Annotated in this window: 197 protein-coding genes and 1 pseudogene (2 of these 198 cut by a window edge); 89 read left to right on the forward strand and 109 right to left on the reverse strand. The window is 64.3% G+C overall.

What is annotated here, in order from left to right:
* Both KUF59_RS28930 and KUF59_RS28935 read left to right on the forward strand, forming a co-directional pair.
* Window positions 1–547 carry the 3' portion of a FecCD family ABC transporter permease gene (locus tag KUF59_RS28930; RefSeq protein ID WP_212455598.1) on the forward strand. It extends 473 nt beyond the left edge of the window, so 547 of the gene's 1020 nt are visible here — the last part of the coding sequence; the start codon falls outside the window, past its left edge; the stop codon is at window positions 545–547.
* Window positions 544–1311: an ABC transporter ATP-binding protein gene (locus KUF59_RS28935; RefSeq protein WP_212455599.1), complete on the forward strand. Its 768-nt coding sequence runs from the start codon at window positions 544–546 to the stop codon at window positions 1309–1311. Before KUF59_RS28930 ends, KUF59_RS28935 begins: the two co-directional genes overlap by 4 nt.
* A 140-nt stretch (window positions 1312–1451) precedes the next feature.
* Here the strand turns inward: KUF59_RS28935 and KUF59_RS28940 are convergent, their stop codons facing one another.
* The 4 genes from KUF59_RS28940 to KUF59_RS28955 form a co-directional block, all read right to left on the reverse strand.
* Entirely contained in the window at window positions 1452–4412 is a 2961-nt protein-coding gene (locus tag KUF59_RS28940) for a bifunctional [glutamine synthetase] adenylyltransferase/[glutamine synthetase]-adenylyl-L-tyrosine phosphorylase (RefSeq protein ID WP_212455600.1), read from the reverse strand.
* Entirely contained in the window at window positions 4409–5869 is a 1461-nt protein-coding gene (locus tag KUF59_RS28945) for a sensor histidine kinase (RefSeq protein ID WP_212455601.1), read from the reverse strand. The genes KUF59_RS28940 and KUF59_RS28945 overlap by 4 nt, the downstream gene beginning before the upstream one ends.
* On the reverse strand, window positions 5853–6533 hold the full coding sequence (locus tag KUF59_RS28950; protein ID WP_212455602.1) for a response regulator transcription factor: 681 nt from the start codon (window positions 6531–6533) through the stop codon (window positions 5853–5855). Before KUF59_RS28950 ends, KUF59_RS28945 begins: the two co-directional genes overlap by 17 nt.
* A gap of 273 nt (window positions 6534–6806) precedes the next feature.
* Complete coding sequence (locus tag KUF59_RS28955) at window positions 6807–8387, reverse strand: Do family serine endopeptidase (RefSeq protein ID WP_212455603.1); 1581 nt, start codon at window positions 8385–8387, stop codon at window positions 6807–6809.
* Window positions 8388–8691: 304 nt separating this feature from the next.
* Between KUF59_RS28955 and KUF59_RS28960 the strand changes: the two genes are divergently transcribed.
* Entirely contained in the window at window positions 8692–9762 is a 1071-nt protein-coding gene (locus KUF59_RS28960) for a glycoside hydrolase family 88/105 protein (protein WP_212455604.1), read from the forward strand.
* Here the strand turns inward: KUF59_RS28960 and KUF59_RS28965 are convergent.
* The 9 genes from KUF59_RS28965 to KUF59_RS29005 all read right to left on the reverse strand — a co-directional run bounded on the left by KUF59_RS28965 (window position 9759) and on the right by KUF59_RS29005 (window position 18557).
* Complete coding sequence (locus KUF59_RS28965; protein ID WP_212455605.1) at window positions 9759–10301, reverse strand: cytochrome c-type biogenesis protein; 543 nt, start codon at window positions 10299–10301, stop codon at window positions 9759–9761. The genes KUF59_RS28960 and KUF59_RS28965 overlap by 4 nt on opposite strands.
* A 5-nt stretch (window positions 10302–10306) precedes the next feature.
* On the reverse strand, window positions 10307–12289 hold the full coding sequence (locus tag KUF59_RS28970; protein WP_258767272.1) for a heme lyase CcmF/NrfE family subunit: 1983 nt from the start codon (window positions 12287–12289) through the stop codon (window positions 10307–10309).
* Window positions 12286–12774, reverse strand: coding sequence for a cytochrome c maturation protein CcmE (ccmE, locus tag KUF59_RS28975; protein WP_212455607.1), 489 nt, complete (start codon window positions 12772–12774; stop codon window positions 12286–12288). Before ccmE ends, KUF59_RS28970 begins: the two co-directional genes overlap by 4 nt.
* Before the next feature lie 37 nt (window positions 12775–12811).
* A complete protein-coding gene (ccmI, locus tag KUF59_RS28980; RefSeq protein WP_212455608.1) occupies window positions 12812–13930 on the reverse strand; it encodes a c-type cytochrome biogenesis protein CcmI in 1119 nt (372 codons plus the stop codon).
* Between the two features lie 134 nt (window positions 13931–14064).
* A complete protein-coding gene (locus tag KUF59_RS28985) occupies window positions 14065–14334 on the reverse strand; it encodes a hypothetical protein (protein ID WP_212455609.1) in 270 nt (89 codons plus the stop codon).
* 91 nt (window positions 14335–14425) lie between these two features.
* Window positions 14426–15820 carry a hypothetical protein gene (locus tag KUF59_RS28990; RefSeq protein ID WP_212455610.1) on the reverse strand — a complete coding sequence of 465 codons (1395 nt, stop codon included), beginning with the start codon at window positions 15818–15820 and terminating at the stop codon, window positions 14426–14428.
* 161 nt (window positions 15821–15981) lie between these two features.
* Complete coding sequence (locus KUF59_RS28995) at window positions 15982–17358, reverse strand: sensor histidine kinase (RefSeq protein ID WP_212455611.1); 1377 nt, start codon at window positions 17356–17358, stop codon at window positions 15982–15984.
* 168 nt (window positions 17359–17526) lie between these two features.
* Window positions 17527–18201, reverse strand: coding sequence for a response regulator transcription factor (locus tag KUF59_RS29000; RefSeq protein WP_212455612.1), 675 nt, complete (start codon window positions 18199–18201; stop codon window positions 17527–17529).
* Window positions 18202–18404: 203 nt separating this feature from the next.
* A complete protein-coding gene (locus KUF59_RS29005) occupies window positions 18405–18557 on the reverse strand; it encodes a hypothetical protein (RefSeq protein WP_212455613.1) in 153 nt (50 codons plus the stop codon).
* Window positions 18558–18820: 263 nt separating this feature from the next.
* Here KUF59_RS29005 and ku point away from each other — a divergent pair, with 263 nt between their 5' ends.
* Both ku and KUF59_RS29015 read left to right on the forward strand, forming a co-directional pair.
* The gene (ku, locus tag KUF59_RS29010) at window positions 18821–19807 is read left to right on the forward strand and encodes a non-homologous end joining protein Ku (RefSeq protein ID WP_212455614.1); all 987 of its coding nucleotides are present in this window, start codon (window positions 18821–18823) and stop codon (window positions 19805–19807) included.
* A 60-nt stretch (window positions 19808–19867) separates the two neighbouring features.
* Window positions 19868–20098, forward strand: coding sequence for a hypothetical protein (locus tag KUF59_RS29015; RefSeq protein WP_212455615.1), 231 nt, complete (start codon window positions 19868–19870; stop codon window positions 20096–20098).
* A 69-nt stretch (window positions 20099–20167) separates the two neighbouring features.
* Here KUF59_RS29015 and KUF59_RS29020 read toward each other — a convergent pair whose 3' ends face one another.
* Window positions 20168–20332, reverse strand: a complete 165-nt coding sequence (locus KUF59_RS29020) for a Flp family type IVb pilin (protein WP_212455616.1) — start codon at window positions 20330–20332, stop codon at window positions 20168–20170.
* Window positions 20333–20569: 237 nt separating this feature from the next.
* On the opposite strand from KUF59_RS29020, the gene KUF59_RS29025 reads away from it, so the two are divergent.
* Complete coding sequence (locus KUF59_RS29025; protein WP_212455617.1) at window positions 20570–20737, forward strand: hypothetical protein; 168 nt, start codon at window positions 20570–20572, stop codon at window positions 20735–20737.
* A gap of 38 nt (window positions 20738–20775) precedes the next feature.
* On the opposite strand, the gene KUF59_RS29030 is transcribed toward KUF59_RS29025, so the two are convergent.
* Complete coding sequence (locus KUF59_RS29030) at window positions 20776–21666, reverse strand: MBL fold metallo-hydrolase (protein WP_212455618.1); 891 nt, start codon at window positions 21664–21666, stop codon at window positions 20776–20778.
* 153 nt (window positions 21667–21819) lie between these two features.
* Between KUF59_RS29030 and KUF59_RS29035 the strand changes: the two genes are divergently transcribed.
* The 6 genes from KUF59_RS29035 to KUF59_RS29065 all read left to right on the forward strand — a co-directional run bounded on the left by KUF59_RS29035 (window position 21820) and on the right by KUF59_RS29065 (window position 31788).
* Complete coding sequence (locus tag KUF59_RS29035; RefSeq protein WP_212455619.1) at window positions 21820–22761, forward strand: AEC family transporter; 942 nt, start codon at window positions 21820–21822, stop codon at window positions 22759–22761.
* Window positions 22762–22850: 89 nt separating this feature from the next.
* Entirely contained in the window at window positions 22851–23828 is a 978-nt protein-coding gene (locus tag KUF59_RS29040) for an ABC transporter substrate-binding protein (protein ID WP_212455620.1), read from the forward strand.
* Window positions 23829–23968: 140 nt separating this feature from the next.
* Complete coding sequence (locus KUF59_RS29045; RefSeq protein ID WP_212455621.1) at window positions 23969–25603, forward strand: thiamine pyrophosphate-requiring protein; 1635 nt, start codon at window positions 23969–23971, stop codon at window positions 25601–25603.
* Between the two features lie 128 nt (window positions 25604–25731).
* Window positions 25732–29403: a GAF domain-containing protein gene (locus KUF59_RS29055; protein WP_212455622.1), complete on the forward strand. Its 3672-nt coding sequence runs from the start codon at window positions 25732–25734 to the stop codon at window positions 29401–29403.
* Window positions 29404–29416: 13 nt separating this feature from the next.
* Window positions 29417–31396 (forward strand): GAF domain-containing protein, encoded by a 1980-nt coding sequence (locus KUF59_RS29060; RefSeq protein ID WP_249139981.1) that lies wholly within the window; start codon window positions 29417–29419, stop codon window positions 31394–31396.
* Window positions 31397–31398: 2 nt separating this feature from the next.
* Window positions 31399–31788 (forward strand): response regulator, encoded by a 390-nt coding sequence (locus KUF59_RS29065; RefSeq protein ID WP_212455623.1) that lies wholly within the window; start codon window positions 31399–31401, stop codon window positions 31786–31788.
* A 40-nt stretch (window positions 31789–31828) separates the two neighbouring features.
* On the opposite strand, the gene KUF59_RS29070 is transcribed toward KUF59_RS29065, so the two are convergent.
* The 3 genes from KUF59_RS29070 to KUF59_RS29080 are packed head-to-tail and all read right to left on the reverse strand — an operon-like array spanning window position 31829 to window position 36104.
* Entirely contained in the window at window positions 31829–32755 is a 927-nt protein-coding gene (locus KUF59_RS29070; RefSeq protein ID WP_249139982.1) for an FAD binding domain-containing protein, read from the reverse strand.
* Complete coding sequence (locus KUF59_RS29075; RefSeq protein ID WP_212455624.1) at window positions 32752–35445, reverse strand: molybdopterin-dependent oxidoreductase; 2694 nt, start codon at window positions 35443–35445, stop codon at window positions 32752–32754. The genes KUF59_RS29070 and KUF59_RS29075 overlap by 4 nt, the downstream gene beginning before the upstream one ends.
* Window positions 35442–36104 (reverse strand): TetR/AcrR family transcriptional regulator, encoded by a 663-nt coding sequence (locus tag KUF59_RS29080; RefSeq protein ID WP_212455625.1) that lies wholly within the window; start codon window positions 36102–36104, stop codon window positions 35442–35444. The genes KUF59_RS29075 and KUF59_RS29080 overlap by 4 nt, the downstream gene beginning before the upstream one ends.
* A gap of 141 nt (window positions 36105–36245) precedes the next feature.
* Between KUF59_RS29080 and KUF59_RS29085 the strand changes: the two genes are divergently transcribed.
* The gene (locus tag KUF59_RS29085) at window positions 36246–37964 is read left to right on the forward strand and encodes an alpha/beta hydrolase (protein WP_212455626.1); all 1719 of its coding nucleotides are present in this window, start codon (window positions 36246–36248) and stop codon (window positions 37962–37964) included.
* A gap of 11 nt (window positions 37965–37975) precedes the next feature.
* On the opposite strand, the gene KUF59_RS29090 is transcribed toward KUF59_RS29085, so the two are convergent.
* Window positions 37976–39562, reverse strand: coding sequence for an MDR family MFS transporter (locus tag KUF59_RS29090; RefSeq protein WP_212455627.1), 1587 nt, complete (start codon window positions 39560–39562; stop codon window positions 37976–37978).
* A 152-nt stretch (window positions 39563–39714) separates the two neighbouring features.
* Entirely contained in the window at window positions 39715–40230 is a 516-nt protein-coding gene (locus tag KUF59_RS29095) for a YcgN family cysteine cluster protein (protein WP_212455628.1), read from the reverse strand.
* Between the two features lie 293 nt (window positions 40231–40523).
* On the opposite strand from KUF59_RS29095, the gene KUF59_RS29100 reads away from it, so the two are divergent.
* Genes KUF59_RS29100 through KUF59_RS29110 form a run of 3 tightly spaced genes read left to right on the forward strand, consistent with a single transcriptional unit; the run spans window position 40524 to window position 43969 of the window.
* Window positions 40524–42800: a transglycosylase domain-containing protein gene (locus KUF59_RS29100; RefSeq protein ID WP_212455629.1), complete on the forward strand. Its 2277-nt coding sequence runs from the start codon at window positions 40524–40526 to the stop codon at window positions 42798–42800.
* 9 nt (window positions 42801–42809) lie between these two features.
* Window positions 42810–43388, forward strand: coding sequence for a DUF1214 domain-containing protein (locus tag KUF59_RS29105; RefSeq protein ID WP_212455630.1), 579 nt, complete (start codon window positions 42810–42812; stop codon window positions 43386–43388).
* Window positions 43385–43969 carry a DUF1254 domain-containing protein gene (locus tag KUF59_RS29110; protein WP_212455631.1) on the forward strand — a complete coding sequence of 195 codons (585 nt, stop codon included), beginning with the start codon at window positions 43385–43387 and terminating at the stop codon, window positions 43967–43969. Before KUF59_RS29105 ends, KUF59_RS29110 begins: the two co-directional genes overlap by 4 nt.
* Before the next feature lie 8 nt (window positions 43970–43977).
* Here the strand turns inward: KUF59_RS29110 and KUF59_RS29115 are convergent, their stop codons facing one another.
* The 4 genes from KUF59_RS29115 to KUF59_RS29130 all read right to left on the reverse strand — a co-directional run bounded on the left by KUF59_RS29115 (window position 43978) and on the right by KUF59_RS29130 (window position 48898).
* Window positions 43978–44742, reverse strand: coding sequence for a hypothetical protein (locus KUF59_RS29115; protein WP_212455632.1), 765 nt, complete (start codon window positions 44740–44742; stop codon window positions 43978–43980).
* 2 nt (window positions 44743–44744) lie between these two features.
* Window positions 44745–44942, reverse strand: a complete 198-nt coding sequence (locus tag KUF59_RS29120) for a zinc-ribbon domain-containing protein (RefSeq protein WP_212455633.1) — start codon at window positions 44940–44942, stop codon at window positions 44745–44747.
* Window positions 44943–44946: 4 nt separating this feature from the next.
* On the reverse strand, window positions 44947–45348 hold the full coding sequence (locus KUF59_RS29125) for a hypothetical protein (RefSeq protein WP_249139983.1): 402 nt from the start codon (window positions 45346–45348) through the stop codon (window positions 44947–44949).
* 94 nt (window positions 45349–45442) lie between these two features.
* Window positions 45443–48898 carry a CHAT domain-containing protein gene (locus tag KUF59_RS29130; RefSeq protein ID WP_212455635.1) on the reverse strand — a complete coding sequence of 1152 codons (3456 nt, stop codon included), beginning with the start codon at window positions 48896–48898 and terminating at the stop codon, window positions 45443–45445.
* 365 nt (window positions 48899–49263) lie between these two features.
* Here KUF59_RS29130 and KUF59_RS29135 point away from each other — a divergent pair, with 365 nt between their 5' ends.
* A complete protein-coding gene (locus KUF59_RS29135; RefSeq protein WP_212455636.1) occupies window positions 49264–50130 on the forward strand; it encodes an alpha/beta fold hydrolase in 867 nt (288 codons plus the stop codon).
* A gap of 60 nt (window positions 50131–50190) precedes the next feature.
* The gene (locus KUF59_RS29140) at window positions 50191–50592 is read left to right on the forward strand and encodes a TfoX/Sxy family protein (protein WP_212455637.1); all 402 of its coding nucleotides are present in this window, start codon (window positions 50191–50193) and stop codon (window positions 50590–50592) included.
* Here KUF59_RS29140 and KUF59_RS29145 read toward each other — a convergent pair.
* Window positions 50589–51344, reverse strand: a complete 756-nt coding sequence (locus tag KUF59_RS29145) for a hypothetical protein (protein WP_212455638.1) — start codon at window positions 51342–51344, stop codon at window positions 50589–50591. The genes KUF59_RS29140 and KUF59_RS29145 overlap by 4 nt on opposite strands.
* A gap of 17 nt (window positions 51345–51361) precedes the next feature.
* On the reverse strand, window positions 51362–51550 hold the full coding sequence (locus KUF59_RS29150; protein ID WP_249139984.1) for a hypothetical protein: 189 nt from the start codon (window positions 51548–51550) through the stop codon (window positions 51362–51364).
* Window positions 51551–51841: 291 nt separating this feature from the next.
* On the opposite strand from KUF59_RS29150, the gene KUF59_RS29155 reads away from it, so the two are divergent.
* The gene (locus KUF59_RS29155) at window positions 51842–52780 is read left to right on the forward strand and encodes a DUF2336 domain-containing protein (protein WP_249139985.1); all 939 of its coding nucleotides are present in this window, start codon (window positions 51842–51844) and stop codon (window positions 52778–52780) included.
* Window positions 52781–52782: 2 nt separating this feature from the next.
* Here the strand turns inward: KUF59_RS29155 and KUF59_RS29160 are convergent, their stop codons facing one another.
* From KUF59_RS29160 to KUF59_RS29170, 3 genes are all read right to left on the reverse strand, one after another.
* Complete coding sequence (locus tag KUF59_RS29160) at window positions 52783–53127, reverse strand: DUF1491 family protein (protein ID WP_212455640.1); 345 nt, start codon at window positions 53125–53127, stop codon at window positions 52783–52785.
* Between the two features lie 81 nt (window positions 53128–53208).
* Window positions 53209–53946: a peptidoglycan-binding domain-containing protein gene (locus KUF59_RS29165; RefSeq protein WP_212455641.1), complete on the reverse strand. Its 738-nt coding sequence runs from the start codon at window positions 53944–53946 to the stop codon at window positions 53209–53211.
* On the reverse strand, window positions 53939–55804 hold the full coding sequence (locus KUF59_RS29170) for a sensor histidine kinase (protein WP_212455642.1): 1866 nt from the start codon (window positions 55802–55804) through the stop codon (window positions 53939–53941). Before KUF59_RS29170 ends, KUF59_RS29165 begins: the two co-directional genes overlap by 8 nt.
* 384 nt (window positions 55805–56188) lie before the next feature.
* Between KUF59_RS29170 and KUF59_RS29175 the strand changes: the two genes are divergently transcribed.
* The gene (locus KUF59_RS29175; protein WP_258767273.1) at window positions 56189–56602 is read left to right on the forward strand and encodes a DUF5330 domain-containing protein; all 414 of its coding nucleotides are present in this window, start codon (window positions 56189–56191) and stop codon (window positions 56600–56602) included.
* Window positions 56603–56630: 28 nt separating this feature from the next.
* On the opposite strand, the gene KUF59_RS29180 is transcribed toward KUF59_RS29175, so the two are convergent.
* Window positions 56631–58064 carry a lipopolysaccharide biosynthesis protein gene (locus KUF59_RS29180; RefSeq protein ID WP_212455644.1) on the reverse strand — a complete coding sequence of 478 codons (1434 nt, stop codon included), beginning with the start codon at window positions 58062–58064 and terminating at the stop codon, window positions 56631–56633.
* 289 nt (window positions 58065–58353) lie between these two features.
* Here KUF59_RS29180 and KUF59_RS29185 point away from each other — a divergent pair, with 289 nt between their 5' ends.
* Both KUF59_RS29185 and KUF59_RS29190 read left to right on the forward strand, forming a co-directional pair.
* Window positions 58354–59439: a class I SAM-dependent methyltransferase gene (locus KUF59_RS29185; RefSeq protein ID WP_212455645.1), complete on the forward strand. Its 1086-nt coding sequence runs from the start codon at window positions 58354–58356 to the stop codon at window positions 59437–59439.
* 111 nt (window positions 59440–59550) lie between these two features.
* Window positions 59551–59979 carry a SufE family protein gene (locus tag KUF59_RS29190; RefSeq protein WP_212455646.1) on the forward strand — a complete coding sequence of 143 codons (429 nt, stop codon included), beginning with the start codon at window positions 59551–59553 and terminating at the stop codon, window positions 59977–59979.
* Between the two features lie 21 nt (window positions 59980–60000).
* Here the strand turns inward: KUF59_RS29190 and KUF59_RS29195 are convergent, their stop codons facing one another.
* The 3 genes from KUF59_RS29195 to KUF59_RS29205 form a co-directional block, all read right to left on the reverse strand.
* Window positions 60001–60522, reverse strand: a complete 522-nt coding sequence (locus tag KUF59_RS29195) for an HD domain-containing protein (protein ID WP_212455647.1) — start codon at window positions 60520–60522, stop codon at window positions 60001–60003.
* 31 nt (window positions 60523–60553) lie between these two features.
* Window positions 60554–60967 carry a Ros/MucR family transcriptional regulator gene (locus tag KUF59_RS29200; protein WP_212405809.1) on the reverse strand — a complete coding sequence of 138 codons (414 nt, stop codon included), beginning with the start codon at window positions 60965–60967 and terminating at the stop codon, window positions 60554–60556.
* Window positions 60968–61132: 165 nt separating this feature from the next.
* The gene (locus KUF59_RS29205; RefSeq protein WP_212455648.1) at window positions 61133–62041 is read right to left on the reverse strand and encodes a DUF308 domain-containing protein; all 909 of its coding nucleotides are present in this window, start codon (window positions 62039–62041) and stop codon (window positions 61133–61135) included.
* 318 nt (window positions 62042–62359) lie between these two features.
* Here KUF59_RS29205 and KUF59_RS29210 point away from each other — a divergent pair, with 318 nt between their 5' ends.
* Entirely contained in the window at window positions 62360–64009 is a 1650-nt protein-coding gene (locus KUF59_RS29210; RefSeq protein ID WP_212455649.1) for an ArnT family glycosyltransferase, read from the forward strand.
* 196 nt (window positions 64010–64205) lie between these two features.
* Window positions 64206–64985 (forward strand): class II aldolase/adducin family protein, encoded by a 780-nt coding sequence (locus tag KUF59_RS29215; RefSeq protein WP_212455650.1) that lies wholly within the window; start codon window positions 64206–64208, stop codon window positions 64983–64985.
* A gap of 253 nt (window positions 64986–65238) precedes the next feature.
* Here the strand turns inward: KUF59_RS29215 and KUF59_RS29220 are convergent, their stop codons facing one another.
* The 4 genes from KUF59_RS29220 to KUF59_RS29235 all read right to left on the reverse strand — a co-directional run bounded on the left by KUF59_RS29220 (window position 65239) and on the right by KUF59_RS29235 (window position 71233).
* Window positions 65239–66639: a M20/M25/M40 family metallo-hydrolase gene (locus KUF59_RS29220; protein ID WP_212455651.1), complete on the reverse strand. Its 1401-nt coding sequence runs from the start codon at window positions 66637–66639 to the stop codon at window positions 65239–65241.
* A 23-nt stretch (window positions 66640–66662) separates the two neighbouring features.
* Window positions 66663–67967 carry a glycosyltransferase family 87 protein gene (locus KUF59_RS29225; protein WP_258767274.1) on the reverse strand — a complete coding sequence of 435 codons (1305 nt, stop codon included), beginning with the start codon at window positions 67965–67967 and terminating at the stop codon, window positions 66663–66665.
* Complete coding sequence (locus KUF59_RS29230; RefSeq protein ID WP_212455653.1) at window positions 67967–69529, reverse strand: ArnT family glycosyltransferase; 1563 nt, start codon at window positions 69527–69529, stop codon at window positions 67967–67969. Before KUF59_RS29230 ends, KUF59_RS29225 begins: the two co-directional genes overlap by 1 nt.
* Before the next feature lie 87 nt (window positions 69530–69616).
* A complete protein-coding gene (locus tag KUF59_RS29235) occupies window positions 69617–71233 on the reverse strand; it encodes a helicase HerA-like domain-containing protein (protein ID WP_212455654.1) in 1617 nt (538 codons plus the stop codon).
* Between the two features lie 339 nt (window positions 71234–71572).
* Here KUF59_RS29235 and KUF59_RS29240 point away from each other — a divergent pair, with 339 nt between their 5' ends.
* The 9 genes from KUF59_RS29240 to KUF59_RS29280 all read left to right on the forward strand — a co-directional run bounded on the left by KUF59_RS29240 (window position 71573) and on the right by KUF59_RS29280 (window position 79935).
* Window positions 71573–71938, forward strand: a complete 366-nt coding sequence (locus KUF59_RS29240) for a DUF2267 domain-containing protein (RefSeq protein ID WP_212455655.1) — start codon at window positions 71573–71575, stop codon at window positions 71936–71938.
* Between the two features lie 23 nt (window positions 71939–71961).
* Window positions 71962–72369, forward strand: coding sequence for a DUF4332 domain-containing protein (locus KUF59_RS29245; RefSeq protein WP_212455656.1), 408 nt, complete (start codon window positions 71962–71964; stop codon window positions 72367–72369).
* A 225-nt stretch (window positions 72370–72594) separates the two neighbouring features.
* A complete protein-coding gene (gene folP / locus KUF59_RS29250; RefSeq protein WP_212455657.1) occupies window positions 72595–73428 on the forward strand; it encodes a dihydropteroate synthase in 834 nt (277 codons plus the stop codon).
* Window positions 73425–73802 (forward strand): dihydroneopterin aldolase, encoded by a 378-nt coding sequence (folB, locus tag KUF59_RS29255; RefSeq protein ID WP_212455658.1) that lies wholly within the window; start codon window positions 73425–73427, stop codon window positions 73800–73802. The genes folP and folB overlap by 4 nt, the downstream gene beginning before the upstream one ends.
* Window positions 73803–73807: 5 nt before the next feature.
* Window positions 73808–74299 (forward strand): 2-amino-4-hydroxy-6-hydroxymethyldihydropteridine diphosphokinase, encoded by a 492-nt coding sequence (gene folK / locus KUF59_RS29260; protein WP_212455659.1) that lies wholly within the window; start codon window positions 73808–73810, stop codon window positions 74297–74299.
* 87 nt (window positions 74300–74386) lie between these two features.
* Window positions 74387–76258 (forward strand): methylmalonyl-CoA mutase family protein, encoded by a 1872-nt coding sequence (locus KUF59_RS29265; RefSeq protein ID WP_212455660.1) that lies wholly within the window; start codon window positions 74387–74389, stop codon window positions 76256–76258.
* Window positions 76255–76719 carry a GFA family protein gene (locus KUF59_RS29270; protein ID WP_212455661.1) on the forward strand — a complete coding sequence of 155 codons (465 nt, stop codon included), beginning with the start codon at window positions 76255–76257 and terminating at the stop codon, window positions 76717–76719. The genes KUF59_RS29265 and KUF59_RS29270 overlap by 4 nt, the downstream gene beginning before the upstream one ends.
* Before the next feature lie 35 nt (window positions 76720–76754).
* On the forward strand, window positions 76755–78911 hold the full coding sequence (scpA, locus tag KUF59_RS29275) for a methylmalonyl-CoA mutase (RefSeq protein WP_212455662.1): 2157 nt from the start codon (window positions 76755–76757) through the stop codon (window positions 78909–78911).
* Window positions 78912–79191: 280 nt separating this feature from the next.
* A complete protein-coding gene (locus KUF59_RS29280; RefSeq protein WP_249140032.1) occupies window positions 79192–79935 on the forward strand; it encodes an RsiV family protein in 744 nt (247 codons plus the stop codon).
* A 7-nt stretch (window positions 79936–79942) separates the two neighbouring features.
* Here the strand turns inward: KUF59_RS29280 and KUF59_RS29285 are convergent, their stop codons facing one another.
* Window positions 79943–80437, reverse strand: a complete 495-nt coding sequence (locus KUF59_RS29285) for an SRPBCC family protein (RefSeq protein WP_258767275.1) — start codon at window positions 80435–80437, stop codon at window positions 79943–79945.
* A gap of 189 nt (window positions 80438–80626) precedes the next feature.
* Between KUF59_RS29285 and KUF59_RS29290 the strand changes: the two genes are divergently transcribed.
* The 7 genes from KUF59_RS29290 (at window position 80627) to KUF59_RS29320 (ending at window position 87413) form a co-directional block, all read left to right on the forward strand.
* Window positions 80627–81619 carry a tripartite tricarboxylate transporter substrate binding protein gene (locus tag KUF59_RS29290; protein WP_212455664.1) on the forward strand — a complete coding sequence of 331 codons (993 nt, stop codon included), beginning with the start codon at window positions 80627–80629 and terminating at the stop codon, window positions 81617–81619.
* A gap of 84 nt (window positions 81620–81703) precedes the next feature.
* Window positions 81704–82192, forward strand: coding sequence for a tripartite tricarboxylate transporter TctB family protein (locus KUF59_RS29295; protein WP_212455665.1), 489 nt, complete (start codon window positions 81704–81706; stop codon window positions 82190–82192).
* Between the two features lie 3 nt (window positions 82193–82195).
* The gene (locus tag KUF59_RS29300) at window positions 82196–83710 is read left to right on the forward strand and encodes a tripartite tricarboxylate transporter permease (protein WP_212455666.1); all 1515 of its coding nucleotides are present in this window, start codon (window positions 82196–82198) and stop codon (window positions 83708–83710) included.
* 49 nt (window positions 83711–83759) lie between these two features.
* Window positions 83760–84749 (forward strand): methylmalonyl Co-A mutase-associated GTPase MeaB, encoded by a 990-nt coding sequence (gene meaB / locus KUF59_RS29305; protein WP_212455667.1) that lies wholly within the window; start codon window positions 83760–83762, stop codon window positions 84747–84749.
* Window positions 84746–85402: a pyroglutamyl-peptidase I gene (locus tag KUF59_RS29310; protein WP_212455668.1), complete on the forward strand. Its 657-nt coding sequence runs from the start codon at window positions 84746–84748 to the stop codon at window positions 85400–85402. The genes meaB and KUF59_RS29310 overlap by 4 nt, the downstream gene beginning before the upstream one ends.
* A gap of 244 nt (window positions 85403–85646) precedes the next feature.
* Complete coding sequence (locus KUF59_RS29315) at window positions 85647–87017, forward strand: TIGR03808 family TAT-translocated repetitive protein (RefSeq protein ID WP_212455669.1); 1371 nt, start codon at window positions 85647–85649, stop codon at window positions 87015–87017.
* A gap of 87 nt (window positions 87018–87104) precedes the next feature.
* Entirely contained in the window at window positions 87105–87413 is a 309-nt protein-coding gene (locus KUF59_RS29320) for a GIY-YIG nuclease family protein (protein ID WP_212455670.1), read from the forward strand.
* Between the two features lie 116 nt (window positions 87414–87529).
* On the opposite strand, the gene KUF59_RS29325 is transcribed toward KUF59_RS29320, so the two are convergent.
* Window positions 87530–88024 (reverse strand): TIGR03809 family protein, encoded by a 495-nt coding sequence (locus KUF59_RS29325; RefSeq protein ID WP_249139987.1) that lies wholly within the window; start codon window positions 88022–88024, stop codon window positions 87530–87532.
* Between KUF59_RS29325 and KUF59_RS29330 the strand changes: the two genes are divergently transcribed.
* Window positions 88023–88337, forward strand: coding sequence for a hypothetical protein (locus tag KUF59_RS29330; protein WP_212455671.1), 315 nt, complete (start codon window positions 88023–88025; stop codon window positions 88335–88337). The genes KUF59_RS29325 and KUF59_RS29330 overlap by 2 nt on opposite strands.
* Before the next feature lie 267 nt (window positions 88338–88604).
* Here the strand turns inward: KUF59_RS29330 and KUF59_RS29335 are convergent, their stop codons facing one another.
* From KUF59_RS29335 to KUF59_RS29345, 3 genes are read right to left on the reverse strand one after another with little or no spacing between them, the layout of a single operon-like run.
* Window positions 88605–90317: a S8 family serine peptidase gene (locus tag KUF59_RS29335; protein WP_212455672.1), complete on the reverse strand. Its 1713-nt coding sequence runs from the start codon at window positions 90315–90317 to the stop codon at window positions 88605–88607.
* A gap of 14 nt (window positions 90318–90331) precedes the next feature.
* Complete coding sequence (locus tag KUF59_RS29340) at window positions 90332–91039, reverse strand: hypothetical protein (RefSeq protein ID WP_212455673.1); 708 nt, start codon at window positions 91037–91039, stop codon at window positions 90332–90334.
* Window positions 91036–91605, reverse strand: a complete 570-nt coding sequence (locus tag KUF59_RS29345) for a sigma-70 family RNA polymerase sigma factor (RefSeq protein WP_212455674.1) — start codon at window positions 91603–91605, stop codon at window positions 91036–91038. The genes KUF59_RS29340 and KUF59_RS29345 overlap by 4 nt, the downstream gene beginning before the upstream one ends.
* A 430-nt stretch (window positions 91606–92035) precedes the next feature.
* On the opposite strand from KUF59_RS29345, the gene KUF59_RS29350 reads away from it, so the two are divergent.
* Together KUF59_RS29350 and KUF59_RS29355 are read left to right on the forward strand one after the other, a co-directional pair.
* Complete coding sequence (locus KUF59_RS29350; RefSeq protein ID WP_212455675.1) at window positions 92036–93196, forward strand: GGDEF domain-containing protein; 1161 nt, start codon at window positions 92036–92038, stop codon at window positions 93194–93196.
* A 62-nt stretch (window positions 93197–93258) separates the two neighbouring features.
* The gene (locus KUF59_RS29355) at window positions 93259–94383 is read left to right on the forward strand and encodes a DUF2336 domain-containing protein (RefSeq protein WP_212455676.1); all 1125 of its coding nucleotides are present in this window, start codon (window positions 93259–93261) and stop codon (window positions 94381–94383) included.
* A 7-nt stretch (window positions 94384–94390) separates the two neighbouring features.
* Here the strand turns inward: KUF59_RS29355 and KUF59_RS29360 are convergent, their stop codons facing one another.
* Window positions 94391–95029, reverse strand: a complete 639-nt coding sequence (locus tag KUF59_RS29360) for an NrsF family protein (RefSeq protein ID WP_212455677.1) — start codon at window positions 95027–95029, stop codon at window positions 94391–94393.
* A 2-nt stretch (window positions 95030–95031) separates the two neighbouring features.
* Window positions 95032–95577 (reverse strand): sigma-70 family RNA polymerase sigma factor, encoded by a 546-nt coding sequence (locus tag KUF59_RS29365; RefSeq protein ID WP_212455678.1) that lies wholly within the window; start codon window positions 95575–95577, stop codon window positions 95032–95034.
* 287 nt (window positions 95578–95864) lie between these two features.
* Here KUF59_RS29365 and KUF59_RS29370 point away from each other — a divergent pair, with 287 nt between their 5' ends.
* Entirely contained in the window at window positions 95865–96515 is a 651-nt protein-coding gene (locus KUF59_RS29370) for a hypothetical protein (protein ID WP_212455679.1), read from the forward strand.
* A gap of 109 nt (window positions 96516–96624) precedes the next feature.
* Window positions 96625–97404 carry an enoyl-CoA hydratase gene (locus KUF59_RS29375; RefSeq protein ID WP_212455680.1) on the forward strand — a complete coding sequence of 260 codons (780 nt, stop codon included), beginning with the start codon at window positions 96625–96627 and terminating at the stop codon, window positions 97402–97404.
* 5 nt (window positions 97405–97409) lie between these two features.
* On the opposite strand, the gene KUF59_RS29380 is transcribed toward KUF59_RS29375, so the two are convergent.
* Entirely contained in the window at window positions 97410–99269 is a 1860-nt protein-coding gene (locus KUF59_RS29380) for an acetyl-CoA hydrolase/transferase C-terminal domain-containing protein (RefSeq protein ID WP_212456011.1), read from the reverse strand.
* Window positions 99270–99500: 231 nt separating this feature from the next.
* On the opposite strand from KUF59_RS29380, the gene KUF59_RS29385 reads away from it, so the two are divergent.
* Window positions 99501–100943, forward strand: coding sequence for a TolC family outer membrane protein (locus KUF59_RS29385; protein WP_212455681.1), 1443 nt, complete (start codon window positions 99501–99503; stop codon window positions 100941–100943).
* Window positions 100944–101330: 387 nt separating this feature from the next.
* Here KUF59_RS29385 and KUF59_RS29390 read toward each other — a convergent pair whose 3' ends face one another.
* Both KUF59_RS29390 and KUF59_RS29395 read right to left on the reverse strand, forming a co-directional pair.
* A complete protein-coding gene (locus KUF59_RS29390) occupies window positions 101331–102284 on the reverse strand; it encodes an alpha/beta hydrolase (protein ID WP_212455682.1) in 954 nt (317 codons plus the stop codon).
* A 75-nt stretch (window positions 102285–102359) separates the two neighbouring features.
* Complete coding sequence (locus KUF59_RS29395; protein WP_212455683.1) at window positions 102360–103598, reverse strand: acyltransferase family protein; 1239 nt, start codon at window positions 103596–103598, stop codon at window positions 102360–102362.
* 285 nt (window positions 103599–103883) lie between these two features.
* On the opposite strand from KUF59_RS29395, the gene KUF59_RS29400 reads away from it, so the two are divergent.
* The 4 genes from KUF59_RS29400 to KUF59_RS29415 are packed head-to-tail and all read left to right on the forward strand — an operon-like array spanning window position 103884 to window position 106727.
* On the forward strand, window positions 103884–104852 hold the full coding sequence (locus KUF59_RS29400; protein WP_212455684.1) for an alpha/beta fold hydrolase: 969 nt from the start codon (window positions 103884–103886) through the stop codon (window positions 104850–104852).
* Window positions 104853–104886: 34 nt separating this feature from the next.
* Window positions 104887–105306: a hypothetical protein gene (locus KUF59_RS29405; RefSeq protein ID WP_249139988.1), complete on the forward strand. Its 420-nt coding sequence runs from the start codon at window positions 104887–104889 to the stop codon at window positions 105304–105306.
* Window positions 105299–106399, forward strand: coding sequence for a hypothetical protein (locus tag KUF59_RS29410; RefSeq protein ID WP_212455685.1), 1101 nt, complete (start codon window positions 105299–105301; stop codon window positions 106397–106399). Before KUF59_RS29405 ends, KUF59_RS29410 begins: the two co-directional genes overlap by 8 nt.
* Complete coding sequence (locus KUF59_RS29415) at window positions 106389–106727, forward strand: hypothetical protein (RefSeq protein WP_212455686.1); 339 nt, start codon at window positions 106389–106391, stop codon at window positions 106725–106727. Before KUF59_RS29410 ends, KUF59_RS29415 begins: the two co-directional genes overlap by 11 nt.
* A 67-nt stretch (window positions 106728–106794) precedes the next feature.
* On the opposite strand, the gene KUF59_RS29420 is transcribed toward KUF59_RS29415, so the two are convergent.
* A complete protein-coding gene (locus tag KUF59_RS29420) occupies window positions 106795–108420 on the reverse strand; it encodes a winged helix-turn-helix domain-containing tetratricopeptide repeat protein (RefSeq protein WP_212455687.1) in 1626 nt (541 codons plus the stop codon).
* Between the two features lie 265 nt (window positions 108421–108685).
* On the opposite strand from KUF59_RS29420, the gene KUF59_RS29425 reads away from it, so the two are divergent.
* Window positions 108686–109366 carry a hypothetical protein gene (locus KUF59_RS29425; RefSeq protein ID WP_212455688.1) on the forward strand — a complete coding sequence of 227 codons (681 nt, stop codon included), beginning with the start codon at window positions 108686–108688 and terminating at the stop codon, window positions 109364–109366.
* A gap of 217 nt (window positions 109367–109583) precedes the next feature.
* Here KUF59_RS29425 and KUF59_RS29430 read toward each other — a convergent pair whose 3' ends face one another.
* Window positions 109584–111179 carry an FAD-binding oxidoreductase gene (locus KUF59_RS29430; RefSeq protein ID WP_212455689.1) on the reverse strand — a complete coding sequence of 532 codons (1596 nt, stop codon included), beginning with the start codon at window positions 111177–111179 and terminating at the stop codon, window positions 109584–109586.
* Window positions 111180–111338: 159 nt separating this feature from the next.
* Between KUF59_RS29430 and KUF59_RS29435 the strand changes: the two genes are divergently transcribed.
* Complete coding sequence (locus KUF59_RS29435; RefSeq protein ID WP_212455690.1) at window positions 111339–112304, forward strand: amidohydrolase family protein; 966 nt, start codon at window positions 111339–111341, stop codon at window positions 112302–112304.
* Window positions 112305–112326: 22 nt separating this feature from the next.
* Here KUF59_RS29435 and KUF59_RS29440 read toward each other — a convergent pair whose 3' ends face one another.
* The 3 genes from KUF59_RS29440 to KUF59_RS29450 form a co-directional block, all read right to left on the reverse strand.
* A complete protein-coding gene (locus tag KUF59_RS29440; RefSeq protein ID WP_212455691.1) occupies window positions 112327–115443 on the reverse strand; it encodes an efflux RND transporter permease subunit in 3117 nt (1038 codons plus the stop codon).
* A gap of 87 nt (window positions 115444–115530) precedes the next feature.
* Window positions 115531–116778, reverse strand: a complete 1248-nt coding sequence (locus tag KUF59_RS29445; RefSeq protein WP_212455692.1) for an efflux RND transporter periplasmic adaptor subunit — start codon at window positions 116776–116778, stop codon at window positions 115531–115533.
* A gap of 154 nt (window positions 116779–116932) precedes the next feature.
* Window positions 116933–118330, reverse strand: a complete 1398-nt coding sequence (locus KUF59_RS29450) for a CoA transferase (protein ID WP_212455693.1) — start codon at window positions 118328–118330, stop codon at window positions 116933–116935.
* A 160-nt stretch (window positions 118331–118490) separates the two neighbouring features.
* Here KUF59_RS29450 and KUF59_RS29455 point away from each other — a divergent pair, with 160 nt between their 5' ends.
* On the forward strand, window positions 118491–118778 hold the full coding sequence (locus KUF59_RS29455; protein WP_212455694.1) for a hypothetical protein: 288 nt from the start codon (window positions 118491–118493) through the stop codon (window positions 118776–118778).
* Between the two features lie 110 nt (window positions 118779–118888).
* The gene (locus KUF59_RS29460; RefSeq protein WP_212455695.1) at window positions 118889–119659 is read left to right on the forward strand and encodes an SDR family NAD(P)-dependent oxidoreductase; all 771 of its coding nucleotides are present in this window, start codon (window positions 118889–118891) and stop codon (window positions 119657–119659) included.
* Between the two features lie 177 nt (window positions 119660–119836).
* Here KUF59_RS29460 and KUF59_RS29465 read toward each other — a convergent pair whose 3' ends face one another.
* Genes KUF59_RS29465 through KUF59_RS29475 form a run of 3 tightly spaced genes read right to left on the reverse strand, consistent with a single transcriptional unit; the run spans window position 119837 to window position 125563 of the window.
* Entirely contained in the window at window positions 119837–123286 is a 3450-nt protein-coding gene (locus tag KUF59_RS29465; RefSeq protein ID WP_212455696.1) for an error-prone DNA polymerase, read from the reverse strand.
* Window positions 123283–124878 carry a Y-family DNA polymerase gene (locus KUF59_RS29470; RefSeq protein WP_212455697.1) on the reverse strand — a complete coding sequence of 532 codons (1596 nt, stop codon included), beginning with the start codon at window positions 124876–124878 and terminating at the stop codon, window positions 123283–123285. Before KUF59_RS29470 ends, KUF59_RS29465 begins: the two co-directional genes overlap by 4 nt.
* Window positions 124769–125563 (reverse strand): ImuA family protein, encoded by a 795-nt coding sequence (locus KUF59_RS29475; RefSeq protein ID WP_212455698.1) that lies wholly within the window; start codon window positions 125561–125563, stop codon window positions 124769–124771. The genes KUF59_RS29470 and KUF59_RS29475 overlap by 110 nt, the downstream gene beginning before the upstream one ends.
* A gap of 164 nt (window positions 125564–125727) precedes the next feature.
* Between KUF59_RS29475 and KUF59_RS29480 the strand changes: the two genes are divergently transcribed.
* Both KUF59_RS29480 and KUF59_RS29485 read left to right on the forward strand, forming a co-directional pair.
* Window positions 125728–127116 (forward strand): UdgX family uracil-DNA binding protein, encoded by a 1389-nt coding sequence (locus KUF59_RS29480; protein ID WP_212455699.1) that lies wholly within the window; start codon window positions 125728–125730, stop codon window positions 127114–127116.
* Between the two features lie 96 nt (window positions 127117–127212).
* A complete protein-coding gene (locus tag KUF59_RS29485) occupies window positions 127213–128841 on the forward strand; it encodes an inorganic phosphate transporter (RefSeq protein ID WP_212455700.1) in 1629 nt (542 codons plus the stop codon).
* 222 nt (window positions 128842–129063) lie between these two features.
* Here the strand turns inward: KUF59_RS29485 and KUF59_RS29490 are convergent, their stop codons facing one another.
* The gene (locus KUF59_RS29490; protein WP_212455701.1) at window positions 129064–130236 is read right to left on the reverse strand and encodes a M20 aminoacylase family protein; all 1173 of its coding nucleotides are present in this window, start codon (window positions 130234–130236) and stop codon (window positions 129064–129066) included.
* A 228-nt stretch (window positions 130237–130464) separates the two neighbouring features.
* Between KUF59_RS29490 and KUF59_RS29495 the strand changes: the two genes are divergently transcribed.
* From KUF59_RS29495 to KUF59_RS29515, 5 genes are all read left to right on the forward strand, one after another.
* Window positions 130465–132084 (forward strand): GMC family oxidoreductase, encoded by a 1620-nt coding sequence (locus KUF59_RS29495; RefSeq protein ID WP_212455702.1) that lies wholly within the window; start codon window positions 130465–130467, stop codon window positions 132082–132084.
* An 820-nt stretch (window positions 132085–132904) separates the two neighbouring features.
* Window positions 132905–133843: a metallophosphoesterase family protein gene (locus KUF59_RS29500; RefSeq protein WP_212455703.1), complete on the forward strand. Its 939-nt coding sequence runs from the start codon at window positions 132905–132907 to the stop codon at window positions 133841–133843.
* A gap of 16 nt (window positions 133844–133859) precedes the next feature.
* Complete coding sequence (locus tag KUF59_RS29505) at window positions 133860–134186, forward strand: cupredoxin domain-containing protein (protein ID WP_212455704.1); 327 nt, start codon at window positions 133860–133862, stop codon at window positions 134184–134186.
* 100 nt (window positions 134187–134286) lie between these two features.
* Window positions 134287–134838 carry a sigma-70 family RNA polymerase sigma factor gene (locus tag KUF59_RS29510; RefSeq protein WP_212455705.1) on the forward strand — a complete coding sequence of 184 codons (552 nt, stop codon included), beginning with the start codon at window positions 134287–134289 and terminating at the stop codon, window positions 134836–134838.
* The gene (locus tag KUF59_RS29515; protein ID WP_212455706.1) at window positions 134835–135599 is read left to right on the forward strand and encodes an anti-sigma factor family protein; all 765 of its coding nucleotides are present in this window, start codon (window positions 134835–134837) and stop codon (window positions 135597–135599) included. The genes KUF59_RS29510 and KUF59_RS29515 overlap by 4 nt, the downstream gene beginning before the upstream one ends.
* Before the next feature lie 23 nt (window positions 135600–135622).
* On the opposite strand, the gene KUF59_RS29520 is transcribed toward KUF59_RS29515, so the two are convergent.
* Window positions 135623–136027 carry a GFA family protein gene (locus KUF59_RS29520; protein WP_212455707.1) on the reverse strand — a complete coding sequence of 135 codons (405 nt, stop codon included), beginning with the start codon at window positions 136025–136027 and terminating at the stop codon, window positions 135623–135625.
* 114 nt (window positions 136028–136141) lie between these two features.
* Window positions 136142–137533, reverse strand: coding sequence for an aminobacteriohopanetriol synthase HpnO (gene hpnO / locus KUF59_RS29525; protein WP_212455708.1), 1392 nt, complete (start codon window positions 137531–137533; stop codon window positions 136142–136144).
* 124 nt (window positions 137534–137657) lie between these two features.
* Here hpnO and KUF59_RS29530 point away from each other — a divergent pair, with 124 nt between their 5' ends.
* Window positions 137658–138299: a DUF2147 domain-containing protein gene (locus KUF59_RS29530; RefSeq protein WP_212455709.1), complete on the forward strand. Its 642-nt coding sequence runs from the start codon at window positions 137658–137660 to the stop codon at window positions 138297–138299.
* Here the strand turns inward: KUF59_RS29530 and hpnN are convergent.
* Window positions 138249–140837 carry a hopanoid transporter HpnN gene (gene hpnN / locus KUF59_RS29535; RefSeq protein WP_212455710.1) on the reverse strand — a complete coding sequence of 863 codons (2589 nt, stop codon included), beginning with the start codon at window positions 140835–140837 and terminating at the stop codon, window positions 138249–138251. The genes KUF59_RS29530 and hpnN overlap by 51 nt on opposite strands.
* A 451-nt stretch (window positions 140838–141288) precedes the next feature.
* On the opposite strand from hpnN, the gene ispH reads away from it, so the two are divergent.
* Together ispH and hpnH are read left to right on the forward strand one after the other, a co-directional pair.
* Entirely contained in the window at window positions 141289–142215 is a 927-nt protein-coding gene (ispH, locus tag KUF59_RS29540) for a 4-hydroxy-3-methylbut-2-enyl diphosphate reductase (RefSeq protein ID WP_212455711.1), read from the forward strand.
* A gap of 35 nt (window positions 142216–142250) precedes the next feature.
* Window positions 142251–143399: an adenosyl-hopene transferase HpnH gene (hpnH, locus tag KUF59_RS29545; protein ID WP_212455712.1), complete on the forward strand. Its 1149-nt coding sequence runs from the start codon at window positions 142251–142253 to the stop codon at window positions 143397–143399.
* An 80-nt stretch (window positions 143400–143479) separates the two neighbouring features.
* On the opposite strand, the gene KUF59_RS29550 is transcribed toward hpnH, so the two are convergent.
* The 6 genes from KUF59_RS29550 to KUF59_RS29575 form a co-directional block, all read right to left on the reverse strand.
* Window positions 143480–144214, reverse strand: coding sequence for a phosphorylase (locus KUF59_RS29550; protein ID WP_212455713.1), 735 nt, complete (start codon window positions 144212–144214; stop codon window positions 143480–143482).
* Window positions 144211–146169, reverse strand: coding sequence for a squalene--hopene cyclase (gene shc, locus KUF59_RS29555; RefSeq protein ID WP_212455714.1), 1959 nt, complete (start codon window positions 146167–146169; stop codon window positions 144211–144213). Before shc ends, KUF59_RS29550 begins: the two co-directional genes overlap by 4 nt.
* A 71-nt stretch (window positions 146170–146240) precedes the next feature.
* Window positions 146241–147491, reverse strand: coding sequence for a hydroxysqualene dehydroxylase HpnE (hpnE, locus tag KUF59_RS29560; protein ID WP_212455715.1), 1251 nt, complete (start codon window positions 147489–147491; stop codon window positions 146241–146243).
* Window positions 147491–148330, reverse strand: a complete 840-nt coding sequence (hpnD, locus tag KUF59_RS29565) for a presqualene diphosphate synthase HpnD (RefSeq protein WP_212455716.1) — start codon at window positions 148328–148330, stop codon at window positions 147491–147493. The genes hpnE and hpnD overlap by 1 nt, the downstream gene beginning before the upstream one ends.
* Complete coding sequence (gene hpnC / locus KUF59_RS29570) at window positions 148320–149204, reverse strand: squalene synthase HpnC (RefSeq protein WP_212455717.1); 885 nt, start codon at window positions 149202–149204, stop codon at window positions 148320–148322. The genes hpnD and hpnC overlap by 11 nt, the downstream gene beginning before the upstream one ends.
* A 213-nt stretch (window positions 149205–149417) precedes the next feature.
* The gene (locus tag KUF59_RS29575) at window positions 149418–149648 is read right to left on the reverse strand and encodes a hypothetical protein (RefSeq protein ID WP_212455718.1); all 231 of its coding nucleotides are present in this window, start codon (window positions 149646–149648) and stop codon (window positions 149418–149420) included.
* Window position 149649: 1 nt separating this feature from the next.
* Between KUF59_RS29575 and KUF59_RS29580 the strand changes: the two genes are divergently transcribed.
* From KUF59_RS29580 to KUF59_RS29590, 3 genes are all read left to right on the forward strand, one after another.
* The gene (locus KUF59_RS29580; protein WP_212455719.1) at window positions 149650–150030 is read left to right on the forward strand and encodes a hypothetical protein; all 381 of its coding nucleotides are present in this window, start codon (window positions 149650–149652) and stop codon (window positions 150028–150030) included.
* Between the two features lie 65 nt (window positions 150031–150095).
* Window positions 150096–150587, forward strand: a complete 492-nt coding sequence (locus tag KUF59_RS29585; RefSeq protein WP_212455720.1) for a hypothetical protein — start codon at window positions 150096–150098, stop codon at window positions 150585–150587.
* 76 nt (window positions 150588–150663) lie between these two features.
* Complete coding sequence (locus KUF59_RS29590; RefSeq protein ID WP_212455721.1) at window positions 150664–151497, forward strand: hypothetical protein; 834 nt, start codon at window positions 150664–150666, stop codon at window positions 151495–151497.
* A 24-nt stretch (window positions 151498–151521) separates the two neighbouring features.
* On the opposite strand, the gene KUF59_RS29595 is transcribed toward KUF59_RS29590, so the two are convergent.
* The 4 genes from KUF59_RS29595 to KUF59_RS29610 all read right to left on the reverse strand — a co-directional run bounded on the left by KUF59_RS29595 (window position 151522) and on the right by KUF59_RS29610 (window position 158045).
* Window positions 151522–153888: an efflux RND transporter permease subunit gene (locus tag KUF59_RS29595; RefSeq protein ID WP_212455722.1), complete on the reverse strand. Its 2367-nt coding sequence runs from the start codon at window positions 153886–153888 to the stop codon at window positions 151522–151524.
* A 224-nt stretch (window positions 153889–154112) separates the two neighbouring features.
* Window positions 154113–154889, reverse strand: coding sequence for an ethanolamine ammonia-lyase subunit EutC (gene eutC / locus KUF59_RS29600; protein ID WP_212455723.1), 777 nt, complete (start codon window positions 154887–154889; stop codon window positions 154113–154115).
* 6 nt (window positions 154890–154895) lie between these two features.
* Window positions 154896–156482, reverse strand: coding sequence for a B12-binding domain-containing radical SAM protein (locus tag KUF59_RS29605; RefSeq protein WP_212455724.1), 1587 nt, complete (start codon window positions 156480–156482; stop codon window positions 154896–154898).
* A gap of 174 nt (window positions 156483–156656) precedes the next feature.
* A complete protein-coding gene (locus KUF59_RS29610; RefSeq protein ID WP_212455725.1) occupies window positions 156657–158045 on the reverse strand; it encodes an ethanolamine ammonia-lyase subunit EutB in 1389 nt (462 codons plus the stop codon).
* Window positions 158046–158351: 306 nt separating this feature from the next.
* On the opposite strand from KUF59_RS29610, the gene KUF59_RS29615 reads away from it, so the two are divergent.
* Entirely contained in the window at window positions 158352–160091 is a 1740-nt protein-coding gene (locus tag KUF59_RS29615) for a methyl-accepting chemotaxis protein (RefSeq protein WP_258767276.1), read from the forward strand.
* Between the two features lie 698 nt (window positions 160092–160789).
* On the opposite strand, the gene KUF59_RS29620 is transcribed toward KUF59_RS29615, so the two are convergent.
* From KUF59_RS29620 to KUF59_RS29640, 5 genes are all read right to left on the reverse strand, one after another.
* Window positions 160790–161239: a MaoC/PaaZ C-terminal domain-containing protein gene (locus KUF59_RS29620; protein ID WP_212455727.1), complete on the reverse strand. Its 450-nt coding sequence runs from the start codon at window positions 161237–161239 to the stop codon at window positions 160790–160792.
* A 383-nt stretch (window positions 161240–161622) separates the two neighbouring features.
* A complete protein-coding gene (locus KUF59_RS29625) occupies window positions 161623–163389 on the reverse strand; it encodes an adenylate/guanylate cyclase domain-containing protein (protein ID WP_249139989.1) in 1767 nt (588 codons plus the stop codon).
* 222 nt (window positions 163390–163611) lie between these two features.
* The gene (locus KUF59_RS29630; protein WP_258767277.1) at window positions 163612–164583 is read right to left on the reverse strand and encodes an ABC transporter substrate-binding protein; all 972 of its coding nucleotides are present in this window, start codon (window positions 164581–164583) and stop codon (window positions 163612–163614) included.
* A gap of 277 nt (window positions 164584–164860) precedes the next feature.
* Entirely contained in the window at window positions 164861–165529 is a 669-nt protein-coding gene (locus KUF59_RS29635) for a GDSL-type esterase/lipase family protein (protein WP_212455729.1), read from the reverse strand.
* Window positions 165530–165734: 205 nt separating this feature from the next.
* A complete protein-coding gene (locus KUF59_RS29640) occupies window positions 165735–166757 on the reverse strand; it encodes an ABC transporter substrate-binding protein (protein WP_212455730.1) in 1023 nt (340 codons plus the stop codon).
* A gap of 290 nt (window positions 166758–167047) precedes the next feature.
* Between KUF59_RS29640 and KUF59_RS29645 the strand changes: the two genes are divergently transcribed.
* Window positions 167048–167347 carry a hypothetical protein gene (locus tag KUF59_RS29645; protein ID WP_212455731.1) on the forward strand — a complete coding sequence of 100 codons (300 nt, stop codon included), beginning with the start codon at window positions 167048–167050 and terminating at the stop codon, window positions 167345–167347.
* A gap of 135 nt (window positions 167348–167482) precedes the next feature.
* Here KUF59_RS29645 and KUF59_RS29650 read toward each other — a convergent pair whose 3' ends face one another.
* The 10 genes from KUF59_RS29650 to KUF59_RS29695 all read right to left on the reverse strand — a co-directional run bounded on the left by KUF59_RS29650 (window position 167483) and on the right by KUF59_RS29695 (window position 177032).
* Window positions 167483–167722, reverse strand: coding sequence for a hypothetical protein (locus tag KUF59_RS29650; protein WP_212455732.1), 240 nt, complete (start codon window positions 167720–167722; stop codon window positions 167483–167485).
* An 11-nt stretch (window positions 167723–167733) separates the two neighbouring features.
* Window positions 167734–169098, reverse strand: a complete 1365-nt coding sequence (locus KUF59_RS29655; RefSeq protein WP_212455733.1) for a metal-dependent hydrolase family protein — start codon at window positions 169096–169098, stop codon at window positions 167734–167736.
* A gap of 212 nt (window positions 169099–169310) precedes the next feature.
* The gene (locus tag KUF59_RS29660) at window positions 169311–170528 is read right to left on the reverse strand and encodes an acyl-CoA dehydrogenase family protein (RefSeq protein WP_258767278.1); all 1218 of its coding nucleotides are present in this window, start codon (window positions 170526–170528) and stop codon (window positions 169311–169313) included.
* A gap of 36 nt (window positions 170529–170564) precedes the next feature.
* Window positions 170565–171773, reverse strand: a complete 1209-nt coding sequence (locus KUF59_RS29665) for an ABC transporter substrate-binding protein (protein WP_212455735.1) — start codon at window positions 171771–171773, stop codon at window positions 170565–170567.
* 128 nt (window positions 171774–171901) lie between these two features.
* Entirely contained in the window at window positions 171902–172126 is a 225-nt protein-coding gene (locus tag KUF59_RS29670) for a LapA family protein (protein WP_212455736.1), read from the reverse strand.
* 162 nt (window positions 172127–172288) lie between these two features.
* Window positions 172289–172864 (reverse strand): HdeD family acid-resistance protein, encoded by a 576-nt coding sequence (locus KUF59_RS29675; RefSeq protein WP_212455737.1) that lies wholly within the window; start codon window positions 172862–172864, stop codon window positions 172289–172291.
* A 127-nt stretch (window positions 172865–172991) separates the two neighbouring features.
* Window positions 172992–174515 (reverse strand): FAD-dependent oxidoreductase, encoded by a 1524-nt coding sequence (locus tag KUF59_RS29680; protein WP_258767279.1) that lies wholly within the window; start codon window positions 174513–174515, stop codon window positions 172992–172994.
* A 26-nt stretch (window positions 174516–174541) separates the two neighbouring features.
* Window positions 174542–175168, reverse strand: a complete 627-nt coding sequence (folE, locus tag KUF59_RS29685) for a GTP cyclohydrolase I FolE (protein ID WP_212455739.1) — start codon at window positions 175166–175168, stop codon at window positions 174542–174544.
* 111 nt (window positions 175169–175279) lie between these two features.
* Window positions 175280–176173, reverse strand: a complete 894-nt coding sequence (locus KUF59_RS29690; protein WP_258767280.1) for an alpha/beta fold hydrolase — start codon at window positions 176171–176173, stop codon at window positions 175280–175282.
* A 31-nt stretch (window positions 176174–176204) separates the two neighbouring features.
* Complete coding sequence (locus tag KUF59_RS29695) at window positions 176205–177032, reverse strand: metal-dependent phosphohydrolase (RefSeq protein ID WP_212455741.1); 828 nt, start codon at window positions 177030–177032, stop codon at window positions 176205–176207.
* Window positions 177033–177572: 540 nt separating this feature from the next.
* Between KUF59_RS29695 and KUF59_RS29700 the strand changes: the two genes are divergently transcribed.
* Window positions 177573–178988: a hypothetical protein gene (locus KUF59_RS29700; RefSeq protein WP_258767281.1), complete on the forward strand. Its 1416-nt coding sequence runs from the start codon at window positions 177573–177575 to the stop codon at window positions 178986–178988.
* 48 nt (window positions 178989–179036) lie between these two features.
* Here KUF59_RS29700 and KUF59_RS29705 read toward each other — a convergent pair whose 3' ends face one another.
* From KUF59_RS29705 to hpaR, 7 genes are all read right to left on the reverse strand, one after another.
* Window positions 179037–179915: a transglutaminase family protein gene (locus tag KUF59_RS29705; protein ID WP_258767282.1), complete on the reverse strand. Its 879-nt coding sequence runs from the start codon at window positions 179913–179915 to the stop codon at window positions 179037–179039.
* Window positions 179912–182428 (reverse strand): circularly permuted type 2 ATP-grasp protein, encoded by a 2517-nt coding sequence (locus KUF59_RS29710; protein WP_258767283.1) that lies wholly within the window; start codon window positions 182426–182428, stop codon window positions 179912–179914. Before KUF59_RS29710 ends, KUF59_RS29705 begins: the two co-directional genes overlap by 4 nt.
* A 28-nt stretch (window positions 182429–182456) precedes the next feature.
* Complete coding sequence (locus KUF59_RS29715) at window positions 182457–185729, reverse strand: transglutaminase family protein (protein ID WP_258767284.1); 3273 nt, start codon at window positions 185727–185729, stop codon at window positions 182457–182459.
* Between the two features lie 105 nt (window positions 185730–185834).
* Window positions 185835–187358 (reverse strand): UxaA family hydrolase, encoded by a 1524-nt coding sequence (locus KUF59_RS29720; RefSeq protein WP_212455746.1) that lies wholly within the window; start codon window positions 187356–187358, stop codon window positions 185835–185837.
* Between the two features lie 130 nt (window positions 187359–187488).
* Entirely contained in the window at window positions 187489–188265 is a 777-nt protein-coding gene (locus KUF59_RS29725) for an HpcH/HpaI aldolase family protein (protein WP_212455747.1), read from the reverse strand.
* A 128-nt stretch (window positions 188266–188393) separates the two neighbouring features.
* Window positions 188394–189479 (reverse strand): malate/lactate/ureidoglycolate dehydrogenase, encoded by a 1086-nt coding sequence (locus KUF59_RS29730; RefSeq protein ID WP_212455748.1) that lies wholly within the window; start codon window positions 189477–189479, stop codon window positions 188394–188396.
* A gap of 153 nt (window positions 189480–189632) precedes the next feature.
* Window positions 189633–190154: a homoprotocatechuate degradation operon regulator HpaR gene (hpaR, locus tag KUF59_RS29735; RefSeq protein WP_212455749.1), complete on the reverse strand. Its 522-nt coding sequence runs from the start codon at window positions 190152–190154 to the stop codon at window positions 189633–189635.
* A gap of 120 nt (window positions 190155–190274) precedes the next feature.
* Here hpaR and hpaH point away from each other — a divergent pair, with 120 nt between their 5' ends.
* The 6 genes from hpaH to KUF59_RS29765 all read left to right on the forward strand — a co-directional run bounded on the left by hpaH (window position 190275) and on the right by KUF59_RS29765 (window position 196659).
* Window positions 190275–191081: a 2-oxo-hept-4-ene-1,7-dioate hydratase gene (gene hpaH, locus KUF59_RS29740; RefSeq protein WP_212455750.1), complete on the forward strand. Its 807-nt coding sequence runs from the start codon at window positions 190275–190277 to the stop codon at window positions 191079–191081.
* A gap of 34 nt (window positions 191082–191115) precedes the next feature.
* A complete protein-coding gene (locus KUF59_RS29745) occupies window positions 191116–191514 on the forward strand; it encodes a 5-carboxymethyl-2-hydroxymuconate Delta-isomerase (protein WP_212455751.1) in 399 nt (132 codons plus the stop codon).
* Window positions 191507–193045 (forward strand): 5-carboxymethyl-2-hydroxymuconate semialdehyde dehydrogenase, encoded by a 1539-nt coding sequence (hpaE, locus tag KUF59_RS29750; protein ID WP_212455752.1) that lies wholly within the window; start codon window positions 191507–191509, stop codon window positions 193043–193045. The genes KUF59_RS29745 and hpaE overlap by 8 nt, the downstream gene beginning before the upstream one ends.
* Before the next feature lie 112 nt (window positions 193046–193157).
* Window positions 193158–194141, forward strand: a complete 984-nt coding sequence (gene hpaD / locus KUF59_RS29755) for a 3,4-dihydroxyphenylacetate 2,3-dioxygenase (RefSeq protein ID WP_212455753.1) — start codon at window positions 193158–193160, stop codon at window positions 194139–194141.
* Window positions 194142–194144: 3 nt separating this feature from the next.
* Window positions 194145–195014: a fumarylacetoacetate hydrolase family protein gene (locus KUF59_RS29760; RefSeq protein ID WP_212455754.1), complete on the forward strand. Its 870-nt coding sequence runs from the start codon at window positions 194145–194147 to the stop codon at window positions 195012–195014.
* Between the two features lie 19 nt (window positions 195015–195033).
* Window positions 195034–196659, forward strand: a complete 1626-nt coding sequence (locus KUF59_RS29765; protein WP_212455755.1) for a thiamine pyrophosphate-dependent enzyme — start codon at window positions 195034–195036, stop codon at window positions 196657–196659.
* Here the strand turns inward: KUF59_RS29765 and KUF59_RS29770 are convergent.
* The 5 genes from KUF59_RS29770 to KUF59_RS29790 all read right to left on the reverse strand — a co-directional run bounded on the left by KUF59_RS29770 (window position 196637) and on the right by KUF59_RS29790 (window position 201534).
* Window positions 196637–197887 carry an MFS transporter gene (locus KUF59_RS29770; RefSeq protein WP_212455756.1) on the reverse strand — a complete coding sequence of 417 codons (1251 nt, stop codon included), beginning with the start codon at window positions 197885–197887 and terminating at the stop codon, window positions 196637–196639. The two genes, KUF59_RS29765 and KUF59_RS29770, sit on opposite strands and share 23 nt — an antisense overlap.
* Window positions 197888–197942: 55 nt before the next feature.
* Complete coding sequence (gene alkB, locus KUF59_RS29775) at window positions 197943–198596, reverse strand: DNA oxidative demethylase AlkB (RefSeq protein ID WP_212455757.1); 654 nt, start codon at window positions 198594–198596, stop codon at window positions 197943–197945.
* Between the two features lie 9 nt (window positions 198597–198605).
* The gene (locus KUF59_RS29780) at window positions 198606–199352 is read right to left on the reverse strand and encodes a 2OG-Fe(II) oxygenase (protein ID WP_212455758.1); all 747 of its coding nucleotides are present in this window, start codon (window positions 199350–199352) and stop codon (window positions 198606–198608) included.
* A gap of 153 nt (window positions 199353–199505) precedes the next feature.
* On the reverse strand, window positions 199506–200192 hold the full coding sequence (locus tag KUF59_RS29785) for a DUF2848 domain-containing protein (protein WP_212455759.1): 687 nt from the start codon (window positions 200190–200192) through the stop codon (window positions 199506–199508).
* Entirely contained in the window at window positions 200185–201534 is a 1350-nt protein-coding gene (locus KUF59_RS29790) for an amidase (RefSeq protein ID WP_212455760.1), read from the reverse strand. Before KUF59_RS29790 ends, KUF59_RS29785 begins: the two co-directional genes overlap by 8 nt.
* 178 nt (window positions 201535–201712) lie before the next feature.
* Here KUF59_RS29790 and KUF59_RS29795 point away from each other — a divergent pair, with 178 nt between their 5' ends.
* From KUF59_RS29795 to KUF59_RS29805, 3 genes are all read left to right on the forward strand, one after another.
* Complete coding sequence (locus KUF59_RS29795) at window positions 201713–202126, forward strand: Zn-ribbon domain-containing OB-fold protein (RefSeq protein ID WP_212455761.1); 414 nt, start codon at window positions 201713–201715, stop codon at window positions 202124–202126.
* 6 nt (window positions 202127–202132) lie between these two features.
* Window positions 202133–203272: a thiolase C-terminal domain-containing protein gene (locus KUF59_RS29800; RefSeq protein WP_212455762.1), complete on the forward strand. Its 1140-nt coding sequence runs from the start codon at window positions 202133–202135 to the stop codon at window positions 203270–203272.
* A gap of 128 nt (window positions 203273–203400) precedes the next feature.
* Entirely contained in the window at window positions 203401–204315 is a 915-nt protein-coding gene (locus KUF59_RS29805; RefSeq protein WP_212429646.1) for an SDR family oxidoreductase, read from the forward strand.
* A 95-nt stretch (window positions 204316–204410) separates the two neighbouring features.
* Here KUF59_RS29805 and ppc read toward each other — a convergent pair whose 3' ends face one another.
* From ppc to KUF59_RS29830, 5 genes are all read right to left on the reverse strand, one after another.
* Entirely contained in the window at window positions 204411–207221 is a 2811-nt protein-coding gene (ppc, locus tag KUF59_RS29810) for a phosphoenolpyruvate carboxylase (RefSeq protein WP_212455763.1), read from the reverse strand.
* 164 nt (window positions 207222–207385) lie between these two features.
* The gene (locus tag KUF59_RS29815) at window positions 207386–207997 is read right to left on the reverse strand and encodes a hypothetical protein (RefSeq protein WP_258767286.1); all 612 of its coding nucleotides are present in this window, start codon (window positions 207995–207997) and stop codon (window positions 207386–207388) included.
* 384 nt (window positions 207998–208381) lie between these two features.
* Window positions 208382–209197: an enoyl-CoA hydratase/isomerase family protein gene (locus tag KUF59_RS29820; RefSeq protein ID WP_212455765.1), complete on the reverse strand. Its 816-nt coding sequence runs from the start codon at window positions 209195–209197 to the stop codon at window positions 208382–208384.
* Between the two features lie 127 nt (window positions 209198–209324).
* Window positions 209325–210872, reverse strand: a complete 1548-nt coding sequence (locus KUF59_RS29825; RefSeq protein ID WP_258767287.1) for an acyl-CoA synthetase — start codon at window positions 210870–210872, stop codon at window positions 209325–209327.
* Between the two features lie 137 nt (window positions 210873–211009).
* The gene (locus KUF59_RS29830) at window positions 211010–211819 is read right to left on the reverse strand and encodes a crotonase/enoyl-CoA hydratase family protein (RefSeq protein ID WP_212455767.1); all 810 of its coding nucleotides are present in this window, start codon (window positions 211817–211819) and stop codon (window positions 211010–211012) included.
* Between the two features lie 115 nt (window positions 211820–211934).
* On the opposite strand from KUF59_RS29830, the gene KUF59_RS29835 reads away from it, so the two are divergent.
* Both KUF59_RS29835 and KUF59_RS29840 read left to right on the forward strand, forming a co-directional pair.
* Window positions 211935–212807 (forward strand): SDR family oxidoreductase, encoded by an 873-nt coding sequence (locus tag KUF59_RS29835; protein WP_212455768.1) that lies wholly within the window; start codon window positions 211935–211937, stop codon window positions 212805–212807.
* A 266-nt stretch (window positions 212808–213073) separates the two neighbouring features.
* Window positions 213074–214654: a fatty acid--CoA ligase gene (locus KUF59_RS29840; protein WP_212455769.1), complete on the forward strand. Its 1581-nt coding sequence runs from the start codon at window positions 213074–213076 to the stop codon at window positions 214652–214654.
* Window positions 214655–214773: 119 nt separating this feature from the next.
* Here the strand turns inward: KUF59_RS29840 and KUF59_RS29845 are convergent, their stop codons facing one another.
* A complete protein-coding gene (locus KUF59_RS29845) occupies window positions 214774–216048 on the reverse strand; it encodes an acyl-CoA dehydrogenase family protein (protein ID WP_212455770.1) in 1275 nt (424 codons plus the stop codon).
* 216 nt (window positions 216049–216264) lie between these two features.
* Between KUF59_RS29845 and KUF59_RS29850 the strand changes: the two genes are divergently transcribed.
* Entirely contained in the window at window positions 216265–217044 is a 780-nt protein-coding gene (locus KUF59_RS29850) for an enoyl-CoA hydratase-related protein (RefSeq protein WP_212455771.1), read from the forward strand.
* Window positions 217045–217229: 185 nt separating this feature from the next.
* Here the strand turns inward: KUF59_RS29850 and KUF59_RS29855 are convergent, their stop codons facing one another.
* From KUF59_RS29855 to KUF59_RS29870, 4 genes are read right to left on the reverse strand one after another with little or no spacing between them, the layout of a single operon-like run.
* The gene (locus KUF59_RS29855; protein ID WP_212455772.1) at window positions 217230–217607 is read right to left on the reverse strand and encodes a DUF6285 domain-containing protein; all 378 of its coding nucleotides are present in this window, start codon (window positions 217605–217607) and stop codon (window positions 217230–217232) included.
* 2 nt (window positions 217608–217609) lie between these two features.
* Complete coding sequence (locus tag KUF59_RS29860; protein WP_212455773.1) at window positions 217610–218596, reverse strand: phosphotransferase family protein; 987 nt, start codon at window positions 218594–218596, stop codon at window positions 217610–217612.
* Window positions 218593–219381, reverse strand: a complete 789-nt coding sequence (locus tag KUF59_RS29865; protein WP_212455774.1) for an enoyl-CoA hydratase/isomerase — start codon at window positions 219379–219381, stop codon at window positions 218593–218595. The genes KUF59_RS29860 and KUF59_RS29865 overlap by 4 nt, the downstream gene beginning before the upstream one ends.
* A gap of 10 nt (window positions 219382–219391) precedes the next feature.
* Window positions 219392–219595 (reverse strand): hypothetical protein, encoded by a 204-nt coding sequence (locus KUF59_RS29870; protein WP_212455775.1) that lies wholly within the window; start codon window positions 219593–219595, stop codon window positions 219392–219394.
* Here KUF59_RS29870 and KUF59_RS29875 point away from each other — a divergent pair.
* From KUF59_RS29875 to KUF59_RS29895, 5 genes and pseudogenes are all read left to right on the forward strand, one after another.
* A complete protein-coding gene (locus KUF59_RS29875) occupies window positions 219594–220373 on the forward strand; it encodes an SDR family NAD(P)-dependent oxidoreductase (RefSeq protein WP_212455776.1) in 780 nt (259 codons plus the stop codon). The genes KUF59_RS29870 and KUF59_RS29875 overlap by 2 nt on opposite strands.
* Before the next feature lie 27 nt (window positions 220374–220400).
* Window positions 220401–220781 carry a VOC family protein gene (locus KUF59_RS29880; RefSeq protein ID WP_212455777.1) on the forward strand — a complete coding sequence of 127 codons (381 nt, stop codon included), beginning with the start codon at window positions 220401–220403 and terminating at the stop codon, window positions 220779–220781.
* Window positions 220782–221075: 294 nt separating this feature from the next.
* Complete coding sequence (locus KUF59_RS29885) at window positions 221076–222350, forward strand: acyl-CoA dehydrogenase family protein (protein WP_212455778.1); 1275 nt, start codon at window positions 221076–221078, stop codon at window positions 222348–222350.
* A gap of 253 nt (window positions 222351–222603) precedes the next feature.
* Window positions 222604–222723 (forward strand): annotated as a pseudogene (locus tag KUF59_RS29890) (GNAT family N-acetyltransferase); the annotation flags it as partial.
* Window positions 222724–222783: 60 nt separating this feature from the next.
* Window positions 222784–223242 (forward strand): GFA family protein, encoded by a 459-nt coding sequence (locus tag KUF59_RS29895; RefSeq protein ID WP_249140041.1) that lies wholly within the window; start codon window positions 222784–222786, stop codon window positions 223240–223242.
* A gap of 125 nt (window positions 223243–223367) precedes the next feature.
* Here the strand turns inward: KUF59_RS29895 and yghU are convergent, their stop codons facing one another.
* Window positions 223368–224249, reverse strand: coding sequence for a glutathione-dependent disulfide-bond oxidoreductase (gene yghU / locus KUF59_RS29900; protein WP_212455779.1), 882 nt, complete (start codon window positions 224247–224249; stop codon window positions 223368–223370).
* Between the two features lie 125 nt (window positions 224250–224374).
* Entirely contained in the window at window positions 224375–226033 is a 1659-nt protein-coding gene (locus KUF59_RS29905; protein ID WP_212455780.1) for a flavin-containing monooxygenase, read from the reverse strand.
* A 263-nt stretch (window positions 226034–226296) separates the two neighbouring features.
* On the opposite strand from KUF59_RS29905, the gene KUF59_RS29910 reads away from it, so the two are divergent.
* Window positions 226297–227430: a nitronate monooxygenase gene (locus KUF59_RS29910; RefSeq protein ID WP_212455781.1), complete on the forward strand. Its 1134-nt coding sequence runs from the start codon at window positions 226297–226299 to the stop codon at window positions 227428–227430.
* A gap of 191 nt (window positions 227431–227621) precedes the next feature.
* Window positions 227622–229136: an acetyl-CoA acetyltransferase gene (locus KUF59_RS29915; protein WP_212455782.1), complete on the forward strand. Its 1515-nt coding sequence runs from the start codon at window positions 227622–227624 to the stop codon at window positions 229134–229136.
* A 129-nt stretch (window positions 229137–229265) separates the two neighbouring features.
* On the opposite strand, the gene KUF59_RS29920 is transcribed toward KUF59_RS29915, so the two are convergent.
* Window positions 229266–230686 carry the 3' portion of a methyl-accepting chemotaxis protein gene (locus tag KUF59_RS29920; protein WP_212455783.1) on the reverse strand. It continues 271 nt past the right edge of the window, so only the last 1421 of its 1692 coding nucleotides appear in the window; the start codon falls outside the window, past its right edge — the gene reads right to left on this strand; the stop codon is at window positions 229266–229268.

Genomic DNA, 230686 nt, shown 5'->3' on the forward strand with positions numbered 1-230686 from the left:
GATCGGTGCGCTGCTCGGCGCCGGCGTCGGCCTGATCAAATATCTCGCCGATCCCTACAACCAGTTGCCGGCGATGACGTTCTGGCTGCTCGGCAGTCTTGCATCCACGAACCCATCCGATCTCATCCCGCTGCTCGGTCCCGTGATGATCGGCACGCTGATCCTGCTGGCGCTGCGCTGGCGCATGAACGTGATGTCGCTGCCCGACGAGGAGGCACGCGCGCTCGGCGTCTCCACCGGGCCGCTGCGCATCGCGATCGTCGCGGCAGCGACGCTCGTGACATCCGCGAGCGTTGCGACCGCCGGCATCATCGGCTGGGTCGGCCTTGTGGTGCCGCATATCGCGCGTACGCTGGTCGGCCCGGATTTCGGGCGATTGATCCCGGCGGCGGCGCTGATGGGGGGCGGCTTCCTGCTCCTGATCGATACGCTGGCGCGCACCGCGGCACAGGTCGAAATTCCGCTCGGCATCCTCACCGCTTTCGTCGGCACGCCGTTCTTCATCTGGCTGCTCGCCAGCGTCTCCAAGACCTGGTCCGCGCCGTGATCCTGTCGGGGCACGCTCTCTCCATCGGCTATCGCGACCGCGTGGTCGGAAGCCACCTCGACGTTCAGCTCGCGACCGGCGAAGTGCTGGCGCTGCTCGGCCCCAATGGCGGCGGCAAGACCACGCTGCTGAAGACGCTGATCGGCCTGCTGCCGCCCAAGGCCGGAGACGTCAGGCTCGGCGAGCGCAAGCTCGCGGGCCTCACCAGCCGCGAGCGTGCAAAACTGATCGCCTATGTGCCGCAGTCGCATGCGGCCACCTTCGCCTTCACGGTCGAGACCGTCGTGCTGATGGGACGGACCGCGCACGGCGGCCTGTTCAGCCGGCCGACCTCGGCCGATCGCGCGATTGCGGCGCGCATGCTCGATCGCTTCGGCATCGCGCACCTTGCGGAACGTCCCTACACCATGCTGTCGGGCGGCGAGCGCCAGTTGACCCTGCTGGCCCGCGCGCTGGCGCAGGAGCCGCAATTCGTCGTGCTGGACGAGCCGACCTCGAGCCTCGATTTCGGCAATCAGGGGCGCGTGATCCGCGAGCTGCGTAGCTTAAGCGCCTCCGGTCATGGCGTGCTGTTCACGACGCACGATCCCAACCACGCGATGGCGGCCGCCAGCCGCGCCTATCTCTTGCGCAACGGTACGCGGGTCGACGAAGGGCCGGTCGCGGACGTGCTGACACTCGAAAGACTGTCGGCGCTCTACGGCGCCAGCGTCAGGCAGATGACGGATGCTGCGACCGGCGCGGCGGCGTTCTTGCCGGACTAAGGCCGCCGCTTAGCAAAAGTATCGAAACAACCCCATGCACAGTAGCCGGACGCGCCGACCGGCGATTTGCTGATTTTACGAATTTCGCTTGACGCGTCGGGCAAATCGGGGGTATATTCCCATCATCGCGGGATTTGGCTTCACCCGACGATCGCCCTAAACACGCGCCGGACCTCGGCCTGCGTTTCGCGCACACGCGCTTCGAGCGCGGAAAAGTCCGGTGTATCCCCTGCCCGTGCCATCACCCGCTGAAGGTCGATGCCCGCGGTCTCCGGATGGAATTTTCCGATCACGCAGAGCCGCAGGATCTGCGTCAGGTCGTGATAGAGCCGCGCGGCGGATCGCAAGATCTCCGCTTCCGAGGTGTCGAGAACGCCGAGTTTTGCGGCATTCTCCAGCACCTGGAGCGTCGAGACGCTGAGGATCTCCGGCTTGTCGGCGGCGTGGACGAGCTGGAGATATTGCGCGATGAAGTCGATATCGACGAGGCCGCCGGCCGCAAGCTTGAGGTCCCAAACGTCGTCCTCGCCCTTCTCCAGCGCGATCGCCCGTCGCATCTCGGCGACGTCGTTGGCGATGATCGCGCGGTCGCGCCGCCGCGTCAGCACCTGGCGAATGACGCCTTCGATCTTGTCGCGGAACGCAGGCGAGGCAGAGACGACGCGCGCGCGCGTCAGCGCCATGTGCTCCCAGGTCCAGGCTTCATGCTCCTGGTAGTCGGCGAAGGACTGGATGTGGGAGGCCACGGGACCTGCGCGGCCCGACGGCCGCAGCCGCATGTCGATCTCGTAGAGCACGCCGTAATTGGTCCGCGTCGTGAACGCGCTGATCAGACGCTGCGTGAAACGCGCGAAATAATGCGCGCCTTGCAGGGATTTTTCGCCGTCGGAGTCCGGATCGTCAGCGTCGAAATCATAGAGCAGGATCAGGTCGAGATCGGAGGACGCCGTCATCTCGCGGCTGCCGAGCCGGCCCATGGCGATGATCGCCGTCTCCTGCCCCTTGATCCGCCCGTGCTGGGCGGCAAAGCGATCGGCCACCAGCCCATGCACGGTGTGGACGATGCCCTCGGCGACATCGGCAAACGCCGTGCCCGCCTGCTGCGCCGAGACGGTGCCGGAGAGAATGCGCGTGCCGATCAGGAACAGGCTCTCCTGCCCGAACAGGCGGAGCCGGTCGAGAAATTCTTCGTATGAATCTGCGTCGCGCACGGTGGTCGCCAGGCGCGCCGACAGTTCCTGCCGGTCCGGCATCGCGCCGAAGAAGCGCGGGTCGATCAGGCCGTCCATGAGCTGCGGCTGCCGCGCCAGCATCTCGCCGAGCCGTGGGGCTGCGCCGAGCACCAGCGCCACCAGTTCGACGAGATCGCGGTTCTGGCTGAGCAGCGTGATCAGGCGGCCACCGCGCTGCAGCGCCTGCAAAAACTGGTCGAAGGCGACGACGGCGCGGTCCGGATCCTCGGCATGCGCGAGGCCGTCGATCAGCGCCGGCACGAACTCGACGAAGGCGTTCCGCGTCGCCTTGTTGCGGAATACGCGGTAGTGGCCGGTCATCCAGTCACGCACCGTCTGGGCCAGTGCGGCGGGTTTCTTGAAGCCGAGCGTCGTGAGATGCTGCAACAGCCGCTGGTCGTCGGGGCCGGCGCCATAGTCGACCGCGGGCAGCTTCTCGGTGCCGGTCGGGTCGCCCTCAAACAGCTTTTCGTAATGGCCCTGGACGATTTCGAGCTGGCGCAGGAGGTCGCGCGCAAAAGCTTCGCGGCTCGCATAGCCGAAGAACCACGCTAAGCGCTCGACCGCCTCCTTGTCGTCGGGCAGCGTGTGGGTCTGCTCGTCGGCAATCATCTGCAGGCGGTGCTCGACCCGGCGCAAAAATTCATAGGCCGCCGTGAGCTCGTCGCGGGCCTGATAGGTGATCCAGTTGCTGGTGGCGAGCACGTCGAGCGCAACCAGCGTCGGCCGCACCCGCAGAGCCGGATGCCGCCCGCCGGCGATCAATTGCTGAGTCTGGGCGAAGAACTCGATCTCGCGGATACCGCCGCGGCCGACCTTGACATTATGGCCTTCGACGGAGACGTCGGTCTGGCCGCGATAGGTCTGCATCTGCCGCTTCATGTCGTGGACGTCGGCAAGCGCCGCAAAATCCAGATGCTTGCGCCAGACGAAGGGCGAGATTTCGGAAAGCAGCGCCTCGCCGGCTTTGATGTCGCCGGCGCAGGCGCACGCCTTGATCATGGCGGCGCGCTCCCAGGTGCGCCCCTCCCGCTCGTAGTAATGCAGCGCCGCGTCGCGCGAGATCGCAACTTGCGTCGAGGACGGATCGGGCCGCAGCCGCAGGTCTACGCGGAACACATAGCCGTCATAGGTCCGTTGCTGCAGCAGGCGCGACATTCCCTGCGTGACCCGGACGAAGAACGGCTGCGGCTCGATATCGTCTGCCAGCGTCGTCATGTCCGGATCGAAGAACACGATCAGGTCGATGTCGCTGGAGTAGTTCAGTTCGCCCGCGCCCATCTTGCCCATCGCGAGCACGATCAGGCCGGAGCCTTCCTCCGGCGCATCGGGATTTGGTGGCGAAATGCGGCCACGTGCGGCTTCCTGTCGCAGCAGATATTGGAGAGCCGTCTGCACCGACGACACGGCGAGATCGGTCAGCGCCGCCGTCACCCGCATCACCGGCCAGACGCCGCCGATGTCGCACAGCGCGGTCAGGAGCGCGGCTTCCGATTTCATGCGGCGAAGCAGCCGGATCACCTCGGCTTCGTCTGACGCGGCGAAGACGGCGTGTCTGGTGTGCTCGATCAGCGATGCGAGATGCGTGTCGGGATCGCGCTGGAGCAGCCGGATGAAGCGCGCCGCATCGGCACGAACCAGCTCGAACAGATATGGCGAAAACTCCGCGATCCCGGTCAGGATGTCCCGGGCGAAGGGATGCAGCAATTGCGCCTCGATCGCAGCCGCGGCTTGCGGATCGAGCTCGGTCAGCCAGTCGCGAAGGCGTTGTTCGGCGGTGGTGGAAGCGGCAACATGAGGCGCTTCCGCAAACCGTGCGGCGAGAGCGACACCATGCTTGTCCGCGTTTCCCGGCGCGGAGGTGGTCATGCCACCTTCTGTGGCACATCCTGCGCTGGGGGAGCAACCCTGTCGCTGGCGCCCGCGCGCGCGGGCAGCACCAGCGTGGCGACGAGGCCGGGATGGGCGTCGCCGAGTTTCAATTCACCGGCGTGCAAGGTGGCGACGGCCGAAGCGAGGCTCAACCCCAGACCGGAGCCGGGGAGTGTCCGGCTCGCCTCCAGCCGCACGAATCGCTCGACCGCGTGCTTGCGATCGCCTTCGGGAATGCCGGGCCCGCGATCGGTGACGCTGAGCAGCACGGAATCGCCTTCACGCCGCGACTCGATCAGGATCTGGCGGCTGTCCATGCTGACCACGGTTCCAGCGGTCTGCGCAACGGGCTTGCCATATTTGATGGCATTTTCGACAAGATTGGCGAGAGCCTGACTGATCAGCTCGCGATTGGCGTGAACGGGCGTGGACTCCGTCTTCACCTTGAGCGTCATGCCGTCGTCTTCGGCGAGCGGCTCGTAGAGCTCGTGAATGCCATTGGCGACATCGGCGGCGTCAAAATCGTCCATGTTGCCGCGCGCCTGTCCGGACTCGGCGCGCGCGATCATCAGCAGCGCGTTGAAGGTGCGGATCAGTCCGTCTGACTCTTCGATGGTGCGTTCCAGCGCCGCGCGATATTCGCCCTCGCTGCCCGATTTCGCCAACGCCTCCTCGGCGCGGTTACGCAGCCGCGTCAGCGGTGTCTTGAGGTCGTGGGCGATGTTGTCAGAGACTTCCTTCAGCCCGGCCATCAGCGCCTCGATACGCTCGAGCATGGCGTTGAGGTTTTCGGCGAGACGATCCAGCTCGTCGCCGCTGCGCCCGACCGGCAGACGCTCGCTGAGATCGCCGGTCATGATGCGCTGGGCGGTACCGGTCATCGCATCGATCCGGCGCAGCACCCTGCGCGCGACGAACACGCCGCCGCCGAGGCCGAGCACCACGACGATGAGGATCGACCATTGCGCGGCCTTGGCCACGATACCGACCAGGCGGCGCCGTTCGTCGAGATCCCTGCCGATCAGCAGGCGAAAACCATTCGGCAGCTCGCTGACGTAAACCAGCGCGCGATGATCGCGGCTGTCGGCCTCCTCCATCCGCCGGTAGGCCGTTTCGATCCAGCCGCGCGTCGCCATCACGCCGGGCGCGAGCGAGCCGACATTGCCGGCAATGGCCTGTCCGGACGGGTTGGTCACGAGATAGAGGTTGGCGTTCGGCCGCAGCGACCGGTATTCGATCGCGCGCGCAAGGCCGTACAGGCCACGGCCGATGTAGATGTCGTTGATCTCCGCGGTTTCGACGTTGACCGTCTGCGTGATCTCTTCGGTGATCAGCCGGCGCGTGTTCCAGGCGAAATAGGCGAGCAGCGAGGCCGCGAACATCGCAAACAAGAACAGATAGACCAGCGTCAGCCGGAACGCCGTGGTGCGGACGAGTTTACCGAATGCCGTCACGGATCATGTACCCGGCGCCGCGGATCGTGTGCAGCAGCGGCCGCTCAAAACCCTTGTCGATCTTGGAGCGCAGCCGCGAAATGTGCACGTCGATCACGTTGGTCTGCGGATCGAAATGATAGTCCCAGACGTTCTCCAAGAGCATCGTGCGCGTCACCACCTGTCCGGCATGCTTCATGAGATATTCGAGCAGGCGGAATTCGCGCGGCTGCAGCGTCAGCTCGTCCTTGCCGCGGGCGACGCGGTGGGACAGACGGTCGAGCTCGAGATCGCCGACCTTGTAGACGGTGTCCTCGGCCGGCGCGCCGCGGCGGCGCGACAGCACCTCCACGCGCGCCAGAAGCTCGGCGAACGAATACGGTTTTGGCAGATAGTCGTCGCCTCCAGCCCGCAGGCCCTTGATGCGGTCGTCGACCTGCCCGAGTGCGGAGAGAATCAGGACCGGCGTCGCATCGCTCTTGTCGCGCAGCGCTCCGATCAGCGACAGGCCGTCGCGCTTGGGCAGCATGCGGTCCACCACCAGCACGTCGTAATCGCCGCTCTCGGCCATGACGAGGCCTTCCTCGCCGTCGGCGGCGTGGTCGGCAATGTGTCCGACTTCGCGAAACGCCTTCACGAGGTAATCGGCGGATTCGCGGTCGTCTTCGATGATGAGGAGGCGCATCGTGCGTTCGGCGGCGGTCAAGGAGGTCAACCCTTCTGGCAACATGGCGCGGGCAACTCACGCTTGCAAGCCGAGCCGGAGAGACTCGGCCGGGGAAAAAGAGCGGGCGGTGAAGCTGGGGGACCTCACCGCCCTTAGGCCCTTCCGACGGAGGGGGGCGTATTCCACCGGAAGGTAGGCTGGGGAAGCGGGCGTTGCTCGCTCCCCGGAAGGGGGCCGGCGGCGGGGGCGACTGATGCCGGCGGCTCCCTTCATCTCGTAAGCGCCTCGCCGTTAACCTTTGGCGAGGGGGATGGCGACGAAGCGCGACTGTCCGCCGCTCTTCACGCGCATCAGAACGCTGTTCTTGTTGTCGGTGCGCGCCGTGTTGATCGCTTCGCGCACGTCACCGGCGGTCGCCACGCTCTTGCCGGCGACTTCGAGAATCACGTCGCCTTCCTTGAAGCCGCGTTCGGCCGCGGCGCTCTTCGGATCGACCTGGGTGACCACGACGCCGTCCTTGCCGGCGCCGGCCACGCTGTTGGCGGGAGCGACCGTCATGCCGAGCTTCGGCACGTCGGTGCCGCGCTGTTCAGCACCCTTGTCGCTGTCCTCGGTATTGGCCTTGGCCTCGACCGTGTTCGGCAACTGGCCGAGCGTCAGGTTCACGACCTTGTCCTGGCCCTTGCTCAGCACGTTGAGCTTCACGCTCGCGCCCGGCGCCATGCCGCCGATGGTACGGGCGAGCTCGCGCGCATCCTTCACCGGCTCGCCATTCACCGAGGTGATGACGTCACCGGACTGGATGCCGGCCTTGGCAGCCGGACCGTTGGCCTGCGGCTCAGCGACCAGCGCGCCTTCGGCCTTCTTCATGCCGAGGCTGTCGGCGATGTCTGACGTGACGGGCTGGATCTGCACACCGATCCAGCCGCGGCTGACCGAGCCCTTGTCCTTGAGCTGGGCAACGACCGTCTTCACCGTGGAAGAGGGAATCGAGAACGCGATGCCGACGCTGCCGCCGGACGGCGAATAGATCGCGGTGTTCACGCCCATCACGTCGCCGTCGATGTTGAAGGCCGGACCGCCGGAATTGCCCTTGTTCACGGGCGCGTCGATCTGGATGAAATCGTCATACGGACCGTTGCCGATGTCGCGGCCGACGGCCGAGACGATGCCGGCGGTCACGGTGCCGCCCAGGCCGAAGGGATTGCCGACCGCGAGCACCCAGTCGCCGATGCGCGGCTTGCCGTCGGCAAGCTTTGCAAACGGGAAGTTCGAGCTGCCCTCGACCTTGATCAGCGCGAGGTCGGTGCGCTGGTCGGTGCCGATCACCTTCGCGGTGTAGGTCTTGCCGTCGTCGGTCGTGACTTCGACCTTGTCGGCGCCGTCGACGACGTGGTTGTTGGTCACGGCAAAGCCGTCAGCGGAAATGAAGAATCCCGAGCCCTGGCCGGTGACGGCACGTCCGCCGCCGCGCGGGCCACCGCGCAGGCCGGGAACGCCGTCCGGTCCGCCGAATCTGCGGAAGAAGCGTTCCATCGGGGAACCCGGCTGGAACGGCGAGTCCTCATTGTCGTCGTTGCTGGCAGTCTTTTCCTTGATGTTGACCTTCACCGACATCACCGAGGGCTTTACGCGCTCGACCACATCGGCAAAGCCGATGGGACGCTCGACCTTGCGAACCTCGGTGTTGACCTGCGCATGCGCCGGGCTCGAGAACAGGTCCGACGGCGACGTTGACGGACTGAAGCCGTACACGGCGACGCCCAGGCCGGCCGCAACCGAAGCCATCAGCGCAAACTTGCGGGCAGAGACCAACGACCGGCGGGACTGCCGGTAGGACGGGAGGTTCGAAAGATCGGGACGATCGGTCATGCAGAGGTCTCCAAGGCCATGAATTCTTTGGTGCGAATTCTTTGGTGCGGATTGCCAGCACCTTACGGACGTGAAGATGGGGACTTGCGCCTTACCGTGCGCTGGCGGCGGGGTTAAAGTTTTGTAATAAAGGGCTGCGGCGGATGCGGCAGTTTAGCGCAGGCTAAAGGTCGTGGTTCCACAGGGGCTTAATTGGGTTCCCGAACGTGGCGGAAACGTGCGCCGTTCTCTCCCGCCACACCGCGAAAGCGGGTGATAATCTCGTGGTTCTACCCGCCGATAATCAGCAGTCTGGAACAGAAGCATGAAGGCAGTTGCACTGACGGCCATCCTGCTCACCGCTCCGCTCGCACCGGCAACCGTGCGCAATACGGCCCAGCAAGTTGCGAGCTGGCAGGTGTCATATCTCCATGAAGCGCCCCATGCGCCTGAAACGGATTGGACACGCGCCGCCTTCTATATCGGTCTCGCAAGATGGGCCGCGACACCAGGTCAGAGGAAATACTTCGACGCGATCCGAGAGCTTGGAGAACGCACCGGCTGGCAGATCGCCAACAGCGACGGGACACTCCCGATCTACTCAGCGGACGATCATGCCATCGGGCAGGTCTACATCGCGGCCTACGATCGTTTCGGCGACCGACGCATGATCGAGGCGACCGTGCAGCGGCTGGAATATATCCTCCAGCACCCGCCACAGGTCTCGCTCGAGTTCGACAACGCGGAGTGCATGCGGCGATGGTGCTGGTCCGACGCCATCTTCATGGGGCCAGCCACATGGTTCGGCATTGCCCGCATCCAGAAGGACCGGCGCTTCCGTGACTATGCCGACAGGGAATTCTGGGCCACGAAAGACGTCCTGTTCGATAGCCAGGAGCACCTGTTCTACCGCGACAGCCGCTTTATCGGGAAAACTGGTGAGCATGGCGAAAAGATACTGTGGGGCCGCGGTAACGGCTGGGTGCTCGCCGGGCTTGCCAACATCCTGCGCGAGCTTCGCTCCGGCGACCCGCTGCGCGAGAAATACGTCAAACTGTTCGTCGAGATCGCCGATCGCGTAGCGAGCCTCCAGCGCCCGGATGGCTTCTGGTCCACGTCGCTACTCGCTCCGCACGACACAGGCACTCCAGAATCCAGTTGCACCGGTCTCCTGACCTACGGCCTTGCCGCAGGGATGCGGATGGGACTTCTCGACGCAAAGCGGTTTAGTCCAGTGGTCAAACGAGGCTGGCAGGCTCTGGCATCGGCGACGACCAACGGCAGGCTCGGCCGCGTGCAGCCGATCGGCGACAGGCCGGACGCCGTTCAGATCACGGACACCCAGCTCTACGGATCTGGCGCTCTCTTGCTGGCCGCGTCCGAACTCGTCCACTAACGTGCGGACGCGCCTGGTCCGGCCCCACAGATGGAGTCCGGTCGCACGGATGCATCTTTTGCAACGGCAGTTGGCGTATCGGACATCAACGCAGCCAGCCTCGCCTCTTCCTCGGGCGTCAGCGGCAGCGATACCTCGCCGTCGCCTCCTGCGCGGCGCCGGATTTGTAGCCACAGTGCCAGACCGCCCGCAATCAGCGCCAGCGGCGTCAGCAGCCACAGCAGCATGGTCTGGCGTTCGAAGCGCGGCTTCAGCAGCACGAACTCGCCGTAGCGTGCAACGAGGAAATCGATCACCTGCGAATTGCTGTCACCGGCGGAGATGCGCTCGCGCACCAACAGCCGCAGATCGCGCGCCAGCGGCGCCTCGGAATCGTCGATCGACTGGTTCTGGCAGACCATGCAGCGCAGTTCGCGCGACAATTCGCGTGCGCGGGCTTCCTTGGCGGGATCGGCCATGATCTCGTCGGGCTGCACGGCGTGCACGGCCGGAAGCCCGAGCAGCACGAGCGCGAAGATCGCCGCCATCATCCGACGCATCAAAATCACTCCGCCGGCTGGAGGCGCTGCTGCGCCCGCGCCGGCTTTGGCGCGCCGACCCGCAGCCGCCGATCCGAGAGCGACAGCATGCCGCCAAAGGCCATCAGCACCGGCCCCCACCAGATCAGCAGCACCAGCGGCTTGTGATAGATGCGCACCGCGATGGCGCCCTCGGCCGTGACATCGCCGAGCGAAACGTAGAGCTGGCTCGCGCCGCGGGTCAGCAGTGCTGCTTCCGTGGTTGACGAACCGCGCGTGGTGAAGCTGCGCTTCGACGGCGCCAATTTGCTGAGCGTCTCACCATCGCGACTGATGTTGAACTCGGCGATCATCTCGCGGTAGTTCGGACCTTGGCGCTGAAACAGGCCGTCGAGCTTCAACTCGTAGCCGGCGACCTTGGCGACGTCGTCGGGCTTCATGGTGCCGATATATTCGCTGTTCCAGGTGGTCTCGCAGACGATCCCGATCAGGGCTATGCCGAGGCCGGCATGCGCGAACGCCGTGCCCCAGACCGAGCGCGGCAATCCGCGCGCGCGGCGCAGCGCCGTCGCGACGGGCACGCGGAAGAGGCCCGTGCGCTCGACGAGGTCGGTGAGCGCGCCCAGGATGACGAAGACGGCGAGTGCGATCGCGGGCGCCGCCAGCGCGCTGCCGCCGCGCGCCCAGGCCCACACCAGAGCGAGCACGAATAGCGCGCCGATGCCGGCCGCAATCAGCCGCTGCGCCGCGCCAAGCAGATCGCCGCGCTTCCAGGCCAGCATCGGTCCGAACGGCACCGCAATCAGGAGCGGCACGAACAGCGGGCCAAAGGTCAGGTTGAAGAACGGCGCGCCGACCGAAATCTTCTCGTGGGTCAACACCTCGAGCCCGAGCGGATAGAGCGTTCCGACCAGCACGGTTGCACAGGCCGTGGTGAGGAAGAGGTTGTTCAGCACCAGCGCGCCCTCGCGCGAAATCGGCGCGAACAGCCCGCCCTGCTTCAACGACGAGGCGCGCGCGGCATAGAGGCTGAGGCTGCCGCCGATGAAGACGCAGAGAATGAGCAGGATGAACACGCCGCGGGTGGGATCACTGGCAAAGGCGTGCACCGAGGTGAGCACGCCCGAGCGCACCAGGAAGGTGCCGAGCAGCGACAGCGAGAAGGTCAGGATCGACAGCAAGATGGTCCAGACTTTTAGCGCGTTGCGCTTCTCCATCACCAGCGCCGAATGCAACAGCGCCGTGCCGGCAAGCCAGGGCATCAGCGAGGCGTTCTCGACCGGATCCCAGAACCACCAGCCGCCCCAGCCGAGCTCGTAATAGGCCCAGTACGAGCCCATGGCGATGCCGAGCGTGAGGAAGATCCACGCCATCAGCGTCCACGGCCGCACCCAGCGCGCCCAGGCCGCGTCGATCCGGCCCTCCAGTAGCGCCGCGATCGCAAAGGAGAACGAGATCGAGAAGCCGACATAGCCGAGATAGAGCATCGGCGGATGCACGGCCAGGCCAATGTCCTGCAGCACCGGATTGAGATCGCGCCCCTCGATCGGCGGATTGGCGATGCGCAGGAACGGGTTCGATGTCATCAGGATGAAGAGATAGAAGGCGCTGGCGACCCAGGCCTGCACGGCAAGCACATGCGCGCGCAGCGACAGCGGCAGATTGTTGCCGAAGGCCGCGACGAGGCCGCCGAACAGCGCCAGGATCGACACCCACAGCAGCATCGAGCCTTCATGGTTTCCCCACACGCCGGTAATCTTGTAGATCAGCGGCTTCATGGAGTGGGAGTTCTCATAGACGTTGGCGACGGAGAAGTCCGAGGCGACGTGCAGCGTCACGAGCGCGACAAAGGACGCGCCGACGAACAGGAGCTGCGCCAGCGCGGTCGAGCGCGCGACATTCATCAGCGCAGCGTCCTGCAGGCGCGCGCCGATCAGGGGAACGATCGATTGGATCAGCGCCAGCGCAAGCGCGAGCACCAGCGCGTAATGTCCCGATTCCGCGATCACCGCACGGCTCCCTTCGGATCGCCCTGCGCGGTCACCCCTGGTTTTGCGCCGTAATCGTCCTTCCAGTGCCCCTGCTTCTTCAGGGCGTCGGCGACTTCCTTGGGCATGTAGGTCTCGTCGTGCTTGGCCAGCACCGTGTCGGCCTTGAAGACGCCGTTGGCATCGAGCGCACCTTCGGCGACGACGCCCTGCCCTTCGCGGAACAGGTCGGGCAAAATGCCCTTGTAGGCAACCGGCAGTTTTGCATTGCCGTCAGCGACCTCGAAGCTCACCGCGAGATTGTCGCCGCGCTGGAGCGAGCCGGGCTGCACCAGGCCGCCGAGGCGGAACCGCTTGCCGGGCTCGACGTGCTTCTCGGCCACCATGGTCGGGGTCGAGAAGAACACGATGGAGTCGCGAAGCGCGTTCAGCACCAGCGCGGCCGCGAGCGCGAGCACCGCGAGCGATCCGCCGATGATTGTCATACGTCGCTGCTTGCGCGTCATGGCAGATCTCTTCCCGAGCTAAATCGTCCCGCGATCGTCATCCATCGAGCCCCATATTCTTCAGGCCCTCGTTGAGCTGGCGCAACCGGTCCGAATCGTTGGCAACCGCCTGGCGCGCATCTGAGAGCGCCGCCTTCGCCTTGTCGCGCTCGCCCATCACGAGATAGGCGCGCACCAGGCGCAGCCAGCCGTCGACGTCGTCGCCATTCTGCTTGAGCCGCGTCGCAAGCCGCTCGACCATGCCGCGCACCATCGCTCCGCGGTCGCCCTCGCTCAAATCCTTGGCCGCCGCGAGCGTCTCGTCCGAGAGCGCAGGCACAGCGCTGCCGCCGACCCGCACCAGCGACGACGCTACCAGTGGACGCCACGGCGCGTCGGCCGGCGCCTTCGCCAGCAGCGTGCGCCAGATCTTTGCCGCATCGTCCTTGCGGCCGTCCTGCTCGGCCGCAAGGCCGAGAAAATAGTTCGCCTTCGGCTCCTCGGCGTTGAGCGCGAGCGCGCGCTCGAACTCGCCCTTGGCTTCCGCCGTCACCACGCCGCCCGCGGCCGCCGACAGCGCCTCGCCGAGATCGGAGTGACGCTCGGCGTTCTCGCCGCTATAGGTCAGCACGTTGCGATAGGCGCGCACCGCGTCGTCGTAGCGGCCGAGCCGTTCGAGAACCGGCGCGAGAACGTTCCAGCCGCGGCCGTCGGTCGGGTTCTTCTCCAGATGCTGCTCGACCTGCGTCACGAGGTTTTCGAGCGACTGCGCCATGTTGGGCGCGCGGCTGCGCTCGGCGAGCGGAGCGTCGTGAAGCCGGGGCGAGCCCAGGGGCGCATAGACACCGATGGCGACGAGCGGCAATCCGACCAGCGCCAGCACCGCCGCGGCACGTCGCCATGTCACGTTGGACCGGCCGGCGGACGCCTGTTCCGCACCTGCGGCCGCCAGCAGCCGGCGGCCGATCTCGACCCGCGCGGCTTCGGCCTCAGGTGCGGCGATCAGGCCGGAGGCGAGATCCCGCTCGATCTCGGCGAGTTGGTCCTTGTAGACCGCAGTCTCGCTGCCTTGACCTTCAAGGTCTTGGCTGGCCGCGCGACCGCCACGGCCGAGCGGCCAGAGCACGGCGAAGATCGCCGCGACCGTCATCAGCGCGAACACGAACCAAAGCGTCATCAGGCAGGTTTCCGGCAGGCGCGTGACCCGCGCCGTTACCGTCGCTTTACACCACGCCTAGGCGGGGCGCCAATTGACAATTGTCAATTGGGCGCGACGGCAATCCGGGGCCGAAATGGTTCTGATACAACGGCTTAGCCGACCTCAAACTCGATGCTTCGCGCGGCGTCCTCGCCATGGCCGTTGAGGGCTTTCAGAAAATAGGTTCCCGGCCTGATCGTATCGGGCAGCCGGATGCGCAGCGCGCCGACGGGAACGGGGGACGCAATGGTCGTGACGGGCTCGACGAGTTGTCGGCCGCTCGCCTTCTCAACCAGCACGACCTTGGCCCTGATCATCAAGCTGCGATAGGTCGCCGAGATGACGCGGTTCTCAATTTCCACGAAGCTGATGATGGGTTTCATGCGCGAGTTTGTCCCGAACTGCGCGCGGACCGTACGTTGCGCTATGAACAACGTCAACTATAACTTGTAGGCGGAAATTTTTCGCGTGATGTCAGCCGGCGCGCGACGATTTGCGCTCGCCGGTCAGCGCATTCTCGGCCGCCCGGCTCATCAGCGAGGCGTAGTCGTCGCCGAACAGCACCTCGCAGAAGCGGATGGCGGCGGACATCTGCTGCTGCCGGTAGGTGCGGACCTTGAGGTCGGCGGCACGCAGCGATTGCACCAGCGATTCCGTGGACCGCTCGACATATTGCTGGAGGTCGGAATAGGTGCGCAGCGTCACCTCGTTGATCGCGAGCTCGCTCGCATAGTTGCGGCAGGTCGCGACGAAATCGATCAACGCCACGGTCTCTTCCACCTCGGTGGTGTCGATCCGCGCGCCCGGCGGGATGTCCTTCTCGGCGCGCTGGCGCAGGATGCGGCGAACGCGGCCGGGAACGCTGTCGATCTCGGATTGCAGGGCGTTGGAAATGTCGGCGCGGATCGAGGTGAGCTGCTTGCCCCAGGCGGAATCGTTGCGCAGGTCGAGCTCGGTGCGAAGGCCGCGCACGCCGTCGTGCAGCGCCTTCAGGTTCTCGCCGATATTGTCGAAGCGGCCGCGCTTGATGTCCATGCGCAGCATCGCGGCCAGACAGGACAGATCGTGCAGCGCGATGGTGACGGCCACGCCGAACGGCGTCGCCGCGACGCGGATCTCATCGTCGGAGGCTGCCATCTTGATGGCGAGGCGGATGATCTGCCAGGGCGCCGTCATGCGCTGGATCACCATGGTCAGCGCGAACGGCAGCATCTGCGGCGTCTGCAAGGCGGGAACGTTGAGCGCCGCCGTCACCGAAGCGATCTGGGAATCGCCGAAGGCGCGCAGGGACCGCGGCAGGCGGCCGCTCAGCGCATCGACCGCTTCGCGAAGCTGGAGCACCGCGCCGATCGAATAGAGATCCTCGATCACGTTGGGCGGTCCGACGCGGGCGAGCGCGCGCGATTTGTCGCCGCCGCCGGGGCCGGTCAGTTGAAAGATCGCATCCGCAGCTATGCCCTGCATCTTGCGGGCCAGCGACTCCACCTGGGCCTCGTCGGACAGGCGGCCGAGCGCGGTTTCGAACTCGCGCATCTGGTCCGGAGCGCCGTCACGCCCCAGCCACTGCCAGATCGGCTGCAGCGAGGAGCGGCGGATCTGGCCGACGCGGATCGGAATGCCGGCATCGACCAGGAAGGGTTCGAGGGGCTGAAACAGGACGCGCGCCGGGTCCCCACTGCGCGCCGGCGCATCGTCGTCGGGCTCGGCGGCACGCACGATCCTGCGCAATTGGTCGAGCACGAGGGTCGCCACCGCCGTGTCCTGGCCGCGTTCGAGCGCGCGCTCGAACTCCCGCATCAGCAGCGCCTGCGCCTGCGGCGGGAGCTGCGCGAGATAGTCTCTCAGCCGCTCGATCGATGTCTGGCTCATGAGCCCGGTATGCACGGTGGTCTGGCGGACGGCAGGGTGCGTCCGTGCGCGATCATAGGGGCGTGCGCGTTAAGAAGCCCTTTAGGAAGTTGGACTGGAGCGACGCCTTTTGTCCCGAAAAGCTCTGGAACTCGTCAGGAAAAGCCTCGCCGGAACAACGACTAAACGCCGGGCAGCACCAGTTCCGCCCGCAGGCCGCCGATCGGCGCGTGACCGAGCGTCAGGCTGCCGCCATAGAGCGAGGCAAGGTCGGTGACGATGGACAGGCCGAGCCCCGACCCGGGCTTGGACTCGTCGAGCCGCTGGCCGCGCCGCGAGACCTGGGCCCGCTCCGCCTCGGACAGGCCCCGTCCGTCATCATCGACGATGATCCGCATCCGGTGCCCCGCCTCCGGCTTGTTCCGGCCTTCCACCGCGACCTCAATGAAGACGCGGGTATCAGCCCATTTGCAGGCATTGTCCACGAGGTTGCCGACCATCTCCTCGAGGTCCTGCCGCTCGCCGCGAAATTTTGCGGCCGGATCGGCCTTGGCCTCGACGACGATGGCGCGATCGCGATGGATCTTTTCCATCGTGCGCCGCAGCGCCTCGATGGTCGGCGCCACCTCGGTCACGGTCGAGACGATCGAGACACGGGCGGCAATGCGCGCGCGCTCCAGATGATGGGCGAGCTGGTCGCGCATCACGTCGGCCTGCTCCATCACCTTCGAAGCGAACGGGTCGGCCGCGTGTGCGCCCGCCTCGTTGACGATGACAGACAGCGGCGTCTTGATCGCATGCGCGAGATTGCCGACATGGGTGCGCGCGCGCTCGACGATCTCGCGATTGGCCTCGATGAGCGCATTGGTCTCGCGCGCCAGCGGCGCGATTTCAACCGGGAATTCGCCTTCGAGCCGTTCCGCGCGGCCTGAGCGGATGTCGGCAATCGATTCCGAAATGCGCTTCAAGGGCGCAAGACCGAAGCGGACCTGGAACACCGTGGTCAGCAGCAGCACGACGCCGAGCGCGGTAAAGGTGCCGCCGAGGTAATAGTCGAAGCTGCGCGTCTCGTCGAAAATTTCGGTGGCATCGCCCGCGACGCTGACGAGATATTTGCCGTCGGCGCCGAGATCGACGGGACGCTCGACCATGCGCAGCGTCTGGCCTTCGGGGCCGTCGACATAAGCGAGCCGGATGCCGGCCGCCGTAAGCTCGGTACCCTGCTCTTCCAGCTTGGGCAGCTTCTTGTCCCACAGCGAGCGCGACGAACGCGCTTCCGGTTTTTCGGTATCTGTGCGGGTGATCTGCCAGTACCAGCCGGACAGCGGCAGCTCGAACAGCGGTTCGCCCAGCGACTGAAACTGACGGTCCGGCGGCTCGTCGGGGGTGGCCACCTCGGCGATCAGGGTGCGCAGATAGAGATTGAGACGGCGGTCGAAGGCGCGTTCGGTGGCGTTCTTGTAAACCGACGACAGCACGACGCCGGTGATGGCGAGAATGACCACGAGCCAGGCGGTCGCCGACAGGAACAGGCGGTTCGCAAGCGAGCTAGCGCGCATCGGAAGGGCCCAAGGTGGCGCGGAGGCCGGCGCAGGACGGCGGGGCGTCGGAAACGATCATAGCCGACCAAGAGCCCCGTCCGGCCGCACGGTCAAGCCCCAGGATTCTTGCTTTGACGCGTTTTCTTGACGCGAATCGGTATCCACTTCGCTCGAAAACGCTCTCCTTCAGGCCCCGGGCGCTGCCGGCGGAGTCAGGAGGTAGCCCAGCCCGCGCACCGTCTGGATGATGTCGACGTCAAGCTTCTTGCGGATGCGGCCGACAAAGACCTCGATGGTGTTGGAGTCGCGGTCGAAATCCTGGTCGTAAAGATGCTCGACCAGCTCGGTGCGCGAGACGACGCGCCCCGAATGGTGCATCAGATAGGCCAGCAGCCGGTATTCGTGGGAGGTCATCTTCACGGGATTGCCCGACACGCTGACCCGGCCGGTCCTGGTGTCGAGCGTCACCGGCCCGCAGGAAAGCTCGCTCTGGGCGTGGCCCGTTGCACGGCGCAACAGCGCGCGGATCCGCGCCAGCACCTCCTCCAGATGGAAGGGTTTTGCGACATAGTCGTCGGCGCCGGCGTCAAAGCCTTGAACCTTGTCGCTCCAGCGGTCGCGCGCGGTGAGGATCAGGACCGGCATGGTGCGGCCGTTGCGCCGCCAGGCCTCCAGCACCGAGATGCCGTCCTTCTTCGGCAGGCCGATGTCGAGCACCACGGCGTCATAGGGCTCGTTGTCGCCGAGATAATGCCCCTCCTCGCCGTCGAAGGCCCGGTCGACCACGTAACCGGCGTCGGTCAGGGCTTTTGTGAGCTGACGATTGAGATCGGGGTCGTCCTCGACAACGAGCAGGCGCACGCGTCTCTCCAAAAAATGAGCTGCACGAGATCCGTCCCCAGATGACCTCTCCCGGCGTGAACTGAATATGAACGCGGGGAACCTGCGAAAGTTACTTTTTGGTCATGTACCGACATACGCCCGCGCCCGCCAGGGCGACGGCAAGCCGCCGCCCCGACGGGCGCAATCTGCCGCCGAACGCGGTGAGTCGGAAGCGCGAATGATCAGGTCCGGAAGAACACGAACCAGATGACGCCGAGGATCAGGATCGCAAGTCCGGTCGAGACGGTGAGCAGAGCGGCTACTGACGGTCCCAGCTCACCCTGGCGTGCTTCGGTCGGGGTCTCGACGATCTGATGTTGCGGTCGGGTTGCCATGGTGACCTCACTACTGACTTGTAGCGTCCAAATGCCGCGACCTCCTCGCGGCCTCATGTCGTCCGCAGAGCCAACGCCCCATCGCGAACGGGGTTCCGGGATCGAGCCCAGCCAAGCCGTTTCGACCTGTGCGGTGCATGACGAGGACGGTTAACGTCGTTGCAAGATTGAGAGCTGCCCCTCGCTATGATTCGGGGTTCCCCGGTGTTATCCTCACCGACTGTCCCAGTTGCGTTTGGAGTAACCGGTTTTTGGAGTAACCCATGGCCCCCAGAGCCAATTGGAAGGGTTTTTTGCGCCTCTCGCTCGTGACCTGTCCGGTCGCGCTCTACCCGGCCACTTCGGATACCGAGAAGGTGTCCTTCAACCAGATCAACAAGAAGACCGGTCACAGGATCAAATACCTCAAGGTCGATGCCGAGACCGGTGACGAGGTGACGTCCGACGACATCGTCAAGGGCTACAAGGTCGACACCGACACCTATATCGAGGTCACCAAAGACGAGCTCGACGACATCGCGCTGGACTCGACCCACACGATCGAGATCGACGAGTTCGTTCCGAAGGCCGACATCGACAGCCGCTATCTGATCCGTCCCTATTATCTCGTGCCGGACGGCAAGGTCGGCCACGACGCCTTTGCGGTGATCCGCGAAACCATCCGCACCATGGACAAGGTGGCGATCGGCCGCGTCGTGCTCACCAACCGCGAGCACATCATCGCGCTCGAGCCGCTGGAGAACGGCCTGATGGGCACGCTGTTGCGCTATCCTTACGAAGTGCGCGGCGAGAAGGACTATTTCGACGACATTCAGGACGTGAAGCTCACCAAGGACATGCTCGACCTCGCCAAGCACATCGTCGAGAAGAAGTCCGGCGCGTTCGAGCCTGAAATGTTCGAGGATCACTACGAGACCGCGCTGATCGACCTCATCAACAAGAAGCGCAACGGCCTTCCCGTGGCCAAGGCCGCACCGAAGACCGCCGGCAACGTCATCAACCTGATGGACGCGCTCAAGAAGAGCCTCGCGACCGAGAAGGAAGCCGCGCCGGCTGCCAAGGCGAGGGAAACGACGAACGGCAAGGCCAAGAAGCCGAAGAAGCGCGTCGAGGGTCAGCGCGAGATGCTGCTGCCGATCGCCGGCAAGGGCGGCAAGATCGCCGCCGCCAAGGAAACGCACAAGGAAGCGCCGCCGAAGAAGGCCGACAAGCCCGTGCGTGCGCCGGCACGCGGCAGGAAGGCCGGATAGCGGCACCACCTCCGGGCGACGCTGTCGTGATGTCCCTTCCCGCGTATCGCCCGGCCTGACATGCCCTGGTCGACGCCGTTCGACGACCCGATCCCCCTGCCCGGCGGACGCAAGCTGCGCACGCTCCAGCAGGCGGCCGACTACATCATGCAGTTGAGCGAAGCCGAGCAGCACGAGCCACGCTGGCAGGTCGCGATCGAGAACTTGATCAACGCTGCGGAAACGGGTGGCGGATGGCTGATGTTTGCCCGCATCGGCATGTTGCGGGCCTTGAACGAAGAACGCCGCTGACGCGTGATTCCTGTCCTGACGCGTTTTCTTGACGCGAACCGGTATCCACTTCGCTCGAAAACGCTCCGTCTATTTGAGCGACGTGCTGACCGACGCGTACTTGTCGTTCATCACGGTGCCGATCCCCTGGACGGCCGTCACGATCACGATGCTGATGCCGGCCGCGATCAGGGCGTACTCGATCGCGGTCGCGCCGGATTGGTTGGCGAGAAACTTCATCATCAGCCGCCGCATTCAGGACTCCTGTCGAAACGGATTTGGCGGTTCTCCGCCGTTGTGCGAGAGGCGCAATCTATTGTGAAGGGATTGCCGCGATGTTGACGAAAAGCGTCAACGCTTCGTTAAGTGCATTGGTCCTGTGAACGACCTTGGCGGCGCACCCGCGATGCGCCACAGTAATCCTACGGAAGACTAAATTAACCCTCGATTGCCTGTCCGCGCAGCAAGGTGGCCGCGTTGGAGCCAGGTCCCGTGCAGCAGCAAGACGCGAGAAGAAACTACATCGGCATCGTGAGCGACACGACCGAGGAAGAACGTGCCGCCGATACCGCGGCGCGTTCGCAGCCGCGCGTCGTGAGCGATCTGGTCGGACGTCTCGCGGCGGCGCTGAAGCGCCGCACTCTGCCGCCGTCGGCCTAGATCGCGCATACTGCTACCTGTCAGGCAACTCGCGCAATTCACCCAGGTCGAACATCAAAGACCGGTTCGTAGCCGCCACCAGCCGAGTGGATATGCGCGCAGCGCTGGCCACGAAAGTGCGCGGGGACGAGCAGCCGGCTGCTGTCGGCAGCCTCTGCAAAGATCATCTGCCGCGTTTCGCTTCCCGTTCTGGGATCGACACATGTCGACGTCGACAGGCCCGGCTGAAAGATCTGCAGCGGATTGTGCACGGCATCTCCGCAAAACAGCGCACGATCTCGCGCAAAATCCACCGCGACCCCCATCTGGCCATTGGTGTGGCCCGGCAGCGGCAGGAGCCGAAGACCCGCACATAGTTCATAGCCGTCGTCGACGAGATCTGCGCGGCCCGCCTCGACGATCGGAATGACGCTGTCCTCGAGCCCGCGCGCATGGAGGGGCAGAGCGCTGCCGTCCCTCAGCTGATCCATCCACGCGTTGAGCTCGTTGCGGCCGAAGAGATAGCGCGCATTGGGAAAGCTCGGCTCCCAACGGCCGTTCGCCCGCTGCGTATTCCAGCCGACATGATCGACATGCAGATGGGTGCAGAACACGAGATCGATGGCAGCGGGATCGACGCCGGCCCGCCGCAACCGATCGAGAAAGCCGCTGCCGCGCCGCTCATGCCAAACGGGGATTTCGGGGCGATCCTTACCCTCGCCGATGCAGCTGTCGATTAGCAGCGTCGTCGTCGCGGTTCGCAGCACAAAGCTCTGAATCGCGAATTTGGCCATGCCGCCGGCGAGATCGAAGAAATCAGGCTCCAGGACGCCGCGGTGCCTCTCGATCAACTCCGGATCGCGGTCGGGAAAGAACTCGGACATGGGAATGGAAAAATCGTCGTCATCGACGATGATGTCCACGATCGCCTCGCCGAGTGGAAAACGCATGAGAGCACCTCTCCGTCGGTCGGCAGTCGCGCCCCTGGACCATTCGCAGATCATGGCGGCGCGGGCAGGTTGAACGGTGACGACGATACATCGGCAGAGTAACATGCAGCGCGCGTATCGTCGACGCTTGGGGAATAAGGGGGGGATGCGGGGATGGAAGTCGTTGGCCTGGTCCTTCCCGTATTCGCGATCATCGTCACCGGCTGGCTGGCCGGGTCGCTCGGCTATCTCTCCCGCTCGCTCGCGACCGGGCTGATCCATTTTGCCTACAACGTGGCGATGCCGGCCCTGTTGATCGTCACCATCGCGCAGGAGCCGGCGCGCAATCTCCTGGAATGGCGCTTTCTGTTCGCATTCGGCGGCGGCTCGCTGCTCTGCTTCGCCCTCGTCTTCCTGGCGGTTCGCACCACGGGAAAGCATGACCTTGCCAGCAGCACGATCTATGGAATGACGGCCGCGATGACCAATACCGGCTTCGTCGCGCTGCCGATCCTGCACGCCATCTACGGCCAACCTGCCGTCTTGCCTGCGGCGGTGGCCACGGTGTTCGTCGCGGCCGTGATGTTTCCGATCACGGTCATCCTCTTGGAAAGGCAGGGCGCGCGCGAGCCGTCTGCACCCGCCGGCGGGCTGGCGATGCAGATCCTGCTCAATCCGATGGTACTGTCGACGCTCATCGGTTTGGCGTGGGCGACCGCAGGCTTGCCGATACCGGCGCCGGTCGCGGCCTATCTGAACATCATCGCGGGCGCGCTCACGCCCTGCGCGCTGTTTGCCATCGGGCTCGGCCTGTCGGTCGAGGGCCTGCGGGCGCACCTTGCGACATCGATTGCGCTTTCGACCGTCAAGCTCGTGATCATGCCGCTGATCGTCTACGCACTTTGCGTTCTCTCGGGCCTCAATCCCCTCTACACGGTCGCCGCCGTCATCTGCGCCGCCGTGCCGACGGCGAAGACCGTGTACGTGCTGGCCCACGAGCACAAGGTCGAGGAGCCTCTGGTCGCGGCCACGGTGTCGATGACGACGGTCTTGTCAGTGGGGACGCTGTTGGTCGCGCTCTACCTCCTGTCCGGTCTCGTGCCGGGCGCGCGATAATCCGCAGTCCGATTTGCCCCTTGCGGAGGTTGAAAACTTTCCCGCGTCCTGCTCAGAATGGCGCGGCTTTTTGATTTTGAGTTTGAGCAATGTTGCGACGCAATTTCATCGCGATGATCGGCGGGAGCGCGCTTGCATGGCCTTCGCTCGCCAGGGCGCAGCAGGCAGGCCAGAAGGTCTGGCGCGTCGCCTATCTCTATCCCGGCTCGCTCGCCGATCCCGCCGACCATGCGGTGTTCGACGTCTTTCGCGCCGAGATGAAGGCCCTGGGTTACGTCGAAGGCAAGAACCTCATCATCGACGACCGAAGCGCCGAGGGCAAATTTGAACGCCTGCCTGCGTTCCTGACCGAGTTGATCGCGCTGCATCCGGACGTCATCGTCGCCATCGCGACACCCGCCATCGCAGCCGCTCAGCGCGCGACGTCGACCATTCCCGTCATCATGGCGCCCGCGACCGATCCGGTCGGCTCAGGTTTCGTCAAGAGCTTCACCCGGCCCGGCGGAAACATCACGGGCATGGCCAACATGATGGGCGATGCGGTCGGCAAGGGTGTTGAGCTTCTCCACACGATCGTGCCGTCCGCAAGGCGCATTGCCGTGCTGATGTCCAGCAATTCCACCCATCCGCAGCAATTCGAACTGGCCGATACCGCCATGAAGACGCTGGGACTTGAGGCTATCCGCGTGCCGGCGCCCGCGCCCAGCGATCTCGAGGGTGCATTTGAAACGATGAAGCAGCAGCACTGCGACGCCCTGTTCGTGCTGGGCGATGTGACGCGCCCCTCAATTCCGACTCTCGCCGCCAAAGCGGGACTGCCCGCCGTCTATCAATCGGGCCCTTTCGTGGCACTGGGCGCGCTGGCGAGCTACCACCCCAAGATCGAGGCGATCTACATCAAGGTGGCTCAATACGTCGACAAGATTCTGAAAGGCGCCAATCCCGCTGAGTATCCGGTCGAGCAGCCCGTGATTTTTGAGCTCGTCGTGAACCTCAAGACGGCGGCGGCCCTTGGCGTCACTATTCCAGACACCGTCCTGGCGCGCGCTGACCGCGTCATCGAATAAGGCACGCCATGGCGCATCGCGCTGCATAGCTGACCTACCGCGACGCGCGGCCGCGCGCGCTTTACGCTCCCGCAAATTCCTGATCCTCTCTCGATCAATCGGCCGGACCAACCGGCCTGCTGCCCTGGGAGAGAGACGTCATGAAGCTCGGCACTGCGATAGCGGAAATCATGCGGCGCGAGGGGATCGAGATCCTCTGCGGCTATCCCGTCAACCACCTGATCGAGCACGCGGCCAAGGCCGAGATCCGCCCCGTGATGGTGCGGCAGGAGCGCGTCGGCGTGCACATGGCGGATGCGATCTCCCGCGTCACCTCCGGCCGCTCGATCGGCGCCTTCTGCATGCAGCACGGGCCCGGCGCCGAGAACGCGATGGGCGGCGTCGCGCAATGTTTTGGCGAATCCGTGCCGGTGCTGGTGCTGCCGATGGGCTATCAGCGGCGCCTTGCGCATATCGAGCCGAACTTCAATTCCAGCGAGGCGATGAAGCCGTTCTCGAAATCGTCAGAGCCGATCATTCTGGCCGCCGAGGTCGCCAATATCTTTCGCCGCGCCTTCACAAAACTGAAGAACGGCCGCGGCGGGCCGGTCATCGTCGAAATCCCCGCCGACATGTGGAACGAGGAAGTTCCGGAGCCGCTCAACTACACGCCGGTACTGTGCACGCGCTACGGCGCCGACCCCGTCCATGTAAAGGAAGCTGCCGCGCTTCTGGTCGGCGCAAAACGTCCCGTGATCTATGCCGGCCAGGGCGTGCATTACGCGCAGGCGTGGGCGCAATTGAAGCGGCTCGCCGAACGGCTCGCGATCCCCGTCACCACCAGCCTCGGCGGAAAGTCGTCCTTCCCCGAGACGCATCCGCTCTCGCTTGGCTCCGGCGGGCTCGCGGTGCCGCGAGCGGTGCCAAAATTCTTGGCCGAAGCCGACGTCATCTTCGGCATCGGCTGCTCCTTCACCGAGACCAGCTTTGGCGTGGCGATGCCGAAGGGCAAGACCATCATCCATTCCACGCTCGATCCGAACCATCTCAACAAGGACGTCGAAGCGAAGATCGGCCTCGTCGGCGATGCCGGCCTCGTGCTCGACGCGCTGCTGGAGGAGATCGGCAAGACCGTCACCGCCGACCGTGACGCATCCGCGGTCGCAGCCGAGATCGCCGCCTCGCACGAGGAGTGGCTCGCAAAGTGGATGCCGAAGCTCACCAGCAAAGACGCCCCGCTCAATCCCTACCGCGTGCTCTGGGATCTCCAGCACACCGTCGACATCCACAGCACCATCATCACCCATGATGCCGGCAGCCCGCGCGATCAGCTCTCGCCGTTCTGGAAGGCGGTCGAGCCGCTCTCCTATCTCGGCTGGGGCAAGACCACGCAGCTCGGCTACGGCCTCGGGCTTGCGATGGGCGCAAAGCTCGCAAAGCCCGAAAAGCTCTGCATCAACGTCTGGGGCGATGCGGCGATTGGCTTCACCGGCATGGATTTTGAGACCGCGGTGCGCGAGCGCATCCCGATCATGTCGATCCTGCTCAACAATTTCTCGATGGCGATCGAACTGAAGGTGATGCCGATCTCGACCGAAAAGTACCGCTCCACGGATATTTCGGGCGACTATGCCGCCATGGCGCGCGCCTTCGGCGGCTATGGCGAGCGCGTCACGAAACCCGAAGACATCATTCCGGCGATCAGGCGCGGCATCCAGAAGACGAAGGACGGCGTGCCGGTGCTGCTGGAATTCATTACCAGCAAGGAGACCGAGGTGTCCCGCCCCGGCACCTGAATTGCCCCTTAGGACACCCCGATATTTGTGAGGTTAGCGCTGGCCGGACGGGTTTGAGGATGGAATAATCGGGCTTTCAGCGATTGGGCCCGGCCCCTCCAGGCGCCGGGCCACTTGGATTTTCGGGAATGACCGCCCTTCCGCAGGACGTGGTGGCCGAGCTCAAAGCCAGGATTGCCGAGCTCGAGCAGAAGTTGCAGGCGAGCGCCGCACAGCGCGAGCAGGCGCTAACCCGCCAGATCGCGGCAGAGAACGAAGCTGCGCGGCTCCGCGGCACCCTCGACATCTGGCGCGATCGCCGCAATGCCAGCGCGGAGATTCTCGGTGCGATGGCCAACGCCCCGGGCGACGCCCGCCGCATCCTCCACCAGATCGCCGAGACCTCGGCCCGCCTGTTCGATGCGCCGAGCGCGGCCATCCATGTCGCGCAAGGCGACGGCTGGTCCGAGATCATTCGCGTCGGCGAAAGCTCGAAGCGCATCGGCGCGGGCGTTCCGGAGGCCCAGCTCAAGATCGGCGGCCGCAACATGCCCGGCGTCATCGTCGCCGAAAACCGCCAGGTTCACGTTCCCGACCTCGACAATGTCGACCCCGCGATCGCCGACTGGCCCGGCCTGCCCTTCGCGCGCGCTGGCGGCACGCGCTCGATGTCGGGATCGCCGCTGCGCCGCGAAGGTAAGGCGATCGGCGCACTCATCGTCTACCGCGACCGGCTCCAGCCATTCACCGACGAGGAAATGGCGCTGCAGCAGATTTTTGCCGATCAGGCCGCCATCGCCATCGAGAACGCACGGCTGTTCAGCGAGACCCGACAACGCACCGAGGATCTGAGCCAGTCGCTGCAGCAGCAAACCGCGACTTCCGAACTCCTGCAGGTCATCAGTCGCTCCGCGTTTGACCTTGTGCCGGTTTTCGACGCCATCGCTGAACGATCCGTAAGGCTGTGCGGAGCCGATCGGGCGTTCATCTTCCGCTTCGATGGAGAGTTGCTGCGGATGGTTGCGGCCTACAACGCGTCTCCGGATTTCAAGGAGTGGGTTGCACAGCACCCGATCCGGCCCGGCCGTCATAGCGCATCGGCGCGCGCCGCGCTCGAGCGGCGAACGATCCATATTTCCGATGTGCGCGCCGATTCCGAATATACCTATGGCGCAAAGGACGCCGAGGCGATCAGAACCGTGCTCGGCGTGCCCATACTCAAGGGCGACGAATTGCTCGGCGTCATGATGATCTATCATCTGGAGGTCCGTCCATTCACGGACAGGCAAATTGCGCTCGTCGAGACCTTCGCCGACCAGGCCGCCATCGCGATCGAGAATGCGCGGCTGTTCAACGAGGTCAGGCAGCGCACCATCGACCTCGGCGAGTCGCTGCAGCAGCAGACGGCGGTCGGCGACGTGCTCAAGACCATCAGTCGCTCGACCTTCGATCTCCAACCGGTGCTCGATACGCTGGTAGCCACTGCAGCAAGGCTCTGTGACGCCGATATGGCCTTCATCATGCGCCACCAGGGCGATGAGTACCTGGCTGGCGCTGCCGTCGGCTACACCGAGTCCTATATCGAGTTCCTCAAGGCCCATCCGCTGAAGGTCAATCGCGGCACGGTCACAGGTCGCGCGGTGCTGGAAAAACGCCCTATCCAGATTCTCGATGTCATGGCAGATCCGGAATACACGCTGCGCGAAACAACGACGCTGGCCGGCCAGCGTACGACGCTCGGCGTGCCGTTGTTGCGCGAGAACGAACCGATCGGAGTGATCGTGCTGGCACGCCAGCGCGTCGAACCGTTCACGCCAAAGCAAATCGAGTTGGTCGCGACCTTCGCTGACCAGGCCGTGATCGCGATCGAGAATGTCCGCCTGTTCAACGAGGTTCAGCAGCGCACTCGCGACGTGGAAGAGGCCCTCACCTCGCAGACCGCCAGCGCCAACATTCTCAAGGTGATCGCCTCGTCACCGACCGATGTTGGCCCCGTTCTCAAGGCCATCGTCGAAAGCGCCTGCGAGCTCTGCGATGCCTATGACGCCACGTTGCGCCTCAGGACGGGCGACGAACTGGCCTATAGCGCTCATCACGGTCCCATCGCAGCGTTTCCAAACAACTGGCGGATCAGCCGCGGCTGGACAGCCGGCCGCGCGGTGATCGACCAGAGGCCGGTGCATGTCACCGATCTCTTGTCCAGCGAGGGCGACGACTTTCCAGAGGCGCAGAAACGGGCGCGCGAGCAAGGTCATCGTTCCATCCTGAGCGTACCCCTCTTGCGCGAGGGCGAAAGCATCGGCGCGATCACGCTTCGGCGTCGCGAAGCGCATCCGTTCACGGAGAAACAGGTCGCGCTGCTGCAGACCTTCGCAGACCAGGCGGTGATCGCCATCGGCAACGTTCGCCTGTTCGAGGAGGTGCAAGCCAAGACGCGCGATCTCACGGAGGCTTTGCAGCAGCAAACCGCAACCGCGGAAGTGCTCAAGGTGATCAGCCGTTCAACCTTCGACTTGCAGAGAGTGTTTGACACGCTGACGGAGTCAGCGTGTCGCCTGTGCGAAGCCTATGACACCGCACTCTTCCTGCGAGCAGGCGAGATCCTCCGCGTCGCCGCTCACTATGGCCCAATCCCGATTGATTTCACCCAATCTCCGATATCGAGGGCCTGGGTTACCGGACGTTCCGTGGCCGATCGCAAGCCGATCCACATCGACGACCTGCAAGCCGAGGAGGTTGAGTTTCCCATCGGATGCGAGATGGCGCGACGCATGGGCCACCGGACAATTTTCGCCGTACCTCTCATGCGAGAGCAGGAGGTCATCGGGTCGCTCGTGGTTCGTCGGACCGAGGTGCGCTCTTTTACCGAGCAGCAAATCGCGCTTGTTTCGACGTTCGCCGACCAGGCCGTGATCGCGATCGAGAATGTTCGCCTGTTCGAAGAGGTTCAGGCACGAACCCAGGAACTTGCGAAATCTCTCGACGAATTACGCACCGCGCAGGACCGCCTGGTCCAGACCGAAAAGCTCGCTTCGCTCGGCCAGCTCACTGCCGGGATCGCGCATGAGATCAAGAACCCGCTCAACTTCGTTAACAACTTTGCTGCGCTGTCGGCCGAGCTGACAGGGGAGCTGAACGATCTGCTCGCCACGTCAAAGCTCACTGACGACATCCGTGGCGAGGTCGACGAACTGACAGGGCTTCTGAAGGACAACCTCGAGAAGGTGGTCCAGCACGGCAAGCGCGCCGATTCCATCGTCAAGAACATGCTGCTGCATTCCCGCGAGGGCTCAGGCGAGCACCGGCCGACCGACGTGAACGCGCTGGTCGAGGAGAGCCTCAACCTCGCCTATCACGGCGCGCGCGCCGAAAAGCCGCAGTTCAATGTGACAATCACTCGCGAGCTCGACCCCGAGGCCGGAACGATCGAGGCATTCCCGCAGGAGATCACGCGGGTCCTTTTGAACCTGATCTCAAACGGATTTTACGCGGTCGCCAAGCGCGGCAGGGAAACCGCAGGCAGATTCGAGCCTGTGCTCCGCGCCAGCACGCGGGCGCACGGCGACCGCGTCGAAATCCGCATTCGCGACAATGGCATCGGTATTCCGCCTGACGTAAAGGAGAAGATGTTCAATCCCTTCTTCACGACCAAGCCGGCGGGCGAAGGAACCGGGCTCGGCCTTTCCATGAGCCACGATATCGTGGTCAAACAGCACGGAGGCAGCATCGACGTGGAAACCGAACCCGGCATGTTCACCGAATTCGTGATCGTCCTGCCGCGCGCTGGCATCTCGTCCGGCAAGACGGATCCGGCAAGCTGAGCAAACGCGCGCCATGACCGACATGCCCCCTCCCGAGGACAATCCGGACCAAGCCATCGCGGACCTGCGCCGGCAGCTCGCGGAGCGGACCGCGGAGCGCGACGAAGCCTGGGCCCGGCAGACGGCGACCGCCGACGTGCTCAAGGTCATCAGCCAATCGGCGTTCGACCTGGATGTCGTGATGAACACCCTGGCCGGATCGGCGCGCGAATTGTGCTCGAGCGATGCTTGCGCCATCTTCCTGCTCGAGAATGAGGTATTCCATGGCCGCGGTCTTTCGGCGGTCGACGAATCGACGGCCAATATCATGCGGAATACGCCGGTGCCGCTGGACGCCGGGACCAACATGGGAAAGGCCGTCCTGGAACGGCGCATCGTCAACGTTGCCGACTTCGAGAACACGCCGACAAACCTGACGAAATTCCAGCAACTGATCGGGTTCCAATCGTTCCTGGCCGTGCCCCTTCTCCGTGACGGACGCGGAGTTGGTGTCATTCTGTTGACGCGGACACCCAAGGGCGGCTTTACGCAACGCGAGATCGACCTTGTCTCAACGTTCGCCAACCAGGCCGTCATCGCCATCGAGGACTCGCGCCTGTTCAACGAAACCAAGGAGGCGCTGGAGCGGCAGACCGCAACCTCCGAAATTCTTCGGGTTATCAGCCAGTCGCCGACTGACGTGCAGCCGGTGTTCGACGCCATCAACCTCACTGCGGTCCGCCTGCTCGGTTGCGATCTCGGTTTCGTGCTGCGCTGCGACGGCAACACTTATTCGCCCGTCGCAGCCGCCAATCGCGACGGACCGCTGGCCGAGCTCGGCCCGGCCAACCTGCCGATCGATCCCGCCGCCAACTTCCCCTCGCGAGCCATCCTGAGCAAGAAGATACTCCATCTGCCGGACTGGTCGAAAATCGACCTGCCGGAGCATGAGCGCAATATTCGCGATATGTTCGGCGTCAATTCATCCCTATTTCTGCCGCTCTTGCGGGGCGAGGAATGCATCGGCCTACTGGCACTGGCCGGCAGCCGTCTTGGCAATTTTGCCGAGAGCGAACTCGCGCTCGCTGAATCCTTCCGTGACCAGGCCCTCATCGCGATCGAGAACACGCGGCTGTTTAACGAAGTGCAGGCGCGCACCAAGGAGCTTGCCAAATCGTTGGACGAACTGCGCGCGGCGCAGGATCGCCTGATCCAGACCGAGAAGCTCGCATCTCTCGGCCAGCTCACCGCCGGGATCGCGCATGAGATCAAGAACCCGCTCAACTTCGTCAACAATTTTGCCGCGCTTTCCGCAGAGCTGACGGACGAGCTCAATGGCATTCTGAACTCGGCAACACTCACCGACAAGATCCGGGCGGAAGTCGATGAACTGACGAGACTTTTGAAGGGCAACCTGCAAAAGGTAGTCCAACACGGCAAGCGCGCCGATTCCATCGTCAAGAACATGCTGCTGCATTCGCGCGAGGGCTCAGGCGAGCACCGGCCGACCGATATCAACGCGCTGGTCGAGGAGAGCCTCAACCTCGCCTATCACGGTGCGCGCGCCGAAAAGCCGCAGTTCAACATCACGATCGAGCGTGACCTCGATCCCGCGGCCGGTACGATCGATGTGTTCCCGCAGGAGATCACCCGGGTGCTGCTGAACCTGATCTCGAACGGCTTTTACGCGGTCTCAAAGCGCCGCAGCGAGACCGCCGGCGGATTCGAGCCTGTGCTCCGCGCCAGCACGCAGGCGCGCGGCGACCGCGTCGAAATCCGCATTCGCGACAATGGCATCGGCATTCCGCCTGACGTGAAGGAGAAGATGTTCAACCCCTTCTTCACGACCAAGCCGGCCGGCGAAGGAACAGGTCTGGGCCTGTCCATGAGCCACGACATCATCGTGAAACAGCATGGTGGCACAATAGACGTCGATACTCTTCCGGGCGAGTTTACCGAGCTCACGATCCAATTGCCGCGCAAAAGTAATTTATCAGACAAGAGCAGAGGTTAGCCGTGACTGTGATGGTTCTCGTGGTGGATGACGAGCCCGACGTCGAGGCCCTGTTCCGCCAGCAATTTCGCCGCGATCTGCGCGCCCAGCGCTTTGTGATGGATTTTGCCAGCTCGGCTGCGGACGCCCTGACCCGTGTCGCCAACAATATCGGGCAGTCGCTGATCCTGATCCTCTCCGACATCAACATGCCCGGCATGACCGGGCTCGAGATGCTGCCCAAGGTCAAGCAGATCCGGCCCGAAGTGCCCGTGATCATGATCACCGCCTATGGCGATGCGGACACCAAACGCAAGGCATTGGAAAACGGCGCGACCGGGCTTCTGACCAAGCCGATCGACTTCGCGTTGCTGCGCGAAGAGATCGACGCGAGGCTGGCGCAGGCGGGATAGGTCCGAATAGTGGTGGGCCTCACGAAAGGGGTCGACCACCCTACTTCGCAATCCGCTCCACCACGTCGCGCACCAGGCCTGTCAGCAGCGCGAGCTTGTAGGCCGTCATCGGCAGCGGCTTCGCACCTGCCCTCGCGAGCTGCGCGGCTTGCGCGATAGCTTCCGCGGTTGCCGGCCGTCCCTCCAGGGCCACCTCGCAGGCCGTCAGCCGCAGCGGCACCGGCGCGATGCCGCCGGCGGCGATGTGAATGCGCTGGAAGGTGCCGCCGGACAGCACGGCGCGCGCGCAGACTTCGACCAGCGGCCATTCCGCGTAGGTGCGGCCGATCGCGCGTTTGTAATCGGCGCGCTCAACCGCCACCGGCGCGGGAAGCGCGATAGTCTCGATCCTTTCGCCCGGCGCCAGCAAATGATCGGCCGCACCGTTGCTGCCATCGCCGAGCAGATCGGGGATCGACAATCGGCTGCGCCGGTCCGTCGCGACAGTGGCGTCATAAGCGAGAAGCGCCATCGCCATGGTCGAGGGATGCGGTGCCACGCAAGGACCGAGATCGAAGGCCGCGTGATAGAGATGATTGCCCGATCGCGCCGGGCAATCGGAGCCGCCCTTCTTGAGACAGTCGATCTGTGGATTGCGAAAGTACCAGCAGCGCGATCGCTGGGCGAGGTTGCCGCCGAGCGTTGCCAGATTCCGGATCTGCGGCGTGGCGAGGCCTTGCGCGGCATCCGCAATGCCGGGATAGGCATCGCGGATGCGTGCATCGGCTGCGATTGCCGCGATCGTGGTGAAGGCGCCGATGCGGGCCGAGCCATCTTGAGCCCAGTCGATCCCGATCGTGCCTGATGTCACCGCGAGATCGACGATGGGCCCGCGGGACACCCCGCTGCGCCTGCGCTCCGAGAGATCAGTGCCGGCGGCCCGGAATTCAGGCGCGGCATTTTCTATTCTGGCTGCCATGGCGCTCATGCCGCGGTCCTCCCCTTCAGGGCAGCGACGATGCGGTCGGGCCCGATCGGAATTTCAGTGAGACGAATGCCGATCGCGTCGAAGATGGCGTTGGCGACCGCGGGCGAGGTCGGCACCGTCGCCACCTCTCCGATGCCGACGCTGCTGCCGAGCACGTGATCGAAGCCGGCCTGGTCGAAATGCACGTCGATCTCGGGCGTGTCGGCAATGCCCGGGATGCGATAATCCTCCATGCCTGATGTGAGCACGTCGCCGCTGTGCGGATCGACCTCGCGCGCCTCGTAGAGCGCGTAGCCGAGCCCCTGGATGACAGCGCCACAGGCCTGGCTGTGCGCGAGCTGGGGTGCCGCGATCTTCCCGACCGCGATCCCCGTGTGCACCTTGAGCACGCGCACGTGACCGAGCCAGGTGTCGACCTCGACCTCGATGACTTGCACCGAGCTCGGCACGCCGGCGCCGATCACGAGGTTGGAGTTGCGGCGCATCATCCAGCCGAACACCAGTCCCAGAAGCCCGAGGTCTTTCAGCGGCGAGCGGATGCCGGGCGCCGTGTTGCGGCCGTCCTCGCCGCGCGTTTCCGAAATGGCGATATCAGGCGCGCGCGCAATCAGTTCGCGCCACGGCGCGTTGGAGCCGGGCGCGGGCTTGCGCGTGGCCTGCGCCAGGATCGCGTCCTTCAGCTTCTGGATCGCGGTCAGCGTCGGCGGCAGCACCGAGGCGGTGACGCGGCTGCCGCCGGAGCCGGGACCTTCCGGCAGCGAGGAGTCGCCGATGCGCACCTCGACCTCCCCAGGCTCGAGATCGAATTCGCGCGCCAACGTATCGGCCAGCACGCTGCGGGTGCCGGTGCCGATATCCTGCGTCGCGGTCGAGAGCACGACGCGGCCGCCCTTGACCGCAACCTCGACCTTCACCTTGGGCTGCCAGAGATAGAACCAGTAGCCGGTCGCGACGCCGACACCGCGGCGATAGCGGCCGGTTTGCGCCGTCGCGCGGTTGCGCCGAGAGTCACGCCAGGTATCGAGGCCCAGCGCCCAGTCATAGAGCCGCTGGCGGTTGGGATCCGGGTCCCAGCGCTTGCGTAAGGTAATCGGATCGGTCTTGAGCCGAACGGCGGCCTCGTCGACGGCCTGCTCCACCGCGAACGCCATCGGCGGTCCGCCGGGCCCGCGGAACGCCGCACCCGGCGGCAAATTGCTGATGACGTCGAAATCCGACAGCTCCTTGGCCTCGGCCGGGTACATCAGCCTCGCCAGGCCCGCGATCGTCGAGTTGATCGCGGCGCCGGTGTCGGCATGGGCGATGACGGACATCGCCTTCAATCCGCCGTCCGCGGCGGGAAGCAGCGCGACCTTCACCTCGGCCGCCGGCCGATAACCGGCAACCGACAATTCCTCGTGGCGATCGTAGACGACCCGCACCGGCGCCTTCGCCGCGCGCGCGAGCTCGACCGCCGCGATCGCTTCCGTGCCGAGGCTCGCCTTCGAGCCAAACCCGCCGCCGACATGGTCGGCGATCACGCGGATGTTTGATGGCTCGAGCTTGAAGCGTTTTGCGATCTGATCCTTCAGATGCACCACCCACTGCGACGAGGCATGCACCGTCAGCCGGCCGCCGTCGAAGCGCGCCACCGCAGCATGGGGTTCGAGACAGGTGTGCTGCTGCGTGCCGGTGCGGAACGTCGCTTCGACGAGCAGCGCGTTGTTCGCCTGGCGCGCCTCGTTCACCCAGTTGCGCGCCTTCTTGGCGCGCCTTGCAAACACCGAGGTCGGGCCGCGCAGGTTTCCCTTCCACGGCGCCGGCCCGCCGGCCGCTTCCGAGACGTTGCCCGCCTTCTTGCGGCTCGATCGGTCGAACACGACGGGCGCATCGTCCTTCCGCGCGGCATCGAGCCCGATCACCGCGGGCAGCTTTTCGCTGGTGACCTTGATCGCAGCAAGCGCAGCGAGCGCGCTTCTGTGGTCCTTCGCCGCGACCGCCGCGATCGCCTCGCCGACATAGCGCACGATGCGGTCCTCGGACAGCAGCGACACCGCGGTGACGCCGGGCAGCGCTTGCGCAGGCGCCAGATCGAGCGCCGTAATGCGCGCATGCGCATGCTGCGACCGCAGGATCACGCCTTCGAGCTGGCCGTCATGCCTGACGTCGACGGTGTACCTGGCCGAGCCCGTCACCTTGTCGCACGCCTCGATGCGCGGACTTGCGAAATTATCGCCGTCGAAGCGGCCGGCACAGGCATCGGCGACGGCGCGGAAGATCGCGTCATAGGCGCCGCAGCGGCAGAGATGACCGGACAGCGCGGCGCCGATCTCCTCGCGCGAGGGCAGCGCCGTCCCATTCGCCGCGCGCCAGCGATCGCAGAACGCGGCCGCCTCCACGACGAAGCCCGGCGTGCAAAAGCCGCATTGCAGAGCGTCATGCGCCATGAACGCCTTCTGCACGGCGTGCAGGTCCTTTGCCCCAATGCCCTCCACCGTCGTCACGAACTTGCCGGCCGCCGCGTGCGCCGGCATCAGGCAGCTCGTGACCGGCGCGCCGTCGACGAGCACCGTACAGGCGCCGCAGACGCCACCACCGCAGACGAGCTTGGTGCCGGTGAGACCGAGTTGGTCGCGCACGACGTCGATGAGCAGCGCGTCGGGATCGTCGGGCAGGGTTTCGACGCGGCCATTGATGGTCATCGTGCTCATGAACGTGCTCCAGCTTTGCTGCGTGACGATCTTGCTCTTGCCTCCGCCTTGTTGGCGGGCCGCTCCTGCGATTTCGGCGCGGCGCCCGCACAGAGCGTTCGCACCATCAGCGCCATGTCCTTCAGGAACGCATCGGCCGGCTGCATCGCCGGATGCTGCGACTTCGATCCGTGCACCGCCATTTCGACAAGCCGCGCGAATTCGGTCGGCGACAGGCCTTGCGGCAGCGCAAGCTTCTGCTTGCGCGCGATCCGCGCAATCGTCGCGACCAGCCGCTCCGCGTAGACTGCCGAGTATTTCTGGTAGAGGTCGCGCCCATGCACGAGGTGTTCGGAATACAGCTCCTCGATATGCGGCGATCCGTCGAACGAGCCGATCATGGCCTGCATCCGCGCCGTCATGCCGGCGACGAGAATGTCAGCGAAGCTGCGGCCGGCCTTCTCCACCTCGCCGATCGCAGCCTCCTCGGCAGCAATGGCGGTCTCGTGCACGCGCGCGATCACGGCGCGGAACAGCGCTTCCTTGGATTCGAAATGATGATAGAGCGCCTGCCGCGTCAGGCCGGCGGCCTCCGCAACCTGCTCGATCGAGGAGCGGCGGAAGCCATGACGGCGGAACACGAGCATGGTTGCGTCGAGAATGCGCGTTTTCGGTCCCATTTGTCGTTTTTTACACAATCTGAAAAAATGTCAAATCGCGATCTGGTGAGCACCGCGTCAGTTGTGAACAGGACGGGTTGTGCAATAGTTGTTCGACGACCGGAGACCGGCATATCGCCGTCTCGTTGGGGAAGTCGCGCAATGGGCGTCGTGAAATACCCGGTTTGGATCGTCCGGCGGCAGATGCAATCGCTATCCGGCGTCGGGATCGTGCTGGGAGGCTTGTTCTTTGCTGCGGCCCTGACGCCAACGCTGGTGCCACGGAGCTATCTCACCCAGGGCGCGCTCGCCGGAGCCTGTTTTGCGATCGGCTACGGGGCCGGCATCTTCTGGCGCTGGCTGTGGCACTACCTCGAACTGCCCGAGCCTTCCGAGCTGATACGATCGACCGCCAACATGTTGATCGCAGGAGCCTGCCTGCTCGTCGTCATTATTTTTCTGTGGCGCGCGGCGGAATGGCAGAACTCGATCCGTGCCGTCATGAACATGGAGCCGGTCGAGAGCGCCCATCCCTTCAAGGTCTGCGCGATCGCACTGGTCACATTCGTCGCACTTCTGGCGCTGGCGCGGCTGTTCAAGCTCGTGACCGGCTTCGTATCCACGCGCATCCGGCGCTTCATTCCGAGAAAGATCGCGAACGTCCTCGGTGTTCTGCTGGCAACCCTGCTGTTCTGGTCGATCGCCAACAATCTCCTCATCCGCACAGCCTTCACGGCGCTCGATTCCTCCTTCCGCGAATTCGACGCTCTTCTTGAACCTGAACGGCCGCGGCCGACGGCGCCCGGAAAGACGGGAAGCACGGCATCCCTGGTGAAGTGGAATGAACTCGGTCGTGCCGGCCGCGAGTTCGTGGCGTCAGGACCGACGGCAGCCGCGATCGGCGCGCTCACGGGGCGGCCGGCGCAAGAGCCGGTCCGTGTCTATGTGGGCTTGCGCGGCGCCGACACGGCGCGAGGACGCGCAAAGCTCGCGCTTGAGGAATTGAAGCGCCAGGGCGGGTTCGAGCGCTCCACCCTCATCGTCATCACGCCGACCGGCACGGGCTGGATCGATCCCGCCGCCATGAACGCGGTCGAATATCTCCACGACGGCGACGTCGCGAGCGTTGCGATGCAGTATTCCTACCTCAACAGCCCGCTCTCGCTGCTGTTTCAGCCCGAATATGGCGCCGAGGCCGCGCGCGCCCTGTTTTCGGAAATCTACGGCTATTGGACGACGCTGCCGAGAGACAAGCGCCCAAAACTGTACCTGCATGGGCTCAGCCTCGGCGCGATGAACTCGGAAAAGTCAGCCGAGTTGTTCGAGACCATCGGCGATCCGATCGCCGGCGCGCTCTGGAGCGGACCGCCGTTCGAGAGCCGCATCTGGCGCTCGGTCACCGCAAATCGCAACGCGGGTTCTCCGGCATGGCTGCCCGAATTTCGCGACAGCCGCTTCGTGCGCTTCATGAACCAGAATGGGCCGACGGTCGCCCCCGATAGCCCATGGGGAGCGATGCGCGTCGTCTATCTGCAATATGCCAGCGACGCGATCACCTTCTTCGACTACCACGATGCGTATCGGCGCCCGGCCTGGCTGGACGCTCCGCGCGGGCCGGACGTGTCGCCGGACCTAACCTGGTATCCCGTCGTCACCATGCTTCAGCTTGCGCTCGACATGGCGGTCGCGACCGGCACGCCCATGGGCTACGGCCATGTCTACGCGCCGGAGCATTATGTCGATGCCTGGGTCGCGGTCACAGATGTCAGCCACTGGCCGCCCGAGGCGCTCGCGCGGCTGAGGGAACATCTTGCGGCGGAGGCGCGAAGAGCGATCGCTGGCAGCGCGAATGACAATCCCTATGACGACCGGGGTGGATAGAGGGCGGTCCCCTACTCCGCCATCTCGACCGGTTGCGCGGCGGCGGGGCCGGCCAGCGGCCGCTCCTCCATCGCGATCAGGCACAGTGCGGCACAGGCCATCATCGCGGCCGCCGCGCCGAAGACGTAGCGGAACGCCGTCATCATGTCGGCAGAGGCAATCGCGTTGACTGCGCCGTGATGATGATGCTCACCGGCGAGCGGCACGTCGGTGCCGAGCGCAATCAGCAAAATTGCAGCGAATGCGGCCACAGTGAAGGAGGACAGCAGCGAACGGAAAAAATTCATGGCGCCGGTGATGGTGCCGATCTGGCTGCGGGTGACCGAATTTTGCAGCGAGACCACGCAGACCGGGAATGTCGTGCCGAGCCCGAGCGCGAACACGCCCATCAACGTCAGCAGACCCCACAGCGGCAGCGTGGTGAGCGCGAGGCCGAGGCCGCACACGGCCGCGAATGAGGTGCCGACGATCGCGACGCGCTTGTAGTGTTTGGCGTGAACCATGGTGCGGCCGGCGATGGCAGCCCCGCAGGTCGAGATCGCCGCGAGCGGAATCAGCGCAAGTCCCGCTTCGCTGGCGCTGAGGTGATAGACTGACTCGTAATAGAGCGGGAGCTGGACGGTCAGGCCCGTGAGCGCACCGAGCGCACAGCCGCCGGCGGTCATCGCGTAAGGCGCGACCGTGCCGCTGAGCAGCGGCAGCGGCAAAAACGGCTCAGCGGCGCGCCGCGCGTGCCAGATGAAGACGAACGCCAGCGCAATGGAGCCGCCGACCATCGCCAGGATCGTCGGCGACAGCCAGGGATAGCGGGTGCCGCCCCAGGTCAGCACCAGCATGAAGACGACGGCGGCGGCCATCAGCAAAACGCCGCCGAGCCAGTCGACCTTGCGCTTGCGGTGGAACACCGGGATCTTGCCCATCTTCGGCAGCAGCAGCGCAAGCGCCGCAGCCGCGAGCGGCAGATTGATCCAGAAGATCATCGACCAGTGCAGATGCTCGGCGAAGACGCCGCCGATCACGGGGCCCAAAATGCCGCCGACCATCCAGACGCTGGAGAAATAGGCCTGGTACTGGCCGCGCTCGCGCGGGGAGACCACGTCGGAGATCACGGTTTGCACGACCGGCATGATACCGCCGCCGCCGAGCCCCTGCAGGCCGCGCGCCAAAATCAGCATCGGCATATTCGGCGCGACCGCGCACAGGACCGAGCCCGCGACGAACAGGCTGAGCGAGGTGATGAGCATGGCGCGGCGGCCATAGATGTCGCTGAGCGTGCCGAACACCGGTGCCACCGCCGTGCCGGCAAGCAGATAGGCCGTGATCACCCAGGACAGGTTCGAGACGTCCTGGAACTGGCGGCCGATGGTCGGCAGCGCGGTCGCGACGATGGTCTGGTCGAGTGCCGCCAGGAACATCGTCAGCATCAGGCTGATCACGATGGTGCGGACCTCGTCCGTCGACAGCGGCGCCGGCGGCGCGAGCGAAGGGGCGTCGCTGACGCTGATGACCTCGGTCGGAAGGCGGGACAGCTCTTCGGCAATGTCGTCGGGCAAAGGCCCGATGTCGGCAGAACTGCTCTGCCGGTCGAATTTGTTCATCTCGGACGCAGATCTTGCCGCGGCCCAACGCCGCGATGGAATCGTTCTATGAGACGTAACTTATGCAGCAAATCTCTTCTCTGGCAGGCACCCCCGTGCATGGGAGCATCCCGCCGTGCGGCCATCGCAATGGCGTGATCGGGTCCCGCGCTTCAGGCCTTTGGAGGCTTCTTCAGCCGCGCCCGCTTCGGCAGCAGGGCCGGCCACCGGACGATATGGTCTTCGAGCTCCTCGACCGGGATCTCGTCCTCACTGCCCTCGACTCGGCCGCGCACGGAGACGCCAGCCTCATGCACGGTGTTGGGATCGCCCGAGATCAGGGGGTGCCACCAATAGAGGTCGCGCCCCTCGGCAACGAGCTTGTAGCCGCAGCTCGGGGGCAGCCAATTCAATGTGCGGACATTCTCGGGGGAGAGGCGAACGCAGTCGGCGACCTTTTGCGACCGATTCGGATAGTCCTTGCACGCGCAGGAACCGGCATCGAGCAGCTTGCAACCGATATGGGTGAAATAGATCTGGCCGGTATCCTCGTCTTCGAGCTTTTCCAGGCAGCAGCGCCCGCAGCCGTCGCAAAGGCTCTCCCATTCAGCCTCCGACATCTGTTCCAACGTCTTGGTTTTCCAGAAGAATCCCTCCTGGTCTGAAGGTCGTTTGGGAGCTGCCGTCATTACATCTTCAACTGGTTTCGCAAGAGTCTTGGTTAACCCATGTAGGGCGCGGGACAACGGCGCCGCAAGCCGTGTCGTGACGGCCCCGTAGAAGCGCGGGTCCCGTTCAGCCTGTTGTTCAAAATCCCGAGTGCAGCCATTGGTTTATGGCCTCCGCTCGGTTAGAACAAACTCCGAGTCCCCTCGGACGCGGGAGGCGCGCCTTGGGTTTGCCGCAACATCCAAGCAAGACGTCTCGATGCCGCCCCGGTCGGGTGCTTGAACGCTTTCGAACCGAGCCTCAAGGGTTCTAGGTGCGCCAGATCATACCACCGCATTGGAAGGCCAGGTTCAGGAACTTCTTCCTGGATCTCGATGCGCGCATCGACTCCTCCCTGTTCTCCTCCGCCAAGGGTATCCGCGAGCTCTATGAGCGCTACTCGACCTTCATGGACCGCTTCTATGTCGGGCGGTGGAAGCGCTGGGTGTTCATCGAGCCGCTGTCGGAGGCTGCTACCCTCGGTCTCGGCGGACTGGTGCTGCTGCTGGCGCTCGCCATCCCCGCCTTCCGCGAGACGGCGGACGAGGACTGGCTGAAGAAATCCGACCTCGCGGTGAGCTTCCTCGACCGCTACGGCAACCCGATCGGCAGCCGCGGCATCAAGCACAACGACTCGATTCCGCTGGAAGATTTTCCGGACGTGCTGATCAAGGCGACGCTGGCGACCGAAGACCGCCGCTTCTACGACCATTTTGGCATCGACATCGCCGGCACGGCCCGCGCGCTCGTCACCAACGCCCAGGCCGGCGGCGTCCGCCAGGGCGGCTCCTCGATCACGCAGCAGCTCGCCAAGAACCTGTTTCTCTCCAACGAGCGCACCATCGAGCGCAAGGTCAACGAAGCCTTCCTGGCGGTCTGGCTGGAAACCCGGCTGACCAAGAACGAGATCCTGAAGCTGTATCTGGACCGCGCCTATATGGGCGGCGGCACCTTTGGCGTGGACGGTGCGGCGCATTTCTACTTCAACAAGTCGGCCCGCGACGTGACCCTATCGGAAGCCGCGATGCTGGCCGGCCTGTTCAAGGCCCCGACCAAATACGCGCCCCACATCAACCTGCCCGCGGCGCGCGCCCGCGCCAACGTCGTGCTCGACAATCTGGTCGACGCCGGCTTCATGACCGAGGGCCAGGTGTTCGGCGCCCGCCGCAACCCCGCCTTCGCGGTCGACCGCCGCGACGAGGCCTCGCCGAACTACTATCTCGACTACGCATTCGACGAGATGCGCAAGCTGGTCGACACCTTTCCGAAATCCTATACCGAGCGCGTCTTCGTGGTCCGCACCGCCATCGACATGAACGTGCAGAAGGCGGCGGAAGACGCGATCGAGAACCAGCTCCGCCAGTTCGGCCGCGATTATCACGCGACGCAAGCCGCGACCGTCGTCGGCGATCTCGACGGCGGCGTCCGCGCCATGGTCGGCGGCCGCGACTATGGCGCGAGCCAGTTCAACCGCGCGACCGACGCCTATCGCCAGCCCGGCTCCTCCTTCAAGCCCTATGTCTACACCACGGCGCTCCTCAACGGCTTCACGCCGAATTCGAAGGTGGTCGACGGCCCGGTCTGTATCGGCAATTGGTGCCCGCAGAACTATGGCCATTCCTATTCCGGTTCCGTCACGCTGACGCAGGCGATCACCCGCTCGATCAACGTCGTGCCCGTGAAGCTGTCGATCGCGATCGGCGGCAAGGACGGCCCGAAGGCCGGCCGCGCCAAGATCGTCGAGGTTGCGCGCCGCTTCGGTCTCAAGGCGCCGCTGCCCGACACGCCGTCGATGCCGATCGGCTCGGACGAAGTCACCGTGATCGAGCACGCGATTGCGTATGCGACCTTCCCCAACCGGGGCCGGTCGGTGACCCCGCACTCGGTGCTGGAAGTGCGCACCGGCGCGGGCGACCTGGTCTGGCGCTGGGACCGCGACGGTCCGAAGCCCAAGCAGGCCATCCCGGCCAACATCGCCGCCGACATGGCGGGCATGATGAGCCACGTGGTCAGCGAAGGCACCGCGCGCCGCGCCGCGCTCGACGGCATCCCGACCGCCGGCAAGACCGGCACCACCAACGCCTATCGCGACGCCTGGTTCGTCGGTTACACCGGCAACTTCACCTGCGCGGTCTGGTACGGCAATGACGACTACTCGCCGACCAACCGCATGACCGGCGGCTCGCTGCCGGCGCAGACCTGGCACGACATCATGGTCGCCGCCCATCAGGGCGTCGAGGTCAGGGAAATTCCCGGCATCGGCATGGGCACGAAGCTGCCGCCGCAGCCGGTGGCCAACGCGGCGGGTTTTGCGGCACCGAAGGTGCTGGAGACAAAACCCGGCCCGCCGCCCGTGCTGACCAAGCGCGGCGCCGACATTCTGGTGCGCGTCGAGAAGCTGCTCGACGATGCCGCCAAGACCGCGACCAAAACCACGTCTGACGATACAACGAAGCCGGCCAAGCCGGCGCCCACGTCGAGCGCGCTGGCCTTCCCGCAAAACTACGCGGCAGAAGACAATGCGAACTCCACCGCGCCGCGCAAGAACTGATCGAAACCCGTGCGGCTGATCCTCATCACATTGACTGCGCTCGTGCTGGCAACCGTCGTCGGCGTCGGCGCCACCTGGATGACGACGACGCGCGGCACCGACATCGGTGCGCTCACGATCGGCGCCTGGACTGCCCGTCCGCGCACCGGTACCGCCGACGTCGATCCCTATTCGCGCGCCACCATCGTGCGCAATGGCGAGCTGCCGATCGGCACTGGCGACGGCGTCGCTTTCACCGCCACCACCGACGACAAGAAGAAGGCGCTCGACGGCCGCTGCGACGTCGTGGTCTCCGGCGTGACGCCGCCTGCCCGCTTCTGGACGCTGACGCTCTATGACCGCAAGGGTCACCTCGTCGCCAATGCGCTGCAGCGCTACGGCTTCACCAGCCAGGAGATCCTGCGGCAGTCGGACGGCTCGTTCGAGATCCGCATCGCCTCGCGCTCGCGCGCCGGCAACTGGCTGCCGACCGGCGGCATCGAACGCTACGCGCTGATGCTGCGGCTATACGATACGCCGGTGGGGGTCGCCACGCGCACCCAGCGCGATGCGCCAATGCCGACGATTTCGACGGTGAACTGCCCATGATCCGGCTCGCGTTCACGATTCTCGCCGGCGTACTGCTCGGCCTCGTCGTCCACCTCGTCAGCGTGCTGGCGCTGCCGCGGATCGCGACGCAGGACGCCTATTCGCGGCTGACGCCGATGACCAAGGAGAACGCGGTCACCCAGCTTGCGCTTGCCGATCCCAACAACTCGCCGATGCCCTTCATGGACCCGGCCTTCGCGATCGCGATCTGCCGTTACGATCTGTCGGGCGGCCCGCTCAAGCTCAAGGTGCCGGTCAGCCAGGCCTATACCTCGCTGTCGTTCTACACCCGCAACGAGATCGCCTATTACGCGATCAACGACCGCTCGGCGGGGCGCAAGGTGATCGAGCTCGACCTGATGACGGAAGCGCAGCACAACGCGCTGCCCGAGGACGAGGAAGTCACCGCCGCCGACCGGCTGATCATCGATTCCCCGTCCACGACCGGTCTCATCGTGATGAAGGCGCTCGCCGCCGAACCCGGCCTGATGCAGCAGGCGCAGGCTTCGCTGGCCACCGCCACCTGCGCGCCGCAGACGGAGCCGCCGGCCAAGGCGGAGGCGCCGCGCGGCCGGCGCTGAGGCTGTGTCTATCCGAGCAAACCTTTGAGACCGGCATAGATCGAGCCGACCGCGGTCGCAGCCACGCCCGCCAGCGGACCGACGGTCTGCATGAGGTCCTGGATCAGCCGGGCGCGACGGCGCAACTGCTCCTCACCGACATGCTGTCCGAGCAGGCGCGCCACGCGGAAGGCGAACGCGTTCGGCTTGCCGCCCTGCGCAAGCACGCGCGGCAGAGTCTGGAAGACCAGCACGCCCAGGATATTGCCGGACACGAAGGCGAGCACGATGCTTGCCCCGTATTCCATCACCTCGCGCCATTCGATCCACACCTCCGGCAGGATCGGGACGCGATCGTGAATGCCGGTCACGGTCAGCATCGACAGGACACTGAGAACCGCGGCGCAGAATGCCAGCACCAGCGCGGCGATCGTCTGCACCCTGTGCAGGGGATAGGCCACGAAGCCGAACAACAGCGGAATGACGATCGACGCGATCCGGAGCGGAATCGGAGAGAGGTTGAAAGTGATGGTAACCAGGATATGTGCGGTCACCAGCAGCAATGCCGGAATGACGACGTAGAGCACCGCATGGGTCGCAAAGTATCGCAGCGGGTTGTTGTATCGCTCGAGCCGGACATTGACGCGGTCCAGGTCGCGCTGCAGCTTGTCGAGCTCGGCAACAATGCCGTCGATTTCCAGAAGCATCGGCCGCACCACGCGCAGATCGCGCGAGCAGTGCTTGCACACGATGGCCTCGTCCTTGATCGTTTCGGCGCAGAACGGACATTCCATCGCTAGCGCAGCTTCCTGCGGAGCCCGATCTTCTCGATCTCGCCGCGTGCCTGGCGCAGTTCCTCGATCAACAATTCCCGCTTGCGCAAGAGATCGTCACGCTCGGCAATCAGCGTCGCCGGAATTCCAATATCGCGCGAGCATGCAGAGCATACCATCGCGCCCTCGGCATTCTCGGCCTGGCAATACGGACACTTCATTGCTTCACTTCGGGGCGACCTTCAAGGTGAAGCTCGCCGTGCCGGGGCGGCCGTCGCTGTCCTTGATGTCCACGCGCACCATGTATTCGCCGGGCGGCAGCTCGGCGTCCTGCATGTTGATGCCGTCGGCCTGAATGAACGGCTTGACCCGCGAGGTCAGATCGACGTTCGGGGTGCGCAGGAAGATCACCTTGACCGATTCAGGATCGACCTTCGCGCCGCCGAAGGATTCGAACTTCAGTTGCAGCTTCATCGGCGAGCTCACAGTGTTGCTCGGCGAGAGTACCTCCACTTTGGGCCCACGCAGGATGCCGCGCCGCTCGGCAGCGATCGCGCCCTTCGGCGGCGGCAGCTTGGCCTCCTCCTCCGTGATCAACGGTGCCGCCTGCACCGCTCCGGAGATCAACAAGCTCCCCGAGACCAAGCAGCTTGCCGCAACGGCACCAATGAAAATCTTTCCAATCATATTTCCACTCAATGCTTGCTTCCAAGGTCCAGAACTAGCGGAGGCCACCATCGCCGATGATCGTGTATGGCGCCCAAAACAGCGGATGCGCATAAGTAAATTCGGTCTTGCCTTCGCCGTTGAGATAGCCGGGCCCATCGACCAGCGCCATCATCGCCTGACGCAGTGCCTCGCTTCGTCCCAGCTTAGAATCATCAGCCTGGCGCTTGAATAGGTCCGTGACCAATTGCCGCGCGGATTGCGAGTGCACAGACCAGTTCGTGACCAGCAATGCCCGCGTGCCAGCGTAGAAAAAGGCACGGCCAAGCCCGGATGCGGCTTCAGCGCCGGCTCCGGCACCTGCGCCGGTGTTGCACGCCGACAGGATGACCCAGTCGGCGTCGAGCTTGAGGCCCAGGATCTCTTCCATGGTCAGAAGTCCATCCCCCTGCTCACCGGTCACGGTCGGCGAGGACAGTGCGAGCGCCGGTTGGGTGAGGCCGTTGAGCTCTCCCGGCACGAGCCCGTGGGTGGCGAAGGCCAAAATCTTGAACCCGGACAGGTTCATCGTCTTGACCGCGCCCTCCGTTGCGTTCTTGCCGAGGAACAGCACTTTGGACGGATCCGCCTGCAAGGCGACGGCAATCGATTTGAGCTCGTCCGCAGTGTCGGGAAGCCGCGGCAGAAGCCCGAGCTCGGCGCTGTCCACGCCATCGAGCTTTGGACTGTTGCGCCGCTTCAACGGCATGCCGCGCATCACGTTGCTCGCGTCGGCGACCTGAACCTTGGTTTCCTGAACCTTGGCTTCCTGAACCTTGGCTTCTTCGTTTTGCGCTTCGGTCTGCTGATCCCTGTTGAAGTAGGGATCGCCGAACGCCACCAGTTCACCGCGACCGGGCTTGCCCGGCGGCAACTGCCGCAGCGTGCGTAGCGCCGCCGCCGACGGCACCGTCGTCACCGCATGCGTCCGCGCAAGCCACGGCACCTTGCGATAGCCGACGAACAGGGGATCGTCGTCCTGGGCGACCTCGGCCGGCGCCGTCGGCAACAGCGACAAGGGCAACAGTCCGAGCGCCCCGTTGGTGACGACGATCAGGTTCTTGGCCGGCTTCCAGCCACCTTCCACGGGCTTCAGCAGCAACTCGTACAGCTCGTAGCCGAGCTTGAGATCGAACGGCGGAATGTCGGAGATCATCGCCGCTTGCGGCTCGAGCGCCTCACGCAGCTTGCGGATCTTGGACTCGATGTCCCCGCTTTTTGCCTTGACGGCAGCAAAGGCGACGGGCCCTGATTTCGGCACCGCCCAGACGAAGCTGCCGTTCTGGCCGAAGTAGAACGACAACATGGCTTCGTCACCGCTTAGCGTTGCGCGGATTTCAGCAACGCTCGGCGGTCTCGGCGACACGAGGTCGGAATAGACGGGGAATTTCTGCTTGATCTCCTGACGCGCCTTGTCGCGATCTGCGCGCAGGACGGAGATCGACGCCTGGATCTGCTGAACGCCCTTTTCGTCGCGCTCGGCCGAAGGAATCGCGAGCACGTTGTTCAGCGTACCGAGCTGGGCATTCACCTGCTTGGTGAGGTCCTGCTCCTTGCGAACCAGTTCGGCCAGCGCCGGGTCCTTTGCCGCAGCGCGTGCGCTCGAGGCGGCAAGGGCTTTCTGGACCGATTGGCCGCGGATGGCGTCTGCCAGGCCAAAAGTCTCCTCGCCGACCTCACCCGACGTACCCTCGGCGCGCGCAAGCAACACAAAGTAGCTCTCGACGATGGACTGGAGCCGCTGGCTGCGCGCCGCCACCACCGTGGTGTTCTCGTCATCGGCGTTATCGCGCCCCGAGGCCATCATGATCGGGATGGCGGCCTTGAACTCGCGAATTGCCTCGGCATCGCGACGGGCCCGCATCAGGCCAATTGCCAGCGTTCCCCGCGCCGAAGCCGCGTCAAAATGATTCTCGCCGACCCGCCCGACCTGCTTCTTCACCAATTGCTCGGCGGCTGCGATACCGGCATCGAGCTGCCCGGCGGCGTAGAGCGACATGATGCGCGACGGATTGAGCTCGAAGACCTGGCGTCTCTGGGGTTCCCAGCTGGCGACCGACTTGTCGATCCTCGCAAAGAGGTCATTCGCTTCCGCGTTCTTCTTCTCGAGGTTCAGAATCCCGGCCAGCTGCGACAGCAATTGCACCGTCGATTGCGAGTCGTCCGGCACCCCGACGGTCTTGTTGATCTCCAGGGCGACGCGGCCCAACTGCTCGGCCTCTTCGTAGCGGCCCTCCTCGACCAGGATGCCCGCGAGCCCCATCACATAGCGCGGCGTGACGGGGTTGTATTTGCCGGTGTCCTTCAAGCGCGACAGCAAGGCACGGCGGGCATCGACCTCGGCTTCGGCGAGCCGACCCTGCCGCGCCTTCATCCGTGCCTGGCTCAGCACGGCGCCATCGATCGCCTGGAGCATAATGGTTTCGGCGGGAGGATTCTCCCACTCCATGACACCTTTCAAGCCGGCGCGCTTGCGCTGCTCGGCAATGCGATAGGCCGCTTCTGCCTCGCTGAACTGACCTCGTGCCTCGAAGATGATGGCGCGGGTGCCTTCGAGCTCCGATTCCCAGTTCTGCCCCAACTTTGCGTATGCATTGCGCCAATTCGGGAGACCGCTGGTGCGGGCTTCCTGGATCGCAGCCATAGTCCTGCGGAGATAGGCTTCGGCCTGCGCCACGTCGCCCATCATAATGAGGATGGAGGCCACCGCCCGGTTTGCACTGATTTGGTACCCCTTGGCTCCCGGCGCGTTGGACGTCTCCCGCAACAGCCTTTGCATGACCTCAAGCGCGCGCTTGGGGTCGCCGGCCGCGGCATATTGCAGCGACAGCAATTGCAACAGCCGCCCCATCATATGGGCGCTGACGGCACCGCGACCGACCTCGACGGCCTTGCTGGCATCGGCGATGGATTCGGCGAGCCGGCCGAGTTGAGACCGCGCGTTGGCGCGGTCGAAATAGAACTGCGCCAGGTCCCCGCGCGACTCCTTTCCCGTGGGCACCGAGTCGGCATCCGACTTCAACTCCGCGATCAGCTTCACGTCCGGCTTTTCGCTGTCGAGGATTGCCGTGATGTCGGCGATGGTGCGCGGCGGCGCGATGAAGCCTTTTGGCAGCGCCGTGCCTGGGTCAAGTTTGGGCGCGGCCTCCTTCGGAACTTCAACGGCAACGTTGGCCCGTCCGTTCGCGGCATTGAGAGCAGCCATCACGCAGGCCCTGACCTGCGGTGTAGCCTTGGCGCGACAGGCTTCGATGTCGGCGCCGGCCTTGCGACCGCCGGCCGCCTGCATGCAGGCCTGCACGATCGGCCTGCCGACCGTCATCCGGCAATTCTCGCGCGCGGCCTCCATGGTGAGCGCACCTGCCGGACCCGCCGACCCCAGGAGCAAAGCGACCGCAATCAGCCTTTTGGCGCCCCGCAGCGAGAACGGATTGCAATGACTTTCGAATATGGCGGCGGTGTCCGTGCGCATGGTGAAACACCTTCATAAAAAAATGAACAGCACGCGAAACGCAGCGATACTATCGACAGGCGCAATTGGGCGACAAGGACATTCGACAGTCCGACCACTATCGAGACACCGGTTCCATCAGCCTTCCGGTCATTGCGGTTAATGGCCTCAAGAGGCCAGACCGAGCCCCCCGGCCAGGGCGAGCGGCCGGCGTTGATCCGTTACCGAAGCAGCGCGACCGCGGCGCCTGATCAAAAATCCGGAAAACAACCCCATGCAAAGTAGCAGACGGCGTCACAGCAGCCCTGTTATGCTCACTTTGAGTTTTGCCAGCGGGCAATTTGGGCCGCGCGATTCCGCGCGGGTGTTTCTGAGGGACCTCGGCAATGCATGTACTCGTGAACGGCGTCCGCCTCTTCTTCGACGTCGAGGGAGCAAAGCTCGTCCCCAATGGTCCGGCGATGAGGGAAAAGCCGACCTTGATCCTCCTTCACGGCGGGCCGGGCTCTGACCACGCGATCTACAAGCCTGCCTATTCGGCCCTGGCCGAGGACGCCCAGATCATCTATCTCGATCATCGCGGCAACGGCCGAAGCGAGGACGGCCCGCGCGAAAACTGGACCCTGGCGCAGTGGGGCGACGACGTCCGCGCCTTTTGCGACGCCCTCGGCATTGCAAAACCAATCGTGCTGGGTGCCTCGTTCGGCGGCATGGTCGCGCTCGCCTATGCCACGCGCCATCCGGCTCATCCGTCAAAGCTGGTGCTGATCAGCACGGAGGCCGCAGGCGGCACACATCGTGAGCGGCGCGTCGCGCTGTTCGAGAAGTTTGGCGGCCCTGAGGTCGGAGCCCTCGCACGCCGGCGGTTCCTCGAAACCGATGGCCATCTCGATCAGGCCTCCATCGACGCCTGGCGACGGCTGGCCCTTCCACTCTACACGCGCTCTCCGCGCGATCCCGACGTCGCACGACGCGTGATCGATCGGCGCGACGTTCTGCACTGGTTCACGCGACCGGGCGGTGAGAGCAGCTCGTTCGACATGTTCGGCGAGCTGCACCGGATCCAGTGTCCGACCCTGGTGCTTGGAGGGGAAGACGATCCGATGCATCCGATCGAGAGCCAGGCCGACATCGCAGCAGCACTCCCGGCCCATCTCGTCCAGTTCGAACGGTTTGCCGATTGCGGACACGCCGTCGTCCCCGACGCGCCCGATCGCGCCATGGCGATGATCCGGGATTTTATCCGGGATTGATGTCGAGAGGAAACCTCTAGAGCGCGTCAGTCGGCCGTCTAGTCTTGGAGTGGATCGAGAATGGTTGCCAGCGACAGCTTTGCGGAGTTTCTGCGCGAGCAGCTCGCGCCTCTCGGCAGCATCACGATGCGGCGGATGTTCGGCAAGACGGGCGTCTTCTGCGACGGCTTCATGCTCGGAATGGTGAGGGACAATACGCTGTACTTCCGGGTGGATGACCATAACCGGGCGACTTTCAAGGAAGCCGAAGCCTTTCCGCCTCTCAACTACGAGAAGAAGGGCGAAGCCATCGATCTTGCCTTCTGGCGCGCTCCGGAACGTTTGTTCGACGAACCCGATGAGCTTCTCGCATGGGCTCGGGCGGCGATGGCGGCAGCCCAGCGTGTTGCGGCGAAGCGGACGGCGCCGAGTCGCGGTCAACCGCAGCGGAAGCCGGGTAAGCCATCGAAAAAGCGCAACTAGCCGCGCACCGCAACAGCCCGCCCATAGGGCGAAGCGACCGGTGGGTTGGCGGTCTGGGCGGCGAGTTCGCCGATCAGGCGGTCGGCGTCGGCGGCCATGCTGTCGGGCGCCTGGATCACCAGGCGCTCGAGCGCCCAGCGGTAGGACGAGACGCGCCGCTCCAGGCACTGCTGCACCCACTGCACGATCAGCGAGTTCTCCTGCATCCGCGCGATCGCATCCGCCTTCTCGCGCGGCGACAGTTCCGAGACCATCTTCATGCTGGCCTCACGCTTGCGGTCGAGCTCGATGACGCGGACGGCGCTGGCAAAGAACGGCTCGAAGCGGGTGATATCGTCGCGCACGTCTTCGATGAGCTGCGCATAGCGCGAGGAAAACGAACGATGCGGCTCGTCGATCAGCGTGCGGCCATAGGTGGTGCGGTCGAACACGACGTTCTGCCGCCACGGCGACGGCATCGCCTTGTAGTCGCCGAACACACTTCGCCAGGCCGGGCGTGACCGCGGCGGCTCGATCAGGGGATAGGCGAGATCGCGAAGCTGGCGCTCTTCGTCGGTGAGCTGGAATTGCGATGACTTGACGCCGACGCTCGAGGTCACCTCGGCCCCTAACCAGCGGTGCATGTCGTCACTGCGCATGTCCGCGCGGGTACGGCCGAAATCGCCGCCGCTGCAAGCGCCCAGCGCCGCGCCGATCAGTGCGAGCAGCAGGGCCGATGAGCAACACCGGATCTGGCGGAATGTGTCCGGCATTTCGAATGCGCCGGTTTCTAGCGCCGGCGACGACGGCGCCCTGGCGCTGTGCCCTGTTCCGGGCCGCACCCGCCGCTGGTCTCGTCCGCTTCGCGCTCGATACGGATCACGGGAAGGATCAGGACCGTCCCCATTTCCGCTGATGGAACGGCATCCCCCGACGAGCCCGACCGGCGACCGGCCGGAAATTCAATGATGGTCCCCATGTCAGCTCTCTTCAATTGCCGCGCGACCGGTGCCGGCCCTCACAACATGGACTCATTAAGATCAGCTCATGGTTAACGGGATGTAAACGTGCCGGCCGGGCCGTAACTGCACGGGTCAGGGCCGCGTCCCGTCGCGGCACGAAAAGGCTGCAATTTGAGGGGTTAGTTTCACGTCTCATTTTCCTTAACGAGGCTTTAAAACAACCCGCGATATGGTCGCGGCGACGATCCTTCTCGAGTTGCGTACGCCTCATGACCTCCAAGCCGCTGTTTCCAGGATTCGACGGGTTGATGACCCTCTCCCGTCGCGAAGGCGTCGATATCCGCCCGACATTGCTGCGCGTGCTGACGGACCTTTACGTCCAGGCCAAGAGCCACAGCGGCGACGAGGAGCGGCAATTCGTCGAGCTCGCCTCCCGCCTGATCGACCAGGTCGACGACGCGACGCGCGCCGCGGTCAAGGCACGGCTGGCGATCTATCCCGCAACTCCCGCACCCATCATGCAGAAGCTCGGGCTCCTGCCAGCACATGAGGGACGGCGCATTCCGCTGGCCCGCGAGATCCCGGCTCCCGCCCAGGCGCCAGCGCCGGCGCGCTCGCCGACCGAGGCCGAGTTGCGGATGGCTTCGAACATGTCGATGCAGCCGAAGGATGCCGCCGAAATCCACGACATGTTCTTCCGCGCGACGGCATCCGAACGCGCGCTGATCCTGCACAACCTCGCGCAGACGCCGCTGAAGGCCGCACCGCGTATCCCGACGATGCGTGCCCAGCGCGCGATTCAGACCCTGGAAATGGCGGCCTTCGCGGAAGACTCCGAGAGTTTTGCGCTGGAGCTCGGCGAAAGCCTGATCCTGCCGGCACGCGTCGCTGCACAGATCGTCGACGATGCCGGCGGCGAGGCGCTTGCGGTCGCCGCGCGCGCTCTCGACATGCCGAGCCCATCCTTCCAGCGCATCTTGCTATTCTTCAAGCCGGAGATCGGCAGCTCCGTGAACACCGTCTACCGGCTGTCGCGGCTCTACGATCGCCTGAGCGAACGGTCTGCGCTGGTGATGCTCGCCGCCTGGCGCGGCTCGACGCTCGCCATCACGCGCGCCAAATACCAGTCCTCGCTGTACGACGGTGAACGGCAGCGCGCGCGCGCCGCCTCCAGCCCGTCGCGGCCGGCGGTGCAGCCAGGCTCGAGCCCGGCCATCCGTACAGGAACCGGCGGCTCCGACAGCTAGGTTTACGCGCGCGCCAATTCCAGGAAGTGACGGCCGGCGCGATCTTCTGTCTCGACGATCCAGGCGTCGGGGTCGAAGCGGATTTCCTTGGTCAGCCGCTCCTCCACCGTGTGCTCCGGCAAAGGCTGCGGCGCGACCGGCACGAAGAAGCGATCGACCGGCCGCCCATCCTCATAGACGGTCTGCGGCGCCGGCGCGTAGAGCATCGCATTGCCGTCGAGCAGCGACACCTTGACGAACACTGCGCCGGCTTCCTCGGCGCCGCGCCGGCGCACCGCGCCGAACACGCCTTCTCCCTGGCACCGGCGCAGATAGGCCGCTACCCAAATGCTTGATTTCAATCGCATGAGTTTGACGATAGGCCAGCCGCCGCATCAGCACCAGTGTCCGTGCGGCAACAGCGACTAGCCACTTCGCTCGAAAACGCTCTATTCGACGGGATGTCCGATCGCGGCCGCCAGTTCGCGCAGCAGGCGGTCCGACACTTGCCCGGTGACGGGCATCTTGTGCTCGCGCTCGAACTTCTGGATCGCGGCCTGGGTCTCGCCGCCGATCGCGCCCGTCACCTTCAACTGGCCATAGCCGTATTCGGAGAGCGCGCGCTGCACGGCCGCGACGCGACGCGCGGCGGCGTTTTGCTGAACCGGGATCGACGCCGGCGGACGCGCGACCGCAACGGACGACGATGACGGCGCAGACGTCGTGGCCTTGACCAGATTGGTCATGGGATCGGCCGAGCGCGAGGTCGATGCCGTCGCTTCAGGCTTTTCCGGTGCTCTTTCCACGGCCCTTTGTTCAACAGGCTTGGGCTCGGCGGGCCGCGCCTCGGGAACGCGGAACTCCATCGGTTTCGGTTCGAGCGGAAGCGAATCGGCGGCCAGCGGCCGCGGGCGTGGCAGCGGATTCGACAAATTCATCGAGGGCGGCGCAGGCAAGTTGACCACGGTGCCGAACATCGGCGCCGGGTGGCGGCCGGTTTGCAGGAACAGCGCGTTCGCGACGATGGCGCTGATCGCAGCACAGGCAACGAGGCCCGCCAGCGTATCCTTTGGACTGTGCAGCAGGATGCGCATCGCGATATTGCGTTCGATCTCGATATCGACGGCCGCCGCCTTCGCACCACGGCGGCGCGGCGTGTCTTCGTCCTTTGCAGACTTTCTAGGCACTTTTCTTCACCAGAGCGGGTTGTTCCAAAATTTCGTGACGCGTCGCCGGCGTGAGCGTCGCGATTTTGCTCTCGGATGGCTTGCCTTCACACGGTTTGGCCACCGGCGGCGCGCAGACGAGCGGCAGGCGCACGGTGACCACCGTCCCCTCGCCGACCCTGCTTTGCACTGTCACGTCACCGCCATGGAGCGCAACCAGGCTCTTCACGATCGAGAGCCCGAGGCCGGTCCCTTCGTGGCGGCGCTGATAGGTCTTGCCGGCCTGGAAGAACGGCGCGCCGATGCGTTTCAGATCATCGGGCGCGATGCCGACACCGGTGTCGCTGATGCGCAGCAGGAGCTGCGATCCCGCAACCGACGCCGCGACCGTGACTCTGCCGCCGCGCTCGGTGAATTTGATGGCGTTGGAGACGAGGTTGAGCAGGATCTGCTTGAAGGCGCGCGGGTCGCCGGTCACGCCGGGCAGGTCCTGCGGCGCGTCGGTGACGAGGTCGATGCCGTTCTCCCGTGCCTTCAGCGCCAGCAGATTGCAGCAATGCACGAGCGCTGCGCGCGGCGCAAAGGGCTCCGGCGCGATCTCGAAATTGCCGGACTCAATCTTGGACATGTCGAGGATGCCGTTGACGACCGACAGCAGGTGCTGGCCGGAATCGTTGATGAGCTGCGCATACTCCTTGCGGCGCGCGGCGTCCAGCATCAAGCTCTGTTCCTGCGCAATCATCTCGGAGAAACCGATGATGGCGTTGAGCGGCGTGCGCAGCTCGTGGCTCATGGTCGCAAGGAAGCGCGTCTTGGCGGCATCGGCGGCTTCCGCGGCGCTGCGCGCCTGGTCGAGCGCCTTCTCCTGCATCTTGCGGTCGGTGACGTCGCGCATCACGGCGACGACCTCGGGCTCGCGGTCAACGTCCTTGCGCGTGTCCTGCTCCAGCGGACGGCAACGCAGCTCCACCCAGATGAAATCGACGCGGCCGCGCTCGCCCTCGCCGCCCTCGCGGCGCAGGCGGAACTCGACACTGCGCACCGCGCCGCGCGCAGCATCGGACAGCGCCGTGAGATAGGCCGGACGATCGGCGACATGGACGCGGTCGAACAGGCCGTGCCCGAGCAATTGCGCAACCGGCGAACCCAGCATGGGCTCGGCCGCCGGCGAGATGAACTGCACGGCGCCATTGCGCTGGTGCCGCGAGATCACGTCGCTCATGTTGCGTGCCAGAAGGCGATAGCGCTCTTCCTCGCGCGACAACAGCGAGACGCTGGTGCGCGTCAGCGACTCCGCGCCGAAGGCGAGCCCGGCCGCATAGAGCGTTGCGGACGCGACGCCAAAAGCCATGAACAGGCCGCGCTGGGCGGTACTCGCCTGATCCGGCGGCAGCAGATCGAACTGCGTCAGCGCGATCAGAACCGCGACGCAGGACAAGGCAAGCAGGGACGCAAACGCCGCGACCCGGCGCGAGGCCGACAGCGCGGCTTCCAGCGGCACCACGACGAGCCAGATCGCCGCGAAGGATTCGATGCCGCCGGTCGTGACCGCCATGGCCATGATGAGGCCGGCGAGCGCCAGCGAGGACAGCACATGGGCGCCCTCATAATGGCCCGTGCGCGACAGGAACCATGACAACAGGATCGGCGCGATCAGCCAGCCGAAGGCCGCCACTTCGATCGCGCTCGGTGCGCCGCGCATGGCGAGATAAATCGGGAATGCGGCAAAGGCCGCCAGACTGCCGAGAAGCCGCGGCGCCATGAATGCGCGATGGCGTGCCCGCGTCAACGCATCGTAACGAGCGGACGGATGCAGCAGCGCATCGAGACAATCGCGGATGATACTCAAAACTGTCACGGGTCTCGCGCTTCGGCTCATTCGTCGGAAAGACGCGCCGGAACGCCTCCTTGTCGTTGAGCCAACGTGTCAGAGCGGAATTAAACGAACGCTAAGGCGCCGTGGCCCGCGGCAAAACACCCTGTGATCGCGGACGTTTTGGGGCGATTTGACCGCCTCATTCGCGCGGATGGTGAACACGGGGTTTCCACCAGCCAAAACTCATGGTTTCGAATTGGTGGATGCGGGTGCGGCAGGCGACCGATCCGGCGTCAATCGAAAATTTACGAGCCGGGCGATTCGACAAAATCGGGCGCAAATTTTCGTCAAGTTAAGCACAAAGCAATTACTTGCGATTTATCGAGGACTGCTAGGTCGAATGCCCGCGGGGTTCACCGCGGCAGGATCTAACCTACAGGTCGCAAGATGCGCTTTCTGTTCCGCATCACATTCTGGCTCGGGCTGGTGCTGGTGCTCCTGCCGCGGGACAAGACGCCCGAATCGGAAAAGCTGCCGCAGATCGGCGCAGCCGATGCCGTGCAGGCTGCGACCGCTGCCGTCTCGAACATGAGCCAGTTCTGCAAGCGCCAGCCGACGGCCTGCGAAGTCGGCGGACAGGCCGCAACCATCATCGGTCAGCGAGCCCAGGACGGTGCACGCAAGCTCTACCAGATCATCAACGACAAAAAAGAGCAGATCACCAACGACAAGAAGGCGCCCGACCACACCGGCTCGATCGGGGCTGATACGACCGATCTCGCTGTTGTCGCGACGCCGCGTGACACCCTGACCCAGGACGATCTGGCGCTGGAATGGCGCGGACCGGAGATCGCGAACTAGATCGCGACCCGGATAAGCGGCGTGACTGTTACGCCGCTGCCCTGCCTTCTCTCACAATCTGCGCCGCCCGCCACGCGTTCCCAATAATCCTGCGGCCCGGCGCCGTCGCACACAGGGCGAGGCCGGTCCCCACATAAGCCGTCAGCAATCCGATTGTCAGCGCGAGCACCGGATGGAGCGCGAGGCGGTGAAGCTCGAGCGAGGCGCCATAGACGAGCGCCGCGGCAACCATGACGGATACGGCGATCGGCAGCAGCATGTTGATAAACTGCGCCAATGAAACCGGTCCGTCGCGCGTTGCGCCCCAGATCATCACGCCCTGGATCGGAATCGAGAAGATCGCAGCCGACACCGCGACCCCCACCACGCCCCAAGGCAAGCCGAGCGCCAGCGCCAGCACCGTCAGGCCCTGCCCGACGAGGCCGCATTGAAGCATCTGTCGGGTGCGGCCCTGGCTCACGAACAGCCACGACGCCGCCGCTCCCGCAGGCGCAAGCAGGCTTGCCGCTGCGAACCAGCTCACGATCGGCGACGTGGCGGTCCACTCCCGTCCGTACAGGACCAGGACTGCGTCATCGGACATGAAGGCCAGGCAGATGAGGCCGGGCGTGAGGAAAAGGATGAGCGCTTCCGAGAACTGAAGAAAGGCCTGACGATACTCGTCGGCATCGGCGGCGAGCCGCGCCAACGACGTTTCCGCAATCCGCGTCAGCGGCGTCAGGAACTGGACGAACGACATGCTCACGAGCTTGAAGCCACGGTCGAACAGGCCGACCTCCCACGCACCGAACAGGCGGCCGACCACTAGGGGGCTGAGACTCGTGGCCGCGAACGAGGCCAGCGAGAGCCCCGTGAGATGCGCGCCAAACTTCATTAGCGGCAATGTCCTGGCGAGCGCGCGCGGCCGCGCCGGACGAAACGGCGACAGGGTCCAGGCGAGCACGCCGGCCGTGAAGGTGTGCACCAACTGCCCGATCACGAGCGACCAATAGCCGAAGCCGAACCGCGCGGCGGCAATGGACGCAATGACGTTTGCGAGAACCGGCGCGATGTCGATCAACAGGATGGGAACCGGGTCCATGCGCCGGTGCATCAGGGCGATCTGCTGATAGGACAGGCTATTGACGATGATCAGCAGCGAGAGCGCCGCGAGCACGCCGGTCACCCTGTGATCGTTGTAGAAGCTGGCGACCGCCGGAGAGAGCGCGAGCAACGTCAGCGCCAGGACGCAGCCGACTGCCAGATTGATCCAGAACGCGTTGTTGCTGTCGTCGGCGGTCAGCGACGGACGCTGGATGACGGCTTGCGAAAGGCCGAGATCGTTGGACAGCGCGAACACGCCGAAGACCGGCGCACACATCGCAACGACGCCGAAATCGGCGGGGCTCAAGAGGCGCGCAAGGGCGATCTGCGAGCCGAACAGCAGCAATGATTTGACGAATTGAACGGCGACGCTGGACACGACCCAACGGGAAGCGACTGCCTTAACATCTGTGGGTCTTACGGCGGCGGTCATCGTCGATTGCTTGGTTGCGAGCCAGCGGAACAGGAAATGCTGCGGCTGAGGGGTTCAATGATAGCGGACGGAATAGCAGGAAAACGTTAGGAGCGACGACGATATGGCAGGGGTTGGTTAATCTAATCCGGATGTTAACTACGGAAAAAGGATGTGCTTCCGCCCTTGGCAGCGCAACGGTAATCGAAACGGACCTTAATGGCCGGAAAGACTGATTTCCTGCGCGGAGCCTGACATGATTGAGACCATCGATCGTTTGCCTCCGGAAGAATTGACCGGTCAGCACACTCAGCCCACGAAGCGCAGTTCCGATCAGCCCGAATGCCCGGCGTGCAAGTCGCGATCCCTGTCGACGCTGCGGACGGTATCCGCACATGAAGCGGCGCAATTCTTCGCGCCGGAACGTGCGAATGCCGAAAGCCACAAGCGCATCCACGCCTGCGTGACCTCGCTGTGGGGCGGCGACACCTGCCAGATCATGAGCTGCGCGGATTGCGGCTTCGGCTTCGCGTGGCCCTACGTTGCCGGAAATGCCGAGTTCTACAATCACACCGGCTCCGACGGGGTCTATCCGAGAGCCAAGTGGGAATTTACGCGCACTGCCGCCGAGCTCCGTAAGCTGAACAAGAGCGGCGCGAAGGCGCTGGAAGTCGGCGCCGGGAATGGATACTTCCTCGACCAGATCTGTCCGAGCCTCGTTCGGCCTGAAGACGTCACGGTACTCGAATACAACGACAAATCGATTCCGATCCTCAAGGCAAAGGGATTTCGGGCGCTCTCGGTTGATCTCAGAGACGAAGCCCTGGATGCCGGTCGCAACGCCTTCGATTTCATCTTCCTGTTTCAGGTCGTCGAACATCTGGACGGGCTGGACGCATTGTTCGGCCGCATCGGTTCATTGCTGAGGAGCGGCGGCTCGGCATTTTGCGCCGTGCCCAATTCCGCGCGGATCAAGTACCAGGAAGCCAACCGCTCCGTCCCGGACCAGCCGCCCAACCACATCGGGCGATGGACGCCAGAAGCCTTCGACGCAATTTGCCGGCGCAACGGCCTGGTGGTCCGCTCGGCCGAGCTCGAGCCGTTGAGCTGGCGGGAATTCCTCGCGCACGACATCTCCTACAGCCATATCCAGCGCGCGCAGCTCAATCCGGACGGCTTCATCGCGCGTGTCAGGAGCTTGCCGCGCGGCCGGATGCGGCGGCTCGCGGAAGCCGCCCTCGCCGCGCTCTTCATCCCGACCCGACTGTCGGCCTGGCACTACGTCTACCGAAACCGCAAGAATCTCGGCGGTTCCTTGTGGGTTCGGCTGGACCGGCCGTAAGCGATTCCTGCCCTGAGGTGGCCGGGCGCCACGAACGCCCCGGATGAGGCTGGCCTATCGATTTCGCCCTCCGGTGTGCCTATATAGGGTCCGAGGGAAACACGGGCCATCATGACGACGATTGACGAAATCAGGGACAATTTCGACGTTCTGGACGATTGGGACGACCGCTACCGGTATGTCATCGAACTCGGCCGCACGCTGGAACCGATGCCCGAGGGCGAGCACTCCGCCGCCAACAAGGTGCAGGGCTGCGTCAGCCAGGTCTGGCTGTCCAAGTGGGTCGAGCGCAATGGCGGCGCCCCCGTCCTGAAATATCTCGGCGACAGCGATGCCCATATCGTGCGCGGGCTGGTCGCGATCCTGTTGTCGCTCTATTCCGGCCGCACGCCGCAGGAAATCCTTTCGACCGATGCGATCGCCGTGTTCGACGAGTTCGGCTTTCGCGATCACCTGACCCCGCAGCGCTCCAACGGGCTGCGCTCGATGGTCGAGCGGATCAGGACCGACGCACGCGAAGCGCTGGCGGAAGCCTCGTAGGCGGCGCTAGACAGACAAGGCCTACTGCTCCGGTGCAAGGGCAACGATCGCGACGATGCGATCGAAGGATAGTCCATGCTTTTCCGAATATCGCTCCAGGATGTCGCCCAAATAGAAGCGATCGCTGAGTTGTCGGCGCAGCGCCGCATAGGGAGCAGCGCGGTCCGTAGCGCAGAATGGGCCACGTCCTAATCGCTGATCGATGATCGCGACGGCGTCCGCCAGCTTCAGCATGTCGGCAAGCAATGTATCGGCCTGCACGCCAGTGCGGTGATCGTGAGCGGCGATTGCTTCCTGGGCTTCAACGGGGATGCTGTCGCCGAGCCAGCTCACCGTTGTCAGGCCGTGCTGGCTCCAGTCGCCCGATGAGTGGAAGTAGTCGAGGTCGTGGCACAGGCCGACAACCTCCCAAAGGTCCGCGGAGGCGGAAAAACCCGGCGCAAGCTGCCGCATGACACAGGCGACAAATCGCGTATGGGCGGCCCGTGGCGTGTCGCCCAGATGCTGTACAATCAGGCGGTCTGCGTCGGCTGGCGTCAGCATCCAGATCGTTGCAACCTTTCCGGATCACGCGCTATTTGCGCTTCCGCTGCTGCTGCCCCAGCCCCATCTTCTTCGCCAGTTGCGAGCGCGCCACCGCGTAGTTCGGCGCCACCATGGGATAGTCCGCGGGCAGGCCCCACTTCTCGCGATATTGCTCCGGCGTCATGTTGTACTGGGTGCGCAAATGGCGCTTCAGCGATTTGAAGCGCTTGCCGTCCTCGAGGCACACCAGATAGTCCGGCGTCATCGACTTCTTCAGCGACACCGCGGGCTTTGCGGGCTCGAGCGGCGCCTCGGTGCGGCCGGCCGATACCCGCGTCAGAGCACCGTGCACCTGGCTGATCAGGTTCGGGATCTCGGTTGCGGGCGTTGGATTGTTGCTGAGATAGGCCGAGACGATATTCGCCGTGAGCTCGATGAAATTTTTGCCAGCGGCATCCGACATGGGGTCAACCTCATTGAAATGGCATCGCCTGCCATGGCCCGGCGATGCCAAAGTAATTTATGGTCACCAATACATTCGACAAAGACGCGACTACTAGTAAATTCGAGCTTATTACTGCCCTAACAACAAAAACAACACTACTCTACTCAGGCCGGCGCGGCGGCCTCAGCTCCGCTGGTCGAGATGCGCCCGCAGCTCGTCGATCGAGGCGAAACGCATCATGCCTTCCGGCATCTGGGCCTCGATCGAGCCGTCCGAATAGAGCGAATAGGCCATGCCATCGACGACGCCCGACTTGAGCACGGTGACAGCCGGCTGCTCGGCCGGCGGCGCAGGACGTGGAGGCTCGGGCGCAGGCGGAGGCGGAGAAGGCGCGGACGGAGCCGCGGCAGGTTCCGCGACGGGCGCGCGCAGCGGCGGCGGTGGACGCCGCGTCACCGACGCCTCCAAGGGGCGCGCGCGGTCCGGCTTCGGCCAGGCGTCATCAAAACTCGCGGGCGGAGGCTCTGGCGGCACCGCAGGCGGCGGTGGCGCGGGCCGCGGCTCGGCTCCCGAGGGCGCATCCCCGGTCTTTGCCTCGGCACGCTCGCGTTCCTTGCGCGAGGTCGACTCGAACAGAAGATTGCGCCGGCGCGGCGGCTCTGCGGGCGGTGGCGGCGACGGCACGTCGGGTACGGGCGGCGGTGGTGCCGCCTCTGCGCGCGCACGCGCCGCGGCCTGCTCCTGCCATGGCGGCGGCGTTCCCGTAGACAGCGACGCGGCTTCGATCTTGATCTCTTCGGCCGGCGCAGCCTCCGCTACCGGCATTCCCGCCTGCGCGATGCCGGCCGGAAGCACCGGCCTCACCCGCACGTCGGACGGTGCGGTGGAACCGGCGAGCCGGCGGACCATGGTCCGGAGCTCCTGCACGACGACGTACAGGCCGAGCAGTAACATTCCGGAGCAGACGCCGATTGTCCCGCTCGTTATGAGGGTGCTGCCGAGGCTGAATTCCTTGAGCGAGATGCCCCAAACGACCGTGAGGAGACCCGCCACAATGGCGACTACCCCCGCGATCATCAATGCCAGCGCCATCGAACTCACCCCCGGCCGCGCATCAGGCGCGACGCCTACGCCACGATACCGTCATATTGTGCAACTCGCCAACGGCGTTTTGCCATAGCCGTTCCTTAAAATAGCGAAATCAGAGACTTATTCACATTCCCTTCAGTATCGCCTCGCTAGCTTGAACGAGGCTGCAAGACTTCCAATTTGGACTTCCGATTTGCTGCATTGCATCAGGAATTTAGCCATTATGCCGAATTACTTGCACATGGAACTGCGCTATAGGAAGTCCGGGGAACAGGCCCGTGAACGCCAGCAGGGCCGAGAGGGGACGCCGGGCTACTAGCCATGACATCCATCACGACTTCGGCGCTCGATACGCCAGCGCGGCGCTCGATCGAACGGACTTGCGACGATCTCGCGATGCTCGTGCTCGCGGCGGTCGCTGTCATCGCCGGTTTGACGTTCCGCGACTACGGTCTCGGCTGGGATGACTACACCCACGCCGAATATGCCGACCTTCTGCTGCGCATGTTCGGATCCGGTTTCAAGGACACTGCGGCGCTGTCCTTCGCCAACCTCTACATGTATGGCGGCGGCTTCGACATGATCGCAGCGCTGCTGCACAAGGTCATTCCGCTCGAACTGTTCGAGACCCGCCGTCTGGTCGGCGCCATCGTCGGCGTGATCGGCCTTGCAGTGACGTGGCGGCTCGGCCGCCGCGTCGGCGGACCGATCGCGGGTCTTGCGACGCTGTTGCTGCTCGCGCTCTGCCCGACCTTCTACGGCCACATGTTCATGAACCCGAAGGACGCGCCGTTCGCCGTGGCGATGATCGTGCTGATGCTCGGTCTCGTGCGCCTCGCCGACGAATATCCGCGTCCCTCGCCGCGCACGATCCTGATCGTCGGCCTCGGCGCCGGCCTGTCGTTCGGCTCGCGCATCCTCGGCGGCCTTGCGCTCGTCTATGCGGCAATCGCCTTCATCCCGCTGTTCCACGAAGAGCTTCGCGTCGAAGGCGCCCGCGAAGCCACGCGCCGCTTCGCCCATACCGTCTACGTGCTGCTGCCCGGGCTCGTGCTCGGCTATCTCGTCATGGGCCTGATCTGGCCGTGGTCGATCATGGAACCCGGCAATCCGTTCCAGGCGCTGACCTACTTCTCGCATTTCTTCGAAAAGCCCTGGAAGGAGATGTTCGACGGCGCCCTGGTGTCGGTGCCGGACATGCCGTGGTCCTATCTGCCGACGCTGTTCGCCCTGCAACTGCCGGAAGTGCTGCTGGTACTGACGATCGGCGCTGTCGCCGGCACCTTCGTCATGCTGCCGCGCAAGGACGTGCCGGCACGGCGCAAGACGATCATGCTCATGCTCACGCTCGCGGCCACCCTGCCGCTCGTCATCGCGATGGTGAAGCGGCCCGCGCTCTACAACGGCATCCGCCACTTCGTCTTCGTCATTCCGCCGATGACCGTGCTCGGCGGCGTCGCCTTTGCCTGGATCATGGAACGGCTGCGGGCCAATCACCGGAGCTGGCAGCCGGTCGTGCTCGCCACCTTCTGCTTCGGGCTTGCGCTCTCGCTCGCCGAGATGATCCGCCTGCATCCCTATCAGTACACGCATTTCAACCACGTCGCCGGCACCGTGCGCGGCGCCGACGATCGCTTCATGCTGGACTATTGGGGCCTCGCGCTGAAGCAGGCTTCCGACGAGCTGCGCGAGCAACTGGTCGAGCGGCAGGAGGTGCAGCCGCAGAACCGCAAGTGGAAGGTCGCGGTGTGCGGCCCGCAGCGTCCGGCGCAGGTCGCGCTCGGACCTGACTTCACCATCGGCTGGGACTCCAATGCGGCCGACTTCGCCATGACGCTGGGCGAATTCTACTGCAAGGGCCTCACCGCGCCTGTTATGGTCGAGGTCAAGCGCGACGACGTAGTGTTCGCCCGCGTCTACGACATCCGTGGCCGCAGCATTTCCAGCCTGTTGTCGATCCCGGCGCCGTAATTTCCTTCTCCGGGCATGTAGATGGGGTAACGGGCCCCGGATGAGCGCAGCGACATCTGGGACCGTTTCGGGCAATCCCGCATATCGCGGAGCTCATGCGGGCTACGCTTGACTGCCACGCTTCGTGCGCCTTGCTGGCACCCCATCGCAAGACTAGGCTCCCTCTCCGAAACAACGTCGTTCGGAGAGATCTGCCATGTCGCCAGCGGAAGCGCGCCTGAAGGAAGTGCCGTCAAACATGACGGAGGCCGAGTGGCAACAGCGGGTCAACCTCGCCGCCTGCTACCGCCTCGTTGCGCTCTACGGCTGGGACGATCTGGTCGACACCCACATCTCCGCCCGCGTGCCCGGACCGGACCATCACTTTCTGATCAATCCCTACGGCCTGATGTTCGACGAGATCACCGCCTCCAGCCTCGTCAAGGTCGACCTGCACGGCAACCAGCTCAGCGAGAGCGAGTACAGCATCAACCCGGCCGGCTTCACCATCCATTCCGCGATCCACGAGGTGCGCGAGGATGCGATCTGCGTGCTTCACTTGCATACGCTCGACGGCACCGCGGTCTCGAGCAGCGCCGAAGGCCTGCTGCCGCTGAACCAGACCGCGCAGCTCGTCACCCACGACCTTGCCTATCACGACTATGAGGGCATCGCGCTCGATCACGACGAGCGTCCGCGGCTGCAGAAGGATCTCGGCGACCACAACCACATGCTGCTCCGCAACCACGGCACGCTGACGGTCGGCCGCTCCGTCGCCTCGGCCTTCGAGCGCATGTACCATCTGGAACGGGCCTGCTCGATGCAGGTGCGCACCCGCGCGCTGGGCACGCCGGTCTATCCGGTCGAGGACATCGCGATCGAGAAGAACACCGAGCTGCTCGCCAACCGCGACCGCGCCGAGCTGCGTTCCACCACCCTCGTGTGGCCACCGCTGCTGCGCAAGCTCGACCGCGAGAGCCCGGGCTACCGGACTTGAGAATTTCGGCGTTCGGTGTAGTATCTGCGCCGAACGACCTCTGCGCTTTTCGGAATGAAACGCCGCCCAATTCCGGGCGGCGTTTTTGTTTGAGTGCTTTCGTAGGGTGGATTGCGCCGAGCGGACTGCGCGAAGCGCAATCCGCTAGGCGTAACCCACCATGCTTCAGCAAATGCGGGACGAAGTTGGTGGGTTACGCCGAGCGGACTACGCTTCGCGCAGCCGCGAGGCTAACCAACCCTACGCTGCGCGGTCACTTCACCTCCGCGAGCGCGGCAAGGATGCGCGCCCAAGAGCGAATGCCCTTCTGGAAACTCTTGAGGTCGTACTTCTCGTTCGGTGAGTGGATGTTGTCGTCGTCGAGCCCGAAGCCGACCAGCAGCGAGTCCAGCCCCAGCGTGCGCTTGAAGTCGGCGACGATCGGGATCGAGGCGCCTGACCCCATCAGCACGGTCTCCTTGCCCCACTCCTCGGTCAGCGCCTTCTTGGCGGCCGCGAGCGGCTTCATGTTCCAGTCGAGCGCGATCGCGGGCGCCGCCGAATGATCGCCGAACTCGACCGAGCAGTCGGCCGGGATCCGCGCCGAGACATAGTCGCGGAAAGCCTTGCGGATCTTCAGGGGATCCTGCCCCTCGACGAGGCGGAACGAGACCTTGGCTGAAGCGATCGACGGGATCACCGTCTTGGAGCCTTCGCCGATATAGCCGCCCCAGATGCCGTTGACGTCGCAGGTCGGACGCGAGGAGGCCTGCTCGATCAGGAGCCGCCCCTTCTCGCCCGCCGGGATCGACAGCCCGATCGGCTTGAGGAAAAAGTCCGGCGTCAGATTGAGCTTCTTCCACTGCTCCAGAATGTCCGGCGGCAGGTCCTTCACGCCGTCATAGAAGCCGGGAATGGTGATGCGGTTGTCATCGTCGAACAGGCCGCCGAGAATCTTGGTCAGCACCCGGATCGGGTTCATCGCGGCGCCGCCGAACACGCCGGAATGCAGGTCGCGGTTGGCAGCGGTGATCTTCACCTCTTCATAGAGCAGGCCGCGCAGCGACGTCGTGATCGCCGGCGTGTTACGGTCCCACATGCCGGTGTCGCAGACCAGCACGTAGTCGGCCTTGAACTCGTCCTTGTTGGCCTCGATGAACGGCACGAAATTTTTGGAGCCGACCTCCTCCTCGCCTTCGATCAGGAAGGTGATGTCGATCGGCAGCGCCCCCGTCACGCTCTTCCAGGCGCGGCAGGCCTCGACGAAGGTCATGACCTGGCCCTTGTCGTCCTCTGCGCCGCGCGCGACGATGATCTTGCGGCCGTCGGCATGATCGGTGACGACGGGCTCGAACGGCGGACGATGCCAGAGATTGAGCGGGTCGACCGGCTGGACGTCATAATGGCCGTAGAACAGCACATGCGGCCTTCCGTTGCCCTTGGCGCCGGTCTTGCCGACGACGGCGGGATGACCGGCGGTTGGCCTCACCTCCGTGGCGACGCCGAGGCTTGCGATATCGCGGGCGAGATGCTCGGCCGCCGCCTTGCAATCCGCCGCGAAGGCCGGGTCTGCCGAGATCGACTTGATCCGCAACAACGCGAACAGGCGCTCCAGGCTGTTGTCGAAATCCTTATCGATATGGTCGAGCACGGACTGAAGCTGCGCGTTGGACATCGTGGTCTTCCTGACGTGGTTTTCTAAGTCGCCGGTTTTAGCCCCACTGCTGCGGGCGAGCCAGACCCGGTTGGTGGATGCCTGATGTGCCAGACCAGCGCACCGGCGAGCACCGCGGTGGCCGCGAGATTGTTGCCCCAGGCCTGGAGAACCAGCGGAAACCACGGCAGGGCCAGCAACCCCAGGGCACCGGCAGCGCCGAGCGCGATCCAGGTTCCCATGCGCACCGCCGGGCGTTCGTCATAGGCGGCCCGGTGAACCAGGACCGCAATCGGAAAGAACAGCCAGATGAAATAATACTGGCGCGCGAGCGGTGTCGCGACCGTCATGAGACAGAACAGGATGCCCAGTTCCTCGGCATCCGACCGCGGTGTTCGTCGCTTCTCGCCCGGCATCACCGCGAGGAATCCGAGACCCAGCGCCGCCGACACCACAAGCACGATCCAGTTCGCCGTTTTGAAATCGACGTCGATCACATTCATCGTGCGCGGCGGCTTGTTGGGGTCCTCCTGATTGTAGTTGACGGGGCGCACCAGCCGGTGCGTCACGGCGATGAGCGACTGATTGATCCACGACCAGTTCTGCTCGCCGCGCTGGCCAAAACCCTGCTCCGACGTCGAGCCGATCATGCCCTGGTACCAGGTCTTGAGCTCGGCGGCGTTGCGCTCGAAACCGCGAATGGGTGCGGGCAGCACGAACAGGAAGATGCCGATGAAGATCATCATTCCGGCAAACGCCTTCCACTGCCGCCGCCAAAGCAGATAGGGAAACACGGCGATGGGGAATGCCTTGATCGCGGCCGCAAGCGCGAACATCGCGCCGGCGATCCAGGGCCGCTCATGCGCAAGCATCCAGAAGCCGTACAGCACCATCGCGAGCAGCACGAGGTTCGGCTGCCCGAGATCGAACATATCGAAGACGGAGGCGATGGTGACGAAGCCCGGGATCGCGGCGAGCCACGGCCCAGGCGTGCGTCCGATTCCGGTCATGGCGTTCGAGAGCTGCGCGGTCATCCACCAGGACGCGACGTTGAGCAGCGACAGGCACGCGTAGAGCACGACCTTGCCGAACCAGGCCGGCGGCGCCAGCAACACCGCCGGCAACGGCGGATAGATGAAATCGAGCGTGTCCCGCGTCATCCGCTCATAGAGCGGTCCGCCCTCGATCACCTGACGGCCCGCCCAGTACCAGAGCGCATAGTCCTTGGTCTTGCCGTTACCGAAGATCTCCGGCACGAGCACGTCGGCGACCAGCAGCACGCTCGCAAACAGGAACAGAAGGTCCGTCGGCCGTCGCAGGGAGGGCCATCGCAGCACGGGATCTTGCATCAAAGGGGGCCTTGTTTCGAAGGCCGTCCGGTATCAGCAACCAAATCCGCCTGCAAACCCGCCTGGATCGCATTGCTGTGACCGGCCGCCGCGTTCGGCCTGATCTCCACCACCATCAGCGGCGGTTTGCCGCTGAGCCTGGCGTGGCTGACGATCCTGAGCGCCGGATTCGCGGCCGCCAGTGCCGCCATTTCCGCCGGCGAGATGATCGCCAAGGCAGGCGCTTTCAGCCTCGCCAATTCGGGCGCGGGCAGCCTGCGCAGCGGCGCCGGCACATAGGCGAGCACATTCGCGCTGGCCGTCATCTCGGCGGCATAGATGGTGCCCGGCATCGTCGCCCTCACACCAGCGATGATCTGCGCGTCGATTCTGGACTGGCGAAAAATATCCGGCGCAGCCGGGATGACGATCCAGCCGAACACGATGAGCGCCGTCGAGAGTCCGATCACCACGGTGTTGGCGACGGCGATCAGCCAGTGACGGCTGAACCACCAGCGCTCGAACAGGATGCCGCCGATGACAGCAAGTCCGAGATTGCCCGGCATCGCATAACGCGTCGCAACGCCGCCGGGCCAGACCAGAAGGACGAGCCCACCGAGCGTGGCGTAAAGGATTGCGGCCAGCATGAGGTCGCGATCCCCTGGCAGTTCATTTCGTCGCATCGCAATGATGGCAGGGATCAGCAGCACCGAGCCCGGCGCCCACTCCATGATCATGCTGAGCGCAAAGTCGAGATGGTCCCGCAGCCATTGCGACGCCGTCATACCCTCGGCCAGCCGCGAATGATGCAGCCAGCCCTCGACGTCGCCGGGGATCATGACCATCCAGTACCAGGCCGCAGCCGGCAGCACCGCGATGGCGTTGGCGAGGACGAACCCGGCAACGTCACCCCAGCGTCGCTTGATCAGGATATAGGCGCCGACACCGAGTCCGAAGAAGGCCAGCGGCTGCGGCCCCTTGGTGAGCCCCGACAACGCAAGCAGGATGCCGATGCATATCCAGCGCGGCAGCGAGACGTTCCCCCGGATGACGCCGCGCCACCACAGGAAGAAGCCGCCGAACATCAGCACCGACAGCGTGACGTCAGGCTCAGCCGTGACGAACTTTTGCGCCACCATCGGACAGGCGAACCAGCACAGCGCGCCGAAAACGGCGGGCGCCCTGCGGGTATGCGGCAGCACCAGATGATAGACCATCAAGCCGCCGGCGAGCAGGAACAGAAGATGCGGCAACCGCGCCGACCAGACGCCGACGCCGCCCGTCACGCTGCCGAACGCGGCCGCGATCCATGACAGCAGCACCGGCCGCTCGACGAAACGGAGGCCGTAAAGATGTGGCGCGCGCCACTGGCCGTCCTCGAGCGCACCGCGGGCCAGGCCGATGACGGTGCCCTCTTCGTAATGCGTGCCGCGGAGCGAAGCGGCCGGAAACGCCATCAGGGCCCAGAGCAGGACGACCCAGACCCAGCCCGGAATTTCGGCCTCGCGCACGCGCTCGACCTGGCGGAGAAACCAGGTCCACACGATCTGCGTGACGGCCGTTGAATCGATTGCCTGCGACACGAGTCCCTCAGTCCGCACCAAAGCGCGATAGGTCGCATCAATGGCTGGCACAGACAAGCGGTCGCGGGCCGTATTTCAACGCCCGTCTCAGCGCCGCAACAGCCCGCCGAGCGCACCGCGGACCAGGGTTCGGCCGATCGAGCCGCCGAGCTGACCGCCGACCGACTTGCCGATATTGGCCGCCATCCCGCCGATCACCTGGTTGGTGACCGATCGCGTCACGTCGCGCGCGATGACCTGGCCGGTCGACAGGCGGCCACGCTTGACGTTGGTGCCGAAGATGCTGCCGACGATCGAGCCGATCTGGCCGAGAATGCCGCCGCCGGCGGCGCCTGCATCCGCCGTTGCCGCGGTGCCTGCGATGCGCTTCTGGATCATCTCATAGGCGGACTCGGCATCGACGGCGGTGTCATATTTGCCCTTCACCGGGCTTGCATCCATGATCGCCTTGCGCTCCTCCGGCGTGATCGCCCCGATACGCCCGGTCGGCGGGCGGATCATCACGCGCTCGACCATGGAGGGCGTGCCATTGCCCTCGAGGAAGGACACCAGCGCTTCGCCCTTGCCGAGCTCCGTGATCACCTTGGCGGTGTCGAGCTTCGGATTGGGCCGGAAGGTCTGCGCGGCCGCGGCGACCGCCTTTTGATCGCGGGGCGTGAAGGCGCGCAGCGCGTGCTGCACGCGATTGCCCAACTGGCCGAGCACGCGATCCGGCACGTCGATCGGGTTCTGCGTGACGAAGTAGATGCCGACGCCCTTGGAGCGGATCAGGCGCACCACCTGCTCGATCTTGTCCATCAGCGCCTTGGGCGCGTCGTTGAACAACAGATGCGCCTCGTCGAAGAAGAACACGAGCTTTGGCTTCGGCAGGTCGCCGGCCTCGGGCAGCTCCTCGAACAACTCTGACAGCATCCACAGCAGGAATGTCGCGTAAAGCCGTGGACTCTGGAGCAGCTTGTCAGCCACGAGGATGTTGACCATGCCGCGGCCGTCACGGTCGGTCTTCATAAAATCTTTCAGCGTCAGCGCCGGCTCACCGAAGAATTTGGTAGCGCCCTGGTTCTCCAGCACCAGGAGCTGGCGCTGGATCGTTCCCACGGTCGCCTTGGTGACGTTGCCGAAGCCCTGCGCCTCCTTCTTGATATCAGCCAGCGGACCTTCCTCGGCGTCCGCACCCTTCTTGCCGGCATCCGGCACGATCGCATCCAGCAATGCGCGCAGATCCTTCATGTCGATGAGGGTGAGGCCGTTGTCGTCGGCGACACGGAAGGCGACGTTGAGGACGCCCTCCTGCACGTCGTTCAAGTCAAGCATCCGCGACAACAGAAGCGGCCCCATCTCCGTGACGGTCGCCCGCACCGGGTGTCCCTGCTCGCCGAACACGTCCCAAAACACCGTCGAAAACTGATCCGGCTGGAACGCCAGTCCCATATCGGCCGCGCGCTTGACGATGAAATCCTTGGCCTCTCCCACTTGCGAGATGCCGGAGAGGTCGCCCTTGATGTCGGCTGCGAAGACAGGAACACCGGCGCGCGCAAATCCTTCCGCCATCACCTGCAACGTCACGGTTTTACCGGTTCCGGTCGCACCGGTCACCAGACCATGGCGGTTGGCGAGCGCGAGCGTGAGCCAGGCAAGCTCATCTCCCTTGCCGACGAAAATCTTGTCGTCCGTATCGCCGAGCTTGGTGTTGGGTGTCGCCATGACTGTCCGCCCTGTCGTCTGAATCAAGTACTGGTTCCGCAATTTACCGTATGTCGCGAGCCGATTGAAACAGAACAACGCGTCTCAGACGGCGTTGCACCTGCGACATTGTCGGATGTCAAGTGCATGGCATTCGCCGAAAGTCGGAATGGAAGTGCGCACCGCGGCAAATTTTCGCGGAAATTCGATCTCCGCTCTTGCATCGGTGCAACACCTTTCTTGCGTTTGAGGATGAATCGCGCCTTAGCGTGCGTTCATCGCTTGAATTTCACATCACACAGGCTCAAGATTGTTTTCAGAAGCAATACTCCGGTATCCAACCGGTCGGGGGCAGGCAATATGGATGAGCTGATCGGGCGGCTGGCGTCAAACGCCGGCATCGATAGTGCTGTCGCTGAACAGACCGTCGGCATCATCCTCGGTTTCCTTCGCAATGAAGGACCTTCCGATAGTGTCCAGACCCTGATCGACCACATTCCCGGTGCCGAGGCTGCGATTGCGGCGTCGCAAGGCGGCGGCGGCCTATCCCGGCTGATGGGCGGCGGCCTGATGGCCGTCGGTACCCGGCTGATGGGCCTCGGTCTCGGCATGTCCGACATCCAGAAAATCGCTCGTGAACTTTTCCGCTTCGGTCGCGACAAAATCGGAGCGGATCAGATGGGCAAGATCATCGCGGGGACGCCGGGCCTCAGCCAATTCGCCTGAAGCGCGCATTCACATCGGGCATCATGACATACCCCATCTCAGATATTGAGGGCCTGTCGGCCTTCGCTGCCAGCAAGTTGAAAATGCTGGGCATCCGCACCACCGACGCGCTGCTGGAAGCCGCCGGCACCGTGAAGGGCCGCAAGGCGCTGTCTGCCAAGACCGGAATCAGCGAGCAGCAGCTCCTCGAATGGGCCAACGTCTCCGACTACATGCGCATTCCCGGCATGGGTAAGGCCAAAATCGGCCTGGTGCGCGCTGCCGGCGTCACCACGGTGCGCGAGCTTGCCTACCGCAACCCCGCACGCCTCGCCCAGAACATGCGCGACGTGAACGAGAAGAAGAAGCTCGTCCAGCTGCTGCCGTCGGAAAAGTCGGTCGGCGACCTCATCGCCAAAGCGCGCAAGCTGCCGCCGAAGATCACGTATTGATATCCGTTCCGCATCCTGAGGTGCGAGAGCAGCGGCGCGGTTGCGCCGCTGCTTGAGCCTCGAAGGATGAACGGCCAAGATGCAGTAGCGGGGCCGTTCATCCTTCGAGGCCTCCGCTACGCTCCGGCACCTCCAGCGACAACGGCTTCGCCGTTGCGCGGGGATGACGGAGCTGGGGCCCCCTCCCGTCTTGACTCCACCTCCCCGACCGCGCAAAGCGACCGCATGGTTGCCTCGCCTCACCCCCCTGCCTGGCTGCGGGCGCTGCTGGAGCGGCGCGGTCCGGCCGTGATGGGTGTGCTCAACATCACCCCGGATTCCTTCTCCGACGGCGGGCAGTTCATCGCGCCCGAACAGGCACTGGTTCGGGCACGGGCGATGATTGCTGATGGCGCCGACATCATCGACATCGGCGCCGAGTCCACGCGGCCCTACAAGGGCGCCAAGCCCGTCACGGCGGACGAGGAGCTTGCGCGGCTAAAACCCGTGCTGGCGGCCGTGGTGGCGCTCGGTGTGCCGGTCTCGATCGACAGCATGAAGTCGGAGGTCGTGGCCTGGGCGCTCGACCAGGGAGCTGCCATCGCCAACGACGTCTGGGGCCTGCAGCGCGACGCCGGCATGGCCGCGCTGGTGGCCGCGCGAAATGTGCCCGTCGTCGTCATGCATAACCGCGACAGCGTCGATCCCGCGCTCGACATCATGCAGGACATGGCCGCCTTCTTTGACCGTTCGCTCGACATTGCGGCCAAAGCGGGCATCGCGCGCGACGGCATCGTGCTCGATCCCGGGATCGGCTTCGGCAAGACGCCGGAGCAGAGCATGACCGCGCTGGCGCGGCTCGACGAACTCGCCGCCTTCGACCTGCCGATCCTGGTCGGCGCCTCGCGCAAGCGCTTCATCGCATCGGTCTCACCGTCCGAGCCGCAAGACCGGCTCGGCGGCTCGATCGCCGCCCATGTCATTGCCGCGCAACGCGGCGCGCGCATCATCCGGACCCACGACGTCGCCGCGACGCTGCAAGCGCTGCGGGTGACGGAAGCCATCGAGAGCAAGAGATGACAGACACGATTTTCATCACCGGCCTGTCGATCCACGCCCGCCATGGCGTGTTGGATCACGAGACCGAAGTGGGCCAGCGTTTTGTGATCGATCTCGAGCTTTACACAGATTTGTCCGAGTCCTCCCGCACCGATCGCCTGGCCGACACCGTCTCCTATTCCGAGGTGGTGGCGACAACGACGGCGGCGTTCAAGAACACCAACTACAAGCTGCTGGAGCGCGCGGCCGGCGCGGTCGCCGATGCCATCCTGTCGCACTTCCCGCGCATCCGTGCCGTCAAGGTCACCGTGCACAAGCCACATGCACCTATCGCCGCGATCTTCGACGATGTCGGCATCATGCTGACGCGCTCGCGGCATCCAACCCACGGCTAGCAATCATGGCTAGCGCTCTCATCGCACTCGGCGGCAATGTCGGCGATGTCCGAGCAACCTTCAAAAAGGCGACTGCACAGATCTGCGGCATGGCGCAGGCCGCGCTAGTCGCGCGCTCCTCCGACTATACGACGCCGCCCTGGGGCGATGAGGACCAGGATCCCTTCATCAACGCCTGCATCGAGATCGACACCGCGCTCGATCCGCATGCGCTCCTGTTCGTGATGCAGAAGGTCGAGCAGAAATTCGGGCGCACCCGCAACAAGGATCGGCAGTGGGGCCCGCGCACGCTGGATCTCGATCTGATCGCGTATGACGATGTCTCGCTGAAGACGCCGGATCTGACACTGCCCCATCCGCACCTCTTTGAGCGCGCCTTCGTGCTGGTGCCTCTGGCCGAAATCGCGCCTGATCGCCTGATCGGCGGCCGCAGGGTGCGCGACGGCCTGGCTAGCGTCTCAGCGCAAGGAATTGAGCGGCTGCCTGATACCGGTTAGGCGAAAACAACCGTTTGCAGGGACGCCTGCCCGTGGCAATTTCCGGCCAACAACGAGACCGCCGATTTTCAGGGAGCCCCCTGCCGAATGACCGCCGTGACTGACGATCTGCCGCTGGCCGCCGACTTTCCGAAGGCTGATAACGAGGACTGGCGCAAGCTGGTCGATGGCGTGCTGAAGGGCGCGCCGTTCGAAAAGCTCGTCGGCAAGACCTATGACGGCCTCAAGATCGATCCGCTCTATCCGCGCGCCAGGGATGTCGCACCGGTGGCGGGCCGGGCCGCGGCGGCGCCCTGGCAGATCGTGCAGCGGATCGACCATCCCGACGCGGCGCTGGCGAACGCGCAGGCGCTGACGGATCTGGAGAATGGCGCGTCGGGCCTGTCGCTCGTCTTCGCCGGCGGCAATGGCAGCCACGGTTTTGGCCTGGAACCGACCGCGGACGCGGTCGCGAAGGTGTTGAAGGACATCCATCTCGATGCCGGTATCGGCATCGAGCTTCAGGTCGGCCCGCAGTCGCGGATGGCCGCGATCCATGTCGCGGAATATGTGAAGTCGAATGGCCTCGATCCTGCCGCCTGCAACATCCGCTTCGGTCTCGATCCGCTGGCCGCCGGCGCGGTGTGGGGTCATAGCCCCTACACCTGGGACGAGATCGCGCCCGCGGTGACGGGCGCAATCAAGGGCCTCGCCGCACTCGGCTTCAAGGGACCCTTCGCCTCGACCGACGGCCGCGTCATCCACGATGCCGGCGGATCGGAGGCACAAGAGCTCGCCTTCGTGCTCGCCTGCGGCATCGCCTATCTGCGCGCGATCGAAGCCGCCGGTATCCCGCTCGAGCAGGCGCAGGACATGGTCTATGCGCGGCTCGCGGCCGATGCCGACCAGTTCTTAACGATGGCAAAATTCCGCGCGCTGCGCCTTTTGTGGGCGCGCATCGAGGCGGCGTGCGGCTTGACGCCAAAGCCGCTGTTCATCGCGGCCGACACCGCCTGGCGCATGCTGACCCAGCGCGACCCTTATGTGAACATGTTGCGTGCGACCATGGCGACATTCGCCGCAGGCCTCGCCGGCGCCAATGCGATCACCGTGCTGCCGCACACGCTGGCGCTCGGCCTGCCCGATCCTTTTGCGCGGCGCGTGGCGCGCAACACGCAGCTTCTGCTGCTGGAAGAAAGCAATCTTGCAAAGGTCTCGGATCCCGCGGCGGGTGCGGGCGGCATCGAGGCGCTGACGTCGGAACTCTGCAATGCGACCTGGGCGCTGTTCCAGGAGCTAGAGAAAGCCGGCGGCATCTTTGCGAGCCTCCAGCAGGGCCTGATCCAGGGCAAGGTGGCGGCAACGCGCAAGGCGCGCGAAGCCAACATCGCAAAACGCCGCGACGTGCTGACCGGCGCGAGCGAGTTTCCCAACCTGCACGAGAGCGAAGCCTCGGTGCTGTCAGCGACGCCAATCGTGCTTCCGCCCTATGGCGAGCAAAAGTTCAAATTCGATGCTCTTGCGCCGATGCGTCTTGCCGAGCCGTTCGAGGCCCTGCGCGACAAGTCGGACGCGGCATTGAAATCGCGCGGCGCGCGGCCAAAAGTGTTCTTGGCCAATCTCGGGACAGCAGCCGATTTCACCGCGCGCGCGACGTTTGCGAAGAGCTTCTTCGAGGCCGGCGGCATCGAGGCCGTCGACAGCGCGGGATTTGCCGATGCGGCGGCGCTTGCGGCCGCGTTCAAGGCCTCCGGCGCCGAACTCGCCTGCCTCTGCTCCAGCGACAAGGTCTATGCGGACCGTGCGAAACCTTCCGCCAAGGCCCTGCAACAGGCCGGCGCAAAACATATCTATCTGGCAGGCCGCCCGGCTGAGGCCGAGGCCGCGCTTCGCTCTGCCGGCGTTGCCGGCTTCGTCTTTGCAGGCGGCGATGCGCTTGCAGCGCTGCAGGACGCCTATCGACGGATGGAACAGGCATGACCGACACAGCAAAAAACGCTCTCACCGGCGGATGCCAATGCGGCGCCGTCCGCTTCGCGCTCTCGGCGCCGCCGGCCAAGATCAGCATCTGCCATTGCCGCATGTGCCAGAAAGCGACCGGCGCGCCGTTCGCCTCCTTTGCCGATATCGAGCACGGTGACTTCAGGTGGACGAAGGGTACGCCCGCGGCGTTCCAATCCTCCTCCATCGCCATGCGCGATTTCTGCGCGGCCTGCGGCACGCCGCTCAGCTTCCGCCGCATCGGCGGTCCGCGCATCGAGATCATGACCGGCGCGTTCGATCGCCCTGACAGGATCGTGCCGACGCGGCAGTACGGAACGGAGTCCCGCCTCGGCTGGGTGGTCGGCATCGCCAATCTGCCGAGCCAGACCACGCTGCAGAATTACGGGCCGGAGAAGATGGCGACCATCGCAAGCCATCAGCACCCGGATCACGATTAAGACCCGACGCGCTCACCTATGATATGGTTGGAACCATGAGCCGCATTCCTGATTTCGCCAACGTCGCTTTCGAGAGAGTAGCCTCGACTGCACCTGCAGGCAGTGCCGAGCCGTGGCTGACGCCCGAGGGCATTCCGGTCAAATCCGCCTACGGTGAAGCCGATCTCGCCGGCCTCGATTTCCTCGAGACATATCCGGGCATCGCGCCCTATCTGCGCGGGCCCTACCCGACCATGTATGTCAACCAGCCCTGGACGGTGCGGCAATATGCCGGCTTCTCCACGGCGGAGGATTCCAACGCGTTCTACCGCCGCAACCTCGCGGCGGGCCAGAAGGGTCTCTCGGTCGCCTTCGATCTCGCCACCCATCGCGGCTACGATTCCGATCATCCGCGCGTCGCCGGCGACGTCGGCATGGCCGGTGTTGCCATCGATTCCATCTACGACATGCGCACGCTGTTTGCGGGCATTCCGCTCGACCAGATGAGCGTGTCCATGACCATGAACGGCGCGGTGCTGCCGATCCTCGCGCTGTATGTCGCGGCCGCCGGCGAACAGGGCGTGCCGCCGGAAAAGCTCTCGGGCACCATTCAGAACGACATTCTGAAAGAGTTCATGGTGCGCAACACCTATATCTATCCGCCTGCGCCCTCGATGCGGATCATCTCCGACATCTTCGCCTACACCTCGCAGAAGATGCCAAAGTACAACTCGATCTCGATCTCCGGCTATCACATGCAGGAGGCCGGCGCGACGCAGGATCTCGAACTCGCCTACACGCTCGCCGACGGCGTCGAATATCTGCGCGCCGGTCTTGCGGCCGGCCTCGACGTCGACCGCTTTGCGCCGCGGCTGTCGTTCTTCTGGGCGATCGGCATGAATTTTTTCATGGAAGTCGCCAAGATGCGCGCCGCGCGGCTGCTCTGGGCGAAGCTGCTAAAGCCGTTCAACCCCAGGGACCCGCGCTCGCTGTCGCTGCGCACGCATTGCCAGACCTCCGGCTGGTCGCTGACCGCGCAGGACGTGTTCAACAACGTCATGCGCACGACCGTGGAAGCGATGGCCGCGACGCAAGGACATACCCAATCGCTGCACACGAACGCGCTCGACGAGGCGCTGGCGCTGCCGACCGACTTCTCCGCGCGCATCGCCCGCAACACCCAGCTCTTCCTGCAGCAGGAAAGCGGCACCACGCGGATCATCGATCCCTGGGGCGGCTCCTACTATGTCGAGCGCCTGACGCGCGACCTCGCGGCAAAAGCCTGGGGCCACATCCAGGAGGTCGAGGAACTCGGCGGCATGGCAAAAGCCATCGAGGCCGGCGTGCCAAAACTGCGGATCGAAGAAGCCTCCGCCAAGACGCAGGCCCGCATCGATGCCGGTCGGCAGGCCGTCATTGGCGTCAACAAATACAAGCCGTCAGATGAAGTGCCGATCGAGATTTTGAAGGTCGACAACACCAATGTGCGGCGGCTCCAGATCGACAAGCTGACCCGGCTGAAGAGCGAGCGCAACCAGGCGGACGTCGATGCAGCGCTCGCCGCGCTGACGCGCTCGGCCGGCGAAGGCAACGGCAATCTCTTGGCGCTCGCGATTGACGCGGCGCGAGCCAAGGCCACCGTCGGCGAAATTTCGGACGCAATGGAAAAGGTGTTCGGCCGCCACCGCGCCGAGATCAAGTCCATCACCGGCGTCTACAAGCGGGAGGCTTCCAGCATGGGCAGCCAGGTGGAAAAGGTTCAGGCGCTGATCGACGCGTTCGAGGAGGCCGAGGGCCGCCGGCCCCGCATCCTGGTCGCCAAGATCGGCCAGGACGGCCATGATCGCGGCCAGAAGGTGATCGCATCGGCCTTTGCCGACATAGGCTTCGACGTCGACATCGGGCCGCTGTTCGCCACCGCCGACGAAGCGGCGCGGCAAGCGGTCGAGAACGACGTCCACATCCTCGGCGTCTCCTCGCTCGCGGCCGCCCACCTCACCGCCGTGCCCGAACTGAAGGCCGCGCTGAAGAAGCAGGGCCGCGACGACATCATGATCATCGTCGGCGGCGTGGTGCCGCCGCAGGACTATGACGCGCTCTACAAATCCGGTGCGGAGGCGATCTTCCCGCCCGGCACGGTGATCGCGGAAGCCGCCGAGGAGCTGATCCACAAGCTCAACGTTCGCCTCGGGCACAGCGAGGCGGCGGAGTAATCCTGCAAAAGCCGCGCTCTCCGGCATGAACCCGGAGGGCCCGATGCCGCGACCAACGGCGATGAGACCGTTGGCCGGCATTTCCATTGCACCAGAGCGTTTTGCACCCGTTCATCTTCTGGTGTTTATCCCTTGGCAGACCTTTGGCCACTGTCGCCGCACGGCCGCGCGATCTTTGGCGGTGCATGGAAAGAGCGTGAGATTCATGAGCATTGAATTGATGGACCATCAAGCAAAGCGTGCCGGATCGGCCCTGCGCGCGCTCGCCGTTCTCGCGGCCATGATGGCGCTCGCCTCGCCCCTGCGCGCCGCCGAGCCAAAACCCGACGCCATCATCAAGACCCAATCGGTCAGAGCCACCGTCCTGCTGGATGACAAGATCAAGGCCGATCCCGTGCTGTCAGCCGATTGCCTCGCCGAGGGTAAGAAGTGGATCGAGAAGAACGCGGCTGAAGCCGCCGCCTCCCGCAAGAGCGATCCGCAGTTCTTCAAGGATGGCGGCTGGGAGTTCGAACGCAAATATTCGGTCCGCTCGGTCGTCGGCGATCGCTATGTCAGCGTGCTCCGCGACGACTACATGGACACCCATGCCGCGCATCCCAATTCCGGCGTCAACACGATCCTGTGGGACAAGACGGCCGCCAAGCGCATCTCGATCCGCCCGTTCTTCACCGAAACCGCCGACAACGGCGCGACTATGAAGGCGATGCAGAAGGCGATCATCGCTTCGCTCAGAAGCGAAAAGAAGAAGCGCGACGCCGGCGATACCGCGACCAACGAATGGTTCAAGGACGTCCAGCCCACCCTTCTCAAGATCGGCGCGGTGACGCTCGCGCCCTCGACGGAGGCGGGCAAGAGTTCCGGCCTCACCTTCCACTATCCGCCCTATGCGGTCGGTCCCTATGCCGAAGGCCAATACGTCGCCTTCGTGCCGTGGGAGGCGCTGAAGCCGTACCTCACGCCCGAAGGCGCACGCATTTTTGGCGGTGCACGGCCGAAGGGCGACGAAGATAGCGAGCAGTGAGCCGTCGCTAGCTGGAGCGTGCCAGCGTCCGCGCGAGTGAATCCGTCCAGGCGGGAATCCACGAACCAAACAAGGCTTGCCAGCGATCGGCATCCGCTGGCTCGGTATCGAGTGCGACCGACCATTCGATCAGGGTGCGGTCACCCTCGACGATCGGACGCAGATGCATGGTGCCTTGGTAGCGCGTCGGCGACGGTACCTGGCTCGAGCCGTCCTGCGGATACGGCAGCGCTTCGAGACCGGCATAGGTCAGGGTGTGCTGCCGGTCCGAATGATCGACCAGGCGCTGACGGATCCAGTTGCCGAGATAACAGAAGCGCCTGATGGCGCCGACTTCGTCGCCGCGCTTGTCGTCCTCGATCACGCTCTCGCTGACACCGTCGATATAAGCGGGGTAGTTATTGAAGTCGCGGATCAGCGACCAGACGGTGTCCACCGGATGGTCCAGCACGGCACTGTAATAGGCTTGGGTCATTGGAGGTTTACCCTTGGCTTTGGTCACATGCCCTCCATTGATCGTGATCCGCGCGGGCAAAACCCACCCGATTTCCGACTGCTCATTGGGCCATCCGGGTTTCGCATAGCGCGTCGATCACTTTGGTAGCGCTACCTTGCAGCCGCGCTGCAAAGCTGCCTAAAATGCCACATCGACAAGAGCGCCCGGCGTCACGGGCGCCGCTGGGAGGCATTCATGTCCAAGCTCACGCGCCGCACCTTTGCGGCCTCGTCCGTTGCAGCTGCGGCCTCTGCCGCCTTTGGTTTCACACCGGCGCTTGCGCAGGCCTATCCGGCACGTCCCGTCACCGTGATCGTGCCGTGGGGTGCGGGCGGCGGCACGGACGCGACCGCACGCATCGTGGCGGCGCTGCTGGAAAAGGACCTCGGCCAGCCCTTCAACGTCGTGAACCGCACCGGCGGCTCCGGCGTCGTCGGCCACTCCGCGATCGCGACCGCCGCGCCCGATGGCTACACGATCGGCATGCTCACGGTCGAGATCTCGATGATGCACTGGCAGGGCCTCACCGAGCTGACGCCGAAGAGCTACACGCCGCTCGCGCTGATGAACGAGGACCCGCCGGGCATCCAGGTCTCGTCCACCTCGCCCTACAAGACGGTCAAGGAATTGGCCGAGGCGATCAAGGCGGCACCTCCCGGCAAGTTCAAGGCGTCGGGCACCGGCCAGGGCGGCATCTGGCATCTCGCGCTGGTCGGCTGGATGCAGGCAATGGGACTGCCGGCCAACCAGGTCGCCTGGGTGCCGTCGAACGGTGCGGCGCCTGCGATGCAGGATCTCGCCGCAGGCGGGCTTGACCTGACGACGTGCTCGGTGCCGGAAGCCCGCGCCATCATCGAGGCCGGCAAGGCCAGGAGCCTCGCCATCATGGCGCCTGCCCGCAACAAGGTCTTCCCTGATGTCCCGACGCTGAAGGAGGCGATGGGGATCAACTATTCGACCGGCGCCTGGCGCGGCATCGGCGCGCCAAAGGGCCTGCCGCCGGAGATCGCCACAAAACTCACCGCGGCGCTGAAGAAGGTCTACGACTCCACCGAGTTCAAGGAGTTCATGAGCAACCGCGGCTTCGGCACCGTGTGGGGCGATGCCGGCGAGTTCACCTCCTTCATGGACAAGGGCGACGCGCAGATGGGCGAAGCGATGAAGGCGGCTGGTCTCGCGAAGGCCTGATCTTTGGGTCAGTTGGCCAAGGGCACTCAGATCACCTCGCCCCGCTTGCGGGGAGAGGGAGCGCACCGTTCATAGGACTCGTCCATGCGTCTTCCCGACTCCGTTACGGGATCGTTTCTCGTCGTGCTCGGTGCCGCCGCGGCCTATGGCGGCTGGCGGCTGCCGCCGGTGCCGGGCCAGCCGGTCGGCCCCAACGTCTTTCCGCTTGTGATCGGCACGGGGCTCGCGCTCTGCGGCCTCGCGATCGTGTTCGGCATCGGCCATTCGTTCGAGGAAGAAGAGGAACTCATCCCGGTCGAGGAAGGCCAGGCCAGGGCCGCGCCGACCGGCCGGTTCTACGGCCTGCGCGCGCTGCTGCCGCCGGCACTGCTCTTGTTCTACGTGGTCGCCGCCGACCGGCTCGGCTTCATCATCACGGCCGCGCTGATCGTGCTGGCGACCTCGACCGCGCTCGGCGCGAAATGGAAGCTCGCGCTGCCGCTCGCGGCCCTGGCGCCGATCGGCATCCACCTGATCTTCGCAAAACTGCTGCGCGTGCCGCTTCCTGCCGGCCTGTTGCCGATGCCCTGGTGATCCATGCTCAATACCCTGATCGAGGCGTTCCGGCTCATCTCCACGTGGGAGGTCATCGTCGCGATGTTCGCGGCCTCCGTCTACGGCCTCGTTATCGGCTCGTTGCCCGGCCTCTCCGCGACCATGGCAACCGCCCTGCTCGTCCCTGTCACATTCTATCTCTCGCCGATCGCAGCCATCGCGACCATCGTGGCGGCATCCTCGATGGCGATTTTTTCCGGCGACATCCCCGGCGCGCTCTTGCGCATTCCCGGCACGCCGGCCTCCGCGGCTTACGCGGACGAGGCCTATGCCATGACGATGAAAGGCGAGGCTGAACTCGCGCTCGGCGCCGGCGTCTGGTTCTCCGCGGTCGGCGGCATCGCCGGTGTCGTCTCGCTGATGGCGCTGGCGCCGCCGCTCGCCGAGATCGCGCTGTCGTTCTCGACCTTCGAATATTTCTGGCTCGCGTTGCTCGGCCTGATGTGTGCAACGCTGGTGGCGCGTTCCTCGCCGGTGAAGGCGATTGCCGGCATGTTCATTGGCCTGCTCGTCTCCTGCATCGGCATCGAAAACCCCGGCGGCGTGCCGCGCTTCACCTTTGGCCTCACCGATCTGCTCGGCGGCATCGAGCCGATCCCGGCGCTGGTCGGCGTCTTCGCGGTCGCGCAGGTCATGCGCGCGATGCTGACGCCCGAACCGCCACCGATCCCGCGGCGCAAGTTCGGGAGCATCATGGCGGGCCAGTGGACGCTGACGAAGAAATACCATTGGCAGATGACGCGCGGGAACATCATCGGCATCATCATCGGCGTGCTGCCGGGCGCCGGCGCCGATATGGCAGCCTGGGTGAGCTACGCGATGTCGAAGCGCTTCTCCAAGGAGCCGGAAAAGTTCGGCACCGGTCATGTCGAGGGCCTGGTCGAGGCCGGCGCCAGCAACAATGCCAGCATCGCGTCCGGCTGGGTGCCTTCGCTGCTGTTCGGCATACCCGGCGACACCATCGCGGCGATCGCGATCGGCGTGCTCTACATGAAGGGCCTCAATCCCGGGCCGACGCTGTTCACCGAAAAAGCCTCGAGCATGTACGCCATCTACCTGATGTTCATCATCGCGAACATTTTGATGATCCCGCTCGGCATCGCCATGATCCGGATCGCGGCCTATGTGCTGCGCGCGCCGCGCTCCACCGTGATGCCCGTCATCATGCTATGCTGCGCGGTCGGTTCGTTCGCCATCGGCAACAACATGTTCGGCGTCGTCACCGTCGCAGCCTTCGGCGTGATCGGCTATGTGATGGAGGCCAACGGCTATCCCGTCGCCGCCATGGTGCTCGGCATCGTGATGGGCACGATGGTGGAGCAGGCCTTCGTCACCTCGCTGATCAAGTCCGACGGCAGCATCCTGCCGTTCTTCGAGCGGCCCGTCGCCGCGATCCTCGCCGCCATGGCGATCGGCGCGCTGCTCTGGCCGGTGATGCTGTGGATCTGGCGCAAGGTGAAGCCGGCGCAGACGACCTCTGCGGCGGCAGCCCGCTGAAGCCGGCCCGGCCCCTCGCCTGCGTCATCAGGCCGTTGTAAAGCAGGGTATGATTCAGAAGAAGGCATCCCTCGACATCAAGGTCCTCGCCAAGGACCTGCGTGCCGGCAGCCGGGCCGCGCTGGCGCGGGCGATCACACTGGTCGAGAGCCGTCGCGGCGACCATCAGGCCCACGCGCGCGATCTCGTGCAGATGCTGCTGCCCGACACCGGCAAGGCCGTGCGCGTCGGCATCACCGGCTCACCCGGCGTCGGCAAGTCCACCACCATCGACGCGCTTGGCAGCTATCTCATCGAGCAGGGCCACAAGGTCGCGGTGCTCGCGGTCGACCCCTCCTCGGCGCGCAGCGGCGGCTCGATCCTCGGCGACAAGACGCGGATGGCGCGCCTCGCGGCTTCCGACCACGCCTATATTCGCCCCTCGCCGTCGTCGGGCACGCTCGGCGGGGTCGCAGCCAAGACGCGCGAGGCGATGCTGCTCTGCGAGGCGGCGGGGTTCGACGTCGTGCTGGTGGAGACCGTCGGCATCGGCCAGTCGGAGACGGCGGTCTGCGACATGACCGACTTCTTCCTCGCCTTGATGCTGCCGGGCGGCGGCGACGAGCTGCAGGGCATCAAGAAGGGCCTGGTCGAGCTCGCCGACATGATCGCGATCAACAAGGCTGATGGCGACAATCTCAAGCGCGCCAACATTACCGCGGCCGACTATCGCGGCGCGCTGCATATTCTTAGCCCCCGCTCGGAGCACTGGCATCCGCCCGTCGTCACCTACTCGGCACTGACCGGCAAGGGCATCGCAGAGCTCTGGCAAAAGATCCTCGATCACCGCAAGGCGATGAACGCATCAGGCGATTTCGCCGCGCGGCGGCGCGAGCAGCAGGTGAAATGGATGTGGTCGATGCTGGAGCAACGCATGCTGGCAAGGCTGCGCACCGAAGCTGCCGTCCGCGCCAAGGTGAAGAAGATCGAAGCCGAGGTCGCCGACGGTCGGGTCACGCCGGCGCTCGCCGCCGAACACATCATGGAGCTGCTGCAATGAGCGACAAGCTCCGCATCCTCCTCACCGGTTTCGGTCCGTTTCCCGGCGCACCCTATAATCCGACCCAGCCGCTGGTCGCGCGGCTGTTGCGGCTGCGCCGTCCCGCTTTCGACGACGTCGAGCTTGCGAGCCACATCTTTCCGGTGACCTACGCCGCCGTCGACCGGCAACTGCCCGAGGTGCTGGCGAAGGTGAAGCCAGATGCATTGCTGATGTTCGGCCTCGCCGCGCGGACGCCTTACCTGCGCGTCGAGACCCGCGCGCGCAACGCCGTCACCATGCTCTGGCCCGACGCCGCCAACACCCGCTCAAGCAAGCGCGGCATCGCAGCCAATGCGGACGCGATGTTGTTCGGCCCGCATACCGCACGGCTGTTGCGCGCTGCGCGCCTCACCGGCATCGACGCGCGAGCTTCGCGCGATGCCGGCGCCTATCTCTGCAACTATCTGAGCTGGCGCGCGATCGAGAAGGTCAAGGCCGACGGCGGGCCATCGCTTGCGGCGTTCATTCACATTCCGCTGCTGGCGCGCGGCGGTGCGTCGCGGCACAGAGGAACGGCGCCGCGCATCACGCTGGAAGAGCTGGTCGACGCGGGCGAAGCGATGCTGATGGAGATGGTGCAACTGGCACGGAAGGCGCGCCGCACAGCGTGACGTCGTAGGGTGGGTTAGCCTTGCGACTGCGCGAAGCGCAGTTCGCCGGGCGTAACCCACCTCTTTGCTTTCCGAGCGTTGAGAGCACTGGTGGGTTACGCCTTCGGCTAACCACCCTACGACACCTCTCGTGGGGTAAACATTTAACCCTACCTCGAACAATCTTCGCGCCCCCGGCCGCCCTGCCCTATTTCTGCGCTACCTAACCCGCTGCGGACCTCCCGCGTCCGCGGAAGGACGCACCATGGACGTCAATCGCCGCCATCTCATCGGAGCCACTGCCGCCGGAGTCGCCGGGGCGGTCGCTATGCCCACTGACGCCGCACGCGCGGCTCCGCTGACATCACTGCTCGGTCGCGATGCGACACAATACGGCGTGCGCCCCGGCAGCAATGAGGATCAGACGCGCGTCCTGCAACGCGCCATCGACGAGGCCGCGCGCGCGCAAGTCCCGCTGGCGCTGCCGGCCGGCGTGTACCGCACCGGACTCTTGCGCCTGCCGAGCGGCGCGCAGCTGATCGGCGTGCGCGGTGCGACCAAATTGGTGTTCACCGGGGGCCCCTCCATCATCCTCAGCGAAGGCGCCGACAGTATCGGTCTCACCGGGATCACCTTCGATGGCGGTGCCATTCCGCTGCCGACGCGGCGCGGTCTGATCCATTGCCTCAGTGGACGCGACGTCCGCATCGCCGATTGCGAGATCAAGGGCAGCGGCGGCAGCGGCATCTGGCTCGAGCAGATTTTTGGCGACATCTCCGGCAACATTTTTACCAACATCGCCGTCACCGCCGTCGTCTCCTTCGACGCCAAAGGCCTCAACGTCTCGCGCAACACGATTCAAGGCACCAACGACAACGGCATCGAGATCCTGCGGACCGCCATCGGCGACGACGGCACGCTCGTGGCCGACAACCGCATCGAGGACATCAAGGCTGGCCCCGGCGGCTCCGGCCAGTACGGCAACGCCATCAACGCCTTTCGCGCCGGCAACGTGATCGTGCGCGGCAATCGCATCAGGAACTGCGATTACTCCGCGGTGCGCGGCAATTCGGCCTCGAACATCCACATATCAGGCAACAGCGTCAGCGACGTGCGCGAGGTCGCGCTCTATTCGGAGTTCGCCTTCGAGGCCGCAGTGATCGCCAACAACACGGTCGATGGCGCCGCCGTCGGCGTCTCCGTCTGCAATTTCAACGAAGGCGGCCGCATCGCGGTGGTCCAGGGCAACATCATCCGCAATCTGATCCCGAAGCGGCCGATCGGCACCGCGCCCGACGACGATGCCGGCGTCGGCATTTATGTCGAGGCGGATAGTTCCGTCACCGGCAACGTGGTCGAGAACGCGCCGTCCTACGGCATCGTCGCCGGCTGGGGCAAATATCTCCGCGATATCGTGATCTCCGGCAACGTCATCCGAAAGGCGCTGGCAGGCATCGGCGTGTCGGTCGTGTCGGGCGCCGGCACCGCGCTCGTCAACAACAACATGATCTCGGAGACGCCGCTCGGCGCGGTGGTCGGGCTCGACCACGCCCGCGCCGTGACGACGGATCTCTCCGCCGACGGCGCGCAGCGCTTTGCGCAGGTGGTGGTGAGTGGGAATGCGGTGCGGCGGTAGGCGTTGACAACACGCAGGCTGCCGTCATCCTGAGGTGCGAGCCGTGCGGTGCGCAGCGCCGCGCGGGGAGCCTCGAAGGATGACGTTGTGGGCATCTACGTCTACATGTTGCGATGCGCGGACGGCTCTTTCTACATTGGAAGCGCTACCGGCGATGACGTTTCCAAACGGGTCGACGAGCACAACGCAGGGGCTTACCAAGGCTATACCCATTCGAGACGTCCGGTTGTTCTTGTCTGGTCGGAGCACTTCGATCGAATTACCGATGGTATCGCGGCCGAGCGACAGCTCAAAGGGTGGAGCCGCGCCAAGAAGGAGGCGCTCATTCGCTCGGATTGGAAAGCGGTAAGCCTGCTCGCGCGACGGCGGGCAGGTGCGCCCAGACCGAAGAAGTAATGTTGAGTGCTATTGCCGACGGGCCGTTCATCCTTCGAGGCTCGCTCCGCGGTGCCTTGCACCGCAGGGCTCGCACCTCAGGATGACGGGTCGGGAGATGCTGCCCTTGAGAAGCCCTAGAACGCGTTCCTGAGCAGCGGGTATTTCGCCTCGATGCCGTCGAGGTTGAAGGTGAATTCGACCACGCTCTCCGGGATCGGCGGCGGCTCGATGGCCGGCACGATCGGTGCCTCGACGATTTCGGCCAGACGATGGGCCATGCTGTCCAGTTCGACCGGCACCGCGGTTTCGGGCTCGATATGGACGGCCTTGGGCTGCACGGTCTGGGCCTGCTCCAGCGGCGGGGCGCCGCGCGACGGCGCCGCCGGGAACCATCCCAGCGACACCGGCCCGGGCGGCGGCGGCACGTCCTCGCCGGTGGCCAGGGCCCGCCAGGTCTGCACGGCGCGCTTGGCTTCCTGGATGTTTTCGAGAAAGGCGAGTTCGGAATGGTAGCGGCGCCAGCGCCCCGTCTCGAACATTTCGGTGAGATGCTCCAGCCGCTGTTCGGCGAGCGCGCACCAGCGCGCGGCAACAGCGCGGCCGCGAGCCACGTCTTGGCGATGTGTCATGAACCAGCCCGTCAGGAGAGAACTACGGACGCGAGACGCAACGCAGACGAATCAATTTAGACGTGACGGGATTATTTTGTGGAAAAGTTTTGACTTGTCCAGCAAGGACACAATTTGCGTCGCCGAAAACCGTAGTCGCGCGGAGTTTTCAGGGCTTTCCGAGTCAAGCCACCCACAGGCATGGAAGCGTTGCGGCGCGGCACGCAAGACGGCAGGCAAGGCCTTCGCACGTCCGGATCAACTTGGAGCTGAAAACGACACGAGCCGTTTCCGTTCCGATGGGATCGGAACGGGGCTCTGGATTCTTTTTTGACGCGTTTTCTCGACGCGAACCGGTGTGCGCTTCGCTCGAAACGCTCTCGTTCTGAAAGGCAGTGCCCAAAAAGAAAAGACCCGTCCGGGGGGACAACCGGACGGGTCGAGCCATATGGGCGCTTGGGGTGGATGGGCGCTCGCGCCTAATATGACCGATGGGGAGGGATGACCGCTCCCACATCATTTGGTCGTGGCAGGGAGCTGAACGTTCAACGCGGCCCGCGCGATTTTTTAACCTTCGTTACGCGCGCAGGGTTTCGCGCTGCTATCGCGTCGCAGGCCTATCCGCCTGAGAAATCGTGGATTTATCGGCGGCCATGGTCGGCGACGGTTGTTCCAGCGCGCGTGTTCCCGGCTCTTCGCGACGTTCCGACGCATCTTCACGTTTAGTTGTACCGGGTGCTGCCGCCATCGGCGTTGCACCGTCGACCGGAACGGCCATCACGGCGGCGTAAGCATCGGCCTGGCCGTCGCCAAACAGATCATCGCGGCCCGGCGTTCCCAAATCGCGCGCGGTCTTGGCAAGCGTCATGCGCAGCGCTTCCGGCTTCAGCGCGAAGTTGCGCTCGAGGAGAAGCGCCGCGACGCCGCTGACATAGGCCGCCGAGAACGAGGTGCCCGAGGTCATCTGGTATTTGCCATCCGGCGCCGGCAGGAAGATATCGACGCCGGGCGCCGCCAGCGCGATGTAATTGCCGCGGTTCGAGGCGGTAAACAGCTTGTCCTGCGCGTCGGTCGCGCTCACTGCGATCACGTTCGGGTTGGCGGCCGGATAGAGCGGCGGCGATTTTGCGCCGGCGTTGCCGGCGGCTGCAATCAGCACCAGACCGCGTGCGGCAGTCGCGGCGATCGCGCGCTCGATCACCGCATCCTTCGGCCCGGCAAAGCTCATATTGACGATCTGCGCGCCGTGCTCGGCGGCGTAGTTCAGCGATTTCAGGATCACGTAGGAGCTGCTCTCCGCGCCTCCCGTGGTGCCGCCGAAGGCGCGGATCGCGATGATGCGCGCCTCGGGCGCACTGCCCATCAACCGCGCATGCGCAACGATCGCCCCGGCGATGCCGGTGCCATGGATATGCGGGCCTTCCTGGCTTCCCAGCGCGTCGAAATTGTCGGAAATCGAATTGGCGAGTTCGGGATGTCTAGCGTCGATGCCGGAATCGATCACCGCGACCGTCACATTGGCGCCATGCACCAGTGTGTGCGCCTGCGGCAGGCGGAGTTTTGCCAGCGCATATTGCGCCGGATCGCCCTCGGTCGGGACGCCCGCCTTCTGGTCCTGCAGCACGTAGCGGAAATTGTCCTGCAGCGATCGCACGCTGCTGTCGGCCACGAGTTCGCGGCGCACGGTGTCGTAAGTGCGGCCGTCGGCGATGCGGAACAGACCGATGGTCGCGCCGATCAGCGGAAAGTTTTCCAGCGCGAGCCGCGTCAAACCGTGGCGGCGCGCAAACTCGTCGGCGTCGGTCGGCGACGTCCGCACATCCATCTCGGCGACGAATTCGTTGGCAAAGGTCCTCAGATTGACGACGGCCGGCGTCGAGTTATTGCGGCGCCCGTTGCCCGTACTCTTCTTGACGGATTTGCCGGACCCGCCGTCGCCGCTGGCGTTCGGCTTGTCGACGCATTCGCCGTTGGCGTCCCGGTAAGGCGCGGTGCAGGACGGATAGAGGTTCGGCGAATAGCGCGCATAGGGCATTGTGGGCCGCGCGGCATTGATCGCGGTGAGCCCGCCCGGTCGCAGCGCAATGCCGGGACCACGGTCAACGCTCACCCTCCCCGCAATGTTCGGCGGAACGCGCGGGGCAACGATGGTGTTGACGGTCGGCGTACGGGACGGAACGCTGATCGTGGGTGTGCGCATGATCGCCTGCGCATGCGCCACCTCGACACCGAGGCAGGCGCCGAGCAGAAGCGCCGCGCTCACCGACGAAGCGCAGACCCCCGCTCTCAAGCCTCTCTCGGACTTCTGCGTCATGAGCTCAGGGCGCCTCAGGGCGCCGGCACGGCAAGGTCGACGATCTTCTCGCGCTGCATCTTGCCAAGAAGGCCATTCAGTTCGTCCCGGCTCATCGCCTGGGCGAATTGCAGGCTAAACATACCGCCTTTCATCCCGCCGACGATCGAGGCCTGATAGCCGTCGAGCAACGCGGTGATGTCGGCGACGCGGGCGTCCGGCGTGAAGCGCACCAGAGCGTGGGCGGCAGCCGGCGCGGCCGCCTGCGGCCCAAGCGCGCGTGTGACGGAGTCGCTCTTGCTCAGCGACGCGGTCTGGAACGTGGACGACTGGTTCTTCACCAGCACGGCACCGATGATGCCGGCCTGCAACACCAGCGCAAACGCGCCGAGGCTTGCCGACCAGGCGAGCGTGCGCGGCGACAGGCTGGAGAAGAAGGCCGCGATCCGCTGCGACAGGCCGATGGTGGCGCTTCCCGCGCGGGCCGGCTCGGCGTCGATTGCCGCAAACAGCTTCTGCATGGCGCGCCCCGATGGCGCTCCCAGGCTTTCGTTCAAATGGATGGTCTCAGCGAGTTCCTCGCGGATCGCTGCATATTGCTTCGCAAGCCCCGGATCCCGGGCGAGCGCTTCCTCGACGCGGCGAGCGTCGCGGGCGTTCAGCGTGCCGGCAGCATGCCAAGGCAGCAGAACCTCAATCTCACTGGGCTCTTGGTCCAGCATTTTCTTGCTCAAAGCCATCATGGCCAGCCTCGCTCAACGCCGGCTGCCTTCAGCAGCTCGGCCAGTTTCTTGCGCGCATAGAACAAGCGCGTCTTCACAGTGTTCTCCGGTATCCCGACGATTTCGGCCACCTCCTCCACGGACTTCTCGTGGTAGTAGACGAGATCGACGATTTCCCTATGTTCCGGCGAAAGTCCCGTGAGGCACTCCCGCAACGCTTCACTGGTATCCTTCTTCTGAACCGCCGTTTCCGGATTGTCGGACGAATCCTCGATCGCGTTGGCGGCCTCGTCGTCCAATTCGAGATCCTTCCTGCGCCGGAGCGCAGAGAGGGCCTTGAATCGGGTAATTGCCAGCAGCCAGGTGGAAACCGCGGATCGGCCTTCGAACTTGCCGGCCTGACGCCAAACGTCGAGAAACACCTCACTGATGAGGTCTTCCGCCGTCTGCTCGTCCCGCACGAGCCTCAGCCCGAAGCGATACACCCTGACATGATGCCGCCCGTACAGCACCTGCATAGCGAGCCGGTCGCCTTGGGCGATCCGGGCGATCAGGACCTCGTCCGTAGCCGCCTGTGTCACGCTCAAAGGCCGTCTCGCAAAGTTGGTCGGGAGGAAACCGCGGACGGTTCGACGGGTGCCGCAAGATTCTTCAACTTACCGCAAACGTACGGCCGCCTGTGTGACCTACCCCACATACGTCCATTTTCTTGCGGTCGTGAAAGGCGCCGGCCGGCGCCCACCCCAAAAATAGGTAACATGATACTGAAACATTTCCCTGCGGCGCGCCCGGCAAGCGCAGGCGACCTTACCAAGCCTCGATCCATAGCACAGCCTTGTGCAGCGCCTCTGGCAGTGAGGTGCGGCCGGATTGCCGGCCGATGCCTAACCGCTCGCTAATTCCCGTTGCCGATCAAGGCCATTGCCGGTGCGGCAGGGCCGGATTCGGCGCCCAAGGATACCAAACCTAAAGGCTTCCCACGTAGATTTTTGATCTCCGTTCATCAGTAGCGAGACCATGGGCAGCACTCCCGCGTCGTTCTCCCCGGACCGTACGGCCTCCGAGGTCGCCGAGATCGCGCTCGCCGCGAGCGCTGTGACACCCGAGGTGAGTGCGCGCCGCGTTCGGCAGCGCCGGCAGATGTATCTCACCCAGGTCGTCAGCTACTCGTTCGGCGCCTCAGTCCTGCTGCTCTATGCCTATGACGGCGCGGTCGCGATGATCGTGCCCTCCCTGTTCTGGATCGGCGGGCTGACGATCATCGGCGCCTTCACCGTGCTGTCCGAGAGCGGTTTTGAGGACCGGTTCACCGATCACTATCTCACGGTCTACCAGATCACCGCGCACATGGCGCTGCAGCTCGTATTCCTGCTGGCGGTGCCGACGATTGGAATCTGCTTCATCAGCGTCCTGTTCCTGATCTTCGCATTCGGCACGCTGCGCATGACGTCGCGCCAGGCGATGACGACATGGGGGCTTGCCACCGCCGGCCTCGTAACCGTGTTCATGTTCACCGATCTGCCGATCGGACTGCCGGTCGCAACCCGCCTCGAGCGGTTCGCCTCGATGCTGTGCTTCGTCCTGGTGATCGGCCAGTGCTCGTTCCTCGGGCTGTTCGGCAGCACGCTGCGCAAGATCCTCTACACGCGCAGCATCGAGCTCCAGGCCGCCTATCAGCGCATCGAGGAGCTCGCCGAGCTCGACGAGCTGACCGGCTCCTATAACCGCCGCTGCATCATGCGCCTGCTCGACGAGGAGATCGCGCTGGCCCGCAAGGCGGCAAAGCCCTGCGCGATCGCGCTGATCGACCTCGACTGGTTCAAGCGCATCAACGACGCCCACGGCCATCCGATCGGCGACGAGGTGTTGCGGACCTTCGCCATCACCGTCTTCGCCAACATCCGCCCGGTCGACCGCTTCGGCCGCTATGGCGGCGAGGAGTTCTTGCTGCTCCTGCCCGAGACGGAAGGCGACGCCGCCGCGCGCATCCTCGACCGGCTCCGCATGATCGTCGCCGATCTCGACTGGGGCGCGTTCTCGCCCAGCATGCGCGTGACGATTTCCGCCGGCGTCGCGGCGCTGCGCGACAACGATAATGCCGACACATTTCTCGCGCGCGCCGACAGCGCGCTGTATTCCGCCAAGGCGCGAGGACGCAACCGCATTGCCGCTAGTTAACCGATTGATCTGTTCCCGGGCGCGGAGGAGCGCGGCCGGATCGAACGCTCCAGGATAGGGCTATGAAATTCAAGTCTGCGACTAAAACTGCCAAGCCGGCCGACAACCTGCTCGACGAGCTCCAGACCACATTGTCCCACGGCACGGTCGCCCGTCGTGTGGAGACGCTGCGCCGCGTCACCGACCTCTTCATCAACGGTGCGGTGGATTATTCCGACGAACAGATCGGCCTGTTCGACGACGTCTTTCAGTGCCTGGTCGAGCACATCGAGACCGAGGCCAAGGCGCTGCTTTCCGGCCGACTGGCGCCGATGCACATGGCGCCGCCGAAAATCGTCCGCACGCTCGCGCTCGACGATGTCATCGAAGTCGCGGGTCCCGTGCTGACGAAGTCGGAGCGGCTCGACGAAGCGACGCTGATCGAGATCGCGCGCAGCAAGAGCCAGGCGCACCTGAAGGCGATCTCGATGCGGCGCGTGCTGTCCGACGCGCTCACCGACGTGCTGGTCGCGCGCGGCAACGATGAGGTCGTCCAGTCCACCGTCAGCAATCCGGGCGCGCACTTCTCCGAAGGCAGCCTCAGCGAACTGATCACGCGCGCCGAACGCGACGACGACCTCGCGACCTGCGTGGGCCTGCGCCCCGACCTGCCACGCCATCATTATCTAAAGCTGGTCGCGAAGGCGTCGCTGAGCGTGCGCCGGAAGCTGGAGGCGGCAAATCCCGGCCAGGCCGACGCGATCTCCAACGCGGTCCAGGAAGCGAGCCAGCGGATCCGCGCGGCAGCCATGACCCGGCAGACCGAGATGGCGCGCGCGCTGGTGCGGTCGCTGTTCGAGGACGGCCGGCTCAACGAGCATCAGGTCGCGACCTTCGCCGAACAAGGCAAGTTCGATGAGACCAACGCCGCGCTCGCAGCACTTGCCGGCGTCGCGGTTGGGGTCGCCGAGAACATGATGATCGAGAGCCGCACCGAGGGCGTGATGATCCTCGCCAAGGTCGCCGGCATGTCGTGGTCAAGCGTGCGTGCGGTCATCGCGATGCGCGACAAGCTGTCCGGCGGCTCGCCGACAGACATGCTGACGGCGCGCGACACCTATGACGCGCTGCGCAGCTCGACGGCGCAGCAGGTGCTGCGCTTCCACCGCATGCAGCAGAATACGGAAAGCCCGGCGTCGGTCGCTTGAGCGGCGCCTAGTATCTAAGAGCCCGCGAGCCAGCGAGCGCTCCGATCGCCGCGACGAGCGCGGTGGCGAGCGTGTACCAGGTCGCCACGAACAACGGCGAGTCGTCGGTGCAGTGCGAGGCATAGAGCGTCGCCGCCAGTCCCGCCGACAGCAGTCCGGCGAGCGCGCCGGCAAGTACAGGTCGCGACGGCGCACCGTGGCGCAGCCCGAACAGCGCGCCGGCCAGCAGCGGCAGCGACATCGCCGGGATCGCCAGCAGGCAGACCCTGGAATTCTTGCCCATCAACCGCATCGACATCGGCATGGCCGGTGCCATCATCATCTCGCCGCCGATCGCAACCGCGAGCAGCCCCACGGGCAGCAACAGCAGCCAGCCCCAGCCGCGCATCAGCGCCTCGGGCCGCGACAGATGCAGACTGACGATGATCGCGGGGATCGCCAACGACAGTGTGACCGCGAACTTCATATCGAAGAACGGATTGCGCATCGCGCTCATGACGTCCGCCCGCACGCCGAGGAAGGTCGCGAAGATCAAAATCGACAGCGGCGCGGCGACCAGCAACGCCAGCGTCAACACGGCGCCGACGCGCGGCGCGCGATGGGCGTTGTCGGCAGCAAGCGTGCGGATGAGTTGATCGGTATCCATAGCTAATGGTCCCGCAGTTTGGCGGTAAGCGCAGCGAGACCCCGGTGCAGGGCCACCCGCACCGCGCCTTCGCTCATCGAGAATTTGGCGGCCGTGTCCTTGATCGAGGCGCTGTCGACCGCGATCGACTGCAGCACGTCGCGCTGGCGCTGCGGCAGCGCGCCGAGCTGGGCCGCGACCTCGCTCGCGGATGCCGTCTCCTCCGGCGCTTCGCCCGGCAGGGTCTCGGTGAAATCGTCGATGTTGACGAAGACGCGTCTGCCGCGCCGGCGCAGCGCATCGATCAGCTTGTTGCGGGCAATCGCGAACAGCCACGGCGCGAAGGGCGCTTCGCTGTCCCAGGTGTGCCGCTTCAGATGGACCGCCAAGAGAATGTCCTGCACGATATCCTCGGATTGATCGACCGGCTGCCCGGCACGCGCCAGACCGCGCCTGGCGGCAGCCCGCAGCACCGGCGTGACCGCCTTCAGCAGGCGATGATACGCCGCATCATCCCCCGCCATGGCCGACCGCATCAGGCCGGTCCATTCGTCTTCACGTCCGCGCACGCGCGCTCCCACCTAGCAATTCGGCCGCTTGATCAATTTGTTACGCCGGGCTCCGACGATCACGAACTCGTGATCAGCGGTCCGGACCAAGCCGGCCCGGCCGAAAGGTCGGCAGGCTCATAACACCGATCCGTTCCCCTGACACCCGTCGCGCAGTGCATGCGGGAGGCGATTGCCCCGCTTTTGCCCCCTCAAGCCCGAAGATTCCCTTTTTCTGCCCCGCTGCCGTCACGCCCCGGGGTCTCTGTTCGCAACCGGGACGGGCGGAATTTGGGGAGAACATCAAAATGAGCCTAACCAGTGGGCGTGCGGCGTTGATCCTACTCACCGGGCTTTTCGTGGCTCTCGGGGGCAGCCTGCAGGCGGCCCCGGCCACGCCAGCCAGCACGCAGCAGGACAGCGCCGGCAAGTCGACCGACGCCGTCAGATACACCAAGCACCGGCGTCACTACGCCCGCACCCGGACCAGCAAGTCGGCCCAGAAATCGGATGACGACAAGGCCGGCAAGACCGACAAGAAGGACGCCCCCATCACGGCGGCCAACGATGCCATCCCGGCATCGAGCACGATGCCTGCATCCATCGCCAACGCGAATGCGCAGTTGGCCGCCGCCGATACGCCGCTTGCAGCCAGCGCGACGGCGATGACGGCGCAGGCCAATGACAACGTCCAGGCTGCAGCCGCCGACAAGGCCGCCGGCCAGCCCGTTGCATCCGACCAGCTCAGCGAGACCGACCGCGCCCTGCTCCAGGACAATCCGCCGGCGCAGAAGACGGTGGTTGCCGCCGTCGAGGCGCAGCCGCGCCCCGCACCGGTCATGGCATCGGCCAGCAGCGAAAGCTCGACCTGGGACCAGACCTCCCTGATCGGCAAGATCTTCATCGGTTTCGGCGCACTTCTGACGCTGGCCTCTGCCGCGCGCATGTTCATGGCCTGACAGCCATTTCCGGGGCGCGCGGCTCGCGCGTCCCGCGGCGACATCCGGCCTCTTGAAGCCCACCGCGCCAGCGGGCAAATTGCCCGCCCAATCAAAGCGTGGGTGGAACATGAGCACATTCGAACACATCATCGTCGAAAGCAAAGGCGCGGTCGGCATCGTCAAGCTGAACCGTCCGAAAATGCTCAATGCCCTGTCGTTCGGCGTGTTCCGCGAGATCGCGGCAGCCGTCGACGATCTCGAGGCCGATGACGCCATCGGCTGCATCGTCATCACCGGCAGTGACAAGGCGTTTGCCGCCGGCGCCGACATCAAGGAGATGCAGCCAAAAGCCTTCATCGACATGTTCTCCGAGGATTTTGCCGCGATCGGCGGCGACCGCGTCGCGCACTGCCGCAAGCCGACCATTGCGGCGGTCGCCGGCTACGCGCTCGGCGGCGGCTGCGAGCTGGCGATGATGTGCGACATCATCATCGCCGCCGACACCGCCAAGTTCGGCCAGCCCGAGATCACGCTCGGCACCATTCCCGGCATCGGCGGCACCCAGCGCCTGACGCGCGCGATCGGCAAATCCAAGGCGATGGACCTCTGCCTCACCGGCCGCATGATGGATGCGGCGGAAGCCGAGCGCAGCGGCCTCGTCAGCCGCATCGTGCCGGCGGACAAGCTGATGGACGAGGTGTTGGCGGCGGCCGAGAAGATCGCATCGATGTCGCGCCCGGCGACCGCGATGGCGAAGGAAGCCGTCAACCGCGCCTTCGAGACCACGCTTGCCGAAGGCATGAGCGTCGAGCGCAACCTCTTCCACGCGACCTTCGCGCTGGAAGACCGCTCCGAGGGCATGGCGGCCTTCATCGAGAAGCGCAAGCCGGTGAACAAGAACCGGTAGGACGGCTACATACCCCGGATGCGCACCAAAGCCGCGCTCACCAGCGCGCGGTAGCCGCGCTCGGGCCACGTCTTGGGGCGATCGAGGCCAAGGCGTGCGAGGGCCTCGTGGTCGGCCGCATCAGGCGTGTGCGTCAGTCCCCGCCACAACAGGACAGCGAGTTCGCGCGGCGAGCGCTGCGCGGCCTGCAAGACTTGCAGCGCCGGGATCAGGCGCTGCTCGACATCCGTGAAGTCGGAGCCGAAGGGGAACGACGGCAGCAGGCCTGACTCACGCGCAGGCTTCAGCGCACGCGCGATCCGCTCCGGATTGTTGTCGCGATGTTGGGGCGGAATTTCGTAAGCCCGCGGCAGCTTGCCGGCGTCCTTCGCGGTCCGCATCAGTTCGTCCTGGAAGCGCGAGTCGGCGATAGCAAGCATCGCCGCGATCACATCGGCGTCCGATTGTCCCCTGACATCGGCGACGCCGTATTCGGTGACGAAGACGTCGCGCAGATGCCGCGGGATGGTCTGATGGCCATAGCGCAAGAGGATATTGGACTGCACGCTTCGACCGGCCCAGTGCGTCGCTTCGAGCGTCAGCACGGAGCGTGCATCCCGCAGCGCAAAGGCCTGCGCCACGAAATTGTACTGCCCGCCGACGCCGCTCACCACCTCGCCGTCCTCGAGCCCGTCGGACACGGCCGCGCCAAGGAGCGTCGCCATCATCGCATTGTTGATGAAGCGCGCATCGAGGCGCGCGCGGCGCTTGTCCTCTTCATCGCCATAGAGCGCGTTGGTGAACGACACCGGCATCATCTGGATGCGCGCGATCTGGTCCGGCGGCATCTCGCGCAATGCGCGATAGAAGGATTTTGGGCCGAGGAAGAAGGCGCCGTGCAGCACGACACCATCGACCGCGCGCTTGAGAATGCCACCATCGAGCAGGCCGATGAACGCCTCGGTCAGCATTTCGCTGACGCCATAGAGACCGGTGTCGAAGGCGCCGGTTTCCCGTGCAACGATCGGGCGCGCAGGTGAAAGCCGCGTCAGGATCTCGTGAAAGGCAGCTCCCTCGCGGTGACGCAGGATCAGGCCCTGCGCCAGCGCGTCGCCGATCTGCCCGATGCCGATCTGCAGCGTGCCGCCATCGCGCACCAGCGAAGCCGCGTTCAGGCCGATGGCGTATTTGGTGTCCGAGATCGGCTCGGACGGCGGCGCGAACAAGGGGAAATCGGTTGCGGGACTGTCGAGCACCGCACTGAACTCGTCCGCCGAAAGATCGCCTGCTCCCGGCATGAACGGCAACTCGGAATTCACCTGCGCGATCAGCCGGAACGAGGCGCGGCCGGCATGGCGTTCGCGCAGCACGTCCAGCGTGGTGTCGGTGTTGCAGGACAGGCTGTAGCGCGGCACGCCGTCGACGACGCGCTTGGCCACGAGTTGCGTCACGACATTCATCCCGCGCGCCAGCAGATAGGACGCGGCGTGGGTGTAGTTGGCCGAGATGTAGTTCTGCTGTGCCGCCGCAACGTGCAGCCAGCGCCCGGCGAGGAAGAAGAACTCGATGACGGAGATATTGGGCGGCAGGCTGCCGTTGCGCATCGCTTCGGCATAGGCGAGATCGGGATAGCCACCGAACAGGCGGTCGATCACGGGCGCAATGAAGCGGCGCTCGATCAGGCCTTTCGGTTTCGGCTTTTCCAGCGTCAGCGCCGAAAGCAGTGTCAGCTTGATGTAAGGATCCGCAACTGCCCGTGCGTAGAGCGCGTTGACGACGTGATTGGCCTTGCCGAGGCCGAGCGGCAGCCCGACCACGAGATCCGTCCCGACATCGCGAATGATGTCCTCCGCGAGAGCGTCGGCGTCGGAGAACAGCTTTGGCATCATCCGCAGGGCCCGGACCAAAGTGGCAGGACGGCGCCCCTCGGAATCGGGAGGCACCGGCGGCCTGCTATAACGCATTTGCCTGATAGATTCGTCTGTGACGAACCTGCAACAAGCACGGATTTCATGGGGGTTTCATCTGCGGCAGTTTGCCTGCGGGACCGGTGGCCGCTAAACAGGTAACAGGGCCGCCATCGGCGGGGGCGGACAGCCGGGGTTTTGCGGGATTTGATGAACAGGCATGCCGCCAGAACTGGTCGCGCGGCGACGCGACGTCGATCAGGCGCGGGTCCTGTCCTCGTTGCATGGGCCGCGCTTGCGATGCCGCTTGCGATGTCCTGCGCCCTGCCCGCCACTGCCTTCGCGGAGGCGCTGCCCGAGGCCCTGGCCAAGGCCTATCAGACCAACCCGGCGCTCAACGCCGAGCGGGCGCGCCAGCGCGCGACCGACGAGAACGTGCCGCAGGCGCTCGCCGGCTACCGGCCGCAGATCGTCGCGAGCCTGAGCGCCGGCCTCCAGGCGGTGCGCAACCTGCTTCCCGACAACACCATCCAGACCTCGACGCTAAAGCCCTGGGTGATCGGCGTCACCGTGACGCAGAACCTGTTCAACGGCTTCCGGACCGCCAACAGCGTGCGGGTGGCGGAACTCCAGGTGCAGTCCGGCCGCGAGGCGCTGCGCAATGTCGGCCAGGGCGTGCTGCTCGATGCAGTGACCGCCTACACCAACGTGCTGGCCAACCAGTCGCTGGTCGAAGCCCAACGCTCCAACGTCGCATTCCTGCGGGAGACGCTCGCCGTGACCCAGCGCCGGCTGAACGCCGGCGACGTCACGCCGACCGACAGCGCACAGGCCGAGGCGCGCCTCAACCGCGGCCTTGCCGATCTCAACGCCGCCGAGGTCGCGCTCGCCGTCAGCCAGGCGACCTACGCGCAAGTGATCGGCAACGCGCCGTCGCAGCTCCGGCCCGCCGAGGTCGTCGACCGCTATCTGCCGCGCAGCCGGGAAGATGCGCTGGCGATGTCGATCCGCGAACATCCGGCCGTCATGGCGGCAGGCTTCGACGTCGACGTTGCCGCCACCAACATCCGCGTCGCCGAAGGCGCCCTGCTGCCGAGCGCCGGCGTGCAAGGCAGCGTCAGCAAGAGCCGCGACAACGACCCGACGCTCGGCACCTTCGGCACCGACCAGGCCTCCATCGTCGCCAACGTCACCGCGCCGATCTATGACGGCGGCCAGGCCGCCTCGCAGACCCGGCAAGCCAAGGAAACCGCCGCGCAAAGCCGCCTGGTGCTCGACCAGGTGCGCAACCAGGCGCGCACGGCGGCGACCAGCGCGTGGGTCGCCAATGAAGGCGCCAAGGTCGCTGTCCAGGCATCCGAATCCGAGGTCAAGGCCGCCACCGTCGCATTGCAGGGCGTCCAGCGCGAGGCCGCGGGCGGCCAGCGCACTACCGTCGATGTCCTCAACTCGCAAGCCGATCTGATCCAGGCCAAGGCGCGGCTGATCGGTGCGCTGCGCGACCGCGTCATCGCGTCCTACACGCTGCTCAGCGCCGTCGGCCATCTCGACGTCAAGACGCTGAACCTGAACACGCCGGACTATCTGCCCGAAGTGCACTATCATCAGGTGCGCGACGCCTGGCACGGCCTGCGCACGCCGTCGGGGCAGTGATCAGATCGGCTTCGGTCCGAGGTTTTGGCGGCCGTCGACAAAAGTGTCGAAACAACCCCATGCACAGTAGCCCGTGACGGCCGGCACGACGAACTACTGATTTTACGAATTTCGCTTGACGCGTCGGGCAAATCGGGTGCATAATGCCAATGTTGCAAGACTTGACCGGTTGCGTTCCAGACCGACCCATCGCTGGGGCGACCGAGCTTCTGCTTCGTCGAGCAAGCTCCCTGCCGCATCCGAAAGTGCAAATGATGCAGCGGCTGTCCAGACCGTGTTGATGGTCCTAAAGCGCGATGGCTTTAGGTTGAAACGTCATCGCGCTTTAGGTCTTTGTTTGAGCATGATCTTTTCGGAAAACCGCTGCGCACTTTTCCGGATCATGCTCTAGGGGAAATACCGCTGAGCAAACTTCTGGAAATTTTCCATAAGAAACTGGTTTGCTCGCCGACTGATTGGAGCGTCCGGCACCATCAAGTCGAAACCATGAAAGGCGCCCTCGAACACCTCGAACTCAACCGGAACATTGGCCCGACGAAGGTTCTCAACGTAGATTTTCGTTTCATCCCGAAATGGCTCGAGACTGCCGACAAATGTGATCGTCGGCGGCAATTTCGTATAGTCTGTGCAGCGTGACGCAGCCGCGTAAGGCGTAACGGTCTCCACGCCATCGAGATAACGGGACCACGCCAGCCTGTTGGCTTCTTCATCCCATACGGGTGCGTCGTTTTCGACGGCGGAGGCGCTATTCTGCCGGTCATCGATCATTGGATAGAGCGGCATTTGAAAGGCTATTTTTGCAGCGTCGTCATCGGTCGCCTTGAGCGAGACGGCCGCCGCAAGCCCTCCGCCCGCGCTATGGCCTGACACGATGAATCCATCGGTTCTTCCGCCGAGAGAGGCCGCATTGTCCCTTATCCATAGCAGGGTGTCGTAGCAGTCGTTGAATGCAGCCGGGTACGGCGATTCAACGGCCTTTCGATAGTCCGGCGCGACGATGATGCACGGTTCTGTCTCGATGAAGTCCCTGATGATTGAGCCGAATTGCTCAGGGACTCCGTAAACGTAACCGCCGCCATGCAGGTAGAGCATGACCGGTAGTGGTCCAGCTGCCGTGGTCGGCCGATAGATTCTCACACGAATAGGCGCCCCGCCATTTCTGCTCGGAATATGTCGCTCTCGGCAGACAAGCCCTCTCATGTCTTTTCCCCGCAGGATGTCCGCACTGAAACGGAACACGAGCAGAGAGAACCATCGCGTGTGAAAGAAGCTTGCGATAATCCGCCCAACGGCATAGCTGCCGCGCAAGTCTTCATCCACCATGTCCCTGGTGACCTTCATTCGCTCCTTCCTGCCTTAACTCGCAAAACTTCTCCGTCCGATGTGTGTCAGGAAGCCAGTCTAGCGGGGCGCCGGTTATCGCAAATTGGCGATCATCTTTGCCGGCACGTGCGGCCGAAGGCCCAGCCCCCGAGAGAACCTCGGGCGCTTCGACGCTGGCAGTCTTTCCGGAAGCTGTCCGAAATATGCAATGGCTTGCGTCATCACGCCTCTGATGGCGGGCTCGATCTTCGCACAAATGAACCAGCAGATCAGGACAAGCATGCCCAGCTGGATCCACACGGCCGAGGTGGCATCCAGGCCAGCATCGACCAGGAACCGAATAATCGCTGTGCCGACAACGTTGTGGGTGAGATAGAGCGGATAGGTAATCAGCCCGAGCGTTCTCCAGTAAGCCGGCGCTTCAGCCGAAGCGGTGGCCGTAGAGCGCCTGTTCCTGTTCGCGCACCAGGCAATGAGGCCCACCGCAGCCGCCCAGACCATGATCGGCACGAGGGCTGATTGATCCGCGATGGCGGGTATGGACGTCAAAAAGAAAGAGGCAAAAAAGTAGATTTCTGCGGCCCCCGAAAGAACCGTGACGGCGACGGCGACCCGTTCGAGCACGGACAGTTCTCGGTTTGCAGAAATGAAGAGCCAGATGCCCAGCGCAAAGAAGCAGCCATGGGTCAACAGGAATGCTGCGCACGGCACCCGGAACATCAGAATAACGAGATATGGCAGGTCGGATGGAGTCGTGCAGGACAGCACCAGCAACGCCACAGCGTTGAAGATAGCGCTGTAGATGGTGAGGCCGAAAGCCAGGTGCCGCAGGGTGATTTTCTTCGTCAGCATCGCGCAAAACACGAGCCCATAAAACGCCACCTCGGCGGCCAGTGTCCAATAGACGCCGTCGAGCCATTGATGCGTGACTCCCTTGGGAACGAGCGTCATGGCGTGGATGTAGGGGAGGATGAATTCGGAGGCTGGTCCGCTGCCAAACAGAACCAGGACGAGGAGGGTCGCGGTGGCGCAAACCCAGACCGCCGGATAAAGCCGGAGCACGCGGCCAAGAAGAAACTCTGTCGGGGAAGACTTGCTGGCGGAATTCGCGATGACGAAACCGGAAATGACGAAGAAGACTTCAACGCCGACCCAGCCGAACCATGTGAAGGGTGCGGCGGACGGGTACAGAACGTCGGCGGCGACATAGCGCTCGAAACCTGGAACGCCAATCGAAACCCAGGCCCAGGACCAGAACATCTGATGAAAAATGGCGACGCCGAGGGCAGTCCCGAAGCGCAGCGGATCCAGCAGGGGAAAATGGTTTTTCACGGGAGTGCTTCCAATCCAGGAAACGGTCCCATTGCAGATATTGGATCCCCTCATCGGGCTCTGCGAGGTAGGTCACACTTCCTCCGCCCACGGTTCAAACGCCCAGGTCGTCGCAGGGATTAGCGAGCGCCCTGTCGCCCCCGAGGGATATGCCAGTTCTGATCCTGGCATCCACAGGAGGTCATTAACCGCGCAATCAGCACGCTCGCATTTTGCGGCTGGCCCGCTGCTCTACCTTGGCTAGAGTAGCGGCCGATTCTTCGCGTCGATTTGCCCGAGGGCCATTTGATTTCAAAAATACTCCGCATCGCCCTCAAGGCCTGCCTGGCACTGCTCGTGCTGGCCGTTGTCACGGTCGTCGGATTTCGGCTGGCCGCATCGGCGCGCGAGACCGCCGGGCGCGGCGATCTGGCGCCGGCGACCGGGCAATGGGTGAAGACACGCTCGGGCGAAGTCTTCATTCAGGAAAAGGGGCCGGCCACCGGCACGCCGGTCGTGCTGTTCCACGGCACGGCGGCCTGGAGCGAATTGTGGCGGCGAACGACCGACGCGCTCGCAGATGCCGGCTATCGCGTCATCGCGCTCGACCTGCCGCCGTTTGGGTTCTCCGACCGGCCCGGCAGCTACACGCGACCTGATCAGGCCCAGCGCGTCAACGATGTGCTGGAGCGGCTCAATGCTCCGCCGGCGATCATCGTCGGTCATTCCTTCGGCGCGGGCGCCGCGACCGAGCTGGTGATGCGTTACCCGGCGCGGGCGCGAAGCCTCGTGCTGGTCGACGCGGCGCTGGGGCTGACCGCTGAGCCCTCGGATCCGCCGTCGGTCCTGAAGCCAAAATGGCTGCGCGAGATGCTGGTGTCGCTCACCGTCACCAATCCGCTGGCGACCAAGACGCTGCTGAAATCGCTGATCGCCAAGAAGGATCGCGCGCTGCCGGAATATGTCGAGATCCTGCAGCGGCCGCTGACGCGGCAGAACAGCACGTCCGACATCGCCGACTGGATGTACTATTTCGTCGGCTCCGACCGCGGCGCCGCGAGCGCGGACCGCGCCGCCTATGCCCGGCTCAAGCAGCCCGTCGCCATGCTCTGGGGCGACATGGACGACGTGACGCCGCTGGCGCAGGCGCGCGATCTGAACGTCCTCCTGCCACAAGCGCACCTCACTGTTTTACCCGGCCTCGGTCACATTCCGCAGATCGAGTCGCCGGACCAATTCAACGACGCCCTGCTCAAGGCGCTCGCAAACCTTTAAGCTAAACCAGGATTCGAGCTTCACCGGAGGAACGATGGACATCATCAGACTATGCGCCTGGGGCTACGCCGCGCTGCTCGGGTTCGTGATCCTCACCGGCTATATCCCTGCCTTTATCGACCAGAACGACATGATCTTCGGCCTGTTCCGCCGCACCTGGTACGCCGACGGGCTGCACCTCGTCTCCGCACTATGGGCATTGAGCGCGGCGCTGACGTCCCGCCGCGCCTCCGAACTGTTCTTCCAGCTCTTTGGCGTGTTCTATTTCGCCGACGGCGTGCTCGGGCTTCTCACCGGCAGCGGCTATCTCGACTTCGGCATCCTCATCAACGGCGTGCTCAACCTGCCGCTCCAGACCCGCATCTTCGCCAACGCCCCGCATCTTGGCCTCGGTGGAGTAGCCATCCTGATCGGCTATGTCCTGGCCCCGCGAACGCGGCCTGCCCATGCTTAGGCGCCTGCGTCGCATCCTGCTTGCGCTGCTCGTCCTGATCGCACTCGCGATCCTGGTGCCGCTCGCCTACATCGAAGGGACCTGCCAGCCGGCGTCGCAAGCAGCCGCATCGACGACATCAGCGATCGCCCTGCCCACGATCGACGAGATGGGCTACCGTCGCCCCCTGGACAACACCTATTTCACCTTCCCGGAATGGTACATCGTCTATTCCTTCGAGGATTTTGGCCGCTTCCTCGATCACTCCAGCGAAAGCCAGTTCGGCTATCTCGGCCACATCTTCGGCTTCTGGAAAAGTTTTTGCACCATCAACCGCGCAGTGCCGCCTGCCATGCAGTCGCGCTTCGACGTCAAGATGATGATCTACGTCATCGGCATCAGCTATTCGGCCGAATATGCGATCAAGGGTCTTTACGAGAACACGATCGGCCGTATCTTCGAATGGATCAGGGGACCAAAGCTCACGCCGCAGGACGAGTTTGCGCGCGCGGTGCTGCAGGACTACGCCGCGTTCCTCTACACCATCCCCTGGTACAAATATCCGTTCCGCGACACGCTGAACGGCCTGATGGCGATCTCCGCACCGACACCGAGCAGCTTGCGCAGCTGGGAGCGCGATTTTGCGCTCGGCACCGAATATTTCCTCAAGATCGGCTACGCCAAGGCGATCCAGAAGGCGCTGGATGCCTCCAGCGACGACGAGCCGCGCGACATCATGTTCGTGGTCGCGGCGCTGCCGCCGGACGTGCTGGCTGCCGAGCCGCGCATCAAGCCGATCCGTGCGCTATCGCCGGATTGGCAGCTCGTGCAGGCGCCGCGCTACAAGGCGCTGACCGAGATCCTGAGCGGGCTTTTGGACCGCGGACATCGCCTGGCAGAGATCGCCGGCAATCACGACATCCTCATCACGGTGATTGCACCGGCGTCGGCGAAGCTTGACGTCGCGGACACGACGGAGCTGTTTTCGCTCGATCTCGATGCCAAGCCCGGCTTCCGCCGTGCGGGTTTAAAGGCTAGGATCGACAGACTGGTCGAGATCAAGCGCGAGCTGACGGCGCGGGGTGCGAGCCTTGAGCATTTTTATGATTATTGACGGACGAGGAACGCGGCTGCGCGCGATCGGCAAGATCGCCGCGGCTGTTGCGCTCGTGGTCGCCGGCTGGCTCGCCCTCGTCATCGTGCTCACCTTCGGAACATCGCCGGGCCGTTCGATGGCCGTGATCGGCCCGCAAGCGCAGGCGCTTGCGGCTATCGCGAGGGCCGATGGTCGCGTGCTGTCCTCGAACGCCTATGTGACCATTGCGCGCTCGAACGTGGCCGACTTCGTCAGCCGGCTTTATGCCTCAGGTGCCCTGCTCGTGCTCGACGCCGAGCAGGCCGGCGGCTGCAATGGTCTTGCGCCGAAGCGCGAGCAAATCTGAGCACGCTTGGGAGCGTTTCCCATCGAAGACTGCGTGTTGGCAGTCAGCAGGCATCCGCCTGACGCTTTTACTGGGCTATTGCTGAGGTCTTGATCTTGCGAAGCCGGTCGAGGTCCTCGTCAACCGATAGAGCCATCGGCGTGTTTCGCGGCGTCATCCGATACGTCCGCAAAGAGGGTGTGGCTTCGACCAAAGCGGGCCACGCCGCTTCCGCCTCGGCGGCACGACCGGTACGAATGAGAGACGACAGCCAGATCGCCTTGCAGAAGCCCATCGCCGGTGTTCGATCCATGCATTCGCGGGCAGAACGCAGCGCATTTTCGTAATCCTGCACGGAATAGCGCAGCCGCGTCGCGACGTGAACGTATTGCGGTGGGCGTAACGGACTCCATGAGGCCGCCTTCTCAAAGGCTTCAATCGCGGCCTCGTTCCGACCGGCATGATGCAAGGCACTGGCGAGGGCGACCCAATTATCCGGATTGCCGGGGCCGAGTTCGACCGCCCGCTCGGCCGCGCCCACTGCCGCCTCGGGGTTCTGACCCGCCTCGATTGTCAGGGACAGCGCGCGCCACGAGCTGGCACGAAGTGGATCCAGCGCAATGGCGCGTTCGACGTCGGCGATCGCCTGCGGCAGATCCTGACGACTGAGACCAGGATCGTGCTGGCCAAAGATCAGCATTTTCTTCACCAGTCCGAGGCCGGCCCATGTCGGGGCGTAGTTCGGATCGAGGCGAGCCGCCAGTTCGAGCTCCTGCCGCGCCTGGCGGAGGCCCTCGGGAGTCGGCGCCGCCGTCAACGCCAAGGTGCGCAGGACGTGCGCGTGCACATCGAGCGAGGCTGGCGCGCGGCTCCGTAACGCCGCCCGGTCCGACTCGCGCACGGTTGAACCAAGTGAGGCGCTGATCCGTGAGAACAGCGCATCGGTGACGTCGGGCAAGTCTTGCGCCGTCGGCTCGAACCGGCCGCTCCAGACGATGCGGCCGTTACCGGAGGCGATCAGTTGCACGTCGAGCTGGAGCCGGTCGCCGCGCCTCTCCGCGCTGCCATCCACGAGGTAGCGAGCACCGGTCATCGCGGCGATCCGTTCCGGCGACAGGTTCTTGCCGCCAAGATCAGCTGTGGCGAGGGTCGACACGATGCGCAGATCGGGATTGCGCGCGAGCTCGCCGGCAATCGTGTAGGCCAATCCGTTGCCGTCCGGGCTGCCTTCGCCAGCGGCGTTGAGCACGCGAAATGGCAGAACTGCAACATCCGCCACCATCCTGTCGGGCGCTTTGGAGCTGCCGGCGTCGAAGAATGGATATTGCCAGACCAGTCCGATCGCGGCTGCCACCACCGCAAGGGCGGCGGCCATACGATAGAACCGCCGCAGATCACGCGGCGCCGTGTCGGCCGCGTCGACGATCAGAAGGTAACCACGTCGGGGCATCGTCCGCACGACTTGCTGCCTGACGTCACCGAGCGCGCGCCGGATCTCGACCACGCATTGCACCAGCGAGTCATCGGTCACCGAAACGCCCGGCCAGACTCGCGCGCTGAGATCGGGTTTTGTAACCAGCTCTCCGTGATGGCGCCCCAATTCAAGCAGGACTGCCAGAGCCTGAGGCCGGAGCTCAACGATCTGGCCGCGCCGGTCCAACAACTGAGCCTGATCCAGATCGAGCGTGTATCCATTCAGCCGCAGGCTGGTCATGAGCACACCTTCCGCCGTCGATCATAGCCGACCGAGATATGCGTCTCAAGGCATCCGCAGAGCCCGATTTCGTCCTTTATCGTGCCATTTCGTGCGGTCTCACCACGGACCCGCGCTACGCTGACCGTTGAAGCGCCGCTGTCCTGAACCAGCGACTATCCGAGTAACGCGAGAAGCAGAAGCTGCCACGGCCGCTCACGCGACACCGAGTGTGTCCGGAGCGCAACAGCAGCGCTGCGCTCTCTTTCCTGTGAGGAGATTGCAAATGCGGAAGATGTTTTCGATCCTGTGCGCGGCTTGCATCGTCCAGTTCGCAGGCAATGCGGCGCAGGCTCAATGCACAGCCCGCGATGTCTTGCAGAAACGGCTGACGCTCAAGACACGCCTGGTCGAAACGCCTCAACAACCAATTAAGTCCGACCGCGATCTGGCGACATGGAAGACGATCACGCTCGGTACCTTCGCTGACCCGCTCAGACTGCGCAGCAAGTTGAATGACATGGGTTGCAGTGTCGGTGGGCAGGCCGCCGAAATCCTCGCGCGACCGACATTCATCCTTGGCTCTCGCAAGACAGACGTTGAGCTTGTCCTCGTATCGCCAATCCAGCTTGGGTTCACCTCCGATGTCGTGACCCTGACCGACGTCTACGCGCGCGCGCGACAGCTCGGCTTCGAACTTGCGGCGGCCGAAGTCGGCCCGCAATTGCGCATGCAATACCTCGACCAACCCATCGGTGAATTCCTCATCATCGGAATGGAACCAATCAAGAGCTGGAGCGGTGAGCCAATCATTCTCAACGTGGCAAACGGCGGCGCCGGATTGATCCTGATCGGCCAAGACGGCAGAGCCGAGGCCGAGATACCCGCGACATCCCGGTTCGTCCTCGCGCGCTCGCAACAGTCGGCAACCAGCACTGAGCTCACCGAGGTCACTGGCCGTCCGTAGGCCCCTCGTCACAAGGGAGCGCCAAAGCCTATCTTGCGACAAGCCATCCACAACCGATGCAGCTCATCGTCGGATGGTGCATCCGAATGATCCATTCCGGTTTCGATGCATTCAGCCTTCAGCTTTCTGTATTGCGGCGATCCGTAGAAGTAGAGACCTACAAGCGTCATTAGCGCCAGGACTACACCCGCAATGACGCGTCGTCCCGTACCGCGTCTCACGACGCATACTTCTGATACATCGTATTCGTGAACAGCCCGGCCGGATCGTACTTCCGCTTGGCGGCGAAGAAGTCGTCGATTTGCGGATAGGATTTCTTGAGCTGGTCGCGCGAGTAATAGAGCTGGTACGGCAGGAAGAAACGGCCCTGATTGGCTGTCGTGAGGTCGATCAGCTCTTCCGTCACCTTCTTCATGCGTGCGTTGCCCTCGTCGTCCGTGGGCTGGTTGATGTAGAGCACCAGCGAGAACGCCGGCTCCGGCGAATAGGTCAGGAAATTGTCTTCCTTGTGGACGACGCGGACCGAGGCGTTGAGCAGGTTGGTCTTGTTGACGAGCATGATCTTGCGCATGCCGTCGACGAAGGCGACGAAGTTTTTGCGCGGGATGAAGTACTCGTGCAGGATATCCGTCTCCTCCTGCAACGCGTTGCGCAAGTAAGGCACGGAATCGTGCATGGGATCGTTACGGCTGACGAGACAGGCTTCGCCCGAGGCAATCGCCTGCGCCCGCGTCACCGTGCAGTTTTCCATGCGGTGTTCGATGTGCTTTTCGGAGAGCCATTTCAGCTCCTGGAAGAACGGCCCCTGCTTCGACAGGTTGATGGTGAGCCGCCGCAGCTTCGTGCTGCTGACTTCGCCTAATGGCTGGCGCTGGAAGTCGGTGCCGTCCGCCTTGGTGTAGGTGTAGAGCAGCATCTCCTGGAGGAAGGTCGACGGCGCGGTCGAGAGATGGCCGTACATCAGGCCGATATTGGTGTCCTTCTCGATCTCACCGGAGAACAGCGCCGGGAACGCCTTGTAATCGAGCACACGCCGCCCGGTCTGGTAGACCGCGTTGTCGGCGATATCGAGCTCGGCCTCGACGATGACGCCGAACAGGCCGTAGCCGCCGACCACGAGGTTGAACAATTCCGGGTTCTCGGTTGCTGACACGTTACGGATCGAACCATCCGCCAGCATCACCTTCATCAATTTGATCGAGCGCGCCAGCGCGCCGGCCTGATGGTCCATGCCGTGAGCATTGACCGAGATCGAGCCGCCGACGCTGAAGATATCGGTCGACTGCATGGCGCGGACGGCGAAGCGCGGATGCAGCGCGATCTGGATGTCGTGCCATGTCGCGCCCGGCTGTACCGTCACGGTGCGCGCAGTGTCGTTCAAGGTGATGCGGTTGAAGGTCCGCATGTCCAGCACAATACCGCCCTTGCGAAAAGCCTGGCCGCCCATGGAGTGGCGCACGCCGGCCGTCGTCACCGGCAGCTTGTTGTCGCGCGCGAACGCCAGCGTCTTCGCGATGTCGTCGACGCTGCGGATCTCGACGACGCCATAGATTTCGGTGCGATTGAGGCAGCTCGCATCATTGATGCTGCCGCCAAGCTGCGACCACTTTACCCCTTGGAGCGGCGCAATCGCCCTCACCTTGTCCAGATCGATCTTGCCCTGCTCGCCAAGGTCGGCGGCGGGCCGGCAATCCTTTGGCCCGGTCGGATCGGCCGCCAGCGCCTGCAATTTGCGGAAGCCGTAGACGCCAAACAGCGCGACCAGCACCGCGACGGCCGAAACGCCCGCTTTGAACTTTCCAAAGTTTTTCATGAAGTGATTCCGGTGGGAGGTCGATGATCCCTAAGCGTGGAACATTAGTCAAACCGGCGCGCGGCCGGTTCAATTCAACGTTGAATTTGCGCGGCGGTCCCTGAAAAATGTGCTAATGAAACCGCCCAACCAAGAACAACCATACCGGGAGGATACTCCATGCTCAGCCGACGCAGCGTCCTGCTTGCCTCCCTCGCAGCCGGAGTAGCGATGAACAGCAAAGATGCCCAAGCGGCGGCGGCGCAGCCGGCGACGCCGGTCAATTTCGACGTCCCCGCCAACGCCTGCGATTGCCACACCCATATCCACGGCGATGTCGAGAAATTCCCATTCTTTGCCGGCCGCGTCTACACACCCGAGCCGGCAAGCCCGGACGAGCAGGCCGCACTGCACAAGGCGCTACGCATGGAGCGCGTGGTGGTGGTGACGCCGAGCGTCTACGGCACCGACAATTCCTCCAGCCTGTTCGGCATGAAGGCCCGCGGCGCCAATGCGCGCGGCGTTGCCGTGATCGACGACAAGACGTCGGAGAGCACGCTCGACACGATGCACCAGGACGGTTTCCGCGGCGTCCGCCTCAATCTCGCGACCGGCGGCGTCAACGATCCCAATGTCGGCCGTCCCCGCTTCAGCGCCGCGGTCGAGCGCATGAAGGCGCGCGGCTGGCATGTGCAGCTCTACACCACGCTTGCGATGATCTCGGCGATCAAGGATCTCGTCGAGACGGCGCCGGTGCCTGTCGTGTTCGACCACTTTGGCGGCGCGCAGGCGACGCTCGGCCTGGAGCAACCGGGCTTCTCCGATCTCGTCGCACTGGTGAAATCCGGCAAGGCCTATGTCAAGATCTCCGGCGCCTACCGCTCGTCGAAGCTTGCGCCCGATTATCAGGACATGGCGCCGTTCGCGCAGGCTCTGATCGCGGCCAATCCCGAGCGCATCGTCTGGGGTACCGACTGGCCGCATCCGGATTCGAGCCAGGTGCCGGGACGGAAGGCCACCGACATCGCGCCGCTGTTCCAGATCGATGACGGCCGCCTGCTCAACCAGCTTCCGGTGTGGGCACCCGACGCCGCGATCCGCCAGAAGATTTTGGTCGACAATCCCGCCCGGCTCTACGGTTTCTGAGACCGCACGCCGCGCGCCGGAATCAGCGGGCGCGGCGCGAGAAGAAGGAGATCAGGACCGGCAGGGTCACGAGGATCACGACCGGCGCCAGCATCATGCCGGTGACGACCACGACCGCGAGCGGCTTCTGCACCTGGGACCCGATGCCTTCCGAGAGCGCAGCCGGCAGAAGGCCGACGCCGGCGACCACGCAGGTCATCAGCACGGGCCGGAGCTGCAATTCCCCGGTCCGCACCACCGCGGTCATGCGGTCCATCCCCTCCTCGATCAGCTGGTTGAACTGCGAGATGATGATGATGCCGTCCATCACGGCGATGCCAAACAGCGCGATGAAGCCGATCGCCGCGGAGACGCTGAAGGCAGTGCCTGTGATGACGAGCCCGAGCACGCCGCCGAAGATCGCCATCGGAATCACGCTCATGGCGAGCAGCGTATCGGTCATCGAGCCGAAATTGAGCCAGAGCAGGATTCCGATCAGCGCCAGCGAGATCGGCACCACGATCGACAGACGGCGGATCGCGTCCTGGAGATTGCCGAATTCGCCGACCCACTCCATGTGCGAGCCGGGTGGCAACTGCACCTGCTCGGCGATCTTGGCCTGCGCCTCGCGGATCGCGCTGCCGAGGTCGCGCTCGCGCACCGAGAACTTGATCGGCAGATAGCGCTCCTGCTGCTCGCGATAGATATAGGCCGCGCCTGAGACCAGGCTGATGGACGCGACCTCGCTGAGGGGGATCTGCGTGATGGTGCCGTTCGGACCGGGCGCGCCGATGCGCAGGTTCTGAATCGCTTCGGCGCTCTTGCGGTATTCCGGCGCGAGACGAACGATGATCGGGAAGTGGCGGTCGCTTCCGGGCTCGTAAAGGTCGCCCGCGCTGTCGCCGCCGATTGCGACCTTGATGGTGGCGTTGATATCGCCGGGTGCAAGCCCGTAGCGCGCAGCCTTGGCGCGGTTGATGTCGATCTGGATGGTCGGCTGGCCGAGCGAGGTGAACACCGCAAGATCGGTGACGCCCTGCACGGTCGACAGCACCGACTTGATCTTGGCGGCGGTGTCGGTGAGCGCCTGGAGATCGCCGCCGAACAGTTTTATCGAGTTCTCGCCCTTCACGCCCGAGACGGCTTCCGAGACGTTGTCCTGGAGATATTGCGAGAAGTTGAACTCGACGCCGGGGAAGCGGTCGTCGAGCGCCTTCAACAGTTGCGCGGTCAGCTCTTCCTTGCTGCGGGTATTCGGCCAGGTGCTCGCGGGCTTCAGCGGCGCGAAGAACTCGGCATTGAAGAAACCGGCAGCATCGGTGCCGTCGTCGGGACGGCCGTGCTGCGACACCACGGACTCGACCTCGGGCCGCGCGGCGATCACCTTGCGCATCTCGTTGACGTAGGTGTTGCCCTCCTGCAGCGAGATCGTCGGCGGCAGCGTGGCGCGGATCCAGAGATTGCCTTCTTCCAGCTTGGGCAGGAATTCGAGGCCGAGCAGCCGGCCGATCGCGATCGTCATCAGCACGAGACCGATCGCACCACCGAGAACGATGTTGCGGTTGGTGACCGCCCAATTCAGCACCGGCATGTAGATCCGGTGCAGGAACATCATGATCCGGGTCTCGGTCTCCTCGACATGCGCGGGCAGGATGATCGCGGATAGCGCCGGCGTCACCGTGAAGGTCGCCAGCAATCCGCCCGCGAGCGCATAGGCGTAGGTGCGCGCCATCGGGCCAAAGATGTTGCCCTCCACGCCCGAGAGCGTGAACAGCGGCAGGAACGCCGCGATGATGATGGCGGCGGCAAAGAAGATCGAGCGCGACACGTCGGCGGCCGCGCTCAGGATGGCATGGCTCTTCATGCCCATGATGGTTTCGGGGGAGATGTGCTCGTATTCGTGGAGCGGCGTCGTCTGCGTCAGGCGGCGGAAGATCGCCTCCACCATGATGACGGTGGCGTCCACGATCAGGCCGAAGTCGATGGCGCCGACCGACAGCAGGTTCGCCGATTCCCCGCGCAGCACCAGGATGATGACAGCGAAGAACAGCGCGAACGGAATCGTGGCGCCGACGATCAACGCGCTGCGCATGTTCCCCAGGAACAACCACTGCAGCAGCACGATCAGGATAATGCCGACCACCATATTGTGCAGCACGGTGTGGGTGGTCAGGTCGATCAGGTCCTTGCGGTCGTAGATGCGCTCGATGCGCACGCCCGGCGGCAGGATGGACGAGTTGTTGATGGTGTGGACGAGTTGCTCGACGCGTTTGATGGTCGGCGTGCTCTGCTCGCCGCGCCGCATCAGCACGATGCCCTGCACGATGTCGTCGTCGTCGTCGAGGCCGGCGATGCCGAGCCGCGGCTTCTCGCCGACGGTCACGGTCGCGACGTCCTTCACCAGCACCGGGTTGCCACCGGTTTGCGCGACCATGGTGTTGGCGAGATCGTCGATCGAGCGGATCAGGCCGACGCCGCGCACCACGGCCGATTGCGAGCCGATATTGACGGTGTTGCCGCCGACATTGACGTTTGAATTGCTCACGGCCTGCAGCATCTGCGGCAGCGTCAGCCCGTTGGCGATCAGCTTGTTGAAATCGACCTGGAGCTCATAGGTCTTGGTCTTGCCGCCCCAGCCGGTGACGTCGATCACGCCGGGCACGGCGCGGAATCGGCGCTGCAGGATCCAGTCCTGGATCGTCTTGAGATCGAGCACGCTGTAGTTCGGCGGACCAACGAGCCGGTAGCGGAAGATTTCGCCGATGGGGCTCAGCGGTGAGATCTGCGGCTGCACGTTGCCGGGCAAGGGCGCGAGCTGCGCCAGGCGGTTCAACACCTGCTGCAGCGCCTCATCATAGGTGTAGGCGAAGGAGAACTGCAGCTTGATGTCGGAGAGGCCGTAGAGCGAGATGGTGCGGATGGTCGTGAGGTTCTTCAGCCCCGCGACCTGGGTCTCGATCGGAATGGTGATGTAGCGTTCGATCTCTTCGGCCGAGAGGCCCGGGCTTTGCGTCACCACGTCCACCATCGGCGGCGTCGGATCGGGATAGGCCTCGATGTTGAGCTGGTTGAACGCGATCAGGCCACCGATCAGCACGGCGACGAACATGCCGACCATGAGGTAACGGCGATTGACGGCAAGGGCGACGAGGCGGTCCATTCAGCTCAGTTTTTTCTTTGCGCGCGCGGCAGTCCTGACGGCGCATAATCTTGTCGAAAACCGCTACTCGCCTTCCCGGATCATGCGTTAGCTGCCGGAGGCCGCGCGGTCGATGAACAGGCTGCCCTTGGTTACAATCTGTTCGCCCGGTTTCAGATTGCTTGTGACTTCGACGAGGTCGCCGTTGACGAGGCCGATCTTGATGTGGCGCAGCTCGACCGACTTGTCCTCGCGCGCGACCCAGATGCGGACCTGGTCGCCTTCGTAGATCAAGGCCTGCTTCGGCACGGCGGGCGCTGCGCGGTCGCCGGCGGAATAGATCGTCACATTGGCGAACATTTCCGGCTTGAGCAGGCCTTCCTTGTTGTCGATGGTGGCGCGCACCAGAAGGCGGCGGGTGTTGGGATCGATCGCAGCGGCGACGTAGTTGATCTTGGCGGTAAGCGGATGGCCGGGCAGCGCCATGACGTTGACGGTGATGTCCTGGCCGATGCAGACCGAGGCGGCATCGCTCTCGCGCACGAAGGCCGTCAGCCAAACGGTGGAGAGGTCGCCGATCACGAAGACCGGATCGCTGGCGCCGGAATTGACGTACTGGCCGGGGCCGATCTTGCGCTGCACGACCGTGCCCGCGATCGGCGAATAGATCGTGATCTCGGGATTGATGGCGCCCTTGTCGCCGAAAGCCTTGATCGCCTCGTCGGTGAAGCCGAGGATGCGCAGCTTGTTGCGCGAAGCTTCCAGCGCCGTCATCGACGAGCGCATGTCGTTCTGGGCCTGGACCTGGGTGGTCTCGGCCTGCTGATAGTCCTTCAGCGGAATGGCGCGGCCTTCGTAGAGGTCCTTGGCGCGCTTGAACTGGATGTCGGCGAGCTCCATCGCCGACTTCGCCTTGTTCTGCGCGGTCATCGCCGCGATGAAATCGTTCTGGGCCTGCACCGTGTCGGCGGCCTCGATCGTGAACAGCGGTTGGGCTTGGCGGAGGCTCTCGCCGGGCTTGGCGAGCAGCTTGGTCACCCGGCCGGCATAGGGCGAGAACACCGGGGTCGAGCGATCCTCGTCGACAGCCACCTTGCCTTCGGTGACATACTCGGCCCGGAAGGCCTTCTTCTTCACGGGCTCGATGGTCAGCGTCGCCCATTCGGAGGCGGTCGGCGTGAAGTTCTGCGCGTTCTTGCGCGACTGGCTGGAGATCTCGGAGTGGTTCTTCTCCTTGGCTCCGCCGGCAAAGAGGAAGCCATAGGCAGCGCCACCGGCAAGCGCCAGTAGAACTACGGATGCGATCATCCGCTGCTTGGTAAATACCTGCAATTGCTTGGTATTTTCAGCTACCATGGGCCCCGGTCATGTCTGCGATGATTGCGGCAAAATGACTGCCTCATCGGTCGCGCTAATAGTGCTGAATTGTTAGTTCAAACAACCCTTAAAACGCGAGCCCCTTCTCGCTTTGTGTTAAAATTTTGACATATGCCGCACTGCACGCGCGACCTTAACGCGCAGGCCATTGCGGCGGGTGACTGCCGAGCGGCATCGCCGGATGCGCCCATCGCGCCGGCGTCTTCGACAGAACAGCTGAATGCGTAACCGCCCTCAACGCCCCGAAGCCTGATGGCATGGGCTCGATGAACGAGAGATGTACAGCCTCGCTGGTCAGCTCTTCAGCCTTCAACCCGTCAGCGAGACGGCCGAGACTCCACAACCACCGGCCTGTCTGCGCAAGTGATACACGCACATGCCAGCTGCCGCCTTCGCGAGCCTGGCGCGCCTTCGCGATCATGGCGCCGAACGCCATCAGATAGCCGGTAGCGTGGTCGAGCATCTGCGCAGGCAACTCCTTGGGACCGTCGATGCCGGCGGCCTCTCCCTCGGCGTGATTGAAACCGGTCGCGGTCTGCACCAGCGAGTCGAAGCCGCGCCGCTCCGCCCACGGGCCGGCATGGCCATACGCCGAGAGCGTGACGTAGACGATGCCGGGATTGAGCTTCGCCGCGTCCTCCGGCGCGAAGCCGAGGGCGGCAAGTGAGCGCGGACGATAGCCCTGTGAGAAGATGTCGGCGTCGGCGAGCAGGTCGCGCAATTGCTTGCGCCCCTCCTCGCGCTTGAGCTCGATGAAGGTCGTGAGCTTGCCGCGCCCGGTGTCGATGGTGAGCCAGGGAATGGCGGGAAGATTTGGGCCCGAGACGAGCAGCACATCCGCGCCGTGGACCGCGAGCGTGCGTCCGGCGACGGGGCCGGCGATCACACGGGAGAGATCGAGCACGCGGACGCCGGAGAGCGGACGATCACCTCTAGGCCACGGTTTTGGCGGGGCGTCGCCGATCTTTTTGATCGAGATCAGCGGCAGCTTTGCGAGCGCCTGCGCTTGCGGCAATTCCGACCATTCGTCATGCGAGCGCATCAACGCAACGACGCCGCCGGCCGCATAGGCCGCGGTCTCGAAATCCTCGCCCTTCCACTGCATCAGCGCAGCCTGCACCTGCTCGCGCTCCGGCTTGCAGTTGAGCACGTTGCAGACGGCGTCACGATGATGGGGAAAGTTGGTGTGACAGCGCACGAAGCGGTTGTCGCCGGTCTTGTAGACGCCGGCGATCGCATCCCACGCCGGTGGCGGCGGCTTGTCGTCGACGCGTAGGTAACGTTCCGAGCGGCACTCGGCCACGGCGTGACGCATGTTGACGGCGATATCCTGCACCTGCCCGCTGCGCAGCTTCCAGATTTCGGCGGCGGCCAGTCCCGCAGCCGCGACACTGACCTGGGCGGCCACGGCGACGCGAAACGACGACGGCAGTTGCGGCTCCTCGCCGGTGAGCGCCACGCGCTCGAGCGCGGCCGGCTCGCCGCCCGCGGCCGTCCAGATCGCCTTCAGGATCGCGGCGGCGCTTTGCATTGCCATTTTCCTCCCGCTAAAGCGCCATCGTGCTTTAGCTTTTTGTTTGAGCATGATCTCCGCGCAAACGCGTTCCGCGTTTGTCGCGAGGGAAAACCGCTTCACACTTTTCCGGATCATGCTCTAGCCTGCCGCGTCTCATAGCATGGAAAGGAAGGCAATGGCTGCCATCGATCCCCTCACCGCGGGTGGCGTGCTGCTCGCAACCGCGCTGACCGACGCCGTCTACGTCATGTTCACCTCGGCCGTGGTGGCACGAAAGCGCGTGCCGGCGGCGACCTGGAGCAGCATCTGGTATGTGCTGTCATCCTATGCAGTGATCAGCTACACCGAGAACTGGATGTACGTGGCGTTTGCCGCGCTCGGCTCGTGGCTCGGCGCCTATTTCACCATCACCTTCCTGCACCGCCCACCCGGCGGCCCGCCGGTGGGTGCGGCGCCGGAGTGAGGGTCAATACACATCCCGTGTCGTCCTGGCGAAAGCCGGGACGACGTTGTGGAAGCATGGTGCCGACAACAACCGTAGTCATTGCGACAAACAAAAAGGGAAAATCAAAAATGGATCTCGGTCTCAAGGGACGAAACGCAGTCATCCTGGGCGGCACGCGTGGCATCGGGCGGGCTATTGCGGCGACGCTGGCGGGCGAAGGCGCCAATGTCGCGGTCTGCGCGCGCAATGCGGATCAGGTGGCGGCCACGGTGGCCGAGTTGAAGGCGAGTGGTATCAGCGCAACGGGCGCCTCGGTCGACATCACCGACGGCGCCGCGCTAAAATCCTGGATCGACGGCGTCGCCAAGGAATTGGGCAGCGTCGACATGCTGTTCTCCAATGCCGGCGCGATGGCGCAAGGCGGCGATCCCGCATCGTGGGAGCAGAACTTTCGGCTCGACGTGCTCGGCGCCGTGCATGCGTTCGAGGCTGCGCGCCCCTTCCTTGAAGCCAGCGGCGAAAAGACCGGCGATGCCGCCTTCGTCATCATCTCGTCGATATCAGCCGCGCAAGCCGACGCGGCCAGCTCCTACGGTCCGATCAAGGCAGCGCTGATCCACATGGCCAAGGGACTGGCGCGGCAATATGCGGCCAAGAAGATCCGCGTCAACGTGGTGTCGCCGGGCACGGTCTATTTCAAGGGTGGCGTCTGGAACATGGTCGAGCAGAACATGCCCAAGCGCTACGAGGATGCAATGCGCCGCAATCCATTGGGCCGGATGGCGACGCCGCAAGAGATCGCGAACGCGGCGGTGTTTCTGGCGAGCCCGGTGTCGTCGTTCACGACGGGGTCGAATCTCGTCGTGGATGGCGCGATCTCGAACCGGGTGAATTTTTAGACACTCGCGTCATCGTCGATCCGTCATCCTGAGGCGCGAGCCGTGCGACGCGACGCGTCGCATGGGGAGCCTCGAAGGATGAACGGCTCGGATGCAGCCGGGCCGTCGCCCTTCGAGGGCCGCTGAAGAAGCGGCCACCTCAGGGTGACGGTGATAGATCTGTCGTCGTGGCAAGCCTCAATGAAAATCCCGTGACGGCGGCAGGATGCGGACGTTGCGGGGGTGGCGGATTTTCTGCGCGGGCGTATCGGCGTGGTCGCGGCGGTCGTCGTTGAGCGGCTCGATCAGCGCGGGACCGGCCGGCACCGGCGGCTTGCGGGTGAGCGCGTCATTGGCAAGGCCGATCAGATCGTGCGAGCGGTCGATCATGCGCTGGGCCACCAGATGCGTGACCTCTTCGGGGCTGCTCTGGATATAGCCCTCGACCAGGACGAGGCGCGCGCCCATCACCTCTTTACGGTACTGCTCCATCACTTTCGGCCACACCACGATATTGGCGATGCCGGTTTCGTCCTCCAGCGTCATGAACACGACGCCATTGGCGCTGCCCGGCCGCTGCCGCACCAGCACCACGCCGGCGCAGCGGACGCGGCGACGGTCGTTCCTGTGCGAGACGTCCGTGCAGGGGATCACGCGCTCCTTCGTGAACATCTCCCGCAAAAATTCCATCGGATGCCCCTTCAGCGACAGGCGGATGGTCTGATAATCGGCGACCACCTGCTCGGGCCGCGGCATCACCGGCAGCGGCTTTGCATGCTCGTCCGGCTGCTCGCGGGCTGTGGCGGCCTCGAACAGCGGCAGCGGCACATCGTCGGGCAAGCGCCGCACCTGCCACAGCGCCTCGCGGTGGTCGAGCCCGAGCGAGCGGAACGCATCGGCGTCCGCAAGCAGGATCAACGCGCGCTTGGGCAGGCCGGTGTCGCGGGCGAAGTCTTCGAGCGAGGTGAAGGGACGGCGGTTGCGGGCGGCGACGATGCGGTCGGCCCAGTCTTCCCGGTCATTCCGGGGCGACGCGTCAGCGTCGAACCCGGAATCCATTCCGCCAGGCGTATGCGGCCCGATGGATTCCGGGTTCGCGCTTCGCGCGCCCCGGAATGACAGTTGAGAGAGTTTCAGTCTCTCCTCGTCTTCATCCAGCCAGTGAAAGCCGTCGATCTGGCGGAACCCCAGGCGCACAGCGCAGTATTTGCCGCTCCCCTCCTCCAGCGTGTTCTGCGCAAAGCTGTGGGAGACGTCGATCTGGCGCACCTCGACGCCGTTCTTGCGGGCATCGCCGACGATCTGCGCCGGGGCGTAAAAGCCCATCGGCTGCGAATTGAGCAGCCCGCAGCAGAACGCATCGGGATGATAATGCTTCAGCCAGGACGAGATATAGACGAGCTGGGCAAAGCTCGCGGCATGGCTCTCCGGGAAGCCGTAGGAGCCAAACCCCTTGATCTGCTCAAAACAGTTTTTGGCAAACTCCGGGTCGTAACCGCGCCGGATCATGTTGCCGATCATCTTTTCCTCGAACTTGCCGATGGTGCCGACATTGCGAAACGTCGCCATTGAGCGGCGCAGGCCGTTGGCCTCCTCCGAGGTGAACTTTGCCGCCTCGATCGCGATCCGCATCGCCTGTTCCTGGAACAGGGGCACGCCGAGCGTCTTGTGCAGGACCTTGTAGAGCTCGTCCGGCTCGCCGTGATCGGGCGACGGTGACGGATAATTCTCCTTCTCGACCCCGTTCCGCCGCCGCAAATAAGGATGCACCATGTCGCCCTGGATCGGTCCGGGACGCACGATCGCGACCTCGATGACGAGGTCGTAGAAAGTTTGCGGCTTCAGGCGCGGCAGCATGTTCATCTGCGCACGGCTCTCGACCTGGAACACGCCGAGCGATTCTCCGCGGCACAGCATGTCGTAGACGTTCTTGTCATCCTGCGGGACGCTGGCCAGCACGTAGCGCTCACCCTTGTGATCGGCGATCAGGTCAAAGCATTTGCGGATGCAGGTCAGCATGCCCAGCGCCAGCACGTCGACCTTCATCATGTTGAGCGCGTCGACGTCGTCCTTGTCCCATTCGATGAAGGTGCGGTCGTCCATTGCGGCATTACCGATCGGCACATAGGTGTCGAGCCGGTCCTGCGTCAGCACATAGCCGCCGACATGCTGCGAGAGGTGACGCGGAAATTCGATCAATTCGGTCGCAAGGTCGACCGCGAGGCTGATCATGGGATTTTTGGGATCGAGTCCGGCCTGCTTGACCTGCATGTCGTTGAGGCCCTTGCCCCAGCTTCCCCAGACGGTGTCGGCGAGCGCGGCAGTGACGTCCTCCGTCAGCCCGAGTGCCTTGCCAACGTCGCGGATGGCACTACGCGGGCGATAATGGATGATGGTGGCAATGATCGCGGCACGATGACGGCCGTAGCGGCGATAGACATATTGCATCACCTCCTCGCGCCGCGAATGCTCGAAATCGACGTCGATGTCCGGCGGCTCCAGCCGCTCCTTGGAGATGAAGCGCTCGAACAGCAGATCGACCTTGGTCGGATCGACCGAGGTGATGCCGAGCACGTAGCATACGGCGGAATTCGCCGCCGAGCCGCGGCCCTGGCACAAAATGTTCTGGCTGCGCGCATAGTGCACGATGTCGTGCACGGTGAGGAAGTAATGCGCGTATTTCAGCTCTGATATCAGCGCGAGCTCTTTCTTCAACGTGGCGCGCAGCGTGTCCGATATCTTGCCGCCAAAATATTTTTGCACACCCGCCCAGGTCAGATCTTCCAGATGCCCTTGCGCGGTCTTGCCCGGCGGCACTGGCTCGTCCGGATACTGGTATTTGAGCTGATCGAGCGAGAAGACGATTTTATCGGCGAAGCGCATGGTCTCCGCGATCGCCTCCGGGAGGTCGCGGAACAGGCGCGCCATTTCCTGCGGAGGTTTGAGAAAGCGCTCGGCATTGGCTTGGAGCTTTTTGCCGACCGCCTCGATCGTGGTCTTTTCCCGGATGCAGGTCAGCACGTCCTGCAACGGGCGGCGCGCAGGGTGGTGATAGAGCACCTCGTTGGTTGCCAGCAGCGGCACACCGGCCTTGGCTGCGAGCGCATGAAGCAGGGCCAGGCGGCGCTTGTCGTCGCCACGATAGACGAGGCTTGCGGCCAGCCACACGCCTTCGGCGCGGCTCGTCTTCAGCCTTGAGAGAACGTCCAGCGCTCTCCCAGCTTCAAAGCGATGCGGCAGCGTCAGGATCAGAAGCTGGCCTTCGGCAAACTCCAGGAGATCATCGAAGCGGAGATGGCACTCGCCCTTCTCAATGCGTTCGATATTGTCGCCGCGCTTGCCTTTCGTGAGCAACTGGCACAGCCGGCCATAGGCGGCGCGATCGCAGGGATAGACGAGGATGTCGGGCGTGCCGTCGATGAAGACGATGCGCGCGCCGATCAGGAGCTTTGGTTTGTAGGGCAGCTCGGAATTATCGAGCTCCTTGTAGGCGCGCACGATTCCGGCGAGCGTGTTGTGATCGGCAATGCCGATCGCAGGCAGCCCCAAGACGGCGGCCTGGTGCACATAGGCGCGCGGATCCGAGCCGCCGCGCAGGAACGAGAAGTTTGTGGTGACGCCGATCTCGGCATAGGCAGGCGCACTCATGCGAACAGCCCATGTACATACCAACCGGGAGACATCGGCTTGCCTTCGTCGTCGAACACCTCACCCTCGTAAAGGCCGTCGCGAAAAATCCAGAACCGCAGGCCTTCGGCATCCTCGACGCGGAAATAATCCCGCGTGAACTGTTTGCCATCCTGCTTCCACCATTCCATGGCGATGCGCTCGGGCCCTTCCACCCGCACCACGGCATGCAGTGCGCGCCGCCAGGTGAACTGGTGCGGCGGCCCGTCCGGCACGGTCGCGAACGGCACCTTGATCGGCTCGGGCCGCTCGAACAGCCGCAAAGGGCGCAGCGGCGGCTCGCTCTCGGTGCGCGCGGGCCACTCGGCCTGGGTCGCGGCGGCGAGATGATGCTGCGCCGATACGGCCAGCACCGCGCGCTCCGGAATATGCGTATCCTGCGGCAGGTGCATGACGACGCGCTTTCCGCCGATGCGCGCGGCGATGCGGTCGATCAGCGCGGCGAGCTCGTCATTGTCATGGACATGGGAATCGAGATCGCGCTGCTCCTGCACCACGATCTCGGTGCGGCTCGCCGACAGGCGGACCATGTCGAAACCGAAACCGGGATCGAGGGGATCGGCGAGCGCATCGAGGCGCTCGCGGAACAGACGATCGATGATCGCGCTTTTCGTGACGGGCCGCCCGGTCTCGACCATGATCGACCGCACCGCGCCGTCAGTGCGGAAGAACGAGGCCTCCAGCCGCCGCGCGCCCTTGCCCTGCTTCTCCATGGAGGTAACAAGCGTGTCGGCAAGCCGCGACAGCGTCATCGCGATCATGGTGTCGGTCGCGATCGGTTCGGCAAAGCGCTTCTCCACGATGTAATCGGGCAGCGGCTTTCGCGGATTGATCGGTGCATCGCCCTGCCCCAGCGCATGCGTGAGCAACGTGGAAAACCGCGCGCCGAAACGCGCGGTGATCTCATGCGGCGCGCGCGAGGCGACATCGCCGATTGTTTTGAGCCCGGCGCGACGCAGCCCCGTCGTGATGGCCTCGTCGGCGCCGAGCATGGATACGGGCAATGCGCCGATCGCCTCCGCTTCCGCGCCGTCGGCGACGATGGTGCCGGAGGCCTGACGCGTCAGCGTACGCGCGCACACCGAGGTGCTGGCAATCGCCGCGCTGACGGCAAAGCCCTGCCGCGCCAACGCACGAACGAGTGCCTGCAACAGCGCAGCTTCGCCGCCGAACAGATGCGCGCAGCCGGTGATGTCCAAAAACAGCCCGTGCGGCGGATCGAGCGCCACCAGCGGCGTGAAGCGATCGCACCAGTCGGCGATATCCCCTAACGTCTTGGCATCCGCCACGACATCGGCGTCGAACACTTTTAATTCAGGACAGATGGCGCGGGCATTGGCCAGCGGCAGGCCGATATGCAGGCCGAGGCGCGAGGCCGCCTCGTCGAGCGCATAGATCGAGAGCGCGTTGCTTTCCTTTGCAACAACGATGCTCGCTTCATCGCTAGCTGGCGCGGCGCTGCTCCCCGACAAAACCCGCTTGATGCGGTCGATGGGCAGGCGCGGCAGCCACAGGCTGAGGATACGCCGACGGTTCACTGAATTGGCACTCATCACACTTCCATTCCATGATCCACCGCCCGACCGGGCCATGACGATTGCGCACGAGCTCGGCATCGAACATCGGCGCGCCCCAGGCACTCCAGACTGAGCCCGGCGGCGAATGCGCCGCGCGCAGCATCCATCTTGTCTCGGCCGTCGATGGCGACGGGTTTGCCGCCATCCGCAGCAGCAGCCCGGTTGCGCCTGAAGCCTGTGCGGCAAGCGTCAGCTTGCGGCTCGCCACGAGATCGAACTGCCTCGCCTCACCCCAGAGCTCGAGCACGACGGCGCCGAGCGCATCGCAGGCGAGCGCGTCGGCCGTTGTCCGCAGGGCGGCCTCCGCATCGGCGGCACGCACCATCACCACACGGCGCGGATCGAGGCCGAGCTCGGCGAGCCCGCTCATCGACAACGCGCCCGCTTCCAATTCAGAAAAGTCCTGACGCACCCACAGCAGCGGCCGGCGCGCCGACACGCGGCCCGCAAGCCCCGTCACGAACCCCGTTGCGGCCGTGCCCTGGCGTCCTTCGCAAAACACCTCGTGGATCGCCGCGCGGGCAAGCCCGCCCTGCAGCACGCGATCGGCTTCCGGGTGGCCGAGCGCGACGCGATCGTGATGATGCGCGGCATCCGACGTCTCGATGCGCTCGATCTGGCCGCGCAAAGCCGCAAGCGCGCTTCCACGTGCGCCGCTCATGCTCGCCGCTCCTTCAGGGATGGGTCGCCGGGGCTCAAAAAGCAGAACCACCGGCTGGTTCATTTGTTCATGATATGTTCTAATATAAAGCTAACAGGCCCATGAGAGTCAATCGAATTGGCGCCTCTGCGGATTCATGAGCGGAATCAAAGGGATTCAACGCCATGCAGCTCATCATTCTGACCAGCGAGACGGATTTCGACGGCTGGCGCACGGCCGCGCGGTCGCTAGCGCTTCATCGGATCGATCCGGCGGACGTGACCTGGACGGTAAGGGGTCAAAACCAGGTGCCATCAGGCCTGTCCGAAGCATCAAATCTTCCACCGGTCGAGACTGAAACCACGTTCAGCGTGCCGGCCAATTTCATCGAGCTCGCGCGGATCGCGATCCTGCATCGCGACGACGAACGTTTCGCGTTGCTCTATCGCCTGCTGTGGCGATTGAAGGCCGACCATGATCTGCTCGCGGCGATGACCGATCCCGACGTGGCGCAGGCGAGCGCGATGGTCAATGCCGTGCGGCGCGATGCGCAGCGGATGCGCGAAATCGTCCGCTTCCGCGAGATCGGACGCGAGCACAAGGCGCATTACGCCGCCTGGTTCGCGCCGGAGCATCACATCGTCGAATTCACCGCACCGTTTTTCGCGCGGCGCTTTGCCGACATGCCCTGGTCGATCCTCACGCCTGATGTCTGCGCCCATTGGGATGGTCACGCTGTTACCTTCACGCCGGGCATCAACCAGATGGAGATGCCGGCCCCGAGCAAATTGGAGGAAACCTGGCGCCGCCATTTTCAGGCAAAGCCATCATCGGTGGACGCGCCCGGAAAGCGACGGAGGAACCTGCCGGAGGCTTCGATACTTGAACCTCTGCTTTCCGACGCCGAGCGCTGGACCGGCGGACGGATGATCCCGCGCGCGGAGACATCAATGGCACGCAAGCCCGCCGCCGATAATCTGGAAACACTCCGCGAGGAGGCCGCCCATTGCCGCGCCTGCCCGCTGTGGAAGGACGCCACGCAAACCGTATTCGGCGAGGGGCCGAAGAACGCCACCATCATGCTGGTCGGCGAGCAGCCCGGCGACAAGGAAGACCTTGCCGGCCATCCCTTCGTCGGACCGGCCGGCCAGATGCTCGACCGCGCGCTGGAAGAGGCCGGGGTCGATCGCAAGAAGGTCTACGTCACCAACGCGGTGAAGCATTTCAAATTCTTAGCCCGCGGAAAGATCCGTCTGCACCAGAGGCCGAATACGCCGGAGATCAGGGCTTGCCGGCAATGGTATGAACGGGAAATCTCAGTAATCGATCCCGCCCTCGTCGTCGCGATGGGCGCGACCGCCGCACAAAGCGTGTTCGGCAAGATCATGCCGATCGGCAAGAATCGCGGCCGGCTGATCGACCTTGCCGACGGCCGCAAGGCGCTGGTCACCGTGCACCCGTCCTATCTGCTGCGGCTGCCGGACGAGGAAGCCAAGAAGCTGGAATATCAACGCTTCGTCGATGACCTCAGGATCGCCGCCGGCTTGCAGGCGAAAACCCCGCGCGCGGCCTGAAGACAGGGGGAAACCGCCCCTCGGGCGCCCCCTGTCATCCCACCTTCAAATCCGTCGGTGAAAATGGCCCCATCAGAAAAGTAGGGGGCGTTTCGCATGACCGACATCACATTGAATCCAGGCATGGTCGATCCGGCACCGGTACAGCCGGCCTCGCGACCCAATCTCGACAAGGGTTTCAACCCGCTCACGCTCATCCTGTTCATGGGCATCCTCGCCGCGGGACTGCTGTTCGTCGCCTACAGCATCTATGCGGACGTCGATGCGACCGGCGTGCGGGTGACGACCTACCTGCCCTACATCCTCCTGTTCGTCGCGCTGCTGATCGCGCTCGGCTTCGAGTTCGTCAATGGCTTCCATGACACCGCCAATGCGGTCGCGACCGTGATCTACACCCATTCGCTGCCGGCCGAAGTTGCCGTGATGTGGTCGGGCTTCTTCAACTTCCTCGGCGTGCTGCTGTCCTCCGGCGCGGTCGCCTTCGGCATCGTCTCGCTGCTGCCGGTCGAGCTGATCCTCCAGGTCGGCTCCAGCGCGGGCTTCGCCATGGTGTTCGCGCTCTTGATCGCCGCGATCGTGTGGAATCTCGGCACCTGGTTCTTCGGCCTGCCGGCCTCCTCCTCGCACACGCTGATCGGCTCGATCATCGGTGTCGGCATCGCCAACGCCGTCATGCGCGGCCGCGACGGCACCTCGGGCGTGGACTGGACCAAGGCGACCGAGATCGGCTACGCGCTGCTGCTCTCGCCGCTGTTCGGCTTCATCTGCGCCGCCACGCTGCTGCTGCTGCTCAAGTTCATCGTGCGCAACCCGTCGCTCTATGCAGCCCCCGAGGGCAACAAGGCGCCGCCGCTCTGGATCCGCGGTCTGCTGATCGCGACCTGCACCGGCGTCAGCTTCGCGCACGGTTCGAACGACGGCCAGAAGGGCATGGGCCTGATCATGCTGATCCTGATCGGCACCGTGCCGACCGCCTATGCGCTGAACCGCGCACTTCCGGAATCCCAGATCGCCCAGTTCCAGAAGACCTCGGAGGCCGCTTCCAAGGTGATCGCGGCAAAAGGCGCCGGCCACAGCATCATCGGCGATCCCCGCCCGGCCGTGACGCAATACATCGCGCTCCGCCACATCAACGAGGGCACCTATCCCTCGCTCGCGGTGCTGGTGAAGGACGTCGGCGAGCAGGTCGCAAAGTTCGGCTCGCTGAACAAGGTGCCGGCTGAAGCCGTCGGCAACACCCGCAACGACATGTACCTGACCTCGGAAGCGATCCGCTTCCTGATGAAGGACAAGGAGAACGACCTTAGCAAGGACGAGGTCGCGACCCTCAACGCCTACAAGGGCTCGCTCGACAGCGCCACAAAATTCATCCCGACCTGGGTGAAGATTGCGGTCGCAATCGCGCTCGGCCTCGGCACCATGATCGGCTGGAAGCGCATCGTCATCACCGTCGGCGAGAAGATCGGCAAGAGCCACCTCACCTACGCGCAAGGCGCCTCCGCCGAGCTCGTCGCCGCCGCCACGATCGGCGCCGCCGACGTGTTCGGCCTGCCGGTCTCGACCACGCATGTGCTGTCGTCGGGTGTCGCCGGCACCATGGCGGCCAACGGCTCGGGCCTGCAATGGTCGACCATCCGCAACCTGCTGATGGCCTGGGTGCTGACGCTGCCCTGCGCGATCATGCTGTCGGCCAGCCTCTACGTGCTGTTCTCGCGGATCTTCTGATCGATTATCGTCATGGCCGGGCTTGTCCCGGCCATCCACGTTCTTGAAACGTCATTCCGGGGCGATGCGCAGCATCGAGCTATGGTGCGCAGTTGCGCACCTGAGAATCTCGAGATTCCGGGTCTGGTCCTTCGGACCATCCCGGAATGACGGTGCTAGAGTTGACACGTGGATGCCCGGGACAAGCCCGGGCATGACGGAGGCATAGAGAATCGAACGGCCTTACGACGCCGCCAGCGACGTCTCCACCAGCTTGATCCAGTAGGACGTGCCGTAGACGATCGCCTCGTCGTTGAAATTGTAGGCGGGGTGATGCAGGCCGGCGCTGTCGCCATTGCCGCAGAAGATGAAGGCGCCGGGGCGCGCTTCCAGCATGTAGGCAAAGTCCTCGCCGCCCATCAGCGGCGGCATCTCGTGGACGTTGGTATCGCCCGCGACCTGCTTTGCGATGCGCCGCGCGACTTCGGTCTGGGCGGCGTGGTTGTTGGTCACGGGATAGTTGTTGTGATAGTGCAGGTCGATCTTGGCGCCGGTGATCTGGGCCACGCCCGCCACCACCTCGCGCACGCGCTTCTCGACGAGCTTGCGCACCTCGGGCGTCAGCGTCCGGATCGTGCCCTTCAACTCCGCGGTCTGCGGAATGACGTTGCGGGCATTGCCGGCGTGGAATTCGCAGATCGAGATAACGGCGGACTCCAGGGGATCGACGCTGCGCGCGACGATCGACTGCAGCGCCGTGATGAGCTGCGCGCCGACCATGACTGAATCGATGCATTTGTGCGGACGCGCGGCGTGGCCGCCGAGGCCCTCGATCTTGATGTCGACCTCGTCGGTCGCCGCCATGATCGGCCCCTGCCGGATCGCGAAGGCGCCGATCGGAATGCCCGGACCGTTGTGCATGCCGTAGACCTGGTCGATGCCAAAACGCTCCATCAGCCCGTCCTTGACCATGGCTGCACCACCGGCGCCGCCCTCCTCGGCCGGCTGGAAGATCACGACCGCATCGCCGGCGAAATTGCGGGTCTCGGCGAGGTAACGCGCCGCGCCGAGCAACATCGCGGTATGGCCGTCATGGCCGCAGGCGTGCATCTTGCCCGGCGTCTTGGACGCGTAAGGCAAATTGGTCTGTTCCTCGATCGGCAGCGCGTCCATGTCGGCACGCAGGCCGATGACCTTGAGGTCGCCGCCCGCCGGCTGCTTGCCCTTGATCACGCCGACCACGCCGGTCTGACCGAGACCGGTCACCACCTGGTCGCAACCGAACTCGCGCAGCCTGTCAGCCACGAATGCTGCGGTGCGGTGCACATCGTAGAGCAATTCCGGGTGCTGATGGATGTCCCGCCGCCAGGCCTGGATGTCGGGCTGAAGGTCGGCGACGCGGTTCACGATGGGCATGGAGGGTCTCAAGCTTTCGGTTGGATTTGTGCCGGACTGTCTACCATGCAAGCAGCAGTCCACCTAACTCCTGCGGGCCGGGGGTGGCTCTGCCCTCTCGTCATGGCCGGGCTTGCCACCAGCTTGTCTTGGCCATCCACGTCTGACTATTAGGACAGAAAATGCGTGGATGCCCGGGAAAAGCCAAAGGCTTATTCTCGGCATGACGCCTGTTTGGGTGGAAGCAGAATGCCAAAGCGGCTTGAGGGTGAGTTTGACTATATCGTGGTCGGAGCCGGCACGGCCGGCTGCATCCTCGCCAACCGGCTGTCGGCCGATCCGAAGAACCGCGTGCTGATCCTGGAAGCCGGCGGCGACGACAACTGGATCTGGTTCCACATCCCCGTCGGCTATCTCTTCGCCATCGGCAATCCGCGCTCGGACTGGATGTTCAAGACCGAGGCCGAGCCCGGCTTGAACGGCCGATCGCTCGCCTATCCCCGCGGCAAGGTGATCGGCGGCTGCTCCGCGATCAACGCCATGATCTCGATGCGCGGACAGGCCGCCGACTACGACCATTGGCGCCAGCTCGGCATGACCGGCTGGGGCTATGACGACGTGCTTCCGGTGTTCAAGCGGCTGGAGGATCATTTCCTCGGGGCCAGCGAGCATCACGGCGTCGGCGGCGGCTGGCGCATCGAGGCGCCGCGGCTGTCCTGGACCGTGCTCGATGCCGTCGGCGACGCCGCCGAGGAGATGGGCATCAAGCGCATTCCCGATTTCAACACCGGCGATAACGAAGGCACCAGCTATTTTCACGTCAACCAGAAGCGCGGCCGGCGCTGGTCGTCGGCGCGCGGTTTTCTCAAGCCGGTGCTCAACCGGCCAAACCTGCGGCTCGAAAAGAACGTGCTGGTCGATCGTCTTATCATCGAGCAGGGCCGCGCCGTCGGCGTGCGCTTCAAGCAAGGGGCTGAAACCATCGAGGCCCGCACCAAGGGCGAGGTGATCCTGTCAGCCGGCGCGATCGGCTCAGTGCAGGTGCTGCATCGCTCCGGCATCGGCCCCGCCGAATGGCTCACCCAGCTCGGCATCGACCTCGTGATGGACAAGCCCGGTATCGGCCGCAACTTGCAGGACCATCTCCAGCAGCGCGCGATCTACAAGGTCGAGGGCGTGCGGACGCTGAACGAGACCTATTACAACCTGTTCCGCCGCGGGTTGATGGGTCTCGACTACGCCTTCCGCCGCCGCGGTCCCCTGACCATGGCGCCCTCGCAGCTCGGCATCTTCACGCGCTCCGATGCGACGCGATCGCGCGCGAACATCCAGTTCCACGTGCAGCCGCTCTCGCTCGACAAGTTCGGCGATCCCCTGCACCGCTTCCCCGCCATCACCGTCAGCGCCTGCAATCTGCAACCTACCTCGCGTGGCGCCGTGCGCCTGCGCTCGGCCGCGCCTGACGAGAAGCCGATCATCGCGCCGAATTATCTGTCGACAGATGACGACCGCCAGGTCGCAGCCGACGCGATCCGCACCACGCGCCGCCTGATGCAGCAGAAGGCGCTGGCAAAGTATCGGCCGAGCGAATATCTGCCCGGCCCTTCCGTCGGCGACGATGACGCTTCGCTCGCCAAGGCCGCCGGCGATATCGGCACCACCATCTTCCATCCCGTCGGCACCGCGAAGATGGGCGCGGTGAACGATCCCATGGCGGTCGTGGACGAACGCCTGCGCTTCTACGACCTCGGCGGCCTGCGCATCGTCGACGCCTCGATCATGCCGACCATCACATCGGGCAATACCAACACACCGACCGCGATGATCGCCGAGAAGGGCGCGGCGATGATCTTGGATGATGCGAAGTAGCGAAGTAGTAGGCCGGCTCGATAGTGCGGGAGATCAACATGTTGAGACTTCGGCTACTCGCGGGAGAATGAAGTGACGCGTCGGTCCGTATCGATACTGTTCTTGCTCATCCTGGCCGGGATATCACTATGCGTGTCGACCGCAACCACGCTCGGAGAGGATGGAGATCCTCTCCGAGACGCACGCCGGGAATGGTTCAACCTCGCTAACGGACGAACGGAATTTGACGTCTCAGACTCGGCTTTGCTGCCAAAGCCGCTCAGGCTCGCAGTCGAGCAATCCGGCTGCCCTTACCAAGATGCCATTAAGCACGAACCGGTTCGTTTCATAAGCGTTGAAAGACGCCGTCTCGCCCTTGTGTTTTGCTCCGGAATCGTGGGCTGGCACCAGGTCTTCGACCTTGAGAATCTGCTACGGCCAAGGCTGGTGGAGTTTCCGTATCGCGCGCAGGACTACGGTTTCGGCACGACATCCAGGCCGGGCTATATCACCTTGCAGAAGGGAACCGGAATCTTTGAGGCCGAAACAACATCTGACATCATTTGCAGCGGTCGGCTCCGCCATAGCTATCGACTTGCCTGGACGAACGGACGTTCGAGCTTCGTCATAGTCCGCATTGACAAGAAGGACGACAGCTGCAGGCAGGACGGGTGGACCACCATATGGGACGCGCCAAGATGGTGAAACCGGCCATTCGCCAAAGAAACCACTCACAAAAACGTCACCACCGCTCGCGAAGAGACCGATCTCCCCGGGAATAAACCCGTCCCTCCCCCGATCACCTCCCCGAAGCCCAATTCCGGGCGAGAGGAGACGTGCAATGAGCGGACACGATCATGGTGACGACGGCCTGAGCCGTCGCAAGGTGCTGGAATGCATGACCTGGGCCGGCACCGGCGTGCTCTGGACCGTCACGGGCGGCGTGCCGCGCTCGCTCGGCATCATCGATTCCGCGCAGGCCGCAACCGCGCCCGGCATGACCTTCCTCCAGATCAGCGACAGCCATGTCGGCTTTGACAAGCCGGCCAATCCCAACGCACTCGGCACGCTGGAAGAAGCGGTCAACAAGATCAACGCCATGCCGGAAAAACCTTCCTTCATGATCCACACCGGCGACATCACCCATCTGTCGAAGGCTGCCGAGTTCGACAATGCCGAGCGCATCATCTCGCAGACCAAGCTCGACGTGCATTACGTGCCCGGCGAGCACGATTTCATCGACGAAGAGGTGAAGCTTTATCGCGAGCGCTACGGCCGCGGCACCAAGGGCCATGGCTGGTACTCCTTCGATGCCGGCGGCGTGCACTTCATCGGCCTCGTCAACGTCGTCGACCTCAAGGGCGGCGGGCTCGGCAATCTCGGAGCCGAGCAGCTCGCCTGGCTGGAGGACGATCTCCGCGGGAAGTCGAAATCGACGCCAGTCGTGCTGTTTGCGCACATCCCGCTCTGGACGGTCTATCCGCAATGGGGCTGGGGCACCGAGGACGGCGCGCGTGCGCTCGACTACGTGAAGGGTTTCGGCTCGGTCACCGTGCTGAACGGCCACATCCACCAGGTCATGCAGAAGGTCGAAGGTAACGTCACCTTCCACACCGCGCGCTCGACCGCGTTCCCGCAGCCGGCGCCGGGAGCAGCTCCCTCGCCCGGTCCGATGAAGGTTGAGGACGCAAAACTCCGCGCCATGCTCGGCGTTGCCAGCATCAACTTCAAGCAGGGCGACCAGCGGCTGGCGATCATCGACACGCCGCTTCAGGGTTGAACGGGAATTCTTGCACATGACAAAAATCAATCGCCGCGACTTCGGTCTCGTTGTGGCCGCGGCCGTTCTGCTTCCGGTCGCCACCGCCCGCGCCGACAACGACATGGAGGTGCATATCGACAATTTCGTCTTCGCGCCGGCCGAGCTCAAGGTGAAGGTCGGCACCACCGTAACCTGGACCAACCGGGACGACATCCCCCACACCATCGTCTCGGCGGGCAAGTTCCGGTCCAAGACGCTCGATACCGACGACAAATTCTCGTTCACTTTCACGAGCGCCGGCGACTACAAATATTTTTGTTCGCTGCACCCGCACATGACGGGGATGATCAAGGTTGAGTAGCGGCTCGAACCAAGGCATCACCATTCCGCCTGGCCGGTGGCTCGCCCCCGGCCGGGCGCGCACGTCTTCAACGGTCGGCCAAACGGCAAAGCGAGCGGCGATGTCCCCGACGAGCGAGGATCCGGACAAGGCACGGCGCTTCCGCGAGGCGGCACTGCCGCATCTCGACGACGTCTATACGCTGGCGCGCTATCTGCTCCGCGACGCCTCCGATGCCGAGGACGCGGTGCAGGAATGCTATCTGCGCGCGCTCCGGCATTTCGACACGTTTCGCGGCGAGGCGATCAAGCCGTGGCTGTTCGCGATCCTGCGCAACGTCTGCAACGCCGAATACGCGCGCCGTGCCAACCGGCCGTCGGCGATCGAGGACGCGCCGGAGGCCGCCGAACAGACTCCATTGTGGCGCGAGAGCGAAGCAGGTCCGGAAGCGGAAGTGCTGCGTCGCCGCGATGCTACGGCAATCAGAAAGCTCATCGACGCGCTGGCCGAGCCGTTTAAGGAAACTTTTGTGCTGCGGGAGATCAACAACCTGTCCTATCGCGAAATCGCAGACGCCGTCGGTGCGCCCGTCGGCACCGTGATGTCCCGCCTCGCCCGCGCCCGCGCCATGCTGCGCGCGGCCTGGACGGCGGAAGAGGAGCAATCGAAATGACCTGCGACGAAGCAAAAATCCTGCTTCACGCGCTGATCGACGGCGAGCTCGACGCCGGCCACGCGCGCGAGGTCGAGGCCCATGTCGCGACTTGCGCGAGCTGCGCGTCCGAGCTTGCGGCCTATCGCGACATGAAGCGGGTGCTCGCCGACACCAATTTGCGCTACACGGCGCCCGCGCAACTGCGCGCGCGCATCGAGGCGTCGCTGCCGCCGCAGGCGCAGCAACCCAATCGCCGTGCCGTGCTGCGCGGCTTTGCCATGGGATCGGCGGTCTCGGCCCTGGCCGCCACCGGTCTCGTCGCGATCGTGCTGCGCCAGGACGACCAGCAACGCATCCTGTCGGAAATGGTGTCGGCGCATCTGCGCTCGCTCCAGGCCGGCCACCTTACCGACGTGATCTCCACCGACCAGCACACCGTCAAACCGTGGTTCAACGGCAAGCTCGACGTCGCCCCGCCTGTCATCGACCTCACCGCGCAGGGCTTTACGCTGGTCGGCGGCCGGCTCGACTACATCGACGCCCGCGCACTAGGCGCGGTGGTCTATCGCCGCCGGCAACATGTCATCAACCTGTTCGTGGCGCAGACCGCGAACACCGCGCTTCGCCCGCCGAAGACCGAAACGATGCAAGGCTTCAATTGCCGCCACTGGACCAATCGCGGTCTGAACTTCTGGGCCGTCAGCGATCTCGGCGCCGACGAACTCGTGGAGTTCACGGACAAGTTCGAGGCGGCGATGAAGGCGAATGTGGAGGGGTAGTTGTGGGGCGCCTGCGCACGCCACTATTCCTGCGGCGGGTAGCGCTCGAAAACGGGCAATTCGTGGGCCCGCTCCATCCAGCTGAGGCGCTCGGCGACCTGGATGTGCATCATGGGCGGGGCAGCATCGGGGTCATCGTGGGTGCCGCTCTGGATGTCGATGACGCCGGGCATCATGTTTTCGTTGACGTAGAAAAGTCCGGTGCCGCAATCCGCGCAGAAATGCCGCCGTCCATGCTCGGAGGATCGATAAATCTTCGGCTCGCCACGGACCACCTTGACGGCTTCCTGCGGATACATCGCCCAGCCGACCATCGGTGCCCCGGCATGGCGACGGCAATCGGTGCAATGGCACAGCGCGTGCACCATCATATCGCCGTTCACCTCATAGCGGATCGCACCGCAATGACAGCCACCAGTGACAGGCATAGGCAACTCCTCTCCCGGTCAGATCAACGCCGGGAAAGTAAGTGCTGCTTCGGGGTTTTGTAGGCGGACTGCTTCAGCAGGTCGCACATCGCGACACCAGGCCGCGGCCGGAACTTACGCCGACCGCCGCACCGCGTTATCAACCAGCGTCTTGCCGAGCGACCAGATCGCACCGGGGACCTTGTGACTGCCGGCGATGACGTCGTCGAACGCCTTTTCGATCCAGTTGCAGTCTTCTTCGGTGATGGTGAGCGGCGGCAGCAGCTTGATAGTGTGGCTGCCGTGACCGGCCACTTGGGTGAGGATCTTGTGATCCTTGAACAGCGGCACGGTGATGAGCTGGCAGAACAGGCCCTTGTTGGCGGTCTCGAGCACGTTCCAGGACGCCTTCAGGCGCAGCGATTTCGGCGGCCCGAACTCGACGCCGATCATCAGGCCCTTGCCGCGAACCTCTTTCAGGAGCTCGTAGCCCGGCACCATGCGCGTCAGCGCGAGGCGCAATTCGGCGCCGCGCTTCGCGGCCGACTCGATCAGCTTCTCCGACTCCATGATGTCGAGCGTGGCAATGCCGGCGGCCATCGCGAGATCGTTCTTGGAGAAGGTCGAACCGTGCACGACGGCACGGTCCATCTGGTTAAAGATCTTGTCGAAGATGGCCTTGCGCGTCAGCAGCGCGCCGACCGGCACGTGACCGCCCGACAGCGACTTCGACAACAGGACCATGTCGGGCTCAACGTTCCAGTGCTCGACCGCGAGGAAGCGGCCGGTGCGGCCCATGCCGGTCTGGATCTCGTCGGCGACGAACAGCGTGCCGTACTTCTTGCAGAGCGCGGCCGCGCCCGGCAAAAATTCGTCGGTGGGCATGTTGACGCCCTTGCCCTGGATCGGCTCGACGACGAAGGCCGCGACCTCGCGTGAGGACAGCGCCTTCTCGAGCGCGGCAAGATCGTTGAACGGGATCGAGGTGCAGCCCGGCAGCAGCGGCTCGAAGCCGGTGCGGAAATTCGAATCGCCAGTGAGCGACAGCGCGCCATAGGTCAGGCCGTGATAGCCATGCGCGCAATAGACGATGCCGGGACGCCCGGTGGCGCCGCGCGCAAACTTGATGGCGGCCTCGACCGTCTCCGCGCCGGAATTCGCAAAGAACACCTTGTCGAGATACGGCGCATATTTCAGCAGCCGCTCGGCGAGCACGCCGGCGAGCGTCGAGACGTCGAACTGGACGAGATTGGGCAGGTCGGCATCAATGACGCTCTTGAGTGCCTCGCGCATGACCGGATGATTGCGTCCGATCCCGAACACGCCAAAGCCGGACAACAGGTCGAGATAGCGCGCGCCGTCGCGGTCGTAGAGGTACTGCCCCTGGCCTTTCTGGAAGCCGACGTCATACCCGATCGTCTTGAGAACGCGAACGAACTGCTCGTTCAGGTATCGCGTATGCAGAGCACTGCGCTGCGTCTGGCGGTCCGCAAATAGCTGGGCTAAGTCTGGATTTGGACTGTGCATCCGCTACATACTTCGGTTGATGGCTGTTTCGTCAACAGAAAACGATGGTTGCGGCCTTTTGCCCTTTTTCGGACCATCTTCGCAAGCACAGCTTTAGACCATGTTGCACTGCCGAGGAACTATCATGCGTTTATCCCTTTACTCCGGAATAATACTGGCTTGTGGTTACACCTGCCTGACACCGGCGCTCGCTGCCGATCCCACCGGCGACTGGCGGGTCGCCGACGGCGTCGCCAACATTCGCGTGGCGCAATGCAACGGCAGCATGTGGGGCGCAGTGTCCTGGGAAAAGACCCCGGGCGGCCGCGACGAGCACAATCCTGATGTCTCGAAAAGGAGCAGGCCTAGCCTGGGCATGGCGATCCTGATCGACATGAAGAAGAAGGCCGGCGTCGATCAATGGGAAGGCCAAGTCTATAACGCCCAGGACGGCCAGCTCTACTCCTCGACCATCACGCCCGTCGGCACCGATCAGCTCGAGATCAAGGGCTGCGTGCTCGGCTTCCTGTGCGGCGGCGAGACCTGGACCCGTGTCGCCCCGCCGATCCCCTCGAGCCCCGCCAACAGCATGGCCAAGGGCGCGCCGAAGACCACAGGCGCCGCGCCCAAGATGGCCGCGCCTGCTGCTCCGCCCGCCACCGGCGCCCAGAAGAGCACCGGCGCGGTTGCGAAGCCCGGCCAGAAGGGAGCCGCCGACACCGTCGGCGACATCTGCCTACTCCCTGAGATTGCGGGGTTTGCCCATGAGGGCCGGCTGAAACAATAGCACTGCCGCGAGCGTGGTCACGAGCGACAGCGCAAGCAGCTTGCCCATGCTCGACGTGCCGGGATGGCTCGACAGCCACAGGCTGCCGAATGCGGTCGCCGTCGTCAGCGCGCTGAAAAAGATCGCCCGCGTCAGGCTGGTTTGCAGCAGGTTTGTCCTGCCGGAGCGCCAGGCCACGACATAGTAGATCTTGAACGCGACGCCGATGCCGAGCAGCAGCGGGAACGCGACGATGTTGGCGAAGTTGAGCGGCAGCCCGATCAACACGCAGATTTCGAGCGTGACCGCGCCTGCAACCAGAAGCGGCACCAATGTCATCAGCACGTCGGTGATCCGCCGCAGCGTGATCCACAGCAAGAGGCCGATCACGAGGAGCGCGTAGACGCCGGCGTGGATGAACGCCTTCACGACGGTGTCGCCGGACTTCAGGATCGACACAGGCCCGCCGATCGCGGTCGGCTCGGCGGCGAGCACGGCAGCGGCAAATTTGCGCAGCGTATCGTTGTCGTTGGGGTCGCCGCGCGGCAGCGCCTCGACGCGGATGATGCCGTCCTTGCTCTTCCACGCCGAGACGAGATCGGGCGGCAGACTGTCCAGCGTCACCGGTCCGGCCTGCATCGCATTGCGAAGCTGGTCGAACACGATCTTCATCGGCGTGACGAACACGGCTTGCGCCTTGTTGCGGGTCGCCTCGTCGGACTCGGCGAGCTTTTGCAGCGCGTCCGCAAGCCGCCGTGAAGCGACCGCGCCCGGCCCCTTGTCGCCGCCGGCGGTCCGGCGCAGGCTTTCGACCGACGACTTCAGCGCGTCGACATTCTCCTGGTCGGTCGGCTCGGCGTCGATCTGGTCCGGATTGAGCGCGGGGTTGAGCACCTTGGCTCCTTGCGCGATCAGCTTCAGCTTCGGCCCCTGGTCCGGTGGCACGAAGCTGTCGAGCGACATCACCCGCAGAACCTCCGGCAGCTTCTCGAGCTTGGCCTCGATCTGCCTGGCCTGCTCTTCGGAGTTGACCAGCACGTTGATGGCGTTGGCACCAGTGTTGGGATCCTTGCGCAGGTCGAGGAACGTCGCGATCGACTCGGCGTTCGGATTGCGCAGGTTCATCGGGTTGAAGTCGAACTTCATGAAGTAGAGCAGCGGCAGGCCTGCGAGTGCCAGAAACAGCGTGCCACCCACGATCAGCACCCGATGCGTCTCCAGGAAGCGGTCGAGCGGAGCCAGGAAGGCGTAGCCGACCGGCTCCATTTCGCCGGGCGGGTTGAGCAGCTTCAACAGCGCCGGCAGCACGGTGATGCTCGACAGAAATGCCACGAGCATACCGACGCCGGCGATCTGGCCGAGCTCGGAAATGCCCTTGTAGTCGGTCGGCATGAAGCAGAGGAATCCAGCGGCGGTAGCCATCGCCGCGAGCGACAGCGGCACGGCCGAACGTTTGGCCGCCAGCACCAGCGCACCCGAGAGATCATTGTGCTTGTAGCGCTCCGAGCGGTAGCGGACGCTGTACTGGATACCGAAGTCGACGCCGAGACCGACGAACAGCACCGCGAATGCAATCGACAGCAGATTGAGCGAACCCACCATCATGAGACCGGCCGCGGTGGTGATCGCAAGCCCGACGAACAGATTGACGAACACCGCGAAGATGATCTTCGACGAATGCAGCGCCAACCACAAGATCAGCAGCACGACGACGACGGTGCCGATGCCGTTGACGACCGCGCCCTCCTGGACGGTGGCGTATTCCTCGTTTGCGATCGGCACCGGTCCGGTGAGGCGCACGCGCGCCTGGTACTTGCCGGCAAAGTCCAGTTCAGTCGCCGCTTTCCGGATCGCGTCGGTCGCACCCTTGCCGGGCTCGAGCGCGTTGTAATCGAGGACCGGCTTGAACTCGATGAAGGCCCGCTTGTCGGACGCTTCGAGCGGCTTGTCGCTGACGAGCTCGCGCCAGGAGAAGGTCGCGTTGCCCTTCTTCAGCACGGTCTCGACCGTCTGGGCGATCAGGTTGAAGGGACGCTCGGTGTTGTCGAGCTTGACCTGGCCGCGCTTGACGCCGGCAAGCCCTGTCTCCAGCGCGCCGGTCAGGCCACGGATCGACGGATCGCCCGCCATGATCTCGATCAGGGGAGCTGCGGATTCGAACTGGCTGGTGATCTTGCCGACCTCTTCCGTCGGCAGGAACAGAAGTCCGTTCTTCTCGAAGAACTCGCCGCTGCCGAGCTGCTGCATCGACTGGAAGTTCGTCTTGTCGTCCTTCAGCTTGGCAAAGAGCGCGTCGGCGGCCGAATTGGTCAGCTCCGGCGTGGCGGCCTCGACGACGGCGAGAATCGTCGCGTCGCGGTCGAAGGCGCGGTCAAAAAGCTGGTCGCGCTGGCGCCAGTCGAGGTTCTGGGCGATCAGCGAATTGATGTCGGTATTGATGGCGAAGTGGCGCGCCGCATAGTAGCCCGCCGCGATCGACAGCAGGAGCCCGAGGACAACAACGAGGGTGGCAAACCGGGTGCAGGCCCTGACGATCGCAACGACTATACTTTGCAGCACATCTTTTCTTTCTAGCGTTAACAGCTTGCCGGAAACGCCCGCTCTTTATCGGAGTTCCCAGGCGAAACCTATTGCTGTTTTGGGTGGTTCTAGCCCGGTGAAGGTTCGAGGAAATTGAGGAAGAACATGGCAAAACCACGCGTCGGGCCGGTATAGCCCCCCACTTGAGGCCGTAAAGTGACGAACCGGTGAGACACTTGGCCTTGCGGCTTTTGCTTACTATATTACCGCACAAGAGACTCGGTCGGGAACCCGAAAGCGCCTACGGCCTTTCCTCCGGACCGATTTTTTGACACAAAGCCCGGTATCTCCGTGCGCTTGGGTCCAAGGGGACTGCGGCGGAACCGCCCGCGGGAAACCAATGGTGCGGATATTGCAACTCATTGGTAAGTACCGGGGTGCCTCCGGGGACAACTGAACGAATTGGTGCAACTTGCGTGATGGGCGTCCAATGGAAGTTTATCTAGCGCAGCCGCGCGGCTTTTGCGCCGGCGTGGTGCGTGCGATCGAGATCGTGGAACGGGCGCTGGAGAAGTACGGCCCGCCGGTCTACGTGCGCCACGAGATCGTGCACAACAAATACGTCGTCGAGAGCCTGAAGAACAAGGGCGCGATCTTCGTCGAGGACCTGTCCGAAGTGCCGCCGATGGCCGTGACCGTGTTCAGCGCCCATGGCGTGGCGCGCAGCGTCGAGGAAGAGGCCGCCGCGCGCAACCTGCCCGTACTGAATGCCACCTGCCCCCTGGTCACGAAAGTTCACAATCAGGGGAAGCGCTACATGTCGAAAGGCCGCGTCCTGATCCTGATCGGGCATGCCGGCCACCCCGAGGTCGAGGGCACCATGGGCCAGGTACCGGGCCCGGTGCTGCTGGTGCAGAACGTCGAGGACGTCAAGGCGTTAACGCTCCCGGAGGACGCCCCGGCGGCTTACATTACCCAGACCACGCTGTCCGTCGACGACACCAAGGACATTATTGCGGCCCTGAAGGCCCGTTTTACAGATATTCAAGGCCCGGACATCCGGGATATCTGCTATGCGACACAGAACCGCCAATCTGCGGTAAGGGATTTGAGCAAGCTGGTCGATCTGATTTTGGTGGTGGGCGCCGCCAATAGTTCGAATTCGAACCGGCTCCGCGAAATCGGCACTGAGGCCGGCGTCGCGAGCTATCTGATCGCCGATGGCAGCAAGCTCAATCCGGAGTGGTTGAAAGGCGTCAAGACCGTCGGCATCACGGCCGGCGCCTCGGCGCCTGAAGTTCTCGTGGATGACGTGATTGAGGCCCTGCGACGGATCGGACCGGTCACGGTCTCGGTGCTCCCGGGCCGCGAGGAGAACATCGAATTCCGGCTTCCGGCAGAACTCGCCGCAAGCTGACCTACCTGAATTCCAAGCCCAGAAAGAAACGTGTAATGGCTATACCCTTCTTCAAGGAAATGCGTATTGGCGGCTATTTGCTCAAGCAGAAACTGCTTGGCCGCAAACGCTATCCGCTCGTGTTGATGCTGGAGCCGCTGTTTCGCTGCAATCTCGCTTGCGTCGGCTGCGGCAAGATCGACTATCCGGACGCGATCCTCAACCGCCGGATGACGGCGCAGGAGTGTTGGGACGCCGCCGACGAGTGCGGCGCGCCGATGGTCGCCATCCCCGGCGGCGAACCGCTGATTCACAAGGAGATCGGCGAGATCGTGCGCGGCCTCGTCGAACGCAAGAAGTTCGTCTCGCTCTGCACCAACGCGCTGCTGCTCGAGAAGAAGCTCGACCTGTTCGAGCCCTCGCCCTACCTGTTCTTCTCGGTGCATCTCGACGGCTTGAAGGACCACCACGACAAGGCCGTGTCGCAGAAGGGCGTGTTCGACCGCGCCGTCTCCGCGATCAAGGCCGCGAAGGCGCGTGGCTTCACCGTCAACGTCAACGCGACGATCTTCGACGGCCATCCGGCCGAAGAGATCGCAAAATTCCTCGACCTCACCGTCGAACTCGGCGTCGGCGTGTCGATGTCACCGGGCTACGCCTATGAGCGTGCGCCGGACCAGGAGCACTTCCTCAACCGCACCAAGACCAAAAAACTGTTCCGCGACGTCTTTGCGCTCGGCAAGGGCAAGAAGTGGAATTTCATGCATTCCGGCCTGTTCCTGGACTTCCTCGCCGGCAACCAGGAATACGAGTGCACGCCCTGGGGCATGCCCGCCCGCAACATTTTTGGCTGGCAGAAGCCCTGCTATCTGCTCGGTGAAGGCTATGCAAAAACCTTCAAGGAGCTGATGGACACCACCGACTGGGATTCCTACGGCACCGGCAAGTACGAGAAGTGCGCCGACTGTATGGCCCATTGCGGCTACGAGCCGACGGCTGCGACCGCGGCGCTGACCAACCCGCTGAAGGCGGCGTGGGTGTCGCTCCGTGGCGTCAAGACCTCTGGCCCGATGGCGCCAGAGATCGACCTCACCAAGCAGCGCCCGGCGCAGTACATCTTCTCGGAGCAGGTGCAGAAGAAGCTCTCCGAGATCCGCCGCGACGAGGCCGAGGCTGCGCAACAGAAGGCCTCGACCGCCGCCTGACGCTTTCAGGCACGCTCAAAAAGCAAAGGCCCGATCGCCTGGCGATCGGGCCTTTTTGTTGTCCAGCGTGCTCGAAAATCTCAAGCCGTCTCGGGGATCAGCCCTTCGTCGCCGACGAGATAGTCGCGGCAGCCGCGCAAGCTACGCAGCGCGCGGTTGAAATCGATGCCGGTCGAGACCAAAGCGCTCAGCGTGGTCGGATTGCGCGCGACGCCGCGCAGGACGGTTGCGACGTCGATCTTGCCGTTGGGCTTGATCGCGGCACGCGCCAGTGCCGGCAGCGCACGGTGGGCGGGATCGCTGATCACACGGATGGCGGCAAAGGGCAGCCCCGCCTCGGCCGCGTAGGCCGCCGCGATGTGGCTTTCCATGTCGACGGCCGCGGCCCCCGTCTCCGAGTGGAGCGCCGCCTTGCAGGAGCGGCGCATGACCACTTCCTCGGCGCCGGCAAGGCTGCCGCGGACGACGCGGCGGCGGCCGGAGGTGAGCTTGTCGATGAGGTCGTCGCCGAGCGCCAGACCAGCGGCCCAGCGGGCGTCGCCTGCCAGGACTTCGGTGGCGACCACGACGTCGCCCGAGCGCAGGCTGGGATCGAGCCCCCCGGCGACGCCAAAGGAGATCACGCCCCGAACGGTCTCGGGGTCCACCACGGTCAGGAGCGAGCGCAATTGCGTCGGGCTGCTGGACGAGCAGATGACGGCCATTCCGGGCCCCGCCGCGATGCGGGCCTCCTGAACCAGGCCGGTCACAATGAGTATCGGCCGCAGGTCGATTTCATTACCTGCGGTAAAATAGTCCCCCGTCCCCAAAGTCACATTCCGACCCCTACCACCCTGCTGTTGGTGTTCCTCAAGTTCCGGTACCGCGCCAGCGCCCACAGCGGAAAGAACTTCGGGTAACCATGATAGCGTAGATAAAACACGCGGGGGAAGCCTGTAGCGGTATAGCGCTGCTCGTCCCACAGCCCTTTTTGGTTCTGTGTTGCAATCAGGTACTCCACCCCACGGGCGACCGAGGGATGATCCACCTCGCCCGCCGCCATCAGGGCAAGCAAAGCCCATGCCGTTTGCGAGGCCGTCGAGGGCGCGGCCTCCCAGCCCTTGTAATCCAGCCGGTAGCTGACGGCGTCCTCGCCCCAGCCGCCGTCCTTGTTCTGAATCGAGACCAGCCAGTCGGCCGCCTTCCGAATCATCGGATCCTTGTGGTCGACCCCGGCCATGTTCAGCGAGCACAGCACCGACCAGGTGCCGTAGACGAAATTCATGCCCCAGCGGCCGTACCAGGAGCCCTCCGGGTGCTGGGTCTTGCGCAGATAGGCGATCCCGGCCGCGACAGCCTTGTTGTTCGCCTGGGTCTGGCCGAGCTGGGCCAGCATCGAGACGCAGCGCGCGGTGACGTCCTCGGTCGGCGGGTCGAGCAGCGCACCGTGGTCCGAGAACGGGATGTTGTTCAAATAATATTCGAGGTTGTTCACGTCGAAGGCAGCCCAGCCGCCGTCGTCGCTCTGCATGCCCTCGATCCACTCGCGGCCGCGGTCGATCGCAGCGTCGTAGCCGGCCGTGCCGTGCTCCCGGCGCATGCGGTCCATCGACATGACAACCACGGCGGTGTCGTCGAGATCGGGATAATGGGCGTTGTTGTACTGGAAGGCCCAGCCGCCCGGGCGCGTCTCGGGCCGCTTCGCTGCCCAGTCGCCCTTCACGTCGAGCACCTGCTTCGGGATCAGCCAGTCGAGGCCCTGCTTGGTGGCCGCCACGGCTTGCGGGCCGCCTGCCTCGAGCAGCGCGTGGGCGGTCAGCGTCGTATCCCACACCGGCGAGACGCAGGGCTGGCAATAGGCTTCCTCGTCCTTGATCACGAGCAGCTTGTCGATGCCCCGGCGCGTGATCGCGCGCGGCGGGAAATTCTCGTCCTTGCCGAGCGCGTCGTACATCATGACGATGTTGGCCATCGGCGGATAGATCGCGCCCATGCCGTCCTCGCCGTTCAGCCGCTCCTCGGTGAAGGCGAGCGCAGCGTCGATCGCGCGCTTGCGCAGGCTCTTCGGAAACAACGGCTCGACGGCGCGCAGGATCTTGTCGAGCGCGCGGAACAGCACGAACCAGCCCATGCTCTGGTGCGGCGCCTTGGCGGTCATGCCGATCGAGCGCGGATCCTGCAGGAACAGTTCGTCGATGCCGACGCCCTTCGGATTACGCGCGAGCGGCTTCAGCGCCGCCAGCACCATCAGCGGCACGATGGTGGTACGCGCCCAGTAGGAAATCTTGTTGAGATGGAACGGCGACCAGAACGGCAGCAGCATGATCTCGATCGGCAGCACCGGCACGGCCCGCCAGGTCACGACGCCGTACATCGCGAGCGTGAAGCGCGTGAAGACGTTGCTGTTGATCGCGCCGCCACGGGAGCGGATCGCTTCGCGCGCCCGCACCATATGCGGCGCGTCGACGGAGTCGCCGATCATCTTGAGCGCGAAATAGGCCTTCACGCTCGCGCTCATGTCGAAGGCGCCGTCATGCACCAGCGGCCAGCCGCCATGGGCGCCCTGCACGCGCCGCAGATAGTTGCCGATCTTGGCCTCGAGTGCGGCATCGACCGGCTCGGCGAGATGATGCCGCAGCAGGATGTATTCGGCAGGAATCGTGCAGTCGGCCTCGAGCTCGAACACCCAATGGCCGTCGGGCTGCTGGAAGCCGAGCAACCCTTGCGTTGCCGACGCAATGCTCGATTCCAAGACTTCGCGGTTGCTCGCGCTCTTGTTGACCGAATGCATCTGGTTCGTTCTCTCTGATCTCTTTCCGAATTGAAAACCGGCGATCTGTGCCGGGACGATTGGCCCGCTTTCTAGCGCAGGCCGAGCACCAGATCGGCGGCGCGATCGCCGGACCGGACCGATCCCTCAATGGTTGCAGGCAATCCCGTATCAGTCCAGTCGCCGGCAAGGAACAGGTTTTTGTGCGCCGTGACCGGTCCGGGACGCATGCCATTCTGCTCGGGCGTTGCGGCGAAAGTGGCACGGCGCTCACGCACGATCTGCCACGCCGGCAATTCGCCGGAAACGCCGCCGGCCGCGCAGACGTCACGCCAGATCGCCTGCGCAAGCTCCTCGCGCGGCATATCGACGAGACGGTCGCCATTGCTGATCGTGACGGACAGGCGGTTCGGGAAGGCGAACAACCATTCCACGAGCCCGCCGACCACACCCAGGATCGGGGCCGCGCCCGGCGGCGGATCAAAGCGGAAATGCGCATTCACGATTGCGCGGAACTTGGTCGGCGTCTTCACGCCCGGCAGCAGCGTTGATGCAGCGCGCGGCGGCACCGCCATCACGACTACATCGTCCGGTCCGAGCTGGATCACGTCCTCGCCGCCGAAATTCAGCGCACTGATGCGGCCATTGGACGCTACGAATTCGTGCAGCTCGTGGCCGAGCTGAACCGAATGGCCCCGCTCCTGCAGGAATTTCACCGCGGGCTCGATCAGCACTGCGCTCAAGCCGTCGCGTGCGATCAGCGGACGGCAAGCCTGCCCGCCCGCAAGCAGCGTCTCGCGGACGATGGCACCCGCAAGGCCCGCCGACCCCTCGGGCGGATCGACATTGAGGGCTGCAAGCAGGAGCGGCTGCACGAGCCGCTGGTAGAGCGTGCCCTCGCACGGGATCGACTTGCCGACGAGCGTGTCGGGCGATGCCCAGACCAGCGGCGCCAGCTTGAGATAATCCATCAGGCCAGTGTCGGGAACGCGCCGGCTCTCGTCGAACACCCAGCTCGGCAGCCGGCCGTCGCCGAGATCGAGCTGCCAGCGCTGCCCGGTGGCAAGGTCGACGAAGGGAAACTGCGCACTCTTCGGCCCGACCAGCCCGGCCTCAGTGCCGATCGAGCGGGCATAAGCGATCGCATGGCGATTGCCCGACAACAGCAGATGATTGCCGTTGTCGATGGTGAGATTGGTTGCGCCGTCGAAATAGGAACGGCAGCGGCCGCCGGCCTGCTGGGTCGCCTCGTGCACGGCGACTTTCCAGCCGCCATTGGCAAGCCGCACAGCGGCGGAGAGGCCGGAAATTCCGGCGCCGATGATGTGAACTGTCTTTTGCATCAGAGGAAAGCGTAACGGAGAAGGATGGCGATGCGTGTGACCTTCGACACACGCACCGGCGCGCGCGGCGCTGCGAAGCCACGCGCGATCAGAAGGTCCAGAATCGCGTGGTAGTATTTCGACATGATCCGCGGCGCGCGCACGGCGCGGCGCTTGTTGCGGTTCATGATCTCGTCCGACTTCTCGAAATGCGCTTTGGCGCGCTGTGCGATCGGCACGCACACCTTCGGCAGCGCCCGCTCTGCGATCACGCGATTCGGGTCGTTGGAGGTGATGCCGGCATGCAGCAGCGCCTCGCGCGGCAAATAGAGCCGGCCGAGCGTTGCGTCCTCGTCGATGTCGCGCAGAATGTTGGTGAGCTGGAGCGCGCGGCCGAGATGGTGCGCGAGCAGGATGCCGTCCTCTTCGGGCAGGCCGAACACCCGCACCGACAGGCGCCCCACCGCGCTTGCGACGCGATCGCAGTAGAGATCGAGCGTCGTCATGTCGGGCGCGCGGATGTCCTGCGGCACGTCCATCTCCATGCCGTCGACGATGGCGAGGAAATCCTCGCGCTTCAGCCCGAACGTCTTCACGGAGGCGACGTAGTCCTGCAGCCGCGCCGGCGGATGACCCTGGTAGAGTGCATCGATGTCGTCACGCCATTGCTGAAGCGCGGCCAACCGCTCGTCGCGCGGACCGTCGGAATCGGCGATGTCGTCGACCTGCCGGCAGAAGCTGTAGATCTGGAACATGGCCTCGCGCTGGTCGCGCGGCAGGATGCGCATCGCGGCGTAGAACGAGCTGCCGGATGCGGTCGTGCCGTAATTGGCGCCGGGCGAGGTCGCCTCAAGCGTCATGTGCGGGCCCCGGATTGGAGACGGGCCGGCGCCCGATCGCGCGGCGGCCGATTTCGCCGATGATACCGGCGAGGCTGAAAGTGAGGAGCTCGAGCTTGTTGAGATGCACGCGCTCGCGCAGGGGATCGCGCACCTTCAACAGGCGCACGATGCGGTCGGCATAGGCCTGGATCACCGAGATATCGACGCCGAGACGGAAATCCCTGACCTCGGCACACAGCGACCGGCTCTCGTTGAGCAGCAGCTCGTTGCGCGCGGCGAGCGCCTGGAGACATCCGAGCATGGCGGGCGGCGACTGGTCGAGCCCGAGCTGCTCGACCGACGCGCCGCTCGCGGCGAGCGCATCGCGCGGCAGGTAGACGCGGTTGAGCGCGCGGAAATCCTTGCCGCAATCCTGCAGGTGATTGTTGATCTGCAAGCCGGCGCAGAGCGCATCGGACGCCGCCCAGGTGGAGGTGCTCTCGTTGTGGACGTCGAGCATAAAGCGGCCGACCGGCATCGCCGAGTAGCGGCAATAATGGATGACCTCGTCCCAGGTCTCGTAGCGCAGCTTGGTCACGTCCATCCGGAAGGCAACGAGCACGTCGAGCGCATGGCGCGGCGGCATGCCGCGCTCGGCCAGCGCACGGCGCAGGATCACCGCCTCGGCCTGCGTGTCGCCATTGCCGAGGAGCTCGCGCTCGAACAGATCGAGGAAAGCGAGCTTCTCGTCGGGCTTCAGCGTGGCGTGATCGGCGATATCGTCGGCCGTGCGGACGAAATTGTAGAACGCCAGAATGAGGGCGCGATGACGGGGATGAATGATCCAGGACGCGACGGGAAAATTCTCGTCGCGGTCACCCTTTCCGGATCTCAATTCGTTCGCAGAGGTCATCGAGGATTGGTTAACAATCGTCTGGCTGGACAAGGCTTTTTCAGGCTTTGCGCGGGTTCACGCCGGGCGGAACCGTCGCGGCCCCCATATAGGGGAATGCGACCGTAAAACCAATCCTGTCTCTCGATACCCTGCCCTGCGGGCGATATTTTGCCCTGCGGGGTTTGGGCCCGCAGGGGCGGCGCAAGGGGCTTTTTCGGGCGCCCGGTGGGCTTATTGGCCGTTGGCTTTCAGAACCTGATCGCAAGCCGCCGAGATCTTCGAGCGGTTCTCCTTCAGGCAGGCCAGAATGGTGAAATCGCCCTGATCGATAACGGGACGGCAGAATTTCTGCACGTCGCGGGTGCAGGCCTTTTGCTCTTCAGGGGTGCCGCGCTGCTGGGCGACGGCCGCCGTCGAAAGCGATGCCGACACCAGGGTGAGAGCGAGGAGAAATTTACGCATAGTGATCCTTCATTCTGACGGCAGAATCGTTCCAATCCCGGACAGCACAGGGCGGACGACCGGAATAGATTGTTCTGATGGCTTTGCCACGGAAAGCGCAGCAGCGGAGACAGCAGAAGCGCTGGCAAATGCGGCCAAATTGGCACCTCACCCGCAAATCATGCTTCACGCCTCTCTCATTGGCAAATGTAACAGTTTGATACTACGGGATTATTTCGGAGCCCCGCGTTTTACTTTTGACCTGTTGCAGACATGCATCGCCACTCCTTACATGCACGGCGCAGAGCGCGACGAAAAAGCGCGCAAACCTGACGGGAAATGGCTGGTCGCGCTTGCGGTCGGTCATCAGGCTTTGAACCTGACCCGGTATGGGGAACACTAAACCTTCGATGCGGCGAGACGTTCTTATTTTGAGAGGACGTCACTTCTGAAAACGGGATATTCGACATGACATTCTTTGGACGACAGGCAATCACGGCGGCCGGCATTGGCGCAGCGCTGCTCCTTTCGGTCTCGGCGAGCCAGGCTCAGTCGTCCGGACCGTTTGCCGGCTTTGATGGCAACTGGACCGGCACCGGCACGGTGTCGCTGTCCGACGGCACCACCGAGCGCATCCGCTGCAAAGCGGACTACAAGGTCGCCGCCAGCGGTCTCGGCCTGAAGCAGGCGCTTCACTGCGCCAGCGACAGCTACAAATTCGACCTCACCAGCGACGTGACGAGCCAGGGCGACCGGATCTCCGGCAACTGGAGCGAGGCCAGCCGCAACATCTTCGGCAACCTGCAGGGCACGGCCGGCGGCGGGCAGATCGACGTGTTCGTTGAGGCCAACGGATTCGCCGCCAACTTGTCGCTGCGCACCAACGGCACCAAGCAGACGGTGCAGATCAGCTCCAAGGGCGAAATTCGCGGCGTGAACATCACGATGACGAAGGGCTGACGCCCTTCACGCGTAGCAGGGAATACGGCCCCCGGTTCTCGCGAGCCGGGGGCTTTTTGCTGACATTGTTCCGGACATGGACCCAATTCGCAGACATCTGCTCAAGGCCGCCGGGCTCTTCGTAGCCAGTCGCGCCTTTGCCAATGACCAGCAGGGAATGAGCATGCAGCCTTCATCGGTAAGACCGCGTCACGTGCTGTGCTTCCTCGGCAAGAACGATGCCCTGCTGCATCCGCCGAAAGCCGTCGAGAAGACGATTGCGGATTTCGGTTTCGAGATCGACCGCACCTATTCGCAAGGAAAGCCCGATCCACACATGGCGCAATCGTTCGGCGTCTGCTGGGACCGTGTCTTCCCGAAGGCCTGGTCGGCCACGGACGAGGCCGCCGTGATCAACCACAAAGCGGTGCTCTACGTGTTGAGCCCGCGGATGGATCGGGACAAGGTGGTCGCCTATTCGGCTGCGGCACTGCGGATCGTGGAGGAGATGATCGAGGCGGGCGCCACCGCCGTGAAAGGCGAAAGCGCCGGCGTTGCCCACGGCCTCGAGCGATGGCGCAGTCTCGGCGATCAGGCACGCAAGGGCGCCCAGACCAGTCAGGGCCTTGGCATGACACTCGCCGTCGCCAAGGCGTGTCGTCTTGCTTTCGCCAAACGCCCGCTCGCCGGCGATCGCTATTACGAGACCGTCGGCTATCATTTCGTCGGCTTGCCGGAGGTCTATGTCGCGAAATCGCGCGGCAACGAATGGTCCGCGGTGATGCTCATGGAGGAGATTGCCAACGCCATGGCCGAGCACGGCATTGACGCGACCTTACGTGATCGCAAGCTCACGCTGTCGCGTGAGCAGGACTACGCCGAGAACGACTTCAAGTTCAATCCGTACGGGATCGTCCGCATCGAGGCGTGAGCGCGAGCCGCTCACGCCCGCGGCTCAGATCGCGGGCTTTCCGGCTCCGTGAATCTTCTCATGCAGATTGATCAGCCACATCGCCGTCGGCCGCAGGATGAAGAGGTCGGCGACCAGCGCCGCCACCATCGAGAAGGCCCCTAACCAGCCGAACAGCCGCAGTGACGGCAGGTCCGAGAACACGGTCACGACGAGGCCGCAGGCCAGCACCACCGTGGTCAGGATCAGCGCTGGCCCGACCAGCACGGTCGCGCGCTCCACCGCGAGTGCTGACGAGACGCCGGGCTTGCCCTCCAGCCGCAAGCGGTTGAGGAAGTGGATGGTCGCGCTCAGGCCCAGGCCAAACGAGACGGTCAGCGCCACGACGCTGGCAAATTGCAGGCCCTCCCCGAGCGCCCACAGCACCGTGCCCGCGAGCACCACCGGGAAGATGCCGGGCAGGATACAGGCAAGCATCACGACCCAGGAGCGGAAGGCGAGACCAATGAAGATCGCGACCAGCGCGAACTCGACCGTGAGGCCGCGGTTCAGCTTCTCGATCATGTTCGCCGAGTTGCGTGCGGCAATGGCGGCAAGGCCGGTCACCGCGACCTCGTAGCCGGGATGCTTCTTGCGGATGGCGTCGAGCTCGGCATCGAGCTTGTCGACGATCGGCAGCAACTGGCTGGAATCCTTGTCCGGAACGCGGCCGGCAACCACGACGGCATCCTGCTCGGCGTCGATGAAACGCCGCACCAGATGCTCGGGGATCACGTTCACATATTCCTTGAGCGTCGCGACGTCCGAGCTGCCCGCCTTTTCCGCGAGCCAGCGGCGCAACGTCTCGATCGACCAGACGTTGCCGACACCGGCCGCCTTCTCGACGGTCGAGTGGACGTCCGCAATCGTCTGGAGCGTCTCCGGCGAATAGAGCGTTTCATTCTTGGGTAACACGATCAGGACGTTGACCGGGTTGGCGCCTGTCAGCTTGGCGTCGAGCCGGTTGCTGGCGGCGACCGCCTGACGCTTGTCCGGCACCTGGTCGGCGAGGCGGTAGCGCGGCTCCAGATTGGCGTAGATCACGCCAAGACCGCCGACGAACAGCAGCGCGATCAGGCTGAACAGGCCCGGACGGCCGACCATCCGCACCGCGATGAAGTAGCAGAAATTGCGCAGCGCCTGCACGCCGGCATCCGCGCTCTGGAACTTGACGGCAAAGAGCTTCTCGTTGCGCACGAACAGCACGCCGAACACCGGCACCAGCGACAGCACCGCGATCAGCGCGATGATGGTCGCAGCCAATCCCGCCTCGCCGAACTTCCGGATCAGGTCGGAGTCGGAGAATTGCAGCGCGATGAAGGAAATGCCGGCGGTGCCGTGCGTGAGCACGCAGGCGGGGCCGACCACCAGCACCGCGTTCTTGAACGCGGTGTATTTGTCCTGTCCTGCGATCAGCCGGTCGCGCGCCGCAAAGGTGAGCTGCATCGAGTCCGAGAAGCTGATGACCATGATGAGCGGGGTCATCACGTTCAGGAACATGTTGAGATTGAAATTGGCCCAGCCGAGCGCGCCCAGCGCCAGCAGGATCGCAATCATCGGCGGGAACGCCGCCACCACCATGAAGGAGATTTTTCGGAAGAAGATGATGGCAATGATACAACCGGCGAGAATGCCGAGAATGTTGTAGGTCAGGCCGTCACGCTCGACCGCATTGCGGATTTCGAGCTGCATGACAGGCACGCCGGAGAGCTGCACGCTGAGCCCGGTGTCGCCGAGATCCTCCTTCATCAGCTTGCGGATTTCGCCGACGGTGACGCCGAGCTTGCTGGAGGCGACCACCGCGGGATCCAGCGAGAGCACGATCAGTGCCAGCGTTCCGTCCTCGGAGAGGAGCTTGCCGCGGATAATCTCGTTGCTTTTGACGACCTCGATGAACTTGTCGTAGTCGGCTCCCTGCGGCAGCTCGGCCGGGAACAGCGCGGCCGGCAGCTTGCCGGGCGCAGGCGCCTGGCGCGCGGAAAACAGCGAGACCAGACCGCGCGTACCCTCGACGAGTTGCATGTCGGTGATGAAGTCGCGCAGCTTCTCGAGATTGTCGCGCGCCAGCAAGGTCTTGCCTTCGACCACGACGAGGACGTCGAACTCCTCCGCCGGGAATTTCTTCGTCACCTCTTCGTACTGGCGAAATTCCTTGGTGTTGGAACGGAAGAGCTGCGACAGCGAGTCGTCGATCTTGATGCGCTCGATGCCGAAGACGGCGCCGACGATCAGCGCGATCAGCACCACGCAGGCGATCACCGGCGCCTGGACGGCGATCAGCCCGAGGCGTTCCAGCCCGAAGGCGATGGAGGACGTCGGCCCCTGCTCGACCTTCTCGACATGAACCTCACTCTCGCTGTGCTTTTCGAGCATGCCTTTTCCAGTTCCTAAATCGGCTCAATTGGTGAGCTTGATGCGCCCCGCGATCGGGCTTGAAAACGCCATACAGATGGGGGGCTTGCCCTTTGAAAATACGCGGGAAATCGCGGCACGGGGTTTAGCAGGTCCGTACCCGGACAAGCAAGCGCGCGGGAGGGGGCCAAACTGACAAAGATGTGTCGAATTCGGCCCCAATGGCCGGCTCCGCATCATTCGGATCAAACTGCGCCAATTCGGCGCGGGGAGCGGTCGGCGCTCTCGTCCTTGAGCGCCACGCCCGTGACCTGCCGTGCCAGTCCCTCGCGGACCAGCCAGGCGATCTTGAAGGCGGCCTCGTCATGGCTGAGCCCGGCCTGGTGGACATTCGAGACGCAGTTGCGCTCGGCATCGGTACGGCCTGGCTTTGGGGCAAAGGTCAGATAGGCCCCGAGGCTGTCCGGCGCCGACAGGCCCGGCCGCTCACCGATGAGCATCACGACCATTTCAGCACCGAGGATGGCGCCGATTTCGTCGCCAAGCGCGACCCGCGCGCTTGATGCGACAACGATCTGGCCGATCGCGACAGCATCGTCTTCAGCGAGGTGCGCCAACAGGCTCGTCAGGACTGCGACCGCGTGAGCATGCACGGCTGTCGGAGAGAGGCCGTCGCCGATCACGACCGCGAGCCGGCCCGGTGTCGTCGCCACAGTCGCGAGATGTTCGACCGATGCGTCATCGAGCTGTCGCCCGAGATCAGGACGCCGCAGATAGTCCTTGCGGTTCGGGGCCCTGCTCCTCACCGAAACTGCCGCGAGGCCCAGGGCGCCGAGCGCGGCAATCAGCATCTCCGCATCAAATGCCGCATGCACGGCATCGCGGGCGCGCGCATGCGCCAGCGTGAAATCGAGCAACGGTCTTGTGGGAAGGCTGGCGCCGCTCCGCCCCAGCGCCACCCGAGCCGGCGTCAGCGTCCGCAGATCGAGGGTCGAGCGGCCTGGTGCGACCGGGCTAGACATGACGCATCATTCGGCGGGCATGGAAGCTTCGCGCAGCCTGAGCGAATAGTTCGAGGCGTTCTGCTCGCCGCTGGATGCCGCGCGGGCGAATGTGATCAGGTGGTGTGCGATCATGGTGCAGCCGATCAGGCCTTCCATGTCGCCGCGCCTGATGCGCCCCAGCGCGAATTTCCAGAACACGCGCTTGTAATCGCCGAGCACGCCGACCTTCCAGAAGATGTTGCGCAGCATGGTCAGGCCGCGCTTGATGTTGGGCCAGGTCTTCATCTCGTCGGGCACCGGCACCTTCAGGCGGTTGGCGTAGGTGTAGTCGCACTGATGCTGGTAGCGCGCATAGACCTTCTCGGGTTCGTAGGCGATCTCCATGCAATGCTTCCAGGACGCGACGACCTCGTCATAGGGCAGCAGGAAGTCGACGTTGGAATCGCGGCCCTCATCGTTGACCAGCCGGCCCTCGCGCTCGAGCCGATCCCACAGCGGCGTCTTCGGCAGCGCCTGGAGCAGATTGATCGTGAGCAGCGGAATCCGGGATTCCTCGACGAAGGCGAGCAACGCGTCCGAGGTGTTCGGCTTGTCGGTGTCGAGCCCCATGATGATGCCGGACACGACCTCCATGCCGTAGGAGTTGATGGTGCGCACGCCTTCCAGGATCGGGACCATCATGTTGTGGTCCTTCTGCATCGCCTTCAGCGCGTCGGGATCGGGCGTCTCGATGCCGCAGAAGATGGTGATGAAATAGGCCTCACGCATCTTCTCCAGGATTTCCGGGCGCTTTGCGATGTTGAGTGTCGCCTCGCAGGCGAGCCGCATCACATAGCCGGTCTTCTTCTGCCATTCGATCAAATGCGGTAGCAGATCCATCGCCGCCTTGCGGTTGCCGATGAAATTGTCGTCGACGAAATAGACCGTGTCGGTCATGCCGCATTCGCGCAGGCGATTGAGCTCGGCGATGATCTGCTCCGGCGACTTGATGCGCGGGTTGCGACCGTAGAGGCCGGGGATGTCGCAGAACTCGCACTGATAGGGACAGCCGCTGGAATACTGGATGCTGCCGAGGAAGTATTTCTTGACCTCGGCGAGCTCGTAGGCCGGGATCGGAAACTCCGTCATCGCCACGCGATCCCTGGTCGTCAAAACGACCTGCTGCTCGGGGCGCGAGGTATCGCGGGACAGACGCTCGATCAGTTCGTTGGTGGCATCGCCGAGCTCCCCGACGTGAAGATAGTCGAAGGCCGGATAATAGTCGGGGCATGCGCTGACCGAGGGGCCACCGAGGGCCACGGGAAGATCGTAGTCATGGGCGCGATGGCAGATATCGTTCATCTGCTGGCGCTGGATGTGCATTCCGCTGACGAAGACGGCGTCCGCCCACTCGAACTCTTCCTGGGTGGCGCGGCGCAGGTTCTCGTCGACGAATTTGACCTGCCAATCCCGCGGCAAATAGGCCGCGATAAGCAAAAGCCCCTGCGGCGGCATGAAGGCCTTGACGCCGGCGGTCAGCGGATAGGCGTGCTCGAATGTGCCGAAGGACGACGTGTAGCGTGGGAAGACACACAGGATATGACGGACCGTTCCGTTGTTCTCAGCTCGCATCGAACATCCTCATCGACGCCCTGCAACCCCGCAGGTCAGACACACAGCGTAACGCTGGGCCCGAAATTCCTCAATATTGTGGCATGGGCTTAATTCATCAGACGCGCCAACGGTTTCGACGGTTCAGGATGAAAAGCGAAGTTTGAGCAAATTCCGGGCCGGATTTTTGCACGATCAACCCTCTGCGATGAGGCGGGAGGCAAAATCGGGTAGCAGCCCCGCGTCAGCAGCCAGCCGGAAATCGGCACCCGCAATGCCCGTCGACGCCAGCCAGTCGTCGAATTCCGGCGCGCGGGCCGCACCGAAGACGTCGCGGACATAGAGCGCGTCGTGGAAGGAGGTCGACTGGTAGTTCAGCATGACGTCGTCGGCGCCCGGCACCCCCATGATGAAGGTGACGCCGGCGGCCGCCAGCAGCGTCAGGAGATTGTCCATGTCGTCCTGATCCGCTTCGGCATGGTTGGTGTAGCAGATGTCGACCCCGAGCGGCAGGCCGAGCAGCTTGCCGCAAAAATGGTCCTCCAGCCCCGCGCGGATGATCTCCTTGCCGTCATAGAGATACTCCGGGCCGATGAAGCCGACCACGCTGTTGACGAGCAACGGATGATGCGCGCGGGCAACCGCATAGGCGCGCGCCTCGCACGTTTGCTGGTCGACGCCGTGATGGGCGCTGGCCGACAAGGCAGAGCCCTGCCCGGTCTCAAAATACATGACGTTCTGCCCGACCGTGCCGCGCCTCTGCGACAGTCCGGCCTGCCGCGCCTCCTTCAGCAGGGATAGATCGATGCCAAAGCTGCGGTTGGCCGCTTCCGTGCCGGCAACCGACTGGAAGACCAGATCGACCGGCACGCCCTGCCCGATCAGTGCCAGCGTCGTCGTCACATGGGTCAGCACGCAGCCCTGGGTCGGGATCTTGAGCCGTGCGATGATCTCGTCCAGCAGGCGCAGCAATTGCGCAATCGTTGCGGGATCGTCGCTGGCCGGATTGATGCCGATGCAGGCATCGCCCGAGCCCAGCAAGATGCCGTCGAGGATCGAGGCTGTGATGCCCTTGGCATCGTCGAAGGGATGATTCGGCTGCAGGCGCGTGCTCATCCGCCCCTTCAGGCCGATGGTGTTGCGGAAAGAGGTGATCACCTCGCATTTCCGCGCCGCCAGGATCAGATCCTGGTTGCGCATCAGTTTTGACACCGCCGCCGCCATCTCCGGCGTGATGCCGCGCGCCAGTCGCTTGAGGCCCTCGGTGGTCGCGGCGTCCGACAGCAGCCAGTCGCGAAAGCCGCCGACCGTCATGGAGGCAACCGGAGCGAAGGCACTGATGTCGTGCGTGTCGATGACGAGCCGGGTGACCTCGTCGGCTTCATAGGGGATGACGGCTTCCGTCAGGAACTTTGCGAGCGGGACGTCGGCGAGCGCCATCCTGGCGGCGATCATCTGCTCGGCGCTGTCGGCGGCGATCCCGGCCAGCCGGTCGCCCGAGCGCGGCGGGGTCGCCTTGGCGAGCAGGCCGCGCAGATCGGGGAATGTGTAGGTCGTGGCGTCGATGGTGTGGCGGTAGACCAAGAGCCCCTCCGGGATCGGTCGGCCAACGGCCGACTCCAGTGCAGTCTAGCCTGAAGGAGACACGCGTTTGACGGTCATGACGCATGCCAATGTCGGCGGCATGACACGCAACGCCCTTGTGCCGCGGCGGCGAAAATCGATCGGGCGCTCAAACGCCTGATATCGTTTACGTTTCGTACGACCAAAGGCCGACACGGAAACCCGCCCTGTTAACGCCGCGTCCATCTTCGTTCTGCATAGTTTTGCATCAATTTTACTCGACCGCGCTCAGCGGTCGCACACAAAGGCCATTCGGCCCCGAGAACCATGAAAACTGACCGATCTGGGAATGCCGCCGGCCTGGCGGGACGCTTTACGCTCGCCACCAGGCTCTATTCGATCTTCGCGCTGTTCGCGCTGCTCACCGCGGCGATCGCGGCGCTGTCCGACTACAACAGCCGCCGCAGCGCCGAGCTGACGACCGCAATCGAGACGGCGAACGCGGCCGCGCTGAACGTCGAGCGCGTCAATTCGCTGGTCTACGCGGTCGTGATGGAATCGCGCGGCGTCTACATGTCGACCGAGCCGGCGGTGGTGAAGAAATACGGCGACGGCCTGCTCAAGTTCAACGGCCAGATCCTCGATGTCGTCAAGCGCTGGGAGACCATCGTCAAGGCCGACGATTCCGAGCAGTTTTCGACCTTCAAGAAGCGCATCGAGCAGTTCGTCGACTTCCGCAAGGAGCTGGTGCGCCGCGCCAACGAGATCGGCCCGGCGGCGGGGCGCGAATGGGGCGACAACGACGCCAATCGCGGCGTGCGCTCGGCGCTGAACAAGGATCTCGAGGCGCTGTCGAAGGTCTATGCCGAGCGCGCCAAGCTGATCTCGCAGGAGACGGAGACCAGCCGCCAATTGTCCCTGGTGCTGACCTGCCTCGGCGGTCTGGCGCTGGCGCTCGTCGTCGTCGGCATCGTCATCATCGCGCGCTCGATCGCACGTCCGCTCTCCGCGATCACCGCGACCATCAAGCAGGTCGCCGACGGCGCCGAGAATGTCGAAGTGCCGCATACGGGGCGCGCCGACGAGATCGGCGCGCTGGCGCGCGCGATCCAGATCTTCAGGGACGCGATGGACCGCAACCGCAACCTCGCCTCGCAGGTGTCGCAGGAATCGTCCTCCCGCGAGCAGCGCGCCCGCCATGTCGAAGCCTCCGTGGAGCAGTTCCGCGAGGCCATCGGCGCGATCATGCGCGGCCTCACCGACAACGCCTCCGTCATGCGCGAGACCGCACAGACCATCACCCGCGTCACGGCGGATGCCAACAACCGCGCAGGAACGGCGGCGAGCGCGACCGAGCAGGCCTCGCACAACGTCACGGCGGTCGCAGGCGCCGCCGAGGAGCTGTCGGCCTCCGTCGAGGAGATCGGCCGCCAGGTCCGCCAATCCGCGAATGCCGTCGAGCAGACCGGCCAGCGCACGGAAAAGTCGATCACCGAAATCGAGAGCCTGGCCGCCGCAACCCAGCGCATCGACGGCGTGCTCAATCTGATCCAGGCGATCGCCGAGCAGACCAATTTGCTGGCGCTCAATGCCACCATCGAGGCGGCCCGCGCGGGCGACGCCGGACGCGGCTTCGCCGTGGTCGCCCATGAGGTCAAGGCGCTCGCGGGACAGACCGCGAAGGCGACCGCCGAGATCAGCGACAATGTCAGCATGATCCAGACCTCGACCCGCAACGCGGTGGAGGCGGTGCGCGAGATCGGCGGCGCGGTGCGCGAGATCAACGACGTCACCACGGCCATCGCCGGCGCCATCGGACAGCAGGATTCGGCGACCCGCGAGATCTCCGCCAACGCGCAATCGGCCGCGCAGGGCAACGAGACGCTGGTCGCCAACATCACCTCGCTGCGCGACGCCATCGGCGAGACCGACACCGCGGCCTCCTCCGTGCTGACGGCCGCGAGCAGCCTGACGGCCACGGCCGAAACGCTGTCGCAGGAGGTGGAGACGTTCTTCCGGAACCTGCGATCGGATGCGACCGATCGGACGATCGCCAAGGCAAGCTAGAAGGCAAGCTAAGAGGCAAGCTAAAGCCTGGCGACATCGGGTTCGGCCTCGGCCTTCCGAGGCCGGCCGGCAAAAGCATCGAAACAACCCCATGCACAGTAGCCGGCGGCAGCCGGCGCGGAGATTGCGGATTTTACGAAATCCTCTTGACGCGTCGGGCAAATCGGGGGTATATTGCCATCATAGCCGCATATGGGCTTGAGCCGTTGCGCCCCCATTTGAGCCGCGCCCGACCAAGCGCGATTGCGCCTTCGTCCACCGGCCTTGGTGAGTTCAGCTTACATCATCGCCAGAAGGATCAGCCCTACCACCAGCACGACAAAACCCGTCGCCACCGCGGCGGCGAATGAACGCTCCACGTTATCCATCGAATGCCACCCCTGATGGGCGGGCCACGTTTCCCCCATGGCTCGCCCGAACGCACCTAAAGTTGTAGATCGTTGTGGCCTAATTGGTTCGCACCAATGGCCAGATTGGGACAACACCGGGGTCCGTTCTCGGCCTGCGCGGACCGCGCCGGTTCGCCGTGCTCGGCGAGCGGCTTGCCGAGGTGACCGCGAGCCAATCAGCCAGTGAAGGCATGCCTTGTCCGCTCTGCCCCTGTGAGCGGACCTGGCCAGTTCGCCCCGGCAAGTCGGCGACGGGCCAACAGCAGACCTTTGGCCACCATTGCCCTGCAAATTTCCCGTCACCGACTATTAAAGGCGAGTGGCCAAGAGCACGGTGCTTTCAATAGATAGCACCACGCGCTTTCGGTCATTGATCAGTTCTATGAGTTGCTTGACGATGCCCCGTCCCGGCTTGCTCGACAAGCGCTTCTCGAGAATTGTGATGCGTTCGTGCAACCGGTCACCTGAACGAACGGGCTCCGGAAACTTGACGTGCCAGTCAAAGCCTCCCAAGAAAGCCCACGTTCGATCCGGCTGGTTCACTATTTCATGGGACAGCCGGTACATCAGACTGATTGTGTAGCCACCACTGGCGATCAATCCGCCAAATGGCGATTTGGCGGCTGCTTCTGGATTGACGTGAAATGGCCACGGGTCGTTGGTGCGACTATAGGCCAGCATTTCCTCATGATCGACGGCGTATTCAGACGATGTCCAACTATCTCCGACTTCCAAGTCGTCGAAGTAGATCAAATCCATGGATGAACTCCACGCTTTGCCTCCCCGGGGCGAAGGTGGGAAAGCCGCACGGCCCGGAGCGGCACATTGTCGTGAAGAATCTGTTGGAGCGCAATCACACAGGCACTCTAGCGGCTCGCCGAGCAGGGCGGTGCTCTCGATGCTGCCAAATCGACATGCAAGTCAGCTGTGGGTCACAATGAAGGACTCAGCCTGAGCAGATTTAGTCCGCTCCAACCCACTAAGCTGACGCAAATGACGGCTGTCGCTACTTCGCTGATGGGCCAGAACCTGACCCGCCGAGTAGTACCAGTCAGGGCGCGGGGCGGACGTTTCGGAGCAACGTTTACTCCCCCGCGGCAGAAAGCCGTTGCCTCAAAAGGCTCACCGGCCGTTACATCATATCACCGCAAGTTGGTTACGCCCGCACGACGCAAGCCGTCTGCGAGGTGCTCCCGATGCTTCATGTCAAGGTAGGGGGTCGTAACGTCGAAGTGCTGCTGCGGGTCCGCCGGCCGGGAGACGAAATCATGCACCAACGGCCGCGCTTCCTCCACCCGTCCAAGCTGGCCAAGGCTTGCGAGAAAGACCCGGAGCCCGGGGTAAAAACGGCGCGCGCCCATCCCAAGCTGACAATAATGGACCGCCTCCTCGTAGTTCTCCTGGTGATAATGAACCGTAGCGATGGTGCCCAGAAAGGCACCGGCTTGAGGATCGTTCGGGTTCAGACGGAGGCAGCGCAGCAGAACGTCCAGAGCTTCTCTGAAGTGTCCGATATAGACCCGAACCAGGCCAAGGACGAAGAACCCGAGCGCGAAATTCGGGTTGAGGTCGATCGAACGCTGCGCCTCCCCAAGCGCCTGCGCGTGCATTCGCTTGACTAAACTCGTCCAGCACAACGCGTAGTGGCAGTAAGGATCGCGGTCATCGATCGTAACCGAGCGCGCCGCAGCCGCATGAGCTTCAGACGCGTCGCTCGCGAGATCGCTGGTCCAGCCGTGCCAAACCCGGGCGTTCAACGAGCGTGCAAGCGCCATGTGTGCCTGGGCGAAAGTCGGATCAAGGCTGATCGCCCGCCGCAACAGAGTAATGGCCTCGTCCTGGTTCTCGGGAGTGATTTGTGAAAAATGCCACATCGCACGCATGCAGCAGTCGAACGCATCCAAATTGCCGACGCTCTTGCGAAAGGCTCGTCTGCCTTCCATCAGCAGCATCTCGGGCTCGATCGCGGCGACCACGCTCTGCGTTATCTCGTCCTGGATGGCGAAGATGTCGGCCATGTCGCGGTCGAACCGCTCGGCCCACAGGTGATTTCCGGTTTCTGCTTCGATCAGCTGACTTGTGATCCGCACGCGTTGTCCGGCCCGTCTTACGCTCCCTTCGAGGATGTATCGCACGCCGAGTTCGCGAGCGACCTGCTTCACATCGACGGCGCGCCCCTTGTAGACGAAGGTCGAATTCCGCGCGATGACGAAGAACCATCGGTGATGGGACAGGGCGGTAGTGATGTCCTCCGTGATGCCGTCCGCAAAATACTCCTGCTCGGGATCTCCGCTCATGTTCGAGAAGGGAAGCACCGCAATCGAAGGCTTGTCTGGTAGTGCCAGGTCGCCACCCAAAACGCCTGCGGCCACCGGATGCTCCGGCCGCCAATCCACGGAGTAGACTGAAACCGGACGAGTGATGTTCTTGAGCGATCGTTGTCCGATCGAAACAAGGGGAAAGTTCAATTTGCCTTCGATCTGGTCACGGACCGCACCCGAGATGCAAATTCCGCCGGGGTCTGCGACGCCTTGCAGCCGCGCAGCAACATTTACTCCATCGCCGAGCAGGTTGTCGCTGTCTACCATGACATCGCCAAGATTGACGCCGATCCGGAATTCCATTCTCCGGTCGTTGGGAAGATCGGCATTTCGGCGATCGAGCGCGCGCTGGATCGCAACTGCGGCGCGCACGGCCTGCACTGCGCTGCTGAATTCCGCAATCACGCTGTCTCCGGCGTATCCAAAAATACGCCCCACATGTTCAGATATCAGATCCGATATGGTACGACGGTATGTGTCCAGGGTTCGCAGGGTCGCTTCCTCATCCGCACCCATCAAGCGGCTGTATCCGGCAACATCCGCCGCCAGAATTGCCGCAAGCCGCCGTTCCGCGCGATTGTCGGTCAAGAACGGTCCTCCCGAGATCGGTAGATCCGCCTGACATATCAAAGCATAGGGCGTTGCTCTTGGGCTAGAGCCAATGTCGGCTTGGGGTCACGAGCGTCGCCCTCTGCACCACTCGGCTTTCGTCGACTTCCGCTATGCCCCGTTCGCGACCGAGGTCTTGTGGCGGTGCAATATGTCGCGAAGGGCCATGAACGGACTCATGCACCGCCGCAAACGGCGTCTCTATTCGATCAGCTCGTCGGCCCGAGCGAGCAACGACGGCGGCACGGTGAGGCCGAGCGCTTTGGCAGTCTTCATGTTGATCACGAGCTCGAATTTGGTCGGCTGCTCTACCGGCAGATCGGAAGGCTTGGTGCCTTTGAGAATCTTATCGACGTAGCCGACTGCACGGCGGAACAGATCGAATAGGTCCGGGCCGTAGACGATCAATCCGCCTTCATTGGCGGATTGCCGGAAAAGATAAGTCGCGGGCAGATGGTGCTTCGCCGCGAGTGCGACAACTCGCGGAGCCTGCTGAAAGGTCAAAGGATCGCCAATATCAACTATGGCGTCGGCGTGCTGGGCGGCGGCAGAGGCAAAGGCAGCGTCGAGTTCCTCGGCCGTGCGCGCCTCAACTATCGGCAGAGCCACGCCTAGCTTCAGGGCTGTGCGGGGTATCTCCTCGGCCAATTCCAGCCTGTGGATCGGGTTGTCCGGATTGACTAAGAGCGCAATTTTCGAGGCGCCAGGAACGAGTTCTCGGAGGATTTCTATACGTTTCCCGATGAAGCCCCCAGGTGCGATGGCCGCAAAACCGGTTATGTTGCCACCTGGACGCGATAGGCTTTGCACGAGGCCAATCCCCACGGGATCGGCCACAGCCACGAATAGGATCGGAATACTGGCAGTTGCCGATTTCAAGGCTAAGGCTGCCTGCGGGCTGCTGCAAACGATCAGATCGGGCTTGAGGGCGACGAGTTCGGCCGCGAGAGCCGGTAGGCGCTCCGCATGGCCTTCGAAATATCGATTGTCGATGATCAGGTTTTTGCCCTCGATCCAGCCGTGATCACGCAGGCCCTCCTGCAACACTTTGGTGATTGCCAGGTTTTGGGAGTTGCCAAGGGCGCCGACCCGGCGAGGCATCCCCTCCGCCTGCGAACGCCGTCGCGAAATGAGCAGGGCCGCAATAGCGACTATGAACTCCCGCCGCTTCATTCGGTGCTCTCATCACAGCTTGAGGCGACGGGGTGCAGACTATCAGGTCTCAATGGTCGTCGCACTCAGCGCGCGAATGCTGCGTCGCAAAGCTGCGCGATGGCCCATGCCCGCTTGGGGTCAAGGTGCGAAGAACTCGGCCTGAGCAAGACTAGTCCGCTGCCACCCACGAAGCGGACCTTAATGAGACGGTTCGCCACTTCGCTGATGGGCCATTACCGGAAATGGCTGTGCGCCATCCATCGCCTCGTTCGCGACGATGAGCGGGTTATCACCGCTACCGGACGGGATCAGCCTCTCTGTGACGCGCTCGTTCGATCAACGCCTCGACTTGCGGCAATATTCGCGTAACGGTCGCTTTGATTCCCGCCGGATTTGGATGGATGCCGTCCATCGTGAGCTGGTCATCGTCCACAAACGCATCGTCGAATGCTGGCTCAAAAAGCACATTGTACTCGCTGGCAAGACCAGAGAACATCGCGGCAAAAGCCTTCCTCTGTACGTCATCAAGGATGGAAGGATGGGTGTGGGGCCGCGCTCCGCAAAGAAGCACGGGAATATGCCGGGATCTCAGTTTTTGTAGAATTGCCGCGAGCGCGGTGCGAGTGACATCTGGCTCGTATCCCCTGCGCATGTCATTCCCACCGAGTTCTAAAATTACCGCGTCAGTATCGTCGGTGATCGATCGGTCCAATCTAGCAAGGCCCTTTGCAGCCGTGTCGCCACCCACGCCAGCATTGATTACAGCAACCAATTGACCTTTGGCTCTCAATGCAAATTCAAGCTGGTCCGTGAAACGATAGCCAGCAGGGATAGCGCTCCCGGCAGTGAGAGAATCTCCGAGCACGACGATCTTGATTACCCTATCATCGGCACGAACACCTAGAAACGGCAACCACGAGGACACAACCGCCCCGGCCAACGTGATGAACTCGCGTCGTCTCATTGCCAGCCTCTCGTCCAGACCACGAATTTTATCCCACAGCTAGGTGTGCCGAAAGGAGGTTAATGTCGCATTTGGGTCAATCGCGTCGGTTTGGCCGCGCGGCAACGACTTCCGCCCCACCCTGATAAGCGGACGTCTTCAGCCCTCGGTCGGAAGGTCTCAAGTGGGCCATCTGCGGAACATGCGCTGCAGCAGGGATGAAGCGCTATTCGATCACCTCGTCGGCGACAGTCAACAAGCTCACCGGAAATTCCAGCCCAAGCGATTTTGCCGTTGTTCGATTGAGCACCAGCTCGAATTTGGTTTGCAGGTAAAACGGGATGTCAGCCGGTTTTGCGCCTTTCATGACTTGATCTGTCATATCGGCAAGACGACGCATGGCGTCCCCAAGGTCACTGCCGTAGCTCAGCAGACCGCCGACATCGACGAATTCGCGATGAGGGTAGACTGCAGGCAGACGGTGTTTGGCGGCGAGATCAGCGATGAGTTGGCGGTTTGTAAGGTGCTCGCCGTGATGCGAAACCATGAGACCGTCAACGCGCTCTGCTTCCATTTCATAGAACACCCGCTCATACGCTGGTCGGTCGAGCCTCTCGCCGAGCAATGCAGCGGCAATCCGAATATCAACCCGGCCTGCGGCTTCCCGGAGTGGTGCGAGACCCTTTTCCCAAAACATCATCGCAGATGCAGGAAGGAGCAGCCGCACATTGCGTAGGTTTCGCGCTATCTCGCTAAGGAATTGCAGACGCTTGTCGTATACTCCCAATCCCGCATCAACACTCACTCCAGTGACATTTCCCTCCGGTCTGGCCAGGTTCGTCACAAGTCCGCCGGCGACCGGATCACCGCCGGCAAATAGTATTGGAATTGACGTGGTCAGGAGCTTCAACTGGCGTGCAAGCGGGCCGCCAAGCGAGATGATCAAATCAGGATGACTGGCAACGATTGTGCGAGCCAAGTCTCCAAAGTGTTCGGACTGACCGAGCGCAGAATACCGGTCCACGAGCAGGTTTTGCCCTTCGACATAGCCGAGCCTCTTCAACCCCCCAAAATAGGCCTTGAACGACAGGCGACCGTTGATCGTCATTCCCTCGGGCTTTTCTGCGGCATGGACAATCGCGATGCGCTTTATGCCCCGCGACCGAGCATCGGTCTGAGCGTAAACAGGCTCTGCGAAGCTCAGGGCCGCGGTGATCGCCGTACCCGCTATGAACTCCCGCCGTCGCATGTGCCCTCCAAGCATCACGCCGGGCGCGAACAATCTAGCACTTTGGCATGAGACGCGTACGTGCCCACCAAACTGGCAGCAGCTCAGGTCTTAGTATCAGCCACCTGCCTTAGCCAGTGACCATACGAGCCCAACGCCGAGATAGGGCAGAGTTGTTGTCGCTCGCGAAGTCTGAACCAAGATCAAGTCGATGAAGACAAAACTTTATCGAGATCGCATTGGGGTTCGCTCCCCAAACGTCGCTCGATACATGCCTCTTGGATATTTCACATCATGACGGAGGTAGCACCATGCCGATCGTGCAATTCACTCGTTTCAAAACCGACAAGCCCGAGGAAATGACCCAGGTTGTCAGGCGGGCAAAGAAAATCTTCGAAAAACACGGCGCCGAATTTCTTCGGCTGTCCCGCTTCCACACTGGTCATTGGGCAGGAGAGTTGCTGGTTGCGACGCGCTACGCCAATTGGGAAGTCTACGGCAAAGTGCAGGAGGCCGTGGCAAACGACCCCGAGTTCGCGCAGGTGATGGCCGATGGACTGAAGATCGCACAACTACAGGGCCGGAACATCGCCGTTGGCATCGATCTCTAGATCGGGGCGTCGCGCAGCGAACCACGTCAAGCGCAAAGGCCGCCGGACACATGCCGGCGGCCTTTTTCAATTTGATTGTCCGCATCCAGCGCCCACACGTTTGCATAGGCCACAAGCGTACATTGTGACGATCGCTTATTGTACGGCCATTCCGGCCATTTGCAGGCCGTCGTAGATGCGCTCGCGCAAAGCCAGGTAGGCCGGGTGTTGCGAGTAAGCCATGCCGCGCCATCCCGCGACGGTCTTGAGGCGCGCGTCGGGCAGTGAGAGATAACGCGCCAGTTGCTCCCGCGCTCCGGCGGGCCAATCGAGGTCGAAGTGGAGTACAGGTTTGCGAGCGGGCGGCGATAACCGCCGGACACCGGCGCTGGCCATACGCGGAGTAGCTACGGTCGAAGGGTATTCTTGTATACCCGTCCATCCTTCATGATAACCTTGAAGTTCTTGGCGGGGTCGGCGATCAGGTTGATATTGTCCAGTGGATTGCCGTCGACCAGCAGCAGATCGGCAAGCGCACCCTGTTCCACGACGCCGAGTTTGCCAGGATACGGACTGCGTTTGCCGGACAATGCCAACAATTCGGCGTTGGTTCCGGTCGCCATGACGAGCGCTTCGGCTGGACTGTACCAGCGGACAAGCGAGGCAAGAATTGCACCCTGTTGCTGTGCCAGCGCCTGAGAGAAGAGAACGTCTGTGCCCCATGCCGTCTTTATTTTGTACTTCTTCGCCAGCTCGTAGCTCCGGGCGATGCCAGGCCAGACTTCGTCGGCCTTGGCCCGTTGGACTGAGCCTACCGGGAAGCCTTGTCTCAACCCCTCGGGGAGAGGCTGCGTACTCAACCAGACGCCTTTCTCGGCAATCAGCTTGGCGGAGGCCTCGTCCATCAGGAAGCCATGCTCGATACATTTCACTCCGGCGGCGATGGCCCGTTGGATCGCCGCTGGCGTGAACGCATGCACTGTGACGTAGGTACCCCAATTCTCCGCTGCCTCGACGGCCGCACGCAGTTCGGGCTCGGTAAACGTTGATACATCAATCGGACTGAAGGGCGAGGACACACCGCCGCCGGCGGTGAGCTTTATCTGAGACGCTCCCTGCATAAGCTGCTCGCGGACGCGTACGCGGACCTCGTCAGGGCTGTCGGCGACCATGCTACCGCCAATTTGCTCCATGCGGCTGAGCATACCGCCGATCGTTCGCGGCAGTTCAGACAATTGTCGGAAATCACCGTGCCCGCTCGTGACTGTTATGACAGCTCCTGAGGGATAGATGCGCGGTCCCGCAATCAGCCCTTCGTCAATGGCTTGCTTCAATCCGAATACAGGCCCCCCAACGTCGCGCACTGTGGTAAAGCCGCGCAATAGGGTATCAGTGGCCTCGGCGCCCGCTGCTATATTGTTGTAGCCCACATCACCAGTAATCGACTGAGCAGGATTGGGCCGGATCAGCATCGCATGCCAGTGCGCGTCGATCAGGCCGGGCATCAGCGTTTGACCGTTCCCTGCGATTGCGGTCACGCCTGGCTCTGCGGCGATCGGCTCCGTCGAGATGCGCTCGATGATATTGCCCTTGATCAGCACATTGGACGGTGCGGAGAGTGACGCGCTTTTGCCATCGAAAATGCGCACATTCTGGAACAACGTCGCGTTGGTGTTCACTGACGGATTGCTTTGCGCGCAAGTAGCCGACGCAAGCCCGACGACCACAAGCTGGAGCGCGGCAACGAAAATCGTTCGCGACATCGAGTTCATTCTGCCCCCCTTTCAGACGTTGTGGAGCATTTACGACCTCTCGGTGAGTATACCGGCTACCCAGGACGGCTTCAATGAACGCAGAGCCTGTGCGGCTGATGTCTGAAAATGGGTCAGATGGCGAAATGCCTGACCGCCAGCGCGAGTCTGCTTCATACTCATAGGCGGGCATCCCACATCTGTGAGCTCGAGCCCAAAGGAGAGTGACGGCCCTACCCCGCCATCACGCCGCCGCGCTTGATCAGCTCCTTGCCGACGGCGGCGAGGTGCACCTGGTCGGGCCCGTCGCCGATGCGGATGAAGCGGGCGTAGACATAGGCCCGCGCCAGGAACGTGTCCTGTGACACGCCGGCGGCACCGTGGATCTGGATGGCGCGGTCGATCACCCGCGCGGCCATGCTGGGCACCACGATCTTGGCCGCCGCGATCAAATCGCGCGCCGCCTTGTTGCCCTCGCGGTCCATCTTGTCGGCGGCCTGCAGCGTGAGGAGCCGCGCCTGCGTGATCTCGCAGAAGGAATTTGCGATGTCCTCCCGCACCGAGCCCTGCTCGGCGAGCGGCTTGCCGAAGGCGACACGCGAGGTCGCGCGCTGGCACATCAACTCCAGCGCGCGCTGGGCGCAGCCGATCAGCCGCATGCAGTGATGGATACGGCCCGGCCCCAATCGGCCTTGCGCGATCTCGAAACCACGGCCTTCGCCGAGCAGCATGTTGGCGGCTGATACGCGGACGTTGTCGTAGACGATCTCGGGATGGCCGACCGGGGCGTCGTCATAGCCGTAGGTCAGCATGTCGCGCACGATGCGCACACCTGGCGTCGCCTTCGGCACCAGGATCATCGACTGCTGGCGATGGCGGTCGGGATGGTCGGGTGCGGTCTTGCCCATCACGATCAGGATCTCGCAATCCTCGTTCATGGCGCCGGAGGTGAACCACTTTCGGCCATTGATGACGTAGCTGTCGCCGTCGCGCTTGATCTCGCACTGGATGTTGGTGGCATCGCTGGAGGCGACCTGCGGCTCCGTCATGGAGAAGCCCGAGCGGATGCGGCCCTCAAGCAGCGGCTGCAGCCAGCGTTCCTGCTGCTCCTTCGTGCCGTAATTAGCGAGCACCTCCATGTTGCCGACGTCGGGCGCCGAGCAGTTGAAAACCTCGGGCGCCCAGAGGATGCGGCCCATGATCTCCTTCACCGGCGCATAGTCGAGATTGCTCAGCCCCGGACCGTGCTCGCCGGACAAAAACAGGTTCCAGAGCCCCTGCTCGCGCGCGAGCCGTTTCAGGTCCTGCAGCACCGGCGGCGTCTTGTAGCGCGCAGCCTCCGGCTTCACCTGCTCGTAATAGAGCTCCTCGACCGGCTCGACATGCTGCCGCATGAACTGGCGAACGCGCTCCTGCAGCTCAAGCGAACGGTCGGAATGGCTGAAGTCCATGATGCCTCCCGTTCGCTGGAACGAAGCGCGCCCGCCTCAGGTGCCGCGCAAAAGCTCAGAGGCGACGACCCAGTCGTTGCCATCGAATTGCAGCATATAGCCGTCCTTGATCGGGCGGAAATCCTGCGGCGTGGTGTTGAGCGTGATGCCGGGCATCAGCAGCGACAGCGGCACGTTCTTCAGGTTCGCCGCCTGCGCCATGATGTTCTCGCGCGTCAGATTGTCCTTGCACTGCTTCAGCACGACGACCAGCGCTTCCGCGATCGTATAGCCATAGAGCCCGGCGACGTTGTTGATGTCGGCGTTCGGCAGGCGCTTCTTCATGAACTCGACATAGGTGGTCATCCCGGCGTCGTCCTTCGGCTCGGCCACGAAGGGTTTTAGCGCGCCGAGCGACAGCACGCCCTTGCCGGCATCGAGGCCGGCCGGCACCATCACGGTCGCCTTGTTGGCGCAGCCTGAGGAAATGAAGCGCTGTGGCTGCCAGCCGACCTCATGCGCCTTGCGGACGGCTTGCGCGCAGGCACGCGGGGTCACCGAGTAGATCAGGAAGACGTCGGCCTTGGTGTTGGCAAGCGTCAGCACCTGCGAGTCGACGGTGGGATCGGCCACCTCGAAGCTCGAGGCCATCGCGATCGCCTTGTCGGCGTCGGCACCGAGCGCGTCCTTCACGCCGCGTAAGTATTCCTTGCCGGCGTCGTCGTTCTGGTAGAGCACGGCGAAGCGCGCATTGGGATTCTTGGCGCGTGCATAGGCGACGTCGATCGCGGCTTCGCTGGTGTAGTTCGGCGCCCAGGGCAGCGCCATCGACCAGGGCATGTTGGCGGGGTCGTTCCACTTCGATGCGGAGCTGATCAAAAAGAGCTGCGGCACCTTGTTGCTGTTGAGGTATTTTGCGATCGCCGAGCTCGGCGCCGTGCCCATGGTCGCGAAGATGAAGGCGACGCCCTCGCCTTCGACCAGGCGCCGCGCGGCCTCCATGGTCTTGGGCGGCGAGAAGGCGTCGTCCAGCGAGATCAGATTGAGCTTGCGGCCGTTGACGCCGCCCTTCTCGTTGACCTCGTCGAAATAGGCCGCGATGACCTTGCCGGTGATGCTGAGCGGAGACGCCGGCCCGCTATAGGGCATGGTGTTGCCGATCTTGATCTCGGTGTCGGTGACGCCGGGACCGTAGGTCTGTGCGGAGACGGCGGTCGACAGCCACGCAGTCGCGATCGCTGCGGCAAGGGCCTTGACGGCTTTCATCGTTCCTCCCAATGAATTATCGGCTCGCGCGACGCGTTCGCGTCGCCGCACGGCGTTTTGTGTCAGCATGTCAGATCAGCGGAGATCGACGGGACCGTCTTGCGTCGAGTTGCTGACGGAATGCCGGCTCAGGCGAGGCTTCGCTTGGTGCCTTCATACGAGCGTCGCAGCAGCGCGAACAGGCTGCCGCCGGTCACCGCACCCAGCAGATAGACGATGATCGTCTGCACCGCGAGCGGCATGCTGATATTCACCCTGAAGAAGGACATCGTCACCGTCTCGAGATTTTGCATGGCGAAGACGACAATTGCGACGGCGAACACGATGATGATGGCGAGATAGACCCAACGCATGACGATCTCCCCTCGAGCCCTTTTCCGATGGAATCGGAACGGGGCTCTCGATTCTTGTTTTGACGCGTTTTCTTGACGCGAACCGGTATCCACTTCGCTCGAAAACGCTCTTGCCCGCACGGAGATCCGGCGGGCCGACAGCGATCCGCAGCAGCCCCGCGCCTATCGGTTGCGCCGCAGGCCGAAGCCGAGGCTGATCCAGCCGGCTCCCGCAAAGATCAGGTCGATGCCGAGGAACACGCCGAGGATATAGACGCTGTTGATCGGCCAGCGCGCCAGGATCAACACGCCGAGCAGCAGCGTGATCACGGCCGAGAGCGCGACCCAGATCCAGGGGCTCTCGCGCTTCATGCTGAAGGCGAGAAACAGCCTGACGACGCCGGATGCGATCAGCGAAGCGCCCAGGAACAAGGTCAGCAGCACGGCGGCGAACAGCGGATTCCCGAAGGTCAGGAAGCCGGCGATGATGTAGAGCACGCCGAGCAGGGCCCAGATCAGGAATTTGCCCCAGCTCTTCACCTGGAATGCACCGATCACCTCGGTGACGCCGGCCACGATCATCATGGCGCCGACCACGATCACGCTCGCCACCGTCGCCATCACGACGCTGCCGAGCGCGACGAAACCGGCGATGACGTAGACGACGCCAAGCGCAACGATCCAGCCCCATTTGGCGCGCAACGGCGCGATGGTGGAGCCCAAGCTAGGAGTTTGAGACGTATCCGAAGCGGTTGTCATGGCGGGTACTCCTGCATGCGAAGCCCGGGGACACACGCCAGGATAGCACGGGTCGCACCGGGACGACAGCCAGCAGAGCAGCCCTGCGGAGGCCAACATTGACGCAAATCAAGTCAAATGAGGCGCCTCAGGCGCGCGAACGCTCCATCGCGAGCTCCGCCCTGAGATTTTCGAGGTCGCGATAGATCGAGGCGACCGCGAGCACGCGACCGCCCTTGAGGTACTTCAGCAGGCAGTCTTTTCCGGGGATGCTGCCGTCGATCTGGATGTCGTCCCAGCTCTCGGCATGGCCGACATAGTTGATGGGGACGTCGTAATGCTGGCTCCAGAAGAACGGCACGGCATCATAACGCTCGCCCCGGCCCAGCATGTTGCGCGCCGCCGTCTGGCCCTGCCGCTCGGCGACGACCCAGTGCTCGACGCGGATGTTTGCGCCCGAATGCGGATCGGGCCAGCGCGCGATATCGCCGGCCGCAAAAATGCCTGATACACTGGTTTCGAGAGTGGCATCGACGCTCACCCCGCGGTCGATCGCAAGCCCGGCCTGCTCGGCCAGGGACAGGCGCGGCTTGACACCAATCCCGACGACGACGAGGTCGGCTTCGATCACGCCACCGCTCTTGAGCTGCGCCCGCCTGCCGTCGAGCTTCTCGACGGTGTCCTTGAGATGGAAGTTGACGCCGTTCTCCTGGTGCAGCGCACGGACGAAATCGCCCATCTCGCGCCCGAGGATTTTTTCCATCGGCCGCTCTTCCGGGGCCACGACATGAACCTCGATCTTGCGCGCCCGCAAGGAGGCGGCGACTTCGAGGCCGATGAAGCTCGCGCCGATCACCAGCGCGCGCTTCGCATTCGCTGCCGCGGCAATGATGGCCCGGCTGTCGGCCACCGACCGCAGGGTGTGGACGTGCGGCTGATCCGCACCCGCAATCTGCAATTTGACCGGCTCCGCACCCGTCGCCAGCAGCAGCCGGTCGAACGGCAACCGGTCGCCGTTCCCGAGCGTCACGCTCCGCTCACGGGGATCGATCGCGGCAACTGACGTGTCGAGCCGAAGGTCGATGCCAAAATCCTGATAGTAGGCCTCCGGCCGCAGCGGCAGCCAATCCTCCGGCGCATTGCCGGCAAGGTAATCCTTGGACAGATTGGGCCGGTCGACGGGCATGGCACCGTCGCTGGAGATCATGGTGATCGCGCCGGCAAATTTTTCGCGGCGGAGCATGTCGGCCGCGGCAAACCCGGCCGCGCCGCCGCCGACGATCACAAAACGATCCGGCGTCGGCGCTGTCAGATGCGGCGCGGCCTGCGCGGGCGCTTCTCGCTTGGCCCGGACGACTATTTTGTCGCTCTCGCGCTCGACCTTCCAGGCCGACAGCGCGCTGAGCGCCGGTGGCCCAAGCGCTTCGCCGGTCCGAAGCGAGAAGCAGGCGTGATGCCAGGGACAACGAACGGTGTCGCCAACCACCAGCCCCTCGGCCAGCGGGCCGTGGTAGTGGCTGCAATAGGCGTCGATCGCCACGACGTCCGGGCCGGTCTGCAGCAGCAACACATCGTCGTCCCCGACATGGCCGACGAGCTTGCCATCCCTGAAGTCGGTGAGCGCTACGCCCTTGGTGAGATCCGGCCCGCTCGGCTTCTTCTCATCGGTCATGGCGCGTCTCCTTTGAGCGAAGTGTATCAGTCGTCCGAATTGGCCAGTCCCAGCAGCTCCTGGCGCGTCAGCGCGTTGTCACGGAATACGCCGAGCATGCGGCTGGTCACGAGATCGGTGCCCGGCTTGTGCGCGCCGCGCGTGGTCATGCAGTGATGCGTCGCCTTGATGATGACGCCGACGCCTTCAGGCTGGAGCACGTCGTTGATGGTATTGGCGATCTGCGCCGTCATCTTCTCCTGGATCTGAAGTCGCCTGGCGTAGATATCGACGACGCGAGCAAGCTTGGAGATGCCAACCACCCGCCCTTGCGGAATGTAGGCGACCCAGGCGCGCCCGACGATCGGCGCGATGTGGTGCTCGCAATGGCTCTCGAAGCGGACGCCGCGCAGCACGATCATCTCGTCGTAGCCCTCGATCTCCTCAAAGGTCTTTTGCAAAATCTCGACCGGGTCCTGGGCATAGCCGGCAAAATACTCGCGAAAGGCGCGCGCCACCCGATCGGGCGTTTCGCGCAGGCCATCGCGCGCGGGATCATCGCCCGCCCAGCGGATCATGGTCCGAACGGCTTCCTCGACCTCCGCCTGCTCCGGCCGGTCGGTCGGCGCCTGGGCGATAGCAACGCGTTCCAGCCTTCGCGCGTGTTGGCTCATATTGTCGTCTCCCCTTGGACCGGACGCAACGGCATGTCGCCCGGTTACTCGAGGGTTGGACGGCGCCGACAGCAAAAGGTTCCCAAAAATTCTCGGAAGAAACGAGAAAGACTAGCCCGCCGCGACCTTCCGCAGATCGAGCACGGCCTGCGCCCATTCGGCAGGCCGCTCCTGCGGCAAATTGTGACCGGCATCCGGGAAGACGCGCCGTTCGAAGAAGTTCTCGAACTTGCTGATGTGATGGGCGGTGCCTGGATTGACGCCGTCGGAATCGCCGTCGATCGCAATCGTCGGCACGCGGATCGGGGGCTGCGCGGCGAGCCGCTGCTCGAGGCCAGCGTAAGCGGGGTCGCCCTCGACCAGCGCGTAGCGATGCCGGTAGGAGTGGATCACGACATCGACGAAATCCGGATTGTCGAAGGAACCCGCACTGCGCGCGAAGGTCGCCTCGTCAAATGCCCATGTCGGCGACCACATCGTCCAGAGCTGGCGGGCAAAGCCGGCCCGGTTGCGCTCGAGCGCACGGCGGCCGCGTTCGTTGTGAAAGAGATATTGATACCAGAGCGCGGCCTCTTCCGGCGGCGAGGCTGGCTCCATCGAGCGTGCGATGTTCTGGATGTTGTAGGAATTGCCGGAGACGAGCCCGACCACGCGCTCCGGATGGAGCGCCGAGACGATACAGGCCGCGCGGCCGCCCCAGTCGTAGCCGCCGACCAGCGCGCGCTCGATTCCGAGCGCATCCATGAAGGCCAGCAGGTCGGCCCCGAGCGCCGCCTGCTCGCCGGAGCGCAGCGTCGAGGGGAAACGAAACCGCGTCGGCCCGTAGCCGCGCAGCCACGGTACCAGCACCCGCGCGCCGGCCTGTGCGATGATCGGCGCGGTCTCAGTGTAGGCATGGACGTCGTAGGGAAAACCATGGCCGAGGATACAGGGCCAGCCGTCAGACGGACCGTATTCGCGATAGGCGATGTCGAGGACGGCGGTCGTCACGGACTTCGCTTGCATGAACGTGCCGATCCCCAAGATTACCGTGAGATTACCGCTGCGGCCCGGACAGCGAGATGTCGCGCTCGGCGCGGAACACGTTGCTGTAGAGGTTGGCGATCCACTGCCGGCCGATCTCGGTCTTGTTGAGATAGCCGATCTCGGTCTGGATGTGCGGCGCGACGCTGTCCCAATAGAATTGCGGATAGCGATTCACGATGTCGGCGGGCGAGTCGTAGCCGAGCTGGCGGTTCATGCCGACTTCCTCGAACTCGTAATAGAGCGCATTGGCCTTGCGCAGATAGTTGGGATCGCCGAGTTGGCCGATGAAATCCGCCGCGCGCAGGATCGAGGCATCCTCGTCATAATCCTGGCCTTCGCGCGCCGGAAACCGCGTGCCTTCGATGGCCCGCGCAATACGCTCGGGGTCAACACCGGGTATCGGCGCCAGCCGCTGCATCACATAAAGCTTGGAGCGGTCGACGTGGTACATCATCAGACCGGCATCCGAGGCGCCGCGCGGCAACGATGTCTTGGCGCCGGACTCATCGATCAGAAAACCGTCTTCATCATCCTCCTTGAACAGACCGCGCACATAGCCGATGTCGTGGGCGAGACAGGCGATCAGGATATGCGTGTAATCGTCCCCTGACAGGTGCGCGTGGAGATGGCGGCCTTGGAGAATCGCCAGGCCCGCGAGCGTCACCAGCATCGTGTGCTCGAAATTGTGGTAAAGCGCATCGCTGTTGCCGATGCACTCCATCGTCGTGCGCGTCGCGCTCTCCAGAACCTTTGCGAAGGACTCGTCGTATCGGCGGCGCATGAACGAGCCCAGCAACTTCTCCAAGGACTCGGCCGCCAGTCTCGGTAACGTCATCATGGATGCAGCCCCGCTGTCGGTGGCGTCCCGCCAACTCCTGCCGTCTCGTTTCTTTTTCGCCCTCGGGCAGCATAGCGCATCTTCGGGCGGCTGACCAAACCTCCGGGTCTCGCAACCGGGAAGATACGGAAGTATGTTGCAGCTCCGGCAGACCACGAGAAGCATAGCCGCTACACGCCGTCGCGCAAACCCGTCAGACTTCGCGGGGTAAAATGACATTGCTGTCAGTGACGGATCGACCAAATTGGTCGTCCGCTCCATTTGCTGCATCCACGGACGCGGGATTGTCCCGAGCTTCTCCTTGGTCAACGTAAGGGACAGCCCAGCCTCGGCCCGAGCAGATCGCCCGCCGCGGTCACTCGCTTGTCCACGCGGTCTTAGGCGCCTCGCCGGTGCGGTGCGGTAAGCGCCGTCGTCCCGGGCAGACAACCGCGGCAGCCCGGCCGCTAACCATGCAGGGTGTAGCCAAGCGCGAGAAACTTGATCTTGGGCGGGTTCCCAAATAGCAACGAAAGATGGTGCCGAAGTGAGGAATTCACGATGTGGCTAATCTTCGTGCTGGTTTGGTTAGGCCTTCTGGTGGTGATCGGGGTCTTCGCGCAGCAGGCCTTCGGTTACGATTTTGCGCATCTTTCGGCATCCGTCTCCGCGCTCCCCCTGGCGCAGCGCTATGCGCTCGGCGGCCTCCTGGTCATGGCCCTGCTGCTGATCGGGGCGAGCATCCTCCAGGCCTACCGGCTCTCACGCCAGGACAAGAGCCTGAAGACGCTGCGCGACCGTCTTAGGAATACCCGCGAAGACGTCGTGGTGGCGCACGCGCTACAGAACCACCTCGATGCGACCGTCCAGCATCTGATCGAGAGCGATCCGCGGGAAGCGGTCTCGTCACTGGAAAAGAAGCTGTCCGAGATCGAGCAGCGAGCCGTTCTGCAGCAGAGCCGCAACCAGTCCACCGACATGCACGACCAGCTCGCGGAAATCCGCCGCCGCCAGCAGAGCCTGCGCGAGATGGTCGGCAGGGTTGCCGCAGAGCGGCGCGCGATCGAGCCTGTTTTCACCGAGATCAAGGACCGGCAGCATCAGATCGAGCGGGCGCTGACGGATATCGAGACCGACGACAGGAAGGCCAATCTCGCCGATCGCCTGAAGGAGCTGGACCGCGACGCCTCGGGGCTGCTGGCGCGGGTTGGCTCCGTGCAGGACTCCTTCACGACGCTCAACCGCTTCAAGGAAGAGTTCGTCAAGTCGCACGCCGAGCTCGTACCCTTACGGGCGCCCGAGGCCGGCATCAACACCCTGATCGGCGAGCTTCGCCTCAACCGCGATGCGCTTGCAAAAGTCCTCGACGAGCTGGAATCGACCGGCGACGACGCGCTGAGCTCGCGGGTAGAAGCGCTTTCCAGGGGCAAGCTCGAGATCGAGCAGCGGGTCGCGCGCGTCGAGGACAATCACAATATTCTCAACGCGATCCGCATGGATTTCGAAGAGCTACGCGAGCGCCAGGCGCATCTGCATCGCGCGCTTTCCGAGGTCGAGACCGACGCCAACGGCAAGAGCCTTGTCGACCGGCAGAACGCGCTGAACGATTTCGTCGTCCAGTCCCGCATACGCCTGCGGACGCTGCAGGACACGCTCGGGACGCTAAACGGCTTCAAGGACGAGCTGTCGAAATCGCAGTCCGACCTCGTGCCGCTACAGGCGCCGGTGTTCGGCATCGAAGCCCTGATCGCGGAGGTGCATCGCATCCGCGATCTCCTTGCCAGGACCGTCAGCGAAATCGAGCAGCATGGCGAGGCGGCTCTCAGCACCCGCGTGGAAGCGCTGTCCGTGAGCAAGCGCGAGATCGAGGGGCGGCTTGCGCAGATCTTTGAGAACTTCGGCACGCTCGAGGCGCTGCGGAAGGATATCGGCGGGATCTTTACGACGATCCGGAATTCGCTGAACAGGATCGGGTAAGGTCCCCCGTGTCGTCGCGGACAAGCGCACCCTAAAGCGCGCGCCCCCCTACTCCACCAGCAACACGTCCACTGCGACGCCGAGCTTCTGCTTCGGCGAGCCGACGATGATGCCGTCAACCGGCGAGACGTCGGAAAAATCGCGGCCGACCGCGAGCACGATGTGATCGTTGGCGACCAGCAGGTCGTTGGTCGGGTCGAGCCCGACCCAGCCGAGCTCGGCGCCGCACCACAGCGACACCCAGGCATGGGTGGCGTCGGCGCCCTGCAGGCGCGGCTGGCCGGGCGGCGGGATGGTGCGCAAGTAACCGCTGACATAGGCCGCGGGCAGCCCGAGCCCGCGCAGGCCTGCGATCATCACATGGGCAAAATCCTGGCAGACGCCGTGGCGGTTGTCGAAGACCTCCTTCAGCGGCGTCGAGATCACCGTGGCCTTCGGGTCGTAGCGGAATTCGGTGCGGATGCGGTGCATCAGGTCGATGGCGCCGGCGAGGATGCCCACCCCGGGCGCAAAGCTCGACGCCGCGTAAGCGCTCACCGCGCGCAGCACCGGCACCAGCGGGCTCGCAAAGACGTAACCGACCGGCGAGGACGGCCCGAGGCTGGTTGCCTCGAAGGCGATGTCGCGGATGCCCTCCCAAGGCGGGCTAAAAGCATCGCGCGCCGGCGGCTGCCGCGACACCGACACGCGCGAGCGGGAGTCGATCCGCAAATTCCGGTGTGCGACCTCGATCACGACGCTCTCGGTCAATGTGCCGAAGAAGTCACGTCGCGCAGTGCGGTCCGCCGGCCGCGGCCGGATCTCGACGCTGTGCGAGATCAGCTCCTGCCCGTCGCCGCTCTTCGGCTCCAGCCGCAGCGTGCAGCGAGCGAAGCTGACCGGAGATTCATAGGAATAAGTCGTGACGTGGCGGATGTCGTAGATCACGCCAGCCCCGTCAGCTTTTCCGGCCGGCTGGCGTTGGGGCCATGCGGGAAATAGTGTGATCCGATCGCGTCGGCGAGGCTGAGCAGATCCTGCTCCAGCGCAAACAGCGTCTTGACCTCGAGTTTTTCAGCCTCGGCGGTCGCAAGCATGGCCTGCACCGCGACTGCGAGGCGCTGCGGCCGCTCGATCATGCCGTATTCCTTCAGGCTCGGCAGCGCGGCGATATGCTCGTTCAGCGTGGCGACCTGGAAGGCGACCGAGCGCGGATTGTAGGTATCGAGCACGGCGAGGTCGCGCACCGGCGCCAGCACGGGCGCCAAGAGATAGCGCGAGCGATAGGTGATCTGGCAATCGACCAGCGTCAGCAAAATATCGAGATCCTCGTCGCCGGCCTCGTCATAGGCGAATTGCCGCGCGAAGCGCGTCGTGTTGATGGCACGCTCGACGCGGCGGCCGATGTCGAGGAAGCGCCAGCCGGCGGCGCGGTTCATGTTCTCCTGCGCAAGGCCGGCGAAGCTCGCAAGCTCCTGGAGCGTCAGCTCGGCGGCGCTCAAGATCGAGTCGTCGTCCTCGACCTCATAGGCGAGTCGCTCGGTCATCTCGGTGATGACCTGCCAGGCATCCGGCGACAGCCGCTCGCGCAAGGAGGTCGCGGTGCGCTGCGCCGCGCGCACCAGCGACAGCGCCGAGCCGAAGCGCTCCGCGCTCTGCAACGCCTCGGCCGTGATGCGCGCTGGCGCCGCGCGCGAGGCCTGCGAGATCGCGCCCCAGGCCACCAGCAGGCGCTGAATTCGCTCGGCCGACTGCACGGTAGCCGAGGTGCCTTTGTTGGGCCCGCTCGGCGAGCCCAAAGCCCGTACCAGCCGCAGCGTGGCCTCGGCGCGTTCGAGATAGCGGCCGAGCCAGAACAGATTGTCGGCGGCGCGGCTCGGCAGCACGCCGGCGACGCGACGGATGCGCACCTTGTCCGTCGCCGGCAGCAGGGTCGCCGTCGAGACCTGCTTGTTGGAGACGACCCAGACGTCGGCGGCGCGCGCGCCGTCCCCCATCGACACGGCGCGGGCATCGGGCTGCTCGGCGATCCGGCAGAAGCCGCCGGGCATGATGGCCCAGCCATCGGGGGTAGCGGCCGCGAACACGCGCAGCACGAAAGGACGTGGCGTGATCTGACCCCGCTCCCACACCGGCATGGTCGAAAGACGCACCACCTCCTGGCCGACATAGTCGAGACCGCGGTCGCTGATCGCGTCGATCAGGCGCTGGCGCTCCGGCGCATCGAGCTCGCTCGCAAGCACGGGCCCGTTGCTGGGAAAGCCCGGCACGAAACGGTTATAGGCCCCTTCGATCGCGACCTCATCGAGCCGCGACAGCACCTCGTCGCGCGCCGACTTCTGGCCGCACCACCAGGTTGCGATATGCGGCATCTTCAGCTCCTCGCCGAGCAGGCGGCGGCTGAGCGCCGGCAGGAAGCCGAGCAATGCCCGTGCCTCCAGCACGCCGGAGCCCGGCATGTTGGCGACCACGACGCCGTCCTTGCGCAGCACGTCGATCAGGCCGGGCACGCCCAGCCGCGAGGAGGCATCGAGCTCCAGCGGATCGAGAAAGTTGGAATCGACGCGGCGCAGCAGCACGTCGAGCCGTTTCAAGCCGGCGACGGTGCGGATGTGGAGGCGGTCGTCGCTGACGGCGAGATCGTCGCCCTCGACCAGGAGGAAGCCGAGATAGCGGGCGAGCGTGGCATGCTCGAAATAGGTCTCGCTGAAGCTGCCGGGCGTGAGCACGCCGATGCGCGGCTCGTCGCGATCGGCGCTGGCGCGAAGGCTGTCGCGAAAAGCCTCGAAGAACGGCGCGACGCGCGGAACGTTCATCGACTTGTAGAGATCGGCGAAGGCGCGCGACAGAACCAGGCGATTCTCCAGCGCATAGCCCGCGCCTGATGGCGCCTGCGTGCGATCGCCGAGCACCCACCAGCGCCCGTCAGGGCCGCGGCCGACGTCGGCGGCGTAGATCGACAGGTAGCGTCCACCCGGCGGCGGGACGCCGCAAACGGGACGCAGATATTCCGGACTGCCGGCGATTGCGGCGGCCGGAAGCGCGCCTTCGGCGACAAGCCGCCCCTCGCCATAGATGTCGCGCAGCACGAGTTCGAGCAGTTCGGCGCGCTGCATGATGCCGGCGGAAAGCTGCTGCCAGTCGGCTTCGTCGATCAGGAGCGGCAGGTGGCTGAGCGACCAGGGCCGGTCGGCGCTATCGCCGGGCGCCCGGTAGGTGACGCCGGCCTCGCGCAAATGCCGGTCGGCCATCGCGAAACGGCGCTCGATCTCATCAGGTGCAAGCGCCCCGAACGCGTCGAAGAAGCGATTCCAGACCGCGCGGGGAGCCCCGTCTGGGCCGAGGAATTCATCGGGGATGCCGGGCAGCCGGCTATAGTCGCGAATCCATTGCGCCACACGACGCTGGCCGAGGCGCGCCCTGCCCGTCTGACCAGCCCCCTCGGTTGCGCCTTCGCCCATCCGCCTCTCCTTGCCCCCATCCCTATACTCAATGCAGGAGCGGCGTTCGCAAGTCGAGGGTCAGCGGAAACTCAATTGTGCGTTCCTCCGGCGGCGGCTGGACCGGGCCCGGCGTATGGCCGTGGTCCTGGAAGCGCGCCAGCCGCCGCGCCTCGGCCTCGTAGGTGTTGACCGGCTTGGTGTCGTAGTTGCGCCCGCCGGGATGGGCGACGTGATAGACGCAGCCGCCCAGCGAGCGGCCGTTCCAGGTGTCGATGAGGTCGAAGGTCAGCGGTGCGTGGACGGGAATGGTCGGGTGCAGGCCGGAGGCCGGCTGCCAGGCCTTGAAGCGGACGCCGGCCACCGCCTCGGCCGAGCGGCCGGTCGGGGTCATCGGCAGGCGGCGGCCATTGCAGGTCACCACATGGCGGCCTTCGATGAAGCCTTCAGCTTTCACCTGAAGTCGCTCGACGGAGCTATCAACATAACGAACGGTGCCACCGGCTGAGCCCTCCTCGCCGAGCACATGCCAGGGCTCCAGCGCCTGGCGCAATTCCAGCGTCACGCCGCCATGGTGGACGCGGCCGAAGGCAGGGAAACGAAATTCGAGCTGGGCGAGATACCATTCCGGCTCAAAGGGATAGCCGGATTGCTTCAACTCAGAAAGCACGTCAACGAAGTCTTCCCAGATGAAGTGAGGCAGCATGAAGCGATCGTGCAGCGCCGTGCCCCAACGCACGAACTTGCCGGCTTGCGGTTCGCGCCACAGCTTCGCGATCAGGGCGCGGATCAGAAGCTGCTGCGCCAGCGACATGCGCGGATCGGGCGGCATTTCGAGCGCGCGGAATTCGACGAGACCAAGCCGCCCAGTCGGGCTGTCAGGCGAATAGAGCTTGTCGATGCAGATCTCGGCGCGGTGGGTGTTGCCGGTGATGTCGACCAGGAGATGGCGGAACAGGCGATCCACCAGCCAGAGCGGCGCCTGGTAACCCGGCGGCGGCACATGCGACAGCGCGACCTCGAGCTCGTAGATGCTGTCGTGACGCGCCTCGTCGATGCGCGGCGCCTGGCTGGTCGGCCCGATGAAGAGGCCGGAGAAGAAATAGGACAGCGACGGATGCCGCTGCCAATACAGCACGAGGCTCTTCAACAGATCGGGCCGGCGCAGGAACGGTGAGTCCGGCGGGCTCGAGCCTCCGACCACGACATGATTGCCGCCGCCGGTGCCGGTGTGGCGACCATCGATCAGGAAGCGGTTGGCGCCGAGGCGCACTTTTGCCGCGTCCTCGTAGAGGCCGAAGGTGATGTCGACGGCGTCGCGCCAGCTCTTAGCCGGCTGGATGTTGATCTCGATCACGCCGGGATCGGGCGTCACCTTGATGACGTCGATGCGCGGATCGAACGGCGGCGGATAGCCTTCGACATGGACCGGAAGCTGCAGCTCCTCGGCGGTCGCCTCCAGCGCGGCGACCAGCTCGAGATAATCCTCGATCCGCTCGACCGGCGGCATGAAGGCGCAGACCACGCCGTCGCGGACCTCGACCGCCATCGCGGTACGCACGGGAATCGAGGTGTTGAGATGGTCGGGCGCGAGCCGCGGCGGCGATGCCGGACGCGCTTTCAGGCTGAACACCGGCAACCGCTTGCGCGCCTCCGTCGGATCCTGCTCGTGGATGTAGGGGTAGCTGCTCGGCGGCACATAATCGAGCGAGCCGATCGGCAGCCGCAGCCCGAGCGGGGAATCGCCCGGCGTCAGGAACAGATGACTGCGCCGCAGACTCCAGCGCTCGCTGCGCCAGCGCGGCGCTTCCGCATTCCAGCGCTGCACCGGCATCACGAAGCCGCGCGGCGTGCCGAGCCCCTTGTCGAACACGCGCGCCATGCGCGCCCGCTCCTCAGGGTCGGACAGTTTGGAATCGGATGGATCGACGTTGACGGGGAGTTCACCCTCCTTCTGCAACCAATAGGCGGGATCCTCATAGGCCGGCATGATGTAGCCGGGATCGAGCCCGAGCCGCGCCGCGGTGCCTTCCATGAAGGCCGCGGCGTCCTTGACCTGCAGGGGTCGCGGATGGGCGATCTTCGCGATGAGGTCGGCGTTCTTCCAGATCGGCACGCCGTCCTTGCGCCAGTAGAGCCCAAAGGCCCAGCGCGGCAGGCTCTCGCCGGGATACCATTTGCCCTGGCCGTAGTGCAGCAGACCGCCGGGCGCGAAGCGCGTGCGCAGGCGGCGGATCAGATCGTCAGCCAGCGCACGCTTGGTCGGGCCGACGGCTTCGGTGTTCCACTCGCCCGCTTCCAGATCGTCGACGGAGACGAAGGTCGGCTCGCCGCCCATGGTGAGGCGCACGTCCTGGCTGGTGAGATCGCCGTCGACCTGCTCGCCGAGATCGTTGAGCCGCGTCCAGGCCTCGTCGGAGAACGGCTTTGTGATGCGCGGCGCCTCGCGGATACGCCTGACGCTCATGTCGAAGGCGAACTCGACCTCGGCAAAACCGGCGCTGCCGGAGATCGGTGCCGCCGAACGGTAGTGCGGCGTAGCGGCGACGGGGATGTGCCCCTCGCCCGCAAGCATGCCGGAGGTCGCGTCGAAACCGATCCAGCCGGCGCCGGGCAGATAGACTTCGGCCCAGGCATGCAAATCGGTAAAATCGTTCTCGACCTCGGGCGGCCCCTCGATCGGATCGATATCGGGGCGGATCTGGACGAGATAGCCGGAGACGAAGCGCGCCGCGAGGCCGAGATGACGCAGCGTCTGGATCAGGAGCCAAGCTGAATCTCGGCAAGATCCCGCACCTGAGGACAGCGTCTCCTCCGGAGTCTGCACCCCCGGCTCCATCCGGATGATGTAGCGGACGCGCGTCCGCAGCTCCCGGTTCAGCTCGACGAGGAAGTTGACGGTGTTGGTCGCCTCACGCGGAATCGAGGCGAGATACTCGGCGAACTTTGGACCGGGCTGGATCGTTTCGAGATAGGGCGCGAGCTCGGTCTTCAAGTCCTTGGTGTAGTCGAACGGAAAGCTGTCGGCATAGGGCTCGACGAAGAAGTCGAACGGGTTGATCACGGTCATCTGGGCCGTGAAGTCGACCTCTATCTTCAGCTCGGTCGTCTTCTCCGGAAAGACGTAGCGCGCGAGCCAATTGCCCTGCGGATCCTGCTGCCAGTTCACGAAGTGATTGGCCGGCGTAACCTTGAGCGAGTAGCTCAAAATCGGCGTGCGCGTGTGCGGTGCCGGCCGCAGGCGGATGGTCTGCGGGCCCAGATCGATCGGACGGTCGTATGTGTAGTGCGTGACGTGGTGTAGTGCGACGTAGATCGACACGGATGCGGTGCTCCAGCAGCTTTTTTGAGCAGAACACCGCTTCCCATCACGATCAAGCACTAACAAACGGCAGGGCGTGCCTACGGCACGGGCTATGCGCGCCGCTTACATCGTCGCCCCTAACACCCAGGGCGCGAACTCGGCGCCGCCGAAACCAAGGCTCTCGCTCTTGGTCGGCTGTCCCGACGCGGTCTTCAGGATGAGATCGAAGATCCGCTTGCCGCACTCCTCGACGGTCTCGGATCCCTCGAGGATGGTGCCGCAATTGACGTCCATATCCTCTTCCATGCGCTGGTACATGGCCGTGTTGGTCGCAAGCTTGATCGACGGTGCGGGCTTGCAGCCGAACACGCTGCCGCGCCCGGTGGTGAAGCAGACGAGGTTGGCGCCGCCCGCCACCTGCCCGGTCGCAGCGACCGGGTCGTAGCCGGGCGTGTCCATGAACACAAAGCCCTTCTTGGTGATGGCTTCCGCATAGTTGAGCACGTCGACGAGATTGGTGGTGCCGGCCTTGGCCATCGCGCCCAGTGACTTTTCGAGAATGGTGGTGAGGCCGCCGGCCTTGTTGCCGGGGCTCGGATTGGCGTTCATCTCGGCGCCTTCGCGCTCGGTGTATTCTTCCCACCAGCGCATCAGGCCGACGAGCTTTTCGCCGACCTCGCGGCTGACCGCACGGCGCGTCAGCAGATGCTCGGCGCCGTAGGTCTCCGGCGTCTCGGAGAGCACCACCGTGCCGCCATGGCGGACGATGAGATCGCTGGCCGCACCAAGTGCGGGATTGGCGGATACGCCGGAATAGCCGTCGGAGCCGCCGCATTGCAGTGCCACGGTCAACTCGCTCGCCGGCACGGCCTCACGCTTGACCTTGTTGGCGTCAGCCAGCGTCTCGCGCACGAAAGCAACGCCCGCCTCCATCGTCTTGCGGGTGCCGCCGACTTCCTGGATGTCCATCGCGCGGAGCCGGCCGGCCAGCTTCTGCTCCTCCATCAGCCCGCCGATCTGGTTGACCTCACAGCCGAGCCCCAGCACGATCACGTTGGAGAAATTCACGTGACGCGCATAGCCGCCCAGCGTGCGGCGAAGCAGCGCCAGCGGCTCGTGCTGCGTCATGCCGCAGCCGGTCTTGTGGGTGAGCGCGACGACGCCGTCGACATTGGGGAAATCGGCCAGCGGATTCTCGCCGGTGAACGGATTCTTCTTGAAGACGTCGGCGACGAGACCAGCGACATGCGCGCTGCAATTCACCGAGGTGAGGATGCCGATGTAGTTGCGCGTGGCGACGCGGCCGTCAGGGCGGCGGATGCCTTCGAACGTCGCCGGCAGATCGAAATTCGGCGTCGGCTTGACGTCGGCGCAATAGGCATAGTCCTTGGAGAAATCGCCCATGCCGCAGTTCTGCGTGTGCACGTGCTGGCCCGGCGCGATGGCTTGCGTCGCAAAGCCGATGATCTGGCCATAGCGCTTGACCGGCTCGCCCACCGCGATCGGCTTGATCGCGACCTTGTGGCCGGAGGGAATTCGCTCGACCGCGCTCACGCCGTCGGCGACCACGGTGCCGGGCGGCAGGCTCGCGCGCGCGATCACCACGCCGTCGTCGGGATGCAGGCGGATCACGGGAGCTGGGGTCATGGAGGTTCTCCTTGCTCGCTAAAACTATCGTGCCCCGGATGCTGCACATTGGCGTGCAGCCGATCCGGGGCTACGTGACGTAGATGACCCGGCTGCGCGAAGCAACGCCCGCGTGCCGGCTATTAGAGGCTCAGGCCTTACCGCCCGAATCCTTGCGGGTCGCGTTGACCTGCATCTTCGCGTAGGTCGTCATCAGACCGACCTCGTTCGACAGGGTCACCAGCTTGAAGCCCATGTTGATCGCCCGCGCCGCGCCTTCGGCACCGCTGCAATGGATGCCGGGGTTGAGGCCGCGCTTGCCGCACTCCTTGATGATCTTCTCATAGATCGCCAGGATCTCCGGCTCGCTGCGGTCGAGCTTCGGCTCGAGGCCGTAGGAGAAGCCGAGGTCGGACGGTCCGATATAGACGCCGTCGATGCCCTCGACATCGAGGATCGCTTCCATGTTCTCGACCGCGGTCCTGGTCTCCATCATCGGGAGCAGGATGGTGTCGGCGTTCGCGGTCTTCTGATAGGACCCCGCCGTGCCGTACATGCCGGCGCGGATCGGGCCGTTGGAGCGGACGCCCTGCGGAGGATACTTTGAATAGGAGACGAGGTTCTTGGCTTCCTGCGGCGTGTTGACCATCGGGCAGATCACGCCATAGGCGCCGCCGTCGAGCACCTTGCCGATGATGCCGGGCTCGTTCCAGGGCACGCGGACCATCGGCGTCACCGGATGCTTGTCCATCGCCTGGAAGCATTGCACCATCGAGAGATAGTCCTGCACGCCGTGCTGCATGTCGACGGTGACGCTGTCGAAACCACACTGCGCGATCATCTCGGCCGAAAAGCCCGAGGGGATCGCAAGCCACGCGTTGACCACCGCCTTGCCCGACTTCCAGATCTCTTTGACTTTGTTCGCCACGTTCAAGTCCTTCCCTGTTGTTCTTGCTCACCGTCATTGCGAGCGAAGCGAAGCAATCCAGAATCTTTCTAGAGGTAACACTCTGGATTGCTTCGGAGCTTGAGGCTCCTCGCAATGACGGAACTGAATTAACTCGTCGCCCTCTGGATCGCGACCTCGCTGACGCCGACCTCGCGGGCGGTGTTCACTATCGCCGCCCAGGTATCCTCCGGCAAGGGCACGCCGTTCTTGGTGCGATCGGCACGCGTCTTTCGCTCGGGATCGCCGGGGATCAGCACCTGCTCGACGCCGGCAACCGGCTTGGTCGCGCGGATGAAGTCGGTATAGCGCGTTACTTCCGCGTCGAAGAGATTTGAGGTGTCGACCACCTTGGGATCGACGTAGAACGCCAGCATGCCATTGGCGAAACGGCGGCCCCCCGATGTGGCGCCCGTTCCGGTCAGCGCGCCGCCGAGCAGCTCGCACATGAAGGCCAAGCCCGATCCCTTGTGCTCGCCGAAGGCGCGGATCGCACCAGTGCCCTTGGTGTGGTCGCGCGGACCATCTGATGTGTAGGGTCCGTACAGCACGACCGGCTCTTCGCTCAGCGTCCCGTCGGAATCGACCAGCGCGCCTTTCGGCAGCTTCTTGCCGCCGCGGCTTGCGACCAGCACCTTGCCTTCGGCCACGATCGAGGTCGCAAAGTCGAGCACGATGGGATCCTGGCCCGGCCGCGGAATGCCGACGCAATAGGGCGCGGTCGACAGCCGCTTCTCGACGCCGCCGAACGGCGCGACCAGCAGCGAGCCCGCGGCATTGACGAAGTGCACGGACACAAGGCCCTCGGCGGCCGCCATCTCCGCCCAGTCGCCGACGCGGCCGATGTGGCCGGCATTGCGCAGGGCGACTGCGGCAAGCCCCGCCTTCTTGCATTTCTCGATGCCGACCTTCACCGCCTGCGGCGTCACCGTCTGGCCGTAGCCGAACTTGCCGTCGACCACCGCGAGCGAAGGCGTGTCGAGCACCACTTCAGCGGTCTGGTTCGGCACCACATTCCCGGTCTTCTTCCAGCGGATATAGACGGGCACGCGGATCACGCCGTGGCTGTCATGGCCGGTGAGGTTGGCTGTGGTCAGGTAGGTCGCGATGCGTCTGGCTTCTTCGGGTGAGGATTCCGCGTGCGAAAACACATCAGCGACGAAGTCGATCAGCTTCTCAACCTGGATAGTGACCATAACGGGTCTATTTGCCTCTACCTTGTTCCCAGCGAATGACCCGGTCTCGACGCGGCGTCATCCGTCCCGGCACCGATTTTGGGGGATCGGCTTGGCCGGCACTTTGAGCGAAAAAAACCGGCCATGTCCATCATTCTCGCCGCATATCTGCCTTCACTCCTCGGCGGTTGCCTCATCAGCACCACCGAGGTCGGCAAGACTTAGCTCGAGCTCGCTCAACATGTCCTGCAGCTCCGCAAGTTTACGGGCGCCAAAGCGCTGCGTGATCTCGGCGTAGATGGCTTCCGAGGTCGGCGCGACGGAGGCCATCAGCTTCACGCCCTTCTCCGATATCGACACCATGCTGCGGCGCTGATCGGCCTTCGCCGTCTTCCGCTCGATCAGATGCCGGGCCTCGAGATCGCGCAGGATGCGCGACAGGCTCGGCCCCAGCAGGAACGCCGTGCGCGCCAGTTCCGTGACCTCGACGGTGTCGATTGCGGCAAGTGCACGCAGGATGCGCCATTGCTGCTCGGTGAGTCCGTGCTGGCGGAGCGACGGACGGAACTGCCGCATGACCGCCTCGCGCGCCCGCAGCAGCGACATCGGCAGCGAGCGCGAGAAGTCGCGCATCGGCACCTGCCGTACGGCTGGGTGGCCGCCATTGCCGGGATCGGCCGATTTCTTCCTGGTCATTGCGAAATGCCCCGTCCTCGCAGCCGAGAATGTTTGCAGTGCAGCAAGCGCGAATTCGGCTTGACGAATTCACTTAACATGTTAAGTATCTCCCCGGCATCACACTTTGTATGATCTCCGATGGCGCTTTCCAACGACGATATCCAGGCTTGCGCGAACCGCCTGCACCAGGCGGAGAAGACGCGCACGCAGATCCGCCAGCTCTCGCAGGACTATCCCGCGATCACCATCGCCGATGCTTACGCGATTCAGAAGGCGTGGGTCGACACCAAGATTGCCGAAGGCCGCACCGTCAAAGGCCACAAGATCGGACTGACGTCGAAGGCGATGCAGAGCGCGCTCAATATCGACGAACCCGATTCCGGCGTCCTGCTCGACGACATGTTCTTTGCCGACGGCGGGCTGGTCCCGACCGACCGCTTCATCGCCACGCGCGTGGAGGCCGAGCTCGCCTTCATCATGAACAAGCGCCTTGCGGGCCCCGACTGCACGATGTTCGACGTGCTCAACACCACCGACTTCGTCGTGCCGGCGCTGGAGATCCTCGACACGCGCGTCGAACGCGTCGATCCCAAGACCAAGGCGACGCGCAAGATTTTTGACACCATCGCCGACAATGCGGCCAATGCAGGCATCGTGCTCGGGGGACGGCCGATCCGCCCCTCGGAAACCGATCTGCGCTGGATCGGCGCGCTGTGCTTCAAGAACGGCCAGTTGGAAGAGACCGGGCTTGCGGCAGGCGTGCTCAACCATCCGGCAACGGCTGTCGCGTGGCTCGCCAACAAGATCGCGCCGCTCGGCCTTGCGCTCGAGGCCGGACAGGTCGTGCTCGCCGGCTCCTTCATCCGTCCGATCGAGACCCGCAAGGGCGACACAATCCAAGCCGACTATGGCGCCTACGGCTCGGTGAGCTGCTACTTCGCTTAAAACGCCGTCAATAAAAACAGGGAGTGAAACCGCGATGCCGCATTTCACGATCGAATATTCGGCCAATCTCGACGAGCGCGTCGACATCGGCGCGGTCTGCGAGATCGTGCGCAAGGCGGCCTCCGAGACCGGCGTCTTCCCCATCGGCGGCATCCGCGTCCGCGCCATCAAATGCGAGCACTACGCGATCGCTGACGGCAGGAAGGACTACGGCTTTCTCTCGATGCTGCTGCGCATCGGCGAGGGCCGCGATCTCCCCACCCGCAAGGCGGCCGGCGAACACGTCTTCCGCGCGTTGTCCAGTCATCTCGATCCCGTCTTTGCCGCGAGCAAGTTTGCCTTGTCGTTCGACATGCAGATCAACGACAAGGAAACGAGCTGGAAGCGCAACAACATCCACGACGCCCTGAAGGTGGAGGCCGCCCATGGATAAGCCCGCGCCGAAGACCGATGTTTTTCAGGCCAATCGCGACCGCGTCGCGCCGCTCCTGAAGAAGCTGAGCGCCGAGGGCATCGGCCACATGATCGACGGCAAGATCGTTGCTTCGATCTCTGGCGAGACGTTTGAAACGAAGTCGCCGGTCGACGGCGCGACGCTCGCGAGCGTTGCGCGGGGCAAGGCCGAAGATATCGACCGCGCGGCAATTGCTGCCTCGCGCGCCTTCAAGTCCTGGCGCGACATGGGACCCGCGATGCGGCGCAAGCTCTTGCATCGCGTCGCCGACGCGATCGAGGACAATGCCGACGATATCGCCGTGCTCGAATGCATCGACACGGGACAAGCCTATCGCTTCATGGCAAAAGCCGCGATCCGCGCTGCCGAAAACTTTCGCTTCTTCGCCGACAAATGCGGCGAGGCGCGCGACGGCCAGAACACGCCGAGCGACGAGCACTGGAACGTCTCGACGCGCGTGCCGATCGGCCCCGTCGGCGTGATCACGCCGTGGAACACGCCGTTCATGCTGTCGACCTGGAAGATTGCGCCCGCGCTCGCCGCCGGCTGCACCGTCGTGCACAAGCCGGCGGAGTGGTCGCCGGTGACCGCAGACATGCTGGCAAAGCTCGTCAAGGAGGCCGGCGTCCCCGACGGCGTGCTCAACACCGTGCACGGCTTTGGCGAGGAATCCGGCAAGGCCCTGACCGAGCATCCCGCGATCAAGGCGATCGGCTTCGTCGGCGAGAGCGCGACGGGCTCGGCGATCATGCGGCAGGGCTCGGCGACGCTGAAACGCGTGCATTTCGAGCTCGGCGGCAAGAACCCGGTGATCGTGTTCGACGATGCCGATCTCGACCGCGCGCTCGATGCCGTCGTGTTCATGATCTACTCGCTCAACGGCGAGCGCTGCACGTCCTCCAGCCGCCTGCTGGTCCAGCAAAACATCGCGGAAAAATTCACCGAAAAACTCACCGCGCGCGTGAAGGCGCTGAAGGTCGGCCATCCCCTCGATCCCGCGACCGAGATCGGGCCGCTGATCCATGAGCGGCACCTGGCAAAGGTCTGCTCCTATTTCGACGTCGCGCGCGAGGATGGCGCTGTCATCGCGGCCGGCGGCAAGCCCCATGACGGCCCGGGCGGCGGGCACTATGTGCAACCGACCCTCGTCACGGGTGCGACAACCAGGATGCGCGTCGCGCAGGAAGAGGTCTTTGGCCCGTTCCTCACGGTCATCCCCTTCCGCGACGAAAAAGACGCGGTCGAGATCGCCAATGACGTCCGCTATGGCCTGACCGGCTATGTCTGGACCAACGACATGGGCCGCGCGCTGCGAGTCGCCGATGCGCTGGAGGCCGGCATGATCTGGCTGAACTCCGAAAACGTCCGCCATCTGCCGACGCCGTTCGGCGGCATGAAGGCAAGTGGCATCGGCCGCGACGGCGGCGACTATTCGTTCGACTTCTACATGGAAACCAAGCATGTCTCGCTCGCGCGGGGCACGCACAAGATTCAGAAACTGGGAGTGTAACACTCGTCGTTCCGGGGCGACGGGACCGCGCAAGCGCGGCCCGGAGAACCCGGAACCTCGAGATTCCGGGTTCGGCTCTTCGAGCCGCCCCGGAATGACAAGGGGAAACACAATGCCCGTTCCGCAACACACATTCGAGCCGCCGTTCAACATCATCCGTTCGAGCCACGCCGTGCTCGACGTGACCGACCTGAAGCTCAGCCGCGAATTCTACGAGACCACGGTCGGCCTTCATGTCGAGGACGCCGACGACAATGTCGTCTACCTGCGCGCCGCAGAAGAACATCAGCATCACTCGCTGGTGCTGCGCAAAGCCGCGGTGCCAGCCTGCAACCGGCTCGGCTTCAAGGTCGGCAACGATGGGGATCTCGACAAGGCGGCCGCGTTCCTCTCCGAGAACGGCCTCACCTATGCTTTCACGGACCAGCCCTTCCAGGGCCGCACCCTGCAATTCACTGATCCCTTCGGCTTCCAGATCGAGCTCTATGCGACCATGGACCGGCGGCCGCATCTGCTCCGCCGCTTCGATCTGTACAAGGGCTGCCATCCACAGCGCCTCGACCATTTCAATGTCTTTGCCGCCGAGGTGCAGGACACCGTCGACTTCTACGCCCGGCTCGGCTTCCGCCTCACCGAATATGCCGAGGAAGACGGCCCCAATGGCCGCATCGCGGCGGCCTGGATGCATCGCAAGGGCAATGTCCACGACTTTGCCATCACCAACGGCAAGGGCCCGCGGCTGCACCACTTTGCCTACTGGACGCCGACGGCGATGAACATCATCCATCTCTGCGACGTGATGGCGTCCGCGGGCTTCGTCAAGAACATCGAGCGCGGCCCCGGCCGCCACGGCATCTCCAACGCGTTCTTTCTTTACGTGCGCGACCCCGACGGCCATCGCCTCGAGCTCTACACCAGCGACTATTTCACCGGCGATCACGACCACGAGCCTTTGCGCTGGTCGCTGCGCGATCCGCGCCGCCAGACGCTGTGGGGCGCACCGGCCCCGCGCTCCTGGTTCGAGCAGGGCTCGCCGTTCGCGGGTCAGGCCGTGCGCGAGCCAAAGTTTGTGGCCGACGTGCTGGTGGCGGACTGAGTGATGAAATCACCTCGCCTCGCCACCTTCGCCGTCAAGGGTACGACCAGATATGGCGCCGTCGTCGACGGCGGCATCGTCGATCTCTCGTCACGCCACGCCAAGGACTATCCGACACTGCGGGAAGTCATCGCGGCGGGCAAGCTCCAGAACCTCGCGGAAGAAGCCGCCGGGCGCACGCCGGATCATGCGCTCAGTGACATCATTTGGCTGCCGCCGGTGCCTGCGCCGGAAAAGATCATCTGCATCGGCGTCAACTATCCCGACCGCAATGCGGAGTACAAGGACGGCCAGGACGCGCCAAAATATCCGAGCATGTTCATGCGCTCGCCCCGCTCCTTCGTCGGCCATGACACGCCGCTGGTGCGCCCGCACGCATCGAACCAGCTCGATTATGAAGGCGAGATCGTGCTGGTCATCGGCAAGGCCGGCCGGCGTATCCCTGAAGCAACGGCGCTCGATCACATCGCGGCCGTCACGCTCTGCAACGAGGGCTCGATCCGCGACTGGCTGCGGCACGCCAAATTCAACGTCACGCAGGGCAAGAATTTTGATTCCAGCGGCAGCCTCGGCCCGTGGCTCGTGCCCTATGCGCAGGAGTCGCAGCTTGCCGACATCCGCCTGACCACGCATGTCAACGGCGAATTGCGCCAGGACGATCGCACCAGCCGGCTGATCTTCTCCTTCCGCTACCTCCTGCACTATATCTCGACCTTCGCAACGCTCGTTCCCGGTGACATCATCGTGACGGGCACGCCGACCGGCGCCGGTGCGCGCTTCGATCCGCCGCGCTATCTCAAGCCCGGCGACGTCATCGAGGTCGAAGCCGAGGGCATCGGCACCTTGCGCAACGGCGTCGTCGACGAAGCCTGAACAAGATTGGAATGATGCAATGACCACCCTCACCGGCGGCGAAGCGATCGTAAGCGGCCTTGTCGCGCATGGTGTCGATACCGTGTTCGGCCTGCCCGGCGCGCAGGTCTACGGCCTGTTCGACGCGTTCCATCAGGCGCAGCTCAAGGTGATCGGCGCGCGGCACGAGCAGGCCTGCGGCTACATGGCGTTCGGCTATGCGCGCTCCAGCGGCAGGCCGGGCGTGTTCAGCGTGGTGCCCGGCCCCGGCGTCCTCAATGCCAGCGCGGCGCTGCTGACCGCGTTCGGCTGCAACGAGCCGGTGCTGTGCGTCACCGGCCAGGTGCCGACGCAGTTTCTCGGCAAGGGCCGCGGCCATCTGCATGAGATGCCGGACCAACTCGCGACCTTGCGCACTTATGTGAAATGGGCCGACCGCATCGAATATCCCGCCAACGCACCGACCGTGGTCGCGCGCGCCTTCCAGGAGATGATGTCCGGGCGCCGGGGTCCCGTCTCGGTCGAAATGCCCTGGGACGTCTTTACGCAACGCGCGGACACGGCGACCGCAAAGGTGCTGGCGCCCCTGCCCGCACCTCAGCCCGATCCCGACCAGGTGAAGCAGGCGGCAGCCCTGATCAAGGCGGCCAAGGCGCCGATGATCTTCGTCGGCAGCGGTGCGATCGACGCGCGTGAGGAAATCCTCGAGCTCGCCGAGATGATCGATGCGCCCGTCGTCGCCTTCCGCAGCGGCCGCGGCATTGTCTCCAATGCGCATGAGCTCGGCCTGACCATGGCGGCCGCCTACAAGCTCTGGCCGAAGACCGATCTGATGATCGGCATCGGCACGCGCCTCGAATTGCCGACCATGTCGCGCTGGCCCTTCCGCCCGGATGGATTGAAATGCATCCGCATCGACATCGATCCGGTCGAGATGCGGCGCTATCCGGCCGACACAGCCATCATTGCCGACGCCAAGAGCGCGACCGCCGACCTCGCGGCCGCAGTGAGCAAGGCCGGCTACAGCAAGACCGCCGGTCGCCGCGCGGCGATCCGCGATGCGACCGCGTCGGCGCAAGCCGAGATCCAGCGCATCCAGCCGCAGATGGCCTATCTGAACATTTTGCGCGAGGTGCTGCCGGCGAACGCCATCGTCACCGACGAGCTGTCGCAGGTCGGGTTCGCCTCCTGGTACGGTTTTCCGATCTACCAGCCGCGCACCTTCATCACGTCGGGATATCAGGGCACGCTCGGCTCGGGCTTCCCGACCGCGCTTGGCGCCAAGGTCGCCAATCCCGACAAGCCGGTGGTCGCGATCACCGGCGACGGCGGTTTCATGTTCGGCGTGCAGGAGCTCTCCACCGCCGTGCAGTTCAACATCGGCGTGGTCACGCTGGTGTTCAACAACAACGCCTATGGCAACGTCCGCCGCGACCAGCGCGAGCGCTTTGACGGCCGCGTCGTCGCTTCCGATCTCGTCAACCCGGATTTCGTGAAGCTCGCGGAGTCCTTTGGCGTCGGCGCAGCGCGCGTGACCTCGCCGGATCATTTCAAGGCCGCGCTGGAAAAGGCGCTCGCCCATGGCGGGCCGTATCTGCTGTCGATCGAAGTGCCGCGGGATTCGGAAGTCAGCCCCTGGGCCTTCATCCACCCGCCGAAGCCTTGATTCCATCAGCGCCCTGAAGCCGCGCCGCGGCGATCACCAACAGTCCGGCGCCTGCGACCGACCAGCAGGCGACCGGCGCCCAGTGCAGCAGCGGCGCGTAGTCCGGCATTTTTTGCAAGCCGCCTGCAACGGCGGCCATGCGCGCAAAAGTCCCGAGCGCCAACGCCGAGAAGACGAGGCCCGTCACCTTGCCTTCAGCACCCGTCGAGCCGATCGCCAGCGCAGCCGAGATCGCGCTCATCAGCATGCAGCCCCAGGCCGCACCCGCCAGGAACTGCGCAACAATCAGCGTGTTGAGGCTGCCGGCGAGTTCGGCGCCCACGATCGCGAGCGCGCCGAACAGGCCGGCCGCGCCCATCACGATCAGCCCGCCGCGGTGCTTGACGACGAGGCTCGCCGGAAACATCGCGATGTTGAAGCCGATCCAGAACACCGGCATGAGCCATTGCAACTCGTCGGGTTTTGCAAATCGCAGGTAGAACGGCGCGCTGTTCATCGCAAAGTGCAGTTGATAGCCGAGCGCGAGTGCGATCATCGCGATGATGAAGATGATCGACACCATGCCGAGCGGCTTTGCCGCCTCAGTCGGCGTCGACGGCGTGGTGTCGCGCGCCACGTCGTACTCGATCCGCGAGAGCGCGAGCGCGGTGAGCAGCAGCACGGCGCTGGAGATGATGAAAGGCAACCGCGCGTCGTGCTCGCGCAGCACCACGCCGAGATAGGGCGAGACGGCGCCGGCGACGCCATAGCCGAGCATGGCAAGCGCGGCGAGGAACGGCACCTGCGACTTCCCGCGATATTTTCCGAGCAGGGTCAGCGGCGGCGCGCGCAGCGCGGAGGACGTGATCGACCAGACCACGATCAACGCGATGAACCAGCCTTGCGCCGCCGCGCCCGCGCCGGCCACGAAGGGCAGCGCGACGAAGGCCGCGCAGGAGATCGCGGTCAGCACGCCGACGAACAGGCCGAGCCGGCCGACGAAGGGCGCGATCTTGTCGGCCGCGATCCCCATTGCGGTATCTGACATGGTGAAGATCGCCTGATCCAGCATCAGGATGAAGATCACGGCTGCCGGCGCAATGCCGACTTCCGCGGCGAGCTTTGGCAGATAGATGACGTAGGTCGTCCAGCCCAGCGTGAACACCAATTGCAGCACGGCCAGGTAAAGACCGGTGCGGTTGGCGCTTGCGCTTGCGCCCGCGTCAGCCGACGCCTGTGCCGTGGTCATGTCGCCGCCCCCTTGCCGGCAAGCTTAGACGAGGGCGGACTTTTAGGGAATGACGTCAGCGCGTCTTTCGAAAGGTCAGATTGACCCGCTTCCGGCCGAGAAGCGCATGCTCGCCGTCGGCGAGCGGCGCGACGCCATGATAGGCAAGCCGGCTCGGTCCACCCCAGACCACGACGTCGCCATGCGTCAAACGGAAGCGGCGCGGCTTGTCGTTGCGCGACAGGCCGCCGAACAGGAAGATCGCTGATAGCCCGAGCGAGACCGAGACGATCGGCGCCGCAAGATCCAGCTCGTCCTTGTCCTGATGCAGCGAGAGCCGTGTGCCGGGCTCGTAGCGGTTGACGAGGCAGGCATCGGGCGCGAAGCCGGCATAACCGCCACTTTCCGCCGCGCGGCGAGCGAGATCACGGAACACAGCCGGCATCGCAGGCCATGGCGCATCGGATCGCGGATCGATCGCATCATAGCGATAGCCGGTTTGATCGGTGATCCAGCCGCGCTCTCCGCAATTCGTCATCGCTACCGACATCTGATAGCCGCCCGGCGTGGTCATCCGCCGAAACGGCGATTGCGCCACGATCTCGCGCACTGCCGCGATAAGTTCGTCTTCGATCGGTTTTGCGAAACCGCGCAGCAGCACGGCGCCATCGGCGATCTCTTCGCACGTCGGCTGCGCCTCCGCCAGGCTGTCAAATAGGTCCGCCGTCAATCGTTGCGCTCACTTTGCATCGTGAAAGATCACACCCAGCGTATGGCGCTGGCCGGACCTGATCCGGCTGACGCCATGGCGCAGATTAACGCGATAGGTGCCGCGCGTCCCCTGCACGGGGCGGTGATGCACAGCAAAGGCCACCGCGTCGCCCTGCGACAGCGGCACGACCTCGGCACGCGACTGCATGCGCGGGCGTTGCTCAGTCAGCACGAACTCGCCGCCGGTGAAATCGCGTCCCGGCTCGGAGAGAAGGATCGCGACCTGGAGCGGAAACACGTGCTCGCCATAGAGGTCCTGATGCAGGCAGTTGAAGTCGCCGGCCTCGTACTGCAGCAGCAGCGGCGTCGGCCGGCCCTGGCCGGCGTCGTGGCAACGCTTGAGGAAGGCCGCGTGACCCGAGGGATAGCGGATGTCGATCCCCATCGCCTCGTTCCAGCGGTTGGCAACGCCTTGAAGATGCGCATACAGCGCCGGCCTTAGTTCGGCGATCAGATCGGGGAGCGGATAGGAAAAGTACTTGTATTCGCCGCGGCCAAAGCCGTGGCGACCCATGACGATCCGGCTGCGGAAGCGCGCGTCGTCGGGGTACAGTGCGGCGATGTCGCGGCATTCGTCTGGCGTGAGCAGCCCCTTCAGGACGGCGCAGCCCTGGGTGTCGAGCTCGCCGGTGATCTGCGGCCAGTCGAGTGCGTCGACGCGGGCGGCGGGGTCAATCGACGGCGAATAAGGTGATTTGCGTGCTGTTGCTGTCATGCCACCATCCTCGCAGTCCGGCGTACCCACAACCACCCGATTTCCGACTGTGTCCCGTCATTGCGAGCGACGCGAAGCAATCCAGAATCCCTCCACGGAACCAGTCTGGATTGCTTCGCCGCAAGAGCTCCTCGCAATGACAGCGGGGACGCGTCAGCCCAGCACCGGCAGCGTCACCACATCATAGCCATGCCGGATCGTACGCTTCAGCACTGGGTCTTCGAGCTCGAACTCAAAGCGGTCGGCGGGGCGGATTCCGCCCTTGGCGGCGAAGGTGCCGCCGAACATGGCGCAGCCGTCGGGCAGGCCTTTGCCGTCGAAACCGCGCTTGATGAGGTCATCGACCGGCAGCATCGCGTCCAGCGTGCCCTCCTGGTAGAGCACGCGCTCGCCGTTGATCCAGGCATGGGAGCGCAAGATCATTCTGTCCCAATGGCCGATGACGTCCTCGAGTTCCCACAGCGTGGACGCCACCACCTTGTCGCACATCTGCTTCGAGACGGTGACGCTGTAGGCTTCCACCTTGCGATCGGTGTGATCGGAGCCGCAGCCGACAAAAATGCGGCCCTGCCAGCCGATCAGCACGAACTCGACCTCGCCCGAGGAGTCACCGCCGCTGCATTCGATGCTGTCGGCCATGGTCAACCGGCGCGCCGAGACGCGGTAGTAGATCGGCGTCGAGGCCGGGCGCGCAATGCCGACGGCCTCGAGCTCGGCGATGTGCTTGTCGCGCGCGACGGGATCGCGGCCGGTCCAGCCGGCGATGACGGCCTTGTCGATCGCGAGCGTCAGCGGGGTTGTCGAACCTTGCGCGTCGACGGTGAAGGTCAGGTCAAACACGAATTACGGCCTCCATGCCGGCAGCGAGTTCAAAGATACGGTGATCGGATCCGCCTGAAGCCGCCAGCATCAGGCCGACGGGAACCTCGCCCGCGCGATGCGCAGGCAACGAGATGGCGCAACCGTCGATCATGTTGATCAGGGTGCAATTGCGCAGCGCGCGCAGATTTTGCATGGTGAACGCCTTGTCGTCGGCGAGATCGGCGATTTTTGGCGGCGTGTTCGCCGTGGTCGGCAGCACCAGCGCGTCATAGGGCGCAAGCCGCGCATTGACCCGCGCGATCAGTGAGCGGCGCTCGTTGAGGAGATCGATATAGTCGGCCGCGCTCTGCGCCTCGCCGCGCATGATGCGTACCGCGACCCTGGGGTCATAAACATCGCCCTTGGCGGTGATGAGGTAACGGTGCCAGGCGTAGCTTTCGGAGGCGGCAAAGCCGCCCTTGGCGTTCATCGGGCCAATGTCGTGGAATTCCGTCATCTCGATCCGCTCGATGATGGCGCCATGATCGGCGAGCGCCTTCAGCGCGCGCTCGAAAGTCTGTGCGACAGGCGCATCGAGATCGTCGAGCGCAATGGTCGTCGGCACCGCGAGCCGCATGCCCCGCACCGAGCGCGGCTTCAGCGGCGCGACCTGCTCGTTCGCCAGCACGGCATCGAGTATGGCACAGCAACTGACCGATCGTGCCAAGGGTCCGATGCTGTCGAGCGAGAACGACAGCGGTACCGCACCATCCAGCGGCACACGGCGCTGCGTCGGCTTGTAGCCGACAATTCCGTTATAGGCGGCCGGAATGCGGCAGGAGCCGCCGGTGTCGGTGCCGAGCGCGCCATGGGCCATGCCATCAAGCACGGACACCGCCGCGCCCGACGACGAGCCGCCCGGCACATGGCCCACGGCCCGGTTCCAGGCGCCCTTCGGCGTGCCGAAATGCGGATTGATGCCGATGCCGGAATACGCGAACTCGGTCATGTTGGTCCGGCCGATCAGCACGAAGCCGGCCTGGCGCAGCCGCGCCACTGCCGCCGCATCGTGCTCCGCCGGATCGGAATCGTCGAGCGCGCGAGAGCCGGCGCGCGTGGTCTGCCCCTTGACGTCGAAGAGATCCTTGATCGAGACCGGAATTCCGGCATAAGGCGACGGCGCCGCTTTGGCCTTGCGCAAGCCATCCATCGCATCCGCCGTTGCCAGTGCCGCATCCTTGTCGACACGGATGAAGGCGCGCTGGCCCTCGCCTGCGGGGTCGGCGATTTTGGCGATGCAGTCCTCGACCAGCTTTCGGGACGTGGTGCGGCCGCTGTCGAGATCGGCGGCAAGCGTGGCGAGCGTCGGAAGAGCGGGCATGTCTGTCTCACGGAATATTTTGGCGCGGCGCAATCTATCCCGCTGGCTCAGTCCGATACAAGCATTGTGCGCATGATGGCATGCGCGCGCGTTGCTGGACCGTTGACGCCCAATGGTCGATTGTCGCATCAAGATCGAAACAGCGGGCGTGAAGCCCGGCTTGGGAGGATTTGCCAACATGGCCGAACCGCAGCGCGCGCGACCGAAACCGACGCCGGAGACCCAGCATTTCTGGGACGGCACGAAGGCCGGCGAGTTGCGCCTGCAACGCTGCGACGCCTGCGCGCATGTCTATTTCCCACCGCGCCCGTTCTGTCCGTCATGCGCCTCGCGCAAGGTCAGCACCTTCAAGGCGAGTGGCAAGGGTTTTCTCTACAGTTACGTGATCAACCACCGCCCCGCCGCGCCCGGCTTCACGCCGCCTTATGCGATCGCGGTGGTCGAGCTCGCCGAGGGGCCGCGGATGATGAGCAATATCATCGACTGCCCGCAGACGCCTGAGGCCCTCGAGCTCGACATGAAGCTCGAGGTCGCCTTCGAAAAACTCGACGACAAGATCACCCTCCCCGTGTTCCGTCCGGCGAAGGGGTAAGCGGCCATGCGCAGGAACCAGGTTGCCGTCGTCGGCGCGGCCGAAACCACCGAGCTCGGCGTCATCCCCAACATGTCGCAGCTCCAGCTCCACGCAGACGCCGCGCTCAACGCCATTGCGGACGCCGGTCTGAAACTGTCCGACATCGACGGCTTTGCCACCGCGGTCGAAACGCCGCAGCAGGTCTGCCATTATCTCGGCATCAAGCCGACCTGGGTGGACGGCACCTCGGTCGGCGGCTGCTCCTTCATGCTGCATGTCCGCCATGCCGCGGCCGCGATCGAGGCCGGTCTGTGCAAGACCGTGCTGATCACCCATGCCGAGAGCGGCAAGTCGATGATCGGCAAGGCGCCGCGCTCGATTCCCGCCGACAGCCTGCAGGGCCAGTTCGAGGCGCCCTACGGCGTGTACGGCCCGCCCAGCATGTTCCCGATTCCCGTGCTGCGCTTCATGAAAACCTACGGCATCACCCATGAGCAGCTTGCCTCTGTGGCCGTCATGCAGCGGGAATGGGCGGCAAAAAATCCGCGCGCGATGATGAAGGAGCCGATCACGGTCGCTGATGTCCTCAACTCGCGCATGATCGCCTACCCGTTCCGGCTGCTTCAATGCTGCCTCGTCACCGATGGCGGCGGCGCGCTGATCCTCACCTCGGCCGACCGCGCCAAGGACTTTCCGCGCAAGCCCGTCTACATCATGGGCACCGGCGAGAGCGTGGAGACGCCGATGGTCAGCCAGATGGAGACTTTTAATTCCTCGCGCGCCTTCAAGGTCGCAGGACCGCTGGCCTTCAAGGAGGCGGGCATCGCGCACAAGGACGTCGACCATCTCATGATCTACGACGCCTTTGCGCATCTGCCGCTGTTCGGCCTCGGCGACCTCGGCTTCATGCCTTACGAGGAAGCCGGCAAGTTCATCGCCGACGGCAATACGCGACCGGGCGGAAAACTGCCGCTCAACACCAATGGCGGCGGCCTCTCCTACATGCATTCGGGCATGTACGGCATGTACGCGCTGCAGGAGAGCGTGCGGCAGATGCGCGGCATCGCGCCGGCGCAGGTGCCGAACGCGAAGATTTCAGTGTGTCACGGCGTCGGCGGCATGTTCGCGGCGTCAGGCACGATCGTGTTTACGAACGAGAGGTAATTTCTCGTCGTTCCGGGATGGTCCGAAGGACCAGACCACAGATGCGCAATTGCGCATCGGGGAACCTCGAGATTCCGGGTTCGTGCTTCGCACGCCCCGGAATGACAGAGACAACAGGAGGCATCCACATGACAAAATCACTGCAGGACAAAGTCATCATCGTCACCGGCGCCGGCCGCGGCATCGGCCGCGAGATCGCACTGCTCTGCGCGGCGGAAGGCGCAAAAGTCGTCGTCAATGATCCCGGTGGAGCCGCCGACGGCGCCGGTTCGAACGCTGCGCCCGCCGAGGAGGTGGTCGAGGAGATCAAGAAGCGCGGCGGCACCGCAGTCGCCAACTTCGAGTCGGTCGCGGAAGCGATCCCCGCGAGCAAGATCGTAAAAACCGCGACCGATCATTTCGGCCGGCTCGACGGCGTCGTCAACAATGCCGGCATCCTGCGCGACATGATCTTCCACAAGATGAGCGTGGAAGCTTTCGAGGCCGTCATCAAGGTGCACCTGATGGGCTCGTTCTACGTCTCTCACGCGGCCGCGCGGATTTTCCGGGAACAGGAGAGCGGGTCGTTCGTGCACTTCACCTCGACCTCCGGCCTGATCGGCAACTTTGGACAAGCCAACTACGCCGCCGCCAAGCTCGGCATCGTCGGCCTGTCAAAATCGATTGCGCTCGACATGGGCCGCTTCAACGTCCGCTCCAACTGCGTCTCGCCGTTCGCCTGGACCCGGATGATCGGCACCATCCCGACCGAGACCGACGCCGAGAAGGCGCGGGTCGAGAAGATCAAGCAGATGGGCCCGGAGAAGATCGCGCCGCTCTGCGGCTATCTGCTCTCCGATCCCGCCAAGGACGTCACCGGCCAGATCTTTGGCGTGCGCATGAACGAGATCTTCCTGTTCAGTCAGAATCGTCCAATCCGCTCGGTGCAGCGGAGCGAGGGCTGGACGCCGCAGTCGATCGCCGAACACGGCATGCCGGCTCTGAAGGGCTCGTTCTACAAGCTCGACCGCTCCGCGGATATCTTTACGTGGGATCCGGTCTGACGGCGTTGTCATTCCAGGGCGGTCCGCAGGACCGAACCCGGAATCTCGAGATTCCGGGTTCGATGCTGCGCATCGCCCCGGAATGACGTTCCTTTCTAACCCGTATTCCGCAGCCCCGCGGAAATGCCGTTGATGGTGAGCTGGATGCCGCGCAGCACGGCTTCGTCGGGGTTTTGCGCGCGATGCTCCTTCAAAAGCTCGACCTGCACGTGGTTGAGCGGGTCGAGATAGGGGAAACGGTGGCGCACGGAGCGCTCGAGCAATGGGTTGCCCTGCAGCAGGCGATCCTGCCCCATGATGTCGAGCAGCGTCTCGATGCAGGAATGCCATTCGCGCCGGATGCGGCCAAAAATCTTTTCGCGCAAGGCTTCGTCGGGCACGAGTTCGGCATAGCGCGAGGCGATCGCGATCGAGCTCTTTGCGAGCACCATATCCATGTTCGACAGCAACATGCGGAAGAACGGCCAGTCGCGGTAGAGCTCTTTGAGGAACGGCATGCCCTTGTCGGGATGCTCGGCGATCCAGGTCTCGACCGCGCTGCCAAAGCCGTACCAGCCGGGCAGCATCAACCGGCACTGCGCCCAGGAGAACACCCAGGGAATGGCGCGCAGGTCCTCGATCGCGCGGGTCTTCTTGCGCGAGGCCGGGCGGCTGCCGATGTTGAGCGTCGCGATCTCGTTGATCACGGTGGACGACCAGAAATAGTCGACAAAACCGTCGGTCTCGTAGACAAGGCCGCGATAGGCCTTGAAGGCGAGGTTCGACAGCTCGTCCATCGCTGTGAGGTATTCGCGTCGCGGCGCGCTCTGGCGCGGCTGCAGCAGGCTCGCCTCCAACGTGGCGGCAGCAAGGATCTCCAGATTGTTGCGGCCGACTTCGGCGTTGGAATATTTTGACGAGATGATCTCGCCCTGCTCGGTGATGCGGATCTGGCCGTTCACTGCACCGCCCGGCTGCGCGATGATGGCGTCATAACTCGGCCCGCCGCCGCGGCCGACCGAACCGCCGCGGCCGTGGAACAGACGCAGGCGCACGCCATGGCGCTCGAACACATCGACCAGGCCGATCTCGGCCTTGTAGAGCTCCCAGCCCGAGGTAACGAAGCCGCCGTCCTTGTTGGAGTCGGAATAGCCGAGCATCACCTCCTGCACGCTGCCGCGGCTGTCGACGAGACGGCGATAATCGTGCAGCGACAGCATGCGGTCCATGATGCCGCTTGACGCCTGCAGATCCTCGATGGTCTCGAACAGCGGCACGATGTTGATGGCGCTGCGGCCCGAGGGAATGACGAGACCGACCTCCTTGAGGAGCACGGCGACCTCGAGCATGTCGGACATGCCCTTGCACATCGAGATGATGCATTGGGGAATCACGTCGGTGCCGAAACTCGCATGGGCCTCGGCGGCCTCGCGGAACACCGCAAGCTCGCCCAGCGTCTCGTCGCTGTATTTGATGAACTGCGAGACCAGCGAGCGCGTGCTGCGCAGCTCGTTGGTGAGCAGCGCAATGCGCGCCTCCTCGCCGAGCGCGAGATAGGACATGCCGGGGTTGGCGGCATCCATTAGCTCGGCGATGGTGCGCTCATGCACCGCCGAATTCTGGCGGATGTCGAGCCGCGCGAGGTGGAAGCCGAAGCAATCGACCGCGCGGCGCAACAGCCGCAGCCGGCCGCGCGCGATGACGCGGGCGTTGTTGGAGATCAGTGAGCGGTGCAGCACGTCGAGATCGGCCTGCAACTCCCTGACGCTCTCATAGGGCGCGCCCTTGCCGACGGGACGGCGCGTGATCTCGACCTTCAGCTTCTCGGCCGTCGCAGTCAGTCGGGCATAGATGCCTGACACCGCGAGGCGATAGGGCTCGCCGCTCCGGTGCGGCGAGGTGTCGGGCGAACGCTCGGCCAGCGCACGCAGCTCTTCGGAGACGTCGGCCAGATGGGCGGCGATCGAGAGTTCGGCACCCAGCTTGTGCAGCTCTTCGAGATAGAACTGCATGACCCGGCTCGACTGCAGCCGCAGCGTGCCGCGCATCACCTCTGCGGTGACGAAGGGATTGCCGTCGCGGTCGCCGCCGATCCAGCTTCCCATGCGCAGGAACGAGGCGAGTTCCGCTGCCGCCTGTTCGCCGCTCTGCTCCAGCCGGTCTTCCAGCGTGTTGACCAGCCGCGGCACCTCGCGAAGGAAGGTGTAGTCGTAGAACGACAGGCCGTTGGCGACCTCGTCGAGCACGGTGAGCTTGGTCCTGCGGAGCAGATTGGTCTGCCACAGCGTCAGCACCTCGCGGCGCAACTGCTCGTCGCTGGCCGCGGCCTCGTCCGGCGTCAGCGCGACGCGCTCGCGATGGTCGAGCAGCGCGGCGACCTCCATCTCGCGGTCCATGGTGCTCTTGCGGCGGACCTCGGTCGGATGCGCGGTCAGCACGGGGCTGACGAGCGCGTCCTTGAAGAATTGGCGCAGCTCCTCGGCACTCAGGCCAGCGTCCCGGGCGTGGGCGAGCGTGTCGGCGAGCACGCCGGCGCCGCCGCTGGTCTCATTCCTCTTGGCAGCACTCCGCGCGCGCATCTGGCGGATGTTGTTGTGGTCCTCGGCGATGTTGGCGAGGTGCGAGAAATAGCTGAAGGCGCGGACGATGCGCACGGTGTCGGCGATCGACATGCCGTCGAGGATCTGCTCGAGCTCGCGGCGGGCGAGCCGGTCCTCGTCGCGGTGGAACCGGATCGAGGTCTGGCGGATGCGCTCGACCAGATCGAAGGTTTCGGCACCCTCCTGGTCGCGCACGGTATCGCCGAGGATGCGCCCGAGCAGGCGGATGTCATCCCGCAGCCGCGCATCCGCCTCCAGCGCCTGAGCTTCGTCGGCGCGGTTGGGACGGTCGATGGCGGCGTCTGAAGGTGCGGTCTGGAGGGACATGGCTAGCTCCGCTTCGAGCTTCCTAAACTGCCCGGCCCAGCCGAGTGTGCAAGTTTTTTGCCGCAGTGCAAGATAAACTTGGGGGCGGCGCGGCAAAGCGCCGAGGTGCCAGCCAGGTTGGCCTGCGCCTACGAACAGACGTCCCTCATACGCACGTCGCCGCTTCAATAGAGGTGTATGGGGAGCGCGGCGCCATCCGGACCGACCAGCAGACCCCAGGTCTCGTCGGCGGCGACCTCGAACTCCCGGTTCTGTGCCGCGCTGCTCGCCACCTTGAGGGTGATCTTGTACCTGCCCGGCGGCAGGTCGATCTTTTGGCTGGCCGGCACTTTGTCTGCGTCCTCGGCGGAGTCAGTCAAGTCAGCCCCGGCTTTAGCCACCAACTTGATGGTCTGCCCATTGATGGTGATGACGGCCTCTTCATCTGTTCGGTTGCCGAGCATCAGTTTGACCTGCCCCGGCTTCGGCTGCAGGCCGCCCTTCGCTTCGGCCACCTTGCGCAACGACAGATCGGCGATCGTCATGTCGCCCTCGCGGGTGAGCCGGAGCAGCGCCGGTCTACCTGACGCCTTGAACGCGATTACGGCACGGTCCGGCTCGATGGCTGCACCATCATTCTCCGTCCAGCCGCGCTTTTCGAGCTCGGCACGATAGAAGCCGAGCACGGACGCGAGATCGAGCGGCGTCTCGGCATGAACCGAGCTGATGAACGGCGAATTCTTCGCGGTCGTGACGTCCCAGCGCTCGGGCAACGGCAGGCCGGTGTCGTCGGACACCTTCGATTCGAAATAGTTGCCTGCGGCCCCTGTCGGCAATACGTAAGAGACAGCGGTACAGAACAGGCGCTGGGCGACGGTGTCAGAGGGGCAATGGCTCCGGACCGCCCACCAGGTTTGGTCCAGAGTGTTGTCCGACCTGGACGTGCGATCCCAGCCGATATGGATGCTCTTTGTCGGGCTCGCGTGGGTGGGGCCTGTCGCGACCGGACTTGCCAACACGGCCGTCGTGGCGACGAGACCGCCGGCGAGCAAAAGGGCTTTCGTAAGACGATTCATCTCAGCACTCCCATGTCCATGAGAGTCCTGGGTCAGGTCCTCATTCCAAGCTTAGTCGCACTGATCGGGGAGGACGTTCACGGCACGTTGGCCGGGAGGAGCCGCCTACCGCCCCTCGAACTTCGGTTCGCGCTTCTCCATAAAGGCCTTCATGCCCTCGGCCATGTCCTGGGTTTTGAACAGCGGCAGGAGCTGGAGATAGACGTGGTGGACGTGGTCGGGGAAGGTCTCGTTCAGGCCCATGCGCATCATGCGCTTCGAGGCCTGGACGGCGAGCGGTGCGTTGGCGGCGATCTCGCGGGCGATCGTGCGAGCGCGGCCCATCAATTCGGCGTCAGGCACAACCTCGTTGGCGAGGCCCCATGTCAGACATTCCCTCGCACTGAGCGTACGGCCGGTGAAGATCAGCTCCGACGCCTTGGCCCAACCGATCATGCGCGGCAACAGCCAGGTGCCGCCGGACTCCGGCACCACGCCGCGCTTGACGAAGGCCGCGGCGAGCTTTGCGGACTCTGCCATGATGCGGATGTCGCAGCCGAGCGCGGTGTCCATGCCGTAGCCGGCCGCCCCGCCGTTGACGGCGCAGATGGTCGGCTTGTCCATCGCCTGCAGCACGGTCGGCGGGGTGTTGCGCAGGTTCAGCGTGGTCGGTGAGGATGCCGCGGATAGACCGTTGCCGTCGCGCTCCCTTCGCAGATCGAGGCCGGCACAGAACGCGCGCCCGTTGCCAGTGAGGATGACGCAGCGGACCATCGGGTCCTCATTGGCCTCGGTCAGGTGCCGCGCGAGGTCGTTGAGCATCGGACCGGAGATCGTGTTCATGCGCTCCGGCGCGTTCAACGTGATGGTCGCGATGTGGTCGGCAACCTCGTAGAGGACTTCCCTCGCCCCGGACTTCGCTGCGCCTGCTGCATCACTCATGGGAGCCTCTCTTGCGTTTGAGTAGGGATCGTAGGGTGGGTTAGCCGAAGGCGTAACTCACCACTTTGGTTTCCGCGTCAACAGAAGAGGTGGGTTACGCTTCGCTAACCCACCCTACGTACGCGGTTCAAATCTTTCGCCCGGCCCGTTCCCAATAGGGATCGCGCAGGCGGCGCTTGAAAATCTTTCCAGAGTCTTCGCGCGGCAATTGGGTGTGGATCTCGATGTGCTTCGGCACCTTGTAGTCGGCTAGCGAAGCCTTCAGCCGCGTGCGGATCTCGGCGGCGTCCAGCGTCGTGCCGGCTTGCGGCTCGACCACCGCCATCAGCGCTTCGCCGAACTCGGCATCGGGGATGCCGAACACCGCACAATCATGCACGCCGGGCACGGCGTGCAGCACGTATTCGATCTCTGCGGGGTAGATGTTGACGCCGCCTGATATCACCATGTCGCGCTTGCGGTCGCAGATGAAGACATAGCCGTCCTGGTCGATGTAACCGACATCGCCAGAGGTGATAAATCCTTCGCGGTCGATCTCGGTGCGCTTCTCCGACTTGTTGTGATAGGTGAAGTCCGCCGTCTCTCGCATGCGTGAATAGATTTCGCCGATCTCGCCGACCGGCAGCACGCGGCCGTCCTCACCGAGGAAACGCAGCTCGGCGCCCGGCGATATCTTGCCGACGGTGCCGGGCTTCTTCAGCGCGTCCTCGGAGGTTGCGAAGGTGACGGCGCCTGACTCGGTCGAGCCATAGAATTCGAAGATCACCGGCCCCCACCATTCGATCATGGCACGCTTGACGTCCGGCGGACATGGCGCGGCGGCGTGGATGATATGACGAAGCGAGGACACGACGTATCGCTTGCGCACTTCCTCCGGCAGCTTCATCAGGCGGATGAACATGGTCGGCACCATGAAGATGGTGTCGACCTTGTACCGCTCGATCAGCTCCAGAAATTCTTCGGCCTCGAAGCGTGGCATCAAAACCAGCGCGCCACCGAGCTTGCCGGCGCGCAGGCCAAAGGAGTTCGGCGCGGAATGATAGAGCGGCCCCGGCAGCAGCGCGCGGGCACCGGGCTTGAGGCCGTAGATCATCGCGCGCATGCGCTCGCCGGCTGCCTGCTGCTCCGGGGTCGGCGCGTGACGCCGCACGCCCTTGGGATGGCCCGTCGTGCCGGACGTGTAGATCATGTTCATCGGCTGCGGCACGACGGGGCCGTCATAGGGCTGGAACTGCGCCAGCCATGACTCGAAGTCGATCGCGAAATCGGGCGTCCTGAGGTGATCGGGATCGATCTTGTAGTTTTTGAGAATTTCGGGCGGCGTCGGCACGCTGATCACGGTGACACCTTTGGGAATTGCGTCACGCAGGCCGTGCAGCATGTCGGCATGACCGATCAGCACCGACGTGCCGGAGTCCTTCAGGATGTAGTTGATCTCCTCCGGCTTGAAGTGCCAGTTGATCGGCACGCCATAGGCGCCCAGCCGCATCGCCGCATACGCCGCCTCGATGAAGGCGATGTCGTTGCGCTGGAGCATGCAGACGCAGTCGCCCTGCTTGACGCCGATTTTGGCAAGGCCACTCGCGATACGATCGGCACGGTCGGCGACGTCGGCATGCGCCCGGCTGCGCTCGCCGGAGACGATGCCGAGGAAGTTTTGGGACGTTTCGCTCATTGTTGTTTTTCTTTGTTGTCTGGCGACACAGCCAGTTAGTTGTCATCACCGGGCTTGTCCCGGTGATCCACGTTCTTTCGTCGCCTCTGCCAAGAACGTGGATGGCCGGGACAAGCCCGGCCATGACGGAGAGACCGCTAATCAGCAAACCTCGGCGCGCGCTTTTCCATGTTGGCGCGCACGGCCTCGGTCTGGTTCGGGCTACCGATCAGCTTCTGCTGCTCGACCGACTCCGCGAGCAATGCGGGACCCGGATCGACCGAAAGATTATTGAGCATGCGTTTTGCCGCACGGATCGCATCCGGGCTTTTTCCTGCGATCTCACGTGCGACTTCGAGAGCCGCAGCGCGGGGATCGTCGCAGATGCGCGTAGCGAGGCCGTAGCTGAGCGCCTCCTGTGCGGAGAAGATGCGGCCGGTGTAGGTGAGGTCGCGCAAGATATCGTCGCGCACGAGGCTCGCAAGGATCGGCGTGCCCGCCATGTCAGGCACCAGGCCCCATTTGATTTCCATGATCGACATCCGCGCGTCCGCTGCGAGGAAGCGCATGTCGGCACCGAGCGCGAGCTGAAAGCCGCCGCCGAAAGCAACGCCGTGGATCGCGGCGATCACGGGAACCTGGAGTTGACGCCAACCCCACACCGCCTGCTGCGGGAAGTTGGCCTTGCCGTGCGTGCGCTTGGTGAGATCGCGATTTTCGCCACCCGGAATTCCGTTGCCGCCCTTCTCCTTCATGGCGGCAAAACGCCCCATGTCGAGGCCGGCACAGAAGGCGCGGCCTTCGCCCGAGAGCACGACGGCGCGCACGCCTTTTTCCTTTGAAAGACGGTCGGTTGCACCGACCAGCGCATCGAACATCGCCTGATCCAGCGCATTCATCTTGTCCGCTCGTACAAGACGAACATCGGCGACGCCTTCCGAAACCGTGATCGAGACGCGCTCTTCCATGGATCAATTCTCCTCGGTTCTTGCCTGTTCTTGTTCGATGCCGCTTTACAGGAAGCCGGCGTCCGGATTTAGTCAATCGACCAATTAACTGACAATCCCTACGGGGGAAACACCCATGTTCAAGGAAAATCTTCTGGCCGGCCGGCGCATCCTGGTGACCGGCGGCGGCACCGGGCTCGGCAAGTCGATGGCGGCACGCTTCCTCCAGCTTGGCGCGGAGGTTCACATCTGCGGCCGACGCAAGATCGTGTGCGACGAGACCGCGACCGAATTGATGGATCTCTACGGCGGTCGCGTCACCAGCCATGGCGTCGACATCCGCAACGCGCTTGCCGTCGAAGAGATGATCGAGAACATCTTTCGCGAGGCGCCGCTCACCGATCTCATCAACAATGCCGCCGGCAATTTCATCTCGCGCTCGGAAGAGCTCTCGCCGCGCGGCTTCGATGCGGTCGCCAACATCGTCATGCACGGCACGTTCTACGTGACGCAAGCGGTCGGCAAGCGCTGGATCGCGGCGCGGCAGCCGGGCAACGTCGTCTCGATCACCGTGACCTGGGTGCGCAATGGCTCGCCCTACGTCGTCCCCTCGGCGATGAGCAAGTCGGCGATCCACGCCATGACCATGTCGCTTGCGACCGAATGGGGCCGCTACGGCATTCGCCTCAACACCATCGCGCCCGGCGAAATTCCGACCGAGGGCATGAGCAAGCGCATCAAGCCGGGCGATGAGGCCGGTGCGCGCACCAAGGCGATGAATCCGATGGGCCGCGTCGGCACCATGGAGGAATTGCAGAACCTCGCGGTGTTCCTGATCTCCGGCGGCTGCGACTGGATCAACGGCGAGACCATCGCCATGGACGGCGCGCAGGCGCTCGCGATGGGCGGCAATTTCTACCAGCTCCGCGACTGGAGCGACGACGACTGGACCAAGGCGCGCGACAGCATCAAGGCGCAGAACGAGAAGGATCGCGCGGCGAGAGGCTGAGGCGCTGTCGTCGCTGCAAACTCTGTCGTCGTCCTGGCGAAAGCCAGGACCCATTACCCCAGGGTGCAGTTGCGGCGCGAGGCTGGCAACCCTAGGTCTTCGTCAAACTGCGTCCTGTGGTAATGGGTCCTGGATCAGCGCTCGCTTTGCTCGCTTGTCCAGGACGACGTGTTGAAGCAGCGGCGCTTTCCTCTCCGCATATTGTCTTTACCCGCGGATGACGCCACACTCCGCACGACAACAACAACAAACGTCACGGGAAAGACATGTCCACGCTACAGCCAACGGCTGACCTCGCCGACATGGTGCGCGAGCGCGCCAGGAGCCGCGGCAATGCCGTCGCCTATGAATTCGAGGGCCGCCTCACGAGTTTTGCCGAGTTCGACATCAAGACCAACAAGGTCGCCAATGCATTGATCGCGATGGGCGTGACCAAAGGGAACCGCATCGCCTATCTCGGCAAGAACAGCGACATCTATTTCGAGCTCTTGATGGGCGCGGTGAAGGCTGGCGTGGTGATGGCGCCAGTGAACTGGCGGCTCGCGGGGCCCGAGGTCGCTTTCATCGTTGATGACTGCAAGGCGCCGGTGCTGTTCGTGGGGCCGGAGTTCATCACGCTGGTTCGCCAGATCAGGGACAAGCTGCCGGGCGTGCGCACGATCATCACCACCGAAGGCGGCGCGCCGGAATGGCAGGATTTTACGCCCTGGCGCGAGGCGCAGAACGGCAGCGACCCCGAGGTGCCGATCAGCGCCACTGATATCGCGATGCAGCTCTATACGTCCGGCACGACAGGCAAGCCGAAGGGCGCGATGCTGTCGCATTCGAACTTCAAGAGCCTGCTGGAGGCCGGCGGCGCCGCTGATACGCCGGATTGGAACAAATGGACGACCGACGACGTGTCGCTGATCGCCATGCCGATCTTCCATATCGGCGGCTCCGGCTGGGGCGTGGTGGGCCTCGGCCACGGCGCGCGCAGCGTGATCGCGCGCGAGTTCGATCCGACAAAAGTGCTCGACTTCTTCGAGACGTTCGGCATCACAAAACTGTTCATGGTGCCGGCGGCGATGCAATTCGTGGTGCGGCAGCCGCGCGCAAAAACCATGGATTTCTCGCGGCTGAAATACATGCTCTACGGCGCTTCGCCGATTCCGGCGGCGCTGCTGAAGGAGTGCATCGAGGTCTTCAAATGCGGTTTTGTGCAACTCTACGGCATGACCGAGACGACCGGCACGATTGTCGCGCTGCCGCCGGAAGACCACGTCGAGGGCCTGGAGCGGATGCGCTCGGCCGGCAAGGCGCTGGCCGGCGTCGAGCTCGCCATTCTCGATGGCGACGGCAAGCCGCTGCCGCCGCGCCAGGTCGGCGAGATCGCGACGCGCTCGGACCACAACATGTCCGGCTACTGGAACCTTCCCGAGGCGACCGCGGCGACGCTGCGCTCTGACGGCTGGCTGCGCACGGGTGATGCCGGCTACATGGACGAGGACGGTTATCTCTATATTCACGACCGCATCAAGGACATGATCATCTCCGGCGGCGAAAACATCTATCCGGCCGAGGTGGAGAGTGCGGTCTGCGATCATCCTGATGTCGCGGAGGCCGCCGTGATCGGCGTGCCCGACAACAAATGGGGCGAAGCGGTCAAGGCCATCGTGGTGATGAAACCCGGCAAGCAGGCGACTGCGACCGACATCATCAACTTCACCCGCGAGCGCATCGCCGGCTACAAGACGCCGAAGAGCGTCGAGTTCATCCCGGCCCTGCCCCGCAATCCCTCAGGCAAGATCCTGCGGCGGGAATTGCGCGAGCCGTTCTGGGCGGGGAAGGATCGAAGGGTGAATTGATTTCGTAGGGTGGGCAAAGGCGCGCTTTTCGCGCGCCGTGCCCACCACTCTTCCACGCGTGCGACAGAAGTGGTGGGCACGCTTCGCTTTGCCCACCCCACGAAGCTTCGCAATGACGCCTAGTGCTTCCCCGGCCCCATATACCCGAACAGGAACCCAGCCACCTTCCGCATCTGGATCTCCTCGCTGCCTTCGGTGATGCGGTAGCGGCGGTGGTGGCGGTAGATGTGCTCGAAGGCCTTGTGGCGTGAATAGCCCATGCCGCCATGGACCTGCATGGCGCGGTCCGCGGCCTCGCAGCAGAGACGGTTTGCCCAGTAGTTGCACATCGAGACGCGGTCGGAGAGCGTGCGCTCGATCTGCTCCTCGTTGAGCTGGTCCATCTCCCAGGCCGTCTTGCGGATCAGGAGCCGCAGCATCTCGGCCTGGGTCGCAAGCTCGACCAGCGGGAACTGGATCGCCTGGTTCTCGGCAAGCGCCCGGCCGAACGGTTTTCGCTCGCGCGCATACTTGACGCTCTCGTTGATGCAGTAGACGGCCGCGCCAAGCGAGCTTGCCGCCTGCCGGATGCGGTTCTGGTGCACAAAGCACTGTGCGAGCGACAGGCCGCGACCGACCTCGCCGAACTGCGCATCTTCAGGCACGAACACGTCGGTAAAACTGACGCGGGGATGATCGGTCGGCATGTTGAAGGTCCACATATATTCCTCGACCTTCACGCCTTCGCTCTTTGCCGGCACCAGGAAGCAGGTGATGCCGCGGGCATCGCCGTCGTTGCCCGAGGTGCGCGCGAACAGCGCGCAGTGGGTCGCGACATGCATGCCGGTCGTCCACATCTTCTCGCCGTTGATGATCCAACCCTTGACGTTGTCCCGCACAGCCGGCACGGCGCGCGTCTCCATGTGGGTCGCGTCGGAGCCGTGATGCGGCTCGGTCAGGCCAAAGGTGATGCGGTACTTGCCCCTGATCGAGCCGTCGATCATGGCCTTCTGGTCGTCGCGGCCATAGCGGTCGAGCATGGTGACGACGGGGAAATTGCCGACGATCGAATGCTCGTTCTGGAGGTCGTTGTGCAGGCCGAGACCTTTTGCGGCAAAGTGCTCGCGGATGACGGCCATCCAGAGGTTGGAACCGTCCTTGCCGCCATATTGCTTTGGCACCGGAAAGCGCAGATGGCCGGCGTCGTCGGCAAGGTTCTTGGCCTTGCGCAGCAGTGCCTCCCACTCATGCCGCGGCAGGCCGCCATTCTCGAAGTCGGTGCGCGCCCATTCGCGGCGATGATCGAAGAAGCGGATGTTGTCGTCGGCCTGTTCCAGCGGCTTGATCTCGCGCTCGATGAAGCGGTCGAGCTCTCCGAGATAGGCGACGAGATCGGCAGGCAAAGAGAAATCCACGGCAGTCTCTCCCGGCTTGATTTTGTGTTTTTGCGTTAAGGCGCTAGGCGCACATTCTGCTGCGATCGATTAAGGTGAGAAGACCGCACGCAAGTCAAGCAAGGTGAGACGCGTGAAGCGCACAAGGCGCATTGCGCAATTGCAGTGGTGCGCGAGTGTGGACGCGCGCTAGTATGGTCGCCAATATTCTCTGCCACAGAAAACGCGGGAGCGACCATGGAGCTGAAATTTTCAAAGGTGGAACGCAAGGGACCGATCACGATCATCACGCTGTCGCGCCCCCAGGTTTACAACGCGCTGCATATCGATGCCCATTTCGAGCTCAACAGGGTGTTTGACGATTTCTCGGCCGATCCCGACCAGTGGATCGCGGTCGTCACCGGCGCCGGCGACAAGGCGTTTTGCGCCGGCAACGATCTGAAGTGGCAGGCGGCAGGCGGAAAGCGCGGCTGGGACAAGGGCGGCTTTGCCGGCCTCACCTCGCGTTTCGATTGCGACAAGCCGATCATCGCCGCGGTGAACGGCGTCGCCATGGGCGGCGGCTTCGAGATCGCGCTCGCCTGCGACCTCATCATTGCGTCGGAGAATGCAACGTTTGCATTGCCCGAGCCGCGCGTCGGGCTTGCCGCACTTGCCGGCGGCCTGCACCGGCTGCCGCGGCAGATCGGGCTGAAGCGCGCCATGGGCATGATCCTCACCGCGCGCCATGTCTCGGCCCGCGAAGGTCTTGAACTCGGCTTCGTCAACGAGGTGGTGCCGCAGGGCGAGGCACTATCGGCCGCGCTGCGCTGGGCCGAGACGATCGCCAAGAACTCGCCGATGTCGATCCGCGCTTCCAAGCAGACCATTCAGAAGGGCCTTGCGGTATCGCTGGAGCAGGCGATCGAGGAGCAGCGGGAGTACCCGGCGGTGAAGGCGATGGTGGCCTCGCAGGATTACATCGAGGGCCCGAAGGCGTTTGCGGAGAAGCGGCCGCCGAAGTGGCTGGGGAAGTAGCACCGTCTCTTCCCTCGTCATTCCGGGCTCGCGACTTCGTCGCGCCCCGGAATGACGGGGGAGAGAGAGTGGCTCGCCTGCCTCAACATCGTCATTGCGAGCGCAGCGAAGCAATCCAGGCTGTATCCGCGGAGGCACTCTGGATTGCTTCGCTGCGCTCGCAATGACGGAAAATGTGGCAACGCCTAGCCGTCTCTCGACAGCTCCCGCTTGTAGGACGCGTAGTTTGGCTGATCGACTGCGAGCTTGTCCATCGTGGTCGCCCATAGATGCTCGGCAAGACCTGGCGTCGCGAGATCGGCCTCGCCATTCGCGATGCGTTCGGCGAGAACACGGTTCAGCTCCACGACGGAGCCCTCAGTGCCCAGCAGCGTGCGCAGCCGTTCCACCTCCCTCGCATCGCTCCCCTCCTCCCGCGTCAACTGCCGCGTGACAAGATCGAGGATGTTGACGGCGACGCGCAGCTTGAAGGCCTGGTGACCGCTGATCAGCGGCGTGATGTCGTTGCGGAGGAAATCGGCGACCGCCTTGGTCAATTCGATCGGCGTCGGTTCGTCCTGCATCTTCACCTCCCGCGCGGCGCGAGCAGCCGCAACAGATCGATCTCGGTTTCCGAGGCGCGGCGGCCGATCATGGCGTGCTCCATCGAATGGTCCGGCCAGGTGCGGAAACGCTGCATCATGCGGCTACACATGATGCCCCAGCGCAGCGTGCCCATCACTTCCCAGAACATCACGCGGTCGGGGTCGACCTCGCGGCCGCTCTCCTCGTAGCCGGCGAACATGTCCTCGCGCGACCCAAAGCCGCCGACCGGCTTGTCGATCTCACCAAAGCGCCAGGAATTGACGCAGATCCAGCCAAGATCCTCCATGGGATCGCCGAGATGGGCCAGCTCCCAGTCAAGCACGGCGCGCACCCCCTCGGCGCCGATGATCAGATTGCCGTTGCGGAAATCGCCGTGCACCAGCGTCACCTCCGCCGATAGACCAGGGTCGTGGTCGCTCAGCCAGCGCAGCGCCAGCTCGACCACCGGACGCGGCCGGCCGAGGCCGCGATATTCGCGCGCGAGATCGGCGATCTCGCCGGTTGACGTCACCGTGCGAAGGCTTGGCAGCTTCGCTGCGGGCAAACCGTGGAGGCCTGAGGCGATGCGGCCGATCTGACGCGCCAGGATCGGGCGTGTCGCGGCGAACTCCTCATCGCGCAGAATCTTGCGCGCAATGGTCTCGCCTTCGACACGCGCCATGATGAAGCCCGCGCCAAGGTTCTCGTCCGGCGTCAGCACATGCAGCACGCGCGGCGATGGCACGCCGGCATCATGCGCGAACTGCATCAAGGTTGCCTCGGCCTCGAGGCCAGGCCCGCGCATCGACGACGCCCCGGAGCCCGGCGGCGCGCGGCGCAAGATCGCACCGATATTGCCGTCCGGGTGCACGATGTCGAAGCGCCAGGTTTCCTGGCTGGCGCCGCCGGACAGCTTTGCGGCGCGGGTCGCGCCGGTTGCACCCGGGCACCAGCGCGCGACGCTGCGGGAAAGCTCCGTCTCGATCATTTGCCCCGAAATTTTGCCGGACGCTTCTCGAGGAACGCGCCGACACCCTCACGGAAATCTTCCGTATCGCCGGCGCGCAACTGACACTGGAATTCGAGATTGAGCTGCTCCTCGAACGAATTCTCCGGACTGTCCCAATAGAGTTTTCGAATCAGCGACAGCGCCACCGTGGGGCCATTGGCGAGGTCTTGCGCGAGCTTCATCGCCTCTTCCATCAGCGCGCCGTCGTCATAGACGCGGTTGACGAGGCCCCATTCCAGCGCCTTCTCCGCCGGCAGCCGCTCGCCCATCAACGACAATTCAATCGAGCGCGCACGGCCGATGAGGCGCGGCAACAGCCAGGTCGAGCCACAATCCGGCACCAGGCCGATGCGACGAAAAGCCTGGAGGAAATAGGCCGAGCGCGCGCACAGGATCATGTCACCGAGCAGGGCGAAGCTCATGCCGGCGCCGGCGGCCGGTCCATTGACCGCCGTGACGATCGGACAATGCAGGTTGCGGATGCGCCGCAGGAACGGGTGGAAACCGGTCTCGAGCGTCAGGCCGGCCTTGGTCTTCTTCGACTGGTTGTTGCGCCCCTGCAGATTGGCACCCGTGCAGAAAGCGCGCCCTGCCCCGGTCAGCACGATGCAGCGCACCTCGTCCTTCTTCTCCTCGATCGCATCGAGCGCGTCGGCCAGCCCACCCAGCATATCCACCGAGACCGCGTTCATGACCTCATGGTGGTCCAGCTTGAGGATTGCGACCGGCCCGTCGAATTCGAGCGTGACGTGTTTGAACTGCATTGTTTCCTCGTCAGTTGCGATCCGCGCTGTTCCGCGGATCGGAATTGCTTTGTCGGGGCGCATATTTGATTTTTGCCGCGGCCTTGTCCATGGTTGTCAGGACATATCGCATCGGCATATCAGACCATCTTGCGCGCACCGGCTGGCGCGCGCGGTGCCAAGAAAGTGCCAAGAAGGTGCGAAGAAACGGAAAACGCTCCAGGGAAACTTTCATGAATATCTTCGATCTCAGCGGCCGCGTGGCCGTCATCACCGGCGGCAATGGCGGTATCGGGCTCGGCATCGCGCAGGCGCTCGCCGGCCAGGGCTGCAATGTCTCGATCTGGGGCCGCAATGCCGACAAGAACAAGGCCGCCGCTGCCAGCCTCGCGGGAGCGCCCGGCAAGGTGGAGAGCCGCGTCTGCGACGTCACCGATCCGAAGTCAGTCAACGATGCGATGAAGGCGACGCTCGACGCGTTCGGCCGGGTCGACGGCTGCTTTGCCAATGCCGGCATCGGCGGCGGCGGCCGGCGCTCCTTCGTCGAGCGCACCGAGGAGGAATGGCGCACGATGTTTTCGACCAATCTCGACGGCGTGTTCCACGCCTTCCAGGCTGCCGCAAAACACATGACCGACCGCGCCAATGCCGGCGATCCCTTCGGCCGGCTGGTGGCGACCTCGAGCCTCGCCTCGATCTTCGGCACCGCCCGCAACGAGCACTATGCCGCGACCAAGGCCGCGCTCAACGCGCTGGTGCGCGCGCTCGGCGTCGAGCTCGCACGTCACGGCGTCACCGCGAATGCGATCCTGCCGGGCTGGATCAAGAGCGACATGACATCAGGTCTCATGGCCAACGAAAAATTCGTCGCCAACGTCATGCCGCGCATTCCGCAGCGGCGTTTTGGCGAGCCGAGCGATTTCGGCGGCATCGCCGTTTATCTCATGAGCAAGGCATCGTCCTATCACACCGCCGACACCTTTGTGATCGACGGCGGCTACACCGCGTTCTAACCACAAAAGACTGAGGAAGGAAGAACCATGTTCTCGCACATTATGGTCGGCACCAATGATCTCGACAAGGCCAAGGCGTTCTATGACACGCTGCTCGGCACGCTCGAGGTGAGGCCCGCGCGGGTCGACGGCCACCGCATTTTCTACATCACCAAGACCGGCGTGTTCTCCGTGTCCAAGCCGATCAACGGCGAGCCGGCAACCTGCGCGAACGGCGGCACCATCGGCTTTGCCGCCAACTCGCCTGAGCAGGTCGACAAGTGGCACGCCGCCGGCGTCGCTGCCGGCGGAACGCCGATCGAGAATCCGCCCGGCATCCGCGAGGGCGCGGGGAACAAGCTCTATCTCGCGTATTTGCGTGATCTCGACGGCAACAAGATCTGCGCGATGCACCGGATGCCGGCCTGAGCTAACCGGGGCCACCGGTGTCATGCCCCGGCTTGACCGGGGCATCTAGTACGCCGCGCCTTCTCCGTATTCGTCGCTGTCTCTGGAATACTGGATCGCCCGATCAAGTCGGGCGATGACAGCGGAGAGTGTGATACGCGCCTACCGAAACCAGGCAGCGTTCAAACAACATTTCAAACACAGCCGCGAAATTCCGCGATGTGGCATCAGTCCCGCGAAAATGTGCGCTCGCACTTTCGCCTTCGCGCGTCTATTGTCTGCCGCAACGCGCTGATGCGAATGGGAGGAAGAAGAATGAAGCATGCTTATGTGCCCCGCACGACCAACTACACGCTCAATCCCGGCGACGAGCTTAACGACCTGCGCATGTCGGACCAGGTCCGTCCGCTGTACGACCATGTGAAGAAATTCATTCGCGACACCGTCGAGCCGATGTCGATCGAGTTCGCCAAGGCTGGCGAGGGCAAGGAAGACCGCTGGAGCTTTACGCCGAAGCAGCTCGAGGTGCTCGAGGTCGCGAAGAACAAGGCCAAGAAGGAAGGTCTGTGGAACTTCTTCCTGCCGGATGACGAGACCGGCCAGGGCCTGAAGAACCTCGATTACGCCTATATCGCGGCCGAGCTCGGCAAGAGCCCGCTGGCCTCCGAGACCATGAACTGCTCGGCGCCGGACACCGGCAACATGGAGGTGCTCGAGCGCGTCGGCACCAAGGAGCAGAAGGAGAAGTGGCTGAAGCCGCTGATGAATGGCGAGATCCGCTCCGCCTATGTCATGACCGAGCCGAACGTCGCCTCCTCCGATGCCAAGAACATCTCGACGACGGCAAAGCTCGTCGGCGACGAATGGGTCATCAACGGCGAGAAGTATTACATCTCCGGCTTAGGGGATCCCCGCTGCAAGATCCTCATCGTGATGGTGAAGACCAATCCGGACGCGGCGCCGAGCAAGCAGCAGTCGCAGATCCTGGTGCCGCGCGACACGCCCGGCGTCGAGGTGCTCGGCCCCATGCACGTATTCGGACAGGACCACGCGCCGCGCGGCCACATGCACATGCGCTTCAACAATGTGCGGGTCCCTAAGGAGAACATGCTGCTGGGCGAAGGCCGCGGTTTTGAAATCTCGCAGCTCCGCCTCGGACCCGGCCGCATCCATCACTGCATGCGCACCATCGGCAAGGCCGAGAAGGCGCTCGACCTGATGGTGCAGCGTGGCCTCACCCGCGAAGCCTTTGGCAGGAAGATCGCCCATCTCGGCGGCAACATGCAGATCATCGCGCAGGCGCGCTGCGAGATCGAGGCGATGCGGCTGATGGTCTTGAAGGCGGCGAAGGCGATGGACGTGCTCGGCAACAAGGAAGCCCGTGTCTGGGTGTCCATGGTCAAGGCCATGGTGCCCGAGCGCGCCTGCCGCATCATCGACCAGTCGATCCAGATGCACGGCGCCACCGGCATCTCGCACTGGACCCCGCTCGCCGAGATGTACCAGGACGTCCGCCATCTGCGCTTCGCCGACGGTCCGGACGAGGTGCACTGGATGGTGGTCGGACGGCACGAGCTGAGCATGGCGTAAGGCGCCGGCATCGTAGGGTGGGTTAGCCCCGCGGATTGCGCGATGCGCAATCCGCTAGGCGTAACCCACCTCTTCTCTATTGGCGTCACGGTGGATTACGCCTTTCGGCTGACCCCATGGACTGCGCCGCGAGCGAACTCACGAACCGACGACACGGAGCGAGACGATGCCGGAAACGTTCCGCGACAATGAACAGCGCAATCGGTTCGAGCTGGACGTCGACGGGCCGATCGCCTTCGTTACCTACCGGAAGATGCCTGATGTCATCACGCTCGTGCACACCGAGGTGCCGCCGGAACTCGGCGGGCGCGGCATCGGCTCAAAACTCGGCCAGGCGACGCTGGATGCGGTGCGCGCGCAGGGACTCAAGCTCGCAGTCGAATGCGACTTCATCCGCAACTACATGAAGAAGAACACGGCGTGGAATGACCTGCTGGTCGAGGGCGAGGTCGCGCATGCCGAGCCCGCGGCGAGCTACAGGGCCGGCTGCTTCTGCGGTGCAGTCGAGGTCGAGGTGTCAGGCAAGCCTGTCTTCGCCGGCTACTGCCATTGCGCCGATTGTCAGGCCTGGTCAGCCGCGCCCATCAATGCATTCAGCCTGTGGAAGGCGGACAGCGTCCGCGTCACCAAGGGCGAGAGCGAGATCGGGACATTCAGCAAGACCGAGCATTCCGACCGAAAATTCTGCAAGCGCTGCGGCGGCCACATCATGACCGCGCATCCGCGGATGCGGCTGATCGACGTCTATGCGAATCTGCTCAAGGGCTACACCCACGAGCCGACGCTGCACGCGAACTACGCAAGCAAGATGGTGTCGGTGCGCGACGGCCTGCCGAAGTATCGCGACCTGCCCGCGGATCTCGGCGGCTCCGGGGAGATGTTGCAGGATTGAAGGATTCGTAGGGTGGGTTGGCCGAAGGCGTAACCCACCACTTCTGTCACCGCGGAAAGTAAAGAGGTGGGTTACGCCGCGGATCGCGCTTCGCGCATCCGCTAAGCTAACCCACCCTACGACTTCTACGACGCGGCTGGCTGAGGCTCGCCGATCTTGTCCTGCGTCTTCGTCTCGAAATCGGATGCGTCGTGGCGCTCGTGCAATTGGCTGGCGGGATCGCCGGAGATGCGGTTGACCATGCGGCCGCGCTTCACGCCGGGACGCTTTGCGATCTGGTCAGTCCAGCGCTGCACGTTCTTGTAGTCCTGCACCGACAGGAATTCGCCGGCGCCATAGACCAGCCCCTTGGCAAGCGCGCCGTACCACGGCCAGGTCGCCATGTCGGCGATCGTATAGTCCTTGCCGGCGAGATATTCGTTGTCGGCCAGGCGGCGGTCGAGCACGTCGAGCTGGCGCTTCACCTCCATGGCGTAGCGATTGATGGCGTATTCGATCTTGGACGGCGCATAGGCGTAGAAATGGCCAAAGCCGCCGCCGAGGAAGGGCGCGCTGCCCATCTGCCAGAACAGCCAGGACAGGCACTCCGCCCGCGCCTGGCCGCCGGTCGGTAGGAACGCGCCGAACTTCTCCGCGAGATGCATCAGGATCGCGCCCGATTCGAAGACGCGGATCGGGGTCGGCCCACTGCGGTCCATCAATGCGGGGATTTTTGAGTTCGGGTTGACGCCGACAAAGCCGCTGCCGAACTGGTTGCCGTCGATCTTGATCAGCCAGGCGTCGTATTCGGCCCCGGTATGGCCGGCCGCCAGCAGCTCCTCTAACATCACGGTGACCTTGACGCCGTTCGGCGTCGCCAGCGAGTAGAGCTGGAACGGATGCTTGCCGACCGGCAGCTCCTTGTCATGGGTGGGGCCGGCGATCGGACGGTTGATGCTGGCAAAGCGCCCGCCGCTCTCCTTGTCCCAGGTCCAGACTTTTGGCGGCTCGTAGGGGGCGTCGGTCATGCGGTTGGCTCCAGCGCGAAATGGCGTGGGGTGTTAGCTAACGACAATTGGGCGGTTGGCAAGGGAGCGGGAATGCATGGTGCGCCGGGCGCCCTCTCCGTTTCGTCATGGCGGGAGCGAGCCAGTCAGGACACCGCCGCCCGCCTCGCCTGCTCCCCTGCGCTCATCACGAATCCCTCATAGCCCTTCGCGGCGACGTCGTTGCATATCTGCCGATAGGCGCCGACGCCGCCGATATAGGGCATGAAGATGCGCGGCTTGCCGGGGATGTTGGCGCCCATGTACCAGGAATTGGCCTGCGGATAGAGCGTGCCGTGGGCGACTTCGTTGACATGGGCGACCCATTTCTCCTCGGCTCCGCCCTCCGCTTCCATGGTCGCCAGACCCCGCTCGCGCAAGTAGACGAGGCAGTCGGCGATCCAGTCGACATGCTGCTCGATCGAGACGATCATGTTCGACAGCACCGAGGGACTGCCGGGACCCGTAATGATGAACAGGTTCGGAAAGCCCGCGCTCATCAGGCCGAGATAGGTTTTGGGTCCCTCCGCCCATTTCTGGTTCAGCGTGCGGCCAGCCCGGCCCCGAATGTCGATCCTGGCGACAGAACCGGTCATCGCGTCGAAGCCGGTGGCGAGCACCAGGGCATCGATCTCGTGATCGTGGCCTGCGACGCGCACGGCATTTTCCGTGATCTCCTCGATCGGGTTCGCCTTGATGTCGACCAGCGACACGTTGGGACGATTAAACGTGTCGAAATAGTCGGTGTCGATACAGATGCGTTTTGTTCCAATCGGATACGTCGTCGGCTGAAGTAGCTTTGCGGTCGCGGGATCCTTGACGGTTTCGGCGATTTTTTCGCGGACGAAGCTGGCAGCGGTATCGTTGGCGGCCTTGTCGAGTCCAAGGTTGTTGTAGACCGACATGAAGGTCAGTCCGCCTCGCGCCCATCGCGCCTCGTATTTTGCGCGGCGCTCGTTGTCGCCGTCATCGAGCGCACCGCGGTCGGGCAGATCGGTGTAGATGCCGTTGCGCGCCTCCCAGCGGGCGAAGCGGCGGATCTCGGGATAATTGTCGCGAAATCTTTGCCGCTCCTCGGGAGTCAAAGCAGCATTCCGTGCGGGAATGGAATAGTTCGGCGTGCGCTGGAATACCGTGAGATGCTTGGCCTGCTCGGCGATGACTGGCACCGACTGGATGCCGGATGAGCCGGTACCAATGATGCCGACGCGCAGGCCCGCAAAGTCGACGGGATCATGCGGCCAGTTGCCGGTGTGATAGACGGGACCATTGAACCGATCGAGCCCCTTGATGTCGGGCTTGCGCGCGTTGGACAGGCAGCCCGTGGCGAGCACGACAAAGCTTGCGCTGACCGTCTTGCCGTCTGAGGTCGTGACCGACCATGTGTTCAGGCGCTCGTCGAACTCGGCCCGATCGACGCGGGTGTCGAACTGGATATCGCGCCGCAGATCAAAACGATCGGCGACATGGTTGGCGTATCTCAAAATCTCCGGCTGCGGCGCGTAGCGCTCGCTCCAGTCCCACTCCTGCTGGAGCTCGTCGGAGAACGAGTAGGAGTACTGCATGCTCTCGACGTCGCAGCGCGCGCCGGGATAGCGGTTCCAGTACCAGGTGCCGCCGACGCCGCCGCCCTGCTCATAGACCCGCGCCGACAATCCAAGCCCGCGCAGGCGATGCAGCATGTACATGCCGGCAAAACCTGCACCGACGATGACGACGTCATAGGCTTCGCTCGTTCGGCTCGCCGGACTCGACTGCGCTGACATGAATTGGCGCTCCCTCGTTCCTTGTCTTGTTGGCAGCCAGCATTCTATCGGGCTCGCCAAAGTGCAAGAGGCAAAGAGGCGTGCGCACCTCTGCTAATTTTGCACGGCGGAATGCATTCTCCGCGGCGCGACGTCTGCACGCAAGTTACGCGTAGAAATCCGGCTTGGCATGGCCGCACGCGATGAGCTAGCGTCGAAAGTGCATTCGCCAATCCAAGCAAGAAGAGCAGCCGCAAGAAAGCTGTCGCCGCCGGGAGAGAGACATGAAATCGCCGATCTGCGAGATGCTGGGAATAGAGTTCCCGCTGTTCGCCTTCAGCCATTGCCGCGATGTCGTTGCCGCCGTGAGTCGCGCCGGCGGCTTTGGCGTGCTGGGCGCGACCGTGCACAGGCCTGATACGCTCGAGCGCGAGCTGAAATGGATCGACGATCATGTCGACGGCAAGCCCTATGGCGTCGACGTGCTGATCCCTGAAAACATCTCGACTGCCGGCGAGAAGGACGTCACCTGGAAGAGCCTGGAAGCGCGTGTGCCGCAGGCGCACCGCGACTACACCCGCAGCCTCCTGAAGAAGTACGATATCGATCTGACCACAACCAGCGTCGCCGACAACCAGCCGCAGCCGTTCGACGCCAAGACCGCGCTGGAGCTGCTCGAAGTCTCCTTCAACCATCCAATCCGGCTGATCGCGAATGCGCTCGGTGTGCCGCCGCGACAGATGATGGAGATGGGCAAGAAGCACGGCGTTCCGGTCGCCGCCCTCGTCGGCGCCAAGGAGCACGCGGTGCGCACGGTGGCTGCGGGTGTCGATATCCTTGTTGCCCAGGGCACCGAGGCCGGCGGCCATTGCGGCGAGGTCTCGACCATGGTGCTGGTGCCGGAGGTGATCAAGGCGGTGAAGCCGATGCGCGACGTGCCGGTGCTCGCGGCCGGCGGCATCATGACCGGACGGCAGATGGCGGCCTGCATGGCGATGGGCGCGGCAGGCGTCTGGACCGGTTCGGTGTGGCTTGCAACCGTCGAATCCGAGACCACCGAGATATTCCGGGAGAAGATGATCGCGGCTTCCTCCCGCGACGCCGTGCGCTCGAAGGGCCGCACCGGCAAGCCGGCACGGCAGCTCCGCTCGGTCTGGACCGATGCCTGGGACCGAGCGCCCGAAAGCCCCGGCGCGTTGCCGATGCCTCTGCAAAGCATCGTCAGCCGCGATGCCTTCAATTCGATCGACCGCGCGGCCGCCGCTGGCAATGCCAAGGCGCGCGACCTCGTCAGCTATTTCGTCGGCCAGGGCGTCGGGCTGATCGACAGCGTGAAGTCCGCCGGCGCCGTGGTGCAGGAGTTCAAAGAGGATTTTGCCGAGGCTGTTGAGCACATGAATGCGCTGGTTGGGGAGTAGTGCCTGTGGCCCATCCTTCGAGGCTCACCCAGCGGCGCATGCGCCGCTGGGTGAGCACCTCAGGATGACGCTTCCCCCGTAGCCGTCATCCCCGCGCAACGGCGAAGCCGTTGTCTGGAGGTGCCGTAGCGTAGCGGAGGCCTCGAAGGGCGACGGCGTGCCAAAGACCTAGAACGTGAAGCAAGAGCGAAATGACAAAATCCACCACTGCAGAAGACTGCATCCCCGTCATCGTCGGCATCGGCGAAATCGTCGACCGCCCCAAGGAGATCACCGCAGGCCTCGAGCCGCTTGATCTCCTCGAGCAGGCGTTGCGGCGCGCCGAGGCGGATGCGGGGGCAAAGCTGCTCGGCGAGGTGCAGTCGCTCGACGTCGTCAACTTTTTGAGCTGGCGCTATCGCGATCCGGAAAAACTGCTGGCGCAGCGCCTCGGGATCGCGCCGGCGCATTGCTATTACGGGCCGGTCGGCGGCGAGAGCCCGATCCGCTATCTGCACGAAGCCGCCCAGCGCATCGCGCGCGGCGAATGCACGGTGGCTGCGGTCGTCGGCGCCGAAGCGCAGTCGACTGCCACCAAGGCCGAGCGCGCCGGCGCAAAGCTGCCGTGGACGCCGTTTGCCCACGATGTCGAGGAGCCGAAGCGTGGCGCGGCGTTCCAGAAGCCACTCGCGGTAAAACTCGGCGTGTTCCGGCCCGTGACCGTCTATCCCTTCTATGAGTCCGCCTCGTCAGCCTATTGGGGCCAGACGCCGCGCGAGGCGATGGCAGAATCCGGCACATTGTGGTCGCGCTACTCCGAAGCGGCCTCACAGAATCCCAATGCCTGGCTGAAGCGGCGCTTTGCGCCGGAGGAGATCACGACGCCGAGAGCGGATAACCGGCTGATCGCATGGCCCTACAACAAGCTCATGGTTGCCAACCCAAGCGTTAACATGGGCGGAGCGCTATTGCTCACCAGCCTCGCCAAGGCACATGCGGCCGGCATCGCGGAGGACAAGCTGGTCTATCCACTGGGTGGCGCCTCCGCCGAAGAGCCGCGCGACTACCTTTTGCGCGACCAGTTCTACGAGAGCCATCCGCAGAACGCGGTGCTCAATGCAGTGATGGATCTCGCCGGCGGCGACGGGAAAAAATTCGACGCGATCGAGCTCTACAGCTGCTTCCCCTGCGTGCCGAAAATGGCGCGGCGGACGCTGGGCCTCGGCGCAGACGTGCAGCCGACGGTGACCGGCGGCCTCACCTTCTTCGGTGCGCCGCTTAACACCTACATGACGCATGCAGCCTGTGCGATGGTGCGCAAGTTGCGTGGCGGCGCCAAGCTCGGCCTGCTCTACGGTCAGGGCGGCTTCGTCACCAAACATCACGCGCTGGTGGTGTCGAAGACGCTGCCGCGCGAGGCGCTGAAGCAGGACACCTCGGTCCAGTCCGTGGCCGACCGCAACAAGCGCGCGGTACCCGACTTCGTCACCGAAGCCACCGGCAAGGGCAAAGTCGAGAGCTTTACCGTGCTCTACGGCCGCAACGGCGATGTCGAGCATGGCGTCGTCATGCTGCGCACGGCCGACGATCGGCGCACGCTCGGCCGCATTCCGGCCGGTGACACGGCGACGCTGTCGCATCTGCTGAACATGGATCGCTCGCCGGTGGGTTCGCTCGGCGAAATCACGCTCGCCGCTGATGGCGTACCGGAGTGGCGGGTCGCGTAAGCCATATCCACCGCTCTCGTAGGTGGGCAAGGGCGCGAACGGGCCTCCTGCGTCCAGGGCACGAGAGTGCCTGCAAACGAAACGAGCGGCGCCGGGGCGCCGCTCGCAACACTTCCATTCTGTCGCGGCTCAGGCCGCGCGGACGTTGGTCAGGAATTTGCTGACTTCGCTCTTCAGGCGGTTCGAATCGTTCGACAGCATCTGAGCCGCCGACAGCACTTGCGAGGAGGCCGTGCCGGTCTCGGTTGCGCCGCGCTGTACGTCGGTGATGTTGGAAGAGACCTGCTGGGTGCCCTGCGCCGCCTGCTGCACGTTGCGGGCGATCTCCTGGGTCGCTGCGCCCTGCTCTTCCACGGCCGCGGCAATGGCCGAGGAGATTTCCGACAGGCGCTCGATGGTCGAGGAGATTTCCTTGATCGCGCTGACGGAGTCGTTGGTCGCAGCCTGGATGCCGGTGATCTGCTGGCCGATCTCGCCGGTCGCCTTTGCCGTCTGCTCGGCGAGCGCCTTCACTTCGGAGGCCACCACCGCAAACCCGCGGCCGGCTTCGCCCGCGCGCGCCGCCTCGATGGTCGCATTCAGCGCCAGCAGGTTGGTCTGGCCCGCGATGGTGTTGATGAGTTCGACGACGTCGCCGATGCGGGAGGCGGCCTTGGAGAGCTCGCTGACGCGATCGCTGGTGGTACGCGCCTGGCCGACGGCATCACCGGCCATGCGCGCCGACTCCTGCACCTGACGGCTGATCTCGCCGACCGACGAGGCCATCTCCTCGGTCGCGGACGCCACCGACTGCACGTTGGTGGAAGCTTCCTCCGACGCGGTGGCAACCGTGGTCGCCATCTGCTGGGAGCGATCGGCGGTCGCGGTCAGCGTCGAAGCAGAGGCTTCAAGCTGGGTCGAGGCGGACGACACCGTCTGCACGATCTCGCCGATCATGGTTTCGAACTCGCGCGTGACGTTGTCGACGCGGCGGCCGCGCTCGATCTTGGCCTCCGCATCGGCGGCGACCGCTTCGTCGGCGGCCTTCTTGGCGATCAGCGCCTGCTTGAAGACCTGGAGCACGTCGGCCATGGATCCGATCTCGGTCTTCTCGCCCTGATGCGGGACATTTGCGGTCAGGTCGCCCTTGCCGAGGGCCTGCATCGGCTCGATGATCGAGCTGATGCCGCTGGTGACGTCGCGGACGACATAGAAGCTGACGCCGAGGCCGATCACGACGGCCGTGCCGAGGATGATCGATACCAGCATGAAGGCAAAGTAGTAGCTGTCGGCGGCGTCCTGGGCAGCCTGGGCGGCACCCTTGTTGTTGAGCTCGATGTCCTTCATCAGGACTTCGTCCGCCGCAAGACCGATCTTGTTCACGGTCTTGGTGTTCAGCTCCTGCGCTTCATGCGGGACCTTGCCGGCCTCCTTGCGCGAGAGCGCCATCACCTCTTCGGTCCCCTTCTTGTACTGCTCCCAGAGCTTGACCCATTCGCTGTAGAGCGCGCGCTCTTCCGGCGAGGTGATCATGGGCTCGTAGGCGGTGCGGGCCTTGGCCAGCGCGTCCA

This window comes from Bradyrhizobium arachidis (assembly GCF_024758505.1).
In the GTDB taxonomy this organism is placed as follows: Bacteria; Pseudomonadota; Alphaproteobacteria; order Rhizobiales; family Xanthobacteraceae; genus Bradyrhizobium; species Bradyrhizobium manausense_C.

What these genes read in the sequence shown, in the direction of transcription:
- KUF59_RS29300 (WP_212455666.1), top strand. Translation starts at nt 82,196, where the DNA reads ATGCTCAATACCCTGATCGAGGCGTTCCGGCTCATCTCCACGTGGGAG.
- KUF59_RS29200 (WP_212405809.1), bottom strand. Translation starts at nt 60,967, where the DNA reads ATGTCGGATGCCGCTGGCAAAAATTTCATCGAGCTCACGGCGAATATC.
- KUF59_RS28965 (WP_212455605.1), bottom strand. Translation starts at nt 10,301, where the DNA reads ATGCGTCGGATGATGGCGGCGATCTTCGCGCTCGTGCTGCTCGGGCTT.
- KUF59_RS29270 (WP_212455661.1), top strand. Translation starts at nt 76,255, where the DNA reads ATGACCGACACAGCAAAAAACGCTCTCACCGGCGGATGCCAATGCGGC.
- KUF59_RS29605 (WP_212455724.1), bottom strand. Translation starts at nt 156,482, where the DNA reads ATGCGAGCTGAGAACAACGGAACGGTCCGTCATATCCTGTGTGTCTTC.
- KUF59_RS29020 (WP_212455616.1), bottom strand. Translation starts at nt 20,332, where the DNA reads ATGCGGCGGCTGATGATGAAGTTTCTCGCCAACCAATCCGGCGCGACC.
- KUF59_RS29335 (WP_212455672.1), bottom strand. Translation starts at nt 90,317, where the DNA reads ATGACGCAGAAGTCCGAGAGAGGCTTGAGAGCGGGGGTCTGCGCTTCG.
- scpA (WP_212455662.1), top strand. Translation starts at nt 76,755, where the DNA reads ATGAGCCGCATTCCTGATTTCGCCAACGTCGCTTTCGAGAGAGTAGCC.
- KUF59_RS29170 (WP_212455642.1), bottom strand. Translation starts at nt 55,804, where the DNA reads ATGAGCCGAAGCGCGAGACCCGTGACAGTTTTGAGTATCATCCGCGAT.
- hpnC (WP_212455717.1), bottom strand. Translation starts at nt 149,204, where the DNA reads ATGACCTCTGCGAACGAATTGAGATCCGGAAAGGGTGACCGCGACGAG.
- KUF59_RS29030 (WP_212455618.1), bottom strand. Translation starts at nt 21,666, where the DNA reads ATGCGTTTTCCACTCGGCGAGGCGATCGTGGACATCATCGTCGATGAC.
- meaB (WP_212455667.1), top strand. Translation starts at nt 83,760, where the DNA reads ATGATTCAGAAGAAGGCATCCCTCGACATCAAGGTCCTCGCCAAGGAC.
- KUF59_RS29490 (WP_212455701.1), bottom strand. Translation starts at nt 130,236, where the DNA reads ATGCCCATCGTGAACCGCGTCGCCGACCTTCAGCCCGACATCCAGGCC.
- KUF59_RS29860 (WP_212455773.1), bottom strand. Translation starts at nt 218,596, where the DNA reads ATGATCGAGACGGAGCTTTCCCGCAGCGTCGCGCGCTGGTGCCCGGGT.
- KUF59_RS29835 (WP_212455768.1), top strand. Translation starts at nt 211,935, where the DNA reads ATGTTCAAGGAAAATCTTCTGGCCGGCCGGCGCATCCTGGTGACCGGC.
- KUF59_RS29520 (WP_212455707.1), bottom strand. Translation starts at nt 136,027, where the DNA reads ATGCCTGTCACTGGTGGCTGTCATTGCGGTGCGATCCGCTATGAGGTG.
- KUF59_RS29805 (WP_212429646.1), top strand. Translation starts at nt 203,401, where the DNA reads ATGACAAAATCACTGCAGGACAAAGTCATCATCGTCACCGGCGCCGGC.
- KUF59_RS29675 (WP_212455737.1), bottom strand. Translation starts at nt 172,864, where the DNA reads ATGACAACCGCTTCGGATACGTCTCAAACTCCTAGCTTGGGCTCCACC.
- KUF59_RS29265 (WP_212455660.1), top strand. Translation starts at nt 74,387, where the DNA reads ATGACCGCCGTGACTGACGATCTGCCGCTGGCCGCCGACTTTCCGAAG.
- KUF59_RS29385 (WP_212455681.1), top strand. Translation starts at nt 99,501, where the DNA reads ATGAACAGGCATGCCGCCAGAACTGGTCGCGCGGCGACGCGACGTCGA.
- KUF59_RS29220 (WP_212455651.1), bottom strand. Translation starts at nt 66,639, where the DNA reads ATGTCCAACGCGCAGCTTCAGTCCGTGCTCGACCATATCGATAAGGAT.
- KUF59_RS29795 (WP_212455761.1), top strand. Translation starts at nt 201,713, where the DNA reads ATGGCCGAACCGCAGCGCGCGCGACCGAAACCGACGCCGGAGACCCAG.
- KUF59_RS29375 (WP_212455680.1), top strand. Translation starts at nt 96,625, where the DNA reads ATGAGCACATTCGAACACATCATCGTCGAAAGCAAAGGCGCGGTCGGC.
- KUF59_RS29190 (WP_212455646.1), top strand. Translation starts at nt 59,551, where the DNA reads ATGACGACGATTGACGAAATCAGGGACAATTTCGACGTTCTGGACGAT.
- KUF59_RS29645 (WP_212455731.1), top strand. Translation starts at nt 167,048, where the DNA reads ATGCCGATCGTGCAATTCACTCGTTTCAAAACCGACAAGCCCGAGGAA.
- KUF59_RS28940 (WP_212455600.1), bottom strand. Translation starts at nt 4,412, where the DNA reads ATGACCACCTCCGCGCCGGGAAACGCGGACAAGCATGGTGTCGCTCTC.
- shc (WP_212455714.1), bottom strand. Translation starts at nt 146,169, where the DNA reads ATGCATTCGGTCAACAAGAGCGCGAGCAACCGCGAAGTCTTGGAATCG.
- KUF59_RS29530 (WP_212455709.1), top strand. Translation starts at nt 137,658, where the DNA reads ATGCGTTTATCCCTTTACTCCGGAATAATACTGGCTTGTGGTTACACC.
- KUF59_RS29910 (WP_212455781.1), top strand. Translation starts at nt 226,297, where the DNA reads ATGAAATCGCCGATCTGCGAGATGCTGGGAATAGAGTTCCCGCTGTTC.
- KUF59_RS29110 (WP_212455631.1), top strand. Translation starts at nt 43,385, where the DNA reads ATGATCCGGCTCGCGTTCACGATTCTCGCCGGCGTACTGCTCGGCCTC.
- KUF59_RS29035 (WP_212455619.1), top strand. Translation starts at nt 21,820, where the DNA reads ATGGAAGTCGTTGGCCTGGTCCTTCCCGTATTCGCGATCATCGTCACC.
- KUF59_RS29480 (WP_212455699.1), top strand. Translation starts at nt 125,728, where the DNA reads ATGCAGCTCATCATTCTGACCAGCGAGACGGATTTCGACGGCTGGCGC.
- KUF59_RS28995 (WP_212455611.1), bottom strand. Translation starts at nt 17,358, where the DNA reads ATGCGCGCTAGCTCGCTTGCGAACCGCCTGTTCCTGTCGGCGACCGCC.
- KUF59_RS29290 (WP_212455664.1), top strand. Translation starts at nt 80,627, where the DNA reads ATGTCCAAGCTCACGCGCCGCACCTTTGCGGCCTCGTCCGTTGCAGCT.
- KUF59_RS29060 (WP_249139981.1), top strand. Translation starts at nt 29,417, where the DNA reads ATGACCGACATGCCCCCTCCCGAGGACAATCCGGACCAAGCCATCGCG.
- hpaR (WP_212455749.1), bottom strand. Translation starts at nt 190,154, where the DNA reads ATGACCAGGAAGAAATCGGCCGATCCCGGCAATGGCGGCCACCCAGCC.
- KUF59_RS29690 (WP_258767280.1), bottom strand. Translation starts at nt 176,173, where the DNA reads ATGCAAGCGAAGTCCGTGACGACCGCCGTCCTCGACATCGCCTATCGC.
- KUF59_RS29870 (WP_212455775.1), bottom strand. Translation starts at nt 219,595, where the DNA reads ATGAAAGTTTCCCTGGAGCGTTTTCCGTTTCTTCGCACCTTCTTGGCA.
- KUF59_RS29080 (WP_212455625.1), bottom strand. Translation starts at nt 36,104, where the DNA reads ATGGGACCGAAAACGCGCATTCTCGACGCAACCATGCTCGTGTTCCGC.
- eutC (WP_212455723.1), bottom strand. Translation starts at nt 154,889, where the DNA reads ATGTCTAGCCCGGTCGCACCAGGCCGCTCGACCCTCGATCTGCGGACG.
- KUF59_RS29015 (WP_212455615.1), top strand. Translation starts at nt 19,868, where the DNA reads ATGCCCTGGTCGACGCCGTTCGACGACCCGATCCCCCTGCCCGGCGGA.
- KUF59_RS29800 (WP_212455762.1), top strand. Translation starts at nt 202,133, where the DNA reads ATGCGCAGGAACCAGGTTGCCGTCGTCGGCGCGGCCGAAACCACCGAG.
- KUF59_RS29420 (WP_212455687.1), bottom strand. Translation starts at nt 108,420, where the DNA reads ATGACCAGCCTGCGGCTGAATGGATACACGCTCGATCTGGATCAGGCT.
- folP (WP_212455657.1), top strand. Translation starts at nt 72,595, where the DNA reads ATGGTTGCCTCGCCTCACCCCCCTGCCTGGCTGCGGGCGCTGCTGGAG.
- KUF59_RS29130 (WP_212455635.1), bottom strand. Translation starts at nt 48,898, where the DNA reads ATGCGCACGGACACCGCCGCCATATTCGAAAGTCATTGCAATCCGTTC.
- KUF59_RS29700 (WP_258767281.1), top strand. Translation starts at nt 177,573, where the DNA reads ATGTGGCTAATCTTCGTGCTGGTTTGGTTAGGCCTTCTGGTGGTGATC.
- KUF59_RS29160 (WP_212455640.1), bottom strand. Translation starts at nt 53,127, where the DNA reads ATGCGATTGAAATCAAGCATTTGGGTAGCGGCCTATCTGCGCCGGTGC.
- KUF59_RS28950 (WP_212455602.1), bottom strand. Translation starts at nt 6,533, where the DNA reads ATGCGCCTCCTCATCATCGAAGACGACCGCGAATCCGCCGATTACCTC.
- KUF59_RS29380 (WP_212456011.1), bottom strand. Translation starts at nt 99,269, where the DNA reads ATGCCAAAGCTGTTCTCCGACGCCGACGCTCTCGCGGAGGACATCATT.
- KUF59_RS29590 (WP_212455721.1), top strand. Translation starts at nt 150,664, where the DNA reads ATGGACCCAATTCGCAGACATCTGCTCAAGGCCGCCGGGCTCTTCGTA.
- KUF59_RS29085 (WP_212455626.1), top strand. Translation starts at nt 36,246, where the DNA reads ATGGGCGTCGTGAAATACCCGGTTTGGATCGTCCGGCGGCAGATGCAA.
- KUF59_RS29585 (WP_212455720.1), top strand. Translation starts at nt 150,096, where the DNA reads ATGACATTCTTTGGACGACAGGCAATCACGGCGGCCGGCATTGGCGCA.
- hpnO (WP_212455708.1), bottom strand. Translation starts at nt 137,533, where the DNA reads ATGCACAGTCCAAATCCAGACTTAGCCCAGCTATTTGCGGACCGCCAG.
- KUF59_RS29670 (WP_212455736.1), bottom strand. Translation starts at nt 172,126, where the DNA reads ATGCGTTGGGTCTATCTCGCCATCATCATCGTGTTCGCCGTCGCAATT.
- KUF59_RS29440 (WP_212455691.1), bottom strand. Translation starts at nt 115,443, where the DNA reads ATGGACCGCCTCGTCGCCCTTGCCGTCAATCGCCGTTACCTCATGGTC.
- KUF59_RS29425 (WP_212455688.1), top strand. Translation starts at nt 108,686, where the DNA reads ATGCGGAAGATGTTTTCGATCCTGTGCGCGGCTTGCATCGTCCAGTTC.
- KUF59_RS29325 (WP_249139987.1), bottom strand. Translation starts at nt 88,024, where the DNA reads ATGACACATCGCCAAGACGTGGCTCGCGGCCGCGCTGTTGCCGCGCGC.
- ccmI (WP_212455608.1), bottom strand. Translation starts at nt 13,930, where the DNA reads ATGACGCTTTGGTTCGTGTTCGCGCTGATGACGGTCGCGGCGATCTTC.
- KUF59_RS29280 (WP_249140032.1), top strand. Translation starts at nt 79,192, where the DNA reads ATGATGGCGCTCGCCTCGCCCCTGCGCGCCGCCGAGCCAAAACCCGAC.
- hpaH (WP_212455750.1), top strand. Translation starts at nt 190,275, where the DNA reads ATGGCGCTTTCCAACGACGATATCCAGGCTTGCGCGAACCGCCTGCAC.
- KUF59_RS29820 (WP_212455765.1), bottom strand. Translation starts at nt 209,197, where the DNA reads ATGAGTGATGCAGCAGGCGCAGCGAAGTCCGGGGCGAGGGAAGTCCTC.
- KUF59_RS29005 (WP_212455613.1), bottom strand. Translation starts at nt 18,557, where the DNA reads ATGGCAACCCGACCGCAACATCAGATCGTCGAGACCCCGACCGAAGCA.
- KUF59_RS29450 (WP_212455693.1), bottom strand. Translation starts at nt 118,330, where the DNA reads ATGCAAAGCGCCGCCGCGATCCTGAAGGCGATCTGGACGGCCGCGGGC.
- folK (WP_212455659.1), top strand. Translation starts at nt 73,808, where the DNA reads ATGGCTAGCGCTCTCATCGCACTCGGCGGCAATGTCGGCGATGTCCGA.
- KUF59_RS29435 (WP_212455690.1), top strand. Translation starts at nt 111,339, where the DNA reads ATGCTCAGCCGACGCAGCGTCCTGCTTGCCTCCCTCGCAGCCGGAGTA.
- KUF59_RS29140 (WP_212455637.1), top strand. Translation starts at nt 50,191, where the DNA reads ATGGTTGCCAGCGACAGCTTTGCGGAGTTTCTGCGCGAGCAGCTCGCG.
- KUF59_RS29360 (WP_212455677.1), bottom strand. Translation starts at nt 95,029, where the DNA reads ATGGATACCGATCAACTCATCCGCACGCTTGCTGCCGACAACGCCCAT.
- KUF59_RS29650 (WP_212455732.1), bottom strand. Translation starts at nt 167,722, where the DNA reads ATGGCCAGCGCCGGTGTCCGGCGGTTATCGCCGCCCGCTCGCAAACCT.
- KUF59_RS29635 (WP_212455729.1), bottom strand. Translation starts at nt 165,529, where the DNA reads ATGAGACGACGCGAGTTCATCACGTTGGCCGGGGCGGTTGTGTCCTCG.
- KUF59_RS29235 (WP_212455654.1), bottom strand. Translation starts at nt 71,233, where the DNA reads ATGGCGACACCCAACACCAAGCTCGGCGATACGGACGACAAGATTTTC.
- ku (WP_212455614.1), top strand. Translation starts at nt 18,821, where the DNA reads ATGGCCCCCAGAGCCAATTGGAAGGGTTTTTTGCGCCTCTCGCTCGTG.
- KUF59_RS29495 (WP_212455702.1), top strand. Translation starts at nt 130,465, where the DNA reads ATGCCAAAGCGGCTTGAGGGTGAGTTTGACTATATCGTGGTCGGAGCC.
- KUF59_RS29875 (WP_212455776.1), top strand. Translation starts at nt 219,594, where the DNA reads ATGAATATCTTCGATCTCAGCGGCCGCGTGGCCGTCATCACCGGCGGC.
- KUF59_RS29850 (WP_212455771.1), top strand. Translation starts at nt 216,265, where the DNA reads ATGGAGCTGAAATTTTCAAAGGTGGAACGCAAGGGACCGATCACGATC.
- KUF59_RS29405 (WP_249139988.1), top strand. Translation starts at nt 104,887, where the DNA reads ATGGACATCATCAGACTATGCGCCTGGGGCTACGCCGCGCTGCTCGGG.
- hpaD (WP_212455753.1), top strand. Translation starts at nt 193,158, where the DNA reads ATGCCCGTTCCGCAACACACATTCGAGCCGCCGTTCAACATCATCCGT.
- hpnD (WP_212455716.1), bottom strand. Translation starts at nt 148,330, where the DNA reads ATGACGCTTGAGGCGACCTCGCCCGGCGCCAATTACGGCACGACCGCA.
- KUF59_RS29575 (WP_212455718.1), bottom strand. Translation starts at nt 149,648, where the DNA reads ATGCGTAAATTTCTCCTCGCTCTCACCCTGGTGTCGGCATCGCTTTCG.
- KUF59_RS29340 (WP_212455673.1), bottom strand. Translation starts at nt 91,039, where the DNA reads ATGATGGCTTTGAGCAAGAAAATGCTGGACCAAGAGCCCAGTGAGATT.
- KUF59_RS29720 (WP_212455746.1), bottom strand. Translation starts at nt 187,358, where the DNA reads ATGACCCCAGCTCCCGTGATCCGCCTGCATCCCGACGACGGCGTGGTG.
- KUF59_RS29830 (WP_212455767.1), bottom strand. Translation starts at nt 211,819, where the DNA reads ATGGAAGAGCGCGTCTCGATCACGGTTTCGGAAGGCGTCGCCGATGTT.
- hpnH (WP_212455712.1), top strand. Translation starts at nt 142,251, where the DNA reads ATGGCTATACCCTTCTTCAAGGAAATGCGTATTGGCGGCTATTTGCTC.
- KUF59_RS28990 (WP_212455610.1), bottom strand. Translation starts at nt 15,820, where the DNA reads ATGAGCCAGACATCGATCGAGCGGCTGAGAGACTATCTCGCGCAGCTC.
- KUF59_RS29040 (WP_212455620.1), top strand. Translation starts at nt 22,851, where the DNA reads ATGTTGCGACGCAATTTCATCGCGATGATCGGCGGGAGCGCGCTTGCA.
- KUF59_RS29055 (WP_212455622.1), top strand. Translation starts at nt 25,732, where the DNA reads ATGACCGCCCTTCCGCAGGACGTGGTGGCCGAGCTCAAAGCCAGGATT.
- KUF59_RS29410 (WP_212455685.1), top strand. Translation starts at nt 105,299, where the DNA reads ATGCTTAGGCGCCTGCGTCGCATCCTGCTTGCGCTGCTCGTCCTGATC.
- hpaE (WP_212455752.1), top strand. Translation starts at nt 191,507, where the DNA reads ATGGATAAGCCCGCGCCGAAGACCGATGTTTTTCAGGCCAATCGCGAC.
- KUF59_RS29885 (WP_212455778.1), top strand. Translation starts at nt 221,076, where the DNA reads ATGAAGCATGCTTATGTGCCCCGCACGACCAACTACACGCTCAATCCC.
- KUF59_RS29825 (WP_258767287.1), bottom strand. Translation starts at nt 210,872, where the DNA reads ATGAGCGAAACGTCCCAAAACTTCCTCGGCATCGTCTCCGGCGAGCGC.
- KUF59_RS29620 (WP_212455727.1), bottom strand. Translation starts at nt 161,239, where the DNA reads ATGGATTTGATCTACTTCGACGACTTGGAAGTCGGAGATAGTTGGACA.
- KUF59_RS29145 (WP_212455638.1), bottom strand. Translation starts at nt 51,344, where the DNA reads ATGCCGGACACATTCCGCCAGATCCGGTGTTGCTCATCGGCCCTGCTG.
- hpnE (WP_212455715.1), bottom strand. Translation starts at nt 147,491, where the DNA reads ATGCAAAAGACAGTTCACATCATCGGCGCCGGAATTTCCGGCCTCTCC.
- KUF59_RS29455 (WP_212455694.1), top strand. Translation starts at nt 118,491, where the DNA reads ATGGCTGCCATCGATCCCCTCACCGCGGGTGGCGTGCTGCTCGCAACC.
- ispH (WP_212455711.1), top strand. Translation starts at nt 141,289, where the DNA reads ATGGAAGTTTATCTAGCGCAGCCGCGCGGCTTTTGCGCCGGCGTGGTG.
- KUF59_RS29515 (WP_212455706.1), top strand. Translation starts at nt 134,835, where the DNA reads ATGACCTGCGACGAAGCAAAAATCCTGCTTCACGCGCTGATCGACGGC.
- folB (WP_212455658.1), top strand. Translation starts at nt 73,425, where the DNA reads ATGACAGACACGATTTTCATCACCGGCCTGTCGATCCACGCCCGCCAT.
- KUF59_RS29415 (WP_212455686.1), top strand. Translation starts at nt 106,389, where the DNA reads ATGATTATTGACGGACGAGGAACGCGGCTGCGCGCGATCGGCAAGATC.
- yghU (WP_212455779.1), bottom strand. Translation starts at nt 224,249, where the DNA reads ATGACCGACGCCCCCTACGAGCCGCCAAAAGTCTGGACCTGGGACAAG.
- KUF59_RS29430 (WP_212455689.1), bottom strand. Translation starts at nt 111,179, where the DNA reads ATGAAAAACTTTGGAAAGTTCAAAGCGGGCGTTTCGGCCGTCGCGGTG.
- KUF59_RS29770 (WP_212455756.1), bottom strand. Translation starts at nt 197,887, where the DNA reads ATGACCACGGCACAGGCGTCGGCTGACGCGGGCGCAAGCGCAAGCGCC.
- KUF59_RS29135 (WP_212455636.1), top strand. Translation starts at nt 49,264, where the DNA reads ATGCATGTACTCGTGAACGGCGTCCGCCTCTTCTTCGACGTCGAGGGA.
- KUF59_RS29150 (WP_249139984.1), bottom strand. Translation starts at nt 51,550, where the DNA reads ATGGGGACCATCATTGAATTTCCGGCCGGTCGCCGGTCGGGCTCGTCG.
- KUF59_RS29840 (WP_212455769.1), top strand. Translation starts at nt 213,074, where the DNA reads ATGTCCACGCTACAGCCAACGGCTGACCTCGCCGACATGGTGCGCGAG.
- KUF59_RS29240 (WP_212455655.1), top strand. Translation starts at nt 71,573, where the DNA reads ATGGATGAGCTGATCGGGCGGCTGGCGTCAAACGCCGGCATCGATAGT.
- KUF59_RS29370 (WP_212455679.1), top strand. Translation starts at nt 95,865, where the DNA reads ATGAGCCTAACCAGTGGGCGTGCGGCGTTGATCCTACTCACCGGGCTT.
- KUF59_RS29090 (WP_212455627.1), bottom strand. Translation starts at nt 39,562, where the DNA reads ATGAACAAATTCGACCGGCAGAGCAGTTCTGCCGACATCGGGCCTTTG.
- folE (WP_212455739.1), bottom strand. Translation starts at nt 175,168, where the DNA reads ATGAGCCAACACGCGCGAAGGCTGGAACGCGTTGCTATCGCCCAGGCG.
- KUF59_RS29295 (WP_212455665.1), top strand. Translation starts at nt 81,704, where the DNA reads ATGCGTCTTCCCGACTCCGTTACGGGATCGTTTCTCGTCGTGCTCGGT.
- KUF59_RS29315 (WP_212455669.1), top strand. Translation starts at nt 85,647, where the DNA reads ATGGACGTCAATCGCCGCCATCTCATCGGAGCCACTGCCGCCGGAGTC.
- KUF59_RS29680 (WP_258767279.1), bottom strand. Translation starts at nt 174,515, where the DNA reads ATGACCGATGAGAAGAAGCCGAGCGGGCCGGATCTCACCAAGGGCGTA.
- KUF59_RS29505 (WP_212455704.1), top strand. Translation starts at nt 133,860, where the DNA reads ATGACAAAAATCAATCGCCGCGACTTCGGTCTCGTTGTGGCCGCGGCC.
- KUF59_RS29790 (WP_212455760.1), bottom strand. Translation starts at nt 201,534, where the DNA reads ATGCCCGCTCTTCCGACGCTCGCCACGCTTGCCGCCGATCTCGACAGC.
- KUF59_RS29760 (WP_212455754.1), top strand. Translation starts at nt 194,145, where the DNA reads ATGAAATCACCTCGCCTCGCCACCTTCGCCGTCAAGGGTACGACCAGA.
- KUF59_RS28955 (WP_212455603.1), bottom strand. Translation starts at nt 8,387, where the DNA reads ATGACCGATCGTCCCGATCTTTCGAACCTCCCGTCCTACCGGCAGTCC.
- KUF59_RS29445 (WP_212455692.1), bottom strand. Translation starts at nt 116,778, where the DNA reads ATGGTAGCTGAAAATACCAAGCAATTGCAGGTATTTACCAAGCAGCGG.
- KUF59_RS29330 (WP_212455671.1), top strand. Translation starts at nt 88,023, where the DNA reads ATGAACCAGCCCGTCAGGAGAGAACTACGGACGCGAGACGCAACGCAG.
- KUF59_RS29120 (WP_212455633.1), bottom strand. Translation starts at nt 44,942, where the DNA reads ATGAAGTGTCCGTATTGCCAGGCCGAGAATGCCGAGGGCGCGATGGTA.
- KUF59_RS29745 (WP_212455751.1), top strand. Translation starts at nt 191,116, where the DNA reads ATGCCGCATTTCACGATCGAATATTCGGCCAATCTCGACGAGCGCGTC.
- KUF59_RS29500 (WP_212455703.1), top strand. Translation starts at nt 132,905, where the DNA reads ATGAGCGGACACGATCATGGTGACGACGGCCTGAGCCGTCGCAAGGTG.
- KUF59_RS29175 (WP_258767273.1), top strand. Translation starts at nt 56,189, where the DNA reads ATGCGCTTTCTGTTCCGCATCACATTCTGGCTCGGGCTGGTGCTGGTG.
- KUF59_RS29595 (WP_212455722.1), bottom strand. Translation starts at nt 153,888, where the DNA reads ATGCTCGAAAAGCACAGCGAGAGTGAGGTTCATGTCGAGAAGGTCGAG.
- KUF59_RS29665 (WP_212455735.1), bottom strand. Translation starts at nt 171,773, where the DNA reads ATGAAAGCCGTCAAGGCCCTTGCCGCAGCGATCGCGACTGCGTGGCTG.
- KUF59_RS29095 (WP_212455628.1), bottom strand. Translation starts at nt 40,230, where the DNA reads ATGACGGCAGCTCCCAAACGACCTTCAGACCAGGAGGGATTCTTCTGG.
- KUF59_RS29045 (WP_212455621.1), top strand. Translation starts at nt 23,969, where the DNA reads ATGAAGCTCGGCACTGCGATAGCGGAAATCATGCGGCGCGAGGGGATC.
- KUF59_RS29470 (WP_212455697.1), bottom strand. Translation starts at nt 124,878, where the DNA reads ATGAGTGCCAATTCAGTGAACCGTCGGCGTATCCTCAGCCTGTGGCTG.
- KUF59_RS28960 (WP_212455604.1), top strand. Translation starts at nt 8,692, where the DNA reads ATGAAGGCAGTTGCACTGACGGCCATCCTGCTCACCGCTCCGCTCGCA.
- KUF59_RS29765 (WP_212455755.1), top strand. Translation starts at nt 195,034, where the DNA reads ATGACCACCCTCACCGGCGGCGAAGCGATCGTAAGCGGCCTTGTCGCG.
- KUF59_RS29185 (WP_212455645.1), top strand. Translation starts at nt 58,354, where the DNA reads ATGATTGAGACCATCGATCGTTTGCCTCCGGAAGAATTGACCGGTCAG.
- ccmE (WP_212455607.1), bottom strand. Translation starts at nt 12,774, where the DNA reads ATGACGCGCAAGCAGCGACGTATGACAATCATCGGCGGATCGCTCGCG.
- KUF59_RS29730 (WP_212455748.1), bottom strand. Translation starts at nt 189,479, where the DNA reads ATGGTCACTATCCAGGTTGAGAAGCTGATCGACTTCGTCGCTGATGTG.
- KUF59_RS29155 (WP_249139985.1), top strand. Translation starts at nt 51,842, where the DNA reads ATGACCCTCTCCCGTCGCGAAGGCGTCGATATCCGCCCGACATTGCTG.
- KUF59_RS29210 (WP_212455649.1), top strand. Translation starts at nt 62,360, where the DNA reads ATGACATCCATCACGACTTCGGCGCTCGATACGCCAGCGCGGCGCTCG.
- KUF59_RS29310 (WP_212455668.1), top strand. Translation starts at nt 84,746, where the DNA reads ATGAGCGACAAGCTCCGCATCCTCCTCACCGGTTTCGGTCCGTTTCCC.
- KUF59_RS29630 (WP_258767277.1), bottom strand. Translation starts at nt 164,583, where the DNA reads ATGAAGCGGCGGGAGTTCATAGTCGCTATTGCGGCCCTGCTCATTTCG.
- KUF59_RS29485 (WP_212455700.1), top strand. Translation starts at nt 127,213, where the DNA reads ATGACCGACATCACATTGAATCCAGGCATGGTCGATCCGGCACCGGTA.
- KUF59_RS29225 (WP_258767274.1), bottom strand. Translation starts at nt 67,967, where the DNA reads ATGCAAGATCCCGTGCTGCGATGGCCCTCCCTGCGACGGCCGACGGAC.
- KUF59_RS29660 (WP_258767278.1), bottom strand. Translation starts at nt 170,528, where the DNA reads ATGGACTTCAGCCATTCCGACCGTTCGCTTGAGCTGCAGGAGCGCGTT.
- KUF59_RS29355 (WP_212455676.1), top strand. Translation starts at nt 93,259, where the DNA reads ATGAAATTCAAGTCTGCGACTAAAACTGCCAAGCCGGCCGACAACCTG.
- KUF59_RS29855 (WP_212455772.1), bottom strand. Translation starts at nt 217,607, where the DNA reads ATGCAGGACGAACCGACGCCGATCGAATTGACCAAGGCGGTCGCCGAT.
- KUF59_RS29115 (WP_212455632.1), bottom strand. Translation starts at nt 44,742, where the DNA reads ATGGAATGTCCGTTCTGCGCCGAAACGATCAAGGACGAGGCCATCGTG.
- KUF59_RS29070 (WP_249139982.1), bottom strand. Translation starts at nt 32,755, where the DNA reads ATGAGCGCCATGGCAGCCAGAATAGAAAATGCCGCGCCTGAATTCCGG.
- KUF59_RS29905 (WP_212455780.1), bottom strand. Translation starts at nt 226,033, where the DNA reads ATGTCAGCGCAGTCGAGTCCGGCGAGCCGAACGAGCGAAGCCTATGAC.
- KUF59_RS29655 (WP_212455733.1), bottom strand. Translation starts at nt 169,098, where the DNA reads ATGAACTCGATGTCGCGAACGATTTTCGTTGCCGCGCTCCAGCTTGTG.
- KUF59_RS29350 (WP_212455675.1), top strand. Translation starts at nt 92,036, where the DNA reads ATGGGCAGCACTCCCGCGTCGTTCTCCCCGGACCGTACGGCCTCCGAG.
- ppc (WP_212455763.1), bottom strand. Translation starts at nt 207,221, where the DNA reads ATGTCCCTCCAGACCGCACCTTCAGACGCCGCCATCGACCGTCCCAAC.
- KUF59_RS29710 (WP_258767283.1), bottom strand. Translation starts at nt 182,428, where the DNA reads ATGGGCGAAGGCGCAACCGAGGGGGCTGGTCAGACGGGCAGGGCGCGC.
- KUF59_RS29640 (WP_212455730.1), bottom strand. Translation starts at nt 166,757, where the DNA reads ATGCGACGGCGGGAGTTCATAGCGGGTACGGCGATCACCGCGGCCCTG.
- KUF59_RS28985 (WP_212455609.1), bottom strand. Translation starts at nt 14,334, where the DNA reads ATGAAACCCATCATCAGCTTCGTGGAAATTGAGAACCGCGTCATCTCG.
- KUF59_RS29245 (WP_212455656.1), top strand. Translation starts at nt 71,962, where the DNA reads ATGACATACCCCATCTCAGATATTGAGGGCCTGTCGGCCTTCGCTGCC.
- KUF59_RS29780 (WP_212455758.1), bottom strand. Translation starts at nt 199,352, where the DNA reads ATGACAGCAACAGCACGCAAATCACCTTATTCGCCGTCGATTGACCCC.
- KUF59_RS29915 (WP_212455782.1), top strand. Translation starts at nt 227,622, where the DNA reads ATGACAAAATCCACCACTGCAGAAGACTGCATCCCCGTCATCGTCGGC.
- KUF59_RS29880 (WP_212455777.1), top strand. Translation starts at nt 220,401, where the DNA reads ATGTTCTCGCACATTATGGTCGGCACCAATGATCTCGACAAGGCCAAG.
- KUF59_RS29510 (WP_212455705.1), top strand. Translation starts at nt 134,287, where the DNA reads ATGTCCCCGACGAGCGAGGATCCGGACAAGGCACGGCGCTTCCGCGAG.
- KUF59_RS29615 (WP_258767276.1), top strand. Translation starts at nt 158,352, where the DNA reads ATGAAAACTGACCGATCTGGGAATGCCGCCGGCCTGGCGGGACGCTTT.
- KUF59_RS29695 (WP_212455741.1), bottom strand. Translation starts at nt 177,032, where the DNA reads ATGATGACGTTACCGAGACTGGCGGCCGAGTCCTTGGAGAAGTTGCTG.
- KUF59_RS29465 (WP_212455696.1), bottom strand. Translation starts at nt 123,286, where the DNA reads ATGAGTGCGCCTGCCTATGCCGAGATCGGCGTCACCACAAACTTCTCG.
- KUF59_RS29865 (WP_212455774.1), bottom strand. Translation starts at nt 219,381, where the DNA reads ATGCAGTTCAAACACGTCACGCTCGAATTCGACGGGCCGGTCGCAATC.
- KUF59_RS29475 (WP_212455698.1), bottom strand. Translation starts at nt 125,563, where the DNA reads ATGAGCGGCGCACGTGGAAGCGCGCTTGCGGCTTTGCGCGGCCAGATC.
- KUF59_RS29195 (WP_212455647.1), bottom strand. Translation starts at nt 60,522, where the DNA reads ATGCTGACGCCAGCCGACGCAGACCGCCTGATTGTACAGCATCTGGGC.
- KUF59_RS29215 (WP_212455650.1), top strand. Translation starts at nt 64,206, where the DNA reads ATGTCGCCAGCGGAAGCGCGCCTGAAGGAAGTGCCGTCAAACATGACG.
- KUF59_RS29390 (WP_212455682.1), bottom strand. Translation starts at nt 102,284, where the DNA reads ATGAAGGTCACCAGGGACATGGTGGATGAAGACTTGCGCGGCAGCTAT.
- KUF59_RS29075 (WP_212455624.1), bottom strand. Translation starts at nt 35,445, where the DNA reads ATGAGCACGATGACCATCAATGGCCGCGTCGAAACCCTGCCCGACGAT.
- KUF59_RS29460 (WP_212455695.1), top strand. Translation starts at nt 118,889, where the DNA reads ATGGATCTCGGTCTCAAGGGACGAAACGCAGTCATCCTGGGCGGCACG.
- KUF59_RS29205 (WP_212455648.1), bottom strand. Translation starts at nt 62,041, where the DNA reads ATGGCGCTGGCATTGATGATCGCGGGGGTAGTCGCCATTGTGGCGGGT.